Origin of the sequence: Streptomyces incarnatus, from assembly GCF_001027185.1 — a bacterium.
GTDB classification, from domain to species: Bacteria; Actinomycetota; Actinomycetes; order Streptomycetales; family Streptomycetaceae; genus Streptomyces; species Streptomyces puniciscabiei.
This window is the reverse complement of record NZ_CP011497.1, coordinates 419,034-649,719: the sequence shown is the minus strand read 5'-3', so window position 1 is coordinate 649,719 and position 230,686 is coordinate 419,034. Positions and strand designations below refer to the sequence as shown.

Below are 230,686 nucleotides of genomic sequence, written 5' to 3'. Positions count from 1 at the left end.
CTGGGCTGGTTGTTGCGGTCGACGATACGGATCTCCGCGTCGTCGGCGTAGAGCGACAGAAGGGTGTTTCCGGTGTTCCCTTCTATACCCCGGCGCAGTGTCTCGATGTCGAAGCCGGAACCCGTCGCGGTGCCCATGGCTGACCTCCTTCGGGCGCCTGTGGCCCGGCGGGGCGCGGACCGCACGGACGCCCACCCTTCGAGACTCCTCCGGCCCGGCGGCCACGGCAAGCGCAGCCTGCCGGCCCCGCCTCAGGGCTGGGCCGGTGACGGGCCCGCGGCCGGCCCGGACCGCAGCACCGCCCAGTCCCGGGACAGCGCGAAGGCCGAGGCCGTACCGCCCGGGGCGCACTCCGGCAGGCATTCCGGGAGCAGCCGGGTGAGCCGGTCGCCCGGGCCCAGTTCCAGCCAGGTGCGGACTCCGTCGCGGTGCAGCCGGCCGACCGCCTCGGCGAAGCGCAGCGGAGCGCGCCGCACCCAGAACCCCGGCTCGGCGGTCTCCGCGCCCACCGGACGTGCGGTGACGTCGGAGACCAGGGGGAGGCGCGGCGCGCACGGGTGGAGCGTGGCGAGGGTACGGCCGTACGCGTCGAGCACGCCGTCCAGGTGCGCGGAGTACGGCTCCGGGTCCGCAGCGCCGCCCAGGAGCCGGGCCAGGGTGCCGACCGCGTGGCAGGCGTCCGCCAGCGAGAAGACGCCCGCGGCGTACGCGGCGGCCATCCGCCCGGCCACCTGCCCGAACACCATGTCCGGCAGGACGCCCCAGCTGCGCAGCAACCGGTACTGCGCCACCTGGAGCGCGAACACCGCGGGCCCGGCGAACGGCTCCCGCTCCAGCAGCGCGGCCGTACGCGTGCCGTCGTCCGCGAACATCACGGATTCCAGCGGGAGTTCCAGATACGGATCGAGACGCCCGCAGATGTCGTCCAGCGTGTCGGCGAACACCGGGAACGCGTCGCGCAGTTCCCGTCCATTTCCGGGCAGCGGCTCGGCGCCGGCCGAGAAAAGGAATGCGATACGACCATTGCGGGCTTCGATGGGCATGTCCCCATTGAGGCACGCCGGGATCGATGCACACACCAGGCGAACTCATGCACCCTGCAAAAAGATTGCCATCATGGAATGACGTTATTCGGTCACATTCTTACCGGGCGGCGGATCATTTCTTATGAATGGCGAATGGGTACGCCGTTCCCGGCGGGCGCACCCGGCGGGCGCACCCGGCGCGGCGCAGGTCGCCCGGCGACCGGAAAGATCCACGCTCACCGCCGTGGTCCGCGCCGCCACCCACCGGTCGCGCGTAGGGTCGGCGGCGAAGGCATTCGAGGAAGGGGCCAGAGCATGGCGCAGGAAGTGCGCGGCGTGATCGCACCGGGGAAGGACGAGCCCGTACGGGTCGAGACGATCGTGGTGCCCGATCCCGGGCCCGGCGAAGCCGTGGTGCGCGTCCAGGCCTGCGGTGTCTGCCATACCGACCTGCACTACAAACAGGGCGGCATCTCGGACGACTTCCCCTTCCTCCTCGGCCATGAGGCCGCCGGTGTCGTGGAGTCGGTCGGCGAGGGCGTGACCGACGTGGCGCCCGGTGACTTCGTCGTCCTCAACTGGCGTGCCGTGTGCGGCAACTGCCGGGCCTGTCTGCGCGGCCGGCCCTGGTACTGCTTCGACACGCACAACGCCCGGCAGAAGATGACCCTCGCGGCCACGGGTCGGGAGCTGTCCCCGGCCCTCGGCATCGGCGCGTTCGCCGAGAAGACGCTCGTCGCCGCCGGCCAGTGCACCAAGGTCGACCCGGCCGTCTCCCCGGCGGTCGCCGGCCTGCTGGGCTGCGGGGTCATGGCCGGTATCGGCGCTGCCATCAACACGGGCGGCGTCGGGCGGGGCGACTCCGTCGCCGTCATCGGGTGCGGCGGGGTCGGCGACGCGGCCATCGCCGGGGCCAACCTGGCGGGCGCGGCGAAGATCATCGCCGTGGACATCGACGGCCGCAAGCTGGACAAGGCCCGCACCTTGGGCGCCACCCACACCGTCAACTCCAAGGAGACCGACCCGGTCGCGGCCATCCGCGAACTGACCGGCGGCTTCGGCGCCGACGTCGTCATCGAGGCCGTCGGCCGCCCCGAGACCTACCGGCAGGCCTTCTACGCCCGTGACCTCGCCGGCACCGTGGTCCTCGTCGGCGTCCCCACCCCCGACATGAAGCTCGAACTGCCCCTGCTGGACGTCTTCGGCCGCGGCGGCGCCCTGAAGTCCAGCTGGTACGGCGACTGCCTGCCCTCCCGTGACTTCCCCATGCTGATCGACCTGCACCTGCAGGGCCGGCTGCCGCTCGATGCGTTCGTCACCGAGACCGTCCGGCTGGACGAGGTGGAGAGGGCCTTCGAGCGGATGCACGGCGGCGACGTACTGCGCTCGGTGGTGGTCTTCTGATGACCGTACGCATCGAACGCCTCGTCACAGCAGGGCAGTTCACCCTCGACGGCGGCACCTGGGACGTCGAGAACAACGTGTGGATCGTCGGCGACGAGCGCGAGGTGATTGTGATCGACGCCGCCCATGACGCCGAGGCCATCGCCCGCGCCGTCGACGACCGGCGCCTCATCGCCATCGTGTGCACGCACGCCCACAATGACCACGTCAACGCCGCACCCGCGCTCGCCGACCGCACCGGCGCCACCATCTGGCTGCACCCCGACGACCTGCCCCTGTGGAAGACGACCCACCCGCACCGCGACCCCGACCGGCACCTCCTGGACGGCCAGGTCATCGAGGCGGCCGGCGCCGACCTGACCGTGCTCCACACCCCCGGCCACGCCCCCGGCGCCGTCTGCCTGTACGACCCCGCGCTCGGCACCGTCTTCACCGGGGACACCCTGTTCCAGGGCGGGCCGGGCGCCACCGGGCGCTCCTACTCGCACTTCCCGACGATCATCGACTCCATCCGCGACAAGCTCCTCACCCTCCCGCCCGAGACCAAGGTCCTCACCGGCCACGGCGACCCCACCACCATCGGCACCGAGGCACCGCACCTGGAGGAGTGGATCAAGCGCGGACACTGAGACCGCGCCGGCGACAGCGATGGCCCGCGCCGGCGAGACCGACGGCCCGCGCCGGCGAACGGCGTGGGCAACACCGGCAGAAGGTGTCCGGTTTCCCATGACAGTTGACGGCGACAGCAGTCACCGCACACGGGAGGCCGGACATGCCAGAACCGCCGCAGGACAAGGTGGCGCTGGTGGCCGGGGGCGACGCGGGGCGCCGGGCGCGGCATCGCCGTCGTGCGCGAGGACAACTGACGCGACGCCCTCGCCCGCGAACCGCACGTCGCCATCTCCGAGACCCCGCGCTACGTCGGCCGCGCCGTCGCCGCGCTGGCCGCCGACCCCGACGTGGCCCGCTTGAACGGGCAGTCGCTCGCCAGCGGCCACCTCGCCCAGCTCTACGGCTTCACCCACCTCGACGGCAGCCGGCCCGACGGCCGGCGGTACCTGGCCGAGGTGCAGGACGCGGGCACGTCGGCCGACGTCACCGGATACCGCTGAACGAAACGCCCGCGGCGCCGTACGGTCACCGCATGACCGATCACACCCGCTTCGCAGGACACGGAGTTCTCGTCACCGGCGCGGCCCGCGGTATCGGCGCCGCCGTCGCCGGCCGGCTCGCCGAGGAGGGCGGACGGGTCCTGGTCACCGACCGGGACCTGCCCGCGGCCGAGCGGACCGCCGCCGACCTGCGCCGACGCGGCTTCGCCGCCGAGGCGTGGGCGTGCGACATCGCCGACCGCACCTCGGTGGAGGCGGCCGTCGCACACGCCGTGACCGCGTTCGGCTCGCTCGACGTGCTGGTCAACTGCGCCGCCCACTGCACCCCGGACGCCCCCCTCTTCGAGGACCAGCCCGACGAGGCGTGGGTGCGCGACCTCGACGTCACCCTCACCGGCGCCTACCGCTGCTGTCGCGCCGCCCTGCCCCACCTTGCCGCTTCCGGACGCGGGGCGATCGTCGGCATCGGTTCCGTCAACGGGCTGCAGGACTTCGGCAACCACGCCTACAGCGCCGCCAAGGCCGGCCTCGGCTCGCTCACCCGTACTCTCGCCGGGCACGCGGCGGCCCGGGGCGTGCGGGTGAACCTCGTGGTGCCGGGCACGGTGCGCACCTCGGCGTGGGAGGAGCGCGAGGACGAACTCGCCGCGATCCGCCCGCTCTACCCGCTGGGGCGGGTCGGCGAGCCGGAGGACATCGCCGCCGCGGTCGCCTTCCTCGCCTCCGGCGACGCCGCCTGGATCACCGGCACCAGCCTGGTGGTCGACGGCGGACTCACCGCCGTCAACACCGGCTTCCACGCGGCCGTACGTCATCCCTGACGCGGTGTACCGGACGCCGCCGCCAGCGCCTGAAGCACCCGCTCGGTGTCGGCCTCGGTGGTGCGCCAGTTGCTGAACGCGGCCCGCAGCCCCGGCACCCCGTCGTACACGGTCGGCGTCAGATAGGCCTCCCCGGAAGCGGTGACCGACCGGGCCAGCGCGTCGACCCGCTCCTGCGTGGCGTCCCCGGCGAGGGTGAAGCAGACGACGTTCAGCCGGACCGGTGCCAGCAGACGCAGGCCCGGCAGCGCGTCGATGCCCGCGCCGAGCCGGCGCGCCAGGGCCACGTTCCGTTCGACGATCTCCCGGTGTCCGGCGCGCCCGTAGGCCACCAGCGAGAACCACGCGGGCAGGGCGCGCAGCCGCCGGGAGTTCTCCGGGGTCAGATGCAGGAAGTCGGGCTCGCCGGCCGGCAGGCCCAGATAGGGGGAGGCGTTGTGGAACACCTTCACCTGCAGGTCCCGGCGCCGGGTGAACTGTACGGCCGCGTCGTAGGGGACGTTCAGCCACTTGTGCAGGTCCACGCAGACCGAGTCGGCCGCGTCGAGGCCGTCGACCAGCGCCGCGTACTCGGGGGACAGCGCCGCGAAGCCGCCGAACGCGGCATCGACGTGCAGCCAGAAGTCGTAAGCCTCCTTGAGCGCGGCGATCGCCCGCAGATCGTCGAAGTCGACGGTGTTCACGGTGCCCGCGTTCGCCACGACGATCGCCGGCCGGCCGTCCCGCTCCGCCAGGGCCGACTCCAGCGCGGCCACGTCCACCGCCTCCCGGTTGCCGGGCAGCAGCGGCACCCGCCGGAGCCGGTCCCGGCCGATGCCCAGCACCGACATGGCCTTCGGCACGCTGGAGTGCGGGCTGCCGGACAGCACGTCGACCGGGCCCAGCGCGGCCGCGCCCGCCCGGGACACGTCCACCCCGAGCCGCTCGCCGAGCCACTCCCGGCCGATCGCCAGCCCGACCGTGGTGGAGGCGGTCGCCCCCGTCACGAACGCGCCGCTGTGCGCCGCGCCCAGCCCGAACAGCTCACGCAGCCAGGCCACCGTCTCCCGCTCCAGCTCCGCCGCCCAGGAACCGCCCGCGCCCGAGAGGTTCTGGTCGAACGCGGACGTCAGCCAGTCCCCGGCGACCGCCGCGGGGGTCGCGCCACCCGTGACGAAGCCCAGATAGCGGGGTCCGGCGGACCCGGAGAAGCCGGGCGCCCAGCGCTCGGCGAACAGCCCGAGAGCCGCGTCCGCGCCCGCGCCGTCCTCCGGCAGCGGTGCCCGCGCGGGCGCCGGTCCGGACACGGCAACAGGCCGGTCGGCCAGCGTGACTGTTGCATGAGCGGCGAAGTCACGGGCGGACTGGAGCAGTTCGGGAAGCCGGGAGAGGTCGCCGGCGAGGGTGGGGTGCATGTGCCGCAGCGTAGAGGGCTGGGCGAGGGGTCTTCCCGGGCCAATTCCGGGAAACTGGACCGGACGGCAGGGTGCCGAGCTGTGAAGCGGACGGCGCCGCAGCTCCCCAGGGGCGCGGGGAACTGCGCGACCAGCCGCCACGCACCCGCACCCGGCAGCCGGCCAGACCCCCACGGCGCTCACCCGCCCCCGCCCATCCCCCTCCGCAACCGCGCCAGAAGCTCCCGCGCCGCCGGCAGCATCGGCCCCTCCGAGCGCCACGCCAGGGCCACCCGGCCGCGGGCGCGGGGGTCGGCCAGAGGCAGGGTGGTGAGGCCGGGCCGGGAACCGAGACCGGGCAGGACGGCGACCCCGAGCCCGCGAGCCGCCAGCCGGCACAATCCGTCCGGCGTCGCCGCCTCGAACGCGATGTGCGGCCGGAAACCGGCCTCCGCGCACAGCCGTTCCACCACGGCGCGCATCCCGGTCCCGCGCGGCAGGCTGAGCAGCCGGTGCCCGCGCAGAGCCGCCGGCGGAACCGCGTCGCAGCCGTCGTACTCGGTGAGCAGGTGGTGTCCGGGGGCGGCCGCCGCGACCAGCGGCTCGTCGATCACCACGTGGTGGGCGACACCCGGCGGCGGCGCCTCCTGCGCGACGCCGAGCACCGCGAGGTCCAGCTCGCCCCGGCGCAGCGCGGCCAGCATCCGGTCCGAGGTGTCCTCGGTGAGCGTCACCTCCACCTGGGGGTGCGCGTCATGGAAGTCCGCCAACTGCCCGGCCAGGTCGAAGGGGTGCGCGAGGGTGCCCGGGACCAGGCCGACGGCGACCCGGCCGCGCAGCAGCCCGGTGTACTCCTCCACCGTCTGCCGCACCCCGTCGACGGCCGCGAGCGCGGCCCGCGCATACGGCAGTACGGCCTCACCCACCTCGGTCGGCCGCACCGACCGCCCCGAGCGGTCCAGCAGCCGCTGCCCCAACTCCCGCTCCAGCTGCCGTATCTGCGCGCTGAGCCCGGGCTGGGCCAGGTGCAGCCGTTCGGCGGCCCGGGTGAATCCGGCCTCCTCCACCACCGTCACGAAGTACCGCAGCTGCCTCAACTCCATAACCGATCATGCTAGCTGCGAGACGGATCATGTCTTGGACTTCCGGCCGCGACGCCAACACCCTGGACACATGGGGAAAGCACCACACACCGCCACCGACAGGGCCGCCACGGCCGCCGCCATCGCCGCCGAGCGTCGAGAACTGGCCGATCTTTTCGAGACGCTGACGCCCGGGCAGTGGGGCGCCCCCAGTCTGTGCGCGGGCTGGCGGGTGCGGGAGGTCGTGGCGCACATGTCGATGGGGTTCCGCCATCCGACCACGCGGGTGCTGCTGGAGCTGGTCAAGGCGCGGGGCAGCCTGCACCGCATGACCGACCGGCTCGCCCGCAGCGACGCCGTCGCCCACCCGGACGCCGTACTCGCCGGGTTCCTGCGCACCCACGCCCAGCATCCCTGGACGCCCCCGGTCGGCGGTCTCGCCGCGGCCCTCGGCCACGACGTCGTGCACGGCCTGGACGTCACCGTCGCCCTCGGCCTGGACCGCGACATCCCGCAGGACCGGCTGCGGATCCTGCTCGACGCGATCGACCCGCGCGCCTTCCGCGTCTTCGGCACCGACCTGACCGGCGTACGGCTGTGCGCGGACGACCTCGACTGGTCCTTCGGCTCCGGCGCGCCGCTGTACGGCCGTGGACAGGACCTCCTGCTGATCGCGTACGGCCGCGGGCTCCCCGCCGGCCGGCTGCGCGGCGAGGAAGTTCACCGTTTCGTCACAGCCTGACCGGAACCACAACCCCCGGACCCCCGCGCAGGTCTAGCAGTCCGACATCGCGGGAATCGCGCAGGGGAGCACCCGGGGCAGACCCTGGGCGAACAGGGGAGAAGAGGGTTGGACATGGGGGACACACGCAGACGGGGCGTCGTCGCGCTGGGGGTCACGGCACTCGTCGCGCCGCTCACACTCGCCTTCACCGCGGCCCCGGCCCAGGCCGCGAGCTGCACCACGCAGACGGGGCCGTACCAGAAGCAGGTGGAGAAGTTCCTCGGCCGGCCGGTCGACGGCAAGCAGTCCGCCGCCGATTGCAGGGCCATCCAGGCCTTCCAGAACAAGCACGGCATCACGCCCGCCATCGGCTACGCCGGGTCCGTGACCTGGGGCGTGATGGACCTGATGAACAAGCAGAAGGCCGTGGGGAACAACCCGAACAAGGACGGCAAGTGCCCGGTGAACAAGGGCCGGATCGCCTGCGTGAACCTCAGCCTCCAGCTCAGCTGGATCCAGGACGGCAACAAGCTCGTCTACGGACCGGTCCCCGTGCGCACCGGCCGCAAGGGCTACGCCACCCGCACCGGCCTGAAGAAGATCTACTGGCGGGACATCAACCACGTCTCGACGGTCTACAACGTGCCCATGCCCTACAGCCAGTTCTTCGACGGCGGCCAGGCCTTCCACTCGGTCAACCTGAGCATGTGGAACCCGCCGGGCTCGCACGGCTGCGTCAACATGACGACCAAGGACGCCAAGGCGTACTGGTCGCTGCTGAGGACGGGCGACGACGTCTTCGTCTACGGCCGCAAGCCGGGCACCTGAGCGGCACCCGGGCGGCCGGCCCCGGCCGTCCGGCCGTCGCCGCCCGGACCGTCACTCCTGCGGCGCGTCCCCGAAGTCGGGGATCGCCAGGCGGAGACCGCCCTGCCGCGCGGACTCGTGCGCGATGATGCCCGGCAGGGTGTAGCGGGCGGCCACCCAGGCGTTCACCGTGGGCAGCGAACGGGTGTTGACCGCGGTGACGAAGTCGTCCACGAGGAAGTGGTGGCTGCCCTCGTGGCCGTTGTGCAGCTGGTCGAACTCCCGCGGCAGCCGGGCCCGGTCGTGCACCGGCGCCGAGCCCGAGGTGAAGGCGGCCCGCAGCTCCGGCGCGATGTGCGCCAGCGACGGATCGTCCGGTGCCAGGGTCGGCTTGGGCTCCAGCAGCTCGCTGATGTCCTTGACCCCGTTCTTGTCCTGCCACAGCGCCACCGTCGCCAGCTGCTCCATGCTGGCCTCCGTACCGAAGAACCGGAACCGGGACTCGCGGATGTGCGAGGGGTAGCCGACCCGCCGGAACTCGTTCGTGCGGAACGATCCGCCGCCCGCCACCTCGAACAGCGCGGTCGCGTTGGACACGTCGTTGTCGAACTGGCTGACCGAACGATCGAAAACGCCGTCGCCGCGCTCGTCCCGCACCCCGATCGCCGACACGCTCACCGCGTGCGTCTGCCAGGCCCCGAGCACCCCGCCCACCGAGTGCGTCGGGTACAGCAGCGGCGGATAGCTGGCGGTCGCCTTCCAGTTCTCGCCGCCGCTGTACTGGTACGCCTCGTAGAAGCCGAGGTCCATGTCGTGGACGTAGTCGCCCTCGGCGTAGAACAGCCGGCCGAAGGCGCCCTGGGCGATCTGGTTGCGGGCGTGCACGGTCGCCGGGTTGTACTGGCTGGTCTCACCCATCATGTACGTCAGCCCGGTCGCCCGGACCGCGTCGATGATCGCGGATATCTCGTCCGTGGTGATCGCCATGGGAACGGCGGAGTAGACGTGCTTGCCCGCACCGAGGCCCTGCAGGACCAGCGGGCCGTGCGTCCAGCGCTGGGTGAAGATCGCGACCGCGTCGACCGCCCGCGACTCCAGCATGGCCTCGTACGACGGGAAGGTGCCGGCGAGACCCTGCGCGGCGACGAGCCGCTCCGCCCGCTCGGGCAGCAGGTCGGTGACATGGACGTCACGGACGCCGGGGTGGGCCTGGAAGAGTGTCGCGAACTGACCGGAGAACTGTCCGGCGCCGACGATACCGAGAGAGAAAGTCATGCTGATTACTTTTGGCTCAAAAGAATCGGGCGGTCAAGAGGTGTGAGTAAGGGTTCTCGATCGGATCGTCTGGCGATAGAGTCAGGCTGATTGCTTCTGAGTCGGAAGAAAAAGAAGGGTCGGGTTCATGACCAGCTGGCGGCCGCTGAGCCCCGCGGAGCGCTCCGTGGCGATCGAGGTGCTCGTGCACGGGCCGCTGTCCCGCACCGAACTGGCCCGGCGCCTCGGGCTCTCCCAGGGCAGTCTCACCCGGCTCACCAAGCCGCTCCTGGAGTCCGGGCTGCTGGCCGAGGCCCCCGAGGCGGCCGGACCGGCCCAGGCGCGTCAGGGCCGTCCCTCGCAGCCGCTGGACGTCGTGGCCGACGCCTGCTGCTTCCTCGGGTTCAAGATCACCGGGGACATGGTCTACGGCGTCGTCACCACCCTGCGCAGCGAGGTGACCGGAAGCCTCGACCGGCCGCTCACCGGCCGCGACCCGGAATCCGTCGCCGCGCTGCTCGCCGGGATGGCGGCCGCCCTGGCCGAGGGGCGTCCCGCTCCCGCGGGCATCGGCATCGGCGTGGGCGGCCTGGTGCGCGAGCGGTCGGTGGTCGCCGAGTCGCCGTTCCTCGGCTGGCGGAACGTACCGCTCGCCGCGCTGGTCCGGGAGCACACCGGACTGCCGGTCGTCGTGGAGAACGACGTGGCCGCCCTGGTCGAGGCCGAGACCTGGTTCGGCGCGGGCCGCGGCCTGGACCGCTTCGCCGTCCTCACCATCGGCGCCGGCATCGGCTACGGGCTGGTGCTCGGCGGCAGACGCGTACCGTTCGCGGAGGAGGGCCGCGGCTTCGGGCGCCACTGGATCATCGACGCGCACGGCCCGCTCACCCCGGACGGCACCCGCGGCAGCGCCGTGTCCCTGCTCACTATCCCCAGCATCGAGTACCAGATCCGCGCCGCCACCGGCCGGGACACCGCCTACGAGGAGATCCTCGCCGGCGCCGCCGCGGGCGAGCCCATGGCCTCCCGGGTGATCGACGAGGCCGCCCGGGCCCTCGGCACCCTCGTCGCACAGATCGCCAACTTCGCGATGCCGCAGAAGATCCTGCTGGCCGGAGAGGGCGTCGGCCTGATGGATGTGGCCGGGAACACGGTCCGTGCGACCATCGGTGCCCACCGCCATCCACAGGCCGACCCGGTGGCCCTGGAGACGAAGGTCTCCGACTTCCACGACTGGGCGCGCGGCGCCGCGGTGCTGGCGATCCAGGTGCTCGTACTGGGTGAGGGCCCGGTATGAACTGCCGCCTCACGCTTGACACATCGACGTGATGAGCACCACGTCCGTAATGTCCCTATCGAGTGCACTTACTCACAGCGCCTTCACCTCGATCGGCATATGCTTCACAGCATGTCCACCACTGTTGAAGCCGCCCCCGAGCGCTCTGCGCGATCGGCCGCGGAGGTCAACGAGGAGATCAGGGCCCTGTGGCGCCGGGCGGGCGGGACACTGACCACCGAGCAGCGCGCGGAGTACCAGCGCCTCGTGATGGAGTGGGCCGCCGCGACCCCGCCGTCGCAGCGGGCGGCCTGACCGACCTCGCGCACACCCGCCGCACCTTGAGGGCACCCGTGAGCACGGGTGCCCTTCGTATGTCTTCCCTTCGTATGTCTTCTGCGCCCACCCGTCGCCCGCGTCAGCCCCAGGTCGCCGAGTAGTACCGCTGATAGGCCTTGCGGTCCTGCTCGGCCCTGATGTAGCGGGTCGCGACCAGTGCGATCAGACTGCCCGCGATGACCAGCAGCCCGGGACCGATGTTGCGGGTGTCCGTCAGCCGTGCCAGCAGCGTCCGGCCCTGCGTGCCCGTCACCGGTGCCGCGGAACCCGGCGAGGCCGCGCTCGGTGCCACCGCGCCCTGCGCCGCCGCGGCGGACGGCGCGGGGGAGGGGGCCGCGCTCCCGGCGGCACCACCGGCGTTCTGCGCGGACACGATCAGCTTGACGTTCAGCGCCGTCAGCGCCCTCGTCACCGGCTGGAAGAACGTCGTCCCGCCGGTCGTGCAGTCACCGTTGCCGCCCGAGGTCACGCCGAGCGCGATCCCGTTGGAGAAGAGCGGCCCGCCGCTGTCGCCGGGTTCGGCGCACACATTGGTCTGGATGAGCCCGGTGACCGTCCCCTCGGGGTAGTTGACGGTGGCGTTCAGCGCGGTGACCTGACCGTCGTGCAGTCCGCTGGTGCTGCCGCTGCGGAACACCCGCTGCCCGACGGCCGCGTCGGCGAGCCCGGTGATCCGCACGCCGTTGCCGCCGCCGATCGCGACGACGTCGGCGCCGTCACCGGCCTTGCCGGAGGCGTACTGCACGAGCGAGAAGTCGTTGCCGGGGAAGGTGCTGCTCACGGTCCGGCCGAGCTGCTGGTTCCCCTGGTTGTCGGCGAACCAGGTCGACCCGGCGGGGCCGCAGTGACCGGCGGTGAGGATGAAGTCGCTCTGCCCGTTCGTCACGTTGAACCCGGCCGAGCAGCGGCCGCCGGTCGACAGGATCGGTTGGGCGCCGTTCAGCCGCGTGGTGAACGTGCCCTTCGTGCGCTCCATCCGCACGAAGCTCCCTATCCTCGCCGCCACTTGGCTCATCCGGGACCAGTCGCCCGCGGACACCGTGCTGTCCGCGCTGACCACGACCCGGTTGGTCCGGTAGTCCACCGCCCACGCGGTGCCCGCCACGCGTGGCGCCGAACGCAGCGCCGCCGTCGCGGACTTCAGCTCGTTCATGCTGTGCGACACGACCTTCGCCTCGGCGCCCGCACGCCGCACCTCGCGCGCCGCCGCCTCGTCGGTCACCGCGACGACCGGCCGCCCGTCGGCGCCGATCCAGTCACCCGCGGTCCGTGCCGTGCCGAGCCGGGCCACCAGCGCGGCCCCGGTGTCCCCGGCGCCGGACGCGCCGGACGCCGAGGCGAGCGGTCTGGCGGCGGCCGGAGGTGTCTCGCTCGCCATGGCCGCCTGGGCGACCATCCCGCCGCCCAGGAGGAGTCCGCCGACCGCCGCCAGACGTGTCACCCGCCTGACGATCCGTCGTCGTGCGTGCCGCATGCAGGGCTCCCGAAGCCGAACCGACGCGCACCGCCCGTACCGGCGGCGCGGAACCCTCGGATCGTCGAGGGCCCGCACCTCCATACGCGGGCCACGGCCCGGGCGTTCACCGACAGCGCGGATTCCGGCGGCCGGCCCCGGCTCCCGCGGGGCCCCTCGCGGCGCGCTCGGCTGTTGGCGGTGTTCCTTGTGCCGCGCTCGGCTTCGCGGGGATCCCTTGCGCCGCGTTCGGCTGTTGGCGGTAATCCTTGTGCCGCGCTCGGCTTCGCGGGGATCCCTTGCGCCGCGTTCGGCTTGGCGGGCCCCTGTGCCGCGCTCGGCTTCGCGGGGATCCCCTGTGCCGCCCTCGGCTTGGCGGGGGCCTCGTGGCGTGCTCGGCTCTCGCCGCGGTGCCTCGTGGCGTGCTCGGCTCTCGCCGCGGCGCCTCATGGCACGCTCGGCTCTCGCGGTGGCTGTTCCACCCGGCTCGGCTCTCGGGGGCTCACTTCCGCTTGCGTCTCCCGGCCGGGCTCAGCATGGGCGGGATTGCCGACCGCCCGGCTCAGCGCGGCGGCCGGATCCGCCACCGCCCGGGTCACCGTACGCGGCATCCCCCTCCCTCCGAAGGGCTCGGCGCCTGCCGGATCCCACCAGCCTCGCTCAGTTCTTGCGGGCCACCCCGCCGAACATCGCGACCTCCTCCGGCTCGCCCCCCTGGTCGTCGTCCGGGCGCCAGCGCGAGCAGGACACCACACCGGGCTCCAGCAGCTCAAGGCCGTCGAAGAACCGGGCCACGTCCTCGGGGGTGCGCTGGGTCAGCTTCGGGGTGCCGTGCTCGTTCCAGAACTTCACCGCCTCGTCCACGTCGGGCATCGCCGGATGGGTGACGGTGTGCGACAGCACCAGGTGGCTGCCCGTCGGCAACCGGTCCGTCAACCGCCGCACCAGCCCGTACGGGTCCTCTTCGTCGCCGATGAAGATGACCACGCCGAGCAGCATCAGTGCGACCGGCTGGCTGAAGTCCAGTGTCTTCGCGGCGTGTTCGAGGATCGCGTCGACGTTGCGCAGGTCCTCGTCCAGATAGTCGGTACGGCCCTCGGGCGTGCTCGTCAGCAGGGCACGCGCGTGCGCGAGGACCAGCGGGTCGTTGTCGACGTACACGATCCGCGACTCGGGCGCGATCCGCTGGGCGACCTCGTGCGTGTTGTCCGCGGTGGGCAGCCCGGTGCCGATGTCCAGGAACTGCCGGATGCCCACCTCGCCGACCAGGTGACGCACGGCGCGGCCGAGGAACAGCCGGTCGGCGCGGGCGTACTCCCCGATACCGGGGTGCAGTTGGCGTATCTGGTCGCCGGCCGCGCGGTCGACCTCGTAGTTGTCCTTGCCGCCGAGCCAGTAGTTCCAGATCCGGGCGGTGTGCGGCTGGCTGGTGTTGATGCGGGCACGCAGCGACACGGCCACGTCGTCGGTGGCTGCCGGGTTGTCTGTCACGGGGGTCAGCTCCTGGGTGCGGATGAGTTGCCGGACGAGGGATACACCGTTCAAGACGCAATGTAGACGCCCGAGTTGATCTCCGCTCGCGACCCGGGTCATCCGGTCGTTCCCGCGCCCCGCACGCGGTCCTATCGTGAGCCCCATGAGCCGCAGAACGCACACCCCGCCCGGCGCCCCCGACCCGCTGCACGCCCTCGGCCTGGAGCAGTTGCGCCGCCGTACGAGCATGAAGTGGCGCACCTACCCCGAGGACGTGCTGCCGCTGTGGGTGGCCGAGATGGACGTACCCCTCGCCGGACCCGTCGTGCGGGCCGTGACCGACGCGCTCGCCCTCGGCGACACCGGGTACCCCGCCGGCACGGCCTACGCCGAGGCGCTGGCCGCGTTCGCCGCCGAACGCTGGCACTGGGACGGGATCGCCGTCGAGCGCACCGCGATCGTTCCGGACGTGATGCTCGGCGTGGTCGAGATGATCAAACTGGTCACCGGGCCCGGCGATCCGGTGATCGTCAACCCGCCGGTGTATCCGCCGTTCTTCCAGTTCGTCACGCACATGGACCGCCGGGTGGCCGAGGCCCCGCTCGGCGCCGACCTGCGAATCGACCTGGCGGTCCTGGAGCACACCTTCCGGGAGGCGACCGGCGGCGGCGGGCGCGCCGCCTACCTGCTGTGCAGCCCGCACAACCCCACCGGCACCGTGCACACCGCCGCCGAACTGGCGGCCGTCGCCGATCTCGCCGAGCGGTACGGCGTCCGGGTCGTCGCGGACGAGATCCACGCCCCGCTCGTCGCCCCGGGCGTCACCTTCGTGCCGTACCTGAGCGTGCCCGGCGCCGAACGCGGCCTGTCCCTGATGTCGGCGTCCAAGGGCTGGAACCTGGCCGGCCTCAAAGCCGCCCTCGCCCTCGCCGGGCCCAAGGCCGCCACCGACCTCGGCCGGCTGCCCGAGGAGGTCGGCCACGGCCCCAGCCACCTCGGCGTCATCGCCCACACCGCCGCCCTGTCCGAGGCCACCGGCTGGCTGGACGCCCTGCTGACCGGACTGGAGGCCAACCGGACCCTGCTCGCCGGCCTGCTCGCCGAGCACCTGCCCGCGAGCCGCCTGCACCCTGCCGAGGCCACCTTTCTGGCCTGGCTCGACTGCCGCGCCCTCGGCCTCGGCGACGATCCCGCGCAGGTCTTCCTCGACCGCGGCCGGGTCGCCCTCAGCCCGGGCCCGTCCTTCGGCACCGGCGGCGCGGGGCACGTACGGCTGAACCTGGCGACCTCGCCCGACATCCTCACCGAGGGGGTCCGGCGCATGGCCGCGGCCCTGACCTGACCACGCGGGTCTCGCGAGGGTTTGACCGAGCCGGTCTGCCGGGCGGGGCGGCCTCCTAGACTGCCGGGCATGGACGACACGCGGCTGGACCGGCTCGGCTCCGGCAAGTACCTGCTGGTGACCAGCCACCGCAAGAACGGCACCCCGGTCGCCACTCCGGTGTGGGTGGTCCGCGACGGTGACACCCTCGGCGTCTGGACGGCCGCCGACAGCTTCAAGGTGAAACGGATCCGCCGCCGCGCCGACGTCCTCGTCGGCCCCTGCGACCTGCGCGGCAACCCCACCGGCGACCAGATCCCGGCCACCGCTGAGATCACCGACGCCGCCACCACCGCCCGCTACCGGGACCTCATCGCCCGCAAGTACGGCATCGTCGGCCGCCTCACCCTGCTCGGCAGCCGGCTGCGGCGCGGGCTGGACGGCACGGTCGGCATCCGGGTGACCCTGACGGAGGAGTGAGGGCCGGGGGGCCTGCCCGGCGAGGCCGTCACCCGGCGCCCCGGCCTCACCGGGCGTCGACGCGAAGGGCGATGCCGCGCCGTCAGGCCCAGGCGCCCCGGTACGGCTCGTCCAGCAGCTGGAAGACCGGCTCGCCCCGCACCGGATCCTGGGCGGTGGACAGCCGGACCCGGTCGCCGCTGTGGATGCCGACCGGCGGTCCCATGACCCGGCCGCGCACGACGAACCCCTCCGCCATCTCGATCAGCGAGACATTGCGCGCCGCGGGCGTGTTGCGGTGCACCACGGTGGAGTGCCGGACCGTCCCGACGCCCTCGCTGCGCTCGGTGCGCAGCTCGCTGCCCTGGCACACCGGACACAGCAGCCGGTGGTACATCGCCGTGCCGCACCAGGTGCAGCGCTGGAAGACGATGGCGTCCCTGGAGTCCGCGGGGACGGGGTCGAGAACACCCGCCGCGGAGCCGGCCGCCGGATGCGAGACGTTTGCTGAGTAGTGGTACACGCTGGTCAACTCCCTGCGCTCGGCCGGAATCCCGCGTGTCCGGCGCGCACCGGGCACACGCGTGCGCGGCGGCCGTGCCACCGTGCACGCCGACAGAGTATGGCACTCAGTGTCACTCGTAAAGGCACTCCGTACCCCTATTTCACGGAGGGGCGCGGTCAGGCCCGGCCGAGCGCCGCCTCCAGCTCCTGCACCACCCGCCACAGCGGGGCATCCCGGCGGGTGACCAGCACCACCACGTCCTCGGGGCCGCCCGCGGGCTCGCCGGGCGGCAGCGGACCGAACCGCGCGGGTGCCGCGGCGGGCTCGGCCGCGTGCCCGAACACCCGCTGCACATGGCCCAGTGCGTGGTCCACCGCCGCTCCCGCATCGCCCAGGCCGTCCGAACGCAGCCAGGAGCGCAGGGCGTTGTTGTGCGCGGCGACCACCGCGGCCGCGATGACATCCGCCCGCAGCGTCCCGTCGGGCCGGCCCGCGAAGCGCCCGCGCAGGTACTCGGCGAGTGCGCGCTCGTAGCGCCACACCACCGACAACTCGTAGGCGCGCAGGCCCGGCACCTGCTTGGTGAGGCGGTAGCGCTGCACGGAGAACGTCGGGTTCTCCGCGTACATCCCCAGCACCAGCCGGGCCGCGTCGCACACCCGGCGCACCGGTTCGTGCTCCTCCCCGCTCGCGGCGAGGAAGGCGGTCATGTCGGCCAGGCAGCGCTCGTGGTCGGGGAAGACCACGTCCTCCTTGGAGGGGAAGTAGCGGAAGAACGAACGCCGGCCGACCCCGGCCAGTGCCACGATGTCGTCCACGGTGGTCTGCTCGTACCCGCGTTCCAGGAAGAGCTGGAAGGCCGCCGCGACGAGGGCATCGCGCATCGGCGGCTTCGCGGCCGGCGCCGCGCTGCTGGAGCTCATGGAGGGGAACGTAGCACCCGAACGGTGCTGGGTGACACTCAGTGCAGTTCGAGTCGCCTTGCGGGGGAACTGAGTGCTGTGCGAGCCAGAGCCGGACATATACCTCGCAGGTCTCGGAATCCGAGGCCGGGGAACAGGCACGGAGACCCACGCCGGGGAACGGGCGCGGAGGTCCGGGCCGGGCACAGGGGCGGCCGCACCCCGACGTAACCTTTCTGCACCCACCGTCGGCACGGCGACCCGCAGCCGGACCTGCCGCACCCGCCCGAGGAGAGCCCGTATGCCCGCCGCCCGCCCCCGCCTGCTCTACGTCACCGATCTGGCGTACGAGGCCCGCGGGCGCCGCTACTGCGACGAGGACATCTTCCTCACCTCCCGGCTGCGCGCCCGCTTCGACCTCGCCCTGTGCCATCCGCTGGACGCCGCCGCGCTGCTGGACGGCTTCGACGCCGTGGTCGTCCGCAACAGCGGGCCCGTCCTCGGCTACTCGCGCGCGTACGACGGCTTCCGCGCCCGTGCCCTCGCCACCGGCGCCCGCGTGTACAACCCGCTCACCGGCAAGGCGGACATGGCCGGCAAGCGGTATCTGCTCGACCTGAGCGCCGCGGGCTTCCCCGTCATACCCACGGTCGGCCGCGCCGAGGAACTGCACCTGCTGCCGGCCGCCGAGCGGTACGTCGTCAAGCCGATGCTCGGCGCCGACTCCCTCGGCCTCCGGATCGTGCCCGCCCGCCAGGTCGCCGCGCACGCCACGGGCGAGGTCCTGATCCAGCCCTGCGTCGACTTCGTCCACGAGGTGTCCTTCTACTTCGTCGACGACGACTTCCAGTACGCCCTGTACGCCCCCGACCCGGAGCGCCGCTGGGAGCTGAAGCCCTATGCGGCCACCGCGGCCGACCTGGAGTTCGCCCGGCGCTTCATCGACTGGAACGACCTCGGCCACGGCATCCAGCGCGTCGATGCCTGCCGCACCCGCGACGGCGGCCTGCTCCTGGTCGAACTGGAGGACCTGAACCCCTACCTGTCCCTTGACGCCCTCCCGGAGGACGCCAGGGACGCCTTCGTCGCCGCGTTCACGGCGTCCCTGGGCCGGTTCGCGCAGGGGGTGCGGGAGGTGCTCAGCCCAGCCTGACGGTGACCCGCTGGGTGGCCCCGGCCGCGCCCGTGAGGTCGCCGAAGCCCAGGGTCAGCGTGGCACCGGTGGTGGCCGAGGCGAGCGTGCCCGGCGCGGACGTCACCGCGGCGACGGCCCGCCGCCAGGTCAGGGTGAGGCTCGTGCGCCTGCCCATCGGATCGCTCACCGCGATCACGGCGGTGCCGTCGTCGTCCTCGCTGATCATCACGGAGCACGGGTCGCTCGCGGTGAGCGTTCCGACCGTTCCGCCGAACCAGAAGTTCACCCCGGTGAACCCGAGCGAGGTGACGGCCACCCCCTGCTGGTTGTCCGTATTGGCGAGCACGGTCAGCCAGTGGGCGTCCGCCGCCCGCGCCCGCGTGCGCGCCGCGGTGGCGCCCGGCAGCAGGAGGTAGGCGTACGACGCGTTCGCCGGGTCGGTGCCGTGATCGACGTACATCGTCAGGTACTTGCGGTTCAGGACCGTGGTCGCGCCGCCCCTGTTGATCGTGCTCCAGCTGCCGTCGCGGGCGTCGCGCAGGGCCCGCACGGTCGCGCCGCCGGGGAAGACATAGCCGCCGTGCCCGCCGATGTGGGCCCACTTCGCCCCGGTGAGCGTCGCCGACCAGGGGTAGCCGGCGGGCCGGACCGTGCCGTCGACGGTGAAGGGGGCGCCGCCGGTGGGGCCGAGGTTGCGGTTCTCGACCGTGGTCTCCACGGCCGTGCCGTCGGTGCAGGTGATGCCCGCGCCGAGACAGACGACCGTGTCGTCCAGGAAGAACCACGACTTCTTCGCCACGAGCGTCGACTGCAGGCCCTTGAGGTGCTGCCCGACGGCCGCCCGGTGTCCGTCCGTCGCGCCGCCCACCCAGTCGGCGTCCGGCATCGAGGCGCCCCAGTCCCCGCCGGCCCCGTCGGCCAGTGCCTTGCGCGAGACGGTCGTACCGGGCAGCCGGTAGGGGTCGACGGTGGGCCAGAAGGCGTCGCTGTACTGCCCGTTGGCGAAGGTGTCCCCCCACCAGTAGAGCATCCCGGCCCCGGTGTGCCAGCCGCGCAGGTTCTCGCCGTTGCCGGTCTCGTAGTGGGTGATCCGCTTGTCGGCCATGCTCAGCGCGGCCGCCCAGCCCGGTCCGCGGTGCGTGGCCCGCGCCATGGACGGGAACAGCCGGTGCCCGGCCGGCTCGGCCACCGCCGTCACCGACCCGTCGTCCTGCACCCCCTTGAGCCGGGCCAGATGCGGCAGGCTCAGCACCGGGTCGGCGAGCGGCGGGCTGTAGTGGTCGCGCTGCATCCAGCCCTTCACCAGAGCACGCCAGCGTGCGTTCTCGGCCGCGCTCGCCGCCTGTCCGAGCAGCACGATCGCGCCGAGGATCGGATGGCCGCGCAGATGGTCGTCCTGCTGGATCCGCTGGGGGTCCGCCGCCGAGAGCCCGCGGCTGATCGCCCGGCCCGCGACGCCGTCCATCACCAGACCGTTGTGGATGAACGGCGCCCAGGCGTGCTCCACCGCGTCGAACACGATCTGCCGGTCCGGGTCCGTCACCTCCCAGCTGGACCCCGCCAGCAACGCGAACAGCAGCCCGAGACCGCCGAGCATGACCGAGCCGTAGGAGCCGGTGTACGGCACGGTGGTGTGCTGGATGAACGAACCGTCGGCGTACAGGCCGTCGCCGGAGGTGACGTACGGGAACACGGGGGAGAGGGCGTCGCGGGCCAGCGCCACCTTGGCCGCGCTCGCCCCGAGGACACCGCGCAGCGCCAGCACCCGGCACAGGTCGACCCGGTTGGCGCCCGTGCTCGTCCCGCTGTAGCTCGCCACCGCCGAGTCGGGCACGAAGTGGTCGACGGCGGCGAGGTAGCCCGCGAGCCGGTCGGCCGGCAGGGCGTCGTACATCAGCACGCACACGTCCAGCAGCGCCTGCGGGGCGCCGATCTGCCAGCTGTACCAGTTGCCGTACCGGGTCCGGTCCGGGTGGTAGACGTCGTCGTGGAGGTGGTCCAGGCCGGCGCGGATCGCGTCCCGCAGATCCGCGTCGCCGGTCAGTCCAATGCCGGGCAGGCAGTAGGCCTGCGCGAGCGTGCTCAGCCGGGTGTAACTGGTGTTCATGTTGCCCGAGTAGCGGTACGACTCCTGGTCGGTGTCCGGGTCCGGGTCGGCGTAGACCAGGTCGGGCCACAGGGAGCCGGCAGCGGGGGCCATCGAGGCCCGGTACCGGCCCGCCGTCGTGCCCAGATCGGCGAGCCGGCTCCGGAACGGTTCGGCGGCGGGGTCGAACCCCTCGCCGAGGATCAGGGTGCGCCACCGCGCCCGGAGCGTCGCGAACTCGTCCGACGCCGCGAACGCCCGGGTGCCCAGGCCCAGGGAGAGAGCGGTTCCCGAGCAGACGGTCAGAAAACCACGGCGTGACCAAGGAGTCGTCATGACGGCGCTTTCTAGCATGCACTTTCTCAAGCGCTCAATAATTCCTGCGGAGTTGACCATCTCGATCGTGTGCGGTGGGGGTGGTCGCGCCTGAACGGCGTCACACCCGCCGTCGTATCTCAGCACGGGGACGACGGAAGGAGAGCCAGGTGCCGACACCGCACGATCGCGAACGGCCACCCTCCGGGCCTGTTCTGGAACCCGTCCGGGTCCTCAGGCCCCGCCGCTTCGACGCGCTCGCCGAGCTGATGCGCGAGATGGAAACCGCCCCGGCACCGGCGGCGCACCCGGACGAGGACGAGACACAGGAACTGCCACCCGTACCGGCCCCAGCCCGGACCACCGCCGTGCTGCGCCGGACGGCCGTCGCCGGGGCCGTGGCCGCCGCAGCCCTCCTCGGCTTCGGCTGCGCACTGCTGCTCCCCGGCCGCCAGGACGCCGCCGCGACCGAGCCCGCGCACCGGCCGGCGACGACCGCACCGCCCGCCACCACGCCCGCCACCACGCCCGCCACCACGCCCGCACCGACCCCGACCGTCTCGCTCGCGCCCACGGCCGCCACCGACCCCGACGGCCCCGGCACCCTCCGCCAGGGCGACACCGGCCCCGAGGTCACCGAACTGCAGAGACGTCTGCTGCGCATCCCCGATGTCTACCGCAACGGCTCGACCAGCGGCGCCTACGACACCGACCTGACCGCCGCCGTGGCCCGCTTCCAGCTCTGGTACGGCATCAGCGGCGACGAGACCGGCGTCTACGGCGACGACACACGCCGCGCGCTGGAGTCGCGGACCGGCCCGGACGATTCATGAGCGGCACGCGGGGAACCCCGGGAGAGCGGCGCGGGCCGCGCCCGGGTCTGCCGGCATGCGCCGGACCGGGCTGCAGCGGCGGACGGGAGCGCGGGCCATGACGGACGTGGACGGGACGCACAGCACGGCGGGCGTGGGCGGTACGGCGGGCACCGGCGACGTGAACGCCACCGCGGGCATGGCGGCCGTCGACCGTGCCGCGGCGACGGCGGACGGCGGCGTGGCGGGCGCGGGCGGCGGGGATGGTGCGGAGGGCGTCGTGGGGCGTGGGTCCGAGGTCCGCATGGACGGCTTCTTCGGCCGGCTGAACCCCGACATGTGCGTGGTCACGGCCGTGGCCGACGGCGAGCGGGCCGGGTGTCTGGTCGGCTTCGCCTCGCAGTGCTCCATCCGGCCGCCCCGCTTCACCGTCTGGCTGTCCAAGGCCAACCACACCTACCGGGTCGCCCGGGCCGCCCAGCACCTCGCCGTCCACCTGCTCACCCGCGACCAACGGGACCTCGCGGAACTCCTCGGCGGCGAGACCGGCGACGAGATCGACAAGTTCGCGCGCCTGGACTGGACGGAGGCGTACGGCGGCGCGGTGGTCCTCCGGAACACGGCGGCCTGGTTCGTCGGCACCATCCTCCACCGCACCGACGGCGGCGACCACGTCGGTTTCGTCCTGGACCCCGTGCAGTGGGGAGAGGGGCGCGGCGGGCCGCTGCTGCGCCTGTCCGACGCGGCCGGCATCGAGGCTGGTCACCCCGTGGAGTGAGCGGATTCGAACACCGGGCAACAGCCCGACGCCGGGCATTGCCCTGGGCGGCGGCCCGCCCTCATCATGGCAGCCCGCGGCCGACGGCCGCGTGTTCCGCCGCACCACGACCGAAAGCCAGCCCGATGACCGGCTCCCGCATCCCGGGCCTTCTCGTGCCCGCCGTCTTCCTGCTGGCCCTGGTCGTCGGGGCGTTCTGGTACTGGCGGCACCGCAACGACGACTGATCCCGAACCACGCCTCCCGGCGGACCGCCACGCCCCCCGGCGGACCGTCACGCCCCCGGGCGGACCACCACGCGCCCCCGGAGGAACCGCCACGCCCCCCGGCGGACCGTCACGCCCCCGGCACCGCGCCGGTCCTAGCTGTCCGTGCCCGACGCGTCCGCCCCGTTCGTCACGTCCTCCAGCGGCATCCTGATGTCCAGCACGCACACATCGTCCCGCCGCTCCTCCGCGAGCAGCGTGGCGAGCAGCGCGTCCAGCGAATCGGACTCGCCGCAGCCCTGGGCGCGCACCGCGTCGGCCAGCCGGTCCAGCCCGCTGTCGAGGCTCTCACCGGGGCGCTCGACCAGGCCGTCGGTGTACAGCAGCAGCCGGTCGCCGGGCTCCAGACGCAGTTCCGCCGCCTCGAAGACGGGGGCCACGCTCGCGCCGAGCAGCATGCCGCCGGGCCGGTCGAGACAGCGCACATCGCCGTGGCGCACGAGCAGCGGCGGCAGATGCCCGGCCTGCGCCCAGGCCAGGACGTGCCGCCGGGGGTCGTAGCGGGCCAGGACCATGGTGGCGGTGGTCTGGCTGTCGCGGGAGTGCAGCAGCAGGTAGTTGAGCCGCTCCAGCGCCCCGGTCAGCGAGGAGCCGGTGCTGACCATGCCCTTCGCGGTGAACCTGAGCTGGGCCATCGTGGCCACGGCGTCGACGCCGTGGCCCGCCACGTCGCCGACCACGAACAGCGCGTCACTGTCCGGGAGTTCGATGGCGCTGAACCAGTCGCCGCCCACATGGAGGCCGGACTGGGCGGGCAGATACGCGACCTCGACGCGCAGCCCGGCCAGCCGCACCGGCTTGTTCGGCAGCGGCAGCAGGGCGTGCTGCAGCCGGGCGGCCAGGGCCCGCTCGGCCTGCAGGACCCCGCGCTGCAGCAGCATCGCCCGCTCGCTCTCCACCAGCGCCAGTTCCGCGCTCCGCTGCCGGGTGAGGTCCTGGACGAAGCCGTGCACCTCGACGGTGGTGCCGTCCGGCGCGGTGACGGCCTCCGCGACCAGCCGCAGATGCCGCACCCCCGCGGCCGTCCCGATGCGGAAGGGCACGTCGAACGGCCGGGCGTGGCGGATCAGTTCGGTGATCGCGTGGATGAGCTGGCCCGCGTCCTCCGGCAGCGCCAGGTCCGGGAGCCGTTCCAGCGCGAGCGGCTGCTCCGCGCCGGACCGGCCGAGCACGGCGTACGTCTGCTCGGACCAGGAAATCTCCTGGGTGACCAGGTTCCAGTTGGCCCAGCCGAGCATGCCGAGCCGCTGCACATCGGCCAGGCGCTGCTCCTGCCGCTCCGCGGGCTCGTGCCGCAGCCAGGTGACCAGCAGGCCCTCGCCCAGCGGGGCGGCCCGCACCGAGTAGGTGGCGCTCACGGGCACCTCGCCGGCCAGCTCCTGGTAGACGAACGGTTCGCTCTCGAACGGCACCCCCGTCTCCAGTGCCTCGAGATAGCCCTGCCACAGCGACTCGCCCGCGACGGACGGATAGCTCTCCAGGACCTGTCTGCCGACCATCTCCCGGCCGGACCGGCCGAACACGTCGACCGCTTCCGGAGTGGCGGCCGCGATGCGGTAGTCCTCCAGCTCGCCGGAGGCGGCGCGCAGCGGAACCAGCAGGACCGCCGCCCCCGGCAGCGCGTCGAACACCGCCTGCACGGTCTGGGAGACATGGTCGCCGGCGTGCTCCGGCGGGGAGTCGAAGGCGCGCAGCCGGCCCGCGCACAGCCGGGCCACGGCCCGCAGCAGCTGCCGTTCGTGCGAGGTGAACGGCCCGCCGCGGCCGCGCCACACGCCGAGGACGACATGCGCGGTGTCCCCGGCCGCCACGGGCAGCCAGGCCCGGGAGGGCCAGCGCTCCGGCGCGTCGCCGATGATCAGGTACCGGTCGTGGTGCCCGGAGAGGTCCTCCAGCCACCGTGGCTCACCGGACCGCAGGGCGTCGAGCGCGGCCACTTCGGTGACCGGGGGGACGTACCGCCACTGCGCGGCGAGGGTCGCGTCGACGCCGGCGTATCCGATCAGTTCGAGCCCGCCCTCGGGCAGCCGCCGGTACAGCAGTACGGCGTCGGCGCCGGCCTCGGACGCGAGGTGGTCCAGCAGACACCGGGCCAGCTCGTGCGGCGTGCCGACCCGGACCAGGGCCCGGCCTATGTGCCCGAGTGTTTTCGCGAGCTCCACCGTGCCGTTGGGCGCGGCCTTCCCCGGGGCGGCGGGCGACGCCCGGTCGGTTGCCGGCGAGGGGCCGGCCGGCTCCTCCTTCGGCGGCGGCAGGGCGCCCAGGGTGAGCCAGCACTGTTCGAGGAGCGTGCGGTTGCCGTCCGCGGCGCGCCGCAGCAGTTCCTGGTGCGCGGCTTCCGGGGAACATCCGATGACGGCCATGAGCACGCCCTTGGCCCGCTCCTGGACCGCTGATGTGGCGGCCAGGTCCCGCAGCCGTTCCATCTCCGCGCGCTGCCGGGCCACGACCCGGGCCAATGCGGCAAGATCGCCGCCGGCGGGGTCCACCGGATGTGCGGGCTCGCTCGTCACGCGACGAGCATGGCACATCGAGGCCGTCCGATCACTCGTCCGCCGGGTCCGGTTTTCATATGACCTTCACGCCGGCTTGCTCTGGCGGTCGCAAGGCGGGCGCGAATCGTCCGCAGAAACCCTCACGAATCGCGCGCGAATCGTCCGCAGAAACCCTCACGAAAGGGACGGGGGTCGTCCCTGCGCCGGTGGCGGCCGTCGGCTCAGCAGCGGCCCGCGCCGCGTCCGGCCAGGGCCTCGCTGACCGCGCGGACGCTGCGGGCGATGTGCTGCAGCTGCAGGACCTCGGCGGCGTACAGCTTGATCGTGTGCTCGATGACCGACTCGGGCAGCCCCAGCATCGGCAGCTCGGCCCGGGCCGTCTGCAGTGCCGTCCGGGCCACCCGGATCTCCTGCTGCACCTGCAGCTGGGCGTGCCGGGCGAGCAGGACGGGGTGGCGGATGAGGGCCGGATAGCTCGCGTAGCGCGCGGGGATCAGCTCGCGCAGCCACTTGGCCGCCGAGCGCTCCCAGTCGTAACTGCCCGGCGTCTTGACCTGACAGGGCCAGTCGGGGCTGATGCGCGTGCTGGTCAGGGGCATGATCTTCGCTTCCGGTGTGCGGCGTCGTGAGGGTGGTCCGACGGTTCGGGGCGGCCCCGGCCTAGGGGATGGCCGGGGCCGCCACGGGCGCGTCGCGCAGACGGCGCGCCCCGGTACACCCCGGGCGCCGACGTGGGTAGGGGACGGCGGCTTGGGGTGTCCGTGCGGGGGCCCCGGGCATCGGCGACCGGCGCTGCGTGGTGACGTGCTGACGCATGGGCGGTCCGTCGGCTTTCTCGGGGCGGTGTGCGAGCGGTGAGTCCGCGGGTGCGGAACGTGCCCGGAGTGGGCCGGGCGCGATCCGTGAGCAGTATTTATATATGCCGTCCGGTTTGCAAGACGTATGAAAACATTCATGCGTGATTTGTCGTGGATGATCCCCGTCCGTGGCATCGGTGACCGCAAGATCTTCACCGCACCCGGCACACGGGCGCAGGAATGTGCCGCATTCAGTCCTTCATGAAGAACTGATGCTGGTCGGAGAGCTGTTCGTACTTCTCCAGCCGGGCCTGGGTGCGCTCCGGATCGGCGTCGGTCATGGCCTGCAGCAGTGCGGCGGCCATCACGCCCGGCGCGGCGTAGGAGTCGAACACCAGCCGCGAGCCGGTGCCGGTGGCGAAGGTGACGTCGGCCTCGTCGGCCAGCGGACCGAGGGCGAGGTCCGTCACGAGCGCGACCTTCAGGCCGGCTCCGCGGGCCACCCGGACGGCCTGGAGCGTCTCCTGGGAGTGCCTCGGCATGGCGAAGGCCAGCACCCAGGTGCCGCCGGCCTCCCGGCACTGCAGCAGCGCGTCGTAGGCCACGCTGCCGCCCCGGGTGACCAGCCGCACGTCGGGGTGGATGCGGCGGGCGGCGTAGCCGAAGTACTCCGCGAGCGACTCGGAGATGCGCAGGCCCAGGACCGTGAGCGGGGTGGAGCGGGACAGCGCACGGCCGACCCGGATGATCTCGGTGGGGTCGGCGAAGTCGCGCCGCAGGTACTCCAGGTTCTCGATCTCGGCGTCGACGGCCGCCTGCAGCTCGTTGGCCCGGTTCTCCTCGCCCGGCCCGCCGGCCAGCGTGCTCAGCGCGATCGACTGCAGTTTCTCGCGCAGGGCGGGGTAGCCGCTGAAGCCGACGGCGGCGGCGAAGCGGGTGACCGAGGGCTGGCTGACGCCGACCCGGTCGGCCAGCTCGGTGATGGACAGGAACGCGGCCTCGGTGATGTGCTCGATCAGGTACTGGGCGATGCGCCGCTGGCCCGGCGACAGACGGGGGCCGTCGAAGAGTTCCCTCAGCCGCGAGGTCGGGGACGCCTCGGTCGTGGGCGCGGTCTTGCCGGACGTGATCGCTGATGCCTGTGCGCGTGCCTGCTGCGGCGAGGGCACCGGTCCGCCTCCTTTGTCTGCCACAAGCACTCAACATAGCCCACCCACCGTCAGGAACAGCGGGTTGAGCAGGAGGTTCAGTGCCGGAAGAGGCTGATCGAATGGCCCACGTCACCGGCCGGCCGGCTGCTGCCGACCAGCTCGGCGAGCCGTCCGCGCGCCTTGGCGAGCGCGGAGTCCGACACCACCAGCAGTCCGTGCACCCGATCCGGCGGCACCGTGCGCGGATCGGCGGCCCGGATGCCGTAGTACGACGGCACACCGCTGCCCTTGTACACCAGCCACACCCGCTCGCCCGGAGGGAGCCGCCGGAGCCGGTCGGCGAGCCGCCCCAGGTCCTGTCCCCAGTCCACGTTGGAGTCGTGCAGCAGCCGGTGGGTGCGGGCCGGGCCGCCGAAGGCCTCGTTGGAATACGGCAGGTAGTACGGGAACGTCCGCAGCGAGCTCACGGCCGTGCACAGCACCAGCGCGGCCGCCGCGGCAGCCGTCCACCGCCTGCCCGGCCGGGGCACACAGGCCGCCGCCACCGCGAGGAACACCGGCACGAACAGCGCGTACCGCGTCCCGAAGTCCCGCGACCCCGTCATGGCCGCCGCGAGCAGCACCCCGGGCGCCAGCAGCACGTACGGCGCCGCGGGCCGCAGCCGCCGTACGGCCACGACCGCCACCGCACCGGCTCCGCCCAGCGCCAGCAGTCCGAGCGGCGTCTTCACCAGCAGGGCGGCCGGCAGGTAGTACCAGAGGGAACCGGTGTACAGGTGCCCGAACAGATAGCCCTGCCACGGTTGGTCCTCCAGCCCGAACTGCACCCGCATGCCCGCCCGGTAGGCCTCCGGCACCGGCAGCAGGCCCACCAGCCGGCCGCGCAGCCCGTGCGCGGCCGACACCGGTTCGACGGGCGAGAACCGCAGCCGGGGATCGACGGCGAGATACACGGCCCAGACCACGGCGATCGCCACCACCCCCACCACGACCGCACCGGCGACCGCCGACAGCACCCTGCGCCGCCGGTCACCGGGGGCGCCCGCGAGGGCGGACAGGGCCGCCACGCGCCGGCGGACACCGGCCGTGCCGCCCTCCGGAGGCCGGGCGTTGTGCGGGCGAGCGGCTGCCGGGCCGGCGAGGGGGGAGTGGGCCTCGCGCCTGCCGGCGTGCGGGGAGAGGCCCATCGGCGGGGGAGCGCCTTCCGGGGCCGCGAGCGCGGGTGCCTTGTGCCGGCGAGGTCCGACCGGGGCAGTGAGCGCGGACAACCAGCGCCGGGCCCGGCCCGTGCTCACAGGTGACCCGCCGGTCGGACGGGCGTCCCGTTCCCGGCCGCCGCCGGTGTACGGCCCGCCGGTTTGCGGAGTCCCGGGTTCCCGGGCGTCGCTCGTGTCCGGTCCGTCGGCGTGCGGGGCCCGGCGCTTTCGGCCGGCGCCGGTCTGCGGTCCGCCGGTCGGATCGGTTTTCCGCTCCCCGCCGTCGTGTGGGGCCGGTCCGTCCGTCTGCGGTGCTTGATGTCCCGCGCCGTCTCCTGTGTCCGGTCCGCCGGTTCGAGGGGTGTCCGGTTCCAGGCCGTCGCCGGTGTCCGGCCCACCGGTCCGCGGCGCCTCACGTTCACGGCCGGTGTCCGTGTCCGGCCGCGGGTCGGCCGGACGGGCGTCCCGTGCCCGGTCGACGACCTTGTGCGGTCCGCCCGTTGGGGGTCTGCCCGGTGTCCGGCCCTTCTCAGGGGCCGGACGGTCGCCCGGTGGCAGCCCCGGTCCCCGGTGTGCCGTCAGGGCGGACAGGGCGGCGAGGGTCATCAGGACGGGAATCGCCGGCAGGGCGCTCATCTTGGTGGCCACGGCCGCCCCCAGCGCCGCCCCGGCGAGCGGCAGGTACCGCCTGGGCCGGCGCCGGGCCCGCCACACCAGCCAGGCCGACGTCAGGACGAACCCGGCCATCGGCACGTCGAGGGTGGCCAGCGAGCCGTGGGCGATCAGGTCGGGCGAGAAGGCGTACAGCGTCAGGGCCACCAGGCCGCCCGCCGTGCCCGTCAGGTCGCGGGCGAACGCGAAGGCGACCAGCCCGAACAGCAGGGTCAGCACGATGACGGGCAGGCGGGCCCAGAGCATGAGGCGCCAGGGGTCGTTGCCCGACTCGTAGAGCAGATGCCGGCCCACATCGCCCTGGGTGCCGCGGTACGACGGGTCGTAGTGCGGGTCGGCCACCGCCACGCCGGCCGCGATCAGCAGCTTGCCGAGCGGCGGATGCTCGGGGTTGTAGCGGATCCGGTGCTCGTGCAGATAGTCGGTGGCGGTCGCGACGTACACCGGCTCGTCGATGGTCGGGGTCTGCTGGACGGCCGTGGTGACCATCGCCGCGGCCATCTGGGCGAGCAGCACCGCGGCCAGCAGGGGCACCAGCCACCGCCGGTGCCGCTGCAGCCGGGCCCGGAGGCGGGCGGGGGCCGGCCGTCGCGGGGCCTCGCGGGCAGCCGCACGGGTGAGGACCAGGTGCTGTTCGCGCGCCATCATCCGCCCCGCGGTGGCACCGGCCGCGGGGCGGCGGCAGCGGTCGTGGGCCGGATCATGGCCCTACTGTCGCACCGCTCCCGCCCCCGGAGGCGTCACCGCTTCACGAGTCGTACCGACAGACCTTCTGCCGTGTACACGGGTACGGCCCGCAGCCCGCCGGAGTTCACCTCGATCCCGGTGAACCGGCCGCGCAGCCGGGGCGCGTCGACGACCGGCAGGGTGCTGCCCTCGGCCGGCGGCCGCTCGGTGTCCAGCCGCAGCGACAGCACCGCGGAGTCGCCCAGCACGGCGAGGTGCCGCACCGCCAGCGGCGCCTGGTGACCGGCGCGCAGGGGAACCTCCAGCGTGCCCGCGTCCTGCGCGTACGCGCCGCGCACCCGCAGCCGCCCGGCCACCCGCAAGGTCCCGCCCGTGACCCGGACGTCCCCGTGACCGAGGGCGTCCGCGCAGCCGGCGACCAGCGTGCCCTCGGCCAGCGCCGTCCCGCCCGTGTAGCGGTTGCGGCCGGTCAGCGTCAGCGAGCCGGAGCCGTACTTGGTCAGCCCGCCGGGCCCGCCGATGTCGTTGCGCCAGGCGTCGGCCGCCGAGAAACCGCCCGCCGCCGCGTCCAGTGTGACCGAGACGCCGGCGTCGAAGGCGCCGTAACCGTCCGCCGCGGCGAACAGGTTCAGCCGTCCCCACTGCTCGAAGCCGTCGAGGAGCACGTACCCGGAGGGCAGGCCGGTGGTGCGCAGCACCTCGCGGCGCTGATCCGCCGTCAGGTACGGCAGCCGGGTCTCCAGCAGCACCTCCGCGCCCTTCGGCACGGTCAGCGGCACATCGCGGCCCCGCCGGGCGAGGACGTACGTCAGCCGGGGCCGGACGGCGCGCGAGTTGGCCTCCCGGTCGGCGTACGGGTCGGTGCCGGTGTGGGCGTAGGCGTACAGCGTGTCGGCGGTGGTGCCGGTCCGTGCGGTGAAGTAGGCGAGGGCCTGGGCGCGGGCGGCGGCCTTCAGCCGCGCGTTGGCGGGGTCGGCGAGGGTGGCCGCGGCGAGCGCGGTGGCCGTGATCCGGCCGCCGATGACGTCGACGGGGTGGTGCATGCCCGCCACGATCCGGGTGTGGCTCAGCTCGAACGCGCGGGTCACCAGCTCCTGGAAGCGCTCGGGTACGGCGTAGGCGTAGGCCAGCGCGGCCAGGTGGAAGGCGTTGGTGTGGCCGCTCGGGAAGCCGCCGTCGTCGGCCGGGGACGTGCCGCGCTGGCGCAGCAGCTGCGGGGCCACGGCCACCGGCGAGTCGTACACCGGGAAGCCGAACGCGTCCGTCTCCCCGGTGTCGACGACCTCGCTGTCCTCGGTCAGGCGCCAGGGACGCGGGTACTGGTAGGCGTACTTGGCGGGGTTGCCGGAGGCGTAGGGGCCGCGCACGGTGTCGACCAGTTCGGCGACCTTGCCGAGGTCCGAGTCGTGGGCGCCGGCGCCGAGCGCCGAGCCGGGCGGTGCGTCCGCGGGCACGGCGTCGCTGACGGTGGTCGCGGGTGTGCCGTCGGGCGCGCCGGTGATCGACGTGACGGCCTTCGCGCCCGCCTTGTAGAGGCCGGCGAGCGGGCCGAGGCCGGCGATCAGCGCGTAGCTCTGGTGCTGGCGGTCGTGGACGAACGCCTCCTTCGCAGCCGCGTCGGTGCGTGTCCGCGTGACGCGGGCGCAGTAGTCCATGTCGGCGCGCAGCACCTCGGGGCGCAGCGGGGTGCCGGTGTTCCAGGCGGAGCCGGTCTTCCACACCTGGGCGAAGCCGCCGAGGATCCGGACCACCGCGTTGGTCTCGGGCGTGAGGTTGGCGATGACGTTGGTCCGGTAGTCGTCCACGAACGCGGCCGGGGCGGCGGCGGCCTTGGCATCGGCCGCCGGCAGCCACGCGGCGACGGCCGGGGCGGCGAGCACGCCCGCCGACGCGGCCAGCGAGGTCTTGAGGAACCCGCGCCGGTTCAGTACGGAGGAGGGGTGCCCGGCAGGTGACGGCATGCCTGTGCCTCTCAGGGGTCGTCCACGGGGGCGCTTCGGCGGGATGTGCCGTTGTGCGAGCCCGTGGAAAGGAGGGGGAGAAGAAGGGGAAGAAGTTGAACCGGGGAATATCTAGGGCTGCGGTGTGTCCCGCCGTGGAGGCCCCGGTGATCTCCGCGTGCTCTGCGGGTGAACGCCGCCGCGCACGGAAACGCCCGCCGCGGCACAGGAGCGAACGCTCAGGCAGGCAGGCGAACGCTCACGCCGTCACCGGAGGGAACGGCCTGCGGCCCCCCAGCAGGGACCGCGCCAGCGCCACCGCCCCGTCGACCGGCGGCACCCGCAGCGGCTGCGGCCGGGCCGACGGCAGGGCCTCGGCGAGAGCGGCGGTGAACGCGTCGTGGAGCAGCGGCCGGCCGAGGATCGTGCCGCCCGCGACCACCACGTCGTCCGCCGCCACACCACGCCGGGCCAGCAGTGCCACGAGGGAGGCCAGCGAGCGGCCCCCGGCGAGGATCACGGAGCGGGCGAGCGCCGAGCCGGCCTCCGCGGCGGCGAAGACAGCGGGCGCGTGCCGCCCCCACGCGGCGGAGGGATCCGTGGCGTGCTCCAACGCGGCGCCCAGTGCGGGCACTTCGGGCACCCCGAACGCCTCGAGGAGGGCCGCCGCCAGCGCGTCGGGCGGCTCGCCGCGGTCGTGCGCGGCCCAGCAGGCGCGTGCCGCCTCCCGGACCAGCCCGGCCGCGCCGCCCTCGTCGCCGAGGGCCGCACCCCAGCCGCCGACCTGCACGAGAGTGCCGTCGGCGCGCCGGCCCACCGCCACCGATCCGGTGCCGGCGACCAGCCCCACGCCCTGGTCCAACCCGGCGGCGGGCACCAGGAGTTCGGCGTCGCCCACGACCAGCGCGGGCACGTCGAAGTGGAGGTGCAGGGCGAGGCGGATCCGCTCGCACTGGCGCGGGGTCTCACAGGCGTGACCGCCCACGGCCAGCGCCGACGGGCGCAGGCCGGACGGCAGCGCGTCGGCGATCAGCCCGGCCAGCCAGGACGCGGCGGCCACGGGGTCGTGCGGCCGCCAGCCGCTGCTCGCGCGGACGTGGTCGGCGACCCGGGTGTCCCCGGCCACGGCGCGCAGGTGCGTCTTGGTGCCGCCCACGTCGATGCCGACCAGGACGGGCAGGGAGTCCTGCACGGAACCTCTTTCGTCGGTGCTCCGGGTGACGACGGCGGGCGAACCGTGCCTTGCTGGGGGAGTGTCGGACAGGTCGGGAAGCCCCGGGACGGGCCTCGGGCGGAGTACGGCAGGCGAGTACCGTGAAGTTCGTTAGGAAATTAACTAACGAAGTAGAGTGGCGTCAAGAGGCGTCGCGCGCGGGCCGCTGGGAACGACCGGACCGCACCGCGCGACGCCAGGAGTCCCATCGCCGTGCCCGGCGGGCGAGCCCTGCCGAGAGCGGTCCTTGACCTGTGGGAGAACCGTGGAACACGACGTGGTGACGGCGCCGCGGCTGTCCGAGAGCGCGAGCGCGGTCTTCGCCGTGCTCGCCCGGGCGGGCAGCGCGACCCGGCCGCAACTGGCGAGCCTCGCCGGCCTGTCCAAGCCGACGGTGTCCGCCGCCGTCGCCGAGCTGCAGAGCGCCCGGCTCGCCGCCCCCTCCGGCACCGCCTCCAGCGGCACCGGCCGCACCGCCGCCGTCTACCGGCTCGGACCGGACGCCGGCGCCGTACTCGCCGTGGACCTGGGCCCCGAGCTCACCCGGGTGCGGGGCTGCGCCCTGGACGGGACCCTGCTGGCCGAGGCCACCGGCTCCCGGGCCGGCGCCGCCGACGCCGTACGCGAGGCCCTCGGCGCGCTGCCCGCCCGCGTCCCGCTGCGCACCGTCGTCGTCGCCGTCGGCGATGTCACCGCACGGGCCGCGGAGGGCGGCGCGATGCGTCCGGCGACCGAGAAGGCGGGGCCGGTCTTCGACGCCATGGCCGTCGCACTGCCGCCGGGAGTCCCCGTCCACCTGGAGAACAACGTCAACTGCGCCGCCCTCGCCGAGCTTCACGAGGGCGCCGCCCGGGGTCGCGGCACCTTCGGCTACCTCCGCGTCGGTGTGGGCGTCGGCCTCGGCATCGTCGTCGACGGACGGGTGCTGCGCGGGGCGAACGGCGCCGCCGGTGAACTGGCCCGGCTGCCCTACCCCTGGGACGAAGGCCGCGAGCCGCGCCTGGAGGCGCTGGAGGAGTACATCGGCGCCGAGTCACTGCTGCGGCGCGCCGCCGAGGCCTGGCGGGACACCGACGGGCCGTGCCCGAGCGGCACCGAGCGGCTGTTCGCCCTCGCCGGCCAGGGCTGCGCCCCGGCCCGTGCCGTCGTCGCCCGGCACGCCGCCGACGTGGGCCGGCTCGCCGCCGCGGTGGCCGCCGTGCTCGACCCCGGGCTGATCGTGCTGGGCGGCGGCACCGGCGCGGACCCGCAACTCCTGCCCGGGGTGCGGGCCGAACTGGCGCGGCTGAGCTGGCCCACCGAGGTGGTCAGCAGCACGGTCGGCGACCTGGGCACCGTCGTGGGCGCGGCCCGGCTCGCGGTCGCCCGAGGTGTCCGAACCGTGACCGAGGCCGCGCGAAGGAAGGATTGACGGCCTCCGGCTCGTTCTGCCAATGTCCGGACAAGCGCTTTCTAAGCCGGTCGGGACACCGGCTTGGGGTGGCATCCGGGCCGTACCAGACGTACGGCGCGGCGCACGAGGGCGTGCTCGTGCGACACCGGCCCCGCATGGCCGGGGTCCCACCCGTACAAGGCGGTGCGGCCGGGCGAGGCCGCCCCCGGGAGGCGCGCGTTCCCGAGCAACGCATCCGGGCCGCAGCGCCCGCACACCGCATCCGTGCCGCGACGACCGGCCGGGACTTTTCGTCACGCACTTTCAGGGAGGACCCGGTGGGTCACCAGATCTCGCGCAGAACCCTCTTCCGCACCGCGAGCGGGCTCGCCGTCGCAGGCGCCCTCGGCCCCGCCCTCACCGCCTGCGCCGGCGGCACCGGGGCCGGCACCACCAGCGACAAGCTGACCATGACCTGGTGGGGCAGCGACGAGCGGCACGCGGCCTACAAGAAGGCGCTGGCCTACTTCCAGCAGAAGAACCCGAAGACCAAGATCCAGGAGACGTACTCCGGATACGACGGCTACTTCAACAAGTTCAACACCCAGATCGCCGGCGGCAGCACGCCCGACCTGCTCCAGATGGACACCGCGCTGGTCGCCCAGTACGCCCGCAAGGGTGTCCTCGCCCCGCTCGACGAATACGTCGGCAAGTCCCTGGACCTCACCGGCTTCTCCAGGACCCTGCTGGCCGCCGGCACCGTCGACGGCAAGCTGTACGGCGTCCCCTCCGGCATCGGCACCAACCAGCTCACCGTCAACCGCAGCGGTCTTCAGAAGCTGGGCCTGAAGTTCCCGGACGCCGAATGGACCTGGGCCGACCTCAGGAAGATCGCCCTCGACGTGCACAAGAAGAGCGGCGGCAAGCTCTTCGGCGTCGACGACGGTGGCGGCGGCACCCTCAACGCCTTCGAGATCTTCGCCCGCGAGCACGGCCAGAACCTGTTCTCGGACGACGGCAAGAAGCTCGGCTTCACCCCGGACACCCTCCAGGCGTGGTGGGAGTACTGGGCCGAGATGCGCAAGGCCAACGCCTCCCCGGCGGCCGCGGTCACCTCCGCCGCGCACAACGACCTCACCAAGAACGGCGTGGTCATCGGCAAGACCCTCTTCACCTTCGACATCGGTGTGTACGGCGCGGGCGGCTCCATCACCGGCGCCACCCTGGACTTCCTGCCCACCCCGCAGGGCGACTGGTCCGGCGCCCGCGAGGGCAACTTCCTCAACGGCGGTGTGCTGCTGAGCGCCACCAGGTCCAGCAAGCGGGTCGCCGACTCCGTCAAGATCATGTCCTTCTTCGCGCAGGACCCGACGGCCATCAAGGACATGCAGCTGCTGCGCGGCATCCCGCCGACGGAGAAGGCGCGCGGCCTGATCAGCGCGGGCCTGGACGACACGGACAAGCGGGACATGGCGAACGCCGACTACATCTCCCAGCGGGTCGCCAAGGCCACCAACGCGCTGCCCGCCCCGCCGCCCCCGCCCGCGGCCGCCACCCAGATCTGGGACCTGCTGTTCCAGTCGAACCTCGCCATCGCCTTCGGCAGGACGACGATCAAGGCGCAGCTCGGCAAGTTCTTCGACCAGGCGGAGCAGATCCTGAGCGCCTAGCCGGCGCCGCACCACCGAACACCGGGAGAGGGCCAGGGAGATGAGTATGACCACCGCGCGGACCGGGGCGGTCGCCAAGGAGCCGTCGGCTCCGGCGACCCCGCCCGAGAAGCGGGAAAGCGACCGCATGCGGCGCCGGCTCGCCAGACGGCGGGGCGGAGGATGGTGGCCGTACGTCTTCCTGGCCCCCTGGTTCGTCGGCCTGTTCGGTCTGACGATCTACCCGATGCTGGACTCGCTGTACCTGTCCTTCACCAAGTTCGACCTGCTGTCGGCCCCGGAGTGGATCGGTGCCGGCAACTACCGGAAGATGTTCACCGACGACCCGGTCTTCTGGGACTCGGTGCACGCCACGCTCCTGTACGTCGTCGTCTCCGTCCCACTGAAGCTGGCGTTCGCGCTCGGCGTGGCGATGCTGCTCAACCGCCCGCTGAAGGGCATCGGCCTGTACCGGGCCGCCTTCTACCTGCCCTCCCTGCTGGGCGGCGCCGTCGCCGTCGCCATCGTGTGGCGGCAGGTCTTCGGCGGTGACGGCCTGTTCAACCACTTCCTGGGCTGGTTCGGCATGACCGGCCAGGACTGGATCTCCAGCCCCGACACCGCGCTCTACACGCTGGTGCTGCTGGCCGTCTGGCAGTTCGGCACCCCCATGGTCATCTTCCTGGCCGGTCTGAAGCAACTGCCGAAGGACGTGTACGAGGCGGCCGCCATCGACGGCGCCGGACCCGTCACCCGCTTCTTCAAGATCACCCTGCCGCTGCTCACCCCGATCGTCTTCTTCAACGTCGTCCTGCAGATCATCGACGCGTTCAAGACGTTCACGCCCGCCTTCGTCATCAGCAACGGCACCGGCGGACCGCTCAACTCGACCATGCTGTACTCCCTGTACCTGTACAAGAAGGGTTTCGCAGACCTGCAGATGGGGTACGCCTCGGCGCTCGCCTGGGTGCTGTTCCTGGTCATCGCGGGCTTCACGGCGGTCAACTTCATCGCCGGCCGCTACTGGGTCCACTACGACGACTGAGCGAGGAGCCCGTTCCGATCATGTCCGCCATCACGCCGAGCGTTTCACCGCTCCAGAAGCTCCGCTCGCTCACCGGCCCCCGCCGCATCCTCCTGCACACCCTGCTCATCGGTGTCGCGATCGTCATGCTCTACCCGCTGCTGTGGATGCTGAGCAGCTCCCTGAAGCCCGACACCCAGATCTTCACCCACCCCGGACTGATCCCGGGCACGCTGCGTCCGCGGAACTACTCCGAGGGCTGGAGCGGCTCCGGGAACTCCTTCTCGCTCTACATCACCAACTCGCTGATCGTCACGATCGGCGCGGTGATCGGAAACGTCATCTCCTGCTCGCTGGCCGCCTACGCCTTCGCACGCTTCGAGTTCCGGGGCAAGAAGATCTGGTTCGGCCTGATGCTCGGCACGCTCATGCTGCCCATGCAGGCCACGCTCATCCCGCAGTACACGATCTTCTACAACCTGACCTGGATCAACACCTTCCTGCCGCTGATCGTCCCGAAGTTCCTCGCCACGGACGCCTTCTTCATCTTCCTGATGGTGCAGTTCATCCGCTCCATCCCGCGCGAGCTGGACCAGGCCGCGATGATGGACGGCGCCAACCCGCTCCAGATCTACTGGAAGATCATCCTGCCGCTGATGCGGCCGGCCCTGGTCACCACCACGATCTTCACCTTCATCTGGACCTACGACGACTTCCTCAGCCAGCTCGTCTACCTCCAGCAGAACGCCCGCTTCACCGTCCCCCTCGGCCTCACCCTCTTCCTGGACAAGACCAGCGGCTCCTCCTACGGCGCGATGTTCGCCATGTCGACACTCGCCCTCGCCCCCACGCTCATCTGCTTCCTCGTCTTCCAGAAGAGACTGGTGGAAGGCCTGGCCACCACCGGAATGAAGGGCTGACCAGCGTGCATCTGCCCCACCAGCGCGGCCCGCTGCACGACCTGCCGGACACCCCCGACGCCTACGACGCCGTCCTCGCCGACGTCACCGCGCAGGCCCTCGCCCGGCTGACCCCCGAGGGCAACCTCGAACACCCCGACGCCCACGACGACGTCGGCGACACCTCCCTCGGCATCACCTCACTGCTCGCCCTCGCCTGGCAGCGCGGCAAGGACCCCCGGCTGCCGGAGGCCGTCCGCCGCAGCCTCGCCTTCCATCTGCGCGAGCGCGTGTACACCGAGGACAACCCCGGCTACCCCAATCTCAGGGTCACCGACTCCGGTCTGCCCCACGCCCGTTACGTACTCCAAGCCGGAGCCCATCCCATCGGCGACTGGCCCAGCACGGCCTGGGCACTGCTCCAGGCGGTCAACGTCCTCGACGCGGCCGACGGCCTCCTGGACGACGAACAGTACGCGGCACTGCGCGAGTTGGCGCACGGCTACTGGCGGTGGCTCACCGAGGCCACCTTCTTCAACCCGCAGGAGGCCGGGAACCAGGCGATCGGCTGCGTGGTGGGCGGCCTGATGCTCGCCCGCCATCTCCCATGCGAGCAGGGCGAATTGGTCAGGGCCCGAGCGCTGAGCCTGTACGCCGACGAGATCCGCGCCCACCGGGTACGCGACCGGGGCGCGCTGCTGCCTCCCGAGCACGGCGGTGCCTACGACAACAACTACGGCCCGATCTCCCTGTCCTTCCTGGCCCAGGCCCACCGGGTCAGCGGCGAGGAGATGTTCGCCGAGGACGGAGACACCCTCGCCCGCTATGTCGACGCCCGGCTGACCTCCGGCGGCTACGACAACGGCGGCCCCCGCTACAGCGAACAGCACTCCGGCTTCGAATCCGTCCTGGGACTGCGGTACTTCGGCGCGCGCATCCGCGCCGACCTCGGCCGCTACCGGGGCGACACCCGCTGGGCCCGGCACGCGGTCAAGGCCGACGGCGGAATCGACGGACACTTCGCCTTCATGCTGGTCTGGCAGATCCAGGACACCACTCGCTGGCACCGCGGGCCGTCGCAGACCCGGCACCGCCACCAACTGCGCTCCGGCACGGTGTCCGTGGCCTTCGACAGCCGGATGACCCCCTCGCTCATCGAGGCGGGCGGCACCTACTACCTGCCGGCGGCCGTGCGCCGGCAGCACGGGTTCGGACCGGTCACGGACGGCTTCCTGCTGTGCCGCCCCATGGGGGAGGCCCGGGTCGCGGACGTCCGCCCCGACGGGCTCACGGCGAAGCTGGTGACCAAACCGGTCGTCGGCCGCGACCACGTGCTGCGCCATGTGCGCTCGCTGTACGTCACCGACGGCACGCGCCTGTGGGTGACGGTGGCCGTGGAGCGGCTCGACGGGACGCCGTACCTGCTGTCCGGGCTGCCGTACGCCGCCGACGAGGGCGACCGGGTGCGCCGTACCGCCGAGGGCGAGGTCGCCTCGGCGGGTGGCCTGCGCCTCACGCACCCCGCGGACTCCGGCCCCGACCACTTCGACACACGTGCCGAACGCACGCAGGAGCAGGCGGCGTTCGCGCTCGCCGCCGACCCGCGCGGCTACGGCAACCCCGACGAGGGCTGGCGCCATCTGGTGTCCTCCAGCGCGCTGGAGGCCGGGCCGGTGCCGGGTGCGCCGGAGGGGTTGCATGTGTTCGCGGTGCGGTACGGGCCGGGAGGGGTGTTCGCGCCGCTCGTGGAGGAGGGCGCGGACGGGCTCACCGTACGCACGGAGGCGTTCACGGCGGTCGTCGGCCCGCCGGCCGGGGACCGCCGTGGGGAGCCGTCCCTCACCCTGAACCGCTGAGCGCCTTCAGCCCTCGGGGAGCACCGATGCCGCGAGCACGGCCGCCGGCACCACCAGGTCCGCCCGCTCCCGTGTCGTCGCCACCAGGTCGGCGTTGCGCTGGTCCGTGCCCAGCACCCAGGCCACGGCCGTCTCGTGGTCCTTGCCGAACTGCTCGTGCCGGGCGACCAGCCGGCGGATGCGCTCCTGCTCGTCCATCTCGCAGAACCACACCGCGTCCAGGCACGGCCGCACCCGCGCCCACGAACCCTCCGCCAGCAGCAGGTAGTTGCCCTCGGTCACCACCAGCCGGACGGCCGGCGGCACCGGGATCGCGCCCGCGATCGGCTGCTCCAGCACCCGCTCGAACCCGGGCGCGTACACCACGTCGTCGGTGTCCTCGCGCAGCCGCCGCAGCAGTGCCGCATAGCCGGCCGCGTCGAAGGTGTCCGGCGCACCCTTGCGGGCGCGGCGGCCGAGCCGGTCCAGCTCGGCGTCGGCGAGGTGGAAGCCGTCCATGGGGACGTGTGCGGCCCAGGGCGGCCCGTCGGTGTTCAGCGCGCGCACCAGATGCTCGGCGAGCGTGGTCTTGCCCGCGCCGGGGCTGCCCGCGATGCCCAGTGCGGCACGCCGGCCGTCCCGGACGAGGCCACGGGCACGGTCGAGGAGGTCGTCGAAGGTCAGCGGCACACAGGAGAGTGTGTCACCAGGAGTTCGCGTGATGTGTGGCGTGCGCCACTCACTGGATGGCGCCGCACGGGGAACAGTGCTGGGTATGACTCAGCTCGGTCTGCCCGACGGAATCCAGGCCTGTCTCTTCGACCTCGACGGGGTCGTCACCAAGACGGCCGTCGTGCACGCGGCGGCCTGGAAGGAGACGTTCGACGCGTTCCTGCGGGGCTACGCGGGGGAGCGGGGGCGTCCGTTCGACGCGGTCGCCGACTACGACGAGTACGTCGACGGCCGTCCCCGCGCCGACGGCGTCCGCGCCTTCCTCGCCTCGCGCGGCATCCACCTGCCCGAGGGCACCCCGGAGGACCCGCCGGACGCCCGCACCGTGCACGGCCTCGGCAACCGCAAGAACGTCCTGGTGCTGGAGCGGATCCGCACCGGCGGCGTCGAGGCCTACGAGGGCACCCTGCGCTATCTGGAGGCGGTGCGCGCCGAGGGGCTGCGCACGGCGATCGTCTCCTCCAGCGCCAACTGCCAGGACGTGCTGCGCTCCGTCGGCGCCGAGCACTTCTTCGACGTACGGATCGACGGTGTCGTGGCCGCCGAACGGCACCTGCCGGGCAAGCCGCACCCCGACACCTTCCTCGCCGCCGCCCACGACCTGGGCGTCGAGCCGCCCCGGGCGGCCGTCTTCGAGGACGCGCTGGCCGGCATGGACGCGGGCCGCGCGGGCGGCTTCGGATACGTCGTCGGCGTGGACCGGGTGGGCCAGACCGACGCGCTGTACGCGCACGGCGCGAGCATCGTGGTGACGGACCTCGGCGAGCTGGGAGGCAAGCAGTGATCACCGACCGGTCGTACAGCGTGGAGCCGTGGGCCGTACGGGAGACCGCCCTCGATCTCGACGTCCTCGCCCAGAGCGAGTCGGTGTTCGCGCTGTCCAACGGGCATGTCGGCTGGCGCGGCAACCTCGACGAGGGCGAGCCGCACGGCCTGCCCGGCAGCTACCTCAACGGCGTGCACGAGGTGCACCCGCTGCCGTACGCCGAGGCCGGCTACGGCTACCCGGAGTCCGGCCAGACCGTCATCAACGTCACCAACGGCAAGATCCTGCGGCTGCTGGTGGACGACGAGCCGTTCGACCTGCGCTACGGCCGGCTCGTCACCCACGAGCGGGTCCTGGACCTGCGCCGCGGGGTGCTGGAGCGGACCTGCGAGTGGACCTCACCGGCGGGCTCGACGGTACGGGTGCGCTCGACCCGGCTGGTGTCGCTGACCCAGCGGGCGGTGGCCGCGATCGCGTACGAGGTGCAGGCCGTCGGAGGCCGCAGCCGGGTGGTGATCCAGTCCGAGCTGGTCGCCAACGAGACCCTGCCCGAGTCGAACGGCGACCCGCGGGCCGCCATGGCGCTCCAGTCGCCGCTGGAACAGGAGGACCACTTCGCCTCCGGCGGCCGGCTGCGGCTGGTGCACCGCACCCGGCGCAGCGGCCTCAGGGTGGCCGTGGCCGCCGACCACGTCGTCAGCGGCCCCGAGCGCACCACCACCCGCAGCGAGAGCGGCACCGACGTGGCCCGGCTGACGGTCACCGCCGTACTGGAGCCCGGGCAGAGCCTGCGGGTCGAGAAGCTGGTCGCCCACGGCTGGTCCGGCACCCGGTCGCTGCCCGCGATGGCCGACCAGGTCGACGCCGCGCTCGCCGCCGCCGCGCACGACGGCTGGCAGGGCCTGCTCGCGGACCAGCGGGCCTGCCTGGACGACTTCTGGGCCCGCGCCGACGTCGAGACGGAAGGCGACGAGCAGGTCCAACAGGCCGCCCGCTTCGCCCTGTTCCACGTCCTGCAGGCCGGGGCCCGCGCCGAGCAGCGCGCCATCCCGGCGAAGGGCCTGACCGGGTCCGGCTACGACGGGCACGCCTTCTGGGACACCGAGATGTTCGTGCTGCCCGTGCTCACCCACACGGCCCCCGCCGCGGTCGCCGAGGCGCTGCGCTGGCGGTACAACACCCTGGACGAGGCCCGCGAGCGGGCCGCCCAACTCGGGCTCGGCGGCGCCGCGTTCCCGTGGCGGACCATCGCGGGACCGGAGGGCTCGGCGTACTGGCCGGCCGGCACCGCCGCCTTCCATGTGAACGCCGGCATAGCCGACGCCGTCATCCGGTACGTCGAGGCCACCGGCGACACCGTGTTCGAGCGCGAGACCGGCGTGGAACTGCTGGTGGAGACGGCCCGGCTGTGGCGCTCGCTCGGCCACCACGACGCCCACGGCGTCTTCCACATCGACGGCGTCACCGGCCCCGACGAGTACAGCGCGGTCGCCGACGACAACACCTACACCAACCTCATGGCCCGGCAGAACCTGCTCGCCGCGGCCGACGCCGCCGAACGCCATCCGCGCGAGGCGGCACGGCTCGGCGTGGACGAGGAGGAGAGCGCGGCCTGGCGGGACGCCGCCGAGGCCATGCACATCCCCTACAACGACGAACTCCGCGTCCACGAACAGCACGCCGGGTTCACCCGCTACCAGCGCTGGGACTTCGCCGGCACCCGCCCCGACCAGTACCCGCTGCTCCTGCACTTCCCCTACTTCGACCTCTACCGCAAGCAGGTCGTCAAACAGGCCGACCTGGTGCTGGCCATGTACACCTGCGGGGACTTCTTCGATAAGGGACACGGCGAGGACGGCGCGCGGGCCGCGGAGGGCGCGGAGCAGGTCGCCCGGAACTTCGCCTACTACGAGCCGCTGACCGTACGGGACTCCTCCCTGTCGGCGTGCTGCCAGGCCGTCATCGCCGCGCAGACCGGCCATCTGGACCTCGCCTGGGACTACACCACCGAGGCCGCGCTGATGGATCTGCAGGACCTGGAGCACAACACCCGCGACGGGCTGCACATCGCCTCCCTCGCCGGTACCTGGATGGCGCTGGTGGCGGGCTTCGGCGGGATGCGCCGCGACGGCGAACGCCTCCGGTTCGCCCCCCGCCTGCCCGAGCGGCTGAGCCGGCTCGCCTTCAACGTGCAGTTCCGCGGCCGGCGCCTGCGCGTGGACATCGGCGCGGACAAGGCGACGTACGCGCTGCTGGAGGGGGCGCCGCTGTCCCTGCGGCACCATGGGGAGCCGCTCACCGTGAGCACGGACGAGCCGGCGGTGCGGGCGGTGCCGCCGGCCGGCCGCCGACCGACGCCCGAGCAGCCGCTGCACCGGGCACCGAACGGGAGCTGAGCGGATTCCTGCTGGGAGTGCCGGGCTACTAAATGTGCCAGGTTCTGTCCTTGGCCGGCTGCGGCGCCGTCGTGGCTGGTCGCGCCCACGCGGCGGAGCCGCATATCGGTACAGCCCCGCGCCCCTTTGGGGCGCTTTCATACGGGCGCTTTCATACGGGCGCTTTCAGTCGAGCACGCCCGACAGTTGCCGCAGCAGGTCGCCCGTCGCGTCCGCGGCCAGCAGTGCGGCGAGGGTGGCCAGGAGGAGGACGGCCGCGGCGGCCGGCCACAGCCGTGGCGGTGGGCTCGTGTGCAGGGCTGCGATGCGGCGGGTGACGGCGCGGTCGGTGAAGTGCAGGGCGCAGGCGGTGCGGGACGGACCGGCGGTGAGTGCGGCCCGGGCCAGCGCGCGGGCGGTGGTGCGCCGGTCGCCGACCGTGGCCGCCGCCTGCTCGTCGGCCCACCGCTCCACGAGGAAGCCGACGGCCCTGCGCACCGGGCCGAGCAGCGGGTCGGCCGCCGCCGCGAGCGTCGCCGCTGTGACCAGTGGCCCGTGCCGGTGGGTGAGATGGGCGCGCTCGTGGGCGAGCAGCACCCGGCGCTCGGCGGGCTCGAGGGCGCGCAGCATCGCCGAGGTGACCAGGATCCGGCCCGGCCGGCCCGGGATCGCGAACGCCTTCGGCACCTCGCAGTCGGCGACGACCAGTTCGGTGTCCGCCGGGTGTCCCGCGCACAGCCGGCGCAGGGCCCGCCGGGTGCGGCGCTCGGCGCGTACGGCACGGGTGATCCGTACGGCGATCGCCACCAGGGCCAGGCAGGCGGCGAGGCCGATCGCCCCGGGCACCGGATCCGTCACCGGATGCCCGTTCTCGCGGGCCTCACGGATCACCGGCGGGGCGTCCCCGAGGAGCGCGGCGGCGAGCAGGACCAGCGACCAGGTGGTGGCCGCGGCCGTCAGCACGGCCGCCAAGGTCAGCACGCGCGCGGCGAGCGCCGGGGCGACCCGGCGGGCGACCAGCGGGCCGGCCACCGACAGCAGCAGGGACAGCAGCAGCGGGGTGTACACGTCGAACCTCATGCGCCGCCTCCGGCGAGCAGTTCGCGCAGCGCCCGCTCCTCCTCGGCGCTCAGCCCGGTCACGAACTGCTGGAGCGCGGCGATCGGATCCGGGCCCCGGTCCAGGGCCTCGTGCATGGCTTCGGCGGTCAGCTCGGCCGCGTTCTTCGCCGGCCGGTACGCGCCGCGCCGCCCGTCGGCGTCCCGCAGCACCAGCCCTTTGTCGTACAGGCGTTTGAGGATGGTGTGCACCGTGTTGTAGGCGAGCGCCCCGTCGATCCCGGCCTGGATCTCCGCCGGGGTCAGGGGCCGCTCGGTGGCCCAGAGCGCGGCCAGCACCTCACTCTCCAGCTCACCGGCGCTGCGCCGCTCCGCCCGGTCGCGGGACCCTGTGCCAGCCATGCCCCAACCTTACAGCGCGTAGTGCCGTCGGCCGGATGGCCCCACCCTCCCGGCAGAGGGCCGGGGTTCGGGGTAGTTTGGCGGTGTTTTCCCCGACTCCCGTCTCCGGCCCTACAGGCTGTAGGGTTGCAAGGGTCCCCGCACGCCGCGGGGGCAGAGGGGTGATGATGGCCGGCAGCGCGCACGCCACACTCGTCGGATTCCGGCGCTCACGCTCACCGCGCACGTCCCGCGGCACCCGGCCGGCCCGCGCCACCGCCCCGCTGGCGGCCCTGGCCGCCGCCTTCACCCTGGCCCAACTCCTCCTGGTCCGGCCCGGCATGGGCCTCGGCTGGGACGAGACGGTGTACGTCAGCCAGGTCAGTCCCCAGGCCCCCGCCGCCTTCTTCAGCGCACCCCGGGCCCGGGGCGTCTCCCTGCTCGTCGCGCCCGTCGCCTCCTGGTCCACCTCCACGGCACTGCTGCGGTTCTACCTCGCCGTCCTGTCCGGCCTCGCCCTGTACCTGGCCCTGCGCGCCTGGCGCGGCCTGTTCCCGGTGCGCGTCCTCGCCCTCGCCGGCGCCCTCTTCGCCTCCCTGTGGGTCACCCTGTTCTACGGCCCGCAGGCCATGCCCAACTACTGGGTCGCCGTCGGCGCCCTGGCCGCCGTCGGCTGCTTCCTGCGCGCCCGCGCCGAGCGAGCCGGGCCCGGCGCCCTGTGGGGCCTGGCGGCAAGTGCCGCGCTCATGGCCCTGATGCGGCCCATGGACGCCGTCTGGGCGGTGCTGCCGCTGCTCGTCCTCGGCCTCGCACGCCGCCACTGGCGGGCGCTCGCGGTCCTGCTCGCCGGGCTCGCGGGCGGCAGCGCCGAGTGGGTGATCGAGGCGTACGCCGACTACGGCGGCCCGCTGCGCCGGCTGTCCGAGGGCTCGGAGATCCAGGGCGGCCTCGGCTGGCACCTCGCCGTCGTCGACCAGTTGCGCAGCCTCGGCGGCCGGGCGCTGTGCCGGCCGTGCACCGGCGCCCTGCCCGATCCGGTGGTCACCCTCTGGTGGTTCGTCCTGCCGCTGCTCGCCGTGCTCGGGCTCGTCGTCGCCGTCCGCGCCCGGCGGACGACGGCCACGCTGCTGCCGCTCGCCTGCGCGGCCACCGCCGCCTTCCCGTACCTGTTCATGATCGGCTACGCCGCACCGCGCTTCCTGCTGCCGGCCTACGCCCTGCTCGCGCTCCCGGTCGCCGGCGCGCTGGCACACCTGGTCACGGCGCCGCGCGGGCCCTGGCGGCCGGTCGTCGCCGCACTGCTGTGCCTCGGACTGGCCGGCCACCTCGCGGTGCAGCTGGCCGTCCTGGAGAACACGGTCGACGGCACCACCGAGGCCCACCGCGGCTGGTCCCGCACGGCCGCCGCGCTGCACCGGCTCGGCGTCCGCCCGCCCTGCCTGCTCACCGGGGACGGGGCCATCCCGGTCGCGTTCTACACCGGCTGCTCCTCGGCCGCGACGACCGGGCACAACGCCAACAGCACTCAGGGGGCCATCGTCCAGGCCGCCCGGCGGATCCCGGTCGCCGCGCTGGTGCCCGACGGAACCCGGCCACCCGGATACGCCCGCGACTGGCCGTCCGAACCGCTGGGCGCACAGCGGCTGTACTACTCCGTACCCGGGGGCGACCGATGACCTCCCCGCCGGGCACCCGGGGACGGCCGCCGGCGTCCCCGCCGGACCTCTTCACGTCCCCGGGCCGCCGGCACGCCCGTTGGCACGCCGGTGTCCTGCTCGCCGTCCTGCTCGGCGGGCTGTACCTGGCCCGCCGGCACTGGCCCGCGCTGGAGAGCGGGGCCGGGCGGCTGGCCGGCGCCGACCAGGGCTGGCTGCTGGTCGGCGCGACCGCGGCCCTCGGCACCTGGGCGGCCTCGGCGCTGGCCCAGCAGGGCGCGGTGCCGCGACGGCTGCCCGGATCCCGGCTGGTCGCCGCACAGTTCGCCGCCTCCGCCGTCAACCACCTGCTGCCCGCCGGGCTCGGCGCGGGCGCGGTGAACCTCAGGTTCCTGATGCGCTGCGGACTGCCCGCGGGCCGCTCGGCCAGCGCCCTCGCCGTCAAGGCCACCGCCGGCGCCACCGTCCGCCTGGCCCTGATCGCCCTGATCGCCCCCGCCTGCCCCGGACTGCTGCACCCGCCGCACCCCACCTTCACGACCCTCGCCGTCGCCCTCGGCGCGCTCGTGCTGCTCGCGGCCCTGCCGGCCACCCCCTGGTGGGCGCGCTGCCGCCGGGCCCTCACCGCCGTAGTGGCCGACATCCGCGCCCTGCACACCTGCCCGGCGCGAGCCGCGGCCCTGTGGGGCGGCTCCCTCGCCTTCGCCGCGCTGCACTCCCTCGTCGTCGTCGCCGTCGCCCAGGCGGTCGAACTGCCCCTGCCCCCGCTCCAGGTGGCCCTGCTCTACCTCGCCGCCAGCAGCGCCGCCGTCCTGCTGCCCACCCCGGGCGGCCTCGGCTCCCTGGACGCGGCGCTCGCCCTCGCCCTCACCGTCTCCGGCGCGCCCGGCGCGGCCGCCGCCTCCACGGTGCTCGGGTACCGGCTGCTCACCGTGTGGCTGCCCCTGCTTCCGGGGCTGCTGGTGCTCGGGGTGCTGGTGCGGCGCAAGGCCCTGTGAAGGGCGGGGAGTTTCCCGCACGCCCACCACTGGTAGGAGTCGGGTGTCGCATGCCGCACAGGAGGGGGGAGAGCCATGCCGGGGAACGACACAGCGGGGCTGCCGGACGAGGCGTTCTTCACACCGGGGACGTCGTCCTTCACCGAGTTCCTGGCCGCGCACCGCCCCGGGCTGCTGCCCACCGCGCCCGTGCTGCCCGCCGGGGCACGCATGGCCCCCGACCGGTTCCCGCACGGCACCACCGTGCTCGCCCTCACCTACCGCGACGGCGTGCTGATCGCCGGCGACCGCCGGGCCACCATGGGCCATTTGATCGCCCAGCGCGACCTGGAGAAGGTGCACCCCGCCGACGACCACACGGCCGTCGCCTTCGCCGGGACCGTCGGCCTCGCCGTCGACATGGTGCGGCTCTACCAGGTCGAGCTCACGCACTTCGAGAAGATCGAGGGCACCCCGATGACCCTGGCGGGCAAGGCGACCCGGCTCGCGGCCATGATCCGGCAGAACCTCGCCCAGGCCATGCAGGGCCTCGCCGTCGTCCCGCGGCTCGCCGGGTACGACCTCACGGCGCCCGACGGCGGCCGCGGCCGCATCTTCGGCTTCGACGCGGCCGGCGGCCTGTACGAGAAGGACGACTTCTACGCCGAGGGCTCCGGCTCCCCGTACGCCCGCGGCGCCCTGAAGAAGCTGTACCGGCCGGGCCTCACCCGGCGTGAGGCCGTCCTCGCCGCACTGCAGGCGCTCTACGACGCGGCGGACGACGACTCGGCCACCGGCGGCCCCGATGTGAACCGCCGTATCTTCCCCGTCGTCTCCGTGATCACGGCGGACGGCTTCGAGCGGCTGCCGGAGTCGGAGACCGGGGAACTGAGCCGGGAGACGGTCCGGCAGCGCACCGCCCGCCCGGACGGACCGCACGCCGCGTCCTGACCGGGTGCCGCGCCAGGTGCTCATGATGCGTTCGGTGACCCGCGAGGACCTCACCGAGCAGAGGCCGGCCGAGCGGACCGGCTGACGCGGTGGTTCCTGCGGCCGGTCCGGGCGACGCGGAGCGGCCGCCGGTGGTCAGGGCGGTCAGCCGACGGTCAGGGGCCGTCACCGGGCGGTCAGGAGGTGGGCGGGGGAGCGCGTGGGCAGCCCGTCGGCCGACCGCCGCCGTACCGCAGCACCGCCCCGGATCCGCCAGCACCGCCCTGGATCCGCCCCGGCGGAACACCCGGCCGCGCAGGGCGCGTCGCGCGAGGTGGGGGAGCGGTGATCGCCGCTGCGCGGCGGTCTCATGCCAGGCGGTGGCCGATCCCCCGCGCGGTGGCGATGGTCCGCTCGCTGCCCGCCGCGCGCAGCTTGCGGCGCAGGCGGGTCAGATACTGGTCCAGCGTGTTGTCGCTGACCTGCGCCCCCTCCGGCCAACCCGCGCGCAGCAGTTCGCAGCGGCGCACCAGCTCCCCGCCGGCCGCGGCGAGCGCCGCCAGCAGCCGGAACTCCGTCGGCGTGAGGTCGACGCGGCGGCCGGACACGGTGGCGCTGTGCCGGACGGCGTCCAGCACGAGTCCGTCCGCGGCGGCCGGGACCGGCGGGGGCGCCGACCGGCGCAGCGCGGCGCGCAGCCGGGCGGCCAGTTCAGCGAGGTGGAAGGGCTTGGGCAGATAGTCGTCCCCGCCGGCCGAGAAGCCGGACAAGCGGTCCGCCAGGCCCTGCCGCGCGGTCAGGAAGAGGACCGGGGAGAGGAAGCCGCCCGCCCGCATCGCCTGGCAGACGTCGCGGCCGTCGGCGTCGGGCAGGCCGACGTCCAGTACGACGGCGGCCACGTCCGGTGTGGCCAGCCGCAGGGCGGTGGCGCCGTCACCGGCGCAGACCGTGTCGAACTCCTCGTCCTGCAGACCACGGCGCAGCACGTCACGCAGGGCGTGATCGTCCTCGACGATGAGGATCCTGGGGCGCATGTCTCTCCACCGGCCCGTCGGCCGTGTCGTCCGGGTGGGGTGTGCCCGGCTCCGGGGCACGGGGGAGGTATCGCCCGGGCAGCCACCGGGCCACCGCGCAGACGAAGACGCCGAGCCAGCCGACGGCGAAGAGCCAGCCGCCGACCACGTCCGTGAACCAGTGCACGCCCAGGAGGACACGGGTCAGCCCGACCCCCGCCCCCCAGCACGCGACCAGCAGACAGAGCGCGGTCCTGCCGCGCGGCGCACGCAGGCACAGGGCCGTGATCAGCAGTCCTGCCGTCAGCGCGGCCGTGGTGGTGTGACCGGAGGGGAAGGACCAGCCGGAGGCGTGGGTCTGCCAGTCGTACCGGGGCGGCCGGGCCCTGGTGACCAGCTCCATCACGCCGTACCGCACCGCCTGGCCCGCGCCCAGGCAGACCACGCCGAGCAGCACGGCCGGCAGCCGCTGCCGCCCGGTGCGGGCCGCGATCAGTCCGGCCAGGACCACCAGCACGTACGGCACGGCACCCGTGCCCGTGGCGGTCAGGCCGCGGGCCACCGCCAGCGCGACCGGCGGCCGGTGTCCGACGGACCAGGACAGCAGGCCATGGTCCGGGCCGAGCGGGTCGCCCTGGTCGCTCACCAGCACGGCGGCCAGCGCGGCGAAGGCCATCCAGGCGCCCAGGGCCACCGTGCCCGCCCGCTCGGCGATGTTCCCGGGCTTCATGGAGTTCCCGCCCCCGGCAGCGGGCGCAGCCAGGCGCCCGCCGGCCGCCCCGCCAGGCCGTACGCCGGCCGCACGGTGAGGGTGTCGTCGACCGAGGAGACCGGTGGGGCGGGAGGCATCAGCGGGCCTCCCCCTTGGCCGCCCTGCGGGAGCGCAGCACCTCGGCGGCGAGCGGGAGCAGGGACAGGACGACGATCAGCGCGATCACCGGCAGCAGGTACTTGTCGATGTTCGGGATCGAGGAGCCCAGCGCGTATCCGGCGAGGGTGAGACCGAGGCTCCACACCAGCCCGCCCGCCACCTGCCAGAGGGTGAAGGTCCGGGCCGGGACCTCGAGCGCGCCCGCCAGCGGGTTCAGCACCGTGCGCACCACGGGGATGAAGCGGGCCAGCACGATCGCCTTCGCGTGTCCGTACCGCTCCAGCAGTTCTTCGGCGCGCTGCGCGCCCTCACGCAGCTTGGCCGAGCGGCTGCGGGCCAGCAGCGCCCCGCCCGCCTTCCGGCCGAGCAGGAACCCGCACTGCGCCCCCGCCAGCGCGCCGACGGCCGCCGCGACGAGCAGCGGCCCGAGCGAGAGGTGCACCGCGCTGTCGGCCTTGCCCGTGCACAGCAGCCCGGCCGTGAACAGCAGCGAGTCTCCGGGCAGGAAGAATCCGATCAGCAGCCCCGTCTCGGCGAACATCACCACGCCGACGCCGAGCACGCCGAAGGCGGCGAGCAGCGAGTGGGCGTCGAGCACGTTGACCGCGAGCTGCGACGCCAGGTGGGGGGGAGTGGCCATCGCCGTACGCCCTTTCCTTCGACTGTGACTTGGGCTCCGAAAAGATCCGACTACACATTTGTAGACGGTCTGTCGGACCACAAACGAACCGGGAGCGGCGAACGTTCCCGGACTTTGCCCGGCCATTACTTACTCATGACTGGCCGACTGCATGGTCATCGTCATCATGGTCACGAAGGTAAGGTATGCCTTCACTAACTAACAGGGAGGGCAGCAGGGCATGTGGGACGACGCGTTTCCGAGTTTCCTGATCGGACTCAGGGAGGGACTGGAAGCCGGACTCATCGTCTCCATCCTGGTCGCCACCCTGGTGCGGGCCGAGGCGCGCTCGCGGCTGCCCCAGGTCTGGACCGGCGTCCTGGCCGCCGTCGCCGTGGCGATGAGCTTCGGCGCGGTGCTCACCTTCACCGCCGCGTCCATGCCGCAGACCGCCCAGGAGGCGTTCGGCGGCACCCTCAGCGTGATCGCCGTCGCCTTCGTCACCGCCATGGTGTTCTGGATGCGCCGCTCGGCCCGCGGCCTCTCCGGCGAGCTGAAGGAGAAGGTGACCGGCGCCCTCGCCATGGGCTCCGGCGTGCTGGTCCTCACCTCCTTCCTCGCGGTCGGCCGTGAGGGCCTGGAGACCGCCCTGTTCCTGTGGACCACGGCGCAGGCGGCCGGCGAGTCGGCCGGACCGCTGACCGGCGCCGGCATCGGCCTCGTCCTCGCGGCGGGCCTGTGCTGGGGCCTGTACCGGCGGGTGCTGAAGATCAACCTGACGAAGTTCTTCACCGCCACCGGCGCCGTCCTGATCGTCATCGCCGCGGGCGTCCTCGGCTACGGCCTGCGCGACCTGCAGGAGGGCGGCGTGCTGCCCGGCAAGACCGCCTACGCGGTCGACCTGGCGAGCAGCGTCGACGCCGGCTCCTGGTACAGCACCCTGATCCAGGGCGTCCTCAATCTCAACCCCACCATGACCTGGCTCCAGGTGGTGGCCTACGTCGCCTACCTGGCCGTCGTGATGACCCTGTTCGTGCGCGGCGTGCGGGCCACGGCCCCGAAGCCGGCGAAGGAACGCCCCGGGCAGGAGCCGAAGGCCGGCCGGCCCGAGCGTCGTCGGCCGGTCTGGGTGCTGCCCGCCGCCGTGGTCGCCGTACCCGCCGTGATCGCCGGACTGGTCGTCGCCCTCGCCAAGCCCAAGCCCGCCGGCGACCAGACTGTCGCCGTCTCCGAGACCGAGTGCGGCAAGGGCTTCACTGCGCCCAGGCCCGGCCGGCAGACCTTCCAGATGCACAACACCGGCGGCAAGACCTCCGAGGTGTACCTCATCGACCCGTCGACCAGCGCGGTCTACGGCGAGATAGAGGGCCTCGCCCCCGGCACCACCCGCGACCTCGTCGCCACCGTCGCCGGCGGCACCTACGCCTGGCGCTGCGTCCCCACCGGCGGCAAGGCCGTCACCTCCAGGGCGGTCACCGTCAGCGGCGGCGGCGCGGCCAAGCCCGTCGTCCCCGTCTCCGAACAGGACCTCGCGACCCCCCTGAAGGCGTACAAGGCGTACGTCGGCCAGGGCCTGGGCACCCTCGTCACCCAGACCCGCACCCTCGCCGACGACATCGAGCACGGCCACCTGGACAAGGCCCGCACGGACTGGCTCACCGCGCACCGCACCTACGCCTCCCTCGGCGCCGCCTACGGCACCTTCGAGGACTACGACCAGAAGATCGACGGCCGGGCCGACGGACTGCCGGACGGCGAACGGGACAAGGACTTCACCGGCTTCCTCCGCCTCGAGTACGGCCTGTGGCACGGCCAGTCCGCCAAGGACCTGACCGCCCCGGCCCGGCAGCTCGCCGCCGACGCCGCCGGGCTGCAGAAGGCCTTCCCGGGCCAGGACTTCGACCCCGGCGACCTGCCGCTGCGCGCGCACGAGATCCTGGAGAACACCCTCCAGTTCGAGCTGACCGGCGACACCGACGAGGGCAGCGGCACCAACCTCGCCACCGCCGACGCCAACCTCAGCGGCACCCGCGAGCTGCTCACCGTCCTCGAGCCGCTGCTCACCAGCCGCGCCCCGAAGCTGCTCCCGACGGTCGACGCGGACATCGCCCGTGTGCAGAAGCTGCTGGACGCCGCCCACGACGGCACCCGCTGGACGCCCGTGGACCGGCTCGCCCAGGCCGACCGGCAGCGGCTGAACGGCGCCACCGGCCAGCTGCTGGAGGACCTCGCCCCGATCCCGGACCTGCTCGAGATCCGGAAGTCCGCCTGATGACGGAAGAACGCCCGATGCCCGATGCCCGCCGGATGACGTCCGCGCACCCGCACCCCGAAGGGAACCCTGCGATGTCCACTGCCGAACCGTCGGCCTGCCCCGTCGGCCCCGCCCGCCGCTCCTTCGTGCGGACCGCGCTGGGTGCCGGTGCCGCCGGAGCGGTCCTGGCCGGCGGCGGCTTCGCCCTCGGCGAGAGCGGCGGCACGGCCCAGGCCCAGGGCAGTGGCCCGGACGGCTCGGCCAAGGTCCCCTTCCACGGCGCCCACCAGGCCGGGATCATCACTCCGGCGCCGGCGGCCGCCACGTTCGTCTCCCTGGACGTCATCGCCGACGACCGCAAGGGCCTGACCGACCTGCTGAGGACCATCACCGAGCGGGCCCGCTTCCTCACCTCCGGGGGCGCACCCACCGACCTGGGTGTCGGCGCGCCGCCCTCCGACAACGGCATCCTCGGCCCCGAGGTCCCCTCCGACGCCCTCACCGTCACCGTCGGCGTCGGCGCCTCCCTCTTCGACGACCGCTACGGCCTCGCCAAGGCCAGGCCCGCCCGGCTCACCCCGATGCGGACCTTCCCCAACGACAACCTGAACGCCGCCGAATGCCACGGCGACCTGTCCCTGCAGATCTGCGCCCAGAGCACGGACACCGTGCTGCACGCGCTGCGCGACATCGCCCGGCACACCCGCGGCGCCATGCAGATCAAGTGGCGCATCGACGGCTTCCAGAACGCACCGCGCCCCACCGGCGCCCAGCGCAACCTGCTCGGCTTCAAGGACGGCATCGCCAACCCGGACGTCACCTCCGCGCGCGAGACGGACAAGCTGATCTGGGTCGGCGACGGCCAGGGCGAGCCCGCCTGGACCAAGGGCGGCAGCTACCAGGTCATCCGGATCATCCGGATGCTGGTCGAGTTCTGGGACCGGGTCTCGCTCACCGAGCAGGAGAAGATGTTCGGCCGCCGCAAGGACACCGGCGCGCCCCTCGACGGCGCCAAGGAGACCGACGTCCCCAACTACGCCAAGGACCCGCACGGCACCGCGATCCCGCTGGACGCCCACATCCGCCTCGCCAACCCGCGCAAGGCCGAGACCGACAGCTCCCGCATCCTGCGCCGCGGCTACAACTACGACCGCGGCGTGGACAACGTCGGCAACCTCGACATGGGCCTGGTCTTCTGCTGTTACAACCAGGACGTCAAGCGCCAGTTCGAGGCCGTGCAGAGCCGGCTGATCGACGAGCCCCTGGTGGACTACATCTCCCCGACGGGCGGCGGCTACTTCTTCGCCCTGCCCGGCGTCCGGGACAGCAAGGACTGGCTGGGCCGGGGCATGCTGTCGGCGTAGAGGGCCCGGCGGTCGCTATTGCGCATTCATTGCAAGTACGGGATCATGGCGCAGGGTTGCGCAGCGCAGCCGTTCCCGCACAGCGTAAGGAAGCACCACCCGATGACGGCCGCCCCCGAATCCGCTCCGTCCCTCCCCGTCCAGGCCGACGCCAGGCGCTCGGCCTGGCGGCGTGTCCGCGGCTCCATGACGCGCCAGGAGTGGATCAGGGTCGGCGGGATGGCGGGCTTCGTGCTGGCCCTGCACGTCATCGGCTGGGGCACCCTGGTCGGCATCATCGCGCCGCAGCACTTCAGCGTGGGCAAGGAGTCCTTCGGCATCGGCATCGGCGTGACCGCGTACACCCTCGGCATGCGGCACGCCTTCGACGCCGACCACATCGCGGCGATCGACAACACCACCCGCAAGCTCATGGGCGAGGGACAGCGCCCGCTGTCGGTCGGCTTCTGGTTCTCCCTCGGCCACTCCAGCATCGTCTTCGGGCTCGCCCTGCTGCTCTCGCTCGGCATGAAGACCCTGGCCGGCCCGGTGGAGAACGACAACTCGCACCTCCACGAGGTCACCGGCCTGATCGGTACGACGGTCTCCGGCACCTTCCTCTACCTCATCGCCGGCATCAACCTCGTCATCCTGGCCGGCATCTGGAAGGTGTTCCGGCAGATGCGCTCCGGCGCCTACGACGAGGCCGCGCTGGAGACGCAGCTGAACAACCGCGGCTTCATGAACCGCCTGCTGGGCCGGGTCACCGGCTCGATCAGCAAGCCGTGGCAGATGTACCCGCTGGGCCTGCTGTTCGGCCTCGGCTTCGACACCGCGACGGAGATCGCCCTGCTGGTCCTCGCCGGTTCCGGTGCCGCCTCGGGCCTGCCCTGGTACGCGATCCTCTGCCTGCCCGTCCTGTTCGCGGCCGGCATGTCCCTGCTGGACACGATCGACGGCTCGTTCATGAACTTCGCCTACGAGTGGGCCTTCTCCAAGCCGGTCCGCAAGGTCTACTACAACCTCACCATCACCGGCCTGTCCGTCGCCGTCGCCCTCATCATCGGCACCGTGGAACTCCTCGGCCTCCTCGCCGACAAGATGCACCTGCACGGCGCCTTCTGGGACTGGATCTCCGGCCTCGACCTCAACACCGTCGGCTTCGTCATCGTCGGCCTGTTCTTCGCCACCTGGGCGATCGCCCTGCTGGTGTGGAAGGCGGGCCGGATCGAGGAGAAGTGGACGCGGAACCTGGCCCCGGCGGAGCAGTCGGGGTCCTGACCCTCGTCACCTCCAGCGCACCGCTGATCCCTCCGCGTGCGGGCGGGGTTAGCGCCGCGCTTGTGGGAAACGCGGACCGGGACCGCCCGCGAGCCCAGAGGGAGGCGACCATGAGCGACCAGCAGTCCGAGCCGAGCCCGATGGCGGACGACGTCTACCAGCCCACCGGAAGCAACGAGGAACAGGCGGACGCGGGCCCCCTGGACCTCCAGGACGCGGTCGACGAGCGCACCTACGACGACGTCCTCGACGAGGGCTACTCCCCGCCCGAACGCCCCCTCGCCGTCACCAAGCAGGGCACCACCGCCGCCGAGCAGCACGCCGGGGAGACCCTGGACGAACGGCTCCGCCAGGAGGTCCCGGAGGCGACCGCACCAACCGGTGACGACATCGGCGACCTGCCCGGCGGCGAGGGCGAGCCCCTCGACCCCCAGGCGGGCGCGTCCCGGGCCGGCCGCCTGGTCGCCCCGGACGAGGGCGCGCACACCGACACCACCAAGGAGGAGGTCGCGCGGGACGTGGGCGTCGACGGGGGAGCGGCGGGCGCGGAAGAGGCGGCCGTGCACGTGGTCGAGGAGGAACCCTGAGCCGCTCGACCGACGGCACCGGTCCGCGCAGGGGTGCGCATCCCGCGCACGAGCCGACGCGTTCTCGCCCTCCGTGGACTCGGTGACCTCCCCCGGGCGCGGGGCGGGTGTGGTCGCCGCGCAGTTCCCCGCGCCCCCTTGGGTGGGTCTCCCTGCCCCCGTTGACACAGGGAAACCCTCTGCTCGCCCCGGACCGCCCTACGGCAGCAGCCTCTCGATGGCTGTCGGGCCCTCCTTCTCCATCTTGCGGCGGGCCCAGTCGAGGTTCTTCGGTGTGACGTCCCTGCCCGCCGCCATCACCAGGTCCTCCGGGGTGACATCCCTGGAGGGAGCGGAGTGGAGCAGGGCGTCCGGGGTGCAGTGGTCGTCGGACGACCGGGATTCGTCGGGTGTGATCGTCGACATGATGCCTCCTCCTCGGTCCGGATGACCGCATCCGTGCCGGTGCCGCCGAACGGGGCACACTCTCACCATTCCCCGCAGCGCCTTCCCACGCCACCGGAGAGCACACACTCCTAAGCTGGAATCCATCTCGCACCGCTCACCGGGAGGCCGCAGATGGCCGAGACCCCGTTTCCCGAGGACGTCCGCCTCCGCGCCCGCTACCTGCCCATCGCCGAGCACGGACTCATCGGCGACCTGCGCAGTGTGGCCCTGGTCGGCTCGAACGGCACGATCGACTGGTACTGCTGTCCGTCCTTCGACTCGCCCAGCGTCTTCGCGGCCGTCCTCGACGCCGAGCGCGGCGGCAGCTTCGAGCTGGCCGCCGCCGTACCCGCGCGTGCCAAGCAGTTCTACTTCCCCGACACCAACGTACTGATCACCCGGTTCTTCACCGAGGACGGCGTCGGCGAGGTGCAGGACTTCATGCCGGTCACCTCCGACAGCGCGGCCGGGCCGGGCGAGGCGGCCCGGCACCGCCTGATCCGGCGCGTGGTGTGCGTGCGCGGCACCGTCCCCTTCCGGGTGCTGGTCGCCCCGCGGTTCGACTACGGCGCGGCCCCGCACACCCTGCGCAACCTGGACGGCACCGTCGTCTTCGAGTCCGCCGTGCTGTCCCTGTCGCTGACCTCCACGGTCGCCCTGGAGTGCGATGCCCGGGACGCCCGCGCCGACTTCAAGCTGGGCGAGGGCGAGACCGCGGTGTTCGCCCTCGACCAGGTCGGCGAGGCGGTGGCCCCCCGCGGCTGTGCCCGCGCCGAGGCCGAGCACGAGTTCAACGCCACGGTCGCCTACTGGCGGCGCTGGCTGCACCAGTCCCGGTACCGGGGCCGCTGGCGCGAGATGGTGCACCGCTCCGCGCTCACCCTGAAGCTGCTCACCTACGCGCCGACCGGCGCCATCGTCGCCGCCCCCACCACCAGCCTGCCCGAGCAGCTCGGCGGCGAGCGGAACTGGGACTACCGGTACGTGTGGGTGCGGGACGCCGCCTTCGCCGTCTACGCGCTGCTGCGGCTCGGCTTCGCCGGCGAGGCCGAGGCCTTCATGCGCTTCCTGACCACGCACGTCAGCCCCTGCGACGGCGCCGACGGCACGCCCCCGCTGCAGATCATGTACGGCATCGACGGCCGCGCCGACCTGCCCGAGCGCGAACTGCCGCACCTGGAGGGCCATCAGGGCTCCGCCCCGGTCCGGGTCGGCAACGGCGCCGCCGGCCAGCTCCAGCTGGACATCTACGGCGCCCTGATCGACTCGATCTACCTGTACGACAAGTGGGCCCAGCCGATCTCCAGCCAGCAGTGGGACGACGTGTGCCGTCTGGTCGAATGGGTGTGCGCCCACTGGGACCAGCCCGACGAGGGCGTGTGGGAGACCCGGGGCGGCCGCAAGAACTTCCTGTACTCGCGGCTGATGTGCTGGGTGGCGATCGAGCGGGCCATCCGCCTCGCCAACCGTCGTGGTCTGCCCGCCGATCACCGGCGCTGGCGCCAGTCCCGCGACGCGATCTACCGGCGGATCATGGACCGCGGCTGGTCCGAGCGGCGCGCCGCCTTCGTGCAGTACGAGGGCGGCGACGTGCTGGACGCCTCGCTGCTGATGATGCCGCTCGCCAAGTTCGTCGCCCCCACCGACCCCAAGTGGCTGTCCACCCTGGACGCCCTCACCGAGGACCTGGTCTCCGACTCCCTGGTCTACCGCTACGACCCGCAGGCCAGCCCCGACGGACTGCGCGGCGACGAGGGCACCTTCTCCATCTGCTCCTTCTGGTACGTCGAGGCGCTGGTGCGGGCCGGCCGGCTCGACGAGGCCCGGCTGGCCTTCGAGAAGATGCTCACCTACGCCAACCACCTCGGTCTGTACGCGGAGGAGATCGGCCGGACCGGCGAGCAGCAGGGGAACTTCCCGCAGGCCTTCACGCACCTGTCCCTGATCAGCGCCGCCTTCAACCTCGACCGCGCCCTCGGCTGACCATCGGGGCGGTGTGTCCGCAGGTCGTACGGGTACCCGGAGGTCTCCGGAAGGAGAACGACGCAGGGTCGACAGAAGGAGGAGACCCCGTATGACCAGCACCAGCGAGACCGGCGGCGTCACCGGTACGCGCGACAAGAACTACGACCTGATCTGGTACGTGGAGGCGTGCCTGGACAACGCCCTGCGCCTGGAGACGTACATCCAGGACGCCGAACGCGACAAGGACAACGAGCTCGTGGACCTGTTCCACAAGGCACAGGCGGACAGCCGCAAGGGCGCGGAGATGGGGAAGCAGCTGCTGCGCGAGCGACTGAGCGGCTGACCGCCTCCTCCGCTCACGCGAACCGGTAACCCGGAACGGGCCCGGCGGACCGCATGCGCGCCGTCCGCCGGGCCCGGTGCCGGGATCCCCCGGGTGCGACCCCGGCGTACGTCACGGCAGTGGCTGTTCCGCCCAGATGATCTTGCCGTCGGGGGTGTAGCGGGTGCCCCAGCGCTCGGCGAGCTGGGCGACCAGGAACAGGCCCCGGCCGCCCTCGTCGGTGGTCGCCGCGTACCGCAGATGCGGGGAGGTCGTGCTCCGGTCGGACACCTCGCAGATCAGTGTCCGCTCGCGCAGCAGCCGTACGCCGATGGGACCGCGCCCGTAGCGGATGGCGTTGGTGACCAGCTCGCTCAGGATCAGCTCCGTCGTGAAGCCCAGCTCCTCCAGGCCCCAGTCGGCGAGCTGCCGGGTCACCGCCGACCGCACCTCGGACACCGCCGCCGGGTCCGACGGCACCTGCCACTCGGCGACCCGGTCGCCGCCCAGCACCCGGGTCCGGGCGACGATCAGCGCGACGTCGTCGCTCGGCCGGGCCGGCAGCCGGCCCAGCACGGCACGGCAGGTCTCCTCCGGCGAGGCGCCCGGCGTGCCGCTCAGCGCGTCGCTCAGCAGCTCCAGACCGACGTCGATGTCCCGTTCCCGGTCCTCCACCAGCCCGTCGGTGTACAGCACCAGCCGGCTGCCCTCCGCCAGCTCCAGCTCGGCCGCCTCGAACGGCAGCCCGCCCAGACCCAGCGGCGGCCCGGCCGGCACCTCCGGGAACTCCACCCGGCCGTCGGGGTGCACCAGCGCGGGCGGCGGATGACCGGCCCGGGCCACGCTGCACCGCCGCGCCACCGGGTCGTACACCGCGTACAGACAGGTCGCGCCGGCGATCGCCGCGGAGCCGTCCGCCGCGGTCTCGTCCTGGTCGATCCGGCCCACCAACTCGTCCAGCAGACCGAGGAGTTCGTCGGGCGGCAGATCCAGCGCGGAGAAGTTGTGCACCGCCGTGCGCAGTCGGCCCATGGTGGCCGCCGCGTGCAGCCCGTGCCCCACCACGTCCCCCACCACCAGCGCCACCCGGGCACCGGACAGCGGCAGCACGTCGAACCAGTCCCCGCCCACCCCGGCCTGCGCCGGCAGATACCGGTAGGCGATCTCCAGCGCGCCCTGCTCCGGCAGCGAGCGCGGCAGCAGACTGCGCTGGAGGGTGACCGCCATGCTGTGCTCGCGGGTGTACCGGCGGGCGTTGTCGATGGACACCGCCGCCCGCGCGACCAGCTCCTCGGCGAGCGCCAGCTCCTCGGAGTCGAACGGCTGCGGCTTCTCCGAACGCCAGAAGTTCGCCACGCCCAGCACCAGGCTGCCCGCCCGGAGCGGCACGGTGATCAGCGAGTGGATGCCGTAGTCCAGCACCCGGTCGGTGCGCTCGTGGTTCTGCGCGCGCCAGCCGGGCGCCTCGCGCAGCCGGGGCACCAGGACCGACTGCCCGGTCGTCACGCTGCGCGCCTGCGGCGAGGTGGCCACGAACCGGATCCGCTCGTCCACCGGATACAGCGGGGCGTCCTCGCGGATTCCGGCACAGGCGGCCCGGCGCAGCGCCGTGCCCGGCTTGGGCTCCTCGCCGTGCAGGACCGCGTCGAAGAGGTCCACGGTCGCGTAGTCCGCGAACCGGGGCACCGCCAGCCCGGCCAGTTCCTCGGCGGTACGGGTCACATCCAGGCTGGTGCCGATGCCCACCCCGGCGTCGTACAGCATGTTCAGCCGCTCGCGCGCCACCTCCGCCCGGCCCGACAGGGCGCGCAGCTCGGTGGAGTCGCGCAGCGTGGTGACACTGCCGGCCGGGCCGCCGCGCACATCGGTGGGCCGCTGGTTGATCGCCAGCAGCCGGTCCTTGACCAGGTGCACCTCGTCCGTGGCCACCCGGCCCGAGGCCAGCAGCGCCGCCGTCTCGTCGTCCAGACCCAGCTCCAGCACGCTGCGCCGCTCGGCGTCCTCGGGCAGGGCCAGCAGCCGGTGCGCCTCGTCGTTGGCGAGCAGCAGCCGGCCCCCGTCGCCGACGATCAGCACACCCTCCCGGACCGCGTGCAGCACCGCGTCGTGGTGCTCGTACATCCGGGTCATCTCGTACGGCCCGAGGCCATGCGTCTGGCGCAGCAGACGCCTGCTGACCAGGGCCGTGCCCCCGGTGGCCAGGGCGAGCGCCGCCGCTGCCGCCGCGAGCAGCAGGGGAAGCTGCTGGTTGGCGGCACCGCCCACGTGCGCGGTGGTGATGCCCGCCGACACCAGGCCCACCACCTTGCCGGCCTGGTCCTTCACCGGCACGACCACCTGCACCAGTGGGCCTATGGTGCCGTTGACGTGCTCCACGACCGTGCCGCCGGCCACCGCGGGGCCGATCGTGCCGACGAACTTCTTGCCGATGCGGTCGGGTTTGGGGTGCGTGTAGCGGACGCCGTCGGTGTTCATCACGACGACGAAGTCCACGCCGGTCGCCTTGCGGGTGGCCTCCGCCCTCGGCTGGAGGAGCGCCGTCGGGTCCGGGGCGCGCAGCGCGGCCGCCGTGCCCGGCGCGTTCGCGAACGACTGGGCGACGGCGAGCGAGCGGTTCTGGGCCTCCAGGTCGGTGTCGTGCCGTACCTGGAGCACCTGCGCCACCACCGCCGAGACGACCAGCAGCAGCACGATCACCACTTGGAGGACGAACACCTGTCCGGCGACGCTGCGCCCGGTCACCACCGACCGCAGCGCCCCGGGCCCGCCGCCGTTCCCGGCCGGGCCCTGCGGCCGCGGGCCCTCCGAGGCGCGTGGCGGCTCGGACGGACGGGGCGGCCGGGTCGTGCTCCGGCCGGACAGTCGCACCATGTGCCCATGTCTACACTGCCCGGCCCGCTCCGGCGAGACTGTCACCCGAGGTGATTGCCGCCGATCGGACGGCACGATCCGCTCACCGGCGGCGTACCGGGACCGAACGGCGGGCGGCGAGCAGCAGCGCCACGTCGTCAGGGCGGTCGGTGGCGTGCCGGGCGGTGGCCGTGAGCCGGTCGGCGACCCCGGCCAGCGACCGCCCGCCCCGGCGCCCGGCGGTGGCCCCCGCCCTGCCGAGCGCCAGCCGCAGCGTCTCGATGCCCTCGTCGATGTCCGCGCCCGGCCGCTCCACCAGCCCGTCCGTGTACAGGGCGAGGATCGCGTCCGGCTCCAGCAGCAGCTCGGCCACCGGGTACCGGGCCCGCGGATCCACCCCCAGGACGACCCCGCCCGGGACGTCCAGCAGCCGGGTCCGTCCATCGGGGAAGCGCAGCAGCGGTGGCGGATGTCCCGCCCGGGCGATCCGGGCACGGCCGGTGGCGGGGTCCAGCCGCAGGTAGCAGCAGCTGGCGAACTGGCCGGGGTCGAGGTCGATCAGCAGGTGGTTGGTGCCGCTCAGCACCTCGTCGGGCGGCCGGTCGCCCAGCGCGAACGCCCGTACGGCACTGCGCAGCTGCCCCATGGTGGCCGCCGCCTGCACCCCGTGCCCCTGCACGTCGCCGATCACGAGCGCCAGCCCGTCACCCGCCTCGACCACGTCGTACCAGTCACCGCCCACGTCCATGCCCTGGGTGCCCGGCAGGTACCGCCCGGCCGTCTCCACCCGCGGATGCGTCGACAGCCGGCGGGGCAGCAGCGCCTGCTGCAGGCCGCGGGCGAGGGCGGCCTCGCTGTCGTAGCGCTGGGCGCGCTCCATGGCGTGCGCGATCAGCCCGGCGAGCGCGGCGAGGACCGTGCGCTCCTCGGTGCTGAAGCCGCGCGGGCGGTCGAAGCCGAGGATGCACGAGCCCACCGGCCGCCCCGAGGCGATCAGTGGCAGGAAGGCGCGGGCGCCCTCGTCCGCGTCCAGCGGGATGCCCGGGTAGGCGGCCGCCAGCTGCTGCATCGACTCGAAGAACAGCGGTCTGCCCGTGGTCAGGCACTCCACGCCCGGCAGTCGGGCGTCCAGGCCGACCCCCTCGAACTGGTTGAGGAACCCGTGCGGGAAGCCGCTCTCCCAGGCGAGATAAAGGTGCCGTTCCTGGAGCAGGTAGATGGCGAGGCACCCGCCGCCGAACGCGGGCAGCAGCTCCTGCACCACCACGGCCGACACCTGGCGGGCGGTCACCGCGTCCGTCAGCGCGATGGCGAGGGCGATCGGCCGGTACAGCGGCGCCATCGGGCCGCCCGTCACCACCGGGTCCTCCAGGACGGGCTCCTCGGCGGGCGGCGCGACCGGTGCGTCCACGCGGCTGGCCGGGACGAGCGTGCAGCTCAGCAGGTCCTCGCCGCAGTGCACCGACACGGCGAGCCAGTCGCCCGCACCGGGCTCGCCGCGCTCCCCGGCCGGGCGGCGCACATGGAAGTGCACCGGCCCCGGGGACAGCAGCGCGCCGCGCAGATGGTCGTCGAACGGCGCACCGGTCAGCCACGGCATCGCCTCCCACAACGGGCGCCCGAGCAGCCACTCCCGGTCCCGGCCGGCCAGCCGGGCCGCTGCCTCGTTGACGTACACGATCAGCCCCAGCCGGTCCAGGCAGAACACGCCCTGCGGCAGCAGGTCGGCCGCGCCGTCCGCGGAGACGGCGGCCCCCGGGGCGACGACCACTCCGGCGACCTGCTCCCCGGCCCCGCCCTCGGCGGCCGGCCACACGTCCAGCAGCCGCAGCGTGCCGTCCCGCGCCCGCAGGCTCAGCGGGGCGGCGGGCGGCTTGCCGGCCGCGGCGCCGCGCAGCGCGGCCAGGACCAGGTGCGCGTCGTGCGGGGTCAGCGCGTCGGCGAGCGCCGTGTCCGTCCTCTCGAAGTCGCCGGGGGGCAGCCCGAGCAGGGCGTGCAGCCGGTCGTCCGCGCGCACCACCGAGGTGACGGGATCCCAGCCGAACCGGGCCACGACGGCCTGCGCGGGCCGGTTCGCGGGCGGCCGTACGCACAGCGGCTCACCGTCCCAGACCACCGCGGCCGGGTCGCCGTCGGCCAGCCCGACCAGCTCGGCGCCCAGGCCTTCGGCGAGCCTGTCGAGCAGGTCCCGGTCCAGCAGCTCGTCCCCGGTGTCCGGCGCCGCCGGGCGCAGCACCATGAGCACCCCCAGCGGCTCGCTCCCGCCCGGCACCGGCACGTGCACCGAACCGAACGGGAAGGGCAGGCCCGCGGCGAACTGCGGATACCGGCGCACCGTCTCGGTGGCGTTCGCCAGCACCACGGGCACGCCGAGGCGGTAGGCGTCGGCGACGGGGAAGGCGCGGTCGACGTGCACGCGCCACCAGGGCCGGAACAGAGGCCCGGGCAGCCCCGCGAGCGCCGCGAGGCGCAGCAGGCCCGGGGTGCCGGAGCGCAGATACACGGCGGCCACCCGGCCACCGGCCGCACCGAGCGCGCCGGTGGAGGTGTCGGACAGCAGCGCGGCCAGCCGGGCCCGCGTACGGACCGCCTGCTCCCCACCGCTCCCGGTCATCGCCCCTACCTCGTCCCGTGCGCCTCCGGGTGGATGACACAGCAAGAATGCGCCAGAGGAAGCCTTCGACGCACCTGGGCGGACGGAGAAACGGACGGGAAACAGGGAGAGGCGGCGGCGAAGGACTGCCGCAGAACGCGGACCGGCTCAGCCGGCTGGTCGTGCCGGTCCGGCGGGGCCCGGCCCGGGGCTGTCATCGTGCAGCGGGCGCAGCACCAGACGGCCGTCCACCCGGGCGGCCGCCATGGCGAACGGGAAGGCGTCCGCCTCCAGGCACATCGCCATGTCCTCGGGGTGGACCCCGGCCCAGCCGCGCCGCACGCCGTCGGCGAGCCGCGCGGCACCGTCGGAGCACCGGGCCCGGGCGAGGTAGGGGGCGGGGTCGGCGTCGGCGGCCCGGACGCGGTCCGCGATGTACTCGGCGCAGGCGAGGTCCTCCTCGGCCCGTCCGCCGTCCCCGGTGACGACGAAGGTCACCGCCTCCGGTCGGGCCCGGCGCAGCACCTCGGCGGTCGCGCCGGCCACCACGAAGCTCGCGCACAGCAGCAGCCCGGCGTCCGCCACGGCGAGCGCCCCGGCCGTCCCGGCGGTGGTCTTCTGCACGATCGTACGGCCCCGCACGTCCAGCGAACGCAGCATCGCGGGTGAGTTGGCCAGGTCGAACCCCGGCACCGGCGCGCCGTCCTGGAAGGCGAGCCAGCCCGGGTGACGGGCCTTCAGCTCCAGCGCCTCCTCCTGCGTACCGGCGAAGACGATCCGCTCGGCACCGCGCCGGAACGCCCAGGCGGCCACGGTGAACGCCCGCATGACATCGACGACCACGGCCACGTCCGGAGCCTTCGGCGTACCGGGTATACCGGTGAACTCGGTCTGCATCGCTCCATGATGAGGCCTGGGGCGGCCGTTCAGCGCTCGGTGGGGCCGGGCGGCAGCGGCCGGGCGGCGCGCAGGCTGCGCAGGGCGAGCAGCAGGACGGCGATGTCGTCCAGGTAGACGGGGTCGGGCAGCAGGTCGGTGGGCAGCAGCAGATAGGCGACCGCGCCCCAGAACACCCAGCGCGGCCCCGTCGGCAGCCCGGCCCGCCGCAGCGTGCGCCGGGCGCGGACCAGCCGTACCAGCAGGCCGAGCGCGACGGCGAGCAGCACCGCCGCGACGACGGCGCCGATCACCAGCAGGGCGGTGGTGGAATCCATCCCGCCTCCCTCCGAGTGCAACGGTACGGCTACGGCGACTGTCCGGCCGCGCCGTGTCCGCTGCGACGGCTGCTGGCCCCACCCGCTCGACTACGACGACCGGTCCGTGCCGTCGGCGGGCTCGGTGCCGTCGTTCTCCGCCGATGTGCCCGGTGCGCCCGGTGCATCCGGTGCGCTGTGCGCCGGGTCCTGCGGGACGGGCGTGGGCTGCTGCCGGCCCTTGGGGGTGAACCTCAGCCGCTCGAACGTCCGGGTCAGCTGCTGCAACGCGCCCGGCGTGCGGGACGCGGGCCGCTGCGGCGGGAGGGCGGGCGCGGGGACGTCACGGTAGGCGGCCAGTGCCTCCAGGGCCTGCTCGGCGGCCTCCTTGTACAGGTCACGGGACTTGGTCATCGCCTCCAGCGCCTCGGCGTACCGCGCGACCAGCCGCCGTTCCCGCTCCAGCTCCTCCTGGAGCGTCACCAGGGTCCAGTTCTCCCGCAGGTCGGTCAGCGCCTCCTCGGCCTCCCCCGGCAGGGGCCGGGGCAGGGCCGCGAAGTGCCGCAGGGCGGCGAAGAGTTCGGCGGGCTCGGAGCCGTCCAGGAAGACGCTGCGCACGGTGTGCTCGCGGCGGTCGTAGCCCTCCGGCGCCGGGTCCGGGGGCAGCAGCACCGCCCCGCCGCGCGGCACCTCGACGCCGAGGTCCTTCAGCGCCCAGTTGACGGCACGGAACTGGTGCGGCGCGGCCCGGTGCTCCACCACCCGGTGCCTGAGGCCCGGCGGCAGCAGCCGGGCCAGCGGCAGCCTGCCCTGCTCGTCCGGGGTCATCGCCTCGTGCACGACGACGTTGAGGCACCACGCCTCGCGGGCCGCGTCCCGCAGCCGGCGCCGCATCTCCTTGTCGTCCGCGGGCAGCGCGTTGACCTGCCGCAGGCGGAGCCCGGCCACCGTGGCGTGGTGGTCCCAGGAGCCGTCCTCGCCGACCGCCGCCTCGGGCCAGAACAGCGTCGCCGGCGAGGGCCACGCCTCGTCCCACGGGCGCTCCGCCTCCGCGACGAGCCGCCACTCGTGCCCCGGCCGCCGGCCCTCCTGCGCCACGAGCGTGAGCCGGGCCCGTACGGTCACCGTGCCGTCGGCCCGCCAGCGCGCCTCGAACACGCGCCGTGCCGAGTCCTCCGGCACGGGAGGTTCGGCGAAGTCGTCGATGTCGCCGCTCTCCTGGTGCCGGCGCAGGCTGCGGCGGACGACCTCCTCGGGAGCGGGACCGGTGTGGCGGCCACGGACCGCCCAGAGGGTCTGCGGGACGGTGGCGCGGTCGGCGGTGGAGTTCGACATGAGCCAATCTGCTGATGGGGGCGGGTGCGCCTCCCAGTATCACCGCTCGGCGGGGGCTTACGTCGGCAGGGGCCGGATGGCGGCGTGTGGCGGCGGCCGCACGCCCCCGCGCACGGGACGCGCGCGGTCCACCCGGGGCGCGCGGAGCACGCGTCGGGTGGCCGTCCTTCACACGTGGTCGGGGCCTCGTACGGCCCCCACAATGGTCCGGCGAACGGGGTCCGCCCATCCATCCGCTTAGGGGCGTACCCCGTTCTGCCTGCTCGGAAGCGGTCGGCGGGCGACTCGGTCTCGCCGCTCGATATATATCGGCAGGCGATATATCATCGCCACATGACAGCGAAGAGCATGACCCGGGCGGCGTTCTTCGTCCTCACGGCGCTCGCCGACCAGCCCCGGCACGGGTACGGCATCCTGCGCGAGACGGCGGAACTGTCCGGCGGAGAGGTGCAGTTGCGGGTCGGCACGCTGTACGGAGTGCTGGACCGGCTCACCGCGGACGGCCTGATCGTGCTGGACCGGGAAGAGGTCCAGCAGGGCCGGCTGCGGCGTTATTACCGGCTCACCGAGGACGGAGTCGCCGCCCTGGAGGCGGAGGCCGAGCGGATGGCCGCCGGCGCCGGGGCGGCCAGGCGCCGTATCGCCGAGGGCCGCCGCGCCGGCGCCCGCCCCGCCCAGGGCCCGGCCGGGCTGGAACCCCCCACCGCACCCGGACTCGCGGGAGGCTGCGCATGACCACGCTGCTGGAGGCCCGCTACCGCACCGTCCTGCGCCTGCTCCCCGCCTACTACCGGCGGGAGCGGGAGGAGGAGATGGTCGAGACGTACCTGGCGGACCTGGACCGCGACACCCAGGACCAGAGCCGGCCCACGCTCGGCGAGGTGGCGAGCATCGCCGCCCTGGCGGTGCGCAGCCGCCTCGGCGCCGCCGGGGCGCCCCGGCGCTACGTCCTGCTCGGATCGGGCGCGCGGCTCTTCGCGCTTGCCGCCGTCCTGTTCCTGGCGGCCTCCGCGGTCGTCGCACCGGTGCTGCGGCTGACCTGGTCGTTCACCCGGGGTGGTGCGGAACGGCGGCTCTTCCTCGCGGACTTCACCGACCACGGGCTCCTCGACACGACCGTCGCCGTCGCCCAGTGGATCCTGCCGCTCGGCTGGAGCGTCGCCTATGTCGCCCTCCTGTACGACCGCCGACGCCTCGCCCGGACCGGCGCCCTGGTGGCCGCCGTGCCCACCCTGTGGCCGCTGGTCCGCTCGCTGACGGGGGCGACGGTCATCACGGAGCCGGCGTTCGTCCTGACGCTGGCGCTTCTCGCCTGGCTGCCCGCGCTGGCGCTGTGCGCCGCCCACCATCGCGACGCACCTCCGGCCCGGCTGCCCTTCGGCACTCCCGGTCTGGTTCTCATGGCGACGTGCGTGGTGACGGGCGCGTCCCTGGTGCTGCTGCCCGCCGCCGCCGACCTGGTGTGGGGGCCCGCCAACTGCTTCCTCGTCGCCGCCCTCGGCCGGCTGCTGTGGAGCGCCCGCCGCGCGGCGAGCGCCGCGCCCGGCGGCGCCCTCGCCCTCGCCGCGCTCGGTCTGCTCCTGCTGGCCGCGCGCGTCGCCGCCGTCTACCCGTGGCTCTGGGTGCCCGGGGCCGGCCCGTACACCGGCGGGGCTCTCGCCCAGACCGCCGCGCTCGCGCTGCTGACCGTGCTCCTGGCGGTGGCCGGCCGCCGCGAACTCGCGGCACGCTGAGCTCCTCGGGGTCGTCGGGGGCCCGGCGCGGGTGCTGTTCCGCCCCCGCGGGCGGCCCGCGCCGGACGGACACCAGGCCGGCACCGCGTCCCCGCGGCACGGCGAGGGGCCGGTGCGTCGGCACCGGCCCCTCCGAGCCCTGCGGAGTCCCGGACTTACGCCCCGCTCTCCCGCAGCATGTCCTCGCGCTCGACGATCTTCACGCGCTCACGGCTCTGCGGCTCACCCAGGGCGCGCTCGGCGGCGTCCAGCTTGTACCAGCCCTCCCAGGTGGTGAACCGGACCTCGCGCTCGGCGAGGAAGGCGTCCACCGCCTCCGGCTCGGGCGAGGCCGGGGTGTGCAGCCGGCTGTTCGCGTAGTCGTCCAGCAGGTTGGCGACGGTCTCGTTGGCGTCGCCCTTGGTGTGGCCGATCAGACCGACGGGGCCGCGCCGGATCCAGCCGGTGACGTAGGTGGACTGCAGGTGGGTGCCGCCCTCCTCGATCACCCGGCCGCCCTCGTCCGGGATCGTGCCCGTCTCGATGTCCCAGGGCAGCTTGGGCAGTTTCTCGGAGAGGTAGCCGACCGCGCGGTACACGGCGGTGACGTCCCAGTCCTTGAACTCGCCGGTGCCCTTGACGTTTCCGGTGCCGTCGAGGGCGGTGCGCTCGGTGCGCAGGCCGACCACCCTGCCGTCCTCGCCGAGGATCTCCGCGGGCGACTCGAAGAAGTGCAGGAACAGCTTGTGCGGCCGGTCGCCGACATCCCGGATCGCCCAGTTCTCCAGGGTCTTGGCGACCATGTCGGCCTGCTTGTTGCCGCGCCGGGTCTCGATCGAGCCCTCGTCGTAGTCGATGTCCTCGGGGTCGACGACGACCTCGATGTTCGGCGAGTGGTCCAGTTCGCGCAGCTCCATCGGGCTGAACTTCGCCTGCGCGGGGCCGCGTCGGCCGAAGACGTGGATCTCGACGGCCTTGTTGGCCTTCAGGCCGTCGTAGACGTTCGGCGGGATCTCGGTGGGCAGCAGCTCGTCCGCGGTCTTGGCGAGGATGCGGGCCACGTCGAGGGCCACGTTGCCGACGCCCAGCACGGCGACCTTCTCCGCCTGGAGCGGCCAGGTGCGCGGGACGTCCGGGTGGCCGTCGTACCAGGACACGAAGTCGGCGGCGCCGTAGGAGCCGTCCAGGTCGATGCCGGGTATGGACAGGTCGCGGTCGGCCATCGCGCCGGTGGAGAAGATCACCGCGTCGTAGAAGGCGCGCAGGTCGTCCAGGCTGATGTCGGTCGGGTAGTCGACGTTGCCGAACAGCCGGATCTGCGGCTTGTCGAGCACCTGCTGCAGCGCGGTGATGATGCCCTTGATGCGCGGGTGGTCGGGGGCGACGCCGTACCGGATCAGGCCGAACGGGGCGGGCATCCGCTCGAAGAGGTCGATGGAGACGCCGGGGTCGGCGGCCACCTCGGACTTGAGCAGGGCGTCGGCGGCGTAGATCCCGGCGGGGCCGGCTCCGACGATGGCTACCCGCAGGGGGCGCGGCATGATCAGGTTCCCTTCGAGCGTGAACGGGCGTCTCGATCGGGAAGCCTAAACTAAGGCACACCTAAGTTGGTATGCGGGTCCGGTCTATGACCTCATAAGGGGATCTTATGACTCACCCAGCACCATCTTATGGTCGGGGGTGTTCCCGTGTGGCCGCCGGTGCCCCACCCTGTCCTCGGACGGCCGGAAGAACGGGGAACGGGCGGGCGAAGGGGAGGGCGGGCGTGGGCGGACGCGCGGGGACGGCCGTGGCGGTGACGGGCGGCAGCGGCTTCGTCGGCAGCCATCTCGTACGACGCCTGCTGGAGCGGGGCCACCAAGTCCACGCCACCGTACGCAACAGGGCCGACGCGGCGAAACTCCGGCCGCTGTGGGGGCTCCAGGAGGCGTATCCCGGTCAACTGGAGCTCTTCGAGGCCGACTTGCTCAAGGACGGCAGCTTCGACGAGGCATTCCGCGGCTGCTCGGTCGTCTTCCACGTGGCCTCGCCGTTCCTGATGCCGGAGCGCATCAAGGACGGCCGGCGCGACGTCGTGGACCCGGCACTGCTGGGCACCCGCAACGTACTGGCGGCGATCGGGCGGACCCCTCAGGTGCACACGCTGGTGTTCACCTCCACCGTGGGCGCGGTCTTCGGCGACTACGCCGACGTGCTCGCGATGGACGGCCAGGTGCTCTCCGAGCGGTACTTCAACACCACCAGCACCGTGGCGAACAACCCCTACCACTACGCCAAGACGCTGGCGGAGCGCGCCGCGTGGGAGGCCGAGGCGGCGCAGGACCGCTGGCGCATGGTGTCGGTCAACCCCGGGCTGATCCTGGGGCCTTCCTTCACGCCCGCGTCCGACTCCGGCAGCCTCTTCCTGCTGGACGAGCTGTTCAAGGGGTACTTCTGGTACGGCGCACCGGACTTCAGCTTCACCACGGCGGACGTCCGGGACGTGGCCGACGCGCACATCGCCGCCGCCGAGAACCCCTCCGCGCACGGGCGCTACATCGTGGCCGCCGAGACCATGACGTCGTTCCACGAGATGGCCCGCGTCATCCTCGCCCGCCACCCCCGCGACCTCCGGCTCCCGCGCACCAGGCTCCCGCACTGGCCGGTCCGCGTCCTGGGCCCCGCCTTCGGGCTGACCCAGGACTACATACGCAAGCACCTCGGCATCCGCTTCCGCGTCGACAACAGCCGCAGTATCCGCGAACTGGGCCTGGCCTACCGCCCGTTGGAGGAGACCCTGCTCGACCACTACGAGAGCCGGCGGGCGGCCCGGCGCCACGGCTGACGCACGGCCCGCCTCCCCCGGCTCAGGCGGGCCGCACGATCCGGTGGATCGCCGACTCCCCGGCGCCGTAGATCGACTCCTCGCGGATCGATGATCCCGGACCCGGCGCGTGCACCATCATGCCGCCGCCGACATGCAGGCCCACGTGCCGGTCGTCGTCGAAGAAGAGGACCAGATCGCCGGGCTCGATCCCGGCGAGGGTGACCGGCGCGCCGGCGAGCGCCTGCTGGTAGGCGGCCCGGGGCAGCGGCACACCGGCGGCCCGCCAGGCGGCCTGGGTGAGGCTGGAGCAGTCGTAGGAGTCCGGCCCGGTCGCGCCCCACACGCAGGGCTTGCCGATCTGTGCCCGGGCGAACGCGATGGCCTTGGCGGCCCGCCCGGCCCGGGACGACTCGGCGAGGGCGCCGGGCGAAGCGGGGTCGGTCACGGGGGCCGGGGTGGCGGACGAGGCGTCCATGGCCGGCACCGCGGCCGCCGTCACGCCGGTGACCGCCTCGACCGGCTGCTGCCACTGGGTGGCTGCGGGGGTGGGGGAGACGGTCGGCTGGGGCGGTGCGGGCGGCGGTACGGCTGCCTCAGTGACGGGTGGTGCCGCGGTGACGGGGGCTGCCGCTGGGGCGGGGGGTGCCGCGGTGACGGGGGCTGCCGCTGGGGCGGGGGGTGCCGCGGTGACGGGGGTCGATGGGGCGGCTGTCGCCGACGTCGCGGGTGCGGGTGGTGCCGCGGTGGCGAACGCCGGTGCTGCGGCCGCCATGGGCGTGGGGGGTGTGGCGGTGAACGACGTCGGCGGTACGGCCGTGACAAATGCCTGCGATGCGGCCGCAACGGCCTCCGTGGGCGTCGTCGGCAGGGGCGCGGCTTGTGCGGCCGCGGCGGCAGTGGTGAGCCGGGCGGTGTACCGGGTGATCACGTCGCTCGCCGCGGCCAGCTTGCGCTGGTTGCTCGCCTTGGAGCTGGCCGGGGAGGGACGGCCCGGCGCGCTGGGGCCGGGCAGCGTCCACGGTTCCTGAACCGGCATGCCCGGCGCGGCGGACAGCGTGGCCACCGGGAGAACGGCGGTCTCGACCGGACCGGGACCGGCCGGTGACGCAGCACCGAGACCGCCCGGATACACCGGACCGAGACCGGTCGGCTCCGCCGCTTCGAGGCCGGTTGGTTCCGCTGCTCCGAGGCCACCCGGCTGCAGCGGTGCGAAGCCGGTCGGTTCCGCCGTTCCGAGGCCGGTCGAGGCCAGCGTTCCGTAGGCGGTCGGTTCCAGCGGTCCGAGGCCGGTCGATGCCAGCGCTCCGTAGGCGGTCGGTTCCGTCGCTCCGAGGCCGCCCGGCTGCAGCGGTCCGAGGCCGGTCGGTTCCGCCGTTCCGAGGCCGGTCGATGTCAGCGTTCCGTAGGTGGTCGGTTCCGCCGTTCCGAGGCCGGTCGGTCCGACGGCTCCGAGGCTGGTCGGCTCCGCCGTTCCGAGGCCGGCCGATGCCACCGTTCCGAAGGTGGTCGATTCCAGCGGTCCGAGACCGGTCGGTTCCGTCGCTCCGAGGCCGCCCGGCTGCACCGGTGCGAAGCCGGTCGGTCCCACGGTTCCGAGGCCGGTCGGCTCCGCCGCTCCGAAGCCGGCCGCAGGCACCGCTCCGAAGCCGCCCGGCTGCACCGGGGCGAGGTCGGTCGGTACTCCGCGCGGATCGGGGGCCGCGAGGGTCGCCGCGCCGGGCAGCGCCAGGCCCGGCGTGCTCGAACCGGCCGTAGCGGTCCCGCCCAGGGGTGTCGACTGGGCGCCGCCGCTCGGCAGTTCGGGGCGCCGGGGGCCGGGCAGTGCGGCGCGTGCGCTTTCGCGTGCCGCCCGGGCGAGGCTCTCCGGGTCCGTCGCCCGGCCGGCCGTCAGCTCGGCCACCGCGCGGTCGGCGGCCCGGTCCAGGGCCGCGGACCGTCGAGCGGACGGGCCCAGGCCCAGGGCGCCCGGTGAGCCGCCCGTCCGGCCCCGGGGGCGTCCCGTCGCCGGGCCGTCGGGCATCCGGTCGGCGGGCAGCACGGCGGGGACGGTCGGGCCGAGCTTGGCCCGTGCCCCTTCGAACCACTGCCGGGCGATCTCGTCGAGAGCGGGATCCGGTCGCCGCCCCGGGCGCTTGGCCAGCGGGACGCCCCGTGAACGGGTCACCGAGGCCATGGCCCGGGTCGCGTTGTAGTTCCCGGTCGCGTTCTCGGCCTGGTCGTAGAGGGAGTCGATCCGCTGCCGAACCTCGTCCCGCGCAGCCTCGTCGCGGCTCTCCGGCGCCATGGAAGACACGCTCCTTCCTTGCCCCGCGGGGCAGTTGGGCCGTTGCGTCCGGTCAGTCGAGGACCGGGCGGCCTCGCGTCAACCTAGCCAACGTGTGTACCTCGTGTGAAGGTTGAGGTGTGAAATGTCCGATACGTATTTGTGATGTTCGCGGTGTCGTTCGAAGGGGAAGGGGCGAGTTCCACGTTTTCCTGTGAGATCCCGGTGAATTCGCGATTCCGTTGAACGCATCGGTGCCGCCCTCCGTATGGGGCCGGGGAGCTCCATGCCCGACCGGCGCACACACCACACAGGGGACGACCTTGGTACGCAACAGGCGCAGACGCCCGACCGGCGCACGACGCGCGACCTTCGCAGCGATGGCTCTGATGCTGGGCGGAGGCGGCCTCGTCGCGGCCAATGTCTACGCCTCGGCGACCGAGGGCTGGGGTGACGGATCCGGAGCGAACGGAACCGGACACGTGCTGTCCGCGGGCATGGCCACGATCTACTGCCCCGACGTCGGCAGCCGGCTGACCACCGTGCCGGACGCGGCCCGTCCCGAGGTGGACCGTGAACTCGCCCTGCTGGACCGGCAGACGGCCGAGGCCTACCGGCAGCTCCAGCAGTCGGGGCAGGGCGGCGGGCAGGAATCCGGCTCGGTCGACGCCACGATCATGAACCCGCTGAAGGACCAGCGGGCCGCGACGATCGGCCGGATCGCCGACGCGATCGACCGGACGGGGGAGCGCCCGCAGGGCCTGGACGCCATGGCCGCCTGCACCCTGCGTCCCGGCGGCGACGGCGCGAGCGCCGGCCCCCAGTCCACCGCCACCCCGAGCCCGGGCGCCCAGCCGGGCGGCGCCGGCCAGGGCGGCAACGGACCCGTCGTCTCCGACTACGCGGACATCACCTCCGTACCGCCCGCCGCGCCGAACCCGCCGCAGCAGGCCGACGCCTCGCGCGGCAGCTTCACCTCGGACTGCGGTGTCAACGCGAACGGCCTGTTCAACTCCGACAACGTCATCGTCGCCCCCGGCGTCTCCAACGGCGCCCACCACTTCCACGACTACGTCGGCAATCAGGGCAACAACGCCTTCGCGAGCGACGACGACCTGGCGAACGCCGGCACGAGCTGCGTGGACAAGGGTGACAAGTCCTCCTACTACTGGCCGGTGCTGCGCCTGCAGAACGGCACCCAGGAGCGGGACGCCGGCTCCCCGGGCGGCGGCACGGAGGGCAACGCGGGCCAGATCGTCACGCCCAAGCAGGTCACCCTGACCTTCACCGGCAACCCGCGCGGCAAGGTCACCGCCATGCCCCGCCTGCTGCGCATCATCACCGGCGACGCCAAGGCCTTCGTCAACGGCCCCGGCAACGCCAACGCCTCCTGGAGCTGCACCGGTTACGAGGACCGGCAGCTGAAGGACAAGTACCCGCTGTGCCCGCCGGGCAGCGACGTGGTGCGCTCCTTCCGGTTCCAGAGCTGCTGGGACGGCCGCAACATCGACAGCGCCAACCACCGTACGCATGTGGCCTTCACCGCCCCCGACGGCTCCTGCCCGGCCGGCTTCCAGGCCATTCCGCAGCTGGTCGAGCGCATCGTCTACGACGTCAAGGCGCCGAGCCTGCAGGACGGCGGCCGCACGGTCCCGCTCTTCGCGGTCGACTCCTTCCCCGAGCAGCTGCACAAGCCCGTCACCGACCACGGCGACTTCATCAACGTCTTCGACGAGGACCTGATGCGCCAGCTGGTCGACTGCATCAACTCCGGCCGCACCTGCGGCTCCGCCGGCGACCAGCCGGGTACGACGGCGTCTCCCACGGCGAGTTCGGGCTCAGGTGCGACGGCGTCTCCCTCGGCGAGTTCCGGCTCAGGTTCGACGGCCACGTCGAGTCCCGGCTCCGGTGCGGCGGAACAGCCCACCGCCACCGCCACCGTGACCTCCGCCCCGGCGCCCTCGGCCACACAGCCCGGCGAACTACCGAGGACCGACGCGACGGTCACGCCGGACCGCACGACCGCTCCGGACCGGCACACCACCGCTCCGGACGACGGCACGCCCCAGCAGGACCACCGCACCGGCAAGCACCGCACGGCCGAGCCGGACCGGTCCACCGCGCCGGCACCGCCCACGCCCAGCTCCACGCCCGCGCCCGCCAGGCCGGCGCCCACTCAGTCCGTGGCTGCTCAGTCCGTGCCCACCCAGCCCGCACCCGCCCAGACGACCGCTGCCGGATACGTCCCGCCCACCCCCGCACAGCCCCAACCTCAGGGCACACACGGGGCGCTCGCGGAGACCGGAGCGCACCTGTGGCCCGCGGCGCTCGGCAGCCTGCTCGCCATGTCGGGCCTGATCATGCTGCTCAGGGCCAGGCGTCTGCGGTACTGACGGCGTTGGCCAGGACGGCCGCCCGTCTCGCGGAGGAGGGCCACTTCACGGGGTGGGCCCCCTCCGCGCAGCGGTCGGTCGGTCGCGTGAGCGACGCCGAGATGAATGCTTGCGGGACCGCTTGTGGGAGCGCTCCCAAAGCCTCCAGGATGTCCGCATGCCCTCTCCGACCCCCAGCCCCGTCATCCGCCCCTACCGCCCCGCCGACCGTGCCGCGGTGGCCGGCGTCTGTGTCCGTACGGCACACCATGGCGGCGACTCCCGTGCCCTGTACCCCGATGAGCGCCTCATGCCCGCGCTCTTCGCCGAGCCGTACTGCCACTTCGACCCGGACCTCGCCTTCGTGCTGGACGACGGCACCGGCCGGGCCGTGGGCTACATCGTCGGCACCGCGGACACCGCGCGCTTCGTCGAGGACTTCCGCCGGACCTGGATTCCCCGGCTGGCCGGCCGCTACCCGGCCCCTGAACCCACCGTGCCGCCCCGTACGCCCACCGAGGAGATGATCCGCCTCCTGCACCACCCGGAGCGCATGCTCGTACCCGAACTCGCCGGCCACCCCGCCCATCTGCACATCGACCTGCTGCCGCCCTGGCAGGGGCAGGGCCACGGCCGCCGGCTGATGCACACCTTCCTGGACGCCCTGCGCGCACGGGGCGTCGACGCCGTCCATCTCGGCATGGTCACCGCCAACACCGCCGCCCGCGCCTTCTACGACCGCCTCGGCTTCCAGGAGATCCGCGTCGCGGACCCCGGCCCCCTCACCTACCTGGGCCGGTCCACGACCGTGGGCTGAGCGCCGCCCGGGCTGCGCTCAGCCCAACTCCAGTGTGCGCTTGGCGAGTTCGTACGCGGGGCGCATCGCCTCGTGCTCCTCGGTGTCCATTCCGCCGAGGTGCAGGACGACCGGGCCGCCGGGCGTGCCGACCGCGAGCGCGCTCTCCTTCTTCGTCTCGCCCAGGAGCTTGCTGGTGAAGAGGTACTCCACCTCCACTCCGCTCAGCCCGCCGGCGGTCCGGAAGGAGTGGTACCTCTCCTTGCTGACGTTGCCCTCCGCGGCGACGAACTCGCGCAGCACACTGCCCGCGTCGGCCTTGCCCGCCTTGCCGGTCCACACGCGCAGGAAGCCGATGTGACCCGCGGGCTTGGCGTCGATCTCGCAGGCCGCGGTGACCGGTCCCTGGCGCAGGAAGGCGTCGGCGAGCGACCCGGTCAGGTCGCCGTCGGAGCCCTTCGACGCCTTCGACAGCTCCGCCTCGGCGTCGATCGCCTTGGCCTTCCAGTGCTCGGCGACGTCGAAACGGACGGGCAGTGCGCAGGCCGAACCGGCCGCGCCGATCGAACCGCCGCTCGCCGTCGCCGCACCCCCGGCCCCCTCGCTCTGCGCGGTCGGGGACGCGCTCGAGGCGCTCTTCCCGTCACCGTCCCCCGACTTCGCGCAGCCGCCCAGCGTCGTGGCGAGCGCCACCGCCACGACCACCGCGCCCCGTACGGACCCCGCCTTGACCTGCACGTCCCGCTCCCCTCCTGGTCAGGGGCGCAACTGTAACCGAGGGCACCGACGGCCGGCCGGTGACCGGCGCGATGCCCCGTCTGCGTCCGGGACCGTCTGCGTCCGGGACCGTCTGCCCGAGGCGGTCGCCACCCGCCCGCCACGCGCCGCCGTTTGCGGGACGCCGCCGGGGCACGGCAGGGTGCGGGGTGTGCCTACCTTGCTGATCGTCCATCACACCCCGTCGCCCAACTGCCAGGCGCTGTTCGAGGCCGTCGTCTCCGGCGCCACGACACCGGAGATCGAGGGCGTCCGCGTCGTCCGCCGGGCCGCCCTCGCCGCGACCGCCGCCGACGTCCTCGCGGCCGACGGCTACCTCCTCGGCACACCGGCCAACCTCGGTTACATGTCCGGCGCGCTGAAGCATTTCTTCGACCAGATCTACTACCCCTGCCTGGACGAGACCCGGGGCCGGCCGTTCGGTTACTACGTCCACGGCGGCAACGACGTCACCGGCGCCGTCCGCGCCATCGAGGCCGTCACCACCGGCCTCGGCTGGCGGCGCGCGGCCGACGCCGTGACGGTCACCGGCGAGCCCGCCAAGGCCGACACCGAGGCGTGCTGGGAACTCGGGGCCACGGTCGCGGCGGGGCTGATGCCCGAGGCGTGAGCACCGGTGACCTGCGGGCGGCCGGCGGAGCACTCCTCGTACGGTCACTCGCGGTGCCCCGCGCGACCGGCCCCGGCTGCCGGCAGGGGCCGGTCGCGCGGGGCCGTCCGGCCGTTCGGGGGACCTGGTCGGGGAGGGTCCCTCGCGGGCTGGGGCGGGGGAGGGCACGGGGGCGTGTGCGGTGATGCGCGGCGGTCGTGAGTGCGCGGCGCCCGGGCCCGGTGGGCGGCGCGGCCCGGGTGGGTGTCCGCCGGCCGGCGGGATCAAGGTGCGGGGCCGGGGTGCCTGGCCGACGATGGGAGCGGGATCGCGCTCCTCCGGCGCGGCTGAACCCTGTCCTGTGTCGTCGTACGTCGTCGAGCGAGGGAGCGTCGGATGCGAGCGGACGGCCACGCACCCGGACGGCCCACGCCGGACGGTCAGGACGCCGGCGAGCTGCTGCGCCGGTGCGCACGGGACGTGGCGGACGTCGCCGAGGGCATCCGCGCGGTGTCCGCGCGCACCGGCACCGCGCTGTTCGCGCCGTCCCTGGCCGCCTCCGCGCGCCGCCGTCCCCGTACCGGCCTCGCCGCCCAGTGGGCGCTGCTGCGGGCCCTGACGAACAGACAGGCTCTCGGCGGCTCGGCGATCAGCGCGCCGAAGGGCATGGGCCAGGTGCTGGGCGCGGCCGGCGAGGCGCTGGGCCGGGAGAGCCTGGCCGCGCTGGTCGCCGTCACCTCGCTGCGCCTGCGGATCGCCGCCGTGCTGCTGGACCACCCCGAGTTCGCACGCGACCCGGGCATGCGCCGGCTGCTGGCGGCCGTCACCGCCGACCGCGACAGGGAGGCCGTACGGGCCCTGCGCGCGCTGTTCCGGGACCCGGGTGCCCAGCGGGCCCTGTCCGGGCTGGCCCCGCTGATGGCCGAACTGGTCGCCGTCCGCGCCCTGCTGGCGGAGGATCCGCGGCACGACGACACCGGCCGGGCGCTCGTGGCGGGGCGCGAGCCGTCCGCCGGTCCGCAGGACGAACCGCCGCACGGGACCGGTGCCTCGCACCTCGCCACCATGGACCGGGGCGCGGCCGAGGCCGTCGACCTGACGGACCAGGAGAAGCAGTTCATCGCCACCAAGGGCTCGTTCCTCGGGTTCCTGCGCAACGTCGACGTGCTGTCCACCGACGGGCGGATCCTCGTGCAGAACGTGCGCGGTCCCGACGGTGTCGTCCGCTATGTCGTCCAGGCACCCGGCACGGCGCCGGGCCGGCCGCGCAACGACTCCGCGCAGGACTTCGCCGGCGCCTGGCGGAACCTGTTCACGAGCGACTCGCCCCACACCCGCTCGGTCCGGCTCGCCCTGGCGGACTACGGCATCCCGCGCGGCGCCGAGCTCGCGCTGATCGGGCACGGCGAGGGCGGCGTCGCGCTGCTGAACCTCGCCCGGGACGAGGAGTTCTGCCGCACCTACCGCGTCACGCACGTCGTCGCCGTCGGCGCGCCGGTCGACCACACGAAGCCCGCCGACCCGCGCACCTGGGTCGCCGCCATCACCAACGAGCACGACATCGTGGCCGCCCTGGACGGCCGGGACGCCGGTTCCGTGTTCGACCCGCACCCCCACTGGTACGCGGTCGACTACACCGGGCCCACCCGGCAGTACCCGCTGTGCCACATGCTCCGCGAGTACATCGAGCATCTGCGCACCATCGTCCCCGACGCCCGCGAGGACGTCGACGCGGCGCTCACGCCCTACCGCGGCCCGATCGTGCGCACCCAGGCGTACCAGCTCAAGGACCGCGCCCATCCGCCCGAGGGCTACCCCTTCCTCACCCTGCCGACCACCTCGCTGCCGACGACGGCCGGCCCGGTCGACGTGCCGGTGCGCTACCACGACTCCGCCGCCGCCCACCTCTGCTTCCCCGTCCCCGCCGACGCGGCGCGCGGCCTGCTGCCCGGCGTCACCTGGCTGACCCCGAGCCGGCTGGGCCGACGGGCCCTCGCCCTGCTGTCGCTCTACGAACACCGCTGCTCCACGATCGGCCCGTACACCGAGATCGCCCTGTCCGTCCTGGTGGACGACCTATGGCGGCCGCGTCCCTACGACGTCGCCGCGGACCTGCTGCGCCGCGCCGACCTGCGCCGCACCGGCCGTTACGTCCTCTCTGTCGCCGTCACCAGCGACGAGGCCCGCGTGGTCGCCCAGGAGATCTGGGGGCAGCCCGCGATGCGGACGACTGCCGAGGCCGATCTGACGGGCCGGGAGATCGGCGTCCGGTCCGGCGACCTCGGCCTCACCGTCGGGGGCCGGCTCGGCCCGGGCATCCGCTGTCCGGAGGCCGACTGGATCCTCTACGGCCGCCGGTCCGAGAGCACCGTACGGACCCTGGTGCGGGCCCACGGCAGGCCGCGGCTGCATCCCGGCACCGGCGTGCGGCTGCGGCTGGACACCGCGGCGGCCGAACCCCTCGCCGGACAGCTGCGCCGGCTCGGCATCGACCGGGCCCGGCCCCGGTTCGTCGTGACCTGCCCCCAGTTCATGCTCCACCGCAGCGCCGGCGCCGTCCTGCCGCGCTGAAGCCGCCCTGTCCTCACCTCCAGTCGAGTGGGAGCCGCCATGGTGACCGAGTCCCCCCGATCGATCACGGCCTCGGCCGACGAACTCCTCGCGCACGTCCGCACCTTGCGGGCCGACGCCGACCTCATGGACGGGTACGCCCGTCAGCTGCTCGCCACCGCGGCCACCCTCAGCGGCTGCCCGGCGGCGCCCGACCGGAGCCGTCCCACCCTGGAGCAGCAGGCCGCCGCCTGCACCACGGCGGCGGAGCAACTGCGCACCGCCGCCGAGGCGTTGGACACCCACACCCGAGCCGTAGCCTGGGACTGAGCCCTCGCACAGGCGGGCCGCCGGCCCCGGCCAGGGAGCCGGGACGGTCAGGGCTTGCGGGCCACCCCCACGTACACCGGCTGCTCCGCGCGGACCCGCATGCCCGGCTCCGGGTGCCAGTGGGTGGCCTGGACGACACCCGGCTCGGTGAGCTCCAGCCCGTCGAAGAACCGGACCACGTCGGCGTACGACCGCAACCGCACCGAGGTGCCCCCGGAGCGGTACACGGCGTCGATGTGCCCCCACACCTCCGGGTCGAACAGTTCCGTGCCGCCGTGGGACAGCATCAGGTAGCTGCCCGGCGGCAGCGGCTCCAGCAGGGTCCGGACGACACCGTGCGGGTCCTGCTCGTCCGTCACGAACGGCAGCAGGGCGATCAGCGACAGGCCCACCGGGCGGTCGAGGTCCAGATGCTCGCGGGCGTACTCCACGATCCGCTCCGGCTCGCGGACGTCGGCGTGCAGATAGGCGGTACGGCCCTCGGGCGTGCCGTGCAGCAACGCCTCGGCGTGCCGCAGCACGATCGGGTCGTTGTCCGCGTACACTACCCGCGCGCCCGGGGTGACGGCCTGGACGACCTGGTGCAGGTTCGGCTCGGTGGGGATCCCGGTGCCCACGTCCAGGAACTGGTCCACGCCCTGGCCGGCCACGAAACGGGCGGCCCGGTGCATGAACTCGCGGTTGGCCCAGGCCGTGTCCTTGACGCCCGGGAAGAGCTCCAGCACCTTCCCCGCGGCCTCGGCGTCGACGACATAGTGGTCCTTGCCGTCCAGGTACCAGTCGTACATCCGTGCCGAGTGCGGCTTGCCGGTGTCGATCCGTTCCGGGCTGAATCCGGTGTCTGTCACGTCGGCTCTCCGTGAAGGGGTGGGGGGTGATCGGTGGTCGTCAGCGGCAGCGCGCGGCTGCCGCGCTGTCGTGACGGTGCCAGACGGTCTCGACCACGCGGCCGTCGGGCAGGGTGTGCCGGGGCGGTCCCTCGTCCGGTACGAAGCCGGCCCGGGCCAGGGCCCGTCGGCTCGCGGTGTTCCCGGGCTCCGCGCCCGCCCGGACCGTGGTCAGTCCGGCGTGGGTGTGCGCGAGCGCGGCCCCCGCGCGGAACAGCTCCGCGCCCAGGCCCTGGCCGCGGCAGGCCGGCGCCAGCCAGCCGCCCATCTCGCCCGTGCGGTGCTCCAGTTCCAGGGCACCGGCATAGCCGAGGTCCGACCTGCGCACGCAGACCAGCAGCAGGGGATCGTCCGGGCCGGGTGCGTAGGGCTGGGCCAGTTTCCGGGGCACCCGGCGGCCGTCGTCACCGGCCGGCCGCCAGGCGAGCAGGGCCCTGCGGGTGCCGGGGTCCGGCAGGACCTCGTCCGCCTGGGTGCCGAGCCAGCGCTGCGCCTCGGCGTCCGCGCTGGCGGCCAGGGCCGCCGCGACGTCCAGCCGGGTCCGCGGCGTGAACAGCAACAGCCGTTCCGTGGCGAGGACATGCCGGCCGGCCTCGGGCCCGCACCGCCCGGGCACGGGCAGCCCGGCCGTGGCGGCCCGCCTCCGGCGGATCACCGACCAGACCATGCGCACCCCCGGTGGAACGGCCCGCGAGACGGCCACGGAACCCGTACGGACGTCGGGCCCCGAGGGATGCGGACGACCCGCACCGGCGGCGAATGTACCGGGGTTCGGGCGCGGGTGGGGTGTGGGCGGGGGTGGTTTTGGGACGGGAGAGTGATGACGGAATCGGCGCGGTGGTGGGGCGGCCCGGGGTCAGCCGGCCTGCTCCTGGGAGCCCGGCTTGGGGCGGGTCCGGGTCCAGGACGGGTCGGCGGACGGCGCCGGGGCGGGGGCGGCGGCGGGAGCGATGGCGTGCATGGGCGTCCTTCGGACTGGTGGGGGATGGTCCGTGGGTGGTCGCGTGGGGGCGGCGGTCGTGGTGTCAGCCGCGGCCGGACGGCAGCTCCGCCCAGACGACCCGGGCGGGCCGGCCGGGCACCGGCGTCACCCCCCAGTCGCGGCACAGCGCGTCGACCAGGAAGAGCCCGCGCCCGTGCTGGTCGTCGGCTCCGGGGCGGCGCGCCGCCGGACGGGTGGGGCCGCCGTCCTGGTCCTCGACCTCGATCCGTATCCGGTCCGCCGTACCGTGCAGCCGGCACGTGATCCGCTCACCGGCCGCGTGCACGAGGGCGTTCGTGACCAGCTCCGAGGTCACCAGGACCGCGTCGTCCCGGGTGCCGCCCGGCACGCCCCACGCGGACAGCAGGTCCCGTACGACGCGCCGGGCCGTGCCGACGGCCGCCGGCTGCGCGGGCAGGTCGAACGCGGCGGCTGAGCGGGCGAGCGCGTCCCCGGAGGCGGGCCGGTCGGGGCCGAGGGGCCCAGGGAGTCGACCGGGACGCCCGCCTCCGGGTGGTCTCACCACACCGGCCGGGACCGGCGGCCGGTGCGCACGCTCCAGGGTCTCCTGGGTGGGGAGTGGGTGGTTCCCGGTGTCGCGCGCGGCGGGGAGTGGGCGCTTTCCGGTGTCGCGCGGGGCGGGGAGTGGGCGGTTTCCGGTGTCGTCCGGGGCAGGGCGTTGACAGGCCTCGGTGCCGTTCGAGGGCCGGTCGGGGAGGTCCGCCGCCGTGTGCGCGCACTGGTGCGGTTCCTCCGCGGCGTCCGCGCACCCGTCCGGTCGTTCCCCGTTGTCCTGCGCCCAGCCCGGGTGGTCCGTGCTGTCCAGGGCCCGGGTCGGGTGGGCCGCGCTGTCCAGGGCCCGGGTGCTGTCCGGCGTCGGCTGCGGCCGGTCGGCGCCGTCCGGAGCCCGCTCCGACCGGTTTGTGCCATGTGGGGTCGTGCATGCCTGATCGGTACCGACCAGGCTCCGGTTTGGCTGGTTTGCGCCGCCCGGGACCGGGTGCGGTCGGTCCCCGGTGGTGGGGGACCGGTGCCGGGGCTGGACGGAAGCCGGGGGCTGGTCATGGCGGTCCGCGGGCCGGTTCTCGCGGGGTACGGCCGGCAGGCGCAACGGGGCGGAAGGCAGGGGTGGTTGGGCGGGGCTCCGGTGTGCGGGTGCGTGGTGGAGCGGTCGGGGGAGGGAGGGCGGAGCCATCGCCGTACGCCTTTCGTCCGGCCTCGTGTGGGGGGTTGCGGTGTCGGGCCGACCGTGCGCAGCGGACGGCACGCCTCCCACGAGGCCGTCCTGCGGCCCTGGTCTCCCCCAACCAGGCCGCGCCGCCTGCTCCTTCGGTCGGCCGGAGCAGTGAATCCACTCTCGCATCGCCCAACAACGGTCCGCAACCGGCAAGTTGAAATGTGCAAGTCGTGAAGTGCATGCTGCTCCGGCCAGAACGTGATCGAATGGCCCCGGGACAGCCAACCGTGTGCGACGGTGTTCCCGTGACCTGGTGAGGGGGTGTGGGGCATGACCGCGGAGACCGACTGGGGCGGCGCCCCCTCCGTCCTGCGCATGATCCTCGGCCGGCAGCTGGAGGAGCTGCGCACCCGGGCCGGCCTCGGCTACGCCGAGGCGGGCGCCGCCATCGGGGTCAGCCACTCCACGATCCGCCGCATGGAGGCCGCCAAGGTGGCCCGGCTGCGCCTCGCGGACGCCGAGAAGCTGCTCCAGGTCTACGGCGTCACCGACCAGGACGAGATCGACACCTTCCTGAAGTCCGTGCGCGAGGCCAACAAGCGCGGCTGGTGGCACACCTACCGCGATGTGATGCCCGACTGGTTCGCCGCGTATCTCAGCCTGGAACAGGCCGCGTTGCAGATCCGCGCGTACGAGAACCAGTTCGTGCACGGCCTGCTGCAGACCGAGGACTACGCCCGCGCCCTCCTCGGCGCGGACCATCCGCACGCCTCCGCCGAGGCCACCGAGCGCCGGGTCGCGCTGCGCATGCGCCGCCAGGAACTGCTGGCCCGGACGACGCCGCCGCGCGTGTGGGTGGTGATGGACGAGACGGTGCTGCGCTGGCCGGTCGGCGGACCTGAGGTGATGCGGGCGCAGATCGACCACCTCCTGGAGGTGAACCGGCTGCCCCATGTCACCCTCCAGCTCATGCCGTTCGGCAACGGCCCCCACCCGGCGCTGCGGGCGGGCGCCTACCACCTCTTCCGGTTCCGGGCCCGCGAACTGCCCGACGTCGTCTACCTCAACGGCCTGGTCGGGGCCGTCTACCTCGACAAGGCCGACGACGTCGTGGTGTACCGGGAGGCGCTGGACCGGCTCGGCGCCCAGGCGGCGCCGGCCCGGAGGACCGAGGCCCTGCTCGGCGCGATCCGCAAGGAGCTGTGACGCACCCACCTGTTCGTACGCGAGCCCCCACCCCCCGACCGAATGGGAGACACGGCGTTGCCCGACAACGGATGGCCGGCCGACCGCATCGATACCGAGAACGCCCACTCCGCCCGCATCTACGACTACATCCTTGGCGGCAAGGACTACTACCCCGCCGACCAGCAGGCCGGTGACGCCATGGCCCGGGAGTGGCCCGCGCTCCCGGTCCACATGCGCGCCAACCGCGACTTCATGAACCGCGCCGTGCGCTGGCTCGCCGAGGAGGCGGGCATGCGCCAGTTCCTGGACATCGGCACCGGGATCCCCACCTCGCCCAACCTGCACGAGATCGCCCAGGCCGTGGCCCCCGAGTCCCGGGTGGTCTACGTCGACAACGACCCGATCGTCCTGACCCTCTCCCAGGGGCTGCTGGCCAGCGCCCCCGAGGGCCGGACCTCGTACCTGGAAGCCGACTTCCGGGATCCGGCGGCCATCCTCGACGCACCCGAGCTGCGCGAGACCCTGGACCTGGACAGGCCGGTCGCGCTCACCGTCATCGCCATCGTCCACTTCATGCTCGACGCGGACGACGCGGTCGGTGTCGTACGCCGGCTGCTGGAGCCGCTGCCGTCCGGCAGCCATCTGGCGATGTCCATCGGCACCGCCGAGTTCGCGCCCGAGGAGGTGGGCCGGGTCGCCCGCGAGTACGCGGCCCGCAACATGCCGATGCGGCTGCGCACCCTCGACGAGGCCCATGAGTTCTTCGAGGGCCTCCAGCTGGTCGAGCCGGGCATCGTCCAGGTGCACAAGTGGCATCCCGACGGCACCGGCGAGCAGAACATCCGCGACGAGGACATCGCGATGTACGGCGCGGTCGCCCGCAAGCCGTGACCGCCCGCAAACCGTGACCGGCCGCACGCCGTGACAGACCAGGGGCCGGGGTCCGCACCCACCTCCCGGACCCCGGCCCCGCCCTTCCCCCGCCGGAGGCCCGTGGCGGAATGACCGAAAGAACGCGGAAACACGACCGGAATCCGGCACAACCATCCGGCTGCCTCATGTTCCGGGAGTGGAATGGGAAAAAGCCGAGGGAAAGCGGAACCGGCGCGAGGGAAATGAGGTCTTAAGGGCCGTCGACGGCCGGGATCAGCCCGGTCGTGCAGAAAACGGGGGAATAAGACCAATGGCCATGTCCGTCCGCAGCCGCAAGACCCTCATCACCGCCGTCGCCCTCACCGGCGGCCTCACCCTGGCCGCCGTGACGCCCGCCCTCGCGGGCGCCCGCGCGAACCACAGCACCCGCGCCGCCGCCGTGTCCTCCGCCCAGGGCGACCCGCGCAACGTCTCCCAGCACGTGGCCGACTTCTACGGCGCCTACATCGACGCCGTCTGGTCCACCGACGACAGGTCCGCCGGGGACGCCGCCAAGGCGCTGCGTGCCTTCTACCTCTCCACCGCCGCGCAGAAGAAGGTCGCCGCCTTCGAGAAGAAGGAGCACGCCGACGGCATCCTCTTCGCGCAGAACGTGCCGGTGAAGTGGAAGGTGACGTACACCGGTTCCGGCGCCGGCCACGCCACCAGCCGGGTCACGCTCACCTGGGGCGACGGGCCGCACGCCGAGGTCAGCCGGATCGACGTCCAGTCGGACCTGAAGACCCTGAAGATCACCGACCTCAAGTCGGTCCGCTGACCGGGGGGCGTGCGGTCCCGCCCCGCCCCACTCGGGGCGGGACGCACGCCCGCCACACCGGCCGGTGCCGCCCGCGCCGGTGGCAGTGGGCGGCCGTCCTCAACGGTGGTGGACGGTGTCCGGACCGGCAGCACGGCCGTGGTGGCGCCGGCGGTCGGCGCTCGTGCAGTGCACGGCGATGAGCGCGGCGTCGTCGCCCAGCCGGCCGCCCGCATGGGCCAGCAGATCCCGCCGTACATGGTGCATCAGCGCCTCGGGGCTGTCGTCGGTCCAGTGCACGACCCGCTCGGTCAGGGGATAGAACCTGCCCTGGGCGTCCCGGGCCTCCACCACGCCGTCGGTGTACAGCAGCAGGGTGTCACCGGGCTCGAAGGAGAACACGTCCAGCGTGTGGTCGGTGCCGCCGTGCACGCCGAGCGGCGGGGACGGGTGCAGGCTCGGGACCGTGACGGCGTGCCCGGGGCTCAGCAGCAGCGGCGGCGGATGGCCGCAACTGGTCATCCGGGTCACCGGGTCCCGGTCCGGGATCTCCACCAGCAGCGCGGTGGCGAACCGCTCGCCCGCCTCCTCCGGCGGGTCCAGGTCCTCGGCGTACCGGGTGACGCTCTGCTCCAGCAGGGCGGCCAGCTCGGCCAGCGGGATGTGCCGGTGCGCGCTCTCCCGGAACGCGCCGAGCAGCAGCGCGGCCTCGCCGATGGCGGACAGGCCCTTGCCGCGCACATCGCCGATCAGCACCCGTACTCCGCCGTCGTACCGGGTCGCCGCGTACAGGTCGCCGCCGATCTGCGCCTCGTCCTCCGCCGCCAGGTACAGCGAGGCGATCCGCAGCGGGCCGATCTGCTCGGGCAGCGGCCACATCAGCACGTGCTGCGCGGCCTCGGCGACCGTGCGGACCTGGGCCAGCTGGGCCTGCCGCCGCTCCCGCAGCGCGCTGTAGAGCACCAGCAGCACCGTCAGCACCGCGAGGGTGATGATCTGCACGACGTGGTTCGTGGTGCCGAGCCCGCCGTGCGTCACACCGATGAGCACCTGGGCGGCCAGGGCCAGCCCTCCGACGGCCGCCGTGGTCCATGGCCCGGCGAAGGACACCGTGAGCGCCGGCGCGATCACCAGGGCCGGCCCCAGATGGACATTGGTGGGCGTCTGCGTGTCCACCACGGTGATCACCACGATGAGCACGACCGGGAGCAGCAGCAGAGCGTGTACCGACTGCCACGGCTGCCGCGAACCCGCCCTGAGCCGGAGACCCATGCCTACAGCCTGCGCCCGGGCCGGACGCGACGCACGCCAGCGTCTCGGTACGGCCGTCGGCCATTGGTGAAGGGGGTCCGGGCAGGGCCGTGAGGTACGAGGCACGGGGGGCCGCGGTGTGCCCGGTCATGTGCGGCGTCGCAGCGACGTCCTGCTCCGCGGTGCGACTCCCGGCCCCGGCACTCCGGCGCCGGCCCCCGCACTCCGGCGCTGGTCGTGGGTCCGGGGCCGCGTGTCGGTGTGGTCGCGCCGGGTACCCGTACGACCCCCGGGCCCGGACCGGCCGACCCGGGGGTGCCGGGGCCGCGAACGGAGACGTCATGACGCAGAACGGGGAGGGTACCGCCCCACTCCGGCGACCGGAGGTCGCCGAGCTGCGCCTCGCCGGGGGCGGACCGGACCAGCCCGTCACCACCTCCGCACCGGGACAGCCGGAGCTGCCGCAGGACCGCAGCCAGGCGATCCTGGAGGCCACCAAGGAGATCGGCGCCCTGCTCAAACGCGCCGGCCATCGCTTCGCGCTCGCCGGCAGCGTGGCCGTCTACGCCCACGGCGGCAGCCGTTACCTCCAGCACGACGCCGACTTCTGTGTGCTGCCCGACGACGCCGAGGCGGTGGCGGCCACCCTGCGCGAGGCCGGGCTGCCCGTCCGGACCCCGCCCGAGGACTGGCTGCTGAAGACCACCTGCCGTGGGCAGAACATCGACATCATCTTCGCCCTCGCGCACCAGCCCGTCACCGCGGAGATGCTCGACCGCGCCCATGTGCTGCCGGTCGACTCGGTGCTGATGCCCGTCCTCGCCCCGACCGACCTGATCCACAGCCTGGTCAGCGCGTTCTCGGAGCACTACTGCGATTTCGGGGCCGTCCTGCCGGTGGCCCGCGCCGTCCGCGAGAAGGTCGACTGGGACGCGCTCCGGGCGGCCTGCGGCGACCAGCCGATGCCGGCCGCCTTCCTCTTCCTCCTCGAACGGCTGAACGTGATCGACCCCCAGGAGGGGCAGCCATGACCGACACGAGCCCGCCGCCCCCGCCCGCGGCCGGCAACCTGGACTACCGCGTCGCCCACCTCGCCGAGCGCCTGGCCGCCGGGGACCTCGGCGAACTGGGCGTACGGCTGGAGCTGCGCGGCGACGCCATCCTGCTGACCGGCACCGTGCCGTCCGCCCAGTGCCGGGACGAGATCTGCCACACGGCCCGCGAGGAGCTGGCGGGGCATCCGGTCCACTGCGACATCCTCGTCGCCGGGACCTCCTCGCCCGATCACGGGGAGGACCTGACATGATCCGCGTCGCGGCCGTCGGGGACATCCACATGGGCCCCGAGAGCCAGGGCATGCTGCGCCCCTCGTTCGAGACGCTGCCCGGGTGCGCCGACGTCCTGCTGCTCGCCGGCGACCTCACCCGGCACGGCACACCCGAGGAGGCCGCGGTCGTCGCGCGGGAGATCAAGGACCTGGGGGTGCCGGTCGTCGCCGTCCTGGGCAACCACGACCACCACGACGAGCGGCCCGACGACGTCACCGCGATCCTGCGCGACGCCGGCGCCCACGTCCTGGAGGGCCAGGCCGCCGTCGTCAACGCCGGTGCGGCCCGGATCGGGGTCGCCGGGACCAAGGGCTTCGGCGGCGGATTCGTCGGGCGCTGCGCCGGGGAGTTCGGCGAACCGCTCATGAAGGAGTTCGTCCGCTACAGCCGCCGGTGCGCCGACGGCCTGCACGGCGCCCTGAAGGACCTGGCCGACCGGAACTGCGATGTGCGGATCGCCCTCACGCACTTCTCGCCCGTGCCGGACACCCTGGCCGGGGAGCCGCCGGAGATCTACCCGTTCCTCGGCAGCTACCTGCTCGCGGAGGCCATCGACACCGCCGGCGCCGACCTCGCCGTCCACGGTCATGCCCACGCCGGCACGGAGCACGGCATGACCAGCGGCGGCGTCCGCGTGCGGAACGTGGCCCAGCCGGTCATCGGCCAGGCCTTCCACGTGTACAACCTGCCGGGCCACGAGGAGCACGGACCGGAGTGACCCCCGCCCTGCGGACCGGAGTGACCCCCGCCCTGCGGACCGGAGTGCCCCGCCGTGCGGACCGGAGTGCCCCGCCCCACGGACCGACCGGAGTGCCTCGCCCCGCGGACCGGAGTGCCCCGCCCCGCGGACCGACCGGAGTGCCCCGCCTCACGGAGCGGAGTGACCCCGCCCCACGGGCCGGAGTGACGCCGCCCACCGCCCGCCCAGCGCACCTCCCCGCGACACGGGGCCGATATAGCGCCGCTCCCCAGCCGGCTGAGGGCGGTGCCGTGTGCCTGCCGGCCGGTCAGGCGGCCGTGCTCAGTGCCTCGCGGCCGGTCACGTCGCCGTCCTTCGTGGGCACGGTCACCGGCGTCAGTCCGCCGCGCCGCCGGACCAGCAGGCCCGCGCCGATCGACCCGGCGATGAGGAGGCCGCCGGCGACCAGGGCGCCGCGCGCGCCGGCCCACTCCATGAGCAGGCCCAGCAGGGGCGGTCCGCCGAGGCTCCACACCGTGCCGATGCTGCTCCACACGCCGAGGACCCGGCCGCGTAGATGGGCCGGCGGGTCGGTCTGCAGGACGGCCGTGCCCGCGGTGTCGGAGACGGACTCCACCACGGCCATGGGCAGCACCAGCACCATCAGCACGGCCAGCGAGGGCGACAGTCCCGCGACCACCTGGAGGAGGGCGCCCGCCGCCGCGAGCAGACCCACGGTCCGTACGGAGGGCCTGCGCAGCCGGGCGCCGAGGATCGCGCCGATGATGCCGCCGACCGCCAGCACCGTGGAGACGGTGCCGAACGACCCGGCGCCGCCCGCGAGCGGCCCGGTGACGAGGACGGCGAGGGTGAGGCCGTAGTTGCGGCCGAAGACCGAGCTGATGCCGGTGATCCCGGCGAGGGCCATCAGACGGGGCCGGCGCACGAAGAACCGCAGCCCCTCCCGCACGCTCAGCTCCGCGGGCGCCGGGACGGCACGCGCCCCGGCCGTCGGCTCGGTCCCGGTCCGGTGCTCGGCCACCGCCCCGTGAACGGGCCGCAGGAAGGGCACGACCGACGCCACGAACAGGAACGACAGCCCGTTGGCGGCGTACGCGGCGCCCGTGCCGAGGAAACCGACGGTCACCCCGGCGAGCGCCGTGCCGGCCAGCCGCCCCGCGCTGTGCACGAGGGCGCCCACACCGATCGCCGACGGCACGTCCTCCCGGGGCACGAGGTCGTTGCCGAGCAGCGCACACGCCGGCCCGTCGACGGTGGCGATGACGCCGGTCACGGCGGCCAGCACCAGCAGCGCCGGCATGTCGATCCGGTCGAGCGCCACCAGCAGCGCCGTGGTGAACGCGACGGCGCCGAGCAGCGCCTGGCTCACCGCGACCGTCAGCTTCCGGGGCCAGCGGTCCACGGCGGCGCCGCCGAGCAGGCTCACGAACAGTGCCGGCGCGGCCTGCACCGAGATCGACAGGCCGGTGGCCGCCGCGGAACCGGTGATCTGCAGCACGAGCAGGTTCTGCACCGTGAGCTGCATCCAGGTGCCGGCGTTGGAGACGAGGTTCGCGGCCGACCACCAGCGCATGCCGCGGTGCCGCAGGGATCGCCACGGCGACCGCGAGGCGGGCGCGGGACCGGGCACGGGTGTGGTCAGGGAGGGGGCAGCAGACACAGGGGGGTACTCGACAACCAGGTGGTCGGGGAGAGGGACCGGCGGAACCCGTCGGACCGGCTGCGCTGCACGGCCGGGTCGCCCGGTCGGGGCGCCGTCCATCGTGGCAGACGGGAGGGCACAGTGGCCGGGACGGCGCCTGCCGACCGCGCGGCGAAAAGGCCAAGGGCCCGTGCGGGTACGTCACTTGGGCCGCGCGTGTGCTTCCTCACAGCCATCCGGCAAGTCCTGCACGTCCGGCCGAAGGAGTCCCTCATGCGTGACGAGCGCCACGGGCGCGCCGCGCTGCCGGACCCCCGGTCACGCTCCGGAGCGTTCGGTCACCGTCTCCCGCGCACCGGCACCGAACCGGCCACCGCGCGCAGCGCCCCGCGGCTGCGCCGCCTGCTGTCCGCCGTCTTCCTGCCGCTGTTCGCGCGGCGACGGCCGGCTTCACCATCCGGGCGGCGCACGCCGGTCCCGGCGACAGCCCGGCCCGCGGCCCGCTGACCGTCCTCGCGGCGGTGTGCGGTCTCCTCACGTCGGTGGCGGCACCGGACCTCGCGGTGGCGACGGGGCGATGGCGCCGGGAGCGGGACAGCGACACCACCCAGCCCGGCTCGCACGGCTGAGCCGAGCCCGGAGCCGAGTCGTCCAGCACGTTCTGGCCGGCAGCGGCGGACCCCCGTACGCCCCGGCCCGCGCCGTCACCCGCCGCCCCGAGCCGCCCGCGCTGACGCGCACGCTCAGTAGACGAGTCGTCCAGTACGTTCTGGCCGGCAGCGGCGGACCCCCTACGCCCCGGCCCGCGCCGTCACTCGCCGCCCCGAGCCGGCCCGCGCCGACGGGCACGCTCAGTACCCCCGCGTCGGCAGGTCCAGCACCTCCGCCTCCGCCGGCAGCCGGGGCGCGCTCTTCGTCACCGTGCCCGCCACCGCGCCCGCCGCGATGGCCGGCAGCAGCGCCCGGTCGGCGCCCGGCTCGCGCGGGGGCCGCATGATGTCCGGCGCCCCGGACAGCTCCCGTACCACCGCGACGGCCGCCCGCGACCAGTCACCGCCGGTGGGCTCCGGGACGCGCGTCGGCGCGGCCGGCCACGATGACGCCGCGGTCGCCGGACGGCGGACCCCGGCACCCGCCGAGGCGCTCAGCGGTCGACGGTGCGCATGCCCGCCTCGTCGTAGCGCTCACCCGCGGCCTGGGGCAGCTCCGCGTCGATGCGGGCCAAGTCCTCCTTGCTCAGCTCGATACCGACCGCGCCGGCGTTCTGCTCCAGGTAACTGCGCCGCTTGGTGCCCGGGATCGGCACCAGGTCCTCGCCCTGGGCCAGCACCCAGGCGATGGCGAGCTGGGCCGGCGTGACGTCCTTCTCGGCGGCGATCTCCTTCACCTTCGCCGCCAGCCGCAGGTTCGCCTCCAGATTGGCGTCGGTGAAGCGGGGGTTCTCCCGGCGCCAGTCGTTCGCGTCCAGTTCGTCCGGGGAGCTGAAGCGGCCGGCCAGGAAGCCGCGGCCCAGCGGGGAGTACGGCACGAAGCCGATGCCCAGCTCCCGGCAGGCCGGCAGCACCTCGGCCTCCACGTCCCGCGTCCACAGCGAGTACTCGCTCTGCACGGCCGTGATCGGATGCACGGCGTGCGCCCGCCGGATGGTCTCCGCGCTCGCCTCGCTCAGGCCGATGTGCCGCACCTTGCCCTCGGCGACCAGCTCGCCGAGCGCGCCGACCGTCTCCTCGATGGGCACGTCCGGGTCGACCCGGTGCTGGTAGTACAGGTCGATGTGGTCGGTGCCCAGCCGCTGCAGCGAGCCGTGGATCGACTCGCGCACGTGCTCGGCGGAGCCGTCCTGCCGGCCGACCGTGCTCATGTCGCCCGGTACGGCGTTGTCCATCCGGTAGTTGAACTTGGTCGCGATCACGTACTCGTCGCGGTGCCCGCGGATCGCCTCGCCGACCAGTGACTCGTTGGTCAGCGGGCCGTACACCTGCGCGGTGTCGAGGAAGTCGATCCCCAGTTCCAGGGCCCGCCGGATGGTCGCGATGCCCTCCTCCTGGTCGGCGGAGCCGTAGAAGGCGGACATTCCCATACATCCAAGGCCGAGGGCCGATACCTCGAGGTCCCGCAGACTGCGCTTCTGCATGTGGTGTCCCAGCCCTTCCCGCACACTCGGTGGTCACTCCGTACGCCACGCAGCCGGAGCCCGCGCGGAGCCCTCACGTGCCGTACGCCTGCGACGCTACGAGTTCGAGCGCTCTCCAAGTCAAGCAACGCTCCGAGCCCGGCCGGGAATCCAGCCACACCGCGCACCCCACCGAGCCGTTCAAGGGGCCTGCCCTGGAGGACGGATCCAAGGGGGCGCAGGTTGCCTCTCGGGCCCGGATTCCGGCGCTGTGGGGGTGTGGGTCTTCCCACACCCCCACGCATCCGTAAAGGATCTTGACGACCGCCTTCCGGCTCGCTGAACTGTCACCGATCGGGTCTCACCACCACAGAGACCCACACGGGGGGAGGGACCGGGCGCATGTCGGAACGACAGCGGCGCGCTGAAACGGTTGAATGACGAAGAAACACGCCGAAACGGGAACACCCGCATCGGGGTGAAGGGGGCGATGGACATGACGGGGGAGCCGAAGGCGATGGGCTGCCGTGCCTCATGACGTCTGAAGCGCGCATCGAGTGGTGCCGCGCACTGCTCGCACGGCTGGCCCGGTTCACCGGGCGCACGCTGCGGGGCGAGTGGCACGCCATCGTCGTCGAACCGGTACGGCGGCTTGTCCGACGGGGGCTGTCCGCGCTGCTGCTGGCGTGCGTCGCCGCGTTCGGCGTCGTCTTCTTCCACGACATCGCCCAGTACCGGCTCGGCGCGCTGTGGGTGACGCGGCTCGGCGGCGTCCGGGCCGACCTGCCGCTGTGGCTGTCGTTATTGCGCACGCCCGTGTCGCTGTACGTCCCGGCGCTCGATCTGCCGGTGTGGGCGGGCATCACCCAGCTGTTCCTCGCCTTCGCCTGGGCCGAACTGGCCCTGGGCCGGGCCCGGACGCTGGCGATCGCCTACGCCACCACCGTGGCCGGCACGCTCACCGCCCGCGTGATGATCGCGCTGGGCCCCGGCTGGTGGGGCCTGGGGGCGCCGCACGCGTACGCGCAGGTGCTCGACACCGGACCGTCCGCTGCCGTCGTCGGCCTGTTCACCTATCTCTCGGTGGTCAAACGCGCGCCCGTGGTGTTCACCCTGACCGGCGGCTCGATGGTGTGGGAGTCCGTCGCCGTCCCCAACCTGGCCGGCCGCGAGCACCTGATCGCGGTGGCCTCGGCGATCGTCCTCGGCCTGCTGCACGGCCGCCGCGCACGACTGCGGGCCCGGATGTGGACGCTGCTGACCGTCCGGAACCGCGGGCCCGTGCCCACGGAACCACCCGTGATCCCCGCGCCCACGCCGCCCCGGACCGCGCCCACGCCGTCCCGGACCGCGCCCACGCCGCCCCGGATCGCGCCCGCGCCCGCGCCGGCGAGCCCGGAGCGGTCGCGGGAGCGGGCGCAGGACACGGCGATGAGCTCCCTGGAGTGCTGATCCCGCAGCGCGTGCCTGTGGCGCGGCCCACCCGGCCGGTGTGATGGTTGTCGCACGTCGACACGCGCGAGCACCCCCTAAGGTGGCCGCGATGTACGGCAGGGCGGGGCTGACACCATGGTGTTCGTCGCCGGCAGGGCAGCTGAAGGGAATCCAGGATGTTCCGCAAGGTGCTGGTCGCCAACCGTGGAGAGATCGCGATCCGCGCGTTCCGGGCGGGCTACGAACTCGGCGCGCGCACCGTCGCCGTGTTCCCGCACGAGGACCGCAACTCGCTGCACCGGCTGAAGGCCGACGAGGCGTACGAGATCGGCGAGCCGGGGCATCCGGTGCGGGCCTATCTCTCCGTCGAGGAGATCGTGGGGGCCGCCCGCCGGGCCGGTGCCGACGCCGTCTACCCCGGTTACGGCTTTCTGTCCGAGAACCCGGAGCTGGCGCGTGCCTGCGAGGAGGCGGGCATCACGTTCGTCGGCCCGAGCGCGGCCACTCTGGAGCTGACCGGCAACAAGGCCCGCGCGGTCGCCGCCGCCCGGGCGGCCGGCGTACCCGTGCTCGGCTCGTCCCAGCCGTCCACCGACGTGGACGAACTGGTGCGCGCCGCCGAGGAGATCGGCTTCCCCGTCTTCGTCAAGGCCGTCGCGGGCGGCGGCGGGCGCGGCATGCGCCGGGTGGAGGACCCCGCCCTGCTGCGCGAGTCCATCGAGGCGGCCTCCCGCGAGGCCGACGCCGCGTTCGGCGACCCGACCGTCTTCCTGGAGAAGGCCGTCGTCGACCCGCGCCACATCGAGGTGCAGATCCTCGCCGACGGCGAGGGCAACGTCATCCACCTCTACGAGCGCGACTGCTCCCTCCAGCGCCGCCACCAGAAGGTCATCGAGCTCGCCCCCGCCCCCAATCTCGACCCCGAGGTACGGGCGCGGATCTGCGACGACGCGGTGCGCTTCGCCCGCGAGATCGGCTACCGCAACGCCGGCACCGTCGAGTTCCTGCTCGATCCCGCCGGCAACCACGTCTTCATCGAGATGAACCCGCGCATCCAGGTCGAGCACACCGTGACCGAGGAGGTCACCGACGTCGACCTGGTCCAGGCCCAGCTGCGGATCGCCTCCGGCGAGACCCTCGCCGACCTCGGTCTCGCCCAGGACACCATCACCCTGCGCGGCGCCGCCCTGCAGTGCCGTATCACCACCGAGGACCCCGCCAACGGCTTCCGCCCCGACACCGGCCGGATCAGCGCCTACCGCTCCCCGGGCGGCTCCGGCATCCGTCTGGACGGCGGAACGACCCACGCCGGTACGGAGATCAGCGCGCACTTCGACTCGATGCTGGTCAAACTCACCTGCCGGGGCCGGGACTTCAAGGCGGCCGTCGGCCGGGCCCGGCGTGCCGTGGCCGAGTTCCGCATCCGCGGTGTGGCCACCAACATCCCCTTCCTGCAGGCCGTGTTGGACGACCCGGACTTCCAGGCGGGGCGGGTCACCACGTCCTTCATCGAGCAGCGCCCGCACCTGCTGACCGCGCGCTCCTCCGCCGACCGCGGCACCAAGCTGCTCACCTACCTCGCCGACGTGACGGTCAACAAGCCGCACGGTGAACGCCCCGACCTGCTCGACCCGGTCACCAAGCTGCCGCCGCTGCCCGCCGGCGAGCCGCCCGCCGGCTCCCGCCAGCTGCTGGTGGACCTCGGCCCCGAGGGCTTCGCCCGCCGGCTGCGCGAGTCGCCGACCATCGGCGTCACCGACACCACCTTCCGCGACGCCCACCAGTCCCTGCTCGCCACCCGGGTGCGCACCAAGGACCTGCTGGCCGTCGCCCCGGTCGTCGCCCGCACCCTGCCGCAGCTGCTCTCCCTGGAGTGCTGGGGCGGTGCCACCTACGACGTGGCGCTGCGCTTCCTCGCCGAGGACCCCTGGGAGCGGCTGGCCGCCCTGCGCGAGGCGGTGCCCAACATCTGTCTGCAGATGCTGCTGCGCGGCCGCAACACCGTCGGCTACACGCCGTACCCGACCGAGGTGACCGACGCCTTCGTGCAGGAGGCGGCCGCCACCGGCATCGACATCTTCCGCATCTTCGACGCCCTGAACGACGTCGGCCAGATGCGCCCCGCCATCGACGCGGTACGCGAGACCGGCACCGCGATCGCCGAGGTCGCCCTCTGCTACACCGCCGACCTCAACGACCCGGCCGAGCGGCTCTACACCCTCGACTACTACCTGCGCCTGGCCGAGCAGATCGTCGAGGCCGGAGCGCACGTCCTCGCGATCAAGGACATGGCCGGGCTGCTGCGCGCCCCGGCCGCCGCCAAGCTGGTCTCCGCGCTGCGCCGCGAGTTCGACCTGCCCGTGCATCTGCACACGCACGACACGGCCGGCGGCCAGCTCGCCACCTACCTCGCCGCGATCCAGGCGGGCGCGGACGCGGTGGACGGCGCGGTGGCCTCGATGGCCGGTACGACCTCCCAGCCGTCCCTGTCGGCGCTGGTGGCCGCCACCGACCACTCCGACCGTCCCACCGGCCTGGACCTCGGGGCCGTCGGCGAGCTGGAGCCGTACTGGGAGGGCGTGCGGAGGATCTACGCCCCGTTCGAGGCGGGCCTCGCCTCGCCGACCGGCCGCGTCTACCACCACGAGATCCCCGGCGGCCAGCTGTCCAACCTGCGCACGCAGGCCGTCGCCCTCGGCCTCGGCGACCGCTTCGAGGACATCGAGGCGATGTACGCCGCCGCCGACCGCATCCTCGGCCGCCTGGTCAAGGTCACCCCGTCCTCCAAGGTGGTCGGCGACCTCGCCCTGCACCTGGTCGGCGCCGGGGTCTCCCCGAAGGACTTCGAGGAGACGCCCGACCGGTTCGACATCCCGGACTCGGTGATCGGCTTCCTGCGCGGCGAGCTGGGCACCCCGCCCGGCGGCTGGCCGGAGCCGTTCCGGACCAAGGCGCTGCAGGGCCGGGGCGCTGCCAAGCCGGCGCCCGAGCTGTCCGCCGAGGACCGCGAGGGCCTGGCCAAGGACCGCCGGGCTACCCTCAACCGGCTGCTGTTCCCCGGTCCGACGCGGGAGTTCGACACCCACCGGCAGGCCTTCGGCGACACCAGCGTGCTGGACAGCAAGGCGTTCTTCTACGGGCTGCGGCCCGCCAAGGAGTACGCGGTCGACCTGGAGCCCGGCGTGCGGCTGCTGATCGAGCTGCAGGCGATCGGCGAGGCCGACGAGCGGGGCATGCGCACGGTGATGTCCACGCTCAACGGCCAGCTGCGGCCCATCCAGGTCCGCGACCGGAACGCGGCCTCGGACGTGCCGGTGACGGAGAAGGCCGACCGCGCCAACCCGGGCCATGTGGCGGCGCCGTTCGCCGGTGTGGTGACGCTGGCGGTGGCCGAGGGCGACGAGGTCGCGGCCGGTGCCACCGTGGCCACCATCGAGGCGATGAAGATGGAGGCCACCATCACCGCGCCGAAGGCGGGCCGGGTGTCCCGCCTGGCCATCAACCGCATCCAGCAGGTGGAGGGCGGGGACCTGTTGGTCGAGCTCGCCTGAGCCGCCGCGCGCGCCGGGCCGGAGGGGACCGGGTCAGTCCCAGAGCGGGTAGGTCATGACCTGGTTGAAGTCCTTCGGCCGGGCGCCGGTGTAGGTCAGGCTGATCTGCGCGTAGCGCTCGAAGGACGGATGCTTCTTCCACTGCTGCTCGCCGGTGAGCCGGATGACCACCGGGTACCGGTGGAAGGTGCCGGCTGCGCAGTACGGGTCGCAGTCGTTGACCCAGTTCACGCCCACGGCCTTCGCCCCGTCCGGACTCCACTGGGACCACCGGAGTCCGGTGAGGCGGCTGTTGCCGTCGCCGCAGGCCAGGATGAAGTCGGCCGGGCGGACGTTCCGGTGGAAGAAGCAGTCGACCAGCACGGGCCGGGCCGGACCGGCCTGCGCACCGGTCCCGGGAGGGGTCGGGGGACTGGCCGAGGCCGTCGTCAACGCCGTGGTCAGCAGGGCTCCTGCCGCCAGGGTGACCGCCGTTCCCACCAGTCCTCCACGCATGGCCGCTCCCACGTTGTGCTGTGTTCGACCGTCCACTCGACGCTACGACCCTGCGGCGGTTTGCACCAATCGCGCAGGTCGCAGGGCGTGTCATCCGTGTTTGACAGTCAGGCCGTAGAACGCGACCCGGGCGCCGTTGGTCGTACTGTCCGAAGAGGACTGGTTGCAGGAGCCGGCCTTGAAGTACTGCTTGTACTGCTGGAACGACGACGGGATGCCGTAGTGGGTGGTGGTGCCGTTGACGGTCAGGTCGATGGTGTTCCCGCCGGAAACGGCGATGGTGTAGCTCCAGGTCCTGCCGAGGGACACGTGCCCCACGCTGTGCGAGGTCTGCCCGCCGGACGGGGAGTTCTCCGTGCCGAGGACGATGTCGCCGTTCGCGTGGTAGTACAGCTCCAGCAGCGGCTTGGTGGAGGAGCCGCCGCTGCCGAGGTGGACCTGCCCGACGCAGACGTTCTTCGTCACGGACACCACGCGCAGGGTCGCGCTCAGCCTGTGCGAGCCGGACAGCGACCAGTCGGCGGGGCTGCCGTCGCGGTTCATCTCGCGCAGCTCGGAGCGGGCGTAGTTCGAGTTCGGTGTGGTGACGCCCTTCTCGGGCGCCCAGAAGGTCATCGCCCCGTCGCGCGTGTCGGTGTAGAAGTAGGCGTCCTGGTAGCCGTTCGGGCCCTGGAGCCGGGACGACGGGATGGTGGTCGGGTGGCCGGGGGAGCCGACGGGCTCCTGCAGCTCCCAGACCGACAGGTCGAAGTTGCCGCCGGGCGCGACGTGCGGATCGGCGGCGATCGCGCCGGTGCTGCCGAGGAGGGTGAGGGCGAGGGCGAGGCCCGCGGTGGCCGGCACCGCGAGAAGCCGGGATCGGGTCATGTGGGGGGTCCCTTCTTCGGAGCGAAGGCCGGGACCGTCGGATGCGTTCAGCATGCTGAACGCTGAACGCATCCTTGGTCGCTGGTGACCCGAGAAGCTAGAGGTCTGAACCAAACACGTCAAGTGGTCCGGCAGGTGTTCAGCAGGCGCCCTCGTCCTGCCACGGCCCCCATTCCGAGGCGCCCGGCACCTCGTTCTGGGTCCACCACTTGGCCTTCCAGTTGTGCTTGTTGTACGAGACCTCGTTCCCCTGTGTGTACACCGCGGTGGAACTCCATGCGGGCTTGCAGGAGGTCGGCGTCGGGGTGGGGGTCGGTGTCGGAGGGGTGGTGGGCGGGGTGACGCCGGCGAACTTCACGGAGTACTTGGCGAAGTCCCAGTCGTTCTGCGCCACGCTGGAGCACGTCCCGGACGTGCGGCCGCCGTTGTCCGGCGGGCTGCACTGCCGGTCGCGGTTCAGGGACCAGAAGGTGAAGCGGTCCATGTTGTGGCTCGTGGCGTAGTCCAGCACCGTCTGGAAGTCGGCCTGCGTGAAGTACTCGCCGGTGTCGCTGCGGCCGTTCATGCCGGAGAAGCCCTCGTGCGCGTACGCCGTCGCCTGGTCCCAGCCGAAGGTCGACTGCAGGATCGAGTTGAAGTTGGTCAGCGCGCTGGTCTGGCTGGCCCCGCCGTTGAAGCCGCCGTCGAACGGCATGATGGAGAAGTTGTTGGGGGTGAACCCCTGGGACTTGGCCTCCAGCAGCATCTGCTTGCCGAACCAGCCGGTGCCGTCCGCGGTGCCGGCCGTCGTCACCGAGACGTACAGGCCGGGGTTGTTCTGCTGGAGGATCTTGGCCGCGCCGATCTCGTTCTTGATGGCCGCGCTGTTCTCGTACTCCGGCTCCTCCAGGTCGAAGTCGATGGCGTGCAGCCCGTACTTGGTGACGACCTGCTGGTAGGCCGCCGCCGTGGATGCGGCGTCCGCGCAGGCCTGGCCGAGCTTCGTGCCGCCGTAACCGCCGATGGAGACCGACACGTCACCGCCCTTGGCGCGGATCGTGCTGATCATGGACTGCACGGCCGTGTCCGAGGAGACGGCGGCGGTGCCGCCCCAGGTCGGCGTGCAGCCACCGCCGTTGGGCGCGAGGACGAAGGCCAGCTGGAAGGCCTTCAGGCCGGTGGCGTCCATGATGGCGGCCGGGTCCGGCGGGTCGTTGTCCAGCGGCATGAGATAGGGGGCGGCGGCGTACCAGCGGTTGCTCAGTGCGGTGGTCGCGCCCGAGGCGTTGCTCGCGACGAGCGCGGTCGTGCCGGCGGCGGCGAGCGTGACGGCCGCCGCCGCGCCCAGACATGCCCGAAGACGTCTCACTGCGTGCCTCCAGTGGGTGGGGTTTCCCGGGACCGGCCCGGGGTGGGGAGCCCCACCCTCCGGGAGCTGTTGCGGCCACGTCAATAAGTTGGACTAGACCAACCCGCTCTTTGGACTAGACCATACGTTCCCTTTGCTTCCCTTTACCTCCCGTCGACCAGCCGCACCGTGAATCCCCGGTCCAGCGAAAGGCCCGGCGTGGTGATGGTCGTGACGTGGGTGCCGGCGTCGTACGACCAGGCGGAGGCGGGCAGTTGGCGGCCGTCCAGGAGGACCCGTGCGGGTGCCGCCTCGCCGTGCACGGTGAACCGGTACGCGCGGGCGGCCGGCTTGCCGGCGTAGTCGCCGCGGCTCGCGCCCACCGAGACGGTCGTCCCGTCGCCGTCGGCGTGCAGGGACACCCGCTGGGTGGCGGCGGCGCCCTTGGTGAAGTCGCGCGTCACCCCGTCGTCCTCGTACAGCGTGTAGTGACGGGTGCCGCGGGCCGCCGGATACAGGTCCCAGTCCAGCTCGTGCCGGTCCCGGGTCTGCCAACTGGTCGTTCCCTCCGGCCACATCGGCACGATCGCGCCCTCGCGCACGAACAGCGGGAGCGTGTCGAGCGGCGCGTGGTAGCCGTTGACCGTGGTCGGTCCCTGGTAGGTGCGGCCGGTCCAGTAGTCGGTCCAGGTGCCCTTGGGCAGGTAGATGCCGTCGCGGGTGTCGGAGTCCTGGTAGACCGGAGCCACCAGGAAGTCGGGCCCGGACAGGAACTCGTACTTCGCCTGCTCCCCGAGGGTGTTCGGGTCGTGCGGATACTCCAGCCACAGCGGACGCACCGCGCCCACGCCCGTCTTCGCCGCCTCGGCGGAGAGCGTGTACATGTACGGCAGCAACCGCTCCTTTAGCTGCAGGTACTTGCGGTTGACGGAGGTGTACGGCTCGCCGTCGAGCCACGGCTGCTGGTCGGCGGGTTTGCCCGTGGCGATGTCGCTCGCCCAGCCGTCCATGGTCATGATCGTCGGAAGGAACGCCTTCCACTGCAGGTCACGGGCGTACATCTTGGCGTCGTGGCGGTAGATGCTGCCCACGTCACCGGTGTTGTAGGCGATGCCGGACAGGGTCGCCCCGGCGTAGGTCGGGATCTGCCAGCGGATGTAGTCCCAGGACAGCTTCTGGTCGCCGCTCCACAGCACGCCGCAGCGCTGGGCGCCCGCCCAGGACACCGGCAGCCACACGAAACCGCGCGCGTCGCTGTTGTCCTCGATCCCCTTCTTCGCCGCGTCGCACGCGTCGAGCGCGAACCTGTACCCGTTGCCGACCCAGGCCACGTCCAGCTTGGCCACCCGCTGACCCGCCCTGACCTGGTCGGCGAGCTTGCCGATGCCGTCCTGGGTCCACAGGCCGAGCTGGGCGTGGTGGTCCTGCAGGCCCCGCGCGGTCTGCTCCAGGTTCTCGTACCCGCAGCCGTAGCCGTCGTTGACCAGCATCCAGCCGAGCGGCATCCGGTGCTCGGTGTACCCGTCGGCGATCTTCAGCGCGTCCAGGGTGTGCCGTTCGCCGCGGTTGGCGTTGTGCAGGTAGCAGTCGGAGTCGCCGGGTTCGAGGCCGTACACCGGTGGCATGAACGGCTTGCCCACCAACGCGGTGTACTTTCCGATGACCTGTCTGGCGTCCCCGAGGAAGTAGTAGGCGTCCAGGCGCCGTTCCTGCTGACCGGTGGTCACGGGTGAGGCGAAGGTGTACACGCCCGGCGCGAAGGTGTTGCGGAAGACGCCGTAGCCCGCGCTGGAGAGATAGAACGGCTGGGAGTTGTTGTAGCCGCCCTCGTTCCAGTCGAAGCTGTTGGCCACGTACATCGTCTGCCCGCGGTGCGAGAAGCCGCCGTTCTGCTCGCCGCCGCCGAAGAACTGCTCGTCCGCGCCCCGCACCAGGCTCTGCCGCATTCCGCCGGTCGACCAGCGCAGCGGTTTGTCCTCCTGCCAGATCCGGGTGCGGTTGTCGGGCTCGTACAGCCCGAAGCGCAGCGGCTTCTTGTACACGCGCAGGACCGCCTGCGGGGAGCGGACGCCGTAGTAGTCGCCGGCGTCGAAGGACGAGGTGTGCCGCTCCGGGGCGGGCTCCTCGCGCACGATGGCCGTACCCGCGGGATCACTCAGCGAGCCGGACGGATCGGCCTGCAACCGTAGTTGGCCTCCCGTCAGGAAGTCGGCCCGCGCGGTGAGCTGCCCGGCCCTGACGGTGTAGGTGCCGTCGCCGCCGGAGAAGGACGTGAGGTCGCCCGCGTCCGTGGTGGCGGGCAGGTACGCGCTGCCCGTGAAGGAGTTGTCGTGCACGTCGTACGGCACGACGACCACGTGGTATGTCCCCGACGCCCGCGGGATCACCGTGGCCTCCGGGTCGGCGGTGCCCGCACTGGAGGCCACTTGCTTGCCGTGGTCGTCGTAGACGTACAGGTCGAAGTCGTCGGAGGGCTTCTCCCACCTGATCGACAGCGGGACGCCGCCCTCGGGGTTGTCGTCCCAGTAGCCGTCCGGCACCGAGACGGTCAGGTCGAAGCGGTCGCAGACCTTGTCGTCGGGGTCGGCGGCCGGGGCGGGACAGCTCTCGGTGCCCCCGCCGGTGCCCTTGGCGTAGACCGGGCTCTGCCAGCCGACGCTGCTGTGTGCGGAGTCGAGCACGGCACCGGAGGCGGTGGCGGCGGCCCGGGCGGGCGCCGGGACGGCGAGCACGGTTCCCGCGAGGGCCGTCGCCAGCCCCAGGGGTACCCAGGCCGGCCATGGCACACGGTGGCGCAGTCTTCGCGGTCTTTGCACGGCGGAACAGCTCCCCTCGCAGCACTGCGGACTGACTGTTCTTGCTGTGATGCTCACAAGCGCTCGAAACAGGCACCAATCAAGCAACTTCAAGCAGGAGCCTCGGGTCTGACGCAGGTTCATGTCAAGAGCGCGAGGGCTGGAACCCGGCCCGCCGCCCGCCGCATCTATCCGGCCGAGGACCATCCGCACCACTCCCGGGTGTTCACCGCCGACCTGCAGGCGGTCGCGGCCCGGCGCGCCAAGGACCCCGACGTCACCCGTCTGGTGGCCACGCTGCGCCGGCGCAGCACGGAGTTCGCCGCACTGTGGGAGGAGCGGGAGGTGGCCCTGCGCCGCACCGACCACAAGCGGATCGTGCACCCCTCGCTCGGCGTCATCGAGCTGGACTGCCACAGCCTCTTCAGCGAGGACGGCCGCCAGCGGCTGCTGTGGTTCAGCGCCCCGCCCGGCACCGAGGGAGCCGCCCAGCTGGAGCTGCTCCAGGTGATCGGCACCCAGGACCTGAGCGCCACGCCGGACGAGCCGGGGCGACGGCCCCGCTGAGCCGGACCGCGCCGGAGTGCACCGGACTTGTCACGAAGTCGGCAGACCCGTGGCGGATCATCCGTCGCCTGAGGCACCCTTGACAGTGTGCGCCCTGTTTCGCGACGTTTGAGCAGTCGCGCGCGGAGGGGATGCGGCGCACATCGGAACCAGTGGCAGGACGCGCCCGGCGCGTCATGGGGGGAGCGGTCGCCCATGCGATCCATGAGCCATGATCCACACGCCTCACCGGCCTGTGCCGCCTCGGGCACGCCGCTCGCGGCGCCTGCGGAAGGGCGGTCGAACTGAGGTGGAGATCACCATCCACAGACCCGGCGAGCTGACACCCGAGCTGCGCCGGGCCTGGCACCGCGCGATGGACGAGTCGCCCGAGTACTCCAACCCCTTCCTCGCACCGGAGTTCGCGATCGGTGTCGGCCGCTACCGGCGTGGCGCCCGGGTGGCGATACTGCACCAGGGCGGGGAGCCCGCCGGGTTCCTCCCGTACGAGCGGGGGCCGTTCGGCACCGGACGGGCCGTCGGGCTCGGACTGTCCGACTGCCAGGCCCTCGTGCACCGGCCCGGGGTCACCTGGAACGCGGAGGAACTGCTGCGGGCCTGCGGCCTCAGCATCTTCGAGTTCGACCATCTGGTCGAGGAGCAGCGGCCGTTCGCGCCCCACGTCACCGGCACCTTCGCCTCACCGGTGATCGATGTGAAGCCCGGCGACGGCGGCTACCCGGAGTGGCTGCGCGGCACCTACCCGGGCCTGGCCAAGACCACGCTGAAGAAGGAGCGGCGGCTCGGCCGGGACATCGGCGAGGTGCGGTTCGAGTTCGACGAGCGCGACCCGGAGGTGCTGCGCACGCTCATGCGGTGGAAGTCCGCGCAGTACCGCAGGACCGGCCGCATGGACCGGTTCTCCCGGCCGTGGATCGTCGGCCTGGTCGACCACCTGTTCCGGGTCCGCGAGGAACACTTCACCGGAGTGCTGTCCGTGCTGTACGCGGGTGACCGCCCGGTCGCGGCCCACTTCGGCCCCCGTTCGAGCACCGTGCTGGCGGCCTGGTTCACCGCGTACGACCCCGAACTCCACTACTACTCCCCGGGATTGATGATGCATCTGCGGACCGCCGAGGCGGCGGCCCGGCACGGGGTCACCCTCGTGGACCTGGGACGCGGCGACAAGGAGTACAAGGACTGGCTCAAGACCCGGGAACTGCGGGTCGCCGAGGGCTTCGCCGCCCGCCCCCACCCGGTGGCGCTCGCCCAGCGGCTGTGGCGCAGACCCGTGCGCGGGCTGCGGAACACGGTCAACGCCCATCCGCAGCTGCGCGAGCCGGCCGACCGGCTGCTGAGAACGGTGGGCAGGATGCGCACTGAGGGTGTGGCGGCTCCTCCGGGCGCCCGGAAGAATCGCCTCCCGGAGGGGTAGCGACTGGCAGGTTCTCGTCAAAAGTTCGCCAAGCGGCGGATGTTTTCGCGCCATCGTGATCGGGTCTCCTGCGTCGGCAGCGTCGATGCCTTCCGGGAGGTCCCTGGTGTCCGTACCAACCCGCAGAAGACGGTGGTTCACCGTCTGCGCGCTCTCCGCGTCCGCCGCGCTCGTCGCGATTCCCCCGTCCGCCGCCTCGGGGCGCTCGGTGAGCCCCTTCGGTGTCCGTGTCCTCGGCCAACTGGCCAAGGAGCGCGAGCAGTCGGTGGGCGCCATGTCGCCGCACGTGGCGGCGGACGGCGACGACGGCAACGAGGCGGACGAGATCGCCGAGGGCGCGGACCAGTACGCCGAGGCCCGCACCTCGCCCGGTGTGGTCGCACCGGGCGCGTACGGCGCCGCCTGGCGGGACCTGAACAACCTCCGGAGCACGGGCGGCCGTTGGCGCAACATCACCGACCTGCCGTACAACTCCGACGACCCGCGCTACCGCGACATCGACTCCAACTCCAGCGGCGGCGGCGGGAACGTCACCGGACGGATGGCGGCGGTCGCCGCCGACGACGACGGTTACGTCTACGCGGGCAGCGCCGGCGGCGGGGTGTGGCGCTCGCGCAGCGGGGGCGGCCACTGGCAGCCCATCAGCGACCGGCTGCCCGCCCAGTCCACCGGAGCCCTCGCTCTCGACGGCACCGGCCGGCTGTGGCTGGGCACGGGCGAGGCCACCACCAACGCCGACGCCTACCTCGGCAGCGGCGTCTACGTCCTCACTCACCCGCACCACGGCGCCTTCTCCGCGCGCAGCCGGGTCGGCGGCGACGAGCTGGAGAGCACCACCATCCACGAACTGCGCTTCGGCGGCGACACGGTGTGGGCGGCCACCAGCAAGGGCGTCTGGAGCCACTCCACGAAGACGCTGAGCGGCCCCTGGAAGCTGCAGTTCGCGCCCAACCCGGACTTCCTGCCCGGAGGTTCGAAGGCCGGCGACCCGAACGCGCCGTACAAGAACATCGCCAACGACATCGCCGTCGACCCCAGGGACCCCTCCAAGGTGGTCCTCGCCGTGGGCTGGCGCAGCGGCGACGACTACAACGGCTTCTACACCAGGGTGAACGGCACCTGGACCCGGATCACCAGTGGCCTCGGTGACCTCCCGGCCGACGCCGACAACGTCGGCAACGTCACCTTCGCCCGCTCCGCCGACGGCTCCCGCTACTACGCCATCGACCAGTCCCCGGAGCAGCTGAACACCAACCCGGACAGCGGCCTGGAGGGCATCTACGTCTCCACGTCGGGTTCGCCGACCGGACCCTGGACGAAGATCGCCGACTACAAGGGCCTGGCCGCCGACAACTCGGCGCTGACCACGGCCGGTTACATGCCCGGCGTCCAGGCCTGGTACAACCAGTTCCTCGCCGTCGACCCGGGCGACCCGCAGCACGTGTACGCGGGCCTGGAGGAGGTCTACGAGACCAAGGACGGCGGCGGCAGCTGGTCCACCGTCGGCCCGTACTGGAACTTCCCGTTCTCCTGCTGGAGCATCGACCCGGCCAAGCAGACCGGCGACTGCCACCAGACCACCCACTCCGACCAGCACGGCGTCGCGATCGGCCGCTACCACGGCAAGAGCTTCGTGTACGTCGGCAACGACGGCGGCATCTACAAGCGCTCGGTGACCGGCGCCCAGGACGCCTCCGGACACGCCACCGACTGGACGTCCCTCAACGACGGCACCATCGACACCCTGCAGTACTACTCCGTCGGCATCGGCAGGGACCTCGACCACGGCGGCCTGTCCGTCACCGGCGGCCTGCAGGACAACGGGCAGTCCGTCCTGCGCGGCGACGACAAGGTGATGGGCTCGAACTTCGGCGGCGACGGCGGCGACACCCTCACCGACCCCGCCAACGGCTGCGACATCGCCCAGGAGTACGTCTACCTCGCCGTCCAGGTCACCCAGAACTGCGCGGTCAACGACGGCAGCTGGACCACGGACGCGAGCAAGGCGACGTCGTACTCCGTCGCCCCGCCCGACAACGCCACCAGCGAGGCCCGCTTCATCGCCCCGCTCGCGGCGGACCTGAAGGACGGCAACACCTGGGTGGCCGGCGGCCGGCACATCTGGGTCCAGACCCACGGTTACGCCATCCGCAGCGGCTCGGAGTGGACCAGCGTGCACGACTTCGGCGCCGGCCGGGTCGCGACCGCCGTCGCCGCGTCCGGCGGGAAGATCTACGCCGCCTGGTGCGGCCCCTGCAACAACCAGGGCTTCGCCCGCGGCATCGCCGTCGGCAACGCGGACGGCACTGGCTGGCACGACATCAGTCTGCCGGTCGACGGCACGGTGCCCAACCGCTACCTCAGCGGCTTCGCCGTCGACCCGAAGAACGCCGACCACGTCTTCCTCGCGGTCAACGGCTTCTCCCGGCACTGGACCGAGGGCCCCGGCGCGGGCGTCGGCCACGTCTTCGAGTCCACCGACGGCGGCACCACCTGGAAGGACATCTCGGCCGACCTGCCCGACGTGCCCACCAACTCCGCGCTCGTGACGGCGGACGGCGGCCTCGCCGTCGCCACCGACCTCGGCGTGGTCTACCGCGCGCCGGGCCGCACCACCTGGCAGCGGATCGGCAGCCTGCCGGCCGTCGCCGTCCTCCAGCTCAAGGCGAGCCCCGACGGCGGCACCCTGTACGCCGCCACGCACGGCCGCGGGATCTACACCATCAAGGTGTGCGACCTGTGCTGACCGGCATCCGAGGAGGAGGGGCGACTCCCGGCGCGGGGGTCACCCCTCCTCGCGTTCGGTCGTCCCCGCCCCCGGTGGAGCGCCCCGCACGGCCTGTCCCACCTCCGTGCGCAGCTTCACGAACCCCGGCAGGCTCCGGGTGGTGAGCTGGTCCCGTTCGCGGGGCAGGTCGACCGGCAGGTCCAGGACGACGCGCGAGCCGGGGCCGGGGGAGAGGACGACGACGCGGTCACCGACGTACACGCTCTCGTCGATGTCGTGGGTGACGAACACGATGGTCGTGTCGTGCGTCCGGTGGACCTGCAACAGCAGGTCCTCCAGGTCCTCGCGGGTGCCCGCGTCCAGCGAGCCGAACGGCTCGTCCATCAGCAGCAGGGAGGGCCGGCAGACCAGGGCGCGGGCGATGGCGACCCGCTGCTGCATGCCGCCGGACAGCTCCCGTGGGTGGCGCCGGGCGACGCCGTGCAGGCCGACCCGTTCGAGGATCGTCTCGGCCTCGACCCGGCGGGCGGCGCGGGCCAGGCCCCGGCGGCGCAGCGGCAGGGCCACGTTGTCGCGGACGGTGAGCCAGGGCAGCAGCGAGCGGCCGTACTCCTGGAAGACGACGGCGAGCCGCTCCGGTACGCCGGTCACCGCCGTCCCGTCGATCGTGACCGTGCCCTCCTGCGCGGGCAGCAGCCCGGCGATGGTGCGCAGCAGCGTGGACTTGCCGCACCCGGATGGGCCGACCACGCTGAGGAGCTGTCCGTCCGGCACGGTGAGGGTGATGCCGTCCAGGACGCGGGTGTCGCCGAAGTGCCGGCTGACGGAGTCGAGGCGCAGCATCCCTCACCCGGCCCAGGGCTCGTACAGGGTGCCCGCGCTGCCGGTGACCCGCAGGTGCAGCAGGAAGGGGCCGGAGTCGTCGCCCCGGTCCAGGGCGTGGTCCAGCGCGGCCGGCAGCTCCTCGGGGTGTCCGGCACGGGCCGCCGGGCAGCCGAAGGACTCGGCGAGGGCCGCGAAGTCGATGCCGGTGATGTCCGTGCCGGGGACGGCGGCGATGCCGATCCGGCGGCCCAGCGCGCGGACCGCCGCGTAACCGCCGTTGTCCAGCAGGACGTAGGTGACCGGGGCCGCGTGCCGGGCCGCGCTCCACAGGGCCTGCACCGAGTACAGCGCCGAGCCGTCCCCGACCACGCACACCACCCGGCGCCGGTCGGCGAGCGCCCGGCCCACCGCGAGGGGCAGGCCCCAGCCGAGCGCCCCGCTGCCCGTGGTGAGGAAGCCGCCGCCCGACTCGACGGGCACGCGCGCGTGCAGCGTGTCGCGGTGGCTGGGGGCCTCCTCGACGAGGACCCGGTCGCGCGGCAGCCGGGCGCGCAGCAGGTCGAAGAACAGCTCCGGGGTGATGTGTCCCCCGTGCCCCTCGGCGGCAGCCGGGACGGGAGCCGGGCGGGGCGGCGGCGGGTCGCGGTCGGTGTCCTTCAGCCGCCCGGTGAGCCGTTCCAGGGCGGGGCGCAGGGTGGTGACGATGCTGGTGCCGGTGGGCAGCCAGGCGGCCTGGCCGGCGTCGCAGTCCAGGTGGAACAGCTCGGTACCGGGCGCGAGCGGCGGGCCGCCGTCCGCCACGTGATAGGTGAACACCGGTGCGCCGAGGGCGACCACCACGTCGTACGGCGCGAGGCGCGCGGCGAGTTGCCGGGCGATCGGCGGCAGGAACCCCTGGAACAGCGGATGGGACTCGGGGAAGCCGGAGCGGCCGGAGAGCGGGCTGATCCACACCCCGGCCCGGATCCGCTCGGCCAGCGCCAGGGCCTCGTCCAGTGCGTCCTCGTCGTCCACGCCCGGCCCCACCACGAGAGCCGGGCGCGCACAGGCGTCCAGCCGGGCGGCGAGCGCGTCGAGGGCGTCCGGGGCGGCCGTGAACGCCGAGTGCACCGTGCGGGGCGTGACGGGCTCGGCAGGCCGGTCCCAGTCGTCCTCCGGTACGGACACGAAGACCGGGCCGCGTGGATGGGCCATGGCGATCCGGTACGCCTCGGCGACCGCGGCCGGCACGTCCTCGGCCCGTTCCGGCTGGCGGGCGGACTTCACGTACGGGCGCGGGAAGAGGGCCGGTTCGTCGGCGCCGAGGAACGGCCGCAACTGGATCAGCGAGCGCGCCTGCTGCCCCGCGAGAATCACCAGCGGCACCCGGTCGCGATAGGCGTTGAACACCGCACCCAGCGCGTGCCCCACCCCGCCGGCCGAGTGCAGGCTGACGAACGCGGCACGCCGGGTGCCGAGGGCGTGCCCGGCGGCCATGCCCACGGCGACGGACTCCTGCAGGCCCAGCACATAGGTGAAGTCGTCCGGCCAGTCGCGGAACATCCGCAGCTCCGTGGAGCCCGGGTTGCCGAAGACCGTGGTCATGCCGGTGTCGCGCAGAAACCGTACGACCGCCTCGCGGACCGTGGCCGTGGTCATGCCGTCCTCCCTGCGGACGATCGGGGGCCGACGAGCCGCTTCTCGACCGTCAGCAGAGCGGTGTTGAGGAGATACCCGAGCGCGCCGAGCAGCAGCAGCGCCGACCACACCGTGAGCAGGTCGGAGCGCGTCTGGGCGTCGGTGAGGGTGAAGCCGATGCCGTTGTCACTGCCCGGCAGCAGCTCCGAGAACACCATCAGGATCAGGCACAGCGAGAGACTGAGCCGCAGCCCCGCGAAGATCCGGGGGAGCGCCGAGGGCAGGATCAGGAACCACAGCCGCTCGGGCGCCGTCAGCCGCAGCACGGCCGCCACCTGGAGCCGCAGCGGGTCGGTGGCGCGGGCGCCCTCGGCCGAGTTGACCAGCACCGGCCACACGGCGCTGAACACGATCGACGCCACCTGCATGGGCGTACCGAAGTCGAGGACGACCACGAACACCGGCACCAGCGCGGGCGGCGGTACGGCCCGCGCGAACTGCAGCACCGGGTTGCACAGCGCGTACGCCCGCCGGGAGCGGCCCACCGCGATCCCGAGGGTGATCCCGGCGCCGGCGGCGAGCGCGAACCCGGCCGCCATCCGGCCCAGGCTCGGCAGGATGGTGTCGACGGCGGCCGGAGTCAGGAACAGATGTCCGGGCGGCCCCGAGAACCACAGGTCCCGGGCGTGCCGGGCGATCCGCAGCGGCGGCGGGAAGTACACACTGCCCTGGGCGCGGGCGGCCAGCTCCCAGCAGACGACGGCCACCAGGAGCACCGACCAGCGCAGCAGGAAGGGGACGACGGCGGCCCGGGGCGGGCCCGGTGCGGATCCGGGCCGGGCGCTGTCCTGTGCCCGCGTCACGGCCGGCTCCGCCGGGACTCGCCCGCGTCCTGGTGCGGTTCCCGCGCCCAGGCGAACAACCGCCGCTCCGCGCCGACCAGTACGCCGTTGATCACCAGCCCGAGCACGCCCGCCCACACCACCCCCGCCAGCACGTCCCGTGTGCCGTCCGTCTCCGTCTGGGCCTGGGCGATGAAGATGCCGAGGCCCTGGCCGAATCCGGAGAGGATCTCCGTCGCGACGGCCAGGATCAGCGCGACCGCGGCCGAGATCCGCACGCCGGCGGCGATGAACGGGGCGGTGGCCGGCAACTCCACCCGCAGCAGCACCGCGAGCCGCCCGAACCCGAAGGCGCGCAGGGTGTCCTTGGCCAGTGGATCGGTCTCGCCGAGGCCGTAGACGGTGTTGAACAGCACCGGCCAGAGCGAGGCGTACGCGATCAGCGTCACCTCCGTCCGCGTGCCGGAGCCGAGCAGCAGGGACACCAGCGGGATGAGCGCGACGGACGGCAGGGGCCGCAGGAACTCGATCACCGCGCGTACGGCCGCCTCCGCCACCGGCACCGCGCCCAGCAGCAGCCCGAGCGGCACCGCGATCGCACAGGCGAGCCCGAGACCCAGCGCCCAGGCCCGCAGGGTCACCCCGATCCCGTCGAGGAAGACCGGGTCACCCGCCAACCGGGCGGCGCGGGCGAGGACTTCGGAGGCGGGCGGCAGATAGCTGCGCCGTACGATCCCGGCGCGGGCGACCGCCTCGCAGATCCCGAAGGCCCCGGCCGTGCCGAGCAGGCCGAGCAGGAGGTCCTGACGTCGTGTCATGTCAGCCGTGCGCTTCCAGCCGTGTCATGTCACCAGCAGAGGTGCCGGATCGACGTCCTTCTTCAACAGCCCCTGGGTGCGCATGAGCGTGATGAGCCGGCGCAGGGCGGCCGGGTCCGCGGTCGCCGGATAGACGGGCAGATGGATCGACTTGGCCTGGTCCGCGGTCACCCTGGCGTACGTGGGCAGCTCGGTGCGGACCGCTCCGGGATCCTCGGCGGCGAGTTTCGAGGCCGCCTCGACGGCCCGCCGGAAACCGGCCGCGGCCTTCGGGTTCCGCTTCACGAAGCCGGCCGTGGTGATGTACCCGCTGGCGGGCAGGCCCAGCGCCGGTCCCGACCCGCCGTCCAGCAGCACCCGCGCGCCCAACTCGCCCTGGACGGCGGTGTCGAAGGGCTCGACCACATGGGCGGCGTCCACCTGGCCCCGCTGCAGGGCCGGGCCCATCTGCGGGAACAGGATCTGCCGGTAGACCGGTCGTCCGGCATGCCGGGCGTCGAGGATCGCGTTCAGGGTGAGGGACTGGATGTTGTTGAGGACGGCGACGGCGACCTTCTTGCCCGCGAGGTCGGCGGGCGACCTCAGGGCGGAGTCCTTGGGCACGAGGACGTCCATCATGTGCGGGGCGATCCGGACGCCCTCGGCGACGATGCGCAGGTCCAGAGTGCCCTTCTCGTACGCCTGGAAGTAGGTGACGTAGTTCGCGCTGGCGATCACGTCGACCTGGCCCTTCAGCAGCGCGGGCAGCGCCTGGATGCTCTGCTGCACGGGCTGGATGCGTACGTCCAGTCCCTCCTTGGCGAACAGCCCGCGGTCCCGGGCCAGGTACAGGGCGGCGGAGTCGGTGAGGGGCAGCGCCGCCACGGTCAGCTGCTGCCGGCCGTCACCTGGATGCGCCTTCCCGCCGCTGTCGCAGCCCACGAGGAGCAGCGCCGCCGCGGCGACGAGCGCGGCGAGCCGTTTGATGGCCGTCTTTCCCGGTCGTGATCGACGTAAAGGCATACGGGCATGCCTACCCTGCGATTGTCATGATCGCTACATCCCGGGTGCGGCTTTCCAGCGGTTTGGAAAAAGACGAACCCCGCGCCCGGCTCATCGCCGGCCCCCGGCAGGTGTCCAGGGCCGGCTGAGGCCCGGTCAGGCCCGTGGGCCGGCGATCCGCAGGGGGGTCGCAGCGGGGGGCGCGGTGGTGCCGTCGGTGCCGGTGGCGTCCGTCCACCAGTCGGCGCCGTCCTCGATGTAACGCAGCAGCACGCCCTCGCGGATCGCCCAGGGGCAGACCACGGCCCCGCGCAACCCCATGAGCTTCAGCGCCGTGTGCCCGACGATCGCTCCGGCCAGGCTCTGCGCGGCGCGCGGCGCGGAGATCCCGGGCAGCTGGGCGCGTTCGGCGGCGGGCAGTGCCGCGAGGGTGCGGACCGCCTCGCGCAGGTCCCGGCCGCGCATCTCCCGGTGCACGAACGGGCCGTGGCGTCCGGGCGCCGCCCCGCACAGCCGGCCCAGCTGCTGGAACGTACGGGAGGTGACCGCGGCGGTGCGCGGCCGTTCCCAGCGGATCCGTGAGGCCACGTCCCGCAGCTCATGGCGGATCCGGCGGCGCAGTTCCTTCAGTTCCTCCGGCCCCGGCGGGTCCTGCACCGCGAGGTACTCCTGGGTGAGGCGCCGCGCGCCGAGCGGCAGGGACGCGGCGAAGTCGGGCAGCCGGCCCCGGCCGAAGGCCACCTCCAGGGAGCCGCCGCCGATGTCCAGCACCGCGAGCGGGCCGGCGTGCCAGCCGAGCCAGCGGCGGGCCGCCAGGAAGGTCAGCTCGGCCTCGGTCTCACCCGGCAGGACGCACAGGGGGACACCGGTCTCCGCCGCCACCCGGCGGATCACCTCCTGCCGGTTCGGGGCGCCGCGCACCACCGCGGTCGCGAAGGCCAGTGGGCCCGACGCATGCCATCCGCGGGCTGTGTCCCCCGCCGCGGCCACCGCCTTCACCAGCCGCTCCACCGCCTCGTCGGCGATGCTGCCGTCCGCACCGACGTGTTCGGACAGGCGCAGCTTCCACTTGACGGTGTGCACCGGCAGCGGAACGCCCCCCTCCACATCTGCGATCACCAGACGAACCGTGTTCGACCCCGCATCCAGCACGCTCACCCGCATGGCCGGGGAGTACCCACTTTCCCGCCAGGCACCCGCCATTCAGGGGGCGCCCGTGTGCACAGCAGCGGCCGACGGGCCCCTTCAGGGGCGGCGCCGGGCAGTCGGCGGCACACCGGGCGCGCGCCGCGCACGGGCCGGCGCACACTGTGATCCTGTCCGGATCTCGGCCCCCGTACCGGCCCGTCCCTGGCCTTAGATGGTCACCACCACTGTCGGCGTGAGGAGTGGCACGTGAGCGGGACGGACGCGACGAGGGTACTGGTGATCGGCGGCGGCATCGCGGGGACCGCGGCCGCGCTCGGCCTGCACAAGGCCGGCTACGACGTCACCGTGTACGAGGCACACCCCGACACGGCCGAGGACATCGGGGCGTTCCTGACCCTGGCGAGCAACGGCATGCGCGCCCTGGCCCAGCTCGACGCCGCGGACGCCGTCAGGGCCGTCGGATTCCCGCTGACATCGCTGCGGTTGCTCGACAGCGACGGCACCGAGCTGACGCACGCGCCGCTCGGCGAGGTCGCCGAACCGGGACTGCGGTACCGCTGTCTGCGGCGCGGCGAGCTGAACGCGGCCCTGCAGGGCGAGGCGGCCCGGCGCGGCATCCGCCTGCGCCACGGCGCCCGGCTGGCCGGCGTCACGGACGGCCCGCACGGCGTCACCGCCCGGTTCGCCGACGGCAGCACCGCCCACGCGGCCCTCCTCATCGGCGCCGACGGCCTGAACTCCACCGTGCGCCGGCTCCTCACCCCCGGTGTCCGGCCCGGGTACGCGGGCCAGCGGATCTTCTACGGCTACAGCGGCACCGCCGCCGGCCCGGACGGCACCGGCGTCATCACCTTCGTCCGGGGCAGCGAGGCGACCTTCGGACACGTGGTGTCGCCGGCCGGGCAGACGTACTGGTTCGCCCGGGTGAGCACGGAACCGCTGCCCGCCGGCGGCGCCGCCCACCGTGCCCCGTGGCGCGAGGAGCTGCTGCCGCTGCTGCGCAAGGACGCCACACCCGCCGCGGACATCGTCACCGCCTCCCAGGGACCTGTCATGGTCACCAACGCCACCGAGCTGCCGCTCGGGACGGTGTGGCACCGGGGACGGACCCTGCTGATCGGCGACGCGGCCCACGCGGCCTCCCCGGCGACCGGCCAGGGTGCCTCGATGGCCCTGGAGGACGCCGTCGTCCTCGCCAAGGCGCTGCGCGACCTGCCCCGCGCCCCGGACGCCTTCGCCGCCTACGAACGGCACCGGCGCCCACGGGTGGAGCACAACATCACCGTCAGCGGCGGCATCTCCCGCGGCGGCCGGAATCCCTCCCGTCCGGGTCCCGTCCTGGCCCGCCCCGCCGAGCCGGACGAGGCGCTCATCCGCCAACTGGCCTGGGACGCCCCGCTGCCGGCGAACCCGCCCGAGGAGACCTGACCCGGGGGCTCCGGCCGGCCGGGGGCGCGCGAAAGTGCAAGAGGCGGAGCACTGGAGTCCATTGCCGGACCGGCGCCGGAGCCGGATCGTTCCGAGCGACCGGCCCTTCGGAACTTCGGCACCAAGGAGCACAGTTGCGACTCTTGAGCAGAGCGGGCGGCGCCGCGGCCGCGACCGCCGCCCTGGTCCTGGGCGGCGGCACCGCGTCCCCGGCACCGGCCGCCACACCCGCCGACGCCGGCTACACCGTGACCGTGGGGACCCCGGTACCCTTCACCCACCCCACGGACACCCCCGCGAGCCCCTACCTCGACCGGGACGGCACCTTCCACTACCAGCAGTCCGCCGCCCTCTACGGCGCCAAGGACCCGCGCAGCTGGGACTTCTACACCGGCACGGACTTCGACACCGCGACCTTCGACAAGGCCCTGAGCAAGGCGGTGAACCCCGCCAACCCGGCCGACCGCAACGACGACACCACCTGGCGCTGCAACAACAGCCCCACCGGCCGCGGGGCGACGTACGCACCGAGCGGCTCCGGCTACGCCCAGAAGAACTACTGCGACCTGTCCGGGGTGTGGGTCGACCCCGACACCGGCGACTGGTACGGCCTGGTGCACAACGAGTTCACCCCGCAGCCCTTCGGCGACGGACTGCACTACGACGCCATCGACTACGCCGTCTCCACCGACCGGGGCCGCACCTGGACCATCGAGGACCACGTGATCACGTCCCCGTACAGCACCGCGCGTGGGGACACGACGGCCTTCCCGAACCAGACGTACTCCTACGGCGACGGCGACCAGCGCCTCTTCGTCGACACCGCCTCCGGCTACTTCTACGTCTATTACGGCTCCCGGATCATCGACAAGAGCGGCGGCTGGAAGGCGTTCTACGAACACGTGGCCCGCGCCCCGATCTCCGCCAAGATGGCCCCCGGCTCCTGGCACAAGTGGTACGACGGCGCCTGGTCGCAGCCCGGCACCGGCGGCAAGGAGAGCGACATCGTCCCCGTGGACGCCGATCACCCCGCCGGCTACACCCCCGCCTCCACCGAGTACGACCCGGCCAGCACCGGCACCGCCGCCCAGCAGATCGCGGCCGGGAAGATGCCGCCGACCTCGCCGCTGTTCGTCATGAACATCGCCTACGACGCCCATCTCGGGCTGTACATCGGCGAACCGCAGGCCGTAGACCAGAGCGGCGACGCACCGCAGTACCTCTACGCCACCGACGACCTGAGCACCCAGAAGTGGCGCCTGATCGGGGACACCGGCGGCTACACCAACGCCTCCTGGTACCGCTGGTTCCTCGACGGCGCCAACCGCACCAGCTCCACGATCGTCGGCCGGTCCTTCCGCTCCTACTGCGCCTTCGGCTGCTCGCACGACGCCTCCGGCGAATACGTCGACATCACCGTCGACGCCACCGCACCCGCGCCCGCCCCGGTGGACACAAGCCGCGGCTACCGCATCGCGAGCGGCGCGGGCCGCGTCCTCGCCCAGGCGGCCGGCGGGAGAGGCACCACCTCGCTGGCCCGGCCCACCCGTTCCGGCAGCGACATCTGGCACTTCACCCCGACCGGCGACGGCGCCTTCACCGTCACCAACGCCGCGAGCGGCCGGCTGCTCGGCGTCGACTCCTCCTCCGCCGCGGGCCGCGCCTGGGGCGCGAGGCCCACCGTCACGGCGGCACGGGCCGGCGGACCGTCGGTCGGGCAGCAGTGGTTCGTGATCCCGAACGCCTCCGGCGGCACCTACCGCCTGGTCAACCGTTACAGCGGACTCGTCCTCGGCCTCTCCGGCACCTCGGGCCGGCTCGCCGAGACCACCCCCGCGCGCACCTGGACGGACCGCACCGGGAGTCCGGTCGGCGCGGGGCGCTCCGCCGCCGAACAGACCCTGTGCTTCTCCGCGACCGGCTGAGCAGGAGACGTCTGGCTATCCTGCACCCATGTCGATCATCAACGGGGAATCCGACGCCCGCCTGGCCGTCACCGCGGCCCAGGCGGGCGCAGCCGTGGTCCGTGGTCTGTACGGCAGCCGGCTCGAACGCCACGACAAGTCCGCCGGAGACTTCGCGACCGAGGCGGACCTCGCCGCCGAGCGGGCCATCCTGGACGTGCTGCGCGCCGCCCGCCCCGACGACGCCGTGACCGGCGAGGAGAGCGGACGCTCCGGCGCCGCCGACGCCCACCGCCGCTGGCTCGTCGACCCGCTGTGCGGCACCCTCAACTACGCCGTCCGGAACATGCTCGTCGGCGTGAACGTCGCCCTGCGGGAGGGCTCCGAGGTCACGGCCGCCGCCACCGCCGACCCGTTCAGCGGCGAGGTGTTCTGGACCGACGGCGAGGCGGCCTGGGTCCGCGGGGACGGCCCGGACGAACGGCTGGCGCCCTGGTCCGGTTCCGCGCTGGTGGACGTCAACCTCGACCCGCCGTTCCCCAACGCCCCCGGTTTCCAGGCGGTCCGCCTCCTCGCCGACCCCGGCTTCGCCCGGCGGTTCCGGCCCCGGGTCGTCTCCAGCACCCTCGCCGTGGCCTGGGTGGCCGCCGGACGCCGGGCCGCGTACGTGACCGACGGCGACCTGCGCGACAGCGTGCACTTCGCGGCGGGGATCGCCCTGTGCCGGGCGGCCGGCTGCACGGTGACCGGCCTGTACGGCGAGCCCGAGCTCAGCGCCGCGGGCGGCCTCGTCGCGGCGGCCGACGCGGAGACCCATGCCGCATTGCTGGAGCTCATCAAGAACCAAGTCCCCTGAGCGCGCGCCGAGTTGGCGCGGAGCGGGTCGGCCCGCCTGCTCGACGCGGGCGCCGCTCGTCTGGTGTGATGCCCGCATGACCCTGGCCGCCGACCTCGCCACCCGCTTCGAACAGGCCCTGGACACCCGCCCGGAGGCCCTGCGCGAGGCCGGGCAGGACTTCGGGCACATCGTGTCGGCCCCGCCACTGGCGGTCCTGCGCCCCCGGTCCGCCGCCGAGATCCAGGAGCTGCTGGTGTTCGCCGGACCGCGGGGCATCCCGGTGACCGTGCGCGGCGGGGGTCACTCGATGTACGGCCAGGGGCAGGCGGGCGGCGGGATCGTGCTGGACCTGCGGGCGATGAACCGGGTGGGTCCCGTGACGGGCGGCCAAGTGACCGTGCAGGCGGGCGCGGTGTGGCGGGAGGTGCTGGCCACCACCCTGCCGTACGGCCGCACCCCGCCGGTCCTCACCGACTACCTCGGCGCGGGAGTGGGCGGAGTCCTGTCGGCGGGCGGACTCGGCGGGGCCGGCCACCGGCACGGCCTGGTCGCGGACCAGGTCCTGGAGCTGGAGGTGGTGACCGGGGCCGGGGAGCACCGGGTCTGCGCACCCGACCGGGACCCCGGGCTGTTCCACGCGGTGCTCGCCGGACTCGGCCAGTGCGCCGTCATCGTGACCGCCACGCTGCGCCTGGTCGAGGCCCCCGCCCGGATCCGCCGCTACTGCCTCCACTACACCGGCCTCACCCGCTACCTGGCTGACCAGCGACGGCTCGCCGAGGAGCAGCGCTTCACCTATCTGGAGGGCCAGGCCCGGCCGGCCGGTGAGCACGCCTGGCGGTACATGATCGAGGCCGTGGCCCCGTACGACGGCCCCTGCCCGCCCGACGACGCCGCCCTGCTCGCCGGACTCGGGCACGATCCCGCCGCCCTGGAGACGGAGGACCTGGGACACGGCGAGTTCGCCCATCGCGTGGACACCGACGAGGAGGTCCTGCGGGAGACGGGGGAGTGGCTGTATCCGCACCCCTGGCTCAATCTGCTGCTGCCGCACGACAGCGCCGCGTCCGTCGTCCGCGCCGTACTCGCCGACCCGGCCTTCCGGGACCTGCGCGACACCGGCCTCGTCCTGCTCTACCCCCTGCTGTCCAGCCAGCTGCGGGCTCCCCTCTTCAGCCGCCCCTCCGGCGAAGTCCTCCATCTGTTCGCCCTGTTGCGCACAGCGCCCCCCGGCAGCCCCGAGACGGTCGCGGCGATGGTGGCCGCCAACCGCACCGCGTACGAACTGGCCCGCTCCCACGGTGCCGTCGCCTATCCCGTGAACGCCCTGCCCATGTCGGACGCCGACTGGCGGGACCACCACGGCAGCCGCCGACCGGTTTTCGCCGCCGCCAAACGGCGGTTCGACCCGCATGGCGTCCTCGCCCGCGGACACGGACTGCGGCTTTGAGGACCTCGGCTGGAACCGGGGCCGTACCCGCCGTGCCGACGACGTTCTGAAGGCGTTCTGGCGGCCCGCCCCTGGAGACACGCCTTTGGGGGGTTTCGAGTGCGCGCCGAGTGCAACACGGACGGTGCGGCCCCGGCCGGCGGAGCCGTACCGGCCGCATGTCCGCTGAGGGAGACGACACGCATGGATCACTCGCGCGCACCCGTACTGGAGGCCCTGGAGGAGTTCCGCCGCCGCGGAGACGTGGTGTTCGGACCGCCCGGGCACAAACAGGGCCGCGGCACCGACCCCCGGGTCGCCGAGGTCCTCGGCATCGACGTCTTCCGCTCGGACGTGCTCACCCTCAACGGCCTGGACGACCGCCGGCAGTCCCAGGGCGTGCTGGAGGACGCACAGGAGCTGATGGCCGACGCGGTGGGCGCCGAGCACGCCTTCTTCTCGACCTGCGGCAGCTCCCTGTCTGTGAAGACCGCGATGTGCTCGGTCGCGGGGCCGGGGGAGAAGCTGCTGCTGTCGCGCAACGCGCACAAGTCGGTCATCGCGGCGGTGATCATCAACGGGGTGGAGCCGATCTGGGTCCACCCGAAGTTCGACGGCGAGCGGCACCTGGCCCATCCGCCGGAGCCCGACGACGTCCGCGACCGCCTGCGGGAGCACCCCGACGCCAAGGGAATGCTGCTGATCACCCCCACCGACTGGGGCACCTGCGCCGACGTCCGGGGCGTCGCCGACGCCTGCCACGCCTACGACGTACCGCTCATCGTGGACGAGGCCTGGGGCGCCCACCTGCCCTTCCACCCGGACCTCCCGGTCTGGGGCATGGACGCCGACGCCGACCTGGTCGTCACCAGCGTGCACAAGATGGGCGGCGCCATCGAGCAGAGCTCGGTCTTCCACCTCCAGCACGACCGGGTGGCGCCCGAGGTGCTCAAGCAACGCGAGGACCTGCTCGGCACCACCAGCGCCTCCTGTCTGGTCTACGGAGCCCTGGACGGCTGGCGGCGGCAGATGGTCGAGCGAGGCCGCGAGCTGCTGGGGGCGGCCCTCCACCGGGCCGAGCGCATCCGCGCCGAGCTGCGGGAACTGCCGGGACTGCGGGTCATGGGCGGGGAGATCATCGAGGAGGGGCTGGCGGCCGAGTTCGACCCGATGAAGATCGTCATCGAGGTCCGGGACCTCGGCATCAGCGGCATGCAGGCGGCCGAATGGCTGCGGGCCCACCGGCATGTCGACGTGGGCGGCTCGGACACCTGCCGGATCAGCGCCTCCATCACCCACGCCGACGACGACGAGACCGAGAAGACCCTGCTGGACGCCATGCGCTCCCTGGTGGAGCACGCCGGTGCGCTCCAGCGGCGGCCCGCCGTCCGGCTGCCCGAGCCCCGGGCGCTCGAACTCCAGCAGGCGGTCCTGCCGCGCGAGGCGTTCTTCGGGCCCGCCGAGCAGGTGCCCGCCGAGCGGGCCGTGGGCCGGATCTCCGCCGAGATGATCAGTCCCTATCCGCCCGGCGTGCCCGTCGTGGCGCCCGGCGAGGTGATCACGAAGGAGGTGCTGGACTACCTGCGCAGCGGAGTGGCGCACGGCTTCCTCATCGCCGACGCGGCGGACCCGTCGCTGGAGAGCCTGCGCGTCACGGCCCGGCCGTGACACGGTCTCTCGACCTGCGGGGGCCGGGGGCAAGGCCTAAGGTGGCGGTGCGGGCGGCCGTTCGCACCGGCCCGGGTCAAGAACCCGGCCCACGGACGGAGGCACCCCCGGCAGGGGCGCTTGGCCCTGCCCGACGGTCCCCGGGTCCGGACGACGCGTCCGGCGGGCCTGCCGCTCCGGCAACTCGATGGGAGACGGCCCGACTTCACCCCGACCGGAAATCCGCCGCGATTGCCGGTTTCGGACGCTCCGGCCCGGGGACCTCGGTACGAGGGCCGCGATGACCTCTTTCGCCAGATTTCATCAGGCCTGCACATGTGACTTCTGTCTGTCGGCCGTATGCCCGGCGAAGGAAACGCAGCGATGAGCGAGACGAACCCCCTGAAGCGAGCGGCGGAGAAGGCGGCGGACGTCCTGCGGGGCGACGGCGCGGGCCCGGAGCAGGGCATCCCCGGAAAGCCGGGTCCCCGGTCCCCGTCGGTCGCCGAGCCGGCCGAACGCCATGAGCCGCTCCCGCCCAAGCCCGACCAGACCGGCCCGGAGACCGTCTCCCCCACCGGGCAGCCGACCGGCGCCGACCAGGCACGGAGGGCGCAGAGCGGCGGATTCCTGACCAACGCCCAGGGCACCCGGCTGTACGACACGGACCACTCGCTCAAGGCGGGACCCCGTGGCCCGGTGCTGCTGCAGGACCACCACCTGCGGGAAAAGGTCATGCACTTCGACCATGAACGCATCCCCGAGCGCGTGGTCCACGCCCGCGGCGCCGCGGCGCACGGGGTGTTCCGCAGCTACGGCACGGCGGCGAACGTGACGAAGGCGGCCTTCCTCGCCGAGGGCGTGGAGACGCCGGTGTTCGTCCGCTTCTCCACCGTGCTCGGCTCCCGCGGCTCCGCCGACACCGTCCGGGACACCCGCGGCTTCGCGACGAAGTTCTACACCAGCGAGGGCGTCTTCGACCTGGTCGGCAACAACATCCCGGTGTTCTTCATCCAGGACGCGATCAAGTTCCCGGACGTCGTGCACGCCGCCAAACCGCACCCCGACCGGGAGATCCCGCAGGCCCAGAGCGCCCACGACACCTTCTGGGACTTCGTCACCCTGCACACCGAGGCCACCCACCACACCCTGTGGAACATGTCCGACCGGGGCATCCCGCGCTCGTTCCGCACCATGGAGGGCTTCGGGATCCACACCTTCCGCCTGGTCGACGCCGACGGCGGGACCACCCTGGTGAAGTTCCACTGGAAGCCGAAGCTGGGCGTGCACTCGCTGGTGTGGGAGGAGCCCAGATCATGGGCGGTGTCGACCCGGACTTCCACCGCCGTGACCTCGCCGACGCGATCGAGGCGGGCGCCTTTCCCGAGTGGGAGTTCGGGATCCAGACCTTCCCCGACACCCCCGACCAGACGTTCGAGGGCATCGACCTGCTGGACCCGACGAACATCGTCCCCGAGGAACTGGCCCCCGTGCAGCCCATCGGCCTGCTCACCCTCGACCGCAACCCGCTCAACTTCTTCGCCGAGACCGAGCAGGTCGCCTTCCACCCCGGCCACCTCGTCCCCGGCATCGACATCACCGACGACCCGCTGCTCGCCGGCCGGCTCTTCTCCTACCTGGACACCCAGATCACCCGGCTGGGCGGCCCCAACTTCGCACAGATCCCGGTCAACCGTCCGCACGCGCCCGTCAACGACATGCTGCGCGACGGCATGCACCAGACGGCCGTGCACCCGGGTGTGGCCCCCTACCGCCCCAACTCCCTCGACGGCGGCTGCCCGTTCACGGCCGGCGCCGACGCGGGCGCGTTCGTCGAGACCCCGGTGCGGGTGCCGGAGGCGACCAAGGCCCGCGAGGCACCGGCGTCGTTCGACGACCACTTCAGCCAGCCGCGCCGGTTCTGGCTCAGCATGAGCCCGGTGGAGCGCGAGCACATCATCGGCGCCTACACCTTCGAACTCGGCAAGTGCTACGAACAGGCCATCAGGGAACGGGCGTTGCGGGTGCTGGCCAACATCGACCCGGAGCTGTGCGCGGGCGTCGCCATCGGCCTCGGCCTGCCCGCCCCCGAACCCACCGTGCCCCTGGCCGACGTCGCGCCCAGCCCCGCCCTGTCCCAGGTCGGGCACACCTGGCCGACCGACGGCCGGATCATCGGCATCGTCACCGGGCCCGACGGCGACCTGGACGGCGTACGGGCCGTACGCCAGGAGGTGCTGGACGGGGGCATGGTGCCGCTCGTCGTCGCACCGGCGGGCGGCGCCCTCGGTGACGGCCCCGACGCGCCGGCCGTCCAGCGGACCTATGCGACGGCGCGGTCCGTGGAGTTCGACGCGGTGCTCGTGGCGGGCGCCCCGGGCATCGGCGTCGACGCCTACGGCGCCCGTGACGCCAAGGCGGGCGTGCCCACCGGCCGCGCCGGCACCCCCGACCCGCGCGTGGGCCTGCTGCTCGCGGAGGCGTACCGGCACGGCAAGGCCATCGGGGCGGCCAAGGGCGGCGAGAGCGCGCTGGAGGCGGCCGGCATCCCCCTCGACGCGCCCGGTGTGATCGCCGGCGACGGCGCCACGACGGTCCTCCAGCAGCTCACCCGGCTGCTCGGCTCCCACCGCGTCTGGGACCGCTTCCCGTCCACCGCCTGACGGCCCGAGTCACCCCTATGGAGCCGGACGGCGGAAGAGGGCCGTCCACAGGAAGTCCTGGCCGAACAGCGCGGAGTCCGCCGGTTCCTGCCGCATGGCGCGCAGTTCGACCTCGTGGAGATCGCGGAAGATCCGGCGCAGTGACTCGGGGGTGTAGGCGAGCCCGCCGTGCAGGCCGGGTTCGCGGTAGAAGGCCGCGTCGGGGAGTTCGGAGCCCATCCGGCCGGCGGCGAAGCACGTGAGCGAGAAGTACCCGCCCGGCGCCAGCACGCGGTCCAGCAGCGCGAGGTGGCTGACCCGGCGGTGCGGTGGCAGGTGGTGGAAGCAGCCGGAGTCGTGGACGAGGTCGTACGGGCCGTGCAGCGCCGCCTCGGTGCCCGTGGTCAGGGCGAAGGCGTCACCGCGGTGGAACCGCACGGCGCCCCCTGTGCCCCGGGCCTGCCGGGCGCGCTCCTCGGCCCAGGCGATCGCGGCGGGCGAGAGGTCGACGGCGTCCACCTCGAAGCCCCGCGCGGCGAGGTACAGCGCGTTGCGGCCGGGGCCGCAGCCCAGGTCGAGGGCCCGCCCCGGCACGATGAGACCGCGCTCCAGGTAGGACACCAGGTTCTCGTCCGGCTTCGCCGCGAAGAACGGCACGGGTCTGTCCCGTGCCGTGTAGAAGTCGTCCCACCACGGGGCCGCGCCCTGGGTCCACCGGTCGGCCTCCGGCGCGAACAGCCCGTCCAGGAGCCGTAGCACGTCTTCCACCGTGCGGATGTCCCGGTCCATCCGGCCACCCCCTTTCCCGCTGGACACTAGGGAAGGGGGCGGCGCGGCACCAGGCGGCAGGGCTCGGCCCGAGGGCGCCGGTGGGCGTCCGGGCGGACGGGGGAGGGCAGGCCGGGGACCCGCCCTCGGAGGTCGGCCGGCAGGCCTTCCGGGCCCCGCGGCGCCCCGGCACGCGGCCTTTCGTGATCGAGCCGAGGGCACATTTTCGGCCGCGTGCCCGAGCGCGCTCCTCCCCCGGGGTCCGGTAAGCGGCTCAGTCGCGTGCCGCGGCCGGCGCCGCGGCCGGTGCCTCGGTGGGGGCCTCGGCCGTCTCCGGCTGTGCGGCCGGGCGGCGCCACCGGCGCAGCAGCAGGCGTCTCGCCGGGCGCTCCACCGCCTCGTACAGGAGCCAGGACAGTCCGAGCGACACCGTGAACACGGTCGTGGTGACGGCGATCCCCGCCAGCAGACCGAAGTGCGGCTTCGTCCCGAGCAACTGCGTGGCGGACCGGATCACCAGCAGATGGATCATGTAGAAGGCGAACGACAGCTCGCCCAGCCGCACCAGCCGCCGGCGCCGCCACAGCGAGGGCAGCCCCTGGATGTCCGCGACGGCCGCGGCCGGGATGAGCAGCGTGAACCCGGCGATGGTGCACACGGTGGCGGAGTAGCCGGGCGCGACCTGCGGGACGAGGAAGTAGCCGATGATCGCCAGGGCGAGCGAGGCCTCGAGACCGGGCCCGCGCCACCGGCCCAGCAGCACCAGCCGCGCGGTCACCGCCCCGAGGACGAACTCGGGCAGCCGGGCCGCCGGGAACGAGTACAGCGCGTACGTCCACCAGTGGTGGGCGTCCGCCCAGGCCAGCACCACGACCGCCACCACCGACACAGCGCCCAGCGCGGCCGAGGCGCGCGCGCCGAGCCGGCGCAGCAGCAGGAACAGCAGTGGGAAGGCGGCGTAGAAGAACGCCTCGCAGCCGAGGGACCAGCTGACCGGGTTCAGCGTCTGCCACCAGGGACGCCACCAGGGATGCAGCAGCAGCGCATTGGACAGTGCCTGCTTCGGTGTCGGCCTCGGCTGGCCGGCCAGCGTGTACGCCATGAGCAGGGCGACGGCGAGGGTGACCAGGTGCACCGGGTAGATGCGGGCGATGCGCCGTCTCCAGAAGGAGAACGCGCGGTCATGGGGCCGCGCCGACCAGGTCAGGACGAACCCGGACAGCACGAAGAAGAACGACACACCGGTGGCACCGGCGCCGAAACCCCAGTACACCAGGCGGCCACTGGTGCCGCCGAAGTAGCCGAAGTTGTTCACGTGAAGTCCGAACACCAGCAGGGCCGCCATCCACCGCAGCCCCGTGAGGGAGGGCAGCGAGGGCATGGCGGCGGCTGGGGAGTCCCTGGCGGTCGAGTCGCCGGAACGGGTGGGCGGCGTCGTCCGGAACGTCCGGGTCGTCGCCGTTGTCATCGAATCACCTGCCGCAGAGGATTGGCGTGGGGCATGAAGGGGTACCTTGCCCGTTCACCCCCAGTCCATCACGTCACATGGCAAACATCACACTCGCTGCCGAACGAGGGACTGCTCCGACATGCCACGGAGGGCCGGACCGGGTGCACCCGTACGAGTGATGCCCCACGCACCTCCTTGATCAGCCCGCGGCCAGTTCCTTCGTGATCCGTTCCAGCGTGAACGCCGAGGATTCCCGGGCCCGTTCCTCCCAGGCGAACACGCAGGCCGTGGCCACGCCGCCGAACCTCAGCGCGCCAGAACGCGGCCTCGCTCTCCGCGGCCCGCTCGGGACGGCCGTTGAACTCCGGGTTCATCAGCGGGCATTCGAGGTCCGCGGTGATCTCGATCACCGCCTCCAGGAGCGGACGGCCGCCTGCCGTTCGGTCTCGTCGGGCGAGGACCACTTGTACAGCGGCAGCACGGGGGACAGCGTGACCCCGTGGTCGCGCCGGCGCACGGCCACGGTCTCCGTCAGCCGCCGGGTGCCCCGGGCCCGCGTCGACTTCGTGCACAGCGCCGAGGGCGAGGGTGTACGGCAGGCCATGCAGCACCTGGTGGAACTCGGCCACCGCCGGATCGTGCGCATCGACGGCGGACGCGGCCCCGGCTCCGCCGAGCGCCGCCGCGCCTACCGGGCCGCGATGCGCTGGCACGGGCTGGAGAACGAGCAGCGCGTCATCCCCGGCGATCACACCGAGCGGTCCGGGAGCGAGGCCGGCCGCCTCCTGCTCGCCGAGCGGGGCGCCGGCACGCCCCTCCCGACGGCCGTCCTCGCCAGGCAACGACCATGCGTCATGGGCCTGTTGACGGCGCGGGCCCGGTGTGGTGTGGAGGCGCCCCGGGACCTCTCCGTCGTCGGCTACGACGACAGCCGTCTCTCCCCTCTGATGCCGATCGGCCTGACGACCGTACGACAGGTCGCCCGGTTGATGGCCGAACACGCGGTCCGCTTCACCGTCCAGCGCCTGGAGGATCCCGAACTGGAGCCCGGGGAGGTCGAGTTGGACCCGAGGCTGGTCGTGCGGGGGCGAGCGGCCCGCCGCCGGCCTGAGTCCGGTGGCGACCATGCTCAAGCCGCTTGCCCCGCAAGGGCCTTGACGAGCTGGTCCCGCGTCATCCTCGACCGCCCCGGTACGCCCGCGGCGCTCGCCCGCTCGTACAGCTCCGCCTTGGACAGGTCGCCCAGGTCCTCGGACTCCTTCCGCCCGGCGGCGTGCCTCTTGCCGGCGGCCTGTTTCTTGCCGGTGGCCTGCTTCTGGTCGGCGGTCCGCCTCTTGCCGGTGGCCGGTTTCCCGCTGCCGCCCTTGCGGCTCCGGGACCGGCTCTGCTCGACGCTCCGGCTGAGCACGTCCATGAGGTCGATGACATTGGTCGCCTCCGGCGGCTGGGGTTCGCCGACGACCTCCGCGCCCTCGCGCTTGGCGGCGACGAGCTTCTTGACGCGCTCCTCGTAGGTGTCGTGGTAGTCGGTGGGGTCCCAGTCGATGGTGAGGGCGTCGATCAGTTGCTCGGCCGTCCGCAGCTCCTTGCTGCCGCTCTTCGTGCGTCGCTCCGGCAGCCCGGGCACCACGTCGATGGGGTCGCGCACCTCGTCGGCCCAGTGCAGGGTGTACAGGACGAGGACGCGGGGCTGCGCCCGCAACGCGGTCAGATACTCCTTGCCGCGCAGGGTGAGCGTGGCGATCCCGGCCTTGTCCGCGCGGTCCAGTGCCGCCCGCATCAGCTCGTACACCTTCACGTACTCCTTGCCGCGCGGGCCGACGTAGTACGTGCGGGCGAAGTACACCGGCTCGACCTGGTGCAGATCGACGAACCCGGCCAGGTCGATCACCTTCGACCGCCCGGGCGCGATCTCCTCCAGCTCCTCCGGCTCCACGACGACGTACTCGCCCTCCTCGATCTCGTAGCCCTTGACGATCCGGTCGGTGCCGACCTCCTTGCCGGTGCGCTCGTTGACCCGCTTGTTGCGGATCCGGTCCGAGGTGCCGCGCTGCAGCTGGTGGAAGTGCACGGTGTGGTCCTCGGTGGCGGTGTACAGCCCCACGGGCAGGGTGACCAGCCCGAAGGTCAGGACACCGGTCCAGATGGGTCTCGCCATGGCTCCTCGCCTCCGTCGTGGGTCAGCCGGCCGTTCCGTCGTGGGCCAGCCGTCCGCCGTGGTGCTGTGCGGTCACCGCCGCCGTGCCCGGCCCGGGGACGCGCGCCCGGCGTGGCGGCCGGCCGGCCGGTCGGCCTCGGCCGCCGTCGCCCGGGCAGCGGTCTCCTCGGCGCGGCGCCGGGCCTCCCGGACGGCGCGGTCGGCCTGCCGGGCCCGGTCCCGTGCCTCGCGCTCGTCGTCACGGGACCGTTGCTGTTCCTCCTCGGCGTCGCGCAGCCGCGCGCGCAGCTCACGCACGCGCCTTTCCGCCTCGGCCAGCCGGTCGCGGGCCTCCTCGGCCTCCCGGCCGGCGGCCTCGGCCTCCGCCTCGCGGGTACGCAGGTCACGCTCCGCGTCGCGGGCGGCCCCGCGGGCCTCGTTGAGCCGGCGCCGGTGTGCCAGCTCGTCCGCGCGCTCCGCCGCCTCGGCCCGCTTCCGTTCCGCCTCGCCCCGCTTGGGCTCCTCCGTCTCGGCCCGCTTGCGCTCCGGCCCGCGTCCGCCGGGGGCTTCCAGCTGGGCGTGCCTCTTCCCCCTGGTCGCCGCCGGGGCGACAGGGCGGAGGGCGAGGACGGTCGCGTCCGCCTCGGGAAACCCGAACGTGGCGCTGAGCGGCTTCACGAGCCGCCCCGCCGCCCACTCCCGGGCCGCCTCCGGATCGGCGAGTACGGCGTGCAGCGTCTCCTCGACCTCTCGCTGGACCCCCTCACCCACCGGGCGTCCGGCCTCGGCCGCCAGCCGCCGCGCCTGCCGCCCGAGCGCGCCGATCACCTCGCTCTGCCGGCGGACGAGCTTGCGCAATCGCGGACCGTCCAGTTCGCGATGTGCCCGGCGCAGCGACTCGCCGAGGTCCAGCAGCGGCTGGACCTCCTCCGGCTGCCTGCGCACGAGCAGATTGCCGGCCCATGCGGCCAGACTCGGTCGCCGCAACGCACCGATCTCCTTGGCGAGGGCCTGATCACCGGCCTTGCGGGCGTCCAGGGCGCGGCGGTCACGGGCGGCGACGAACTCCTCCGGCCGCAGCCCGTACAGCTCGTCGGCGACGGTGTCCAGGTCCACCGGCGTCCCTCTCGACGGCCACTGGGTGATGTGGTCCGAGTTTCTCAGCCCGGGGCGTTCATGTGCCTTTTGGGGGACTTCCTCCGGGTCGGCTGATCGCGGCGGGGCGGCTGAGGAGGGGCGTGGGACGGCCGGTGCGACTTTCGGTGCCGGAGCTCCACCCATCGGCGCCGGATTCCCACCCTTCGGCCCCGCCCCGTAGACCGGCGGCGGACGGCGCCGGTGCGGCCGGGCCCGGCAGGGTGGCCGTATGCAGAGGACCGAGGGGATCAAGCGTGCCCAGTTCCTGGCCGGCCTGGCCTCCGCGGGGCTCGCCGCGGCAGTGCTGCCGACGGGGGAGGCCCGCGCCGCGCAGGGGAGCTCACCAAGGACACCCGCCGCGCCGGGCGGGCTGCGCCACCACGGGGTCGTGTACACCGTGGGCGCGGGGGAGACACCGGGTACGGCGTTCAGCGCGGCCCGGATGCGGCAGGACATCCGGGTCATCCGCGACGAGCTGCACGCCGACACCGTCGATGTGACGGGTGACGGCGTCGAACGGCTCACGGCCACGGCCGCCGAGGCGGCCGAACGGGGACTGCGCGTCTGGCTGCAACCGACCCTCGGCGACGTCCCGGAACGCGACATCCTGGAACACCTGGCCGAGACCGGCCGGTTCGCGGAGCGGCTGCGCCGGCACGGGGCGGCCGTGGAGCTCAGCGTGGGCTGCGAGTTCTGGCTGTTCGTGCCCGGGATCGTCCCCGGGGACACCGTCTTCGAACGCATCCGGAACCTGCGCGACGGCAGGGTGGACCCCGTCGCCGTGCAGCGGCGCCTGGACCGCTTCACGGCGAAGGCGGCCGCGGTCGGCCGGTCCGTCTTCCACGGCCCGCTGAGCTACGCCGCCGCCCAGGACGACGAGGTCGACTGGCGCCTGTTCGACATCGTGGGCATCGACTACTACTCGTACTTCCCCCACGCGTCCGGCTACATCAGGGAGTTGAGCCGCCATCTGCGGTGGGGCAAGCCGCTGGCCGTCACCGAGTTCGGCACCTGCGCCTACGTCGGGGCGCCCAGGACCGCCGGCATGGGCTGGGACGTCGTCGACCGCGCCAAGCGGCCCCCGGAGATCAAGGGCGGCCTGGTCCGCAGCGAGCGCACCCAGGCGGCGTACCTCATGCGGCTCCTGGACGTCTTCTCCCGGATGGGCCTGTACGCGGCGATGGCCTTCGAGTTCGTGACCCCCGACGCCCCGCACCGCCCGGGCGACCCGCGGCACGACCTCGACATGGCGAGCTACGCCATCACCAAGACCATCAAGGACCGCCCGGACGACCCCGGCTCCGGCTGGCACTGGGAGCCCAAGCAGGCCTTCCACGCCCTGGCCCGCCGCTACGGCCACGCCCGGACCGGCCGCCGGCCCGGCCACTGACCCGGCAGGGACCGGTGGCCCGTGACCGCCGCCCGGTGGAGGGCGGGGCCGTGGCCCCGTCGCCGACGGATGCGCGGTGGCCTGCGCGGGTTCCGCTCACCCGTTCGGAGGACCGTCCGGCTTGGCGCGCCCTCGTCGCCGATCCCGGGACACATGATGCGGGCATGCTCCCGCCCCACCCCACGCCCCGCCCTCCGGCTCGCCCGCCGCGCAGGGCGGGGCCGGGTGCATATGGGGCGGGGCCGTGCGAGGGCAAAGGTGAGCGCACACACCCGGGCGGGCGCCGAGGCGGACGCGGAGGTGAACGGCGGCCGCCGGGACGCGACCAAAATTGCATCGTTCGTTTTCTTGAATCACTCGTGTTTATGAGGGTAGGTTCGCCCTCATGACCGCCTCCCCGACCCCGACCACCGCCCAGGAGCTGCGCGGGGCCGGCCTGCGCGTGACGGCAGCCCGCGTCGCGCTGCTGGAGACCGTCCGGGCGGGCGGCCACCTCGGCGTCGAGGCGATCGCATCCGGGGTGCGCGACCGCGTGGGCCACATCTCCCTGCAAGCCGTCTACGAGGCGCTGCACGCCCTCACTGCGGCGGGTCTCGTCCGCCGTATCGAGCCGGCCGGTCACCCGGCCCGGTACGAGGGACGCGTGGGGGACAACCACCACCACATCGTGTGCCGCTCCTGCGGTGCCGTCGCCGACGTCGACTGCGCGGTCGGCGACGCGCCCTGCCTGACCGCATCCGACGACCGCGGCTTCGCCATCGACGAGGCCGAGGTCGTCTATTGGGGCCTGTGCCCCGACTGTTCCACCGGCCGCAGTTCCTGAGCACCGAGTTCCGCACAGTTCGGAAGGATTGCCATGACTGAGAACCACGACGCGATCGTCACAGACGCGAAGGCGGAGGGGGCGAGCGGCGGCTGCCCCGTCGCCCATGACCGGGCCCTGCACCCCACCCAGGGCGGCGGCAACCGCCAGTGGTGGCCGGAGCGGCTCAACCTGAAGATCCTCGCCAAGAACCCGGCCGTGGCCAACCCGCTCGGTGAGGACTTCGACTACGCCGAGGCCTTCAAGGCCCTCGACCTCGCGGCCGTGAAGCGGGACATCGCCGAGGTGCTGACCACGTCGCAGGACTGGTGGCCCGCCGACTTCGGCAACTACGGCCCGCTGATGATCCGTATGGCCTGGCACAGCGCGGGCACCTACCGCATCAGCGACGGCCGCGGCGGCGCCGGTGCGGGGCAGCAGCGGTTCGCCCCGCTCAACAGCTGGCCGGACAACGGCAACCTCGACAAGGCCCGCCGTCTGCTGTGGCCGGTCAAGAAGAAGTACGGCCAGAGCATCTCCTGGGCCGACCTCATGATCCTCACCGGCAACGTCGCCCTGGAGCAGATGGGCTTCAAGACCTTCGGCTTCGGCGGCGGCCGTGAGGACGTCTGGGAGCCCGAGGAGGACGTCTACTGGGGCCCCGAGACCACCTGGCTCGACGACAGGCGCTACAGCGGCGACCGCGAGCTGGAGAACCCGCTCGGCGCGGTCCAGATGGGCCTGATCTACGTCAACCCGGAGGGACCGAACGGCAACCCGGACCCGGTCGCCGCGGCCCGCGACATCCGTGAGACGTTCCGCCGTATGGCGATGAACGACGAGGAGACCGTCGCCCTGATCGCCGGTGGCCACACCTTCGGCAAGACCCACGGCGCGGGTCCGGCCGACCACGTCGGTGCCGACCCCGAGGCCGCCTCGATGGAGGAGCAGGGCCTGGGCTGGCGGAGCACCTACGGCACCGGTAAGGGCGCGGACGCCATCACCTCCGGCCTCGAGGTCACCTGGACCGCCACGCCGACCCAGTGGAGCAACGGGTTCTTCAAGAACCTCTTCGAGTACGAGTACGAGCTCACCCAGAGCCCGGCCGGCGCCCACCAGTGGGTGGCGAAGGACGCCCCGGAGATCATCCCGGACGCGCACGACCCGTCGAAGAAGCACCGCCCCACGATGCTCACCACCGACCTGTCGCTGCGCTTCGACCCGATCTACGAGCCGATCTCCCGCCGGTTCTACGAGAACCCGGACGAATTCGCGGACGCCTTCGCCCGCGCCTGGTACAAGCTGACCCACCGCGACATGGGCCCGAAGTCGCTGTACCTCGGCCCGGAGGTCCCGGAGGAGACCCTGCTGTGGCAGGACCCGCTGCCGGAGCGCGAGGGCGAGCTGATCGACGCCGAGGACATCGCGACCCTGAAGACCAAGCTGCTCGAGTCGGGCCTCACCGTGTCCCAGCTGGTCACCACCGCCTGGGCGTCCGCCTCCACCTTCCGCGGCAGCGACAAGCGCGGTGGCGCCAACGGCGCCCGCATCCGCCTGGCCCCGCAGCGCGGCTGGGAGGTCAACGACCCCGACCAGCTCGCCCAGGTGCTGCGCGTCCTCGAGGGCGTCCAGCGGGACTTCAACGCCTCCTCCGGAGCCAAGAAGGTCTCCCTGGCCGACCTCATCGTCCTCGGTGGCGCCGCCGCCGTGGAGAAGGCCGCCAAGGAAGCCGGCTTCGAGGTCGAGGTGCCCTTCACCCCGGGCCGCGTGGACGCCGGCGAGGAGCACACCGACGCCGAGTCCTTCGAGGCGCTGGAGCCGACCGCGGACGGCTTCCGCAACTACCTGGGCAAGGGCAACCGCCTGCCGGCCGAGTACCTGCTGCTCGACAGGGCCAACCTGCTCACCCTGAGCGCCCCCGAGACGACCGTGCTCGTCGGCGGCCTGCGCGTCCTCGGCGCCAACCACCAGGGTTCGCAGCTCGGTGTCTTCACGAAGACGCCCGGTGTCCTCACCAACGACTTCTTCGTCAACCTGCTCGACCTGGGCACGACGTGGAAGGCGACCTCGGAGGACCAGACCACCTTCGAGGGCCGCGACGCCGCCACCGGTGAGCTGAAGTGGGCCGGCAGCCGAGCCGACCTCGTCTTCGGCTCCAACTCCGAGCTGCGGGCGCTCGCCGAGGTCTACGCCGGCGACGACGCGAAGGAGAAGTTCGTGACGGACTTCGTCGCGGCGTGGAGCAAGGTCATGGACCTGGACCGGTTCGACCTGGTCTGATCAGCGCTTCCAGGGGCGTCCGGCCCGATCCGCACGGGTCGGGCCGGACGCCCCCGTCGTGCGGGCGGGGCCGGACCTCCCGTCACCGGACTGTCACAGGAGATCCACAACGGTCACAGACGATCCACAGCGGAAACCCAGGGTCTCCCGGCTCTGTCTCCCTCGGCGAGCACCGGCACGGAGCCGGTCCGACCACCGGAATCGGGGGACCTCATGCACCACCGCAACACCATCCGCCTCGCCGCATCGGCTACGGCCGTACTCGCCGCCGCGCTGTCGCTGACGGCGTGCGGGCCGGAGAACGGCGACGGGACGGCCAAGGCCTCCTCCCCGGCCCCGGCCTCCGCCACCCCCTCCGGCACCGCACCCGCCACCACCAGCCCCGCCAGCACGGCCCCGTCGACCGGGGGATCCTCCGGCGGCGGCACGTCGACCGCCCCGAGCGCCCCGGCCTCTCCGGCGTCCGCCACCTCGGCCGGTACGGCGCCGGCGTGCTCGCTGCCGGCCGTGGAGGCGAATGCCTACCAGGCGACCAACCGTCCGGACGGTACCGGCACGGGCGCGGCGATAGTCGAGTTCACCAACGTCTCCGGGCACGCGTGCGTCCTGCGGGGGCATCCGACGGTGGCCGGAGCGGGCAACGGTTCCCCCGAGCACAACCTCCCCCTGAAGGTGACCCCCACGGGCACCGCCTTCCCCGTACGCCTCGCGCCGGGCGGCAAGGCGTGGGTGAAGCTGACCTTCCACCAGGTCCAGGGCGAGGCCGACGGCTACTGCAAGTCCGGCGCGAAGCCCGCCGTCTTCCCGACGCTCGTGGTCGGCCTGCCCGGCGCCGGTGCGCACCAAGTCGCCCTGAGCGACGGCGAGTTCGCCGAATGCGACAACACCGTGACCGCGACCGCGGTCTCGGCGGCGAAGCCTTCCTGACCGGCAGGTGACCACGGGGCGGCCCGGGGCGCGGACTGCGACCCGGGCCGCCCACTGTCACGAACCGAGCGGGACAGCGCGCCGCAAGGGGTGCGGGGCGGTGTCTCATACGCGGCTACCGCCGTGTGGGCGCGAGCAACCACGACGCACCCGCAGACGCCCACGACCGAAAGCCCAACGGCGTTGCCGGGAACGGTCCTTCACCCCTGATACGGCGGTGCTGGGTCACCCCGCGGGACGAGCTGCCCGGTCGGCGCCCTTCAGGTGCCGCCGCGTGGATCACTTCCGTGCACGGCGGCGTAAGGACGTTCTGGTAGCGGGGCAGAAATCAACGCACCGCTCCGATAACATGTTCGATCTCGCGATGATCAACGTCGTCGCTCTCGCCTATCCAGTCCATTTGGAATAAATCGGTCGCGTGATTGATGTCTAGAGCGCCACGTGTGTTTTCGCGAATGAACGGCAGTGCCGTGTGGGGCGCGTGGCGTCAACGGCGAGCCATGCTGTGGGCAGCGGCGGCAGTGGCGGCTCTTGGACTCCTGATCACACTGGAGATCACCGCACGCCGCTACGGTCAACCGGGGCCGATCACCGACCAGGTGGAAGGGCTCATATTCGCCCCGAAACCAGGCCCGCTGTACGGCGGTCTGGCGTTGATGATGGTCGTGCTCACCTGGCGGCAACGGTTCATCGCGGCCGGGGTCGCCATCGGCATCGACGTCGTCTTCGTGCTCATCCGGTGGGCCGCCGACGCCAAGACGACCGACGGCCATGTCTTCGGCAACGGCGCGCTGTGGGTGATGCTGGGCTGTGCGGTCATCGCCGTCACGCGCCGCACCGGCCCCGAGCGTGTCCTGCTGCTGAAGGGCGTCGGTCTGGGCATGCTGCTGGTGGCCGGCCGCAAGACCGGCGACACGTGGCTGTTCATCACCTCGAAGGCCCGCCCGGCCGTGCTCGACCAGTACGTGGCAACCGCCGATCACGCGCTGGGCAACCCGTCCTGGCTGATGGGCCGGATTGTCCGGACCACCGGCCCGATCGGCATGCATGTTCTTCACCTGGTCTACGCGCAACTCGCGGTGGCCGCGGTCGTCGTCGCGCTGTACCAGTTGCGCCACGTGGCCGTCGAGCGCCGCTTCCCGGCCCATCATCTGGTACGCACCTTCCTGGTGATCGGCCTCCTCGGCCCGGCCATCTACATGATCTTCCCGGTGGTCGGACCGGTCTTCGCCTACGGCCCGGGCGCCTCCGGCACCGGCGGCGTGCACTGGGCGGTGGCCAATCTCTGGCCGGACACGCCGCCGCCGATCACCATCCCCCACCCGATGTCGTACGACGAGATAACGCCCCGCAACTGCATGCCCAGCCTGCACACGGCGTGGGCCACCGCGATCTTCATTCACACCCGCAGCGGCCCACGGGTCCTGCGGTTCTCGGGTACGTTCTGGCTGGTCGCCACGCTCAGCGCCACGCTCGGATTCGGCTACCACTACGGCGTGGACCTCGTCGCCGGCGTGGTGTTCGCCCTCACGACCGAGACAGCGCTGCGCTCGCTCGTGCGTGGCTGGGACCGGCCAGGAATCCAGCTGGTCACCTACGGCGCGGCGGTCTTCGCCGCCCTCCTGGTGTCGTACCGGTACCTGCCGATGGAGATGGCGAGACACCCGTGGGTGTTCGGGTCACTTCTCGTTCTGGCGATGACCTCAGTGGTCTACGGCTTCGTACGGACCACCAAGCTGTGGGAACCGACGGCCGCACCAACGCGACAACCAGAACCTCGACTCGAACCGGTCTGATCCGCCCTCCGACCGAGCCAATGCCTGCTCCTGCCCCGAACTGCCTGGGGCGGAGGCCCGTGCGGCGCTCGAGCCGGTCCTCGAGCAGGGGCTGCAACCCCAGCAGGCCACTGACACGCTGCGTGCGCCCTGGCGGGACACTCGACCGCGGACGACTGCGTACGCGAGCGTTCCAGGCACGGGACGACATCGCCGCCGCTGCAGCCGTCGACTCGTGGTGACCTTCGGCGGCACGGTCGTCAATCCGTGACACGTGCGCGGACCACACCTGGCGGGGCGCCGCTCGCAGCGGCGTCCCGCTCGCGTGCCGCTAGTCCTTCGGGCGTGGCTTCCCCGGGTTCAGCGCCGAGAGCTTGTCCGGGTTCGTGACCAGGTACACCTCGCGGACCCGCTCGCCGTCCGGGTCGAGGTCCATGACCATCACCGCGTGCGGGGAGCCGTCCTCGAAGACCACCACCGCCGCGTCGCCGTTGACGTCCCGGTGCTGGAACTCCAGCCCCGCCGCCGTACGCGTGGCGTAGCCGGTCAGCGCCCGGGCCACCTTGTCCCGGCCGCGGATCGGCCGTGGTGCCGCCCGCGCCTTGCCGCCGCCGTCCGTCCACAGCGTGGCCTGAGGTGCCAGGATCTCCAGCAGCGCCCCGAGATCCCCGCCGAGCGCGGCGGCCACGAACCGTTCCGTCGCCTGCCGCCGGACCCGGGGGTGGGCCTGGTAGCGGGGGCGCCGGGCGCGCACGCGTTCCCGGGCGCGGTGCGCGAGCTGCCGTACGGCCGCGGGGCTGCGGCCGAGGATGTCCGCGATCTCGGTGTGCGCGTAGCCGAACACCTCGTGCAGCACGAACACCGCCCGCTCCAGCGGGGGCAGGGTCTCCAGCACGACCAGCACGACCAGCATGGCCAGCGACACCGACTCGGCGCGCTCGGCACCCCCGGACGCGTCCTCGCCGGCCGCCGACCGGCCGGCTGCCCGGGCGCTTCACCTCCCGGGCCGACCTCGCCCACGCGCTCGTGCGCGAGGCCGTCACCGAGGGACATGTGTGCGCCTTCCTCGACGTGCGCACCACCGAGGGCACGCCGCGCTTCCTCGACCTCGTCAGGAAGGAGGGGTTCGGCAGGTGAAGCGCGCCGGTTACGAAGGCCACCCGCCGTAGGGGACGGTGATCAGCTCCATGGCGTGGCCCACCGGATCCATGAAGTACACGCCGCGGCCGCCGTCGTTGTGGTTGATCGTGCCGGGCTGCTTGCGGTGCGGATCCGCGTAGTGCTCGATGCCGCGCTCGACGATCCGCGCGTACGCGGCGTCGAACTCCTCCTCGGAGACCAGGAAGGCGTAGTGCTGGGGAGTGATGTGTTCCTCGGGGACGGTGGCGAAGTCCAGGGTGACTCCGCCCGCGAGGGCGACCGCCACGAACGGGCCCCATTCCGCGGTGATCTCGAGACCGAGCAGTCCGGCGAAGAACTCCGCGGACTCCCGGTTGTCCCGGGCATGGACGATGGTGTGGTTGAAGTGGACCGACAAGGAATGCCTCCACGGCATGTCCTGGCACCTCCATGCCTCACCCGGCCGGTGACCGGCACGCGATGCCACTGACGATCCTAGTGCCCCCCAGGCATCGCGACGGGGCGAACGTCGCCTGCCGGGGCACAGGCCGGGGACGCCACGGCGCGTCGACGGCGTGGTGCGCGCGCACCGTGGGCCGGTCATGCTCCTGCGTGGGTCCGGTGGGGCCCGACCGTCGGCCGGGCTCGCTGGTCCTGGCGGCCGCCGTCAGACGGCCCGGTGCGTCACGTGCCCGCCGGTGACCGTCAACGCCACCGGGGAGCCGGCGAGTTCGTCGCCGGGCGCGTGCAGGGGGTCCACGGCCAGTGCGGTGAGGTCGGCCCGGCAGCCGGGCGCGACACGGCCGGCGACGGCCGACTCGCCGGCGGCGGCCGCCGCGTGGCTGGTGCAGCCCTCCAGCGCCTGCAGTGGCGTCAGGCCCGGCCGGTGGGCCGCGGCGCCCTTCGGCCGGCGGGCCGTCGCCAGCACGGCCCGGACGTCGTAATGGGCGATGGGCCAGTCCGAGCCGAGGGCGAGCGTGGCGCCCGCCTCCCGCAGATCGCGCAGCCGCCAGGCACGGGCCGCCCGCTCGCCGCCCAGCCGGCGGGACCACTCGTCGCTGCCGTCGTCGCGTGTGTACCCGGTGTGCGGCGGCTGCAGCGAGGCCGCGACCCCCAACTCCGCGAAGCGCGGCAGCAGTTCGTCGGGAGCGGTCTCGATGTGCTCGATCCGGTGGGCGCCGCGCCCGCTCGGCCCGAGGGAGGCGACGGTGTCCAGCACATGCCGTACGGCCGCGTCCCCGATGGCGTGGGTGGCGGTGCGGACGCCCGCCGCGTGCAGGGTGCGCACGGCCTCGGCGTAGGCGCGCGGGTCCGGCCAGAACGCGGCGGTGCCCCGGCCGTGGCAGTCGGGGTGCTCCAGCCACGCCGTGCCGCCCTCGACGGTACCGTCCATGAAGAACTTGACCCCGCCGACCAGCCAGTGCCGTCCGCCCCTGCCCTGCAGCTCGACCAGCTCGCGCAGCGCGTCCCCGTCGGCGCCCGGCATGCACCAGGGCGCGAACCGCAGCCGTAGCGGCAGGACCGTCTCCTCGGCCACCGCCGCCACCAGGCCGAGGTCGCCGCCGTCCATCACATGGGCGCCGGTGAGCCCCGTCGCGGCCATGGCGGACAGCAGCTCCAGCAACCGGGCCCGCCGCCGCGCGTACGACGGCCTGGGCACGAGGTCCGCGACCAGGTCCATCGCGGCGTGCTCGACCAGATGGCCGGTGGGCCGGCCCGAGGGGTCGCACACCACCTCCGCGTGCTGGGCGAAGGTGCGCGGGCCGGTCACCCCGGCGGCGGCGAGGGCTGCGGAGTTCGCGAGGGCGGAGTGGCCGTCGTACAGGCGCAGGAAGGCCGGGGTGCCGTCGAGCACCTCCGCCACCAGGTCGTGGTGGACGGGGCGGCCCTCGAACGCGTTGTGGTCCAGGCCGTGGCCGACCACCCAGCCCTCGATCCGCTCGGCCCGGGCCAGCGCGGCGCGCAGCCCCGCCAGGTCGGTGACGCCCGACAGGTCCGTGCCCGTCGCCATCTCCAGCCCCCACACCGGATGGCTGTGCGCGTCGACCAGACCGGGCACGAGGTGGGCGCCGCGCAGGTCGACGACCTCGGTGCCGGGGCCGCGCCAGTCCCGTACGTCCTCCGCCTCACCGACGGCGGTGATCACCCCCTCCCGCACCGCGACGGCGGAGGCGGTGGGGCGGGCGGGGTCGAGGGTGCGGACGTGGGCACCGGCGAGGACGAGGTCGGCAGCGGGCATCGGTCAACTCCTGTGCGGCAAGCGGGTGTTCGTGGTCACTCGGCCGGTGCGACGACTGTGGCCGGGCCGGCGTCCTGGCCCGGACCGGGGGTCTGACCGGGAACGGCGTCCTGGCCGGGACAGGTGTCCTGAGCGTGAACGGTGTCCTGACCGGGACCGGTGCGCCGGCTCTCACCGGGAGCCGGGTCCGCGCCCGGCCGGGTCTGTTCACCGGGTTCCGTGGCGAACCGGGCATAGACCTCCGGACGGGAGCGGCGCAGCCACCAGGCCAGGGGCAGGCCGAGCGCGAACACGGCCGGTGCCACGGCGACGAGCAGGACGTTCACGGGCGCGGACGCGCCGGTGAACAGGTCGATGTGGGCCACGACCAGCGCGATCGCGGTGGCCAGCAGGACGGTGGCGAGCACCGGCGCCAGCACCGTGCGCACGGCTCCCTCGGTGTGGCGTACCCGCCGGAAGTAGCACGGCACGGCGATCGCGGCGAGCAGCTGCAGCAGCAACAGGCCGATCATTCCCGGGGTGTTCACCCACAGCAGCAGCTGCTGGTACGGGTCGGCGTGCGCGGACCGGAACGCGAGGACGACGGCGGCACCGAGCACGGTCTGGGCGATGCCGGCGACGTACGGGGAGCGGTGGCGCGGGTGGATCCGGCCGAGCGGGCGGGGCAGTACGCCCTCCTCGGCGAGCGCCAGGACATAGCGGTTGATGGCGTTGTGGAAGGCGAGGAGGGAGGCGATGACGCTGGTGACGATGAAGAGGTGCATCAGGTCGGCGGCCCAGCCGCCCACGTAGGTGCTGATCGCGGTGAAGAACAGGCCGGCCGGATCCTTGCCGGCCGCGCGCACCACCTGGTCGTCGCCGAAGGCCTGGACGGCGATCCAGACGACGAACGCGTAGAACAGGCCCAGGAATCCGACGGCCAGATACGTGGCGCGCGGGACGGTGCGCCCGGGGTCGCGGGCCTCGCGGCGGTAGATCACGGTCGACTCGAAGCCGGTGAAGGCGGCGAAGGCGAAGGCGAGTACGGCCGCCATCCCCGGCACCAGCACATGCGCCGGAGCCAGTGAGGCCAGGGACAGCCCGTGGGCGCCGCCGTTCACCAGCACCCCGCCGGCGAGCAGCACCAGTATGCCCGTCTCGCAGACCAGCAGGACGCCGAGGACCTTGGCGCCGAAGTCGATCGAGCGGTAGCCGCCGTAGCCGATCAGCAGCAGGCCGGCCAGGGAGACGGGCAGCCAGGGCACGTCGGCGCCGACGAGGGTGTGCAGGGTGTCGCGGGTGGTCGAGGCGAGCAGGCCGTAGACGCCGATCTCCATGCCGTTGTAGCCGATCAGCGCCAGCAGGGCGGCGCCGATGCCGACCGGGCGGCCGAGGCCGCGGCTGATGTAGGCGTAGAAGGCGCCGCCGCTGGTCACATGGCGGCTCATGGTGGTGAAGCCGACGGCGAAGACGGCGAGGGTCAGGCCGGCCAGGAGATAGCCGACCGGCGCGCCGATGCCGCCCAGCAGGATCGCGAGCGGTGCGACCCCGGCCATGACGGTCAGGGGAGCGGCGGCGGAGACGACGAAGAAGGCGATGTCGGCGGTGCCGAGCGAGCCGGACCGGAGGCCTGTCGCACCGGACGGCGCCGGCGGCTCCGGGGGCTCGGAGGAGGACACGGACATACGGGGGAGCCCTTCTGGCAGCGGAGGGGAGAGGTGCCGGTGGTGGGGCAGCCGGGTGCGCGGTCTCGGCAGGCCGGGCCGGGGGTGGGCCGCCCGGGCCCGGCTCTCCGGGTGCGCAGGAGGGATGGCGGGCGCCCGGAGCCGTAAACCTAAAGCCTTTCGGTTTCGGCAATGTAGCCTGCCGGTGGGCATCCGGGAAGACCTCAGGGAGAACGCTGACCATGGGACGGCCGCGCACACCGCTCCTCGACCGCGAGCGCATCACCACCACCGCGCTGCAACTGGTCGACGAGACCGGTGACTTCAGCGTCCCGCAGATCGCCCGGCGGCTCGGCGCGCAGACGGGCTCGGTCTACCACCACGTGGAGGGCCGCGACGGCATAGTGGAACTGCTGCGGGAGCGGGTCTGCGCGGCGATCGACCCGGGGACCCTCGAACTGACCCCCTGGGACGCGGCCGTCGAGGCCTGGGCCCGCTCCTACCGCGCCGCCTTCGCGGCCCACCCCCGTGCGATCCCGCTGCTCATGACCTCGCCGGTGCGTGCGCCCCGGGTGCTGGAGCAGTACGAGCGTGCGGTGAGCCTCCTGCTCGACGCCGGCTTCGAGCGGGCCGGGATCATGCCGCTGATCATCGCCCTGGAGAACCTGGTGCTGGGCTCCGCCCTCGACCTCGCCGCACCCGAGACGATGTGGGAGCTGACGGACCGGATACCCACCCCGCACCTCGCGGACGCGCTCGCCGCCGTGGGCGAGGGCCGCGCCGACCGCGCCTTCGAGGTGGGGCTGACGGCCTTCATGAACCACGCACGCGCACTCCAGGCCCGGTCGGGCGGTTGACGCACCACGCGGCTCATCGAGTCCCTGGCGGTGCGGCGGACGGAGACCGACCTGATCGCCGTCCGCGGGTGTGGGCGCGGACATCATCCGGGAGGCGCTCGACGGCGCGAACACCAGCGGGCAGCGGTGAGCGTCGGCACCGGTTTCCCAGTACCGCCAGTAACATGATCACCTTGGTTCCGGGTTACCAGTCAGTCAACTTGGCGCGGTCCCAGGCTGCGCCCTGCCCGGAGATGCCGAGATGTCCGAGTCCTCTCTCAACGACGCGTTGCACAACGCGCGCCTCACCTACGAGCAGCACGTGCGGACCTGCCGGCAGTGCCACGCCGACGGCGCCGCCTGTGCCGTCGCCAAGCATCTCCTGCGGATCTACAACAACGCCCGCCGGGAGCACCTGCGCTCCGGCGGCGCGCACGGCGCGACGGACTGACCGGCTTTTCGGCCCGCGCGGTCCGGGAACCCGGTCGCCGTCCCGTCCGCCGAAGACGCAGGAGGCCGCCGTGACGGACCAGCCCGGTGACCGGCCGAACCCGGTCACACAGCACCCCCGCCCCGACTTCCCCGCCCAGGACCAGCCGCATCCGGGCTGGACCGGCCCGATGGACCCGCCGCCCGACCACGGCGAGGACTCCTACCGCGGGGCGGGCCGGCTGGACGGCCGTAAGACGGTGATCACGGGAGGGGACTGAAGGCATCGGCCGGGCGGTCGCCCTGGCCTTCGCCCGGGAGGGCACCGATGTGCTGTTCACGTATCTCGCCGAGGAGGAGAACGAGGCCCGCGAGACCTCCCGGCTGGTGGAGGACGCCGGACGCAAGGCGGTCGCCGTCTCCTGCGACATCCGCGAGGAGGCCGACTGCCGGTCGCTGATCGAGCGGGCCGTCGCCGAGTTCGGCCGCATCGACGTCCTCGTCAACAACGCCGCCTACCAGATGTCCCAGCCGCAGGGCATCGAGGCGATCAGCACCGAGCAGTTCGACCGGGTCATGCGGACCAACCTGTACGGCAGGTTCTGGCTCACCGAGTTCGCCCTGCCGCACATCCCGGCCGGCGGCTGCGTCATCAACTCCACGTCCGTGCAGGCGTACAGGCCCAGCCCGCATCTGCTGGACTACGCCATGACCAAGGGCGCGATCGTCACCTTCACCCAGGGCCTCGCGCAGATGGTCGCCGAGCGCGGTGTCCGGGTCAACGCGGTGGCGCCGGGGCCGGTGTGGACACCGCTGATCCCCTCGACCCTCCCGGACACCGAGGAGTTCGGCAAGCAGGCCCCGCTCGGCCGCCCGGCCCAGCCCGCCGAACTGGCCCCGGCCTACGTGTACCTGGCCTCACCGCAGGCGAGCTACATCACCGCCGAGATCCTCAACGCGACGGGCGGCACCCCGCTGCCCTGAGCTCAGGCGCCGTACACCTCGCGGACGTTGGCGCGCGGCGGCGGGGCGTGCCGGGCCGCGGGGCCCTTCGCGAACGTGCGCAGGAGGTTCTCCGTCGCGCGGGTGACGAAGGCGCGGGTGCGGGCGTCCATGCCGTGGTCGCGCCCGAACATGCCGGTCCCGGCCACCAGGCCCTCCACCCAGCGCATGGTGCCGGTCGCGAACACCCCGGCACCACTGGGGGCGGTGTAGTACGCCGAGTCGCTGTGGCTGGCCCGCCCGCCGCACACCAGCGGCGAGTGCGCGATGATCTCCAGCTCGCCGGGCGTGGGGGCGCCGGGCGTGATCCGGTCGTACTCCACGCCGACGAGATGGGCGAAGCCGTCGCCGGGACGTGCGCCGGTGCCCTCGTACAGCCAGTGGTCGGCGGCCCGGACCACATAGGGCGCGTCGACCGGATAGCCCTCGTAGAGCACGCCGGTCAGGGAGGACTCGGGGTCCGGGGCGGGCGGGAGACGGTAGTCGGTGGTCACCAGGGCCGGGCGCGAGGCGTAGCAGGGGTCCGCGCGGTAGGCGGTCTTGTAGCAGACCACCGTACGGTCGTGCGCGGCCTCCCCGGGCTCCAGCCGTATGCGGCGGAAGCAGGTGTTCGCGCCGAGGAAGGCGATGTTCGTACCGGCGTCGCGGGCGGCGGTCACATGGGCCCGCTGCTCCGGCGTCCAGTACTCGTCGTGGCCCAGACAGACGACGGCGTGCGCGCCGCGCAGCACTCCGGGGTCACGGTGCACGTCGACGCCGGTCGTGTAGGCCAGCGGGATGCCGAGACGCTCGGCCAGCACCACCAGCGCCCACTCGTACACCTGGAACTTCTCGGCGCCCTCGCCGTCGTAGGGGCGGTCGAAGCTCACCGCGAGGGAGCGGGTGGCGTACGCGCCGGACGCGCCGTTGTAGAGGCTGCTGCCGCCCCAGCGGTTGTACGCCTGCCAGGTGGCCGGGGCGTGCAGCAGGACGGTGCGGCCCGTGCCGTCGGTGGAGCGGACGATCAGCGGAACGTACCGCTGGTGGCCGGATTCCGCCTCCAGCCGCAGCAGATAGGCGCCCTCCGGCCAGCCCGAGGTGTCCACCCGGAGCGTCACCGGCCAGTCGGCGCGCACCGTGCGGGTGGCGGGCAGCACGCGCGGCGCCGGCTGGGCGCGGCCGGGTATGCGCTCGGACGTCCAGATCCGGCGGGCCTGCCGGCCGCCGTACCAGCCGACCCGGAACGCGGACACCCGGAACGCGGCGGCCGTGGTCGACACATGCAGCCCGAACGGCTCGCCCGGGGTCACGCTCACCCGGTCCGGGTAACCGGCCACCGCGTCAGGCGGGCCCGTGGAGGTCAGACGCCAGTCGGCGGTGCCCGGCGCGTCCCGCTCCGCCTCGGGCCGCAGCCGGCCGTCGGCGGCCGCGGCGGAATGCGGCCGCGGCGGTGCCGCCGTGCACGCGGCGGCCGTGCCGAGGCCCAGGCCCGCGGAGAGGACCAGGAACCGCCGGCGGCCGACGCCGTCCGGCGGCGTGGTCTCGTGTGCTGGACCCACTTCGCCTCCCGGATACGTGTTCGCACCAGCGTCCCGACGCCCACGCGGCCCGCGCAACCCGCGCAGCCGGCGGAACACCGGTCGGCGGGCCTGTGCGAGGCCGCCGGGCCGGGCCGCCGGCGGTACGGCCGAACGGGTGATGCCGTGGGGGTGCGGTCAGGTGCGGAAGCCGAGGTGCACGTGGTCGTGATGGGTGGCGTCGCTGAAGAACTGACCGGCGCCGCCGCCCGACAGCGGCACGGGGCCACCCACGTTGTACGACCCGGCGGCCGCCGCGTCCCGCATGAACCGCTCGATCAGCGCGCGTGAGGTCGCCGGATCCACCACCGCGTGGCCGTCGATCCGCCACACGTCGAAGGCCCGGCCCCGCGGGTGGTCGCTGGGCCGGCTGGTGCCGAACACGTCCAGCGGATGCCCGGAGCGTACGACGCTCACCTCCAGCCGGTACGTCCGCGCCAGCGCGAGCATGGCCCGCGCCACACTGGTGTGCACCTGACCACTGCGCAGGTCCGCCGCGGCGGCGGGCGGCAGCACGATCCGGTCGTCGGACAGCACGCTCCGGACGTCCGGGGCCAACGAGCGGGCGGCCGGTCCCGGGTGCGCCGGATGCAGGGCGTCGACCGTCCAGCCGGAGGCCGACCGGGACAGGCGGACGTCGACCGTGGTCCCACCCGCGCTCACCGTGCCGGCGCGCCGGGTCCATTGCCGGCACACCACCAGCACGCTGGCCGACCGGGACAGGATCCCGCCGTACTGCGCGTCCACGACCTGCAGCGCCGCCTGGTCGGCCGCCGGCAGCAGCGGCCCGGCCTGCCCGACGAGGGCCGGGGGCAGCCCGAGCGCCGCGAGCCGCGTCCGTGCCGCCGCCGCGCCGCCGTGCCCGTCGGCCCAGGCACCGACCGCCTCCACCAGTCGCACGGCGCGCAGCTTCGCGGCCGGCTGGACCTCGGCGGACGTGGGCCGCCAGGGGGTGGTGCGCGGCAGAGCGGGGAAGGGCGACGGCGACCCGGCACCCGCCGTGGACCGCTGGGACGGGTGCGCGGTCGCGGCCTTCCGGGACGGGTGCGCGGCCGGAGGCGTGCGGCCGGAACAGCCCGCCGCGCCGAGCGCGACACCGGTGAGGGCCGCCAGCACGGTACGGCGGCCGGGCGGCGGAGCGGCAGGCGCACGGGTACGGGTCATACGGCCCAGTGTCCGCCGCGTCGCAGGGGCTCGGCGAGTGGCCACGGGCACGGGCACGGGCACCGGCGGCCGGGGCGTTCGATGCGGCCACGGCGGGCCGGCGCACCGACTACCGGCCGCACGCCCCGCCTCGCCACCAGGGCCGAGCGATCGCCGCCGCCGGCCGGGGCCAACCGAAGCCCCGGACCTCCGGATCGGCACCCCGCGCTGCCCCCGCCCTCCTCGGCCATCCGGCACCCGGCGCGGCGGCGCCCGGAGGCGATCGAAGGCTCGGATCCAACTCGCCTAGAACGGCGGGTCGTTGAAGATCTCCAGCAGGGACTCGGAACTCTGCTCGACGCCCGGGCCGGTGCCGGAGGGGTCGGGAAACGTGCGGCCCCAGGACGCGGCCCGCCCCAGGACGCTCAGGCGCCAGGCGAGACGCGCGGCGCGCCGCAGGTCCGCCGGCGAGCGGCCGGGGCCCGTCCAGGGCTCCAGATAGGCGTCGAGCAGCCGGGCCACGACCTGCGGCCCGTACCGCGCGCGTGCCTTCTCGGCGGGGACCCGCAGGCTGCAGAACGGGTGCGAGACGACCGCGTCGCCCCAGTCGAAGAAGGTGAACCGGCCCGGCGCCGGACGGAACAGCTGGCCGTCGTGCAGGTCCGCGTGGTCGAGGGTGTCCTCGACGCCGAGGGAGGCGAGTTCGGCGCACCAGTCCGCGAGCCGGGGCCGCAGCCGCTCCAGCCGCTCGCGGGCCTCCGGGCGCAGCGCGGTGCCGCGGGTGAGCAGCTGGTCGAAGACTTCGGGCAGGTCGGGGGTCCGGGTGGCGGGCACCCCGAGCCGCTCGATCTCGCGCGCGTGCGGGGTGAGGGCCCGCTGCACGCTCGCGTACTGGCGCAGCAGCTCCTCCCAGGTCCCCGGCTCTACCGGCTCCCGGGCGAGCACGTCGCGGAACAGCTCGCCCCCGTCGGGCAGCAGCACCCAGGCGCGCTCGGCGTCGACGGCCAGCGGGCGCAGGACGTGCTCCGGGACCCAGCGGGCCAGTGCGGCGGTCAACGGGCCCTCGAAGGCGCTGGCCGGCGGATTCGCCTTGAACCAGACCGCGTCCCGCCCCTCCACGGCCACCCGCACCAGCACCGACCACGGCCGCAGCCGCACCCTCAACTCGCCGCTCGCCCGCAGGCCGTGGGAGTCGAGCTGCTCCCTCACCCAGTCCAGGGCCGAGGCCCGCCACGACTCCTGCTCCCACGGAGTCGGGGCGTACTGGTACTTGCTCCGGTCGACGACGATCGAGAACTCACGTTGCACGACGCCATCCCATCACCAGGGCGGGGAGCCGGTCACCTCGTTTTCGCCGCAGGTCATGCCCCGGGGAAGCGCCTCCGGGCGGACGAACGCGCCCCCGGTCACCGACCGGGAGCGCGTCATGGTGTGCAGTACCGCGCGATCAGGCCTGCTGCTTGCGGCGCAGCGTCAGGTACGTGCCGGTCGCACCCGCGGCCAGCAGGGCGCCCACGCCGAGGCCCACCGGCAGGACCGGGAAGCCGGAGGTGCCGGTCGACGCGGCCGTGTTCTGCATGGCCGGGCCCGGGGTGATGCTGGTGGACACCGGGGCGACGTGCCGGATCGGGCCGACGTGCTGGACCGAGCCGTCGGAGTTCAGCAGCACCTGCTTGTCGTTCGGGTGCCGGAAGTCGAACATGCCCGCGAGGGAGCCGGCCGTGGCGTCGAAGGAGTGGTCGCCGATGCGGCCGGTGCACCAGTTGTCCTCGATGAACCGGGTGATGGACGCCTGGTCGGTCAGGGTGTGGTCGACCTTGTTGACCTTGCTGTACGGCGAGATGACGAGCAGCGGCTGGCGGGTGCCGGGGCCGCACCGGTCGGCGTAACCGCCGGCCGCCTTCGGGCCCTTCTGGCAGGCCGGGCTGTCGGTGGCCTTGCCGTTGGAGCCGGGGGAGGTGTCCGTCGAGCCGTTGCGCGGGGCGACGTACGCGTGGTCGTACCAGCCGTCGGAGTCGTCGTAGGCGACCACGATCGCGGTGGACTTCCACTGCGGCGAGCTCTGGATCGCGTTGATCTGGTTCACCAGGAAGTGCTGCTCGTCGGTCGGGTCGGAGTAGCCGGCGTGGCCGTCCTGGTACTCACCGGCCTTGACGAAGCTGACGGCCGGGAGCCTGCCCGCCTTCAGCGCGGCGGAGAAGTCGGTCAGGTCGTAGTTGTGGTTGGCCCGGCCGTCGTGGCCGATCTCCGAGACGGTCTTCGGCGCCAGGTGGTGCGGGTTCGCCGTCGACTTGTAGTACGCGAACGGGTTGTGGTGCGGGCTGTAGTCCGCCACGGCGCCCCCGCCCAGGTTGGTGTGGGTGGTGTCGCACTTGGCGTACGAGCCGGACGTTCCGTTCCACGCGGTCGACGGGCGGAAGCCGCCCTGGAACCAGCCCCAGGTCACCTTCCTGGCGTTGAGCAGGTCACCGATGTTCCTGCCCTGCATCGAGGCCAGCGCGTTGCTGCTGGTGTGGTCCTTGCCGGAGCAGTCGTCGTAGGCCGGGTCGGGGTCGTTGATGACCGTGCCCACGCCCTTGGCGTCGGGCGACTTGACCGCGTAGGGGTCCGGGGCCGGCGTCTGCTTGGGGTTCTCGGTGCCGGTGGACGGGTCCACGGAGACCACGCCGTGCGTGTTGCTGGAGATCAGGTTCAGCGCGCCCGGCGTGGAGGGGCCGTAGTTCGAGCTGAAGGAACGATCATTCAGGGAGTAGTGCTGGGCGTAGTTCCACAGCGCGGTGACGGTGTTGCCGTCGTAGTAGTCCATGACCAGGCCCGGCTCGCCGAACAGGCCGCCGCTGCACTTGTCGACCTCGGTGTTCTGCACGAACTGGTCGGCCTTGCCGCCGTTGTACGCCAGTTGCTCGGCGCCGTAGTTGTGGTTCTGGTCGCAGGTCATCGCCTGGGACGGGGACAGCCGCTTGGGCGCGTACTGGTTCGGGTTGTTCTTCAGCAGCCCGGCGTGCGCGAGGGTGTCGATGTCCTTCGGGGTGTTCTTCGACGCGGTGAACTTCGTGCCGTCGGTGTTGGCGGCCTTCGGGTACGTGGCGAAGTAGTGGTCGAAGGAGATGTTCTCGTCGAAGAGCACGACGACATGCTTGATCGGCGTCACGGTCGAGGAGTGCCCGCTCTGCGCCGCTGCGGGCGCCGCCGCCCAGCCGGGCGCGTTGCTGCCGAGCACGGTGAGCGCCGCGGCTCCCGCGAGCGCTCCCAGGCTCCGCACAGCGGCTCGTCTTCCTCTGCTGGCCATGGTGGTCAACCCCTCCGGACTGATCGTCAGTGCGTCGTACGAACAGGGATGCTGCGCCCGTTGCCGGACGCGCCGAAGGAGCCATGATGGCGTGCGGGTGAACACCGAGTCAGGGATGCTGGGGCAAAACTTGACTGTGTGTTGACCCATCCGGGCCCCGAGTTGTCCGGACAGGTTCAGCCGAACAGGCCACGCCCGTACCAGTCCGAGGCGTCCCGCACGCCGGGCAGCGCGAAGAAGTAGCCACCGCCGAACGGGCTGATGTAGTCCGTCAGCGGCTCGCCCGCCAGCCGGTGCTGCACCGTCTCGAACTGCCGCTTCAGGTCCTGCTGGTAGCAGGTGAACAGCAGGCCCATGTCCAGGTTGCCGTTGGCGTCCATGCCCCGGTCGTAGTTGTACGCGCGGCGCAGCAGGCGCTGGCCGGCGGTGGCCGGGGTGCGCGGGTTGGCGAGCCGTATGTGCGCGTCCAGCGGGATGACGTCGCCCTTGGGGTCGTCGGCGTACCTCGGCGTGTCGTGCTCGTGGTCGCCGTCCAGCGGCGCGCCGGACTCCTTCGCCCGCCCGAACATCCGCTCCTGCTCGCCGAGCGAGACCCGGTCCCAGAACTCCACCAGCATCCGGATCAGCCGTACGACCTGATAGCTGCCGCCGACCGCCCAGTCCGGCTCACCCGTGCCCCGGCCCACCCACACCAACCGGTCCATCTCGCGGGCGCTGCCGGCGTCCGGGTTGGCGGTGCCGTCCTTGAACCCCAGCAGATTGCGCGGGGTGCCGGAGGGCCGGGGCGGGCTGGAGAAGCCGTCGAGGCGCCAGCGGATCTGCGCGGCGCCCCGGGTGTGCCGGGCGATGTCGCGCAGCGCGTGCAGGGTGGTGTCCGGTTCGTCGGCGTGCAGTTGGAGGCTGAGGTCACCGTGGCACCAGTCGGCCCGCAGGTCGTCGTCGGGGAAGGCGGGCATGGCGGTCAGCCGCCGGGGTCTGAGCGCGGCCAGCCCGAACCGGTCGTCGAACAGCGAGGCGCCGACACCTACCGTCACGGCCAGTCGCCCGCCGGGCAGCCGGCCGCCGAGGACGCCAGAGTCGGCGGGCGGGCCGGTGATGCCCACCGGGGACGGCGTACCGCCCGAGGCGAGGAAGCGGGCCCGGTCGGTGAGCGTGCGCAGCAGGTCGGTGAGTTCGGCTCGGCTCCCGGCGGTCACGTCGAGGGAGGCGAAGACGCAACAGCGGCGCGGGGCGGCGACGGCGGAGGCCTGATGGACGCCGTGGAAGGGGGCGACGGCCGCCGAGCTGGCCTCGGGGGCGCCGGGCGCCGCGGTACCGGGCGCGGCGGCACTCGTGGCGAGCCCGGTACCGGCCAGCGCGGCACCGCGCAGAAAACCGCGCCGGGCCAGGCCGTCGGGCCGGCCGAGGGCGCGCCGGCTTCGTCCTTCCAGGTGGTCGGTGCCGGGCCGGCCCGGCACCGCGGGGTGACCCTCACGCCCGCCCGTTCCCCCGGCCCGTTCGATGTCGGTCACACGGTCCTCCGGGGGTCGCACAGGGTGGCCACCGACGCCAGGCGCTCGACCAGGTCGCCGAGCACCGCGTCGGTCTGCTCGCGCTGGGCGCGGCTCAGTTCGCCGAGCGGGCTCCAGTGGCCGCCGTGCCGGAAGCCGTCGAGGGTGCGCTGGGCCCGGGCCAGGTCCTTGTCCAGGCCCGGCAGATCGGCGTACCGGGTGGTGAGCAGCGGGCGCAGCCGGTCCAGCACCTCGCGGGTCCCGTCGAGGTTGGCGCGGGCGGTGGCGAGGTTGCTGCCGCTGCCGTAGTCGGTGCGGCCGGTCAGCTCGAACTGCACGGTGTTCTCCAGGATCTCGTGCGCGCGCAGACCCAGCTGGGCGGGGTCCATACGATTCTGCGACCAGGTGTCCCGCAGCCCGCTCACCGCCTTCACCAGCGCCGCCGCGGGGGCGCGCAGCCCGCCGGCCGGCTCACCGTGCCACAGCCCGTACTCGACGCGGTGGAACCCGGCGAAGTCCTTGTCGTGCACCCCGCCGGGCAGCCCGGCGTCGGTGCCGTTGACCGCCGCGTCCGCGTCCCCGAAGGCGTCGTACGCGGCGCCCAGCCGCTCGTACTCCAGATGCGCCGGCAGCCAGGCCGACCGCGCGGCGGCGAGGTCACCCCGGTCGATCGCGTCCTTCAGCCGGTTCGTCAGCCGGACGACCTCGTCGAGTCCGCCGCCGACCCACTTCTGGTAGGCGAGCGCGGGCGGGATCAGGTCGTGCTCCGAGACCGGCGCGGCGCCCGGGCCGCGCCGGCCGGCGGTGATGTGCACCGTGGGGCCGGTGACGGCGTCGGCGTCATCGGGCACGCACTTGAAGGCGTACGTCCCCTTGCCCAGCCGGACCGTCAACTGCCGTGTCGTACCGGGGCCGATGCCCTCCACCTCGCCGTACACCGCCTGGCTGCCCGGGTCCTCCAGGTAGACCTCGGCGGCGCCGTCGGAGGTGTTGTGCAGGTCGAACGTCCGCACCCCGGGCCCGGGCCGGGTCCAGCCGCGGCCGCAGTGGCTCTCCGACACCTCGATGACGACGTGCCCCGAGGGACCGCCGGAGGCCCGGCCGTGCCGCGGCCCGCCCGGAGAGACCGCCAGGAGCGTGCCCCCGAGGGCCACGGCGAGGACGACGAACACGGCGGGCGCCGTCCGGAGACGAGCGGACCGCGTGCCGAGGCGGGGCAACGGCATGGCGAGCCTTTCCGGGACGACGTAGTACGCAGCGGCCTCATGGTAGGCAGCCCTCCGGATCCGAACAGCCGTCCCGGGACTTCGATGACCGAGATTTCGCCCGGGGTTCACCGGCGCGTGGCCGAAAGCGGGCGTACGACTCTCATCTCAAGACGGGCGTACGACCCCCATCGTCATGGAGACATGTCGACAGGCCCGTTCAGCGCACCGGGAAACCGAAGGAGTAGCCCTGCTGCTTCAGCCACGGCAGCAGGGTGCGCAGCGCGGCCACCGTCTGCGAGCGGTCGCCGCCCGCGTCGTGGAAGAGGATCGTCGGCCCGTTGGCGACCTCCCGCTGAACCGTGGCCACGATGGCGCTCGTGCCCGGCCGCTCGAAGTCCTTGGAGTCCACGTTCCAGCCGAGCGGACGCATCCCGTGCGAGGCCGCCAGGTGCCTGCTGTACGGGGTGAAGGCGCCGCCCGGAGCCCGGTAGTACATCGGCCGTACCCCGCCCGACGCCTGCGTGATCTGCTGCTGGGCCTTGAGGATCTCCTGCGACTGGTAGGCCTCGGACTTCTTGTCCATCGTGGTGTCGTGCGACACCGTGTGGTCGCACAGCCGGTGCCCGGCCGCCACCACCTGGCGGACCAGGTCCGGGTGGGCCTGGGCCTGCGGGCCGATCATGCAGAACGTCGCCTTCACGCCGTTCTCGCGCAGCACTTGGAGCACCTGCGGGGTCCAGACCGGGTCCGGGCCGTCGTCGATCGTGATGTTGACCGCGTGCGCGCCCGCCTCCGAGGCGTGGGCGATGTCGGCGGACACGGTCGCCGTCCTCGGCGCGGCATGCCGGACCGAGCCGGTCGAGCCGCCCGCGCTCGCCGAACCGCCGCCCGGCTGTCCGGCCTGCGCGGTCCACACCGACGTGGCGGCCGCCACCGCGGTGACCCCGACCGCCGCCGCGACCATCCGGCCGTACCAACCCCGCCCACCGTGCCGCGCCATGCCCCGCCCCGTTCCGTGCCGTGTCCCTGTTTTCTTGTGCACCTGTGTTCCGTGCACCTGTCAGGACGGCCAGGGTTGAGCGCGGGATCCGGCTGTTACCGATCACGGACAATTCCGGGGCAGTTCCGCGACAGATGCCGGCCTGACCAACGGCGCCGGAGGGGCGGAGGACACCCTGGAGAACGGGGTACCCCGTGTCTACGACCGATGCGGTACTACGGCCCAGACGCCAGGGACGGGGTGATCCGGATGCCGCCACCAGGAGCGCGGGGGTACGACACGGACACCGGGCCGCCGCGGCCCGAGACGCTGACGCGGATCATGCTCAGGCCGCTGGCCAGCAGCCTTCCCCTGGGCTTCTTCGCCTTCGGTACCGGCAGCGTCCTGCTCAGCGCCGTGCAGCTGCGGTGGGTGCCGCTGGCGCAGACCCGGCCGGTGACGCTGCTGGTCCTGGTGTTCGTCGTGCCCCTGGAACTGCTCTCCGGCGTGTTCGCCTTCCTGGCCCGCGACAGCGGCGCGGCCTGCGCCCTGTCCGTGCTGGGCTGTGCCTGGGCGGGCACCGCGCTGGTCACCCTGACCGGGCCACCGGGCCGGCCCAGTGCCGGGCTGGCGGTGTTCCTGCTCAGCGTCGCCCCGCTGATGCTCGTGCTGAGCGCCGCCGCGATCCCCGGCAAGCCGCTGTTCGCCGCGCTGTTGCTGATGGGAGCGTGCCGATTCGCCCTGACCGGAGCGTACGAGGCGGGCGGCGCGGCCGCCTGGCGCACCGCGTCCGGCTGGATCGGCGTGGCCCTGGCCGTCTTCGCCCTGTACGGCGGCTTGGCCCTCCTGCTGGAGGAGACCACCCAGCGCACCGTCCTCCCGCTGGGCCGCCGGGGCCGCGCCCGCACCTCCCTGCAGGGCGACCTCGGCCACCAGCTGGACCACGCGGAGCGGGAGGCCGGCGTACGACGGCAGCTGTGAGCGCGGAGGCCACCGGCCGGCCGCAAACGCCTGGGGAGGACGGCCCGGGCGGCGCTAGGGTGCCCGGATGGCCCTCTATCCGGAGATCGAACCGTACGCGCAGGGCATGCTCGACGTGGGCGACGGCAACCACGTCCACTGGGAGACCTGCGGCAACCCCGACGGCAAGCCCGCCGTCGTCCTGCACGGCGGACCGGGATCCGGGTGCACCCCGTACCCGCGGCGCCTGTTCGACCCGGCCGCCTACCGGATCGTCCTGCTCGACCAGCGCGGCTGCGGCCGGTCGACACCGCACGCGAGCCGCCACGACACCGACATGAGCGTCAACACCACGGCCCACCTCATGGCCGACCTGGAACTGCTGCGCCGGCACCTGGGCATCGAGCGGTGGCTGGTGTGGGGCGTGTCCTGGGGGTCGGTGCTGGCGCTGCGGTACGCGCAGACGCACCCCGGCGCGGTCTCCGAGCTGGTGCTCACCGGCGTCGCCACCGGGTCGAACGCCGAGGTGGAGCTGCTGACCCGCGGGCTCGGGCAGATCTTCCCGGACGCCTTCGCCAGGTTCCGGTCCCTGGTGCCGGCCGGTGAGCGGGACGGCAACCTCGCCGCCGCCTACAACCGGCTGCTCGAATCCCCCGACCCCCAGGTGCGGGAACGGGCCGCCCGGGCCTGGACCGACTGGGAGACCGCCACCATCCCCGCGCCGCCGCGCTCCGTCGCCCGTTACGAGGATCCCGTCTTCCGCATGGGCTTCGCCCGCACCGTCACGCACTACTGGGGCAACGGCCACTTCCTCGGCGAGGGCGACGAGGACGGCGTGGTCCTGCGCGACGCCCACCTGCTCAAGGGGATCCCCGGCACCCTCGTGCAGGGAAGCCTCGACTTCGGCAACCTCCTCGGCATCGTCTGGCGACTCCAACGGGCCTGGCCCGACAGCGAGTTGGTGATCGTCGACGACACCGGTCACACCACCGGGGCGCCGGGTATGGCGCAGGCCCTGGTCGCGGCGACCGACCGGTACGCGGCCCGGGGCCAGCCGCCGAAGGGGTTCCGCGGGCGCGCGCCTTTCCCGGCGCGCGCCCTCCCAGGCCGGCTGACAACTCACGGAGTCCCGATGACGACACCACCGCCCCGGCTCGTCCCGCTGCTGGACCAGTTCGACTTCGCGTGCGAGCGGCTGCTGCGCCGCCTGGCCGGGCCCGTCATGGACAGCGGCGACGGCGGGGACACCCGGGTCGAGCCCATGACCGACGACGAATACCTCTGGGAACCGGTGCCCGGCTGCTGGTCGGTCCGGCGACGCGCGGACGGGCCCGGACCGCGGGCGGCCTCCCTGGACGGCAGTGGCCCGTGGGGCCGGGACGCCGCGCCGTACCCGCACCCCTGGCCGCCGCCCGTCACGACCCTCGCCTGGCGGCTCAGCCACCTCACCGAGATGCTGTCCCTGCGCGCCGACCACACCGCCGGCAGCCGCTCGGCGACCAGGGAGAACCAGCCGGTCAGCGGGGACGCCACCGGCGCGATCGCGGCCTTCGAGACCGGTGTCGCCGCCTGGCGGCAGGCACTGCTGGGCGCCGACGACGCGGCGCTCGACACGGTCGGGTACTGCGCCTGTCCGTACGGCAGCGACGCGGAGGAGCCCTTCCTCGACATCGTGGGGTGGGTCAACCAGGAGGTGCTGCACCACGGTGCCGAGATCGCCCTGCTCCGCGACCTCTACCGGGCGAGCGGGCGGAGCCGGCGGATCTGACGGCCGCGCCGGATCAACTCCCGGCCAGTGCCGCTCGTACGATCGCCGCGGCCGCCGTGCCCGCGGCCCGTACCGGTTCGGTGCTGCGCGCGGCCCGGCCCAGCATGAAGGCGCCCTCCAGCAGGGCGATGACCGAGCTTGCCGTCTCCCGGGCGGCGGGACCGGGGATGCCGCCCTGGGCGTAGTAGGCGGCCAGGTGGTCGATCCAGCTGCCGAAGACCTCCGAAGTGGCCCGCCGCAGCGTGTCGTTGGTGCTCGCGACCTCCATCGCGACCGTCGCGATGGGACACGGGTCGGCGAAGTCCAGCTCGGCGAGGGTGCCGGCCGCGGCGGTGAAGGCGTCGGCGGTGGCCGCCACCCGGTCCTCGTACGGCTCCATGAGCGCGGTGATGAGGCCCAGGTAGACGGTGCCCGAGGTGCGGATCACCTCCTCGCCCAACTGGGCCTTCCCGCCGGGGAAGAAGTGGTAGATCGAGCCGAAGGGCGCCTCGGCGGCTTCGGCGATCTGCTTCATCCCGGTGCCGGTGTAGCCGGAGCGCCGGAAGAGCTCGGTGCCCGCGTGCACGATGCGCCGGCGGGTCTCATGCGTGCTGATGGCCTTGCCGTCGCTCACGGTGGCACCTCCGGGGAGCCGCTGTTGCCCAAGGGCGGTCGGCGCCTATTCTGTCACTAGAACGATCTATCAAGAGACAGTCGAGGCGGCCGGACGGGCGGAGGCACGGGCATGCCGGAGATCGGGCTGAGCGCGGGAACCATCGACTACCAGGACACCGGAGGCGACGGCCCCACCGTGGTCCTCGTCCACGGCCTCGGCTTCGACGACTCGGTCTGGGCCGACGTCGTCTCCGCCCTGCGCCCCGGCTTCCGCGTCCTGGTCCCCGTGCTGCCCCTCGGCAGCCACCGGCGCCCCATGCGACCGGACGCGGACCTCTCCGCGCACGGCATCGCCCGCCTGCTGGCCGAGTTCATGGACCGCCTGGACCTGCGCGACGTCACCCTCGTCCAGAACGACACCGGCACGGCCCAACTCCTCGTCGGCGTACGGGACGAACGCATCGCCCGGCTCGTGCTGACCTCGTGCGAGGCCCTGGACAACTACCCGCCCGGCGTCCAGGGCCGCATCCTGAACGCCGCCTGCAGGATCCCCGGTGGCGTCTTCCTCCTCCTGCAGTCCTTCCGCTTCCCCTTCCTCGCCCGCATGCGGACCTCGCTCGGCGGAATGGCGAAGAAGCGGCTCCCGAAGGAACTCATCGCACGCTGGTACGGCCCGCTGCTGACGAGCCGACACATCCGCCGGGACTTCACCAAGTTCCTGCGGTCGACCCGGAAGGACTGCTACCTGGAAGCGGCCCGGAACCTCCCGGGGTTCACTCGCCCGGCACTGGTCGCCTGGGGCGCCGAGGACCGCATGATGCCGCCCGCGACGGGCCGCCGTCTGGCCGAACTGCTCCCGGCCGCCCGGTACGTGGAGATCCCCGACGCCCGCACCCTGGTCCAGCTGGACAACCCGGCGGCGCTCACGGAGGAGATCCGCCGGTTCGTGAAGGACAATCCGTTGCCCCGCAAAGGCTGACGACTGCTCCGCGAAGACTGCGGACGCGCGCCCCGGCGAGGACAACGGGCCGGCCGGTCCAGCAGGTCACGCGTCCAGTGAGACGTACAGCCGTGTGCCGCCGGGCCGGAAGCCGACCCGCTCGTACACGCGGCGGGAGCCCTCGCCCGAGTACTCCAGCCACACGGACCGCGCTCCCCGGCCGAACATGGTCCCGGCCAGGGTCGCGGTGACCGCGCCGGCGATGCCGCGTCCCCGGTACGCGGGAAGCGTGCCCACACCCGCCAGTTCCGCCGTGCCCTCGGCGGGCGCCGAGCAGATCGCGCCGCCGGCGCAGCCGCCGGGAGCGCGGACGAACCGGACGGCTCCGCCGCCCTCCCCGGTGCGCCGCAGCCGTGCCGCGCCCTGGGGCGACGGGGCCCACTCGCCGCCGAAGGCCTCCGACAGCACGCGGTCGATCGCGCGGTAGTCCGCGTCCGTGGCCGGGGCCGCCACCTCGACCGGCCCCGCCGAGCCGGGGCCGGAACCCGGCGCGACCAGCGTGGCGGGCGTGCAGACCAGGTACTCGTGCACCGCCTCCGTGCCGAAACCGGCCCGGCGCAGCGCGCCTTCGACGGCGGGGGCGGCGTCCGGGGCGAACTCCAGCCGGGGCCTGAGCCCGCGCTCGCGGAACGCGGCGATCAGGTCGGCGACGTCCCGGTCGGTGGGCTCGGCACCGGGGCGGGGAGTGGCGTAGTTGACGTACGGGCTGGTCGTCGAGGGGTCGAACCCCACGACGAAGCCGCCGACTTCCCGCGCCGCCGGGCGGCGCAGGAGGTGGGCGACGGCGAAGCTCTGGACATCGGTGCGCAAGACGAAGACCTCACGGTGTGGACGGCACAGGACAAAGACCTCCGCGAGGAGGCGGGCGGTGGGGGACACCGCGTCGTCGGGCCGCCGTGAGGAGACGTGAACGGTACCGCGCAGCGCTGCCGTCGGGCGAGCGGCTCAGTACCGGCGGCGGCCGCTGGGGGACGCCGGAACCATGGACCTCAGTCCTTCGTGACGAGTGGTCGGATGCGCTGGTGAACGCACCGGATCCTGCCATGGCGTGGGTGTCCATGACAAGGGAGCTTCCTTCGGGCGCCGCCCCGGCGCCCGGTCTCCGGCCCCGGCGACTCAGCGGCTCGGGCGCTGCGCGGCCACGATCGCCCGCACCGTCGGCTCCGCCCCGGCCAGCCGCTGCACCCGCTCCGCGAATCCGGGGAACTGCGAGGCGATCTTGGTGAGGAAGCGCAGCTCGGGCGGCGCCACGTTGACCTCGGCGAGATCGCGTTCGATCGCCCGCGCCACCCCCTTGCAGACCTGTGCCGGAGAGACCGTGCGGACCCCGCCGGGCGTCGCCGAGCCCGTCTTCGCGAACATGCCCAGATCGCGGACGAAACCCGGCTGGACGATCGAGACGCCGACGCCCGTGCCGTGCAGATCCTGGCGGAAGGCCAGCGAGAATCCGCGCAGCCCGAACTTCGTCGCGGTGTACAGCGACGACGACTTGGTGGCGGCCATGCCGGACAGCGACCCGACGAAGCAGACGTGACCGCGCCCGGCGGCCACCATGCCGGGGGCGAGCAGCCGGGCGAGCATCGCCGGGGCCCGCAGGTTGACGGCCAGGGCCCGGTCGATCTGCTCCGGGGTGTAGTCGAGGACGTCGCCGCTGGACGGCAGGGCCGCGTTGGCGATCAGGATGTCCGTGTCCGCGGCCTCCTCGGCCAGTCGCCGCACATCGTCGGGGTCGGCCAGGTCCGCGGCGATGGTGCGGGCGCCGTACCGATCGGCGAGGGGTGCGAGCGCCTCGGCCCGGCGGCCGGTGAGCACGAGACGGGCGCCGCGGGCGGCCAGGTCGGCGGCGAGCGCGCCGCCGATGCCGCCGGTGACCCCGGTGAGCAGAACGGTTGACCCGGCAATGTGCACGACTACCACCCTCCACAGTCCTGTTCGTTCGAACGAACGATAGGGAGATCGAGCCGCCCTGTCCACACAGGAAGGAACCCGGTGATGGAAGAATGCACGCCATGCCGTACGCCGCCCCCGCCGCCCCGACGCGCCAGCGCATCATCACCGCCGTCCTGCGGATCATCGGCGAGGACGGCGTCGCGGCGGTCACCAACCGGCGGATCGCCAAGGAAGCCGGCGTGTCCCTCGGTTCGGTCACCTACCACTTCGAGACCCAGCACGAACTGCTGCGGGAGAGCCTGCTGCACTTCGTGCGCGAGGAGGCCCGGCACTTCACCGAACTGGCCGACCAGTGCCAGACGGAGGGCCTGGACGTCGAGGACGCGGCCTCGCTGGCCGGCCAGGTGGCCTGCGGCTCGGCGCTGGACAGCGCCCATCTGGCGCCGTTCGAGCTGTACCTCCAGGCGGGGCGGGACGAGCGGCTGCGCGCAGCGGCGGCCGAGGCCTTCCGGGCCTACGACCTGCTCGCCGCCCGGATCCTGACCGCGCTGGGCGTCCCCGACGCCCAGCGCCTGGCCGCCACGACGGTCGCCCTGGTGATGGGCCTGCAACTGCGGCGTCTGGCCACGGGCAGCCCCGCGGAGGACCTGGTCGACGCCCTGCTGCTGCTCGTGCGCGGATCCGCCGACCGGCCGTCTGCGGCCGCACCGGGAGAGCCGGCGCCGCAGTAGGGCGGCGGGGCGCCGGCCGAAGCCGGCCCGCGCGCCCCGGCTCCCTCGGGGCCGGAGGCCTAAAGGGCCCGGGCGATCAGCAGGGCCACGTCGTCGTGGTCGTCGGGGTGGCGCAGGCCGTACAGCAGCACGTCGCAGGTCTCCTCCAGCGGCCGGCGCGGCTCGTCCAGCAGGTCCAGCAGGGCGTTCAGCCGGTCGTCGATGGCGTGCTGACGGGTCTCCACGAGGCCGTCGGTATAGAGGACCAGCACATCCTCGGGGCGCAGGGCGACCGCCGTGGTCTCGAACCGGACGCCGCCGACACCGAGCGGTGCCGCCGTCGGCAGCTCCAGGAACCTCGGCGCGTCACCGGGCCGCGCCAGCGCGGGCGGCATGTGTCCGGCGTTGGCGACGCAGCACTCCCCGGTCGCGGGGTCGTACACCGCGTACAGACAGGTGACGATGTAGTGCTCCAGATCGCAGGTGATCTTGTCCAGGTGCTGGAGCACCGCGCCGGGGTCCAGGTCGAGATCGGCGTAGGCGCAGGTGGCGGTGCGCAGCCGGCCCATGGTGGCGGCCGCGTCGATGCCGTTGCCCATGACGTCGCCCACCACCAGGGCGGTCTTCTCGCCGGTCAGCGGGATGACGTCGTACCAGTCGCCGCCGACCTCGCTGGTGGCCTGCGCGGGCTGGTAGCGGGAGGCGAGTTCCAGGCCCGTGTGGTGCGCCGCGTGCTCGGGCAGCAGACTGCGCTGCAGGGTGAGGGCGGTGTTGCGGACGCTCTGGAACCAGCGGGCGTTGTCGATGGCCACCGCGGCCCGGCCGGCGAGTTCGGTGGCCAGGACGATGTCGTCGTCGTCGAACGGCGCCGCGTTGCGGGTCCGCTTGAGGTCGAGGACGCCGAGCACCTCGCCGTGGGCGATCAGCGGCACGGCGAGATACGAGTGGACGCCGGCCTCGGCGAGCAGCGCGCCGGCCGCGGCGTCCCGGGCGATGCGCGGCAGATCGTGCGGCCCGACCTGCCGCACCAGGACCGGCCGCCCGGTGTGGACGCACAGGGTGACCAGGCGGTCGCCCTCGTAGCAGGCGACATCGCCGGGAGCGTCGGCGGCGCGCAGCGCGACCGTGGGGTGGGCCGCCTTCAGGGCGAGGGCGCGGAAGAGCTCGGGGCCGTTGTCCGGTCTGCGCATACGACGGCAGGACAGGGCGGAGTCCAGGACGTCCACGGCGACCACGTCGGCCAGCGCCGGCGCCGCGATCTCCGCCAGTTCGTGGGCGGTCTGCTCCACGTCCAGCGCGGTGCCGACCCGGGCGGAGGCGTCCGCGATGAGCGCCAGGCGCCGCCGGGCCCGGTCGGCCTCGGCGGCCGCGCGGTGCCGCTCGGTGACGTCGACGACCGAGACGGCCGCACCCAGCACCCGGCCACCGGGATCCTCCAGCCGGTAGAAGGACAGCGACCAGGCGTGCTCGTGGCCGGGATCGGCCGGCGGCCGCCCCACGTGGTACTGGTCCAGCAGGGGCATCCCGGTGGTGAGTACCTGGCGCAGCGCGGACTCGACGGTGTCGACGTCGGGGAAGGGCAGCGTGTCTCTCAGGTGGCGGCCGATGTGGTCCTCGGCGGGCGTGCCGTCGATCCGTTCCAGCGCCGGGTTGACCAGGACGTACCGCAGCTCGGGGTCCAGGAGGGCCAGGCCGATGGGGGACTGGTTGATCAGCCGCTCGCACAGCGCCAGATCGGTCTCGACGCGCTGGAGCAGGGTGTGGTCGGCCGCGATGCCGAGGGCGTAGACGTCCCCGAGGTCGTCCAGCAGCCGCATGGTGCGGAACTCGGTCAGCCGGCTGCTGCCGTCCTTGTGCCGGATGGGGAACGCGCCGGCCCATCCCCGGCCGGTCTCCAGCACCTCGGAGAACAGACTCACCACGGCCTGCAGATGCTCCGGGTGCACCAGCAGGTGCGCCGCGGGCTTGCCGAGGGCCTCCTCCGCGGAGAATCCGAAGAGGTCCTCGGCCTGCGGGGTCCAGAAGACGATACGTCCGCGGGTGTCCAGGGCCACCGCCGCCACGCTCAGCACGTCCAGCAGCCCGGTCGGCCGGGGGGTCTCGCCGTCCTGCCCCTCGGGGCCGGCTTCGAAGGAGTCCACTGCCATGCCGGGTTCACCTCCACCGGCCGGGCGGCCACGCGCAGACGCTGACGGCGGTGCTTCCTCGGTCCCTTGCTTCCATGCTCCCTCCCGGCCCGGCCCCGCCCAACCGCACGGAGCCGGGTCCGGTCGGACCTCGTACCTCCCGCTGTATCCATGCACATAACAGAGCAAACGGGCTCATAGTAGGGTATGGGTGGAACTGATGGAATCTGCGCCTGAGAGCTTCGCCGCAGCCACGCCGCGGGGACCGGGTGATCTCTTCGACGCGTCCACCGACGCGGCGGCGGTGATATCGGAACACGGCGTCGTGGTCGGCTGGACCCGCGGCGCCGAGGCGTTCCTCGGCCACGCGGCACGGGATGTCGTGGGCACCTCCGCCGCGCGCCTGCTCGCCATGCCCGAGGATCCCGTACGGCTCGCCGGCGTCGTGGAGCGGTGCCGCTGCGGAAACGGCTGGAGCGGGCAGATCGCCGTACGCCACCGCGACGGCCGCAGCCTCGGCGTACAGCTGCGGGTCTCGGCCTCGTTCCGCGTCGGCGACACCGAGTGCTTCCTGGTCTCGGCCCGGGAACAGCGGCAGCGGTGGACCATGGGCCAGTCCGTCCTGGACGGGTTCCTGACCCGCTCGCCGGTCGGCATGGCCGTCATGGACACCGAACTGCGCTACGTCTGGCTGAACGACACCCTGGAACGGTTCGGCGGGGTCCCCCGGGAGGAGCGGCTCGGACGGCGGCTGAGCGAGCTGCTGCCCGGAGTGCAGGGGGAGGCCCTGGAGGGCCTGATGCGCAAGGTGCTCGCGACGGGCCTGCCGGTGACGGACTACGAGTACACCGGCTGGAGCTGGGCCGACCCGCACCGCCGGCACGCCTACTCCACCTCGTTCTTCCCCCTGGTCGACGCCGACGACGCCATCACCGGCGTCTGCTACATGGTCCAGGACGTCACCGAGCGGTGGAACGCCCGGCAACTGCTGACCATGGTCAACGAGGCCGGCACCAGCATCGGCACCACGCTCGACGTGATGCGGACCGCCCAGGAGCTCGCCGACTTCGCCGTCCCCCGCTTCGCGGACTTCGTCATCGTCGACCTGCTGGAACCCGTGCTCAGCACCGAGGGCCACGGGGCGTGGCTGACCGACGCGGGACCCGCGCTCGCCAGGCCCGTGCTGCGCCGGGCGGCACTGCGTTCGGTGCGCGAGGGCGCCCCCGAGGCCGTCGTCGGGATCGGCGGGCGCGTCGACTTCCTCCCGCCGCCGCACGACGGGCACCTCATCCTCGACGGCGAGCCCCTGCTCATCCCGGTCCTCGACCCGTCCGACGAGCTGTGGGTCGCCCGGGACGCCGAGCGCGCGCAACGCATCCGCGAATACGGCCTGCACACGCTCATCGCCGTGCCGATGCGGGCGCGGAACACCGCCCTCGGCCTCGCCACGTTCGCCCGGTCGCTCAACCCCGTCTCGTTCGGGCCCGACGACGTCCTGCTGGCCCGGGAACTGGTGGCACGCGCCGCGGTGTGCGTCGACAACGCCCGCCGCTACACCCGGGAGCACACGGCGGCGATCACCCTCCAGCGCAGCCTGCTGCCCCCCGCCCTGACCGGCGGCTCCGCGCTGGACGTGGCCTCCTCCTACCTGCCGGCCGACCCCTCCGGTGGCGTCGGCGGCGACTGGTTCGACGTGATCCCGCTGTCCGGCGCACGGGTCGGTCTCGTGGTGGGCGATGTCGTGGGCCACGGCATCGGCGCGGCGGCGAGCATGGGCCGGCTGCGCACCGCGGTGCAGACCCTCGCCGCCCTGGAGATGCCCCCCGACGACCTGCTCGCCCATCTGGACGACCTCGTGCTCCGGCTCAGCGACGAGGAGGCGGCCGCCGGCACGGCCGCCCGCAGCACCTTCATCGGCGCCACCTGCCTCTACGCCGTCTACGACCCGGTCAGCCGACGGTGTGCGATGGCCCGGGCCGGCCACCCGCCGCCCGTCGTGGTGGCACCGGACGGACACGCCCGCTTCCCGCAGATCCCCGCCGGGCCCCCGCTCGGACTGGGCGGCATGGCCTTCGAGGCCACCGAGATCGAACTGGCCGAGAACAGCCTCCTCGGCCTGTACACCAACGGTCTCATCGAGGGCTGCGACCACGACGTCGAGCGGGGCATGGCCCGGCTCGGCGAGGTCCTCGCCCACACCGGGGACGACCTCGACACGCTGTGCGCGTCCGCCGTACGGCAGCTCGTGCCCGTGCCCCAGCCCGACGACATCGCCCTGCTCCTCACCCGCACCCACACCCTGGGAGCCGACCGGGTCGCCTGCTGGGACGTACCGGCCGACCCGGCCGCGGTCGGCACCCTCCGCTCCCTGGCCACCCGCCAGGTCGAGGACTGGGGCCTCTCGGAGCTGGCCATGACGACCGAACTCGTCGTGAGCGAACTCGTCACCAACGCCATCCGCTACGCCGCGACTCCCATACGGCTGCGGCTCCTCCGCGACACCCGCCTCACCTGCGAGGTCGCCGACGCCAGCAGCACGGCCCCCCGGCTCAGGCATGCCAGGAGCACGGACGAGGGCGGCCGCGGGCTGTTCCTGGTGGCCCAGCTCACCCAGCGCTGGGGCGCCCGGTACACCGGCGACGGGAAGATCATCTGGGCCGATCAGGAGATCCCCCGCGACCAGGATTTGCCTTCGAGTGGACTCCAGCGTCCAGACTGACCCCGACGACCATCCGGGCCGAGCACAGAACAGGACGGCGGCAGCCGATGACAGTGACACACAGGGCGGGGCACCCGTTGCCGTACGCCACCTACCGCGAGGCCGTCGCCCGCGAGACCCTGCGTTTCTCCGAGGTGGTCAAGGGCGCCGACCCGGCGACCCCCGTGCCCTCGTGCCCCGACTGGACCCTGACCGACCTCACCCAGCACGTCGGAGCGCTGCAGCGCTGGTTCGCCACCCTGCTGACCCGGCTGGTGCAGGAGCCTCCGCGCAGCCGGGACGTCGAGCTCGGGCTGCCGCAGGACGTGCGGGACTATCCCGACTGGGTGGCGGCGGGGGTGCCGGACGTCGCGGCCGTCCTGCGGGACACGGACCCCGAGGCGCCGATGTGGGTGTGGGGCGAGGACCGGCACGCCCGGTTCTGGGCCCGCCGGATGCTGTTCGAGACGCTGGTGCACCGGATCGACGCGGAGCACGCCGTCGGCCTGGCCTCGGACATCGACCCCGTGCTCGCGGCGGACGGCGTGGACGAGTTCCTCGTCAACCTGCCCTACGCGGGCCTGTTCGCCCCCGGTGTCGGGAAGCTGCGCGGTGACGGCGAGATCCTCGCCTTCCGGAGCACGGGCGGTGACGGCGGCCCCGGTGAGGAGTGGCGGATGCGGCTGGAAGCGGACGGCTTCCGCCCGGTGGACCTCGGGGCCGAGGAGTCCGAGCCGGTCACAGCGGCGGTGCGCGGGCGGGCGGCGGACCTGCTGCTCCTCCTCTACGGGCGGCGGTCGTACCAGGACTCCGCCTTCGAGGTCTCGGGACCGGCCGCGGTCCTCGACAACTGGTTCGCCCACACCGCGTTCTGACCCGCGCCGCGCTCACCCGGCCGGCGGCTCCTCCAGCGGCTCCTCCGGCTGTTCCACGGGCAGCTGGCAGACCGCGAGGGCCGCGGTGTCGTCCTGAAGGCCCTTGTGGCTGTAGGCCAGCAGGTCGTCGTGGAGCCGTGCGAGCAGCTCCGCCGGTGGGAGGGGCCCCCAGGAACGCAGGCGGTCGAGCAGCGGGTAGAAGGCGCCGGTCGCGTCCCGCGTCTCGGTCACGCCGTCCGTGTACAGCAACAGCAGATCGCCGGGCCGGAACGGGTGGGTGTCGAGGTGGTACGGGTCCTCGACCAGCATGCCGAGGTTCAGGGGCGGAGCCGGCCGGCCGCCGTCCAGTTCGCGCACCTCGCCGGCCCGCAGCCGGACGGGCGGCGGATGGCCGCAGTTGACGATGCGGACGACGTGGTCGTCGGCGGGGATCTCGGCGAAGACCGCGGTGACGAACCGTTCGCTCGTCTCCGTCCCGCCGAGCCGCGTCGCCCTGCGGCGCATGCTCGTGTCCACCCGGTCGGCCAGCGCGAGCAGATCGGGCTCGTCGTACGCCACCTCGCGGAACGCCCCGAGCATGGCCGCCGCGGTCTCGACCGCCACCAGGCCCTTGCCGCGGACGTCCCCGATGAGCAGACGGACGCCGAACCGGGTGGGGACCGCCTCGTAGAGGTCGCCGCCGATACGTGCCTCGGCGGCGGCGGAGAGATACAGGCTCTGCAGACGGAGGTTGCCGATCCGGTGCGGCAGGGGGCGGAGCAGGACGCGCTGCGCGGTCTCGGCCACGAACCGCACGTCGGCGAGCGTGCGTTCGCGCCGGATCCGGTGGGCGGCCAGGATCGCGCCGAGGCCGCCCACCAGGGCCGTACAGATGTAGGACGCGATGTAGTGACGGTCCCACAGATAGCCGGCGGACCGGCCGGCACAGCAGGGAGTACCGGCCAGCACCGCTTCGAGTCCGACGGCGAACACCGTGGCGGCGCCGACGGCCACGGGCCCGTGGCCGAAGGCGGCCAGTACGGGAACGGCGATCAGCGCGAAGCTCACCGGCCAGTCGACGGGTGTGAGCGGCTCCAGCAGCAGCACGGCCGCGACGTACAGGACGGGCAGCCAGCGCAGCCACGCCGGAGGGGCCGGCACCCGGGGCTGTGTGGTTCCGTCCTGCTCCGGCTCCCGGCCGGTCCGTCCGTGCTTCACCCGTCCAGCCTGGTGTGCCGCGCCCCCCTACCCCCGGGATTGCTCCACTCAACGGCATGTTCCGGCGGTCAGCTCCGTCCCCGTGCCGAGGAGGAACCGCCGAAGCCGATCGCGAAGACGTGCAGGCCCCCGGCGGCGACATCGGACGGCAGGCGCACGCTGCTGACCGTCTTGCCCGGACTCAGGGGCACCGGCGTCGTGGCGAACACGTAGGTGCGCGTGCTGTCGGACGCGGTGCCCGCGTGGTTGCGGTAGGGCATGGTCACCGCGACGGTGTTGTCGGCGAGCGGTGAGGCGGCGCCGGCGCTCAGCGTCCAGTCGGACAGGCCGAGGGCGACGGACTGTGTCGTGCCGTCCGTGTAGGTGACCGTCGCGGTGCCGGACACCGGGCCGTTGTTGGCGGCGCCCAGGAAGGAGATGCTGCCGGAGCCGGACGTCCGTACCGTCTGCCCGTTCGCCTCGTAGTTGTCCGCGGCGCCCGCCGCCACCTGGGGCCAGGTGAACGTGACCCCGTTGACCGTGACCTTCGAGCCGGGGGTGACTCCCGCGGTGGCCAGGGCGTGCGCGGAGTAGCTGTAGCCCGCGCCGTCGAAATTGGCCGAGGCCGCGGCGGCGTCGCCGGACGTTCCGACGTCGGTGTAGCCGGGGGCGCCCGGGTAGGAGCGCGGGGCGGCGGAGGCGTCCGACGCCCAGGAGGTGTTGGGGGAGGTGCCGAGGACGTAGGTGAGGGTGCCGCCGCGGGTCAGCGCACCGTCCGGCGCGTGGGCGGCGTTCCATGCCGTGCCGTTCCAGGTGGCGGACTGGACGTACGGCGCGTCGTCCGCGGCCCCCGTGCCGTTGATCGTGAGGGTGTGGCCGGACGGCAGGGTGATCACTGCCTGGCCGAAGAGCGGGCTGCCCAGGGCCAGATCGGCGGTGCCGGGGGTCTCCGGGTACATGCCGAGGGCGGACCACACGTACCACGAGCTCATCTCGCCCAGGTCGTCGTTGCCCGCGAGACCGGACGGTGCGTCGGTCCAGATCTGGTCCTGGACCTGCCGGACGACCTTCTGCGTCTCATAGGGGCGGCCGATGTAGTCGTACTCCCAGGGGATGTTGAGGCTGGGCTCGTTGCCCAGGTTGGTGTATCCGCCGGCGCCGGTCAGTGAGGACAGGTCGGTGTCCAGGTACGCGGCCAGGGCCGCGTCACCGCCCATGGCGGTCGCCAGCCCGTGCACGTCGAACGGCACCATCGGCGTGTACTGCCAGGAGTCGCCCTCGACGAAGTTCTTCCCCGAGGTGGGCGAGAAGCCGGCCGTCCAGGTGCCCGAGGCGTCGCGCGGCCGGACGAAACCGCTGCCGAAGTCGAACAGGTTCTGCCAGTCCCGCGCCCGGTCGGCGAACCGGTGCTGGTCCGCGGTGTGTCCGAGGGCACCGGCGAAGGCCGAGACGGCGAAGTCGGCCGAGTCGTACTCGAGCGTGGTGGACGCCGCCCCGTAGAAGTTGCAGCAGCCGTACTTCCCGTTGCTGGGCAGCCGGCCCAACTGCTCCAGATAGGCGAGCCCGGGCCGGTTGTCGTTGGGCACGGTGGCCTCCGCGATCATGCCCTTGAGCGCGGTCGCGGTGTCGAAGTTCCTGGCCCCGAAGGCGTAGTAGTCGGCGATGATCTCGTCCGCCGGGTCGCCGACCATGACGTAGGTCTCCCCGTTGTTCTCCGACCACTTGGGGAACAGGCCGGTCTGGCGGTAGTCGTCGACCATCGACTGGGCGGTGTCGGCGGCGGTCAGCGGGGCGACCAGGGCCTCCAGCTGGGCCTGCGAGCGGTAGACGTCCCAGCCCGAGTAGTTGGCGTAGGCGGCGCCGTGGCCCTTGTCGACGGTGTGGACCTTGCCGTCGAAGCCGGGGTAGCGGCGGTCGGTGTCACTGATCACGTTCGGATGCAGCAGCGCGTGGTAGAGCGCGGTGTAGAACACGGTCTGCCTCTCGGGCGTCCCGCCGGCGATCCGCACCCGGCCGAGGAGCGACTTCCAGGCGTTGTGCGCCGCGCCGCGCACCTTGTTCAGGTCCCAGCCCCTGTTCTCCGCCTGCCGGTTGCCCACGGCGCCGGCCGCCGACACGTACGAGATGCCGACCTTGGCCTGCACGGCCCGGTGGGAGGTGGTGTCGAACGTGACGTAACCGTCGGAGCCGCTCGCCCGCGGAGCGAAGCCGCGGGGCGTACGGGGCACGGTGCCGTGCAGTGTGGGCTTGTTCGGCGCCTCGGGGGCGCTGGGGGAGGCATTGCTCCTGGGTGTGGTGGGCGGGACGGCGGCCAGGGCGGTGCCGCTGTGGCGGAACGGCCGGTCGAAGACCATGTCGTAGTAGACGGTGTAGGAGTTGCCCTCGCCGCAGAAGTTGCCGCTGGTGACCTTGCCTCTGACTTCTGTGTCGTTCACCACGTCGAACTCGGCCGCGCTGACGCCGTTCTCGCTGTCCGTGAGCTTGAACAGCAGGTTCGCCTGGCTGGTCGACGGGAAGGTGAACCGGGCCATGCCGCTGCGGGTGGTGGCGGTCAGTTCCGTCTTCACGCCGTTGTCCAGGGACACCGTGTACGCACCGGGGCTCGCGGACTCCTGGGCGTGCGAGAAGCCGACCGTGGCCCGTGTGTCGAGCGCGCCGACGGTCGGCAGCACCGGGATGTCGCCGGCGGCCCGGCAGCCCGGTCCCGCGATGTGGGTGAGGCCGAATCCGGTGATGGCCGAGTCGGCGTACTCGTAGCCGCCGCCGTCCGGCCGGTGCGGGCTGGTGTCGGGGCTCCACTGGACCATCCCGAACGGGGTGTCGGCGCCCGGGAAGTCGTCGGCGGCGTGCGAGGTCCCGATGAACGGATTCACCGCGGCGGCCGGGTCGGCGACCGGCGCCAGGGAGACGGGACCGGCGTGGGCGGGGGCGGAGACGGCACCCAGGACCAGGGCACCGGTGGCCAGCACGGACAGGAGGCGGAACGGCACCATCGTGACCACGTCCCTTCGACAACGTTGTCCCGAAGGTTGCCCCTTGAGCCCCTGCTGTCAAGGATGCGCGGTGCAGAACCAGCCGTTCGCCTGACAGAACGTCACATCACGCGAGAATCCGCCGACTTGGCGCAAGTCCAAAACTTTTCATAAGGCCAAAGCCACAAATCTTGACGGCAACCACCACGGTGCGTACGTTCCGCAGCGGCCGCTCCGGAGCTCCAACTCGACCGCTCCCCACCCCGATCACCCCATCGAGGAGCCCAGCATGCGCGGAAGCCCCAGATCGCTCGCGTCGCTCCTGGCCGTCATCGGCCTCGTCCTGGGCGCGTTGCTCGGTACGCCCGCACCGGCGCAGGCCGCCGGTTCACTGCCCTGCGACATCTACGGCGCCGCCGGCACCCCCTGCGTCGCCGCGCACAGCACGGTGCGCGCGCTCTTCTCCTCCTACGACGGCCCGCTGTACCGGGTGACCCGTGCCTCCGACGGGGCCGGCGCCGACATCGGGCTGCTGTCCCCGGGCGGCTATGCCGACGCGGGGCAGCAGGACAGGTTCTGCGCGGACACCACCTGCGCCATCACGAGGATCTACGACCAGACCTCCCGGCACAACGACCTCACCCCGGGACCGGCGGGCACCTCCGGCATGGGCGCGGACCGGGGCGCGGACGCGTCCGAGATCGCCGTCACCGCGGGCGGACACAAGGTGTACGGCGTGTGGATCTCGCCGGGAGTCGGTTACCGGTACACGGGTGCCGCCTCGGGTGTCGCCGTCAACGGGCAACCGGAGGGCGCCTACATGGTGGCCAGCGGCACCCACGTGGGCTCCGCCTGCTGCTTCGACTACGGCAACGCCGAGAGCACACCGGCCGACACCGGCAACGGCCACATGGACGCGGTCAGCCTCGCGACCACCTGCTACTTCGCGCCGTGCACCGGCTCCGGGCCGTGGGTCGAGGCCGACCTGGAGAACGGCATGTTCCAGGGCGACAACGGCTCCAACCCCGCCAACCGGGGCAACGGCAGCACCTTCGTCACGGCCGTGCTGAAGAACGACGGGCGGACGCGGTACGCGCTCCAGGGCGGCGACGCACAGTCCGGCGGGCTCACCACCTGGTGGGACGGCGCCCTGCCCACGCGCGGCGGCTATCAGCCCATGCACCAGGAGGGCGGCATCATCCTCGGCACGGGCGGCGACAACAGCAACTGGAACATGGGCACGTTCTTCGAGGGCGTGATGGTCTCCGGCTACCCGGCCGCCGCGGCCGAGAACGCCGTCCAGGCGAACATCGTCTCCGTCGGCTACTCCGGGGAGACCAATGTGCCCAACGGCCCCCAGGTCACCATCGCCGGCCCCGGCGGCAAGTGCGTCGACGTCGCCGCCGACGACACCGGCACCGACGGCGCGGCCGTACAGCTGTGGGACTGCCAGTCGTACGCCGAGGACCAGCACTGGACGCACTTCGCCGACGGCAGTCTGCGCACGCTGGGCCGGTGTCTGGACATCGTGGGCAATGGGACGGCGGACGGGGCGAAGGTGGAGTTGTGGGACTGCGATGGTGTGGGTGGGCAGAGGTGGGTGCAGCAGGGTGATGGGTCGCTGCTGAATCCTCAGTCGGGGCGGTGCCTGGACTCTCCCAGTGGCGCGACGGCCAACGGCACGCGGCTGCAGATCTGGGACTGCAACGGCTCGCCGGCCCAGAAGTTCCGGCTGGGGTGACAGAGATGGCTTCTGGGCCGCCGATGGCATCTGACCGGGCGTCGGAAGGTGTGGTCAGACGATGTCCTCTTCCTCCGGTACGACGACCTGGTCGACGAGCCGCTGGATCTGTTCGCCGGGCAGGGCCACCGCCATGGCCCAGTAGTAGATGACGAGGCTGAACGCGGCCGTGACCCCGATGTCCCACCACAGCGGGAACCAGGGGTGCTTCAGCGGCCCGAAGTCGCTGAGGTAGACGATGAGCCCCATGCCCACCAGGTAGACCGGCAGCCACTGCGCGGCACGCAGGTCGAGCTGCGGGGTGATGGGGTTCATCTTGAACACCCGGTTCGCGATCAGGATGACGTAGCCGATCAGGATGGCGACGCCGAGCTTCCAGTCGGTGGTCCAACCCGACCACAGGATCAGCAGGTTGGCGACGATGAAGGCGAGCGGCGACAGCACGCCGCCGCCGGGCAGCCGGTAGGGACGGTGGGCCTCGGGCAGCCGGTTGCGGAACACCCCGAAGGACAGCGGAGCACCGGCGTACATCAGCACACTGGCGCTGGTGATGAGGCCGACCAGGGAACGCCAGCTGGGGAACGGCAGGAAGCAGATGCAGCCGACCACGAAGGCGGTGATCAGGCCGACCCAGGGAACGCCGCGCCGGTTGGTGTTCTCGAAGGCGGAGGGCACGTAACCGTTACGGCTGAGGCCGTACGACACCCGGGAGGATCCGGTGATGTAGATCAGGCCGGTGCCGGCGGGGGAGATCACGGCGTCGAGATAGAGGACCGTCGCCAGCCAGCCCAGGCTGATGAGCGTGGCGACCTGGGCGAACGGCCCGCTCAGCGCGGTGAACGCGGAGTTGGCCCAGTGACTGCCGATCTGCGAGGCGGGCAGCGCGGCGAGGAAGGTGACCTGCAGCAGGATGTAGATCAGGATGCCGAGCAGGATCGACCCGATCACCGCCCGCGGGATGTCCCGCTTGGGGTTGGCGCTCTCGCCGGCGAGCTGGTCGGCCTGCTCGAAGCCCAGCAGCGCGAAGATGATGCCGCTGGTGGAGACGGCGGACAGGATGCCCTTGGCCCCGTACGGGTTGAAACCGTCCGCCGCGGTGAAGTTGGCGGTGTGGAACTGGGCGATGGCGAACACGAAGATCGTCAGCAGCGGGACGCCGACCTTCCACCAGGTCGCGGCGCTGTTGGTGCGGGCCAGGAGCCGGATGCTGAGGAAGTTGATGGCGGTGATGACCGCCATCAGCCCCACCGCGACGGCGATGCCGGGCGGGGTCAGGACGTGCTCGCCGCCCTTGACCTTCTCCCAGCCGCTCGCCCAGGAGTAGTGCTGGCCGTAGGTGATCATCGCCAGCACCTCGATGGGCGCCACCGTGGCCGCCTGCAGCCAGGAGAACCAGCCGAACGACGCGCCGGCGGCGCCGCCGAAGGCGTAGTGCGGGAAGCGCGCGGTGCCGCCCGAGACCGGGTACATGCCGCCCAGCTCCGCGTGCACCAGCGCCAGGATCAGGATCGCGATGCCGCCGATGCCCCAGGAGATGATCGCCGCCGGACCCGCGGCCGCCAGGGCGCCCTGCGCGCCGAACAGCCATCCGGATCCGATGATCGACCCCTCCGAGGCCCAGATGAGTCCGACGAAGCCGATCTCCCGCCGAAGCCCGGGTTTGTGGGTCTTCGGGCCGGGCGTCGCCTCTGACACGGCCATGGAGCACCCCCTCGATAGGGTGATATGCATCACTATCGTGCCACGCTGACGCGGTCATGGCGCTCGACGTGCACGCACCGGTTTCTGACGCGGTCGAGCCTGCCCGGGGGCACCTCCGCTCAGCGGTCAACCGGAGGCGAGGCCCGGTCCGGCCGGCGGGGCGCCGGTGACCGCCGCGCGGTAGAGGGCCTGCGTGGCGGTGCCGAAGTAGGCGCTGTAGGAGACCTGCGGGGTGTTGCCGCCGGTGTGATAGCCGCCGATCACTCCGACGACCGCCCATCCACCGGGCCAGGGCACGAGCATGGGGCCACCGCTGGTCCCGCCCACGAAGGCGTCGCAGGCGATGCGCGGGAACGTGCCCGGGTCGGCCGGGTCGTCGCTGTCCCACCTGGTGGTCCAGCTCCAGCACTCCAGCGGCTTCTCCGCCCCCGCCGGGTAGCCGATCATCCGTACCGGGGCGTGGTAGTAGCCGGCACCGGTGAGCAGCCGCACGCCACCGACCGCGTCCTCGAGGCGTGTCCCCTCCTGGTTGGGCTCCGTGACCGCGAAGGCGAAGTCGTAGGCGGCGCCCGCGTGTTCACCCAGGTCGTAGTACTGCTGCGCGACATAGACGCCGTTGCTCCGCACGGGGAAGATCCCGAACGGCTTGAGGCTGTCGTGGTACTGCGGGACGAAGGCCAGGTGCCGCTTGGGTGAGGTGCCCGCGTAGCCCTTCAGGCAGTGGCCGGCGCTCAGCACCAGGTCATGGCCGGGACTGCGCACGACGGAGCCGCTGCACGTGCGGCCGGTACCACTGGCATCCGTCCAGAAGAAGGTGCCGGCCTGGGGGATGCCGTCGAAGCTCCTGCTGGGCGGGATGTACTCGCCCGGCCGGGGGCCGTCCACGGCAGGGGACGCGCCGCTCGCCGGGGTAGCCGTTCCGGTGCCTTTGCTGGCGTCGGCGGGCAGCGCTGCCTCCATGCGCGCCGGCGTCCAGTAGGCGTCGAGCCGGTCGGCGAGCGTGCCCGGGTCGTCCGCGGCGCCGTCGCCGGAAGGGGTCGTGGTGCCGAGGGACGGCATGGGGCTGTCGCCGGCCGTCGTGAGTGTCTTGGCCGTCGCTTGTCTCTCGGCAGTCGTGTTTGTCTCGGCCGTCGTGTTTGTCTCGGCAGTCGTGTGTGTCTCGGCGGAGGCCGTGGTGGTGAGGCCGGTGCAGAGCAGAAGGGCTGCCGCGCAGACGGCGGCGTAGCGCGCGATCCTGGTCCCGGGCTCCATCAGTTCCCCTCAGAGCGGACGCAAGTGACGGCCCACCATAAGCCTGCCGCCGCGGTCGGCACAGTGGGCGCGGCCGCATCGGGCGCACCGGAGGCGGACAACTCCCTCCGGTGCGCGCACGCGTGCCGCCCCGTCAGGTCGCCCGGCGCAGCGGGGGCACGGCCGGCACCTCGTCGGCGTTCGCGAGGTCGGCCTCGGTCAGCCGGAAGCCCTCGGGATAGTGCTCGCGCCGGGTACGCCGGGCCGGTTCGCTGGTGCGCCACATGTACAGGCACCGCGGGCACCGCAGCACGTCCCAGACCCCGGGGACGGGGGAGGCGTGGATGTGCTCGGTGTCTCCGTGCGCGCAGCGCGGGCAGCCGGGGCGGGTGGGGTCGGCCATGACGGGTCTCCTTGCCGGGGTGGTGTGGGGGGTAGTGGTGGGGGGGAGGGGGATGCCGGGGTGTGGGGAGAAGGGGCGCGTGCGGTCAGCGGCGGGCGGCGAGAGCCTGCAGTCGCGTGAGCCATGCGGCCGTCTCGGGCAGGTCCCGGACGGGGTTGCCGTAGGTGCCGCGGCGGTCGGGGGCGACGGGCGTCGTGGCGTCGATGACGAGCTTGTCCACGATTCCGGGGGTCTGCGCCTGCGGTGCCAGTTCGACGACCGGCAGACGGGGGACGGTGATCAGGTCTTCGGCTGGGTTCATCTTCGTCGACAGGGCCCACATCACCTGCGGCAGGTCGAACGGGTCGACGTCCTCGTCCACCACGATCACCGTGGTCGCGTAGCCGAGCCCGTGCGGTGTCGTCAGCACCCGCAGTCCGACCGCCTTGGCGAAGCCGCCGTACCGCTTCTTCGTCGACACGATGACGACCAGTCCGTGCGTGTAGGAGGCGTTGACCGCCTGTATCTCCGGGAAATCCGCCTTCAGCTGCTGGAACAACGGCACGGACGTGTTCGCCGCGATGAGGTAGTCGCACTCCGTCCATGGCATCCCGAGATAGAGGTGCTCGAAGACCGGGTCGGTCCGGTACGAGATCCGGTCCACGCGGATCACCGGCATGCTGCGCCCACCCGAGTAGTGCCCCGTGAACTCGCCGAACGGGCCCTCGATCTCCCGCCTGCGCCCCTCGATGACGCCCTCGATCACCACCTCGCTGCCCCATGGCACGGGCAGCCCGGTCAGGGGCGCCCGGGCGATCGGGGCGGGTGCTCCACGCAGGGCGCCGGCCAGACCGTACTCGTTCTCCTCGTACTTCATCGGGGTGGACGCGGCGATGGTGATCACCGGGTCGTTGCCGAGGGTGATGGCCACGGGCAGGTCCTCGCCCCGCTCCTCGGCGGTCTTCAGCTGCAGGGCGATGTCATGCATGGGCACCGGCTGGATCGCGAGCCTGCGCGGGCCCTTGACCTCGAGGCGGTAGATGCCGAGGTTCTGCTTGCCGCTGTGCTCGGGGTCGTCGGGGTCCTTCGAGACGACCGCGGCCTTGTCGATGTAGAAGCCGCCGTCACCGTCGTTGAGCCGGATGAGCGGCAACACCCGGAAGACGTCGGCGTCTTCGCCCTCGAGGGTGTTCTGAGCCCAGGGCGAGTTCTCGCGCCACTCGGGCTCGACCGGGAACGCCTCCCAGCGCCGGGCGAACTCGGCGACCTGCTCCTTGGCGCCGGTCTCCTTCGGCAGGCCGAGTGCGAGCGCGTGGTTGGCCCATGAGCCATGGACGTTCATCGCGATGCGCGCGTTCGTGAACCCCTTGACGTTGTCGAAGAACAGCGCCGGGGCAGCGTCTCCGAGGCGTGGAGCGGCATTCGCCGCGGCGGCGATGTCGGGCTCCGGCAGCACCTGTTCCGCCACCCGGAGAAGCTGACCCTCCTTGTCGAGCGTGTCGAGGAAGCCACGAAGATCGTCGTAGGGCATGGGAAGTCCTTTCGCGGGGGACCTGGGAATCGCGGGGGAACATGGGAGTGGCGGAGGGGGACGGTGACCGGGCCGGTGCTGCCCGGGGCCGGGCGTCTCGGGAGGGCGCCGCGGCCTCAGCCGGTAGGTCTCAGGGCGCGGGCCGCCCGCATGCCCTCCCACCGTCGGGGCGAGGGCGCGGGCAGGCCGAACTGGTCGAGGACGCGTGTGACGACGTGGTCGACGATGTCGTCCACCGACTGCGGATGGTTGTAGAACGCCGGCATCGGCGGAACCAACTGCACCCCCTTCCGGGCGAGTGCGAGCATGTTCTCCAGATGGATCTCGCTCAGCGGTGTCTCACGGGGGACGAGGACCAGCCGGCGCCGCTCCTTCAGCACCACATCCGCGGCCCGTCCCACCAGCCCGTCGGCGTACCCGGCGCGGATACCGGCGAGGGTCTTCATCGAGCACGGCACGACGATCATGCCGTCCGTCCGGAACGAACCCGACGAGATGGCCGCCCCCTGGTCCTCCGGCGCGTACGTGACCTCGGCCAGCGCGGTGACCTCGGGGACCGTGAGTCCGGTCTCCAGCTCGATGGTGGTCCGCGCCCAGCGACTGAGCACCAGGTGCGTCTCCACCTGCGGGAGCGTCGCCAGACCCTCCAGCAGCCGGACGCCGAACACGGCCCCCGTCGCTCCCGTCATGCCCACGATCAATCGCACGCGCCTCGGCTCCTTCCTCTTTGTTCGACCTGCTCGGTACGACGGTTTCGGTCACCGCCCTATCGACGCTAGGGGCGCCTTACGAGGTCGACGGCGTATCCTGAGGACACACCATGGACAAAAACGGACAGCCACGCCGCACCGGCCGGACCGAGGTCACCTCCGTCCCCTACCGCGCCGCCGTCGGCGCCCCACCCGGCGCGGAGGTCTTCGATCTCTCCGCCCTGTCCGGTCGCGCCCATGGCCATGGCCTTGACCCCTACGCCGCCAAGCGGCCCACCTTCCATGAACTGATCGCGGTGCGCGGCGGGCGGCTGCGCTGTTCCCTCGACTTCGGCGCGTGCGACATGACCGCGGGCGACTGGCTCTGGGTGCGGCCCGGCCAGGTCCACCAGTACGACTCCGACCTCGCTGAGGCCGACGGTGTCGTCGTGCTGTTCACCCCCGGGTTCCTCACCCCCGCGACCGTGCAGGCCGCACGGGTCGACCAGCCTGTCTGGCGGTCGCCCCTGACCCCCACGGACGCGGACGCGGCGGCCCTGGACGCCGTACTCCAGGTGCTCCGGAGCGAGTACCGAAGGCTCGCCGACCTGCCGCTGGAGATCCAGATCGACGTCGTACGGCACCTGCTGTCGGTCCTCGTGCTCCGGCTGTCCCACGCCCACGGCGTACGCGAGACGGCCGGGGCCGGCAGCGAGGCGTTCCGTCGCTTCCAGCGCGCCGTCGAGCGTGACTTCTGCCGGACCCACCGCGTCGAGGACTACGCCCACGCGCTCGGCTACAGCGTCCGGACCCTCACCCGGGCCACCCGCTCGGCGACCGGCACCGGAGCAAAGGCCTTCATCGACGACCGGGTCCTGCTGGAGGCACGGCGGCTGCTGTGGCACACCGACCTGCCGGCCGCGGCCGTCGGCGACCGCCTCGGCTTTCCCGGCGCCACCGTGTTCACGAGGTTCTTCCGGCGGCGCACCGGGGAGACCCCTGCCGCGTTCCGGGCCCGGGCCCGGGGGACGCATGAGGTGCGAGCCGAGGGGTAGACGCCCGTACCCGGCAAGGGACGGTCCTCGGCCTTGTCGGTATCGGCCCGATCGGAAGGAGAAGGCCATGAAGAAGCTGACAAGGAACGCGGGCGCGGTCGGGGCTGCCACCGCGATGGCCGCGGGTGCGCTCCTCGCCGGCGGCGGCCCCGCGGCGGCCGCCCCCGCCCCCCGTGCCACCGGGCACACGGCCGCCGGCGCCACGGCCGTGTCTGCGGGCCCCGCCCAGCACCGTCACCACGGTCTTCGGTGCATGGACCCATGGGTCGCCGGCCAGCTGGCGACGTTCGATCCTGCCGCCCGGCACCGCCTGGCCGTGTTCGACCCGTGGATCAAGGACCAGCTGGCGCGCTATGTCTCGCCCTCCTGTTAGCCCTGTGACGCTACCGCTGTCTTCCCGGCGGCGGCGCGGTCACCTCACGAACACCGTCTCCCGGCGCCGGACGGCACATCGAAGGGCCGAGCACGCCCACATCTGCCGGATCCGGCGCACGGGCCAGGCCCTCCGGCAGCGACCGTCCGTCCGCGTCGGGGGTCGCGGGCGGAGGAGGCATGGTCGCGAGAGGCCCGTTCGGGGAACTGGACCTTCGGCGGCTCGTAGGTGTCGTCGGCGGTGACCACCGCATAGCCGTGGCCGGCCCAATTGGCCGGACGCTTCGGCGAGTGCGGGGCGGGAGATGATTCGTCATGGATCAAGCCTGACGGCACGTCGGCTCCCGCACATCGGGGGACGTCCCCCATCTTGCCTCTCGGGGTATCCGTAGGGGCTGTTCGCTTCATGTCCCGTCGATGCGGTCGAGCAGCGCCCGGGGCCTCGACGGTGCGGTGGCGGTCCGGGCCGAACTCGGCCCGGCAGGCGTCGTGTCCGGCCTCGGCGAGAGCCTCCTCGTGCTGACCCTGACCGTTGGGACTGCGGACCAGGCCGAGGTGCAGGACCAGGGCCAGCCGGCCCGGTGCGGGGTGGGCGCCGAGGGTCTCGCGGGCGAGTGGCTCGGCCTTCTCATAGCGGAGATCGGCCGTGACCCCGCCTCGGTCACCCGTTCCATCCACCTGCCCGTGTCCTACGACCGGCCGGGTAGTACCCGGGATGCGATGGGCGAGGCCGTCGACGCCGGCTTCGGGCACATCGTGCTCGGGCTCCCGGCGCCGTACCCGGCCGAGGTCGCCCGCGGGGTCACCGACGCCCGGTGGGTCACCGACGCCTGGTGGGTCACCATGAGCTCATCGCCCCGTCGGCCTGAGCCGAGCCCGGCCGCGCCTCGCGGCCCAGCCGGCGTATGATCATCGGCAAGGCGGGGTCGTAGCACAGAGGTAGTGCGCCGCGACAGCATCTCGGAGGACGTCGGTTCAAATCCGACCGCCCCGCCCCTCTCCGCACCGTGAGGGACCACACCGGTCCGGAAGCGCCGGGCGCCGAGGCGGACGCCCGGCCAGGCCCTGCCGCACACCGGCCGGGCGCGGTGACCGTTCGGCTGGTCCCGGCGGCTCACACCCTGCGGTGCGCGTGCAGCAGGTATGCCGCGCGGTGCAGCGGGTCGTGGTCGGTGCGTGTGCGGGTTCGTGGAGCCGTGGCCGGGCGGTGGTGGTCGAACGCCGTCTCCAGGACGCCCTCGCCGCCGGTGAGTTCGGGCAGCTCGGCTTCCAGGCCGTGTACCTGGTCGGCGGGCAGGTGGCCGCCGACGACGTACGCGTCCCCGAGCACCACGGGCGGGTCCGCGACGGCGCGGCGGCGGGCCAGGGCCGACAACACGACCGCGCAGGCGCCCTGTGGGAACTCCAGGCGGAAGCGGTGCATCGGCTCGTGCACGACAGTCCCGGCCCGGCGCAGCGCGGTCATCAGGACCAGCGGGGTCAGGGCGCGGAACTCGCCGGCCGTGCTGCGGATGCTGCAGAAGCCGGAGTGGGTCATCGTCACCACGCAGTCGGGCACCTGCCAGCCGTACAGGCCCTGCCGCAGCGTGGCGTGGACCGTCTCCTCGACAGCGCGCATGAAGCCCAGCGGGAGCGAGCCGAGTTCGACCTCGCGGCGGAACACGACCCCGCCGCCGACCGGCGCCGGCTCCACCCGCAGCCCCACGGTGGCCAGGAACGGATTCCCGTCGTGGTCGAGGATCTCGTACGCCGCTCCGGTCCCGGTGACGCGCTCCACGCAGATCGGGGTGGTCTCCCGGAACGCGACCGTGAGCCCGTACTCCTCGGCCAGCGTGGTGGCGAGGACCTCCTGCTGCACCTCGCCGTACAGGGAGACGGACAGGTCCTGCCCTTCCGGATCCCGGCGCAGCCCGATCAGCGGGTCCTGCTCGGCGAGTTGGGTCAGGGCCAGGTGGAGCGCGCCCCGGTCGGCCGGCTCGGCGGGCACCACGACGGTCTCCAGCGAGGGCGGCGCGAAGACATGCCGGTACGGCCGGTCGTCCGGCTCCCGGCCGATCCCGTCCCCGATCCGGACGTCGGCGAGACCGCGCAGCACCGCGATCTGACCGGCTCGAACCGACGCCCGGCGTTCCACCGCGCCCCGGTCGAAGACGGCCAGGTCCGTGACCTTGCCCTCGCGCCCCGCGACCGGGACGCGGTCGCAGACCCTGAGTTCACCGGAGAACAGCCGGACGTACGCGATCTTCTCGCCGCTCTTGCCGCGCTCCACCTTGAACACCCGACCCGACAGCGGCTCTCCGGCATCCCCGCACCCGATGGGCAGGAATTCCCTTATGCCCTCGAGGAGTTCGGCGACACCCGTGCCGCTGATCGCCGAGCCGGCGTAGACGGGGTGGACGCGCCCGGCGCGGGCCTGTGCGGCGAGCGCGGTACGCAGCCGCTCGTACGTGACGGAGCGAGCGTCGGTGACGAACGCGTCGAGCAGGGTGTCGTCATGGAGGGTGAGCGCGTCCAGGAGGTTCTGCGTGAACGCGCTGTCCTCCGGTGCGAAGGCCACCGCCCGCGCGTCGGCCGTGCCGAGGCCGTCGGCGATCCGCACCATGGGGATCACCGGCACATCGAGCCTGCGCTCGATCTCGCGCAGCACGCGGGCGTCGTCGGCGCCGCGCCGGTCGGCCTTGTTGATGAACAGCAGGGTGGGGATGCCGAGCCGTTTCAGCGTCCGCATCAGCACGCGGGTCTGCGGCTGCACGCCCTCCACGGCGGAGACGACGAGCACCGCGCCGTCCAGGACACCGAGGACGCGTTCGACCTCGGCGATGAAATCGGGGTGTCCAGGGGTGTCGACCAGATTCACGGAGACGGCCGAACCGCCGCTGCCGAGGAGGAAGTTGGCGACCGCCGTCCTGATGGTGATGCCACGGCGGCGTTCCAGCTCCAGGCTGTCGGTCCGGGTGCTGCCCGCGTCGACGCTGCCGATCTCCTCGATGACCCCGGCCGCGTACAGCAGCCGCTCGGTCAGGCTCGTCTTACCGGCGTCGACATGCGCCAGGATCCCCAGGTTCAGCGTGCGAGACGTAGTGCGCACAGAGTGTCATGTCCTTCGGATTGATGGCCGTTCCTTTCGTGTGGGACATGAACTGTCGGCGCATCGGTCGTCTCCTTGGTCACAGAGGGCTGCTTCCGCAAGCCTGGCACATCGGACAGCGGGCAGCGAGGGAATTTCGGGGCCGGCGGTCGAAGTGGAGCGGGATTTCCCTCCCCTGGCCGTGGCCGTCGTCGATGTGGGGATGCGGGCGGCGAGCAGGGAGAGGTTGGCCGCGGGTGTGAGGCGGTCCTGGCTGCCGTGGAGGATCAGCGTCGGGGCCACGATGGTGGTGAGCGCGTCCCAGGCGTCGTGCTCGCGGCCGGCCCGCAGATGGCCGCGCCGGGCGTGCGCGGGCACGTCGGGGTCGCCGAGGACGCCGTACGGGCCGGACGCGTACCCGGGCTTCTCCTCCAGTCGGCGGATCTGCTGGCTCAACGGGGGGTGGGCGATGCCGAGACGGGCGGCGGGATGACCGAAGTGTGGTTCCTCGGCGAGCACGAGGAAGGCGCGCAGTTGCGGCAGCGGGTGTTCCGGGCGGTCCCTGTCCCCAGGGACATCAGCTCGTCCAGAAGCCCGTATTAGACGTATCGGCACTGGTCATCTAGCGTTCCGTGCATGACAGAGCGACGTGCGATCCTCAGCGGCTCGACGTTCGAGGAGCAGATCGGTTACGCCCGTGCCGTGGTCGACGGCGACTGGGTGCATGTGTCCGGAACCACCGGGTTCGACTACGCCACCATGACCATCCCGGACGACGTCGTGGAGCAGGCCGAGCAGTGCCTGCGCAACATCGAGGCCGCGCTCACCGAGGCGAAGTGCACCTTCGCCGACGTGGTGCGGGTGCGCTATCTGCTGCCGGACCGCGCGGACTTCGAGCCCTGCTGGCCGGTGCTGCGCCGCTGCTTCGGCACCGTCCGTCCGGCCGCCACCATGCTGGAGTGCGGCCTCGCCGACCCCCGCATGAAGATCGAGATCGAGGTCGACGCCCGCCGCCGCGCCGGTTGATCCCGCCCCGCGTCACGGCCAGGTCCACGGCTCGAGCGTCCGCCCGGTTCAGGACGCCAGGCCCCTTTGCCGCTCACCGCATCGGGCCCGTCCAGCCCACGTCACCAGCCCGTGCCGGATCGGTCACCACGCCCGGCCCGGATCACATCACCCGGCCTGTCCCGGCTCACGTCAGCAAGCCCGGCCGGCTGCCAGTTCGAAGGCCCGCTCCAGCTGCCGCCGTGCCTCGTCGGCCCGCAGCCGGGCCCACGACGGCTCGGGCCACCGCCGGTACAGGGCATCGCCCGCCGGCGGTTCCCAGGCTCGCACGGCCACCAGCCTGCGGCGGGCTCTGCGGGCCTCCAGGATGCCGCGGCGCAACGCGGCCGGCCCGGCGAGCGAGTCGCTCACCCCGACGACGACATCTCCGGCAGGCGTGTCACCGGCGGGTTCCTGTGGTGCCATGACCCTCACACCAGGAAGGCCAAAGCCGCACGGACAAAGTCCAATCGGCGGAAAGTGGCCTTGAAGGTGGAGAGGTGGATCGACGTGCGGGGGGCGGCTGTTCAGCGCTCCTCCGCCCGCTGCCCGGCATTCTCCGCCTCGGCGTCGACCTCCGCGTCCGCCTCGGTGTCCGCCCCGTTCCGTTCGCGGTTCGCCGGGCGCAGGAACTCCGACCACCCGCCCTCCGGCTTCTCACCGACCTGGAGGCTGCGCAGCTTCGCGAGGATCTCGGGGTCCTGGGCGTCGAGCCAGTCGACGAACTGCCGGAAGGAGACCAGACGGACGTCCTCCCGGTCGGCGATCTGCTTCAGCGCCTCTTCGGCCGCGTCCATGTAGATGCCGCCGTTCCAGTGCTCGAAGTGGTTGCCGATGAACAGCGGCGCCCGGTTGGTCTCGTACGCCCGCTGGAATCCGGCCAGGTACGCCTGTGTCGCCTGGGCCCGCCAGTAGGGGTAGTTGTAGGCGGGTGCCCGCGTCGAGTTCTTGGACTGGTTCGCCAGCATGTTGTAGTCCATCGACAGCACCTCGAAGGTGTGCCCGGGGAAGGGGATGCTCTGCAGCGGCAGGTCCCAGACGCCGTGCCGCTTCCTCGGCCAGCGCTGCAGCCCGCCCGGTGAGGAGGCGTCGTAGCGCCAGCCGAGTTCCCGTGCGACCGGCAGCAGGTTCGCCTGCCCGAGCAGGCAGGGGGTGCGACCGCCCACGAGTTCCTTGTCGTAGTCGAAGGGGAGCGACGGCTCGTCGTGCCAACCGGTGTGGGTGCGCCACGACTTGACGAAGGACCTCGCCTGCTCGATCTCGGAGTGCCACTGTGCGGGGGTCCAGTTGGCCACCGATCCGGGACCCTCGCAGAAGTGCCCGTTGAAGTGTGTGCCGATCTCGTGGCCGTCCAGCCAGGCCTGACGGACGTACTTCAGCGTCTCCTTGAGGTGCCCGTCGGTGAGGTAGCCGATGTCCGAGGCGCCGAGCGGATTGTTCGGCGGGTCGTAGAGCCGCTTCTTGTCCTCCGGCAGGAGGTAGAGGCCGGACAGGAAGAAGGTCATGTGCGCGCCGTGGTCGCGGGCGAGTTCCAGGAAGCGCGGGAACAGGCCGGTGCCCAACTCGCCGGCGCCGTCCCAGGAGAACACCACGAACTGCGGCGGTGTCCGCCCGGGTTCGAGCGCCATGGGCGACGCCGGCTGGTGCGGCTGGCGTCCGGTGTACGCCGTCGAGCCGTCGCCGATCAGCCGGTACGACCGCGGCTCGTCCGGGCTCCCGGGGAAGCCGTCCAGTCCGCCCCGGCCCTCGCAGGAGGCGAACGACAGGGCGGCCACACCGATGCCGGCGCCGAGGCCGAGGCGTGCCACACTCCGGCGGCTGATTCCGCTCATGGCCACCATCCCAACCCGCGCTCCGCCACGACGCGTTGTGCGCACCCTCAGTCCGAAACTCCCGACGCCTCGCACCATAGAGGAGATAAACATACAAACTGGTTAATTGAGTGCGGTGTGGCGCGGGAAGCAGCCGCCAACCGCCGCAGGTGTCACCCGCCCGGCGGAGGGTCCGGGCTGGGCGGTATCGGTACCTTCTGCGTCCGGGTGTTTCAGCGGAACGCGGCCACGTTGCGTGCCGCCCACGCCGAGAAGGGGGTCGCGGGGCGGCCGAGCAGGCGCGCCGCATCCGGGGCGACCGCCTGCTCCCGCGGGGTGGGCGCGCCCAGGACGGCGAGTGTGCCCTCGGCGACGGCGGGCGGCATGAAGCGGACCATCTGGGCGTGGGCCTCCTCGCGGCTCTGTTCCACGAACGTCACCGGTTCCCCGAGCGCGGCGGCGATCGCCGCCGCACGCTGTCGTGGGGTGGTGGGCTCCGGGCCGGTCAGCGTGTACGTGGCGCCGTCGTGTCCGTCCTCGCGCAGTACGGCCGCCGCCACCGCGGCCACGTCGTCCGGATCGACGAACGGCAGCGCCACATCGGCGAAGGGTGCCGCGGCGATGCGGTGCCGGCGGACCGGCTCGGCCCAGGCCAGCGCGTTGGAGGCCAGCCCGCCCGAGCGCAGCACGGTGAACGGCAGCCCAGAATCGGCCACCGCCGCCTCGAAGCGGGCCGCGTGCGCGTAGGCGGCCGGCCGGGTGCCCACGCCCTGCGAGGACAGCAGCACCACCCTCCCCACCCCGGCCGTGGCGGCCCGGCGCAGGATGCCGGCCGGATCCTCGCCGGCCACGAGCAGGAACAGTGCCTCGGCGCCCTCCAGGGCGGGGGCGAGGCTCTGTGGCTCCCCGAGATCGGCGGCCACCGCTCGCACTCCCGGTGGCACGTCCGCCGCGCCGATGCGCCGGGCGACGGCCGTCACCCTCTCCCTGGCCTGGCTCAACGTCGCGACCAGGGTTCGTCCGACGTTCCCCGTGGCGCCCGTGACAACGATCACGACAGCTCCTTCACTCGACTGAGTTAGTTGACTGACTAATAGGGACCTTAGTTCGCGGCGCCTTCCCTTGTCTATGCTTAGTCAGGTGACTGACTCAGATTCCCCCGCCACGGCCCGGGCCGGGCGACCCGGCCGGTCCACTCGGGGCGGCAAGCGTGAGCGCCTGGTCAAGGCGGCCGTCCAGGTGTTCCACGAGCAAGGTGTGGAGAAGACCACCCTCGGCGACATCGCCCGCACCGCCGAGGTGCCGCTCGGCAACGTCTACTACTACTTCAAGACCAAGGACCAGCTGGTCGAAGCCGCGGTGGACGCCCACTGCGAACACCTGGACCGGCTCACCGCCCGGTTGGACGCCCTCCCGGACCCGGCCGCCCGACTGAAGGCCCTCGTCGCCGGCTGGGTCGACCAGCGCGAGACCGCGGCCCGCTTCGGCTGCCCCTTCGGCACGCTCGCCACCGAGCTCGACAAGCGCGACGACGGTCTGGACCGGGCCGCCGCGAAGGTCATGCGGGCCCTGCTCGACTGGGTGGAGTCCCAGTTCGCCCAGCTGGGCCGCGCCGACGCCGCCGCCCTCGCCGTCGAACTCGTCGCCGCCTACCAGGGCATGTCGGTCCTCACCAACACCCTGCGCGATCCCGCCCTGATGGCCGACCAGGGCGAACGCCTCCAGCTGTGGCTCGACGGGATCGCGGGGCGGTAGGGAGCCGCTCGTCCGGGTCCGCGGCGCCGGGCCGGTCGTCGGCGCCGGCCGGCGGGTCGGCGAGGTCCCGCTCCTCGGCCTGCGGGGCGTGGCGGACGTACGGCTGGCGCGCTCGCGCTGACCGAGCCGCCCCCCGGGTGGCGAACAGGGGAGCGCCCCCGTTCGTCGCCGCGGACTCACCCGGCTCAGGTCGCCAGGTCCCGTTCCTCCACCGCGACCGGCACCACGGTGATGTGCTGGACGGCCCGGCTGAGCACCACCACGCCGCCGACGATCAGCAGGGCGCCGGCCGCCTCCGGTACGAGCCACCAGCCGGTGCGGATCCGTTCCCCGAACAGGGTGATGCCGAGCGCCAGGCTCACCACCGCGTCGCCGATGGTGAGCGCCGGCTGCGCCGCGGCCAGCGGACCGGCCTGGAGCGCGTTCTCCAGGAGGATCACGGCCGCGACGCCGGCGAGCGCGAAGCCGTACGTCTGCCAGGACCGCAGGAACGCCGCGAATCCGTGGTCGGCGAAGGTGCCGCTGGCCGATTTCAGCAGAGCGGCGGTGAGCGCGTTGCCCGTGGCGGAGGCGGCGGCCAGCAGCGCGGCGCGCCGGGCCGGCGAGCGGTCCCGGCCGGACAGCAGAACCGCCGCTGCCATCCCGCCGACGCACAGGCAGAGCGCCGGGATCCAGCGGCTGAGCGGAGCGTGGTCGACGGCGCCGTGCGGGGCGGCGGCGATCAGGAGCACGGCGAGGCCCGTGACACAGGCGCCGACGCCCCACCAGCCCGAGTGGGGCAGCCGCCGGTGCATCAGCGGGGCGGCGACGAGCAGCGCGAAGGGCAGCTCCAGGATGAACAGCGGCTGGACCAGCGCGAGCGGGCCGTTCACCAGGGCCAGGCTCTGGAACAGCGCGGCGCAGACCACACCGCACATGCCGATCACCCAGAAGGGGCGGCGCACCAGCTCCGCGAGCAGCCGGAGCCCGCCGCGGCTGCTCGCCGACGCGGCCTTGCGCTGGAAGGCGGTGCCCACGGCGTTGCTCGCCGCGCCCGCGACGGCGAACGCCGCGGCCAGTCCGATCACGGCCGTCTCCTGCCTGCGGGGAGGCCTCCCGGAGGAGCTTCGGGTCTCTTCAGCCTACGGAAGGGCGAGTCGGGATGCCGGTTGGCGGCTCCCGTGACCGGCAGGCCGGCATATGAGCCGGCCGCATACGAGCCGGCCCCGCCCGGTGATCGCCGAGCGGGGCCCGTCGCAGCGGTGGATCAGCTCAGGGTGAGGTCGTCGGCGTAAACCGCGCCCTGGCCGTACCAGCCGTGGACGTACACCGTGACCGTGCCGGAGGTGCCGGTCGTGAAGGGGACGGTGAGCTTCGACCACGAGGAGGACGAGGTCCAGGTGCTGGCCGTCGCGCCCCCGCCGACGCCGAGGTAGGCGTAGGGGCCCTGCACCCAGCCGCTCAGCGTGTAGGAGGTGTTCGGCTTGAGGTTCAGGGTCTGTGCGCACTGGCCGGTCTGCGCGGAGGAGGGCACGGTCTTCAGGGCGTGGGAGCCGCCGTGCACGGGGGTGGAGACCACGGTGGCGCCGCTGTCGCAGGTCCACGGCGTGAGCGAGCCGGTCTCGAAGTCGCCGTCGCCCAGGACGGCGGTGCCGGAGGAACCCTTCACCGTCAGGGTGAGTGTGGAGCTGTGCCGGGTCGAGCCCGCCGTGCCGGTGACGGTCAGGGGATAGGTGCCGGGAGTCGTCCCGGCGGCGGTCTTCACCGTGAGGGTGGAGGTGCCGCCCGCGGTGACCGAGGACGGGCTGAGGGAGGCCGTCACCCCGCTCGGCGCACCGCTCACCGTCAGACCGACCGGCTGTGCGCTGCCGGAGGTGACCGAGGTCTTCACCGTCGCGGTCGCCGTGCCGCCGGGGTCGACCGAGGCGGAGGCGGGCGCGAGGGACACGGAGAAGTCGTTCGCCGGCGGGGTCGTCGTACCGCCGGTGAAGGGCGCGAAGGTGTGGGTGAAGTACCAGGTGTCCTGGGCGATGCCGGAGCAGGTGTCGGAGGCGCCGGAGCCGGGGCAGCCGCCGTTGTCGCGCTGGAGGGCCCAGAAGGAGAGGGTGTTGATGCCCTTGGCGACCGCCCAGTCGTACACCGTGGGGGCGTCGGCGGTGGTGAAGGTCTCCGCCGGGCCGTAGTCGTCCACGCCCGGCATCTCGGTGACACCGACCATGTTCCAGAGCTGACCATCCGACAGGTTCGGGTACAGCTGGGCCAGTTGGTCGTGCAGTCCGCTCGCGGCCGTCTCGGTGTCGGTGGCCATGTGGTGGGCGGCGCCGTCGTAGTAGTCGAACGTCATGAGGTTGACGACGTCGACCCTGGCACCGGCGTTCTTCGCGCTGCGCAGCACGGCGAGGCCGCTGTCGGCGAGGCCGGTGGTCGTGGTGGGCAGGGTGTAGGAGAACTGCACCGAGCGGCCGTTCGCGGCGGCCCAGTCCTGGACCTTCTTGATGGCCTGGTTGCGGCGGTCGATGCCTGCCGTGTCGGTGAGCGAGTTGTCCTCGACGTCCATGTCGAGCCGGGAGACGCCGTAGGTGGTGATGATCTTCTCGTAGGCGGCCGCGACGGAGTCCACGTTCGTACAGCTGTCGGCGATCTCCGTGCCGCCGTTGTCGGCCGCGTAGCCGCCGAGGGAGGGGATCACGTCGCCGCCGCGCGAGCGGATGGTGGTGAAGTCGCCGCCGAAGACGGAGGAGTCGACGGGTGTGCCGGTGTCGCCGTTCCAGTACGGGGTGCAGGAGCCCTTCTTGTCGGTCTGCAGGAAGGCCATGGTCAGGTACTTGGCGCCGGAGGCCTGGGCGAGCGCGGCGGGGCTGTCACCGCTGTAGGCCTCGAAGTAGGGCGCGAAGACGTGGGTGGGCAGCGGGGTCGCCGCGTGGGCGGTGCCCCCTGCCCCGAGGGCGAGTCCCGCGGAGGCGGCCAGGGTGGCCAGGCCCGCGAGCAGGGCGCGTACGGGTCTCGGACGTGGCATGGGTACTCCCGGATGACGACGGCAGGCAGGCGAACGGGGTGGAGCGGAGGCGGTGCTGCGCTGTGGCCCGGAGGGTCTATTGGTCTAGTCCATGATTGGTCTGGACCAACTGCCGGTCAAGGTGCGGGAGCGGCCTTTTGCCGGTTCATGGGAGTCAAACGGAGAGCTGGGATTGGAAGTTGAGGGCATGTCAGGAGGCATGCCCTCGGTGTCCTGCCCGCGCCCGGCTCAGGTGGCGCGGGTGCCGCCTCCCCGGCGGATGCGGCCCAGCAGATCGCGGTGGTAGGCGGCGAGTTGCCCGGCGGGCACGGGCGCGGGGCTGCCGGCGAGGGTGTACCAGGTGTCGCTGCCGGAGTGCTGGATCGCGACGCGCGCGCTGTGGCCGTCGGACAGCAGGATGGTGGCCACGGTCAGGTCGCCGGTGATGACGCCGACCTCGTCGGTCATCGCTCCGCCGGGGCCGGCGGTGACCCGGTCGACGTAACTGTTGATGCTCGGTGGGGTGTGCATGGGGCGCAGGCTTCCATCAACCCGCTCGGCGCGCCCCGCACCGCGCAGGTGTCGCCCGCATGTGTCCCCGTGTTGGGCGTGTGACCGGCGCCGGCCGGCACCGAGGCGGGCTCAGCCGAACAGCGGGAACCGGTCGGCCGCCGTGCCCAGCGCCGCGCGCTCGGCCTCGGTGAGCGCGGCCCGGCCGGTGCCCACGCGCGCGTAGTGCGCGTCGCTCCACTCCGGGAGCGCGGGCCGGCCGAGCAGACCGTCCAGGGTGGTGCGCACCACGGCCAGCCCCTCGGGCGCCGGTTCCGGCGCCCCCGGCAGCCGGACGGTCAGGTCCAGGTGATGGACGGTCGCCTCCACCGCGAGGGTGGTCAGCAGGTCCCCGGCCGTCAGCACATGCCCCTGCGTGCCCACGTGCCGCGCGGGGTCGGCCGCCTCCGCCGCGTGCACGACCGCCGCCAGCGTCTCCAGGTACAGCCCCTGGAGCTGACCGAAGTCGAGGAACATGCTCGCGTTCACCCGCACCCAGCGCCGGCCGTTCGCCGCCCCGGTGGTGTTCGGCTCCCAGTCCTGCCAGTACGTCACCGCGTTGCGGTCCACCGGCTTCGGCGTCGGCGTGTGCAGGGCCACCAGAGCGCGCTGCGCGTCGCCCAGGCAGTGGAAGACGAGGTCCCGGACCGCCCAGCCGGTACAGCCGGTCGGCAGCCACGACTCCTCGTCACCCAGTCCCGCGACGACCGCCGAGGCCGCCTCGTACGCCGCGCGCAGCGCCCGCGCCGGGCCCGCGCCGTTCCCCATGTCCCCTGTGCTCACGCGTCCCCCTGTTCGTCGCCGTACAGGGTGTCACACCCGACTCGACGTCGCCGTGTCGGCGGACAGCCGCTGGGCGACGTAGATCGGGATCACCGACAGCAGGACGAGGACGGCGGCCACGACGTTCACCACCGGCGCCTGCTGCGGCCGGGTCATGTTGTCGAAGATCCAGATCGGGAGGGTCTCGATCCCGGGTCCCGCGGTGAACGTGGTGACCACGATCTCGTCGAAGGAGAGGGCGAAGGCGAGCAGAGCCCCCGCCAGCAGCGCGGAACGGACCAGCGGGAAGGTGACGTCCGCGAAGGCACGGAAGGCAGTCGCGCCGAGATCCATGGCGGCCTCCTCGTACGAGGCGGACGTACGGCGCAACCGCGCCACCACGTTGTTGAAGACCACCACGATGCAGAACGTCGCATGGCCGACGATCACCGTGAACAGTCCGAGACCCACCCCGAGCGGCTCCAGCACCGTGCCGAAGGCCGAGTTGAGGGCGATGCCGGTGACGATGCCGGGCAGCGCGATCGGCAGGACCACGACGAACGACACCGTGTCACGGCCGAGGAAGCGGTGCCGGGCCACGGCGAACGCGATGAGCGTGCCGAGGACCAGCGCGATCGCGGTCGCCCCCAGCCCCGCCTTCACCGAGACCCACAGCGCCTGCCGGGTACCGGCGTTGTGCACCGCCACCGACCACCAGTGCCACGTCAGCCCGGGCGGTGGCCAGCTCGCACTGCGGTCGGGATTGAGCGAGTTGACGAGGACGAGCAGCAGCGGGACGTAGATCACCGCGAAACCGAGCCCGGCGCCGGTGCGCAGGGCGATGCGCGCGGTGCGGCTGAGATGCATGGCGCTCTTCTCCTACAGGCTGTTGAGTGCACCGGTGCGGCGGATCGCCAGCAGGTACAGGACGATCACGACGACCGGTACGGTGCCGAGCGCGGCGGCCATGGGCAGGTTGAGCTCGATGTTGGAGTACACCAGGTTGCCGATCAGCTGAGTCTTGCCGCCGACGATCTGCACGGTGATGTAGTCGCCGAGGCTCAGCGAGAAGGTGAACACCGAGCCGGCCGCCACCGAGGGCAGCACCATCGGCAGGATCACCGAGCGGAAGGTCCGCCCGGCCCGCGCCCCGAGGTCGGCCGAGGCGTCGAGCAGGCCGGCCGGGAGCTGTTCGAGGGCCGTGTGGATCGGCAGGATCATGTACGGCAGCCACAGGTAGGTCAGGGTCAGGACCGTGGCGGGCAGGCCGAAGCCCGGGCCGCTCAGCCCGAACGGCGCGAGCATCCAGTCGGCGAGCCCGCCCTGGGACAGGATGAGCCGCCAGGCGTACACCTTGACCAGGTAACTCGCCCACAACGGCGTGAGGATCGCCACCACCAGGAGCGGGCGCCGTCGCGGCGTGGCCACGCGAGCGGTGTAGAAGGCGACCGGGAAGGCGATCACCGCGCACAGCACGGTCACCGCGAGCGCCACGCCCACGCTGCGCAGGATCACCTGACGGAAGACGGGTGTGGTCAGCAGCGCGTGGAAGTTGTCCGTCGACCAGACCTTCACCACCTCGGAGGTGAAGGAGTTCGTGGTCCAGAACGCGGAGACGAACAGGACCGCGAGTGAGCCGAGGTAGAGGACGGCGAGCCACAGCAGCGGTGCGGTGAGCAGCAGGGTCAGCCGCAGCCGGGGCCTGCGGTGCAGGGTTCCGGCCAGCCGCCGGACGGTTCCCCGGCCGGCGGCGGTCGGCACGTCGGTCGTCACGGCTCAGCCCTTGATCTCGGTCCAGGCCTGCACCCACTTGGCGTACGGGACGCACTTGACGTCCTTGCGGCCGTCCAGGCACTGCTCGATGGGCGTGTTCCAGAAGGCGATCTTCTTCCAGTAGTTCTCGTCGGCGGCGTGGTAGACGGTGCAGAAGTTCTTGTCGCTGGTCTCGGCGCAGGCCCTGGAGTTGGCCGGTGCCTCGCCGAAGTACTCGGCCACCTGGGCGTTGACCTTGGGCGAGACGATCCAGTCCAGCCACTTGTAGGCGCAGTTGGGGTGCTTGGCCTTGCTGTAGACCATCCAGGTGTCGGACCAGCCGGTCGAACCCTCCTTGGGCACCAGGGCCTTGACCTTGGCGCCCTCGGAGGCGGCGAGGTTCGCGATGACCTGCCAGGTGGTGCCGACCACGGAGTCACCGCTCTTGAAGGCGGAGACCTCCTTGAGGTAGTCGCTCCAGTACTCGCCGACGTATCCGTTCTGCCGCTTGAGCAGAGCCACCGCCGCGTCGAACTGCTTCTGGTCGAGGGCATAGGGGTCCTCGATCTTCAACTCGGGCCTGGTGGCCTTGAGATAGAGGGCGGCGTCGGCGATGTAGATGGGCGAGTCGTAGGCGGTGACGTGCCCCTTGTACCGGGAGGCGTCGTCGAAGACGGCGGACCAGGAGGTGGGCGCGGGCTTGACCTTCTCGGTGTTGTACATCAGCAGGTTGGCGCCCCGGCCGTGCGGGATGCCGTACATCTGCCCCTTGACCGAGTTCCAGGCGCCGTTCTTCAGCCCGGCGAAGACGTCCTTGTAGTTGGGCACCAGGGCGGTGTTGACCGGAGCGGCGTCGCCGGCGGCGATCAGGCGCAGGGAGGCGTCGCCGGAGGCGGAGACGGCGTCGTACTCGCCGGTCTTCATCAGCTTGACCATCTCGTCGGAGCTGGCGGCGACCTTGGAGTGGACCTGGCAGCCCGTCTGCTTCTCGAAGTCGCCGACCCAGTTCACCTTGGGGTCGTTGGAGCCGTCCTCGACATAGCCGGCCCAGGCGACCAGATTGACCTGGCCCTCGGTCCTGCCGAGCTTGGTCGGGGCCTTGAGGTCGGGCGGGTTGAGGCCGGTCGCGGACGAGCTGCCCGAGCCGGAGGAGTCACAGGCGGCGGCCAGCAGCAGCGCGGCGGCGCAGGCCGCGGCGCGCAGGGTACGGGTGAGGCGCACGGTCGTTCTCCAGGGGGACGTAGAGGCGGGGGAGGGGTCAGGAGGGCAGCCGGACGGCGTGCCGGCGGTGCCAGGTCAGGCGGACCCGGGTGCCGCGGTAGGCGGCGACGTCCTCGGAGGAGGTCTCCAGGTTCTGCTGCAGCGCGGTGAGCCGGCCGCCGCCGTCGAGGTCGACCAGGAAGCGGGTGGCGTCGCCGAGATAGACGACCTCGGCGACGGTTCCGGTCGCGGTGGCGTGCCCGGGCTCGTCCGCCTCGGCGGACTCCTTCAGGACGCGGATCTTCTCCGGGCGGATGTTGTAGGTGCCCGGGGTGCCGACGATCCGGTGGGCCGCCTCGCCGTCGAGGAGGTTCGAGGTGCCGACGAAGGAGGCGACGAAGGGGGTCGCCGGGCGCTCGTAGATCTCGGCGGGTGTCCCGACCTGGGCGATGCGGCCCTGGTCGAAGACGGCGATGCGGTCGCTCATCGTCAGGGCCTCCTCCTGGTCGTGGGTGACGAACACGAAGGTGATGCCGACCTCTCGCTGGATCGCCTTCAGCTCGACCTGCATCTGCTCGCGCAGCTTCAGGTCGAGGGCGCCGAGCGGCTCGTCCAGCAGCAGCACCCGGGGCCGGCCGACCAGGGCGCGGGCGAGGGCGACGCGCTGGCGCTGCCCGCCGGAGAGCTGGGCGGGCCGCCGCTGGCCGTAGCCCTCCAGACGGACCTCGGCGAGGGCCTTGCGGGCCCGGACGAGCCGTTCGGCCTTCGGCACCCCGCGGACCTTCAGGCCGTAGGCGACGTTCTGCTCGACCGTCATGTGCGGGAAGAGGGCGTAGTCCTGGAAGACCGTGTGCACGTCCCGCTCGAACGGGGCGAGCCCGGTGACCTCCTGCCCGGCCAGCTCGATCCGGCCCCGGTCCGGTGTCTCGAACCCGGCGACGAGGCGGAGGACTGTGGTCTTGCCGGATCCGGACGGGCCGAGCATCGAGAAGAACTCCCCGTCCCGGATCTCCAGGTCGACCCCGGCCACGGCGGTCGTCTCACCGAACGACTTCCGCAGGTCCTGCAGCCGGATCGCAATTCCCTCCATACGGGAACCTTTCTGCCGCGCTGTACGTTGAGCCGCTTGACCGTAAACATATGAAGTCATAGTTCTAATCTCAAGGTCCCGTTAGGGTAAAGCTTGAGTCAATGCACGAGGTGGTGGCCGTGAGGCAGTACGAGATCGAGGGCGGCGCCCGCAGGGCCGTCTTCAGCCCGGTGGACAACCGGGCCCGCGTGGACGCGGTCGTCCGCCGCATCGGCGACGCCATCGAACTGGGCCTCCTGGCCGACGGGGAGCAGCTGCCCGGCGAGACCGAGCTCGCCGGACAGCTCGGTGTCTCCACGGTGACCCTGCGGGAGGCGCTCATGGCCCTGCGGCAGCAGGGCCTGGTCACGACTCGCCGGGGCCGCGGCGGCGGCAGCTTCGTCTCCCTCCCCGAAGCCCCCGCCGACGACCGGCTCAAGGCCCGGCTGCGCGGCTGGAGCACCGAGGAACTGCGCGACCTCGGCGACCACTGGGCCGCCCTGTCCGGCGCCGCCGCCCGGCTCGCCGCCCAGCGCACGGAACCCGAGGACCTGCACCAACTCCGCCGGACCGCCGACGAGTTGTCCCGGGCCGAGGACGCGGCGGCACGCAGCAGACTGTACGGCCGCTTCCATGTCGAACTCGCGGCGGCCGCCCAGTCCGCCCGGCTCACCCGCGAACAGGTCGCCCTCCAGGGCGAGATCGGCGCCCTGCTGTGCCTGGTCCTGGCCGACGACGCGTTTCGTGAAGAAGTTGCGGACCGTCATCGCGCCGTGATCTCCGCCGTGCAGGATGGGGCCCACGAAACGGCCGGCACGCTGGCCGAGCGGTGCGTCAGGGAGTCGACGGCGCGGCTCGTCGCCGTACGCCTCACCCTCTGACCGCGCCGCGTCAGGTTCCCGTCCGCTGGAGGACACCATGGGCCGGAGCCCCGGGCTCGCCACCCTCGAGGTGGAAGCGGAGACGTGGGTGGCCGCACAGGTCGGCGGCGCGCTGGAGGCCGTCTTCGAGACGGTCGCCGCCACGCGCGCGGAAACCGAGGACCTGCTCGGCCGGGTGGTCGCCGGGGGCCGCCGACCCGCCAGCGCCGACCTCGCCGCCCTGCGCCCCGGGCTGCATGTCCACCTGACCCGCGAGGAACTCGTCTCCGGCGTCGGCTTCGTCGCGGCCCCCGGCCTGCTGACCGACGTCCCCGCCTGGCTGGAGTGGTGGCAGTCCGGCGCCGACGGCGGCGTACGCCCGCTGCTCCTCGACCTCGACCCCGGCCAGTCGGCGTACTCCGACTACACGCACTGGGACTGGTTCGCGCTGCCCCGCGACACCGGGCGCCGGGCGGTGGCCGGACCGTACGTGGACTACCTCTGCTCCGACGAGTACAGCCTCACCCTCTCCGCACCCGTCCGGATCGAGGGCCGGTTCGCCGGGGTGGCCGCCGCCGACGTCTATCTGCGGCACTTCGAGACGGCCGTCCTCCCTCTGCTGCGGCGCCTGCCCCGGCCCGCCCATCTGGTGAACGCCCGGGGCCGGGTGGCTGCCTCCGCCGACCCCGCCCACCTGGCCGGTTCCCTCACCAAGGGCCCGGACTTCGGCGAACTGCTCAGCGCGGCGCGGCCCGGCGCGTACGACGGCATGCGCCTGGTGCCCTGCCGGGGCGTGCCCCTGGTGCTGGTGCTCGCCTGAACCCGAGGAGGCGGTGCGGCTCAGCCGTGGGTGTCCTTCCGGTACGGCACCCGGGCCGGTTCACGGACTTCGCCGACCGTGCCCCACTCGTACCCGCCCAGCCTGGACAGCGGCCGCAGCCGCCCGATGTCGGACCGGCCGTCCACCAGCACGTCCTCGTCGACGGCGGCGTGCGCGACCGGAGACGCGGCCACCCTCGGCGACGGATCCCGCTCGATGCCGAGGGCGTCGAACTCGGAATCTCGACCACGGGCCGTTCGGCCGAGCCGGGGTCTCCTGACAGCGGTCACTCACCTGCAGCCTCATCCTTCGGACCACCGACTGCTCGCCTCTCGGTACGCACGCTAGGCGAAACGCCGGTAGTCGCCGCGGTAGTGGATCAGCGGGCCCTCGTGGGCGTGACCGTTCGTGTCGGGGGCGGTGGCCAGGCGGTCGACGCGGGCGATCACGATGTGGTGGTCGCCGGCCTGGTGCTCCGCCGTCACGGTGCACTCCAGCCACGCCAGCGCGCCGTCGATGAGCGGCAGTCCGGACGCGGACGGGGACCAGGCGATCGCCGTGAACTTGTCGTCGTCCCGGGTCGCCAGCCTGCGCGAGACGTCCTCCTGACCGGCCCGCAGGACGCTCACCGCGACCCGTCCCGTGGCCCGCAGCAGGGGCCAGGTACGGCTGGAGCGGGCCGGACAGAACGCCACCAGCGGCGGTTCCAGCGACACGGAGGTGAAAGAGCTCGCCGCGAAACCGGCGGGCCGGTCCCGCTCCGCCAGACCGGACACGGCGACCACGCCGGACGCGAACCGCCCGAGCGCTGCCCGGAAGTCCTCCGGGGCGACGGCGTCGTACCGCACCGGACTACCGGGCACCGGCCGCCGCCTCGCCCTGGGAGCCGGGCCCGGCCGTGGCCAGCCGGTGGACGTCCGCCACGGTGACGGCGTCCAGCAGGTCGGGCAGGGACAGCCGGCTGCCGGTCCGTTCCTCCAGGGCGGTCACCAGCCACAGCAGATGCACGGAGTCCCAGCCGCTGATGGCCTCCAGACGCAGGGAGCCGTCCTCACCGTCGTCCACAGGCAGGCCGAGGTCGTCCCTCAGCAGGGACAGCAGATCGTCGATACCGGTCACAGGGTCGCCTCCACGACGAGGGTGATGTGGGCGGGCGGTACGGGCAGTTCGTCCCGGTCCAGGAGCGAACGGTGATAGGCGGTCCCGGAGCCGCCGGGGCCGCACGGGCCGAGCTCCTTGAAGCCGCCGCGCGGATAGAAGTCACGCACATGGTGGTTCTTCGGGGTGGGGTGGAACGCCGAGACGACCTCGCGCGCGCCGTGGTCGGCGGCGGTCCGCAGCACCGTCGCCAGGACCGCCTGTTCGATGCCGCGGGAGAAGACCCGGCAGCTGAGCAGGAAGTTGTCGATGGTGACCGTGTCGTCGGCGCGCCGCAGGAACACCGCCCCCACCAGCCCGTTGTCCCCGAACCGGTCCCGGCTGCGGACCGTCAGCACGGACGCGGTCGGGTCCGCGGCGAGCGCGGACACCTCGGCGGGCTGCAGGCGCAGCGTGGTGAGGTTGAACTGGTTGGTGCGCAGCGAGAGCTGGGAGACACGGGCGGTGTCCGCCGGGGTGAGCGGGGCGACACGCACCTCGACGCCGAGCTCGGCCAGATAGTCGTCGAGGGTGGTGAACTCCTGCAGGAAGTCGCCGCGGGCCAGCTCCTCACGGTAGCGGGTCGCCCGCGCCCGGTCCTCGTCGGTGGCCTCCCGCACGTCGAACCAGCCGTCCGCGAGCAGACGCGGCACATGCAGCGCCGGCTCGTCGTCCAGCGGGACGAGCGCCACGCCGGGCAGTTCGTGGCGGACCAGGCCGCGCTCGAACGCGCTGTCGTCGGCGAAGACGAACGAGTCGACGCCCAGCCCGAGGGTGTCGGCGAGCTTGGCCAGGTTGTCGTGTTTCGGCTGCCAGTTGGCGACGACCCGGACGAAGTCGTCCTCGCGCAGTACCTGTTCGGGGTGGTCGCGCAGGACGTCGGCCACCGGGCCGGGATCGTTCTTGCTGACCGCGGCCAGCAGCACACCCTGCGCGGCCAGTTGGCGGGCGGTGCGCTGCACCGCCCGGAAGGCGTTACCGCGGCGGCCACCCGCCACCTCGATGCCCTCCGGCCCGTCCTCGCCGAGAACCCCGCCCCACACGGTGTTGTCCAGGTCGAGAACCAGCACCTTGCGGGTACGGCCGGTGAGATGGCGGGCCAGATGGCCGACCTCCCGGGCGTACGACGCCAGCAGCTGAGCCGTGAACGGCGCCCCCGTGTACGCCGCCAGCCGCGGGTCCTGGACGGGCAGCCCCTCGGCGAGCAGCGGGTCGAGGTCGAGGACCACCACGGACGCGGCGGTCTCCGGCAGCCGCAGCAACGCCGCGTTCGCCTCCCGCCACACCGCGCCGAGGCGGGCGCGTGAGCGGTGGTCCACGAGCTGGGCCGCGAGCGTGCGCGGCAGCGGGAGGGTGTTGAGCACGAGGGTGCCGCGGGAGGCGGCCCCGAAGCGCGCCGCGAGCTGCTCCAGCAGGGACAACTTCCGGGAGAAGACGCGCTCCACGTCGTCCGGACCCCACGGCAGCGGCAACTCGTCGACGACCACCCCCGGGTCCAGCACGCACAGCACCAGGTCCGGCTCCGCGGCGTACAGGTCGCTGGACGGATCGGAGAGCGCGAAGACATAGCTGTCGAAGTCGGTGAAGTGCGGTCGCACCAGCAGTCCGTGCCGGGCGAACTGCGCGGTCAGGGGCGCCTGGAGCTGGTTCAGCGTGCCGTGACCGGTGACGGCCACCGACAGCACGGGCGTGCGCGGGTGATGGCGCAGCACGTCGTCGGGGTCGAGCCGGGACAGCAGGCGGCCCGCGCGGGTCAGGGCGGCCTCGTCGACGCCGTCGTCGGCCAGGAGCGCGCCGACGCGTGGATAGTGGGCGGCGAGCTCGCCCGCCCGGTGCAGGGCGGTGAGCTCGTCGGGGGCGCCTGGCGGGGAGCTGGGCACGGTGACTCGCTTTCGTCCGGGCGTAGGGGACTACGACGTCATGCTGGCGGCCGGGACTAAACCCGGGCTGACCCGGCGCTGATCCGCGCCTCCACGAGCGCGACCACCTGCTCACGCACCTCGGTGAGGAAGAAGTGGCCGCCCGGGAAGACCCGCAACTCGAACGGCCCGGTGGTGTGCGCAGCCCATGCGGCGGCCTCGTCGACGGCCGTGTACGGGTCGGCGTCGCCGGTCAGTGCCAGGATCGGCGCGCTCACCCGCGTCTCGCGGCCGGCGCCGTGGGTCTCCACCGCCCGCAGGTCGGCGCGGACCACGGGAAGGATCATCGCGCGGCTCTCCGGGTCCTCCAGGAGACGGGGATCGGTGCCGCTCAGATCCCTCAGATGGGTGATCAGCCGGTCGTCGTCCAGGTGGTGGACGGAGCGGCGCGGGTCCGCCGGTACCGACGGTGCGCGCCGCCCCGACACCGCCAGCAGGGCGGGGTACGAGCCGGACCGTTCCAGCCGCAGGCTGACCTCGAAGGCGAGGGACGCGCCCATGCTGTGTCCGAACAGTGCGTACGGCGCGTCCCCGACGGCGGCGCGCACCGCGGGCGCGACCAGATCGGCCAGCCGGTGCAGATCCGGCACCAGCGGCTCGGCGTGGCGTTCCTGACGGCCCGGGTACTGCACGGCGAGCACTTCGACGGCAGGGCCGAACGCGTCGGCCCAGGGCAGGAACGCCGGCGCGGAGCCGCCCGCGTGCGGGAAGCACACCAGACGCACCGCGGCGTCCGGACGGGGCCGGTAGCGGCGTATCCAGTCGGCGGTGGACAGGGCGGGCGACGACAGAGCGGACATGGCTCCTCCGGAAGCGTGGGTAGGTGGTCCGGTCAGGCGGCGTTCGACAGGTCCAGGCCCCGGTCGGCCTGGAGGATCGCCCGGTGCAGGTCGCGCAGGGAACGGCAGGGCTCGATGCCGAGCTCCTCGTTGATCGTGCGGCGCGCCGAGCGGTACACCTGCAACGCCTCGGCCTGCCGCTCCGAGCGGTACAGCGCGATCATCAACTGCCGGTGGAACGCCTCGTGCAGCGGGTGCTCGCTGATGAGGGTGTGCAGCGGGGCGATCAGTTCGCGGTGGCGGCCCAGTTCGAGCGCCGAGTCGATGCGCAGCTCCGCGCATTCGAGCCGGGCGTCCTCGGCCCAGGTGACGAACGTGTCGATGATGGGCCCGGCGCGCAGGTCGCCGAGGGCGGGGCCGCGCCACAGGTCGAGCGCCGCCTCGAAGACGTCCAGCGCCTCGTGGTGCCGGCCCGCGCGGGCGTGCTCCCGGCCGGCGCGGATCAGCCGCGCGAAGTCGTCGACGTCCAGCTGGTCGCCGTCGAGCCGCAGCGCATAGCCGGGCGAGCGCGTCACGATCCGCGCCGTGCGCCGGCCCTCGGACGCCAGCAGCTTGCGCAGCTGCGATATGTAGACGTGGATCGCGGCGAGATGTCGTCGCGGCGGATGTTCACCCCATATCTCGGTCACCAGACGGGCGGTCGAGACGGTCTCGCCCGCCCGTGCGATCAGCGCCGCGAGGACCACTTCCATGTTGCGGGCGTTGACCGTCAGGTGATCGTCACCCGTACGGATGCGCAGCGTGCCGAGAACCTCGTACCTCATGCTTGCCCCCTGTCGGCTCGTGATACAGCCACAGCCTCGCCGAGGCCCAGCCGCGGGCACATCAGAGAAACTACGTACGTTTCCGGGGCCTGCTTAAGACGCGGTTCAGCGCCGCTCGACACGATGGCCGGCACATGGGCCGGGTCGAGGAAGGGGTCACGATGGAGCGACGTGGACGATGGGGGGTGGCCGGGTCCCTGCTGGCGTGGCTGCTGCCGTGCCCGGCGTCGCTCGCGGCGGTCGCCTGGTGCTGGGGTGCCTTCATCGGCGTCGTCGTGCCGCCGGCCGACGAGCCGGCCGGCCCGCCGCCCGGGCATCCCGAGCGGCTGGCCACGGACCTTCCGGCGACGGAGGTGGAGCGCGAACTGTGGACGTCACTCGGTCACTTGAGCTGACCGACGGCTCCGGCCGCCGCGCGCTCCGCCGCCGTCAGCCGCTCCTGAAGGACCGCTACGGTCTCCGGCGCCCCGCCGCGCATCCGCAGCACCGACAGCAGGGTGAACAGCCGGGTCTCCGGGAAGTGCGCGGGTGACCCGTGCACATCGTCGTGGACCCGGATGTCGGCCGAGGGGAGCGCGCGGCGCAGCAGTTCCGAGTCCGACGGCGGGATGATCTCGTCGCGCAGACTCGTCACATGCGCCACCTCGATGTCCAGGGAACGCAGTTCGTCCTCCGCCAGACCCCAGTCGCGGATCGTGTCGAACACCTCGTGCGGCGCGGTGCCCAGCAGATGGGCCAGCGTGTCGACCGTGACCCGGGGAACCTTGGCCTGCCACCGGCGGTCGGTGAAGAAGTCCCGCACCGGCAGCCCCGCACCCACCACACCGCGCAGCCGGCGGTCGGTGAGCGCCGCGCGCAGGGCGAGATGGCCGCTGAAACTCAGGGCCAGCGCGTACGTGCGTGAGGTGTCGGCCCGGTCGCCCACGGCGTCGAGGACCCAGGACAGCAGACGGTGGCTGTCGGCGTCGTAACGCAGCGGGTTCTCGCCCACGCCCGGCAGCTCCACGACCACCCCGGCCAGGTCGAACGCCGCCAGTTCCAGCAGCACCGGGGCCCACTGCTCCTTCGTGGAGATGATGCCGCCGCTGATCAGCAGCAGCGGCCGCGGGCGCGCCGGGTCCAGTCCCGTGGCCCACACCCGCACGGGGCCATGCGGAGTGGGCACGTCCAGGCGGCTGAGCTGCGGGAACTGCTCCGCCCAGCAGGTGAACACCGCCGCGGCACGCTCCTGCGCCCGGCGCCGGGCCGCGCCGTCGGGGAACGGGAAGCGGGCCAGGGTGTGGAAGCGCACCGCCTCCAGCAGGCGCCCCTGCTCCTCCAGCCGCTGCGCGGCACGCGTCCACTCGTGCACCCACGATCCGGCAGTGCCGTCCTCGTCGGTGCGGATCGCGTCCAGCAGGGGGCGCAGTGCCGCGTCGTCCACGGCCTGCGAACGGGCCTGGGCGATCGCGTACTGCTTCAACTCGTCGAGGTCGTTCATTCGGGTGCCGGGACCGCGTCGGGCGCGAGGCCGGGGGCGGCCCCGTCCTCCTCTCGTCGCGGGTCGGCCGCCGTCGCCGGGGGCCAGTCCTGAAGGGTCTGCCGGATCTCGGTCAGGATGTCGGCGGCCTCCGCGCCGTCGATCACCCGGTGGTCGAAGGAGAGGCTGAGCCGCAACACGGGGGCCACCTCGATACGGCCGTCACGCACCACGGCCCGGTCCGCGACCCGCCCCACGCCGAGGGTGAGCGTGGTGCCGCCCACGGAGTGGAAGGCGTCGACGGCGCGGTGCCCGAGCGAGGTCACCGCGTAGGTGCCGGTGAGCCGCGGCCGCAGCGCCAGGGACCGGGCGGCCTTGCGGAACCGGGCCCTGCCCTTGCGCCAGGGCAGGGTGTGCAGCTCGCGCAGCCGGGCCAGTTCGGGCAGCCGATGCGGTTCGGTGTCCCGGATCCGGTCGAGCACGCGCTGCACTCCGTCAAGGCCGTCGACGTGTGGCTGCGGCACAACGGTGGCCAGCACCAGGCGTGTTCCGTCGACCTCCTTGTCGAGTGTCACCTTCGCCGCGATCTGCTCGTAGCGTGCCAGCCGCGGCCGGCGGCCGCCCCGGTACGCCGCGTTGGCCTCCGGATGGGCGGCCAGCACCCGGGCCGCCGCGACGACGACGTACGCGACGAACGAGTAGGGCACGCCCGGCCGTTCGCCGCCGTCCAGCGCGGCGGCGGCCCGGTGGGCGACGATCGCGCCGGCGTCGACCTCCGTGTCCAGGAAGACGGGCGCGAAGTCGCGGATCTCCTCCAGGAAGAACAGAGTGTGTCGGCGACGCTGCGCGGGCTCGGTGATGGAGATGCCCTCTCCCATGGCGTGTCAGCCCTTCCGGTCGTACGCCGGCGCACCGTGTACGGCACCGGCCCGGGTCTCCACGCTGGTGGCCGCCCCTACCTCCCCGCTAAACCCCTTCTGAACCTGGTACACACGCCTGCCACGGGCGCACAGCGGCACAAGTAGTTGAAAATTAAGTCTGCGTTGCAGAGCGGCCGGGGAGCCGTGCGCTCGGGCTACAGTCACCGCTTACCGCGAACAGGGAGAACCAGAGGAGCCTGCGGAAGGGAAAGACCGTGCGGACCGTGGCCGCCAGCGCCCCGACGTCGTCAACCATCGACCGTTCCCGCCAAGTCCCGCCCGGTGATCCGTCGCCGCTGCGGCCGGAGGAGGACCGCTTTCTCGACGCGGCGCTCGCCGCCGGGAGAGGAGGACAGCGGGTCGTCGAACTGATGGGGGAGCCCGGTGCCGGCAAGTCCCGGCTGCTCGGTGACTTCGCCCGGCTCGCCCGGCAGCGCGGCCGGCTCGTGCTGCGCGGCAGCGGCGGAAGCGGCGAACCCGGACTACGGTGCGACATGTTCGTGGAGGCGCTGCGCCGGTGGCTCGCCGACCGCGGCCACCGCGACCGGCGCGACGCCGCCGCCTGGCTGATGCGCGAACTCGCCGTCGGACCGTTCCCGGCCGGGCCGAGTCCCGCCAACTCCGTGGTCGACGACCGCTGCCGGACCTTCTCCGCCGTCACCGGTCTGCTCGACGACTGGGCCGCTCACCGGTCCGACGGAGGGGGCGGACTCGCCCTTGTCCTCGACGACGTGCACGCCGCCGACAGCGGCTCGCTCGAACTGCTCGAGTACCTGCTGCGCTGGCCCACCGAGGCCCCGGTGTCGATCGTCGTGGCGCACCGGCCGGCACAGACACCGCCCAGGCTGCGCGGGCTGCTCGCCGAGCGCGTCGAGGACGGCACGGCGGTCAGTGTGGAACTCGGGCCGCTGTCCCTCGCCCAGTCCGCCCGGCTGACGGGACTGCCCGCCGACTCACCGCGGCTGCGATCCCTGCACCACGCCTCGCGCGGCGTCCCCCTGTACTTGTTGGCACTCGACCGGTGGCCCGCCTTCTCGGGCGACGACCTGGAAGGCGACGCCTGGCTCGACCGGGGACCCGCCCTGCCGTCCGTGTTCACCGCCCGCGCGGAGGCCGAACTGGAACCGCTCACGCGCGAGGAACGGCTGGTCGCGGCCGCCGCGGCCGTGCTCGGCGACACCTTCGACCTGGCCGCTGTCAGCGCCGTCTCGGGACTGACCGAGGGCGCCGCCTGCCGGGTCGTGGAACGGCTGCAGCGGCTCGACGTCGTCCGTGCCGTCGACCGCGGCGACCACCGCTTCCGGCACCCGCTGCTGCGCCGGGTCCTCTACCAGGAGACCGATCCGTGCTGGCGGCTCGGCGCCCACCGGCGCGCCCTGACCGTCCTCGTGGCGCGCGCCGCGCCCGTGCAGACACTCGCCCTGCACGTCGAGCGCTCCGTGCCCGGCAGCGCCCCCGAGGACATCGGCGTCCTGGCCGCCGCCGCCCACGACTCGATGCGGGCGGGCGACCTCGCCTCCGCCGGCGAACGGCTCGCGCTGGCCCTGAGGCTGGTCGGCGGGGACGGTGCGGACATCCGCGGGCGGGCGGCGGCGCGGCACGGCGCGCAGGGGCGCGCGGCCGCCGCACGCACCGCCCGGTGCCGTGCCGAGCAGGCGGCTGAACTACTGCAACTGGCCGAGCAGTTGACCGCGCGCACCGGGCGCCGCGCCTTACGCGACGAGGCCACCCGGCTGGTCCGCCACATCGACGTGCCGGCCCCGCGCGAGGCCGCTTCCGGCCGCAGAGCCGCCTCCCGCGAGGCGGCGGACCGGCTGACCGGGCTGACCACCAGGGAGCGGGAGGTCGCGGAGATCGCGGCCACCGGCAAGCGGACCCGGGACATCGCCGCGCACCTGCGCCTGAGTCCGCGCACCGTGGACGTCCACCTGAGCCGCATCTACCGCAAGCTCGGCGTCACCTCACGCGCCGAACTCGCCCGCTTCATCACCGAGTCACTCCCCGGGCGAACCGCGCGCGGCACGGCCTGAGCCCGGCCCGCAACACGGGCCGGCGGCGCGGCGCCCCCGGGATACGCCGACGGGGTTCGCACGGGCGGCGGGCCAGGGCGTGCCGCGCCTGGGCGGCGTGTGAGGGGCGGCGGGCCCCGGCGCTCGGGCGACGGGGACGTGGGCTCGTGCTTGCGCGGCGTGTGAGGGGGCGTGGGGCTTGCCGCCCGGGCGGCGGGTGCCGGGGTACGCGGCATGCGGCTGGGCGCCTGGGCACGCCGTGCCCGGGTGGCGGATGAGGCGCGGCGGGGTTCGCCGGGCCCGTGCAGCGGGCGGGGGACGCGGGGCCTGCGCTCGGGCGGCGGGCCAGGGCGTGCCGGGCCTGGCGGGGGGTCAGGGGCGCGGGGCTCGTTTCCGGGCGGCCGGTGAGGGGGCGTGGGCCACGCGCCCCGGTGGTGTGTGGCGGGGGAGGGGCGGGGCGGCAGCCTACTTTCAGGGCCGGTTTAGAGCGTGTTCCGACCATGGGCAGGGGCCCTCGTGGCGCCCCGCAGCAGCGGGCCGAGCAGGCCCGGCGTCCATGATGAGGGAGCACCGAGCCGAGATGAGCGTCGCGCACCGTCCCGAGTCCGCCGACACCGCCCACTTCGCCGCCGACGATCAGGACGGCGCCATCGCCGTCGTGGGCATTGCCTGCCGCCTGCCGCAAGCCGACGGTCCGGAGGCGTTCTGGCGGCTGCTGCGCGAGGGCCGTGACGCGTTCGGCCCGGCCCCGCACGGCCGGTGGCCCGCCGAGGGCAGCGGTGTTCCGCAGCACGGCGCGTTCCTCGACTCCATCGACACCTTCGACGCGGAGTTCTTCGGCATCTCCCCCCGCGAGGCCGCCGCGATGGACCCACAACAGCGGCTCGCCCTGGAACTCGGCTGGGAAGCACTGGAGGACGCGGGCGTGCCACCCGCCGCCCTGCACGGCACCCGCACCGGAGTCTTCGTCGGCGCCATGGCCGACGACTACGCGGCCCTCACCCACCGCCTCGGCCCCGCCGCAGTGGAACGGCACACCCTGACCGGCCTGAACCGCGGCATCATCGCCAACCGCCTCTCCTACGTGCTCGGACTGCGCGGCCCCAGCCTGACCGTGGACACCGGACAGTCGTCCTCGCTCGTCGCCGTGCACCTGGCCTGCGAGAGCCTGCGCTCCGGCGAGTCCACCGTCGCCCTCGCCGGCGGCGTCAACCTCATCGCCGCCCCCGACAGCACCCTCGCCGCGAGCCGCTTCGGCGGCCTCTCACCCGACGGCCGTTCCCACCCCTTCGACGAGCGGGCCGCCGGATACGGCCGAGGTGAGGGCGGCGCGGTCGTCGTCCTCAAACCGCTCGCAGCGGCCCGCGCCGACGGCGACACGGTGTACGCCGTGGTCCTCGGCGGAGCCATCGGCAACGACGGCGCCACCGACGGCCTCACCGTGCCCGGCGCCGAGGGCCAGGAGGCGGTCCTGCGGGCCGCGCTGCGCCGCGCGGGCGCCGGGCCCGGCGAGGTGGCGTACGTCGAACTCCACGGCACCGGCACCCGCGTGGGCGACCCGGTCGAAGCGCGCGCTGTGGGCGCCGTGTACGGAGACGGCCCCGCCCCGCTGCACATCGGGTCGGCGAAGGCTTCCGTCGGGCACCTGGAGGCTGCCGCCGGCGTCGTCGGCCTGGTGAAGGTCGCGCTCGCCCTGTGCCACGGCGAACTGCCCGGCACCCCGGGCGAGCACACGCCCCGCCGGGACATCCCGCTGGCCGGCCTCGGCCTCACCTACCGCACCGGACACGGACCATGGCCCACCGGACGCGGCACACGCCCGCTCGCCGGCGTCAGCTCCTTCGGCATGGGCGGCACCGACTGCCACCTCGTCCTCACGGCCGCACCCCGCGCCGCCGAACCCGACACCTCGGCCCCGCACCCCGCCCCGGGCCTGCCTGTCCTGCTCACCGCCCGCACCGAACCGGCCCTGCGCGAACAGGCTGCCCGCCTGCGCGCCCATCTCACCGACCGGCCCACCGCACGCGTCGCGGACGTCGCCCACAGCCTCGCCACGACCCGCACCCGCTTCACGCGGCGCGCCCTGATCACGGCCGGGGACCGCACCACACTGCTGACGGAACTGGACGCCCTGGCCGGCGGCGCCCGCCCGAACTGGAGCGCGCGCCCGCAGGAACCCGGGCAGCCCGACGCGGCACCGCCCGCCCTGGCGTTCGTGTTCTCCGGGCAGGGCAGTCAACGCCCCGGCGCGGGCGCCGAGCTGTACGCCACCTACCCGGTCTTCGCCGACGCCTTCGACGAGGTGGCCGACGCGTTCGGCGACCGGCTGCCGCGCCGGCTGCACGACATCGCGTTCGCCGCCGACGGCAGCGAGGAGGCCGCGCTGCTCGACTCCACGGCCTGGACGCAGCCGGTGCTCTTCGCCGTCGGAACGGCCCTTCACCGCCTCGTCCGCTCCTGGGGCATCGTCCCGGCGGCCCTGGCCGGCCACTCCATCGGCGAACTGACCGCCGCCCACGCGGCCGGCGTCCTCACCCTCGACGACGCGGCTCGCCTGGTCGCGGCCCGGGGTCGGCTCATGCAGCAACTCTCGGCCACCGACGGCGCGATGGCCGCGCTGGAGGCCGGCGAGGAGGAGATCCTGCCGCTGCTCGCCGACGCCGGCCCCGGGGTCGCCGTCGCCGCGGTCAACGGCCCGCGTGCCCTGGTCGTCTCCGGCGACGGCGCGGCCGTACGGGCTCTCGCCGCTCGTTGGGAGGCGACGGGCCGCCGCACCCGGCTGCTGCGCGTCAGCCACGCCTTCCACTCCCCGCAGCTGGAGCCGATGCTCGACGCGTTCCGCGCGGTCGCCGAGGAACTCGACTACCGGCGACCGGACGTCCCCGTCGTCAGCAATGTCTCCGGCGGTGTCGCCGAGGACACGGAACTGACCACGCCCGGCTACTGGGTCCGGCACGCCCGTGAAGCCGTCCGGTTCGCCGACGGTGTGCGCTCCCTGCACGAGCTCGGGGTCCGCGCCCACCTCGAACTCGGTCCGGACGCGGTCCTCACCACAGCCGTCCAGGACGTCGTCGCCGCGCTCCCGGGCCCGCACCCGGCCGTGCCCGCCGCGGCCGCCCTGCGCCGCGGCCACCAAGAGCCCGCGACGCTGCTCACGGCACTGGCCCGGCTCGGCGCCGACTGGACCGGCCCACTGCACGGCGTCCCCGCCCGGCGGATCACCCTGCCGACCTACGCCTTCCAGCGGGAACGGCACTGGCTTCCGGAGGCCGTCGCCCCCGCGCCCCACGCGCCCGCGCCGGCGTCGCAGGACACCGGCGTGCGGTCCGACCCTCGTGCCGACCGGGACCTCGCCGAGCTCGTCCGCACCCAGGTCGCCCTCGTGCTCGGCCATGTCACCCCGGACGGCATCGATCCGGCCCGCCCGTTCAAGGACCTCGGCCTCGACTCGCTCGGCGGAGTCGAACTGAGCGAACGCCTCGCCGCCGCCACGGGCCTCGACCTGCCGCAGACCCTCGTCTACGACCATCCCACCCCGCGGTCCGTGACCACCGCCCTCCAGACCCGTTTCGACGCTGCGGCAGGCGGGGAATCGCCGGAACAGGGACAGCCGCGCCCCACGCTTCCCACGGTCCCGGTCCTTGACGAGCCGATCGCCATCGTCGGGATGGCCTGCCGCTATCCCGGTGGGGTCGCCTCGCCGGAGGATCTGTGGCGGCTGGTGGACAGCGGCACGGACGCGATCGGCCCGTTCCCCCAGGACCGCGGCTGGGACCTGGCCGACGCGCCGGAGACCTTCGCCCGCGTGGGCGGGTTCCTCTACGACGCCGCCGAGTTCGACGCGGAGTTCTTCGGGCTGAGTCCGCGGGAGGCGGCGGCGATGGACCCGCAGCAGCGGCTGCTGCTGGAGACGGCGTGGGAGGCGTTCGAGCGGGCCGGCCTCGACCCGGCCGCGCTGCGCGGCAGCCGCACCGGCACCTTCGTCGGCGGCACCACCCTCGACTACGGGCCCCGGCTCCACGAGAGCGACGGCGGCGGCGAGGGGCACCGGCTCACCGGCTCCACGAGCAGCATCCTGTCCGGTCGTATCGCGTACACGTTCGGCTTGGAGGGTCCGGCGGTGACGGTGGACACGGCGTGCTCGTCGTCGCTGGTGGCCCTGCACCTGGCCGCGCAGGCGCTGCGCGCCGGCGAGTGCGATCTCGCCCTGGCGGGCGGCGTCGCCGTGATGTCGACGCCCGGCATGTTCCTGGAGTTCAGTCGTCAGCGGGGGCTGGCGGCGGACGGCCGGTGCAAGCCCTTCTCCGATGCGGCCGACGGTACGGGGTGGAGTGAGGGTGTGGGGTTGCTGTTGGTGGAGCGGTTGTCGGATGCGCGGCGCCGTGGGCATCGGGTGCTGGCGGTGGTGCGGGGTTCGGCGGTGAATCAGGATGGTGCGAGCAATGGTCTTACGGCGCCGAACGGTCCGTCGCAGGAGCGGGTGATCCGGCAGGCGCTGGCGTCGGCCGGGCTGTCCCCGGCTGATGTGGACGCGGTGGAGGCCCATGGCACGGGTACGCGGCTGGGTGATCCGATCGAGGCGCAGGCGTTGCTCGCGACGTACGGGCAGGACCGCGAAACGCCGTTGTGGCTGGGCTCGTTGAAGTCGAACATCGGGCACACGCAGGCCGCCGCCGGTGTCGCAGGTGTCATCAAGATGGTGCACGCCCTCAACGCGGGACGCCTCCCGGGCACGCTCCACCTCGACGCGCCCACCTCCCGTGTCGACTGGTCGTCGGGCGGGGTGGCGCTGCTGGCGGAGCCGGTCGCGTGGCCGGAGGTGGGCCGGGTGCGGCGTGCCGGGGTGTCGTCGTTCGGCATCAGCGGGACGAACGCGCACGTCATCGTGGAGCAGTCCCCGGCCGAGCCAGAGGCGGAGCCCGCCGGTGAGAGCGATCTGCCGGTGGCCTGGCCCCTGTCGGCGCGCAGCCCCGAGGCGCTGCGTGGCCAGGCGGACAAACTGCTGCACCTCCTCGCCGACGTGCCCGGCACCGACCCCCGCGCCCTCAGCCGTGCCCTCGCCACGACCCGTACGCCCCTGCCCGAACGCGCCGTCGTGACCGGCTCCGGCCTCCAGGACCTGCGGCACGCGCTGACCGCCCTCGCTGAGGGCACGCGGACGCCCGGCCTCGCGGTGGACACCGCCCGGCCCGGTGGTACGGCGTTCGTGTTCACGGGGCAGGGGAGTCAGTGGTCGGGGATGGGGCGGGAGTTGTATGAGGCGTTTCCGGTGTTCGCGGCGGCGTTCGACGAGGTGGTGGCTGCCGTCGATGGGGTGGTGGGTGAGGGTGCGGTCTCGTTGAGGGATGTGGTGTTCGACGGGGTGCGTGCGGAGGTGTTGGCTCGTACGGAGTGGGCGCAGGTCGGGTTGTTCGCGGTGGGGGTGGGGCTGTTCCGGTTGTGGGAGTGGTTCGGTGTGGTGCCGCGGTGGGTGGCGGGTCATTCGGTGGGTGAGCTGGTCGCGGGGTACGTGGCCGGTTTGTGGGGGCTGGAGGATGCCGTACGGCTGGTGGTGGCGCGGGGCCGGGCCATGCAGGGTGCGCCGTCGGGTGGGGTGATGGTGGCGGTGCAGGCCACCGAGGAGGAGATACGGGACGCGCTGCTGTCGTACGAAGGACGGCTCGACGTCGCCGCCGTGAACGGACCGGTGTCGGTGGTGGTCTCCGGTGACGCCGAGGCGGCCGGGGAACTGGCCGAGCTGTGGCGGGGCCGGGGCCGTCGTGTGCGGCGCCTGGAGGTCAGTCACGCCTTCCATTCGCCGCACATGGACGGGGCGTTGGAGGGCTTCCGTGCGGCGCTGGAGTCGGTGGAGTTCCGGGAGCCGCAGCGGGAGATCGTCGCCTTCGACGGCGAGGGCCGTGTGGGTGTGGACCGGCTGAGGTCGGTCGAGTACTGGGTGCGGCATGTGCGGGAGGCCGTGCGCTTCCACGACGTGGTACGGGAGTTGGAGGCTGCCGGGGCGGCCCGGGTGGTGGAGCTCGGTCCGGACGGTGTGCTGACCGGGCTGGTGCGAGAAGCGCTGCCCGAGGTGACCGCTGTCGCGTCGGTACGGCGTGAGCGTGCCGCGGTGCGCACGTATGTGGATGCTCTGGCGCGGGTGCACGTGTCGGGCGCGTCCGTGGACTGGGCGCCGTTGTACGCCGGTGCGGGGGGCGGCGTCGACCTGCCCACGTACGCCTTCCAGCGCCGCCGGTACTGGACCGCCACACCCGACGCGAGCGGTGCCGTGACCCGTCTGGGGGTTCGGCGCGCCGGGCACCCCCTGCTCGGCGCAGCGGTCGAACGGGCACAGGACGGGGGAATCGTCCTCACCGGCCGGCTCTCGGCCGTCACGCACCCCTGGCTCGCCGATCACGCCATCCTCGGCCACACCCTGGTGCCCGGCACCGCGTTCCTGGAACTCGCCGGTGCGGCGGCCGACCGGGTCGGGGGCGGCGACACCGCCGAGCTCACTCTGGAAGCACCGCTGCCGCTGCCGCCGGAAGCGGCCGTGCTCATCCAGGTCACCGTGGGCGCACCTGACGGCCAGGGCCACCGACCCGTCGCCGTCCACGCCCGGCGGGAGGACGGCAAGGACGGGGACGGCCGGGAGGACGCGGACACGGCGGAGTGGACCCGGCACGCCACCGGCACCCTCGTCGCCCCGGCGGACAGGTCCACGCACGAGACCGAGGACGCGGCTCGCGACCTGCCCGAGCCGTGGCCGCCTGTCGACGGCACCTACGGGCGACTCGCCGCGCACGGCTACGAGTACGGCCCCGCCTTCCAGGGCCTGCGTGGCGCGCGCGGCGCCCACGGTCTCATCGAGGCCGAGGTGGCGCTGCCGGACGAACTCCGGGAAGAGGCAGGTCACTACGGTATCCATCCGGCCCTGCTCGACGCCGCGCTGCATCCGCTCGTCGAGTCCCTCGCCGAGGAGGCGGCACCCGGACACATCGCCCTGCCCTTCACCTTCACCGGCGTGCGGCTGCATGCCTCGGGTGCGGCGGCGCTGCGGATCCGCTGGACACGCGAGCGCGACGGATGGCGGCTGTACGCCTCCGACCCGGCCGGAGCGGCCGTGCTGACGCTGGACGCAGCCGGACTGCGGGACGTGCCCCGGGAGCAGATCGAGCGGCTCGGGTCCGCCGTCCCGCGGAACGGCTCCTCCGGCGGCCTCTACCCGGTCGTATGGCGCGCCCTGCCCGAGCCCCTCGGGGACGCGGATCGCCGCTGGGTGCGGATCTCCGACGACGACCTGGCCGCCGCTGTCCCCGCTGACGGGAGGACCGCACCGGAGGCCGTCGTGATGGACCTCGCGACGCCGCCCGGTGCTCCGCAGGGTCCCGACGCCGTGCATGCCCTCGCCGCGCGCACGCTGCGTCTGGTGCGCGACTGGATCGCCGACGAGCGGTTCGGGCAGGCGCGTCTCGTGTTCGTCACCCGGGGCGCCCAGGCCGCACAGGACGGGGACCCGGTGCCGGACCTCGCGGCCGCCGCGGCCTGGGGTCTGGTGCGCACCGCCCAGACGGAACACCCGGACCGCTTCGTCCTGGTCGACACAGCCGACGGCAATGTGCCGCTCGCAGCCGTGCTGGCATCCGGCGAACCGCAACTCGCCCTGCGCGACGGGACCCTGCTCGCTCCATGTGTCGCCCGGGAGGCCGCACCGCGGGAGAGCGGCACCGGCCCGGTCCACCCGATCGGCGGGCACGGCACTGTCGTGATCACCGGCGGCACCGGTGGCATCGGCACCCTCCTCGCCCGCCACCTCGCCGAACGGCACCGTGTGCGGGACCTGCTGCTCGTCAGCCGCCGAGGCGACACCGCCGACGGCGCACGGGAACTGGCCGGCACACTCGCCGACCTGGGAGCCACGGTCCGCTTCGCGGCCTGCGACGGCGCCGACCGGGCGGCCCTGGCCACCGTGCTCTCCGAGGCCACGCCCCCCGTCAGCGCGGTCTTCCACCTGGCCGGTACACTCGACGACGGGCTGCTCGGCGACCTCGACCCGGACCGGCTGGACGCGGTGCTGCGCCCCAAGGCCGACTCGGCGCTCCATCTGCACGAGCTGAGCCTCGAACTCGGCCTGGAACTCGACGCGTTCGTGGTCTTCTCCTCCGTCTCCGGCATTGTCGGAACGTCCGGGCAGGCCAACTACGCCGCCGCCAACGCCCTCCTCGACGCGCTGGCCCTGCACCGCCGTGCTCGGGGACTGGCCGCCACCTCCGTGGCCTGGGGTCTGTGGGAGCAGGACACCGGGATGGCCGGCACCCTCGGCACCGCCGCACGTGCGCGCTGGGCGCGCAGCGGCCTCACCCCCCTCGCCGCCGAGCGGGCCCTGGCCCTGCTCGACGAAGCCCTGGTCGCACCACACCCGCTCCACGTCGCCACGAGCCTGGACCAGCGGGCGCTCGGCGAACGCGCGGTCCGCGGCGAACTCCCCGCCGTGCTGCGGGAGGTGGCACCGCACGTCAGGCGACGGGCAGCGGCGTCCGCGGCTTCCGCCGACGCCACGTGGTCCACGCGGACGGCGGCGCTCGCCCCGGCCGAACGGGAGCGCGCCGCGCTCGATCTGGTCCGCGGAGTCGTCGCGGAGGTGCTCGGTCACGCGGGCGCGGACGTGGTGGCGGCCGAGCGCTCCTTCAAGGACCTCGGATTGGACTCGCTCACCGGCGTGGAACTGCGCAACCGGCTCGCCTCGGCCACCGGCCTGCGGCTGCCGGCCACCGTCGTCTTCGACCACCCCACCCCCACGGCGCTGGCGGCCCGGCTCCTCGACGGGCTGGGCACGCAACCGGCCGGGGCGGCGCGCACGTCGGCGGTGGCGGCCGTGGCGGCCGACGAGCCGATCGCGATCGTCGGGATGGCGTGCCGCTATCCGGGCGGGGTCGCGTCGCCGGAGGATCTGTGGCGGCTGGTGGAGAGCGGCACGGACGCGGTCGGCCCGTTTCCGCAGGACCGCGGCTGGGACCTGGACGGGCTGTACCACCCCGACCCCGACCACCACGGGACGTCGTACGCCCGCGAGGGCGGGTTCCTCTACGACGCCGCCGAGTTCGACGCGGAGTTCTTCGGGCTGAGTCCGCGGGAGGCGGCGGCGATGGACCCGCAGCAGCGGCTGCTGCTGGAGACGGCGTGGGAGGCGTTCGAGCGGGCCGGCCTCGACCCGGCCGCGCTGCGCGGCAGCCGCACGGGCGTCTTCGCCGGTGCCATGTACGACGACTACGGCGCCCGCTTCTCGCAGGCACCCGACGGCTACGAGGGCTATCTGCTCACCGGCTCCACGAGCAGCGTCGTCTCCGGTCGTATCGCGTACACGTTCGGCTTGGAGGGGCCGGCGGTGACGGTGGACACGGCGTGCTCGTCGTCGCTGGTGGCCCTGCACCTGGCCGCGCAGGCGCTGCGCACCGGCGAGTGCGACCTCGCCCTCGCGGGCGGCGCCACCGTCATGGCACGCCCCAACACCTTCGTCGAGTTCAGCCGTCAGCGCGGGCTGTCCGCCGACGGCCGCTGCAAGGCGTTCTCGGCCGACGCCGACGGTACGGGGTGGAGTGAGGGGGTGGGGTTGCTGTTGGTGGAGCGGTTGTCGGATGCGCGGCGCCATGGGCATCGGGTGCTGGCGGTGGTGCGGGGGTCGGCGGTGAATCAGGATGGTGCGAGCAATGGTCTTACGGCGCCGAACGGTCCGTCGCAGGAGCGGGTGATCCGGCAGGCGCTGGCGTCGGCCGGGCTGTCCCCGGCTGATGTGGATGCGGTGGAGGCGCATGGTACGGGTACGCGGCTGGGTGATCCGATCGAGGCGCAGGCGTTGCTCGCGACGTACGGGCAGGACCGCGAAACGCCTTTGTGGCTGGGCTCGTTGAAGTCGAACATCGGGCACAGTCAGGCCGCTGCCGGTGTCGGTGGCGTCATCAAGATGGTGCAGGCGATCCGGCACGGCGTCCTGCCCCGCACCCTGCACGCCGACACCCCGTCACCGCTCGTCGACTGGTCGTCGGTCGGGGTGGCGCTGCTGGCGGAGCCGGTCGCGTGGCCGGAGGTGGGCCGGGTGCGGCGTGCCGGGGTGTCGTCGTTCGGGATCAGCGGGACGAACGCGCACGTCATCGTGGAGCAGGCCCCGGCCGAGCCCCAGCCGGGGCCCGCCGCCGGTGAGGGCGATCTGCCGGTGGTCTGGCCGCTGTCGGCGCGCAGCCCCGAGGCGCTGCGGGCGCAGGCCCGAGCCGTCGCCGCGTTCGCCGAGACGAAGGTGGACACACCGGTCCGGGCGATCGGCAACGCGCTGGCGACCACCCGCTCGGCTCTGCCGCATCGGGCGCTCGTTCGCGCCGCCGGGCGTGACGAACTGCTGGACGCCCTGCATGCGTTGGCCACCGGCGCTGCGCATCCCGCCCTCGTCGAAGGCTGGGAATCCCCCGGTGGTACGGCGTTCGTGTTCACGGGGCAGGGGAGTCAGTGGTCGGGGATGGGGCGGGAGTTGTATGAGGCGTTCCCGGTGTTCGCGGGGGCGTTCGACGAGGTGGTGGGTGTCGTCGATGGGGTGGTGGGTGAGGGTGCGGTCTCGTTGAGGGATGTGGTGTTCGACGGGGTGCATGGGGAGGTGTTGGCTCGTACGGAGTGGGCGCAGGTCGGGTTGTTCGCGGTGGGGGTGGGGCTGTTCCGGTTGTGGGAGCGGTTCGGTGTGGTGCCGCGGTGGGTGGCGGGTCATTCGGTGGGTGAGCTGGTCGCGGGGTACGTGGCCGGTTTGTGGGGGCTGGATGATGCGGTGCGGTTGGTGGTGGCGCGGGGCCGGGCCATGCAGGGTGCGCCGTCGGGTGGGGTGATGGTGGCGGTGCAGGCCACCGAGGAGGAGATACGGGACGCGCTGCGGGACGGAGTGGATGTCGCCGCCGTCAACGGTGAGCGGGCCGTCGTGATCTCCGGGGACGAGGACAGCACGCTGGCCGTGGCGGCCCTCTTCCAGGAGCGGGGCCGTCGTGTGCGGCGCCTGGAGGTCAGTCACGCCTTCCATTCGCCGCACATGGACGGGGCGTTGGAGGGCTTCCGTGCGGCGCTGGAGTCGGTGGAGTTCCGGGAGCCGCAGCGGGAGATCGTCGCCTTCGACGGCGAGGGCCGTGTGGGCGTGGACCGGCTGAGGTCGGTCGAGTACTGGGTGCGGCATGTGCGGGAGGCCGTGCGCTTCCACGACGTCGTACAGGAGTTGGAGGCTGCGGGAGCGGCCCGGGTGGTCGAACTGGGCCCGGACGGTGTGCTGACCGGGCTGGTGCGAGAAGCGCTGCCCGAAGTCGTCGCGGTGCCCAGCGTGCGTCGGACACACGATGCCGTGGACACGTTCGTGGATGCTCTGGCGCGGGTGCACGTGTCGGGCGCGTCCGTGGACTGGGCGCCGTTGTACGCCGGTACGGAAGGCCGCGTCGACCTGCCCACGTACGCCTTCCAGCGCCGCCGGCACTGGCTGGACGTCCCGCACAGTGCGGCCGACGTCGCCGGAGCCGGTCTGGAGAGCGCCGACCACCCGCTCCTCGGTGCCGAGATCGAACTGCCCGAGGGACAGGGCCTGCTGCTGACCGGTCGGCTGTCCCTGACCGGCCACCCCTGGCTCGCCGACCACGCCATCGCCGGGCACACCCTGCTGCCCGCAGCCGCGCTCGTCGACCTGGCCCTGCACACCGGCGGCCGCCTCGGTGCGCCGACGGTGACCGAGCTGCTGATCGAGGCTCCACTGACCCTCCCGGAGACCGGCTCGGTCCAGCTGCGTGTGCACGCCGGAGCAGCGGACACCGACGGCCGAAGGGCCCTCACCGTGCACTCCCGCCCCGACGACGCGGATCCCGGCACGCCCTGGATCCGGCACGTCAGCGCGGAGCTCGCAGCGGTCGGCCCCGACCCGGCGCCCACCGCCGTACAGGGCCCGGACCCGGAGGCGTACGAGAAAACGGGCGACGCCTACGAGCGGCTCGCTGCGGCCGGCTACGACTACGGGCCGGCCTTCCGCGCCCTGCGTGCCACGGCCCGCGGCGGCGACGGTCACCTGCACACCCGGCTGGAGCCGGCCCCCGGCACGGACAGCCAGACAGGGTTCGCAGTGCACCCCGCCCTGCTCGACGCCGCGCTGCACCCGATCGCGCTCGCCGCCGTCGAAGCGGGGGACGGCATCGTCGTACCGTTCGCCTGGCGAGGCGTCCGCCTGCACGAGCCGGAGACGGCCGCGGCCGGCGCCCGGCTCGTGCCCGGGCCCGACGGCACGAGCTACGGCCTGACGGTGACCGGTCCCGATGGGACGGTCGTACTCAGCGCGGAGGAGGTGTCCGTACGGCACATCGATCCCGCACAGCTCGGTACCGCGACGCGCAGGACGCCTCTCTACACCGTCGAGCTCGTCCCGGTGTCCGGTACGCCCCGCAAGCCGGAGCGGGCGCCGCAGGTGGTGGATCTGCGGCGGGAGGCCGGCGAGGAAGTTCCCGCTGTGGTGCACGAGGCGGTGGGTGAGGCGCTCGGTGTGGTGCAGCGGCATGCGGCTGCCGCCGAGGGAACTCTGACGGTGGTCACCGGCCCAGGCGTGGTGGGTGCGGCGGTGCGTGGTCTGGTGCGTTCGGCGCAGGCCGAGCATCCGGGACGCTTCGTGCTGGTGGACACCGACTCCGCCGAGCCGCCCACCGCCCTCCCAGACGGTGAACCGGAAGTCGTCGTACGCGACGGCCGTCTGCTCGCACCGCGGCTGACCGCGGCACCGGCGGCCACGGCCGCCGAGCCACCGGCGCTGCGGGACGCGGTGCTGCTGACGGGCGCCTCGGGTGCCCTGGGCGGCGTGGTGGCACGGCATCTGGTCCGGGCGCACGGCGTGCGGCAGCTGGTGCTGGTGAGCCGGCGGGGCGGCGCGGCCCCCGGCGCCGCGGAGCTGGTCGCGGAACTGGAGCTGCTCGGGGCGCGTGCCGAGTTCGCCGCATCGGACGTCTCGGTGCGGGCGGATGTGGAGGCGCTGTTCGACCGGTTCGACGTGGGCGCGGTGGTGCACGCCGCCGGTGTCCTGGACGACGGGACCGTCGAGGGGCTGACGCCGGAGCGGGTGTCGGGGGTGCTGCGGGCGAAGGTCGACGCGGCCTGGCATCTGCACGAGGTGTCACGGGCGCACCCGGTGGACGCCTTCGTGCTGTTCTCGTCCGTGGCCGGGGTGCTCGGCACGGCCGGTCAGGCGGCGTACGCGGCGGCGAACGCGTTCCTGGACGCGCTGGCCGAGGCACGGCGGGCCGAGGGCCTGCCCGCGCTGTCGCTGGCGTGGGGCCTGTGGGACGCGTCCACCGGCGGGATGGGCGAGAGCCTGTCCGCGGTCGACGTGACGCGGATCGTGCGCAGCGGTGTGCTGGCGCTGGACGAGGACCAGGCGCTGGCGCTGCTCGACGAGGCGCTGGCCTTCCCGGACGGCGGCCTGCGCGTCGCGACGCGCTGGGATCTGGCGGGCCTGCGCCGCAGGCAGATCGACGGCACACCGCCGCCCGCCCTCCTGCGCGCCCTCCTCCCGCGCACGACGCCCACCGCCGGCGGCGGCAGCGGACCGGCCGACGTGGACACCCTCACCCAGGAGCTCGCCCGGCTGGACGGCGACGAGCGCCGGACCAGGGTCCTGGACGTCGTACGGGAGGCGGTGGCCGGTGTGCTCGGACACAGCGATCCCGGCACCATCGCGGACGAACGTCCCTTCGCCGACCTCGGCTTCGACTCGCTCAGCGCCGTCGAACTGCGCAACCGGCTCACCGCCGTCACCGGCCTGAGGCTGCCCGCCACGCTGGTCTTCGACCACCCGACCGTGACCGCCCTGGCCCGCCGCCTCCACGACGAACTGCTCGGCGACCTCGGGCAGGCGCACGAGGACACGGCCCCCGCCCCCATGGCGCCGGCCGTGACGGACGAGCCGATCGCGATCGTCGCGATGGCGTGCCGTTACCCGGGCGGGGTCGCGTCGCCGGAGGACCTGTGGCGGCTGGTGGAGAGTGGTGCGGACGCGGTCGGCCCGTTCCCGGACGACCGCGGCTGGGACCTCGACGCGCTCTACGACCCCGACCCCGACCACCAGGGCACCTCCTACACACGGCACGGCGGATTCCTCGTCGACGCGGCCGACTTCGACCCCGCGTTCTTCGGCATGAGCCCCAAGGAGGCCCTGACCACCGACCCGCAGCAGCGGCTGCTGCTGGAGACGGCGTGGGAGGCGTTCGAGCGGGCCGGCCTCGACCCGGAGGCGCTGCGCGGCAGCCGCACCGGCGTCTTCGCCGGCGTCATGTACAACGACTACGGCGCGCGGCTGCACCAGGCGGCCGAGGCGCCGGACGGATCCGAGGGCTATCTGGTCAGCGGCAGCGCCGGCAGCGTCGCCTCCGGTCGGATCGCGTACACGTTCGGCTTGGAGGGGCCGGCGGTGACGGTGGACACGGCGTGCTCGTCGTCGCTGGTGGCCCTGCACCTGGCCGCGCAGGCACTGCGCACCGGCGAGTGCGACCTCGCCCTCGCAGGTGGCGCCACCGTCATGGCCAGTCCCGCCACCTTCGTGGAGTTCAGTCGTCAGCGGGGGCTGGCGGCGGACGGCCGGTGCAAGCCCTTCTCCGATGCGGCCGACGGTACGGGGTGGAGTGAGGGTGTGGGGTTGCTGTTGGTGGAGCGGTTGTCGGATGCGCGGCGCCGTGGGCATCGGGTGCTGGCGGTGGTGCGGGGGTCGGCGGTGAATCAGGATGGTGCGAGCAATGGTCTTACGGCGCCGAACGGTCCGTCGCAGGAGCGGGTGATCCGGCAGGCGCTGGCGTCGGCCGGGCTGAGCCCGGCTGATGTGGATGCGGTGGAGGCGCATGGTACGGGTACGCGGCTGGGTGATCCGATCGAGGCGCAGGCGTTGCTCGCGACGTACGGGCAGGACCGCGAAACGCCTTTGTGGCTGGGGTCGTTGAAGTCCAACATCGGGCACACGCAGGCCGCCGCCGGTGTCGGTGGCGTCATCAAGATGGTGCAGGCGATCCGGCACGGCGTCCTGCCCCGCACCCTGCACGCCGACACCCCGAGCCGGCAGGTCGACTGGGAGGCGGGCGAGGTACGCCTCCTGACTCAGGCGCGGGCCTGGCCGGCGGGCCCGGACGGCACGCCGCGCCGCGCCGCCGTGTCCTCCTTCGGCATCAGCGGCACGAACGCGCACGTCATCGTCGAGGAAGCCGTCGAAGAAGCCGTCGAGGCCGCGGAGCCGGTGACGGGTGCGCCGGACGACGACACGGTCGAGGAAGCCGCCCTGCCCGTCGCTGACACGCAACCGTTCCCCGTACCGCTGTCGGCCCGTACGCCCGAAGCGGTGCGCGCTCAGGCGGCACGCCTGCGCGAACTCGTCGCCGCCGACGAGGCGTTGACGCCGGCATCGCTCGGCGCGGCGCTGACCGGGAGTCGGGCCACCTTCGACCACCGGGCCGTCGTCGTCGCCGACGGGCGGGCGGAGCTCGTCGAGGCACTGTCCGCGCTCGCCGACGCGCGCACCCCGCTGACGGACGCCGTGAAGGGTCGTACCGCCTTCCTCTTCACCGGGCAGGGCAGCCAGCGCCCCGGCATGGGACGCGCCCTGCACGCCGCGTACCCCACCTTCGCGGACGCCTTCGACGCCGCCGCGGCAGCCCTGGACGCGCGGCTCGGACTCGAACGGCCCCTGCATGACGTCGTGTTCGCCGACCCCGAGTCGCCCGAGGCGGAACTGCTCGGCCGGACCGTCTGGACCCAGCCCGCCCTGTTCGCCTTCGAGACGGCCCTGTTCCGGCTCTACGAGAGCTGGGGACTGCGTCCCGACCTGGTCGCCGGACACTCGGTGGGCGGTGTCGCCGCCGCCCACGCCGCCGGCGTCCTGGACCTCGATGACGCGGCTGCCCTGGTCGCCGCCCGGGCCCGGCTGATGGACGCACTGCCGGCCGAGGGAGCGATGCTGTCCTTCGAGGCGTCGGAAGAGCAGGTCCGGGCGCAACTCGACGGCGAACGGGGGCAGGTCGACATCGCCGCCGTCAACGGGCCCCGCGCCACCGTCCTCTCCGGTGACGAGGACGCCGTGCTCGCGGTGGCGGCGCGGCTGAGCGGCCTGGGTGTGCGCGCCCGCAGGCTGCGGGTCAGTCACGCCTTCCACTCCCCGCTGATGGAACCGATGCTGGCGGAGTTCCGGGCCGTCGTGTCCGGATTGCGGCTGCGCGAGCCCGCGATCCGCTACGTCTCCGACACCACCGGCCGCGTCGCCGAACCGGGCCGGCTCACCTCGCCCGACTACTGGACCGAGCACGTACGTCGTGCCGTGCGCTTCGCCGACGCGGTGGCCACCCTGCACGCCGAAGGGGCCACCCGGTACCTGGAGATCGGGCCCGACGCCGTCCTGTCCGCGCTGGTCCCGCAGTCCCTGCCCGAGGATGAGCGGCCCGCCGCGCTGGCGGCTGCGGGGCGGCGGGGCCGGCCTGAGGCCCGTACCGCGCTCGTGGCCGCCGCGACCCTGCACGCGGCGGGCGCCGACGTGGACTGGCGCGCCTGGTACGCGTCCGCGGCGAGGACGCCGCACGCGCGGGCGGTGCCCACGCCCGACGCCCTGCCGACGTACCCGTTCCAGCGGGAGCGCTACTGGCTCAACCCGCCGCGCCCGCGGCGCACCGCGCGGTGGTCCGGTCATCCCTTCCTCGACGGGGCACTCGACCTGGGCGGCGGCCTCGGGACCGTGTTCACCGGCCGGATCACACCGGCCGACCATCCGTGGACGGGCGGGCACACCGTGCACGGCACACCGCTCCTGCCCGGCACCGGCCTCCTCGAACTCGCCCTCCACGCGGGACGGCGCACCGGGTACCCGGTCGTCGGCGATCTCACGCTCACGGCACCGCTGCCCCTGCCCACCGTGGTCGGGCCCGACTCCAGCGCGGACGTCGAGATCCAGGCGGTCGTCGAGCCGGCCGGCCCTGACGGGCACCGCGGCCTGAAGATCTACGCGCGGGCCGCGGCGGCCGGCGCGACGGACGGACTCCCCTGGACGCTGCACGCCACCGGACGACTGGAGCAGGCGTCCGACGACGTGCCGCCCGTACGCGAGGAAGACGGTCCACGGGAACCGCTGGCGATCGAGGAGATCCATACGCGTCTCGCCGACGTGGGCCTGGACTACACGGGCTTCTTCCGGTCGCTTCGAGCGGTGCACCGGGCGTCCGACGGATCCCTGCACGCCGAACTCGACCCCGTACCGGCCGATGGCCACGCTCTTCACCCGGCGCTTCTCGACGCCGCCCTGCACCCGCTCATCCTGTGGCAGCCCGCGGACGAACTGCGGCTTCCGTTCAGCTGGGAAGGAGTGCGACTGCACACCGGCAGCCCGCTCGCACCGCAACCGCTGCACGTGCACCTCACCGGGACGGCGGACGGCGCGGCGCTCAGCATCACCACGCAGCAGGACGAGCCGGTCCTGACCGCGCGGAACGTGGTACTGCGCACCGTCGACGCCGACGCGCTCAGGGGGCCCGGCGACGCGGCTGCGCTGTGGCAGGTCGGGTACGACCCCGTGCCGTCCTCGGCACCGGTCCTCGACGTGTCGCGGACGGCGGGGGTGGTCGATCTGCGGCGGGAGATCGGCGCGGAGGTTCCGGCCGTGGTGCACGAGGTGGTGGGTGAGGCGCTCGGTGTGGTGCAGCGGCATGTGGCCGCCGCCGAGGGAACGCTGGTGGTGGTGACCGGCCCGGATGTCGCGGGTGCGGCGGTGCGCGGTCTGGTGCGGTCGGCGCAGGCCGAGCATCCGGGACGCTTCGTGCTCGTGGACACCGACCAGCCGACACTGCCCGGCACGCTGCCGACGGGCGAGCCCGAACTGGCCTTCATCAAGGGCGAGTTCCATGCGCGGCGGCTGGCGGAAACACCCCGTTCCCCCGCCGGCACCCCCGCCCTGGCCGACGCGGTCCTGGTGACCGGGGCGTCGGGTGCTCTGGGTGGCGTGGTGGCACGCCACCTGGTGCAGGCGTGCGGGGCACGGGAACTGGTGCTGGTCTCGCGACGGGGCGGCACCGCACCCGGCGCCGGTGAGCTGGCGGAGGAACTGGAAAGTCTGGGCGCCTCGGTGGTGTGGGCGGCGGCGGACGTATCGCTGCGTTCCGAGGTGGAGCGGCTCTTCACCGAGTTCCGGGTGGGCGCGGTCGTGCACGCGGCGGGCGTCCTGGACGACGGAACGGTCGAGGGGCTGACGCCGGAGCGGGTGTCCGGGGTGCTGCGGGCGAAGGTCGACGCGGCCTGGCATCTGCACGAGGTGTCACGGGCGCACTCGGTGGACGCCTTCGTGCTGTTCTCCTCGGTGGCCGGCGTCCTGGGGACCGCGGGACAGGCGGCGTACGCGGCGGCGAACGCGTTCCTGGACGCACTGGTGGAGTCACGACGGGCGGACGGCCTGCCCGGGCTCTCGCTGGCGTGGGGACTGTGGGACACCGGGGCCGGCGGCATGGGCGCCGCCCTGACGGTGGCGGACGTCGCGCGGATCGGACGCGGTGGCGTGCTGCCGCTGAGCGAGGATGAGGCACTGGCACTGCTGGACGAGGCGCTCACGTCCGAGGGGGGAGTGCGGGTCGCGGCCCGCTGGGACGTGCCCGCGCTCAGGAGGAGTCAGGCGGCGGGTACGACACCGCCCGCCGTGCTGCGCACCCTGATACCGGCGCCCGTCACGGCCGTACGGCAGGAGAGCGTCCCGCAACCGGCATTCGCCCAACTCCCGCCCCGGAAGCGGCGGTCGGTGTTGCTCGAGCTGGTCCGCGGCGACCTCGCGCAGGTCCTCGGACACGGCTCGGCACGCGCCGTACCGGTCGACCGCGGGATGCTGCAACTCGGCCTGGACTCGCTCGGCGCCGTGGAACTGCGCAACCGGCTCGCGACGGCGACCGGACTGCGCCTGCCCGCCACAGTGGTCTTCGACCACCCCACCGCACAGGCGCTCGCCGACCACCTCGCCGAGTCCCTCACCCCGGCCGAGCCGCCGGCACCGGCTGAGGACACAGCGGAAACCCTGGAATCCGTCAGCGACGAGGAACTGTTCCGCCTCATCGACGAGGAACTCGACGGCGAATAGGAGCCCCGCGGTGGAGCGGCGGCGCGATGGGTTAGGAGGGATTTAGAAGTCCTCCCTACCGTGAACGCATGACCACCACCGGAAAAGAATCGGCAGCGGAAGCCAGGGCACAGCGGATCGCGGAACTCGCCGCCCCGCCCTTCGCGCCGGAGAAGGACCACCCCCTGCTCTCCGACGCGGAGAACGTGCTCTGGCTCGCCGACCTCAACGAAAACCTCCTCGCCTACGAGTCCACCAACGACGACTTCGAGGGGAAGAACCCCACCCTCGACGACTTCGCCCGCGTCTCCTACGAGCTGCGCGACGCGGAAGGAAACGTCGTCGGCACCACCCAGGGCGTCGGCCGCATGCTCCGGAAGGGCCCGGACGGCCATTTCATCGCCTACTACTCCGAGGAGATCACCCTCACCGACGGCACCGTCATCCGCACCGGAGGCCTTGTCGACGACGCCCGTCTCACCGCCGGCGAACAGGCCACGATCCCCGCGGTGGGTGTCGCCGGACCGTTCAAGGGGGCCATCGGGTACCGCCAGTTCAAGCCCGTCGAGACCCACAAGTCGTACCTCTCGCAGATCGTTCTCTACCGGAGGTGACCGGGCATGGACCCCGCCGAGACCCGCCTGCTGTCCGTCGGCACCGCCCTGCCCGGCCCGCCGGTCGACAACGTCGTGCTGGGCAAGCACTTCCGCATGGACACGCTGTGGCAGCAGTGGATCGAGACCTTCATCGGCACCCGCACCCGCCACCTCGCCGTGGACCTCGCCACCGGTGAACAGCGCGACACCCTCGCCTCCCTCGGCACCGCGGCCGCCCGTCAGGCGCTGGCCAGGGCCGGGACGGCCGCCGAGGACATCGACCTGCTGGTCCTCGGCACCGCCACGCCCGACGCGCTGATGCCGGCCACCGTCAACGTCATCGCCGACGCGCTGGGCATCGACGACGTCGTCACCTACCAGTTGCAGTCGGGCTGCTCCGGAGCCGTGCAGGCCCTCGACCTGGCCCGAAGGCTGCTGTCCACCGGACGCCACCGCACCGCCCTGGTCATCGGCGGCGACGTCATCGCCAAGCACTACGTCCTCGACGCCGACCTGCGCCGGGTCCCGCCCGCCGAACTCGTCAACTTCGTCCTCTTCGGCGACGGCGCGGGCGCGGCCGTCCTCAGCGCCGACCCCGACGCCGGGGACACCGCGCTGCGCACCACCCGTTTCCGCCTCGTCGGCGAAGGCAGGGCACCCGGCCAGATCCTCGAATGGTTCGGCCCGGCCCACCCACCCGGCCCGGACATCGCGGCCCATGAGGACTACAAGGCCATCGAGGAATCCGTTCCCCTGCTCGCCGCCGAGATCCTGGACGACGTACTCGGCGAACTGGACTGGAAAAGGGACGACATCGACTATCTCCTGCCGCCCCAGCTCTCCGTCCGCATGACCGAGAAGATAACCGGACATCTCGCCGTGACCGGCGCCCAGCACATCAACTGCGTGGGCGAGACCGGAAACAACGGGAATGCTCTCGTCTTCTTCCAACTGCACGCGCTGCTCGACCGGCTGGTACCCGGAGACCGCGTCGCCGGAATCGCCATCGAATCCAGTAAGTGGATCAAGTCGGGCTTCGCGCTCGAACAACTCTGAGAAGCCGCTGCCGAATCCAGATCCGTTCCGATCCGGATCCGCTCCGATACGTGTTCTGCTCCGTGGGAAGGCCTGAAGGGCGTATGACTGCGAACGAGGAAAAGCTCCGCGACTACCTCAAGAAAGTCACCGAGAGTCTCCAGCAGACGCGCCGCCGCGTCGCCGAACTCGAATCGGCCGACGCGAGGAACTCGGAGCCCATCGCCATCATCGGCATGGCCTGCCGTTATCCCGGCGGGGTGCGCTCCCCCGAGGATCTGTGGCAGCTGGTCGCCGAGGGCCGCGACGCCATCTCCGAGTTCCCCCGCAACCGCGGCTGGAACCTCGACGCCCTCTACGACCCGGACCCCGAGCATCCCGGGACGACCACCACCCGGCACGGCGGATTCCTGCACGACGCCGGTGACTTCGACGCCGCCTTCTTCGGGATCAGCCCGCGCGAAGCGCTGACCATCGACCCGCAGCAGCGCATCCTGCTCGAACTCGCCTGGGAGGCCGTCGAGTCGGCGGGTATCGACCCCGCGGCCCTGCGCGGCTCGGACACCGGCGTCTTCACCGGCATCATGTACAACGACTACGGCAGCCGCCTCCAACACCCCCACCCCACACCGCCCGCCCACGAGGGTCACGTCGGCATCGGCAGCGCGCCCAGCGTCGCCTCCGGCCGCCTGTCCTACACGTACGGGTTCACCGGTCCGGCCGTCACCCTGGACACGGCCTGCTCGTCGTCGCTGGTGGCGCTGCATCTGGCGGCGCAGTCGCTGCGCAAGGGCGAGAGCAGCCTCGCCCTGGCCGGCGGCGCCACCGTCATGGCCACCCCCAACACCTTCGTCGAGTTCAGCCGTCAGCGTGGCCTCGCCTCCGACGGCCGCTGCAAGGCCTTCTCGGACGACGCGGACGGCACCGGCTGGAGCGAGGGCGCCGCACTGCTCCTCGTGGAGCGGCTGTCGGATGCGCGACGCAACGGCCACCCGGTGCTGGCCGTCCTGCGGGGCTCGGCCGTGAACCAGGACGGCACGAGCAGCCAGCTGACCGCCCCCCACGGCCCGTCCCAGGTGCGGGTGATCCGCCGGGCCCTCGCGTCGGCCGGGCTCACCCCGGGCGAGGTGGACATGGTGGAGGCCCACGGCACCGGGACGCGTCTGGGTGATCCGATCGAGGCGCAGGCGCTGTTGGCGACGTATGGGCAGGGTCGTGAGGTGCCGTTGTGGCTGGGTTCGGTGAAGTCGAACATCGGTCATGCGCAGGCGGCTGCTGGTGTGGCGGGTGTGATCAAGGTGGTGGAGGCGTTGCGGCGTGGGGTGTTGCCGCGGACGCTGCACGCGCAGACACCGACGGGGCAGGTGGACTGGTCCAGTGGGGCGGTGTCGCTGCTGACGGAGTCCCGGCCCTGGGAGACCGACGGACGACTCCGTCGGGGCGCCGTGTCCTCCTTCGGTATCAGCGGCACCAACGCCCACGTCATCCTCGAACAGGCTCCCGCCACTGACCAGGCTACGCCGTCGGAAACCCCGTCTCTCCCCACGCCGTTGATCCTGACGGCCCGCTCCGAAGCCTCCCTGACGGCAGCCGCGCGCCGGCTCGACGGCTATCTGACTTCCGCCCCGGATGACGACTTGGCGGATGTGGTGGGGTGGTTGGCGTCGCGGCGTGGGGTGTTGGAGCGGCGTGCTGTGGTGGTGGGTTGGGAGTCGGGTGTGGTGCGGGAGGGGTTGGGGGCGTTGGGTGCGGGGGTGCCGCATCCGGTGGTGGTGGAGGGTGTGGCTGGTGAGCCGGGTCGGGTGGTGTTTGTCTTTCCTGGTCAGGGGGCGCAGTGGGTGGGGATGGCGCGTTCGTTGGTGGGGGAGTCGGAGGTGTTCCGGCGGCGGTTTGCCGAGGTGGGTGAGGTGTTGTCGGGGTTTGTGGAGTGGTCGTTGGAGGAGGTGTTGGGGGATCCGGTGGCGTTGGGCCGGGTGGATGTGGTGCAGCCGGTGTTGTTTGCGGTGATGGTGTCGTTGGCGGAGGTGTGGCGGTCGTTCGGTGTGGTGCCGGATGCGGTGGTGGGGCATTCGCAGGGGGAGATCGCGGCGGCGTGTGTGGCGGGTGCGTTGTCGCTGCGGGATGCGGTGGCGGTGGTGGTGTTGCGGTCTCGGGTGCTGACGGCTCTGGCGGGTACTGGGGGGATGGCGTCGGTGGGGTTGCCGGTCGGGGATACGGAGGAGTTGCTGGGTGCGTGGGAGGGGCGGCTGGGGGTGGCGGCGGTGAACGGGCCGCGGTCCACGGTCGTCTCCGGCGACGCCGAAGCGATCGAAGAGCTGGTGGCGCGGCACGGGGACAGTGATGTACGTATACGCCAGGTTCCGGTGGACTACGCCTCGCACTCGCATCATGTGGATGCCTTGCGGGACGAGCTGGCTGAGCTGATCGGTGATGTCCGTCCGCGGGAGTCGGCGATTGCGTTCTATTCGACGGTGACGGGTGGGTTGCTGGCGGATACGCGGGAGTTGACGGGGGAGTACTGGTTCGAGAATCTGCGGCGGCGGGTGCGGTTCCANGGACGCGGTGGAGGCGTGTACGCGGACGT

171 protein-coding genes, 1 tRNA gene and 11 pseudogenes (1 of these 183 running past the window's edge) are annotated in these 230,686 nt (G+C 73.2%); 86 read left to right on the top strand and 97 right to left on the bottom strand.

The window, feature by feature from the left end; all coding sequences use genetic code 11:
• Nucleotides 1-137 carry the start of a nuclear transport factor 2 family protein gene (locus ABB07_RS02805; protein ID WP_208897065.1) on the bottom strand. It extends 229 nt beyond the left edge of the window, so only the first 137 of its 366 coding nucleotides appear in the window; its start codon is at nt 135-137; the stop codon falls past the left edge of the window.
• 114 nt (nt 138-251) lie between these two features.
• Nucleotides 252-1,043, bottom strand: a complete 792-nt coding sequence (locus tag ABB07_RS02800) for an acyltransferase domain-containing protein (RefSeq protein WP_208897064.1) — start codon at nt 1,041-1,043, stop codon at nt 252-254.
• 297 nt (nt 1,044-1,340) lie between these two features.
• Between ABB07_RS02800 and ABB07_RS02795 the strand changes: the two genes are divergently transcribed.
• From ABB07_RS02795 to ABB07_RS02780, 4 genes and pseudogenes are all read left to right on the top strand, one after another.
• Complete coding sequence (locus ABB07_RS02795) at nt 1,341-2,429, top strand: S-(hydroxymethyl)mycothiol dehydrogenase (protein ID WP_208897063.1); 1,089 nt, start codon at nt 1,341-1,343, stop codon at nt 2,427-2,429.
• Nucleotides 2,429-3,058 carry an MBL fold metallo-hydrolase gene (locus ABB07_RS02790; RefSeq protein ID WP_208897062.1) on the top strand — a complete coding sequence of 210 codons (630 nt, stop codon included), beginning with the start codon at nt 2,429-2,431 and terminating at the stop codon, nt 3,056-3,058. Before ABB07_RS02795 ends, ABB07_RS02790 begins: the two co-directional genes overlap by 1 nt.
• 237 nt (nt 3,059-3,295) lie before the next feature.
• Nucleotides 3,296-3,541, top strand: a pseudogene (locus ABB07_RS02785) (short-chain dehydrogenase); the annotation flags it as partial.
• A 32-nt stretch (nt 3,542-3,573) separates the two neighbouring features.
• Nucleotides 3,574-4,362: an SDR family NAD(P)-dependent oxidoreductase gene (locus tag ABB07_RS02780; protein WP_208897061.1), complete on the top strand. Its 789-nt coding sequence runs from the start codon at nt 3,574-3,576 to the stop codon at nt 4,360-4,362.
• Here the strand turns inward: ABB07_RS02780 and ABB07_RS02775 are convergent.
• Complete coding sequence (locus ABB07_RS02775) at nt 4,353-5,756, bottom strand: pyridoxal phosphate-dependent decarboxylase family protein (RefSeq protein WP_208897060.1); 1,404 nt, start codon at nt 5,754-5,756, stop codon at nt 4,353-4,355. The genes ABB07_RS02780 and ABB07_RS02775 overlap by 10 nt on opposite strands.
• A gap of 179 nt (nt 5,757-5,935) precedes the next feature.
• Nucleotides 5,936-6,838 (bottom strand): LysR family transcriptional regulator, encoded by a 903-nt coding sequence (locus ABB07_RS02770; RefSeq protein ID WP_208897059.1) that lies wholly within the window; start codon nt 6,836-6,838, stop codon nt 5,936-5,938.
• A 70-nt stretch (nt 6,839-6,908) separates the two neighbouring features.
• On the opposite strand from ABB07_RS02770, the gene ABB07_RS02765 reads away from it, so the two are divergent.
• The gene (locus tag ABB07_RS02765; protein ID WP_208897058.1) at nt 6,909-7,559 is read left to right on the top strand and encodes a maleylpyruvate isomerase family mycothiol-dependent enzyme; all 651 of its coding nucleotides are present in this window, start codon (nt 6,909-6,911) and stop codon (nt 7,557-7,559) included.
• 114 nt (nt 7,560-7,673) lie between these two features.
• Nucleotides 7,674-8,369, top strand: a complete 696-nt coding sequence (locus ABB07_RS02760; protein ID WP_208897057.1) for a L,D-transpeptidase — start codon at nt 7,674-7,676, stop codon at nt 8,367-8,369.
• Between the two features lie 51 nt (nt 8,370-8,420).
• Here ABB07_RS02760 and ABB07_RS02755 read toward each other — a convergent pair whose 3' ends face one another.
• Nucleotides 8,421-9,623 carry a Gfo/Idh/MocA family protein gene (locus ABB07_RS02755; RefSeq protein ID WP_208897056.1) on the bottom strand — a complete coding sequence of 401 codons (1,203 nt, stop codon included), beginning with the start codon at nt 9,621-9,623 and terminating at the stop codon, nt 8,421-8,423.
• A 127-nt stretch (nt 9,624-9,750) separates the two neighbouring features.
• On the opposite strand from ABB07_RS02755, the gene ABB07_RS02750 reads away from it, so the two are divergent.
• Both ABB07_RS02750 and ABB07_RS02745 read left to right on the top strand, forming a co-directional pair.
• Nucleotides 9,751-10,899, top strand: a complete 1,149-nt coding sequence (locus tag ABB07_RS02750) for an ROK family transcriptional regulator (protein WP_208897055.1) — start codon at nt 9,751-9,753, stop codon at nt 10,897-10,899.
• A 99-nt stretch (nt 10,900-10,998) separates the two neighbouring features.
• Nucleotides 10,999-11,193 carry a hypothetical protein gene (locus tag ABB07_RS02745; RefSeq protein ID WP_208897054.1) on the top strand — a complete coding sequence of 65 codons (195 nt, stop codon included), beginning with the start codon at nt 10,999-11,001 and terminating at the stop codon, nt 11,191-11,193.
• Nucleotides 11,194-11,296: 103 nt separating this feature from the next.
• Here ABB07_RS02745 and ABB07_RS02740 read toward each other — a convergent pair whose 3' ends face one another.
• Together ABB07_RS02740 and ABB07_RS02735 are read right to left on the bottom strand one after the other, a co-directional pair.
• The gene (locus tag ABB07_RS02740; RefSeq protein WP_208897053.1) at nt 11,297-12,691 is read right to left on the bottom strand and encodes a S1 family peptidase; all 1,395 of its coding nucleotides are present in this window, start codon (nt 12,689-12,691) and stop codon (nt 11,297-11,299) included.
• 639 nt (nt 12,692-13,330) lie between these two features.
• Complete coding sequence (locus ABB07_RS02735; RefSeq protein ID WP_208897052.1) at nt 13,331-14,161, bottom strand: SAM-dependent methyltransferase; 831 nt, start codon at nt 14,159-14,161, stop codon at nt 13,331-13,333.
• 145 nt (nt 14,162-14,306) lie between these two features.
• Here ABB07_RS02735 and ABB07_RS02730 point away from each other — a divergent pair, with 145 nt between their 5' ends.
• Nucleotides 14,307-15,485 carry a MalY/PatB family protein gene (locus ABB07_RS02730; RefSeq protein ID WP_208897051.1) on the top strand — a complete coding sequence of 393 codons (1,179 nt, stop codon included), beginning with the start codon at nt 14,307-14,309 and terminating at the stop codon, nt 15,483-15,485.
• A 69-nt stretch (nt 15,486-15,554) separates the two neighbouring features.
• Entirely contained in the window at nt 15,555-15,944 is a 390-nt protein-coding gene (locus ABB07_RS02725; RefSeq protein WP_208897050.1) for a PPOX class F420-dependent oxidoreductase, read from the top strand.
• 82 nt (nt 15,945-16,026) lie between these two features.
• Here the strand turns inward: ABB07_RS02725 and ABB07_RS02720 are convergent, their stop codons facing one another.
• Both ABB07_RS02720 and ABB07_RS02715 read right to left on the bottom strand, forming a co-directional pair.
• Nucleotides 16,027-16,446: a Zn-ribbon domain-containing OB-fold protein gene (locus ABB07_RS02720; protein WP_208897049.1), complete on the bottom strand. Its 420-nt coding sequence runs from the start codon at nt 16,444-16,446 to the stop codon at nt 16,027-16,029.
• 158 nt (nt 16,447-16,604) lie between these two features.
• Nucleotides 16,605-17,351, bottom strand: coding sequence for a TetR family transcriptional regulator (locus tag ABB07_RS02715; RefSeq protein ID WP_208897048.1), 747 nt, complete (start codon nt 17,349-17,351; stop codon nt 16,605-16,607).
• Nucleotides 17,352-17,631: 280 nt separating this feature from the next.
• On the opposite strand from ABB07_RS02715, the gene ABB07_RS02710 reads away from it, so the two are divergent.
• Nucleotides 17,632-18,483, top strand: a complete 852-nt coding sequence (locus tag ABB07_RS02710; protein WP_208897047.1) for an ATP-grasp domain-containing protein — start codon at nt 17,632-17,634, stop codon at nt 18,481-18,483.
• Here ABB07_RS02710 and ABB07_RS02705 read toward each other — a convergent pair.
• Nucleotides 18,470-20,887 carry a polysaccharide lyase 8 family protein gene (locus tag ABB07_RS02705; RefSeq protein WP_208897046.1) on the bottom strand — a complete coding sequence of 806 codons (2,418 nt, stop codon included), beginning with the start codon at nt 20,885-20,887 and terminating at the stop codon, nt 18,470-18,472. The genes ABB07_RS02710 and ABB07_RS02705 overlap by 14 nt on opposite strands.
• A gap of 149 nt (nt 20,888-21,036) precedes the next feature.
• Between ABB07_RS02705 and ABB07_RS02700 the strand changes: the two genes are divergently transcribed.
• Complete coding sequence (locus ABB07_RS02700) at nt 21,037-21,699, top strand: peptidoglycan-binding domain-containing protein (protein ID WP_208897045.1); 663 nt, start codon at nt 21,037-21,039, stop codon at nt 21,697-21,699.
• 283 nt (nt 21,700-21,982) lie between these two features.
• Entirely contained in the window at nt 21,983-22,456 is a 474-nt protein-coding gene (locus tag ABB07_RS02695) for a flavin reductase family protein (protein WP_208903243.1), read from the top strand.
• Between the two features lie 361 nt (nt 22,457-22,817).
• Here ABB07_RS02695 and ABB07_RS02690 read toward each other — a convergent pair whose 3' ends face one another.
• The 6 genes from ABB07_RS02690 to ABB07_RS02660 form a co-directional block, all read right to left on the bottom strand.
• On the bottom strand, nt 22,818-25,253 hold the full coding sequence (locus ABB07_RS02690) for a SpoIIE family protein phosphatase (RefSeq protein ID WP_208897044.1): 2,436 nt from the start codon (nt 25,251-25,253) through the stop codon (nt 22,818-22,820).
• A gap of 185 nt (nt 25,254-25,438) precedes the next feature.
• A complete protein-coding gene (locus ABB07_RS02685; protein ID WP_055703415.1) occupies nt 25,439-25,816 on the bottom strand; it encodes a hypothetical protein in 378 nt (125 codons plus the stop codon).
• A gap of 449 nt (nt 25,817-26,265) precedes the next feature.
• On the bottom strand, nt 26,266-27,183 hold the full coding sequence (locus ABB07_RS02680) for a MurR/RpiR family transcriptional regulator (RefSeq protein WP_208897043.1): 918 nt from the start codon (nt 27,181-27,183) through the stop codon (nt 26,266-26,268).
• Between the two features lie 77 nt (nt 27,184-27,260).
• Nucleotides 27,261-29,681 carry an ArnT family glycosyltransferase gene (locus ABB07_RS40495; protein WP_244189192.1) on the bottom strand — a complete coding sequence of 807 codons (2,421 nt, stop codon included), beginning with the start codon at nt 29,679-29,681 and terminating at the stop codon, nt 27,261-27,263.
• Nucleotides 29,682-29,773: 92 nt separating this feature from the next.
• Nucleotides 29,774-31,681, bottom strand: a complete 1,908-nt coding sequence (locus ABB07_RS02665; protein ID WP_208897042.1) for a phosphatase PAP2 family protein — start codon at nt 31,679-31,681, stop codon at nt 29,774-29,776.
• Between the two features lie 238 nt (nt 31,682-31,919).
• Nucleotides 31,920-32,852 carry an N-acetylglucosamine kinase gene (locus ABB07_RS02660; protein WP_208897041.1) on the bottom strand — a complete coding sequence of 311 codons (933 nt, stop codon included), beginning with the start codon at nt 32,850-32,852 and terminating at the stop codon, nt 31,920-31,922.
• Nucleotides 32,853-33,138: 286 nt separating this feature from the next.
• On the opposite strand from ABB07_RS02660, the gene ABB07_RS02655 reads away from it, so the two are divergent.
• The 5 genes from ABB07_RS02655 to ABB07_RS02635 all read left to right on the top strand — a co-directional run bounded on the left by ABB07_RS02655 (nt 33,139) and on the right by ABB07_RS02635 (nt 39,673).
• Nucleotides 33,139-34,284 carry an ROK family transcriptional regulator gene (locus tag ABB07_RS02655; RefSeq protein ID WP_208897040.1) on the top strand — a complete coding sequence of 382 codons (1,146 nt, stop codon included), beginning with the start codon at nt 33,139-33,141 and terminating at the stop codon, nt 34,282-34,284.
• Between the two features lie 299 nt (nt 34,285-34,583).
• The gene (locus ABB07_RS02650) at nt 34,584-35,915 is read left to right on the top strand and encodes an ABC transporter substrate-binding protein (RefSeq protein ID WP_208897039.1); all 1,332 of its coding nucleotides are present in this window, start codon (nt 34,584-34,586) and stop codon (nt 35,913-35,915) included.
• A gap of 46 nt (nt 35,916-35,961) precedes the next feature.
• The gene (locus ABB07_RS02645; RefSeq protein WP_208897038.1) at nt 35,962-36,939 is read left to right on the top strand and encodes a carbohydrate ABC transporter permease; all 978 of its coding nucleotides are present in this window, start codon (nt 35,962-35,964) and stop codon (nt 36,937-36,939) included.
• Nucleotides 36,940-36,959: 20 nt separating this feature from the next.
• Nucleotides 36,960-37,838 (top strand): carbohydrate ABC transporter permease, encoded by an 879-nt coding sequence (locus ABB07_RS02640; RefSeq protein WP_208897037.1) that lies wholly within the window; start codon nt 36,960-36,962, stop codon nt 37,836-37,838.
• 5 nt (nt 37,839-37,843) lie between these two features.
• Nucleotides 37,844-39,673: a hypothetical protein gene (locus ABB07_RS02635; RefSeq protein WP_208897036.1), complete on the top strand. Its 1,830-nt coding sequence runs from the start codon at nt 37,844-37,846 to the stop codon at nt 39,671-39,673.
• Nucleotides 39,674-39,679: 6 nt separating this feature from the next.
• On the opposite strand, the gene ABB07_RS02630 is transcribed toward ABB07_RS02635, so the two are convergent.
• Nucleotides 39,680-40,342 carry a nucleoside/nucleotide kinase family protein gene (locus tag ABB07_RS02630; RefSeq protein ID WP_208897035.1) on the bottom strand — a complete coding sequence of 221 codons (663 nt, stop codon included), beginning with the start codon at nt 40,340-40,342 and terminating at the stop codon, nt 39,680-39,682.
• An 85-nt stretch (nt 40,343-40,427) separates the two neighbouring features.
• Between ABB07_RS02630 and ABB07_RS02625 the strand changes: the two genes are divergently transcribed.
• Both ABB07_RS02625 and ABB07_RS02620 read left to right on the top strand, forming a co-directional pair.
• Nucleotides 40,428-41,168 (top strand): HAD family hydrolase, encoded by a 741-nt coding sequence (locus tag ABB07_RS02625; protein ID WP_208897034.1) that lies wholly within the window; start codon nt 40,428-40,430, stop codon nt 41,166-41,168.
• Nucleotides 41,165-43,546 carry a glycoside hydrolase family 65 protein gene (locus tag ABB07_RS02620; protein WP_208897033.1) on the top strand — a complete coding sequence of 794 codons (2,382 nt, stop codon included), beginning with the start codon at nt 41,165-41,167 and terminating at the stop codon, nt 43,544-43,546. The genes ABB07_RS02625 and ABB07_RS02620 overlap by 4 nt, the downstream gene beginning before the upstream one ends.
• 165 nt (nt 43,547-43,711) lie before the next feature.
• Here ABB07_RS02620 and ABB07_RS02615 read toward each other — a convergent pair whose 3' ends face one another.
• Nucleotides 43,712-44,605: a M56 family metallopeptidase gene (locus ABB07_RS02615; protein WP_208897032.1), complete on the bottom strand. Its 894-nt coding sequence runs from the start codon at nt 44,603-44,605 to the stop codon at nt 43,712-43,714.
• A complete protein-coding gene (locus ABB07_RS02610) occupies nt 44,602-44,985 on the bottom strand; it encodes a BlaI/MecI/CopY family transcriptional regulator (RefSeq protein ID WP_208897031.1) in 384 nt (127 codons plus the stop codon). The genes ABB07_RS02615 and ABB07_RS02610 overlap by 4 nt, the downstream gene beginning before the upstream one ends.
• 167 nt (nt 44,986-45,152) lie before the next feature.
• Here ABB07_RS02610 and ABB07_RS02605 point away from each other — a divergent pair, with 167 nt between their 5' ends.
• The 3 genes from ABB07_RS02605 to prcB all read left to right on the top strand — a co-directional run bounded on the left by ABB07_RS02605 (nt 45,153) and on the right by prcB (nt 48,547).
• A complete protein-coding gene (locus ABB07_RS02605; RefSeq protein ID WP_208903242.1) occupies nt 45,153-46,640 on the top strand; it encodes a hypothetical protein in 1,488 nt (495 codons plus the stop codon).
• Nucleotides 46,637-47,617: a lysylphosphatidylglycerol synthase transmembrane domain-containing protein gene (locus tag ABB07_RS02600; RefSeq protein WP_208897030.1), complete on the top strand. Its 981-nt coding sequence runs from the start codon at nt 46,637-46,639 to the stop codon at nt 47,615-47,617. The genes ABB07_RS02605 and ABB07_RS02600 overlap by 4 nt, the downstream gene beginning before the upstream one ends.
• A gap of 75 nt (nt 47,618-47,692) precedes the next feature.
• Nucleotides 47,693-48,547 (top strand): proteasome subunit beta, encoded by an 855-nt coding sequence (gene prcB, locus ABB07_RS02595; RefSeq protein ID WP_208897029.1) that lies wholly within the window; start codon nt 47,693-47,695, stop codon nt 48,545-48,547.
• Between the two features lie 347 nt (nt 48,548-48,894).
• On the opposite strand, the gene ABB07_RS02590 is transcribed toward prcB, so the two are convergent.
• From ABB07_RS02590 to ABB07_RS02580, 4 genes are read right to left on the bottom strand one after another with little or no spacing between them, the layout of a single operon-like run.
• Nucleotides 48,895-49,560: a response regulator transcription factor gene (locus ABB07_RS02590; RefSeq protein WP_208897028.1), complete on the bottom strand. Its 666-nt coding sequence runs from the start codon at nt 49,558-49,560 to the stop codon at nt 48,895-48,897.
• Complete coding sequence (locus ABB07_RS02585) at nt 49,514-50,269, bottom strand: phosphatase PAP2 family protein (RefSeq protein WP_208897027.1); 756 nt, start codon at nt 50,267-50,269, stop codon at nt 49,514-49,516. Before ABB07_RS02585 ends, ABB07_RS02590 begins: the two co-directional genes overlap by 47 nt.
• Nucleotides 50,266-50,388: a hypothetical protein gene (locus ABB07_RS41465; protein WP_279617371.1), complete on the bottom strand. Its 123-nt coding sequence runs from the start codon at nt 50,386-50,388 to the stop codon at nt 50,266-50,268. The genes ABB07_RS02585 and ABB07_RS41465 overlap by 4 nt, the downstream gene beginning before the upstream one ends.
• The gene (locus tag ABB07_RS02580; protein ID WP_208897026.1) at nt 50,388-51,050 is read right to left on the bottom strand and encodes a DedA family protein; all 663 of its coding nucleotides are present in this window, start codon (nt 51,048-51,050) and stop codon (nt 50,388-50,390) included. The genes ABB07_RS41465 and ABB07_RS02580 overlap by 1 nt, the downstream gene beginning before the upstream one ends.
• A 220-nt stretch (nt 51,051-51,270) precedes the next feature.
• Here ABB07_RS02580 and efeU point away from each other — a divergent pair, with 220 nt between their 5' ends.
• The 4 genes from efeU to ABB07_RS02560 all read left to right on the top strand — a co-directional run bounded on the left by efeU (nt 51,271) and on the right by ABB07_RS02560 (nt 56,494).
• Complete coding sequence (gene efeU, locus ABB07_RS02575; RefSeq protein ID WP_208897025.1) at nt 51,271-53,301, top strand: iron uptake transporter permease EfeU; 2,031 nt, start codon at nt 51,271-51,273, stop codon at nt 53,299-53,301.
• Between the two features lie 74 nt (nt 53,302-53,375).
• A complete protein-coding gene (gene efeB, locus ABB07_RS02570) occupies nt 53,376-54,647 on the top strand; it encodes an iron uptake transporter deferrochelatase/peroxidase subunit (protein ID WP_208897024.1) in 1,272 nt (423 codons plus the stop codon).
• A 102-nt stretch (nt 54,648-54,749) separates the two neighbouring features.
• Complete coding sequence (gene nicT / locus ABB07_RS02565; RefSeq protein WP_208897023.1) at nt 54,750-55,907, top strand: Nickel transporter NicT; 1,158 nt, start codon at nt 54,750-54,752, stop codon at nt 55,905-55,907.
• A 110-nt stretch (nt 55,908-56,017) separates the two neighbouring features.
• On the top strand, nt 56,018-56,494 hold the full coding sequence (locus tag ABB07_RS02560) for a DUF5709 domain-containing protein (RefSeq protein ID WP_208897022.1): 477 nt from the start codon (nt 56,018-56,020) through the stop codon (nt 56,492-56,494).
• 198 nt (nt 56,495-56,692) lie between these two features.
• Here the strand turns inward: ABB07_RS02560 and ABB07_RS02555 are convergent, their stop codons facing one another.
• Nucleotides 56,693-56,899 (bottom strand): hypothetical protein, encoded by a 207-nt coding sequence (locus ABB07_RS02555; RefSeq protein ID WP_055709360.1) that lies wholly within the window; start codon nt 56,897-56,899, stop codon nt 56,693-56,695.
• Nucleotides 56,900-57,052: 153 nt separating this feature from the next.
• Here ABB07_RS02555 and ABB07_RS02550 point away from each other — a divergent pair, with 153 nt between their 5' ends.
• Together ABB07_RS02550 and ABB07_RS02545 are read left to right on the top strand one after the other, a co-directional pair.
• Entirely contained in the window at nt 57,053-58,903 is a 1,851-nt protein-coding gene (locus ABB07_RS02550; RefSeq protein WP_208897021.1) for a glycoside hydrolase family 15 protein, read from the top strand.
• A gap of 91 nt (nt 58,904-58,994) precedes the next feature.
• Complete coding sequence (locus ABB07_RS02545; RefSeq protein WP_208897020.1) at nt 58,995-59,228, top strand: hypothetical protein; 234 nt, start codon at nt 58,995-58,997, stop codon at nt 59,226-59,228.
• 111 nt (nt 59,229-59,339) lie between these two features.
• Here the strand turns inward: ABB07_RS02545 and ABB07_RS02540 are convergent, their stop codons facing one another.
• From ABB07_RS02540 to ABB07_RS02520, 5 genes are all read right to left on the bottom strand, one after another.
• Nucleotides 59,340-62,078, bottom strand: coding sequence for a SpoIIE family protein phosphatase (locus ABB07_RS02540; protein ID WP_208897019.1), 2,739 nt, complete (start codon nt 62,076-62,078; stop codon nt 59,340-59,342).
• A gap of 82 nt (nt 62,079-62,160) precedes the next feature.
• Nucleotides 62,161-64,671, bottom strand: a complete 2,511-nt coding sequence (locus tag ABB07_RS02535) for a SpoIIE family protein phosphatase (RefSeq protein ID WP_208897018.1) — start codon at nt 64,669-64,671, stop codon at nt 62,161-62,163.
• A 147-nt stretch (nt 64,672-64,818) separates the two neighbouring features.
• Entirely contained in the window at nt 64,819-65,547 is a 729-nt protein-coding gene (locus ABB07_RS02530) for a 2-phosphosulfolactate phosphatase (RefSeq protein ID WP_208897017.1), read from the bottom strand.
• 29 nt (nt 65,548-65,576) lie between these two features.
• Nucleotides 65,577-65,864 carry a DUF1232 domain-containing protein gene (locus ABB07_RS02525; RefSeq protein WP_208897016.1) on the bottom strand — a complete coding sequence of 96 codons (288 nt, stop codon included), beginning with the start codon at nt 65,862-65,864 and terminating at the stop codon, nt 65,577-65,579.
• A 90-nt stretch (nt 65,865-65,954) separates the two neighbouring features.
• On the bottom strand, nt 65,955-67,178 hold the full coding sequence (locus ABB07_RS02520; RefSeq protein WP_208897015.1) for a hypothetical protein: 1,224 nt from the start codon (nt 67,176-67,178) through the stop codon (nt 65,955-65,957).
• 348 nt (nt 67,179-67,526) lie between these two features.
• Here ABB07_RS02520 and ABB07_RS02515 point away from each other — a divergent pair, with 348 nt between their 5' ends.
• Both ABB07_RS02515 and ABB07_RS02510 read left to right on the top strand, forming a co-directional pair.
• Nucleotides 67,527-67,913 (top strand): PadR family transcriptional regulator, encoded by a 387-nt coding sequence (locus ABB07_RS02515; RefSeq protein WP_208903241.1) that lies wholly within the window; start codon nt 67,527-67,529, stop codon nt 67,911-67,913.
• A complete protein-coding gene (locus ABB07_RS02510) occupies nt 67,910-68,911 on the top strand; it encodes a hypothetical protein (RefSeq protein WP_208897014.1) in 1,002 nt (333 codons plus the stop codon). The genes ABB07_RS02515 and ABB07_RS02510 overlap by 4 nt, the downstream gene beginning before the upstream one ends.
• 155 nt (nt 68,912-69,066) lie before the next feature.
• Here ABB07_RS02510 and ABB07_RS02505 read toward each other — a convergent pair whose 3' ends face one another.
• A complete protein-coding gene (locus ABB07_RS02505; RefSeq protein ID WP_208897013.1) occupies nt 69,067-70,431 on the bottom strand; it encodes an FAD-dependent oxidoreductase in 1,365 nt (454 codons plus the stop codon).
• Nucleotides 70,432-70,655: 224 nt separating this feature from the next.
• On the opposite strand from ABB07_RS02505, the gene ABB07_RS02500 reads away from it, so the two are divergent.
• Entirely contained in the window at nt 70,656-71,714 is a 1,059-nt protein-coding gene (locus ABB07_RS02500) for an NAD-dependent epimerase/dehydratase family protein (protein WP_244189191.1), read from the top strand.
• Nucleotides 71,715-71,736: 22 nt separating this feature from the next.
• Here the strand turns inward: ABB07_RS02500 and ABB07_RS41935 are convergent, their stop codons facing one another.
• Entirely contained in the window at nt 71,737-73,980 is a 2,244-nt protein-coding gene (locus ABB07_RS41935) for a C40 family peptidase (RefSeq protein WP_425264673.1), read from the bottom strand.
• Between the two features lie 359 nt (nt 73,981-74,339).
• Between ABB07_RS41935 and ABB07_RS02490 the strand changes: the two genes are divergently transcribed.
• Together ABB07_RS02490 and ABB07_RS02485 are read left to right on the top strand one after the other, a co-directional pair.
• Nucleotides 74,340-76,352, top strand: a complete 2,013-nt coding sequence (locus tag ABB07_RS02490; RefSeq protein WP_244189190.1) for a DUF1996 domain-containing protein — start codon at nt 74,340-74,342, stop codon at nt 76,350-76,352.
• Between the two features lie 157 nt (nt 76,353-76,509).
• On the top strand, nt 76,510-77,148 hold the full coding sequence (locus ABB07_RS02485; RefSeq protein ID WP_208897011.1) for a GNAT family N-acetyltransferase: 639 nt from the start codon (nt 76,510-76,512) through the stop codon (nt 77,146-77,148).
• An 18-nt stretch (nt 77,149-77,166) separates the two neighbouring features.
• Here the strand turns inward: ABB07_RS02485 and ABB07_RS02480 are convergent, their stop codons facing one another.
• The gene (locus ABB07_RS02480; protein WP_208897010.1) at nt 77,167-77,865 is read right to left on the bottom strand and encodes a lipoprotein; all 699 of its coding nucleotides are present in this window, start codon (nt 77,863-77,865) and stop codon (nt 77,167-77,169) included.
• A 190-nt stretch (nt 77,866-78,055) separates the two neighbouring features.
• Here ABB07_RS02480 and ABB07_RS02475 point away from each other — a divergent pair, with 190 nt between their 5' ends.
• From ABB07_RS02475 to ABB07_RS02465, 3 genes are all read left to right on the top strand, one after another.
• A complete protein-coding gene (locus ABB07_RS02475; protein ID WP_208897009.1) occupies nt 78,056-78,514 on the top strand; it encodes a flavodoxin family protein in 459 nt (152 codons plus the stop codon).
• A 375-nt stretch (nt 78,515-78,889) separates the two neighbouring features.
• Nucleotides 78,890-81,064 (top strand): serine/threonine-protein kinase, encoded by a 2,175-nt coding sequence (locus ABB07_RS02470; RefSeq protein WP_208897008.1) that lies wholly within the window; start codon nt 78,890-78,892, stop codon nt 81,062-81,064.
• A 39-nt stretch (nt 81,065-81,103) separates the two neighbouring features.
• Entirely contained in the window at nt 81,104-81,373 is a 270-nt protein-coding gene (locus ABB07_RS02465; RefSeq protein WP_208897007.1) for a hypothetical protein, read from the top strand.
• A gap of 47 nt (nt 81,374-81,420) precedes the next feature.
• On the opposite strand, the gene ABB07_RS02460 is transcribed toward ABB07_RS02465, so the two are convergent.
• From ABB07_RS02460 to ABB07_RS40485, 3 genes are all read right to left on the bottom strand, one after another.
• Nucleotides 81,421-82,221: an SAM-dependent methyltransferase gene (locus ABB07_RS02460; protein WP_208897006.1), complete on the bottom strand. Its 801-nt coding sequence runs from the start codon at nt 82,219-82,221 to the stop codon at nt 81,421-81,423.
• Between the two features lie 40 nt (nt 82,222-82,261).
• Nucleotides 82,262-82,915: a GNAT family N-acetyltransferase gene (locus ABB07_RS02455; protein ID WP_244189189.1), complete on the bottom strand. Its 654-nt coding sequence runs from the start codon at nt 82,913-82,915 to the stop codon at nt 82,262-82,264.
• Nucleotides 82,916-83,285: 370 nt separating this feature from the next.
• Nucleotides 83,286-83,765 (bottom strand): ATP-binding protein, encoded by a 480-nt coding sequence (locus tag ABB07_RS40485; RefSeq protein WP_244189188.1) that lies wholly within the window; start codon nt 83,763-83,765, stop codon nt 83,286-83,288.
• Nucleotides 83,766-84,749: 984 nt separating this feature from the next.
• Between ABB07_RS40485 and ABB07_RS02445 the strand changes: the two genes are divergently transcribed.
• The 3 genes from ABB07_RS02445 to ABB07_RS02435 all read left to right on the top strand — a co-directional run bounded on the left by ABB07_RS02445 (nt 84,750) and on the right by ABB07_RS02435 (nt 87,297).
• Nucleotides 84,750-85,625 (top strand): helix-turn-helix domain-containing protein, encoded by an 876-nt coding sequence (locus ABB07_RS02445; RefSeq protein WP_208897004.1) that lies wholly within the window; start codon nt 84,750-84,752, stop codon nt 85,623-85,625.
• Between the two features lie 57 nt (nt 85,626-85,682).
• Nucleotides 85,683-86,498 carry an SAM-dependent methyltransferase gene (locus tag ABB07_RS02440; protein ID WP_208897003.1) on the top strand — a complete coding sequence of 272 codons (816 nt, stop codon included), beginning with the start codon at nt 85,683-85,685 and terminating at the stop codon, nt 86,496-86,498.
• A 298-nt stretch (nt 86,499-86,796) separates the two neighbouring features.
• Nucleotides 86,797-87,297, top strand: coding sequence for a hypothetical protein (locus ABB07_RS02435; protein WP_208897002.1), 501 nt, complete (start codon nt 86,797-86,799; stop codon nt 87,295-87,297).
• Between the two features lie 99 nt (nt 87,298-87,396).
• Here ABB07_RS02435 and ABB07_RS02430 read toward each other — a convergent pair whose 3' ends face one another.
• Complete coding sequence (locus tag ABB07_RS02430; protein ID WP_208897001.1) at nt 87,397-88,548, bottom strand: PP2C family protein-serine/threonine phosphatase; 1,152 nt, start codon at nt 88,546-88,548, stop codon at nt 87,397-87,399.
• Between the two features lie 320 nt (nt 88,549-88,868).
• Here ABB07_RS02430 and ABB07_RS02425 point away from each other — a divergent pair, with 320 nt between their 5' ends.
• The 3 genes from ABB07_RS02425 to ABB07_RS02415 are packed head-to-tail and all read left to right on the top strand — an operon-like array spanning nt 88,869 to nt 90,573.
• Entirely contained in the window at nt 88,869-89,558 is a 690-nt protein-coding gene (locus ABB07_RS02425) for a nucleotidyltransferase family protein (RefSeq protein WP_208897000.1), read from the top strand.
• Nucleotides 89,555-89,833 carry a BON domain-containing protein gene (locus tag ABB07_RS02420; RefSeq protein WP_055708869.1) on the top strand — a complete coding sequence of 93 codons (279 nt, stop codon included), beginning with the start codon at nt 89,555-89,557 and terminating at the stop codon, nt 89,831-89,833. Before ABB07_RS02425 ends, ABB07_RS02420 begins: the two co-directional genes overlap by 4 nt.
• On the top strand, nt 89,830-90,573 hold the full coding sequence (locus ABB07_RS02415; protein WP_208896999.1) for a metallophosphoesterase family protein: 744 nt from the start codon (nt 89,830-89,832) through the stop codon (nt 90,571-90,573). Before ABB07_RS02420 ends, ABB07_RS02415 begins: the two co-directional genes overlap by 4 nt.
• Nucleotides 90,574-90,862: 289 nt before the next feature.
• Here the strand turns inward: ABB07_RS02415 and ABB07_RS02410 are convergent, their stop codons facing one another.
• Nucleotides 90,863-92,128, bottom strand: a complete 1,266-nt coding sequence (locus tag ABB07_RS02410; RefSeq protein WP_244189723.1) for an MFS transporter — start codon at nt 92,126-92,128, stop codon at nt 90,863-90,865.
• Between the two features lie 342 nt (nt 92,129-92,470).
• On the opposite strand from ABB07_RS02410, the gene ABB07_RS02405 reads away from it, so the two are divergent.
• Nucleotides 92,471-92,704, top strand: coding sequence for a hypothetical protein (locus tag ABB07_RS02405; protein ID WP_341845868.1), 234 nt, complete (start codon nt 92,471-92,473; stop codon nt 92,702-92,704).
• Nucleotides 92,705-93,048: 344 nt separating this feature from the next.
• Here the strand turns inward: ABB07_RS02405 and ABB07_RS02400 are convergent, their stop codons facing one another.
• Together ABB07_RS02400 and ABB07_RS02395 are read right to left on the bottom strand one after the other, a co-directional pair.
• Nucleotides 93,049-93,192, bottom strand: a complete 144-nt coding sequence (locus tag ABB07_RS02400) for a hypothetical protein (protein WP_208896997.1) — start codon at nt 93,190-93,192, stop codon at nt 93,049-93,051.
• 149 nt (nt 93,193-93,341) lie between these two features.
• Entirely contained in the window at nt 93,342-94,331 is a 990-nt protein-coding gene (locus ABB07_RS02395) for an aldo/keto reductase (RefSeq protein ID WP_208896996.1), read from the bottom strand.
• A 513-nt stretch (nt 94,332-94,844) separates the two neighbouring features.
• Here ABB07_RS02395 and ABB07_RS02390 point away from each other — a divergent pair.
• On the top strand, nt 94,845-95,762 hold the full coding sequence (locus ABB07_RS02390) for a hypothetical protein (RefSeq protein WP_244189187.1): 918 nt from the start codon (nt 94,845-94,847) through the stop codon (nt 95,760-95,762).
• Between the two features lie 158 nt (nt 95,763-95,920).
• Entirely contained in the window at nt 95,921-99,295 is a 3,375-nt protein-coding gene (locus tag ABB07_RS02385) for a pyruvate carboxylase (protein ID WP_208896995.1), read from the top strand.
• A gap of 33 nt (nt 99,296-99,328) precedes the next feature.
• Here the strand turns inward: ABB07_RS02385 and ABB07_RS02380 are convergent, their stop codons facing one another.
• The 4 genes from ABB07_RS02380 to ABB07_RS02365 form a co-directional block, all read right to left on the bottom strand.
• Nucleotides 99,329-99,790 (bottom strand): hypothetical protein, encoded by a 462-nt coding sequence (locus ABB07_RS02380; protein ID WP_208896994.1) that lies wholly within the window; start codon nt 99,788-99,790, stop codon nt 99,329-99,331.
• 90 nt (nt 99,791-99,880) lie between these two features.
• Nucleotides 99,881-100,657 carry a polysaccharide lyase family 7 protein gene (locus ABB07_RS02375; protein ID WP_208896993.1) on the bottom strand — a complete coding sequence of 259 codons (777 nt, stop codon included), beginning with the start codon at nt 100,655-100,657 and terminating at the stop codon, nt 99,881-99,883.
• Nucleotides 100,658-100,796: 139 nt separating this feature from the next.
• A complete protein-coding gene (locus ABB07_RS02370; protein WP_208896992.1) occupies nt 100,797-102,005 on the bottom strand; it encodes a carbohydrate-binding protein in 1,209 nt (402 codons plus the stop codon).
• A 143-nt stretch (nt 102,006-102,148) separates the two neighbouring features.
• Nucleotides 102,149-104,320, bottom strand: coding sequence for a glycoside hydrolase family 31 protein (locus ABB07_RS02365; protein WP_425264798.1), 2,172 nt, complete (start codon nt 104,318-104,320; stop codon nt 102,149-102,151).
• A 624-nt stretch (nt 104,321-104,944) separates the two neighbouring features.
• On the opposite strand from ABB07_RS02365, the pseudogene ABB07_RS02360 reads away from it, so the two are divergent.
• The 3 genes and pseudogenes from ABB07_RS02360 to ABB07_RS02350 all read left to right on the top strand — a co-directional run.
• Nucleotides 104,945-105,346, top strand: a pseudogene (locus ABB07_RS02360) (MmyB family transcriptional regulator); the annotation flags it as partial.
• A 289-nt stretch (nt 105,347-105,635) separates the two neighbouring features.
• Nucleotides 105,636-106,760 (top strand): GNAT family N-acetyltransferase, encoded by a 1,125-nt coding sequence (locus tag ABB07_RS02355; RefSeq protein WP_244189186.1) that lies wholly within the window; start codon nt 105,636-105,638, stop codon nt 106,758-106,760.
• Nucleotides 106,761-106,866: 106 nt separating this feature from the next.
• The gene (locus ABB07_RS02350) at nt 106,867-109,506 is read left to right on the top strand and encodes a WD40/YVTN/BNR-like repeat-containing protein (protein ID WP_208896989.1); all 2,640 of its coding nucleotides are present in this window, start codon (nt 106,867-106,869) and stop codon (nt 109,504-109,506) included.
• A gap of 39 nt (nt 109,507-109,545) precedes the next feature.
• Here ABB07_RS02350 and ABB07_RS02345 read toward each other — a convergent pair whose 3' ends face one another.
• From ABB07_RS02345 to ABB07_RS02320, 6 genes are all read right to left on the bottom strand, one after another.
• Nucleotides 109,546-110,331, bottom strand: coding sequence for an ABC transporter ATP-binding protein (locus ABB07_RS02345; RefSeq protein WP_208896988.1), 786 nt, complete (start codon nt 110,329-110,331; stop codon nt 109,546-109,548).
• Between the two features lie 3 nt (nt 110,332-110,334).
• Nucleotides 110,335-111,951 (bottom strand): benzoylformate decarboxylase, encoded by a 1,617-nt coding sequence (gene mdlC / locus ABB07_RS02340; protein ID WP_208896987.1) that lies wholly within the window; start codon nt 111,949-111,951, stop codon nt 110,335-110,337.
• The gene (locus tag ABB07_RS02335) at nt 111,948-112,793 is read right to left on the bottom strand and encodes an ABC transporter permease (protein WP_208896986.1); all 846 of its coding nucleotides are present in this window, start codon (nt 112,791-112,793) and stop codon (nt 111,948-111,950) included. The genes mdlC and ABB07_RS02335 overlap by 4 nt, the downstream gene beginning before the upstream one ends.
• Entirely contained in the window at nt 112,790-113,590 is an 801-nt protein-coding gene (locus ABB07_RS02330) for an ABC transporter permease (RefSeq protein WP_208896985.1), read from the bottom strand. Before ABB07_RS02330 ends, ABB07_RS02335 begins: the two co-directional genes overlap by 4 nt.
• A 24-nt stretch (nt 113,591-113,614) precedes the next feature.
• The gene (locus ABB07_RS02325; protein ID WP_208896984.1) at nt 113,615-114,592 is read right to left on the bottom strand and encodes an ABC transporter substrate-binding protein; all 978 of its coding nucleotides are present in this window, start codon (nt 114,590-114,592) and stop codon (nt 113,615-113,617) included.
• Nucleotides 114,593-114,727: 135 nt separating this feature from the next.
• Nucleotides 114,728-115,735, bottom strand: coding sequence for a Ppx/GppA family phosphatase (locus ABB07_RS02320; protein ID WP_208896983.1), 1,008 nt, complete (start codon nt 115,733-115,735; stop codon nt 114,728-114,730).
• Between the two features lie 231 nt (nt 115,736-115,966).
• Here ABB07_RS02320 and ABB07_RS02315 point away from each other — a divergent pair, with 231 nt between their 5' ends.
• The 6 genes and pseudogenes from ABB07_RS02315 to ABB07_RS02290 all read left to right on the top strand — a co-directional run bounded on the left by ABB07_RS02315 (nt 115,967) and on the right by ABB07_RS02290 (nt 125,629).
• On the top strand, nt 115,967-117,148 hold the full coding sequence (locus ABB07_RS02315; protein ID WP_208896982.1) for an FAD-dependent oxidoreductase: 1,182 nt from the start codon (nt 115,967-115,969) through the stop codon (nt 117,146-117,148).
• Nucleotides 117,149-117,291: 143 nt separating this feature from the next.
• Entirely contained in the window at nt 117,292-119,073 is a 1,782-nt protein-coding gene (locus tag ABB07_RS02310) for an RICIN domain-containing protein (RefSeq protein ID WP_244189185.1), read from the top strand.
• 28 nt (nt 119,074-119,101) lie between these two features.
• Nucleotides 119,102-119,908, top strand: a complete 807-nt coding sequence (locus ABB07_RS02305) for an inositol monophosphatase family protein (protein ID WP_208896980.1) — start codon at nt 119,102-119,104, stop codon at nt 119,906-119,908.
• Nucleotides 119,909-119,984: 76 nt separating this feature from the next.
• Complete coding sequence (locus ABB07_RS41460; protein WP_279617370.1) at nt 119,985-121,340, top strand: FAD-binding protein; 1,356 nt, start codon at nt 119,985-119,987, stop codon at nt 121,338-121,340.
• Nucleotides 121,341-121,523: 183 nt separating this feature from the next.
• Nucleotides 121,524-122,987 (top strand): aminotransferase class I/II-fold pyridoxal phosphate-dependent enzyme, encoded by a 1,464-nt coding sequence (locus ABB07_RS02295; RefSeq protein ID WP_208896979.1) that lies wholly within the window; start codon nt 121,524-121,526, stop codon nt 122,985-122,987.
• Between the two features lie 363 nt (nt 122,988-123,350).
• Nucleotides 123,351-125,629 (top strand): annotated as a pseudogene (locus ABB07_RS02290) (catalase).
• A 15-nt stretch (nt 125,630-125,644) separates the two neighbouring features.
• On the opposite strand, the gene ABB07_RS02285 reads toward ABB07_RS02290, so the two are convergent.
• The 3 genes and pseudogenes from ABB07_RS02285 to ABB07_RS41930 form a co-directional block, all read right to left on the bottom strand.
• Complete coding sequence (locus ABB07_RS02285; RefSeq protein WP_208896978.1) at nt 125,645-126,397, bottom strand: class I SAM-dependent methyltransferase; 753 nt, start codon at nt 126,395-126,397, stop codon at nt 125,645-125,647.
• A gap of 253 nt (nt 126,398-126,650) precedes the next feature.
• Nucleotides 126,651-127,844: an acyltransferase family protein gene (locus ABB07_RS02280; protein ID WP_208896977.1), complete on the bottom strand. Its 1,194-nt coding sequence runs from the start codon at nt 127,842-127,844 to the stop codon at nt 126,651-126,653.
• 290 nt (nt 127,845-128,134) lie between these two features.
• Nucleotides 128,135-128,334, bottom strand: a pseudogene (locus ABB07_RS41930) (TIM barrel protein); the annotation flags it as partial.
• 94 nt (nt 128,335-128,428) lie between these two features.
• Between ABB07_RS41930 and ABB07_RS40465 the strand changes: the two are divergent.
• A pseudogene (locus ABB07_RS40465) lies at nt 128,429-128,854 on the top strand (substrate-binding domain-containing protein); the annotation flags it as partial.
• 101 nt (nt 128,855-128,955) lie between these two features.
• Here ABB07_RS40465 and ku read toward each other — a convergent pair.
• Together ku and ABB07_RS02270 are read right to left on the bottom strand one after the other, a co-directional pair.
• Nucleotides 128,956-129,984: a non-homologous end joining protein Ku gene (ku, locus tag ABB07_RS40460; protein WP_244189184.1), complete on the bottom strand. Its 1,029-nt coding sequence runs from the start codon at nt 129,982-129,984 to the stop codon at nt 128,956-128,958.
• 72 nt (nt 129,985-130,056) lie between these two features.
• A complete protein-coding gene (locus tag ABB07_RS02270) occupies nt 130,057-131,079 on the bottom strand; it encodes a hypothetical protein (RefSeq protein WP_208896975.1) in 1,023 nt (340 codons plus the stop codon).
• 250 nt (nt 131,080-131,329) lie between these two features.
• Between ABB07_RS02270 and ABB07_RS02265 the strand changes: the two genes are divergently transcribed.
• The 5 genes from ABB07_RS02265 (at nt 131,330) to ABB07_RS02245 (ending at nt 138,295) form a co-directional block, all read left to right on the top strand.
• Nucleotides 131,330-132,490 carry an abortive phage infection protein gene (locus ABB07_RS02265; protein ID WP_208896974.1) on the top strand — a complete coding sequence of 387 codons (1,161 nt, stop codon included), beginning with the start codon at nt 131,330-131,332 and terminating at the stop codon, nt 132,488-132,490.
• Nucleotides 132,491-132,875: 385 nt separating this feature from the next.
• Entirely contained in the window at nt 132,876-133,313 is a 438-nt protein-coding gene (locus ABB07_RS02260) for a Fur family transcriptional regulator (protein ID WP_208896973.1), read from the top strand.
• A gap of 33 nt (nt 133,314-133,346) precedes the next feature.
• Nucleotides 133,347-135,572, top strand: a complete 2,226-nt coding sequence (gene katG, locus ABB07_RS02255; protein ID WP_208896972.1) for a catalase/peroxidase HPI — start codon at nt 133,347-133,349, stop codon at nt 135,570-135,572.
• Between the two features lie 213 nt (nt 135,573-135,785).
• Nucleotides 135,786-136,499 (top strand): DUF4232 domain-containing protein, encoded by a 714-nt coding sequence (locus ABB07_RS02250; protein ID WP_208896971.1) that lies wholly within the window; start codon nt 135,786-135,788, stop codon nt 136,497-136,499.
• Nucleotides 136,500-136,999: 500 nt separating this feature from the next.
• Nucleotides 137,000-138,295: a phosphatase PAP2 family protein gene (locus ABB07_RS02245; RefSeq protein WP_244189183.1), complete on the top strand. Its 1,296-nt coding sequence runs from the start codon at nt 137,000-137,002 to the stop codon at nt 138,293-138,295.
• A 310-nt stretch (nt 138,296-138,605) separates the two neighbouring features.
• On the opposite strand, the pseudogene ABB07_RS02240 reads toward ABB07_RS02245, so the two are convergent.
• The 4 genes and pseudogenes from ABB07_RS02240 to ABB07_RS02225 all read right to left on the bottom strand — a co-directional run.
• Nucleotides 138,606-139,241 (bottom strand): annotated as a pseudogene (locus ABB07_RS02240) (sigma factor-like helix-turn-helix DNA-binding protein); the annotation flags it as partial.
• A 180-nt stretch (nt 139,242-139,421) separates the two neighbouring features.
• Nucleotides 139,422-139,811 carry a VOC family protein gene (locus tag ABB07_RS02235; RefSeq protein ID WP_208903236.1) on the bottom strand — a complete coding sequence of 130 codons (390 nt, stop codon included), beginning with the start codon at nt 139,809-139,811 and terminating at the stop codon, nt 139,422-139,424.
• Nucleotides 139,812-140,060: 249 nt separating this feature from the next.
• A complete protein-coding gene (locus ABB07_RS02230) occupies nt 140,061-141,632 on the bottom strand; it encodes an amidohydrolase (RefSeq protein ID WP_208896968.1) in 1,572 nt (523 codons plus the stop codon).
• A gap of 35 nt (nt 141,633-141,667) precedes the next feature.
• The gene (locus ABB07_RS02225; RefSeq protein WP_244189182.1) at nt 141,668-143,296 is read right to left on the bottom strand and encodes an APC family permease; all 1,629 of its coding nucleotides are present in this window, start codon (nt 143,294-143,296) and stop codon (nt 141,668-141,670) included.
• Nucleotides 143,297-143,517: 221 nt separating this feature from the next.
• On the opposite strand from ABB07_RS02225, the gene ABB07_RS02220 reads away from it, so the two are divergent.
• The 3 genes and pseudogenes from ABB07_RS02220 to ABB07_RS02210 all read left to right on the top strand — a co-directional run bounded on the left by ABB07_RS02220 (nt 143,518) and on the right by ABB07_RS02210 (nt 145,524).
• Nucleotides 143,518-144,132 carry a TetR/AcrR family transcriptional regulator gene (locus ABB07_RS02220; RefSeq protein WP_208896967.1) on the top strand — a complete coding sequence of 205 codons (615 nt, stop codon included), beginning with the start codon at nt 143,518-143,520 and terminating at the stop codon, nt 144,130-144,132.
• Between the two features lie 241 nt (nt 144,133-144,373).
• The gene (locus tag ABB07_RS02215; protein WP_208896966.1) at nt 144,374-144,562 is read left to right on the top strand and encodes a hypothetical protein; all 189 of its coding nucleotides are present in this window, start codon (nt 144,374-144,376) and stop codon (nt 144,560-144,562) included.
• Between the two features lie 169 nt (nt 144,563-144,731).
• Nucleotides 144,732-145,524 (top strand): annotated as a pseudogene (locus ABB07_RS02210) (SDR family oxidoreductase).
• A 2-nt stretch (nt 145,525-145,526) separates the two neighbouring features.
• On the opposite strand, the gene ABB07_RS02205 reads toward ABB07_RS02210, so the two are convergent.
• The 7 genes from ABB07_RS02205 to ABB07_RS02175 form a co-directional block, all read right to left on the bottom strand.
• The gene (locus ABB07_RS02205; protein WP_244189181.1) at nt 145,527-147,080 is read right to left on the bottom strand and encodes a N,N-dimethylformamidase beta subunit family domain-containing protein; all 1,554 of its coding nucleotides are present in this window, start codon (nt 147,078-147,080) and stop codon (nt 145,527-145,529) included.
• Nucleotides 147,081-147,236: 156 nt separating this feature from the next.
• Nucleotides 147,237-148,262: a hypothetical protein gene (locus ABB07_RS02200; protein WP_244189180.1), complete on the bottom strand. Its 1,026-nt coding sequence runs from the start codon at nt 148,260-148,262 to the stop codon at nt 147,237-147,239.
• A gap of 285 nt (nt 148,263-148,547) precedes the next feature.
• Nucleotides 148,548-149,549 carry a phosphotransferase gene (locus ABB07_RS02195; protein WP_244189179.1) on the bottom strand — a complete coding sequence of 334 codons (1,002 nt, stop codon included), beginning with the start codon at nt 149,547-149,549 and terminating at the stop codon, nt 148,548-148,550.
• 139 nt (nt 149,550-149,688) lie between these two features.
• Nucleotides 149,689-151,530, bottom strand: coding sequence for a phospholipase C (locus ABB07_RS02190; RefSeq protein WP_208896965.1), 1,842 nt, complete (start codon nt 151,528-151,530; stop codon nt 149,689-149,691).
• Nucleotides 151,531-151,706: 176 nt separating this feature from the next.
• On the bottom strand, nt 151,707-152,960 hold the full coding sequence (efeB, locus tag ABB07_RS02185) for an iron uptake transporter deferrochelatase/peroxidase subunit (RefSeq protein ID WP_208903232.1): 1,254 nt from the start codon (nt 152,958-152,960) through the stop codon (nt 151,707-151,709).
• Nucleotides 152,961-153,037: 77 nt separating this feature from the next.
• Entirely contained in the window at nt 153,038-154,246 is a 1,209-nt protein-coding gene (locus tag ABB07_RS02180; protein ID WP_208896964.1) for an EfeM/EfeO family lipoprotein, read from the bottom strand.
• A 199-nt stretch (nt 154,247-154,445) separates the two neighbouring features.
• A complete protein-coding gene (locus ABB07_RS02175) occupies nt 154,446-155,228 on the bottom strand; it encodes a polysaccharide deacetylase family protein (protein WP_208896963.1) in 783 nt (260 codons plus the stop codon).
• A gap of 249 nt (nt 155,229-155,477) precedes the next feature.
• On the opposite strand from ABB07_RS02175, the gene ABB07_RS02170 reads away from it, so the two are divergent.
• The 3 genes and pseudogenes from ABB07_RS02170 (at nt 155,478) to ABB07_RS02160 (ending at nt 157,935) form a co-directional block, all read left to right on the top strand.
• Complete coding sequence (locus tag ABB07_RS02170; protein ID WP_208896962.1) at nt 155,478-156,188, top strand: GPR1/FUN34/YaaH family transporter; 711 nt, start codon at nt 155,478-155,480, stop codon at nt 156,186-156,188.
• Between the two features lie 67 nt (nt 156,189-156,255).
• Nucleotides 156,256-157,218, top strand: a pseudogene (pip, locus tag ABB07_RS02165) (prolyl aminopeptidase); the annotation flags it as partial.
• Between the two features lie 81 nt (nt 157,219-157,299).
• Nucleotides 157,300-157,935 (top strand): DinB family protein, encoded by a 636-nt coding sequence (locus ABB07_RS02160; RefSeq protein ID WP_208903231.1) that lies wholly within the window; start codon nt 157,300-157,302, stop codon nt 157,933-157,935.
• A 13-nt stretch (nt 157,936-157,948) separates the two neighbouring features.
• On the opposite strand, the gene ABB07_RS02155 is transcribed toward ABB07_RS02160, so the two are convergent.
• Nucleotides 157,949-158,548, bottom strand: coding sequence for a TetR/AcrR family transcriptional regulator (locus tag ABB07_RS02155; RefSeq protein ID WP_244189178.1), 600 nt, complete (start codon nt 158,546-158,548; stop codon nt 157,949-157,951).
• 111 nt (nt 158,549-158,659) lie between these two features.
• Between ABB07_RS02155 and ABB07_RS02150 the strand changes: the two genes are divergently transcribed.
• Nucleotides 158,660-159,508: an alpha/beta fold hydrolase gene (locus tag ABB07_RS02150; protein WP_208896961.1), complete on the top strand. Its 849-nt coding sequence runs from the start codon at nt 158,660-158,662 to the stop codon at nt 159,506-159,508.
• 66 nt (nt 159,509-159,574) lie between these two features.
• Here the strand turns inward: ABB07_RS02150 and ABB07_RS02145 are convergent, their stop codons facing one another.
• Nucleotides 159,575-160,339, bottom strand: a complete 765-nt coding sequence (locus ABB07_RS02145; protein ID WP_208896960.1) for a GNAT family N-acetyltransferase — start codon at nt 160,337-160,339, stop codon at nt 159,575-159,577.
• Nucleotides 160,340-160,645: 306 nt separating this feature from the next.
• Complete coding sequence (locus ABB07_RS02140; RefSeq protein ID WP_208896959.1) at nt 160,646-161,437, bottom strand: SDR family NAD(P)-dependent oxidoreductase; 792 nt, start codon at nt 161,435-161,437, stop codon at nt 160,646-160,648.
• Nucleotides 161,438-161,538: 101 nt separating this feature from the next.
• Here ABB07_RS02140 and ABB07_RS02135 point away from each other — a divergent pair, with 101 nt between their 5' ends.
• Entirely contained in the window at nt 161,539-162,150 is a 612-nt protein-coding gene (locus tag ABB07_RS02135) for a TetR/AcrR family transcriptional regulator (RefSeq protein WP_208896958.1), read from the top strand.
• A gap of 59 nt (nt 162,151-162,209) precedes the next feature.
• Here the strand turns inward: ABB07_RS02135 and ABB07_RS02130 are convergent, their stop codons facing one another.
• Complete coding sequence (locus ABB07_RS02130; RefSeq protein WP_208896957.1) at nt 162,210-164,276, bottom strand: SpoIIE family protein phosphatase; 2,067 nt, start codon at nt 164,274-164,276, stop codon at nt 162,210-162,212.
• A gap of 199 nt (nt 164,277-164,475) precedes the next feature.
• On the opposite strand from ABB07_RS02130, the gene ABB07_RS02125 reads away from it, so the two are divergent.
• On the top strand, nt 164,476-166,974 hold the full coding sequence (locus tag ABB07_RS02125) for a SpoIIE family protein phosphatase (RefSeq protein ID WP_208896956.1): 2,499 nt from the start codon (nt 164,476-164,478) through the stop codon (nt 166,972-166,974).
• Nucleotides 166,975-167,021: 47 nt separating this feature from the next.
• Complete coding sequence (locus ABB07_RS02120) at nt 167,022-167,828, top strand: maleylpyruvate isomerase family mycothiol-dependent enzyme (RefSeq protein ID WP_208896955.1); 807 nt, start codon at nt 167,022-167,024, stop codon at nt 167,826-167,828.
• Between the two features lie 12 nt (nt 167,829-167,840).
• Here ABB07_RS02120 and ABB07_RS02115 read toward each other — a convergent pair whose 3' ends face one another.
• The gene (locus ABB07_RS02115) at nt 167,841-168,947 is read right to left on the bottom strand and encodes a PP2C family protein-serine/threonine phosphatase (RefSeq protein ID WP_208903229.1); all 1,107 of its coding nucleotides are present in this window, start codon (nt 168,945-168,947) and stop codon (nt 167,841-167,843) included.
• A 146-nt stretch (nt 168,948-169,093) separates the two neighbouring features.
• Nucleotides 169,094-171,997 carry a lectin gene (locus ABB07_RS02110; RefSeq protein WP_208896954.1) on the bottom strand — a complete coding sequence of 968 codons (2,904 nt, stop codon included), beginning with the start codon at nt 171,995-171,997 and terminating at the stop codon, nt 169,094-169,096.
• Nucleotides 171,998-172,265: 268 nt separating this feature from the next.
• Here ABB07_RS02110 and ABB07_RS02105 point away from each other — a divergent pair, with 268 nt between their 5' ends.
• A complete protein-coding gene (locus tag ABB07_RS02105) occupies nt 172,266-173,717 on the top strand; it encodes an arabinofuranosidase catalytic domain-containing protein (protein ID WP_208896953.1) in 1,452 nt (483 codons plus the stop codon).
• A 54-nt stretch (nt 173,718-173,771) separates the two neighbouring features.
• Here the strand turns inward: ABB07_RS02105 and ABB07_RS02100 are convergent, their stop codons facing one another.
• The 5 genes from ABB07_RS02100 to ABB07_RS02080 all read right to left on the bottom strand — a co-directional run bounded on the left by ABB07_RS02100 (nt 173,772) and on the right by ABB07_RS02080 (nt 179,268).
• Entirely contained in the window at nt 173,772-175,418 is a 1,647-nt protein-coding gene (locus ABB07_RS02100) for an APC family permease (RefSeq protein WP_208896952.1), read from the bottom strand.
• A gap of 126 nt (nt 175,419-175,544) precedes the next feature.
• Entirely contained in the window at nt 175,545-176,669 is a 1,125-nt protein-coding gene (locus ABB07_RS02095) for a trypsin-like serine peptidase (protein ID WP_208896951.1), read from the bottom strand.
• A 133-nt stretch (nt 176,670-176,802) separates the two neighbouring features.
• A complete protein-coding gene (locus ABB07_RS02090; RefSeq protein ID WP_208896950.1) occupies nt 176,803-177,051 on the bottom strand; it encodes a non-oxidative hydroxyarylic acid decarboxylases subunit D in 249 nt (82 codons plus the stop codon).
• 85 nt (nt 177,052-177,136) lie between these two features.
• Complete coding sequence (locus ABB07_RS02085) at nt 177,137-178,561, bottom strand: non-oxidative hydroxyarylic acid decarboxylases subunit C (RefSeq protein WP_208896949.1); 1,425 nt, start codon at nt 178,559-178,561, stop codon at nt 177,137-177,139.
• A 116-nt stretch (nt 178,562-178,677) separates the two neighbouring features.
• Nucleotides 178,678-179,268 carry a non-oxidative hydroxyarylic acid decarboxylases subunit B gene (locus ABB07_RS02080; protein ID WP_208896948.1) on the bottom strand — a complete coding sequence of 197 codons (591 nt, stop codon included), beginning with the start codon at nt 179,266-179,268 and terminating at the stop codon, nt 178,678-178,680.
• Nucleotides 179,269-179,381: 113 nt separating this feature from the next.
• Between ABB07_RS02080 and ABB07_RS02075 the strand changes: the two genes are divergently transcribed.
• The 4 genes and pseudogenes from ABB07_RS02075 (at nt 179,382) to ABB07_RS02060 (ending at nt 181,672) form a co-directional block, all read left to right on the top strand.
• Nucleotides 179,382-180,305: a helix-turn-helix transcriptional regulator gene (locus tag ABB07_RS02075; protein ID WP_208896947.1), complete on the top strand. Its 924-nt coding sequence runs from the start codon at nt 179,382-179,384 to the stop codon at nt 180,303-180,305.
• Nucleotides 180,306-180,372: 67 nt separating this feature from the next.
• Nucleotides 180,373-180,678 (top strand): hypothetical protein, encoded by a 306-nt coding sequence (locus tag ABB07_RS02070; protein ID WP_208896946.1) that lies wholly within the window; start codon nt 180,373-180,375, stop codon nt 180,676-180,678.
• Between the two features lie 632 nt (nt 180,679-181,310).
• A pseudogene (locus tag ABB07_RS40455) lies at nt 181,311-181,586 on the top strand (hypothetical protein); the annotation flags it as partial.
• An 11-nt stretch (nt 181,587-181,597) separates the two neighbouring features.
• A tRNA-Leu gene (locus tag ABB07_RS02060) sits at nt 181,598-181,672 on the top strand.
• 119 nt (nt 181,673-181,791) lie between these two features.
• On the opposite strand, the gene ABB07_RS02055 is transcribed toward ABB07_RS02060, so the two are convergent.
• Nucleotides 181,792-183,765 carry an elongation factor G gene (locus ABB07_RS02055; RefSeq protein WP_244189176.1) on the bottom strand — a complete coding sequence of 658 codons (1,974 nt, stop codon included), beginning with the start codon at nt 183,763-183,765 and terminating at the stop codon, nt 181,792-181,794.
• A 390-nt stretch (nt 183,766-184,155) separates the two neighbouring features.
• A pseudogene (locus ABB07_RS02050) lies at nt 184,156-184,344 on the bottom strand (LysR family transcriptional regulator); the annotation flags it as partial.
• Between the two features lie 36 nt (nt 184,345-184,380).
• Here ABB07_RS02050 and ABB07_RS02045 point away from each other — a divergent pair.
• Nucleotides 184,381-184,770 carry a RidA family protein gene (locus ABB07_RS02045; RefSeq protein ID WP_208896945.1) on the top strand — a complete coding sequence of 130 codons (390 nt, stop codon included), beginning with the start codon at nt 184,381-184,383 and terminating at the stop codon, nt 184,768-184,770.
• A 171-nt stretch (nt 184,771-184,941) separates the two neighbouring features.
• On the opposite strand, the gene ABB07_RS02040 is transcribed toward ABB07_RS02045, so the two are convergent.
• The 3 genes from ABB07_RS02040 to ABB07_RS02030 all read right to left on the bottom strand — a co-directional run bounded on the left by ABB07_RS02040 (nt 184,942) and on the right by ABB07_RS02030 (nt 187,654).
• Nucleotides 184,942-185,214, bottom strand: coding sequence for a hypothetical protein (locus tag ABB07_RS02040; RefSeq protein ID WP_208896944.1), 273 nt, complete (start codon nt 185,212-185,214; stop codon nt 184,942-184,944).
• 101 nt (nt 185,215-185,315) lie between these two features.
• Nucleotides 185,316-186,620, bottom strand: a complete 1,305-nt coding sequence (locus ABB07_RS02035; RefSeq protein WP_208896943.1) for a polysaccharide deacetylase family protein — start codon at nt 186,618-186,620, stop codon at nt 185,316-185,318.
• A gap of 212 nt (nt 186,621-186,832) precedes the next feature.
• Complete coding sequence (locus tag ABB07_RS02030; RefSeq protein ID WP_208896942.1) at nt 186,833-187,654, bottom strand: SDR family oxidoreductase; 822 nt, start codon at nt 187,652-187,654, stop codon at nt 186,833-186,835.
• Between the two features lie 85 nt (nt 187,655-187,739).
• Between ABB07_RS02030 and ABB07_RS02025 the strand changes: the two genes are divergently transcribed.
• Nucleotides 187,740-188,354 (top strand): TetR/AcrR family transcriptional regulator, encoded by a 615-nt coding sequence (locus ABB07_RS02025; RefSeq protein WP_425264672.1) that lies wholly within the window; start codon nt 187,740-187,742, stop codon nt 188,352-188,354.
• Nucleotides 188,355-188,539: 185 nt separating this feature from the next.
• Here the strand turns inward: ABB07_RS02025 and ABB07_RS02020 are convergent, their stop codons facing one another.
• The 8 genes from ABB07_RS02020 to ABB07_RS01985 form a co-directional block, all read right to left on the bottom strand.
• The gene (locus ABB07_RS02020; RefSeq protein WP_208896940.1) at nt 188,540-189,421 is read right to left on the bottom strand and encodes a DMT family transporter; all 882 of its coding nucleotides are present in this window, start codon (nt 189,419-189,421) and stop codon (nt 188,540-188,542) included.
• A 179-nt stretch (nt 189,422-189,600) separates the two neighbouring features.
• On the bottom strand, nt 189,601-191,349 hold the full coding sequence (locus ABB07_RS02015) for a glycosyl hydrolase family 18 protein (protein ID WP_208896939.1): 1,749 nt from the start codon (nt 191,347-191,349) through the stop codon (nt 189,601-189,603).
• 228 nt (nt 191,350-191,577) lie between these two features.
• Nucleotides 191,578-191,859, bottom strand: a complete 282-nt coding sequence (locus ABB07_RS02010; RefSeq protein ID WP_055707531.1) for a hypothetical protein — start codon at nt 191,857-191,859, stop codon at nt 191,578-191,580.
• 111 nt (nt 191,860-191,970) lie between these two features.
• Nucleotides 191,971-192,660: a maleylpyruvate isomerase N-terminal domain-containing protein gene (locus ABB07_RS02005; protein WP_244189175.1), complete on the bottom strand. Its 690-nt coding sequence runs from the start codon at nt 192,658-192,660 to the stop codon at nt 191,971-191,973.
• A 30-nt stretch (nt 192,661-192,690) separates the two neighbouring features.
• On the bottom strand, nt 192,691-193,506 hold the full coding sequence (locus ABB07_RS02000; protein ID WP_208896938.1) for an ABC transporter permease: 816 nt from the start codon (nt 193,504-193,506) through the stop codon (nt 192,691-192,693).
• A 12-nt stretch (nt 193,507-193,518) separates the two neighbouring features.
• The gene (locus ABB07_RS01995) at nt 193,519-194,412 is read right to left on the bottom strand and encodes an ABC transporter permease (RefSeq protein WP_208896937.1); all 894 of its coding nucleotides are present in this window, start codon (nt 194,410-194,412) and stop codon (nt 193,519-193,521) included.
• 3 nt (nt 194,413-194,415) lie between these two features.
• Nucleotides 194,416-195,612: an ABC transporter substrate-binding protein gene (locus ABB07_RS01990; protein ID WP_208896936.1), complete on the bottom strand. Its 1,197-nt coding sequence runs from the start codon at nt 195,610-195,612 to the stop codon at nt 194,416-194,418.
• Between the two features lie 37 nt (nt 195,613-195,649).
• Nucleotides 195,650-196,681, bottom strand: a complete 1,032-nt coding sequence (locus tag ABB07_RS01985) for an ABC transporter ATP-binding protein (RefSeq protein WP_208896935.1) — start codon at nt 196,679-196,681, stop codon at nt 195,650-195,652.
• Nucleotides 196,682-196,782: 101 nt separating this feature from the next.
• Between ABB07_RS01985 and ABB07_RS01980 the strand changes: the two genes are divergently transcribed.
• The gene (locus ABB07_RS01980; RefSeq protein WP_208896934.1) at nt 196,783-197,541 is read left to right on the top strand and encodes a FadR/GntR family transcriptional regulator; all 759 of its coding nucleotides are present in this window, start codon (nt 196,783-196,785) and stop codon (nt 197,539-197,541) included.
• A 37-nt stretch (nt 197,542-197,578) separates the two neighbouring features.
• Nucleotides 197,579-198,340, top strand: coding sequence for a cache domain-containing protein (locus tag ABB07_RS01975; protein ID WP_208896933.1), 762 nt, complete (start codon nt 197,579-197,581; stop codon nt 198,338-198,340).
• A gap of 20 nt (nt 198,341-198,360) precedes the next feature.
• On the opposite strand, the gene ABB07_RS01970 is transcribed toward ABB07_RS01975, so the two are convergent.
• The 6 genes from ABB07_RS01970 to ABB07_RS01945 form a co-directional block, all read right to left on the bottom strand.
• Nucleotides 198,361-198,534, bottom strand: coding sequence for a hypothetical protein (locus tag ABB07_RS01970; protein WP_208896932.1), 174 nt, complete (start codon nt 198,532-198,534; stop codon nt 198,361-198,363).
• Nucleotides 198,535-198,684: 150 nt separating this feature from the next.
• A complete protein-coding gene (locus tag ABB07_RS01965; RefSeq protein ID WP_244189173.1) occupies nt 198,685-199,203 on the bottom strand; it encodes a flavin reductase family protein in 519 nt (172 codons plus the stop codon).
• The gene (locus ABB07_RS01960) at nt 199,193-199,459 is read right to left on the bottom strand and encodes a phosphopantetheine-binding protein (RefSeq protein ID WP_208896931.1); all 267 of its coding nucleotides are present in this window, start codon (nt 199,457-199,459) and stop codon (nt 199,193-199,195) included. The genes ABB07_RS01965 and ABB07_RS01960 overlap by 11 nt, the downstream gene beginning before the upstream one ends.
• Complete coding sequence (locus ABB07_RS01955; protein ID WP_208896930.1) at nt 199,456-201,357, bottom strand: HAD-IIIC family phosphatase; 1,902 nt, start codon at nt 201,355-201,357, stop codon at nt 199,456-199,458. Before ABB07_RS01955 ends, ABB07_RS01960 begins: the two co-directional genes overlap by 4 nt.
• A gap of 56 nt (nt 201,358-201,413) precedes the next feature.
• Nucleotides 201,414-202,196: a thioesterase II family protein gene (locus ABB07_RS01950; RefSeq protein WP_208896929.1), complete on the bottom strand. Its 783-nt coding sequence runs from the start codon at nt 202,194-202,196 to the stop codon at nt 201,414-201,416.
• 32 nt (nt 202,197-202,228) lie between these two features.
• A complete protein-coding gene (locus ABB07_RS01945; RefSeq protein WP_208896928.1) occupies nt 202,229-202,999 on the bottom strand; it encodes an AfsR/SARP family transcriptional regulator in 771 nt (256 codons plus the stop codon).
• A 161-nt stretch (nt 203,000-203,160) separates the two neighbouring features.
• On the opposite strand from ABB07_RS01945, the gene ABB07_RS01940 reads away from it, so the two are divergent.
• A complete protein-coding gene (locus tag ABB07_RS01940) occupies nt 203,161-203,394 on the top strand; it encodes a DUF6059 family protein (protein WP_208896927.1) in 234 nt (77 codons plus the stop codon).
• Here the strand turns inward: ABB07_RS01940 and ABB07_RS01935 are convergent.
• Nucleotides 203,382-204,479 (bottom strand): alpha/beta hydrolase, encoded by a 1,098-nt coding sequence (locus ABB07_RS01935; protein WP_208896926.1) that lies wholly within the window; start codon nt 204,477-204,479, stop codon nt 203,382-203,384. The genes ABB07_RS01940 and ABB07_RS01935 overlap by 13 nt on opposite strands.
• Entirely contained in the window at nt 204,476-205,336 is an 861-nt protein-coding gene (locus ABB07_RS01930) for a 2-oxo acid dehydrogenase subunit E2 (protein WP_208896925.1), read from the bottom strand. The genes ABB07_RS01935 and ABB07_RS01930 overlap by 4 nt, the downstream gene beginning before the upstream one ends.
• 266 nt (nt 205,337-205,602) lie before the next feature.
• Here ABB07_RS01930 and ABB07_RS01925 point away from each other — a divergent pair, with 266 nt between their 5' ends.
• The 5 genes and pseudogenes from ABB07_RS01925 to ABB07_RS01905 form a co-directional block, all read left to right on the top strand.
• A complete protein-coding gene (locus ABB07_RS01925) occupies nt 205,603-207,408 on the top strand; it encodes a helix-turn-helix transcriptional regulator (RefSeq protein WP_208896924.1) in 1,806 nt (601 codons plus the stop codon).
• A gap of 559 nt (nt 207,409-207,967) precedes the next feature.
• Complete coding sequence (locus tag ABB07_RS01920; RefSeq protein ID WP_208896923.1) at nt 207,968-226,492, top strand: type I polyketide synthase; 18,525 nt, start codon at nt 207,968-207,970, stop codon at nt 226,490-226,492.
• Between the two features lie 68 nt (nt 226,493-226,560).
• A complete protein-coding gene (locus ABB07_RS01915) occupies nt 226,561-227,085 on the top strand; it encodes an allene oxide cyclase barrel-like domain-containing protein (RefSeq protein WP_208896922.1) in 525 nt (174 codons plus the stop codon).
• A gap of 6 nt (nt 227,086-227,091) precedes the next feature.
• Nucleotides 227,092-228,123, top strand: coding sequence for a 3-oxoacyl-ACP synthase III family protein (locus ABB07_RS01910; protein WP_208896921.1), 1,032 nt, complete (start codon nt 227,092-227,094; stop codon nt 228,121-228,123).
• A 50-nt stretch (nt 228,124-228,173) separates the two neighbouring features.
• A pseudogene (locus ABB07_RS01905) lies at nt 228,174-230,656 on the top strand (type I polyketide synthase); the annotation flags it as partial.
• Between the last annotated feature and the right edge of the window lie 30 nt (nt 230,657-230,686).

Bases quoted from the DNA above. Each gene is read 5' to 3' on its own strand.
- ABB07_RS02800 (WP_208897064.1), bottom strand. From the start codon at position 1,043: ATGCCCATCGAAGCCCGCAATGGTCGTATCGCATTCCTTTTCTCGGCC.
- ABB07_RS02795 (WP_208897063.1), top strand. From the start codon at position 1,341: ATGGCGCAGGAAGTGCGCGGCGTGATCGCACCGGGGAAGGACGAGCCC.
- ABB07_RS02790 (WP_208897062.1), top strand. From the start codon at position 2,429: ATGACCGTACGCATCGAACGCCTCGTCACAGCAGGGCAGTTCACCCTC.
- ABB07_RS02780 (WP_208897061.1), top strand. From the start codon at position 3,574: ATGACCGATCACACCCGCTTCGCAGGACACGGAGTTCTCGTCACCGGC.
- ABB07_RS02775 (WP_208897060.1), bottom strand. From the start codon at position 5,756: ATGCACCCCACCCTCGCCGGCGACCTCTCCCGGCTTCCCGAACTGCTC.
- ABB07_RS02770 (WP_208897059.1), bottom strand. From the start codon at position 6,838: ATGGAGTTGAGGCAGCTGCGGTACTTCGTGACGGTGGTGGAGGAGGCC.
- ABB07_RS02765 (WP_208897058.1), top strand. From the start codon at position 6,909: ATGGGGAAAGCACCACACACCGCCACCGACAGGGCCGCCACGGCCGCC.
- ABB07_RS02760 (WP_208897057.1), top strand. From the start codon at position 7,674: ATGGGGGACACACGCAGACGGGGCGTCGTCGCGCTGGGGGTCACGGCA.
- ABB07_RS02755 (WP_208897056.1), bottom strand. From the start codon at position 9,623: ATGACTTTCTCTCTCGGTATCGTCGGCGCCGGACAGTTCTCCGGTCAG.
- ABB07_RS02750 (WP_208897055.1), top strand. From the start codon at position 9,751: ATGACCAGCTGGCGGCCGCTGAGCCCCGCGGAGCGCTCCGTGGCGATC.
- ABB07_RS02745 (WP_208897054.1), top strand. From the start codon at position 10,999: ATGCTTCACAGCATGTCCACCACTGTTGAAGCCGCCCCCGAGCGCTCT.
- ABB07_RS02740 (WP_208897053.1), bottom strand. From the start codon at position 12,691: ATGCGGCACGCACGACGACGGATCGTCAGGCGGGTGACACGTCTGGCG.
- ABB07_RS02730 (WP_208897051.1), top strand. From the start codon at position 14,307: ATGAGCCGCAGAACGCACACCCCGCCCGGCGCCCCCGACCCGCTGCAC.
- ABB07_RS02725 (WP_208897050.1), top strand. From the start codon at position 15,555: ATGGACGACACGCGGCTGGACCGGCTCGGCTCCGGCAAGTACCTGCTG.
- ABB07_RS02715 (WP_208897048.1), bottom strand. From the start codon at position 17,351: ATGAGCTCCAGCAGCGCGGCGCCGGCCGCGAAGCCGCCGATGCGCGAT.
- ABB07_RS02710 (WP_208897047.1), top strand. From the start codon at position 17,632: ATGCCCGCCGCCCGCCCCCGCCTGCTCTACGTCACCGATCTGGCGTAC.
- ABB07_RS02705 (WP_208897046.1), bottom strand. From the start codon at position 20,887: ATGACGACTCCTTGGTCACGCCGTGGTTTTCTGACCGTCTGCTCGGGA.
- ABB07_RS02695 (WP_208903243.1), top strand. From the start codon at position 21,983: ATGGACGGCTTCTTCGGCCGGCTGAACCCCGACATGTGCGTGGTCACG.
- ABB07_RS02690 (WP_208897044.1), bottom strand. From the start codon at position 25,253: ATGTGCCATGCTCGTCGCGTGACGAGCGAGCCCGCACATCCGGTGGAC.
- ABB07_RS02685 (WP_055703415.1), bottom strand. From the start codon at position 25,816: ATGCCCCTGACCAGCACGCGCATCAGCCCCGACTGGCCCTGTCAGGTC.
- ABB07_RS40495 (WP_244189192.1), bottom strand. From the start codon at position 29,681: ATGATGGCGCGCGAACAGCACCTGGTCCTCACCCGTGCGGCTGCCCGC.
- ABB07_RS02665 (WP_208897042.1), bottom strand. From the start codon at position 31,681: ATGCCGTCACCTGCCGGGCACCCCTCCTCCGTACTGAACCGGCGCGGG.
- ABB07_RS02645 (WP_208897038.1), top strand. From the start codon at position 35,962: ATGACCACCGCGCGGACCGGGGCGGTCGCCAAGGAGCCGTCGGCTCCG.
- ABB07_RS02640 (WP_208897037.1), top strand. From the start codon at position 36,960: ATGTCCGCCATCACGCCGAGCGTTTCACCGCTCCAGAAGCTCCGCTCG.
- ABB07_RS02625 (WP_208897034.1), top strand. From the start codon at position 40,428: ATGACTCAGCTCGGTCTGCCCGACGGAATCCAGGCCTGTCTCTTCGAC.
- ABB07_RS02615 (WP_208897032.1), bottom strand. From the start codon at position 44,605: ATGAGGTTCGACGTGTACACCCCGCTGCTGCTGTCCCTGCTGCTGTCG.
- ABB07_RS02610 (WP_208897031.1), bottom strand. From the start codon at position 44,985: ATGGCTGGCACAGGGTCCCGCGACCGGGCGGAGCGGCGCAGCGCCGGT.
- ABB07_RS02605 (WP_208903242.1), top strand. From the start codon at position 45,153: ATGGCCGGCAGCGCGCACGCCACACTCGTCGGATTCCGGCGCTCACGC.
- ABB07_RS02600 (WP_208897030.1), top strand. From the start codon at position 46,637: ATGACCTCCCCGCCGGGCACCCGGGGACGGCCGCCGGCGTCCCCGCCG.
- prcB (WP_208897029.1), top strand. From the start codon at position 47,693: ATGCCGGGGAACGACACAGCGGGGCTGCCGGACGAGGCGTTCTTCACA.
- ABB07_RS02590 (WP_208897028.1), bottom strand. From the start codon at position 49,560: ATGCGCCCCAGGATCCTCATCGTCGAGGACGATCACGCCCTGCGTGAC.
- ABB07_RS02585 (WP_208897027.1), bottom strand. From the start codon at position 50,269: ATGAAGCCCGGGAACATCGCCGAGCGGGCGGGCACGGTGGCCCTGGGC.
- ABB07_RS41465 (WP_279617371.1), bottom strand. From the start codon at position 50,388: ATGCCTCCCGCCCCACCGGTCTCCTCGGTCGACGACACCCTCACCGTG.
- ABB07_RS02580 (WP_208897026.1), bottom strand. From the start codon at position 51,050: ATGGCCACTCCCCCCCACCTGGCGTCGCAGCTCGCGGTCAACGTGCTC.
- efeU (WP_208897025.1), top strand. From the start codon at position 51,271: ATGTGGGACGACGCGTTTCCGAGTTTCCTGATCGGACTCAGGGAGGGA.
- efeB (WP_208897024.1), top strand. From the start codon at position 53,376: ATGTCCACTGCCGAACCGTCGGCCTGCCCCGTCGGCCCCGCCCGCCGC.
- nicT (WP_208897023.1), top strand. From the start codon at position 54,750: ATGACGGCCGCCCCCGAATCCGCTCCGTCCCTCCCCGTCCAGGCCGAC.
- ABB07_RS02560 (WP_208897022.1), top strand. From the start codon at position 56,018: ATGAGCGACCAGCAGTCCGAGCCGAGCCCGATGGCGGACGACGTCTAC.
- ABB07_RS02555 (WP_055709360.1), bottom strand. From the start codon at position 56,899: ATGTCGACGATCACACCCGACGAATCCCGGTCGTCCGACGACCACTGC.
- ABB07_RS02550 (WP_208897021.1), top strand. From the start codon at position 57,053: ATGGCCGAGACCCCGTTTCCCGAGGACGTCCGCCTCCGCGCCCGCTAC.
- ABB07_RS02545 (WP_208897020.1), top strand. From the start codon at position 58,995: ATGACCAGCACCAGCGAGACCGGCGGCGTCACCGGTACGCGCGACAAG.
- ABB07_RS02540 (WP_208897019.1), bottom strand. From the start codon at position 62,078: ATGGTGCGACTGTCCGGCCGGAGCACGACCCGGCCGCCCCGTCCGTCC.
- ABB07_RS02535 (WP_208897018.1), bottom strand. From the start codon at position 64,671: ATGACCGGGAGCGGTGGGGAGCAGGCGGTCCGTACGCGGGCCCGGCTG.
- ABB07_RS02530 (WP_208897017.1), bottom strand. From the start codon at position 65,547: ATGCAGACCGAGTTCACCGGTATACCCGGTACGCCGAAGGCTCCGGAC.
- ABB07_RS02525 (WP_208897016.1), bottom strand. From the start codon at position 65,864: ATGGATTCCACCACCGCCCTGCTGGTGATCGGCGCCGTCGTCGCGGCG.
- ABB07_RS02520 (WP_208897015.1), bottom strand. From the start codon at position 67,178: ATGTCGAACTCCACCGCCGACCGCGCCACCGTCCCGCAGACCCTCTGG.
- ABB07_RS02515 (WP_208903241.1), top strand. From the start codon at position 67,527: ATGACCCGGGCGGCGTTCTTCGTCCTCACGGCGCTCGCCGACCAGCCC.
- ABB07_RS02510 (WP_208897014.1), top strand. From the start codon at position 67,910: ATGACCACGCTGCTGGAGGCCCGCTACCGCACCGTCCTGCGCCTGCTC.
- ABB07_RS02505 (WP_208897013.1), bottom strand. From the start codon at position 70,431: ATGCCGCGCCCCCTGCGGGTAGCCATCGTCGGAGCCGGCCCCGCCGGG.
- ABB07_RS41935 (WP_425264673.1), bottom strand. From the start codon at position 73,980: ATGGCGCCGGAGAGCCGCGACGAGGCTGCGCGGGACGAGGTTCGGCAG.
- ABB07_RS02490 (WP_244189190.1), top strand. From the start codon at position 74,340: ATGGCTCTGATGCTGGGCGGAGGCGGCCTCGTCGCGGCCAATGTCTAC.
- ABB07_RS02485 (WP_208897011.1), top strand. From the start codon at position 76,510: ATGCCCTCTCCGACCCCCAGCCCCGTCATCCGCCCCTACCGCCCCGCC.
- ABB07_RS02470 (WP_208897008.1), top strand. From the start codon at position 78,890: ATGCGAGCGGACGGCCACGCACCCGGACGGCCCACGCCGGACGGTCAG.
- ABB07_RS02465 (WP_208897007.1), top strand. From the start codon at position 81,104: ATGGTGACCGAGTCCCCCCGATCGATCACGGCCTCGGCCGACGAACTC.
- ABB07_RS02445 (WP_208897004.1), top strand. From the start codon at position 84,750: ATGACCGCGGAGACCGACTGGGGCGGCGCCCCCTCCGTCCTGCGCATG.
- ABB07_RS02435 (WP_208897002.1), top strand. From the start codon at position 86,797: ATGTCCGTCCGCAGCCGCAAGACCCTCATCACCGCCGTCGCCCTCACC.
- ABB07_RS02430 (WP_208897001.1), bottom strand. From the start codon at position 88,548: ATGGGTCTCCGGCTCAGGGCGGGTTCGCGGCAGCCGTGGCAGTCGGTA.
- ABB07_RS02425 (WP_208897000.1), top strand. From the start codon at position 88,869: ATGACGCAGAACGGGGAGGGTACCGCCCCACTCCGGCGACCGGAGGTC.
- ABB07_RS02420 (WP_055708869.1), top strand. From the start codon at position 89,555: ATGACCGACACGAGCCCGCCGCCCCCGCCCGCGGCCGGCAACCTGGAC.
- ABB07_RS02415 (WP_208896999.1), top strand. From the start codon at position 89,830: ATGATCCGCGTCGCGGCCGTCGGGGACATCCACATGGGCCCCGAGAGC.
- ABB07_RS02410 (WP_244189723.1), bottom strand. From the start codon at position 92,128: ATGCGCTGGTGGTCGGCCGCGAACCTCGTCTCCAACGCCGGCACCTGG.
- ABB07_RS02405 (WP_341845868.1), top strand. From the start codon at position 92,471: ATGCGTGACGAGCGCCACGGGCGCGCCGCGCTGCCGGACCCCCGGTCA.
- ABB07_RS02400 (WP_208896997.1), bottom strand. From the start codon at position 93,192: ATGCGGCCCCCGCGCGAGCCGGGCGCCGACCGGGCGCTGCTGCCGGCC.
- ABB07_RS02395 (WP_208896996.1), bottom strand. From the start codon at position 94,331: ATGCAGAAGCGCAGTCTGCGGGACCTCGAGGTATCGGCCCTCGGCCTT.
- ABB07_RS02390 (WP_244189187.1), top strand. From the start codon at position 94,845: ATGACGTCTGAAGCGCGCATCGAGTGGTGCCGCGCACTGCTCGCACGG.
- ABB07_RS02385 (WP_208896995.1), top strand. From the start codon at position 95,921: ATGTTCCGCAAGGTGCTGGTCGCCAACCGTGGAGAGATCGCGATCCGC.
- ABB07_RS02380 (WP_208896994.1), bottom strand. From the start codon at position 99,790: ATGCGTGGAGGACTGGTGGGAACGGCGGTCACCCTGGCGGCAGGAGCC.
- ABB07_RS02375 (WP_208896993.1), bottom strand. From the start codon at position 100,657: ATGACCCGATCCCGGCTTCTCGCGGTGCCGGCCACCGCGGGCCTCGCC.
- ABB07_RS02345 (WP_208896988.1), bottom strand. From the start codon at position 110,331: ATGCTGCGCCTCGACTCCGTCAGCCGGCACTTCGGCGACACCCGCGTC.
- mdlC (WP_208896987.1), bottom strand. From the start codon at position 111,951: ATGACCACGGCCACGGTCCGCGAGGCGGTCGTACGGTTTCTGCGCGAC.
- ABB07_RS02330 (WP_208896985.1), bottom strand. From the start codon at position 113,590: ATGACACGACGTCAGGACCTCCTGCTCGGCCTGCTCGGCACGGCCGGG.
- ABB07_RS02325 (WP_208896984.1), bottom strand. From the start codon at position 114,592: ATGCCTTTACGTCGATCACGACCGGGAAAGACGGCCATCAAACGGCTC.
- ABB07_RS02320 (WP_208896983.1), bottom strand. From the start codon at position 115,735: ATGCGGGTGAGCGTGCTGGATGCGGGGTCGAACACGGTTCGTCTGGTG.
- ABB07_RS02305 (WP_208896980.1), top strand. From the start codon at position 119,102: ATGTCGATCATCAACGGGGAATCCGACGCCCGCCTGGCCGTCACCGCG.
- ABB07_RS41460 (WP_279617370.1), top strand. From the start codon at position 119,985: ATGACCCTGGCCGCCGACCTCGCCACCCGCTTCGAACAGGCCCTGGAC.
- ABB07_RS02295 (WP_208896979.1), top strand. From the start codon at position 121,524: ATGGATCACTCGCGCGCACCCGTACTGGAGGCCCTGGAGGAGTTCCGC.
- ABB07_RS02285 (WP_208896978.1), bottom strand. From the start codon at position 126,397: ATGGACCGGGACATCCGCACGGTGGAAGACGTGCTACGGCTCCTGGAC.
- ABB07_RS02280 (WP_208896977.1), bottom strand. From the start codon at position 127,844: ATGACAACGGCGACGACCCGGACGTTCCGGACGACGCCGCCCACCCGT.
- ku (WP_244189184.1), bottom strand. From the start codon at position 129,984: ATGGCGAGACCCATCTGGACCGGTGTCCTGACCTTCGGGCTGGTCACC.
- ABB07_RS02265 (WP_208896974.1), top strand. From the start codon at position 131,330: ATGCAGAGGACCGAGGGGATCAAGCGTGCCCAGTTCCTGGCCGGCCTG.
- ABB07_RS02260 (WP_208896973.1), top strand. From the start codon at position 132,876: ATGACCGCCTCCCCGACCCCGACCACCGCCCAGGAGCTGCGCGGGGCC.
- katG (WP_208896972.1), top strand. From the start codon at position 133,347: ATGACTGAGAACCACGACGCGATCGTCACAGACGCGAAGGCGGAGGGG.
- ABB07_RS02250 (WP_208896971.1), top strand. From the start codon at position 135,786: ATGCACCACCGCAACACCATCCGCCTCGCCGCATCGGCTACGGCCGTA.
- ABB07_RS02245 (WP_244189183.1), top strand. From the start codon at position 137,000: ATGCTGTGGGCAGCGGCGGCAGTGGCGGCTCTTGGACTCCTGATCACA.
- ABB07_RS02230 (WP_208896968.1), bottom strand. From the start codon at position 141,632: ATGCCCGCTGCCGACCTCGTCCTCGCCGGTGCCCACGTCCGCACCCTC.
- ABB07_RS02225 (WP_244189182.1), bottom strand. From the start codon at position 143,296: ATGTCCGTGTCCTCCTCCGAGCCCCCGGAGCCGCCGGCGCCGTCCGGT.
- ABB07_RS02220 (WP_208896967.1), top strand. From the start codon at position 143,518: ATGGGACGGCCGCGCACACCGCTCCTCGACCGCGAGCGCATCACCACC.
- ABB07_RS02215 (WP_208896966.1), top strand. From the start codon at position 144,374: ATGTCCGAGTCCTCTCTCAACGACGCGTTGCACAACGCGCGCCTCACC.
- ABB07_RS02200 (WP_244189180.1), bottom strand. From the start codon at position 148,262: ATGACCCGTACCCGTGCGCCTGCCGCTCCGCCGCCCGGCCGCCGTACC.
- ABB07_RS02190 (WP_208896965.1), bottom strand. From the start codon at position 151,530: ATGGCCAGCAGAGGAAGACGAGCCGCTGTGCGGAGCCTGGGAGCGCTC.
- ABB07_RS02180 (WP_208896964.1), bottom strand. From the start codon at position 154,246: ATGCCGTTGCCCCGCCTCGGCACGCGGTCCGCTCGTCTCCGGACGGCG.
- ABB07_RS02175 (WP_208896963.1), bottom strand. From the start codon at position 155,228: ATGGCGCGGCACGGTGGGCGGGGTTGGTACGGCCGGATGGTCGCGGCG.
- ABB07_RS02170 (WP_208896962.1), top strand. From the start codon at position 155,478: ATGCCGCCACCAGGAGCGCGGGGGTACGACACGGACACCGGGCCGCCG.
- ABB07_RS02160 (WP_208903231.1), top strand. From the start codon at position 157,300: ATGACGACACCACCGCCCCGGCTCGTCCCGCTGCTGGACCAGTTCGAC.
- ABB07_RS02150 (WP_208896961.1), top strand. From the start codon at position 158,660: ATGCCGGAGATCGGGCTGAGCGCGGGAACCATCGACTACCAGGACACC.
- ABB07_RS02135 (WP_208896958.1), top strand. From the start codon at position 161,539: ATGCCGTACGCCGCCCCCGCCGCCCCGACGCGCCAGCGCATCATCACC.
- ABB07_RS02130 (WP_208896957.1), bottom strand. From the start codon at position 164,276: ATGGCAGTGGACTCCTTCGAAGCCGGCCCCGAGGGGCAGGACGGCGAG.
- ABB07_RS02125 (WP_208896956.1), top strand. From the start codon at position 164,476: ATGGAATCTGCGCCTGAGAGCTTCGCCGCAGCCACGCCGCGGGGACCG.
- ABB07_RS02120 (WP_208896955.1), top strand. From the start codon at position 167,022: ATGACAGTGACACACAGGGCGGGGCACCCGTTGCCGTACGCCACCTAC.
- ABB07_RS02110 (WP_208896954.1), bottom strand. From the start codon at position 171,997: ATGGTGCCGTTCCGCCTCCTGTCCGTGCTGGCCACCGGTGCCCTGGTC.
- ABB07_RS02105 (WP_208896953.1), top strand. From the start codon at position 172,266: ATGCGCGGAAGCCCCAGATCGCTCGCGTCGCTCCTGGCCGTCATCGGC.
- ABB07_RS02100 (WP_208896952.1), bottom strand. From the start codon at position 175,418: ATGGCCGTGTCAGAGGCGACGCCCGGCCCGAAGACCCACAAACCCGGG.
- ABB07_RS02095 (WP_208896951.1), bottom strand. From the start codon at position 176,669: ATGGAGCCCGGGACCAGGATCGCGCGCTACGCCGCCGTCTGCGCGGCA.
- ABB07_RS02090 (WP_208896950.1), bottom strand. From the start codon at position 177,051: ATGGCCGACCCCACCCGCCCCGGCTGCCCGCGCTGCGCGCACGGAGAC.
- ABB07_RS02085 (WP_208896949.1), bottom strand. From the start codon at position 178,561: ATGCCCTACGACGATCTTCGTGGCTTCCTCGACACGCTCGACAAGGAG.
- ABB07_RS02075 (WP_208896947.1), top strand. From the start codon at position 179,382: ATGGACAAAAACGGACAGCCACGCCGCACCGGCCGGACCGAGGTCACC.
- ABB07_RS02070 (WP_208896946.1), top strand. From the start codon at position 180,373: ATGAAGAAGCTGACAAGGAACGCGGGCGCGGTCGGGGCTGCCACCGCG.
- ABB07_RS02045 (WP_208896945.1), top strand. From the start codon at position 184,381: ATGACAGAGCGACGTGCGATCCTCAGCGGCTCGACGTTCGAGGAGCAG.
- ABB07_RS02040 (WP_208896944.1), bottom strand. From the start codon at position 185,214: ATGGCACCACAGGAACCCGCCGGTGACACGCCTGCCGGAGATGTCGTC.
- ABB07_RS02035 (WP_208896943.1), bottom strand. From the start codon at position 186,620: ATGAGCGGAATCAGCCGCCGGAGTGTGGCACGCCTCGGCCTCGGCGCC.
- ABB07_RS02015 (WP_208896939.1), bottom strand. From the start codon at position 191,349: ATGCCACGTCCGAGACCCGTACGCGCCCTGCTCGCGGGCCTGGCCACC.
- ABB07_RS02010 (WP_055707531.1), bottom strand. From the start codon at position 191,859: ATGCACACCCCACCGAGCATCAACAGTTACGTCGACCGGGTCACCGCC.
- ABB07_RS02000 (WP_208896938.1), bottom strand. From the start codon at position 193,506: ATGCATCTCAGCCGCACCGCGCGCATCGCCCTGCGCACCGGCGCCGGG.
- ABB07_RS01985 (WP_208896935.1), bottom strand. From the start codon at position 196,681: ATGGAGGGAATTGCGATCCGGCTGCAGGACCTGCGGAAGTCGTTCGGT.
- ABB07_RS01980 (WP_208896934.1), top strand. From the start codon at position 196,783: ATGCACGAGGTGGTGGCCGTGAGGCAGTACGAGATCGAGGGCGGCGCC.
- ABB07_RS01975 (WP_208896933.1), top strand. From the start codon at position 197,579: ATGGGCCGGAGCCCCGGGCTCGCCACCCTCGAGGTGGAAGCGGAGACG.
- ABB07_RS01950 (WP_208896929.1), bottom strand. From the start codon at position 202,196: ATGTCCGCTCTGTCGTCGCCCGCCCTGTCCACCGCCGACTGGATACGC.
- ABB07_RS01945 (WP_208896928.1), bottom strand. From the start codon at position 202,999: ATGAGGTACGAGGTTCTCGGCACGCTGCGCATCCGTACGGGTGACGAT.
- ABB07_RS01940 (WP_208896927.1), top strand. From the start codon at position 203,161: ATGGAGCGACGTGGACGATGGGGGGTGGCCGGGTCCCTGCTGGCGTGG.
- ABB07_RS01935 (WP_208896926.1), bottom strand. From the start codon at position 204,479: ATGAACGACCTCGACGAGTTGAAGCAGTACGCGATCGCCCAGGCCCGT.
- ABB07_RS01930 (WP_208896925.1), bottom strand. From the start codon at position 205,336: ATGGGAGAGGGCATCTCCATCACCGAGCCCGCGCAGCGTCGCCGACAC.
- ABB07_RS01920 (WP_208896923.1), top strand. From the start codon at position 207,968: ATGAGCGTCGCGCACCGTCCCGAGTCCGCCGACACCGCCCACTTCGCC.
- ABB07_RS01915 (WP_208896922.1), top strand. From the start codon at position 226,561: ATGACCACCACCGGAAAAGAATCGGCAGCGGAAGCCAGGGCACAGCGG.
- ABB07_RS01910 (WP_208896921.1), top strand. From the start codon at position 227,092: ATGGACCCCGCCGAGACCCGCCTGCTGTCCGTCGGCACCGCCCTGCCC.